Consider the following 225443-nt stretch of genomic DNA (forward strand, 5'->3'; position numbering starts at 1 on the left):
GAAGCCGAGGCCAAGGCCGAAGGCGCCACCGTCACCACCCAGGGCCCCGAGAAGTTCGACCCGACCCTGCAAAAGCCGATCGTCGATGCCGTCGTCGCGTCCAAGCCCGACGCGCTCCTCATCGCACCCACCGATGTGTCGGCGATGCAGGCGCCGATCGCCGCCGCGGAGGCCGCCGGGATCAAGGTCGTCCTCGTCGACACCACCCTGGAAGACCCCTCGGGCGCGGTGTCGCAGATCTCCTCCGACAACGAAGGCGGCGGCGCGGCAGCGTTCGAGGCGATCCAGAAGGCCAACCCCACCGGCGGCAAGGTCCTCGTCGTCTCCACCGACCCCGGTGTCTCCACCACCGACGCCCGCGCCCAGGGCTTCGAAGACGCCGTCAAGAAGGACAGCAAGTTCACCTCCGTCGGGGTGCAGTACTCCCACAACGAGCCCTCCACCGCCGCCGAGATCGTCACCGCGGCGCTGCAGAAGGACCCCGACATCGTCGGCATCTTCGCCGCCAACCTGTTCGCCGCCGAGGGTTCCGCCACCGGTGTCCAGCAGGCCGGCAAGCAGGGCGCCGTGACGATCGTCGGTTTCGACGCCGGTCCCGCCCAGGTCAAGGCCCTCGAAGCCGGCACCGTCCAGGCCCTCGTCGCCCAGGAGCCCGGCACCATCGGCTCCGACGGCGTGAAGCAGGCCATCGCCGCGCTGAAGGGCGAGCCCACCGAGGAGAAGATCCAGACCGGGTTCACCATCCTCACGAAGGACAACATCAACGGCGACGGCAAGGACGCGGTCTACAAGTCCAGCTGCTGATCGACCCCGGATGCCGGGACCCCGACGCTCACGCCAGGGTCCCGGCATCCACCCCCCTCCCCGCGTCAGTTGCCGCACTTCGCCGCCCCGACCCCGGCCCCAGCGACAAAGTGCGGCAAATCACGCTCGGAACTCGCGGATGCCACGACTCCGCCACGAACGCGCGCGGCTCGGCATCCGCCCCTCCCCGCAACTGAATTGCCCCACATCGCCGCCCCGGCCCCGGCCCCAGCGACAAAGTGCGGCAATCCACGCGGCTCGCACCCCTTGATGCCGGGCGTTCCCGCGAGACCTTCGGGGCCCGGCATCCACCCTCCCCAACTGAATTGCCCCGCTTCGCCGCTCGGCCCGCCTCGCGCGACAAAGTGCGGCAAACCAGCCCGGACTCCGGGTTCCCCGGCCCGACACCGGGCTACCGCCCCGATCGAGCCCCGCCACCGGGCTCGTACACCCTCCGACGAGAGAGACACCGCCGTGCCGCTGGCCGATATGCCCGAACTTCTCGCCGCACACCGCGCGGTCGGGGCCTTCAACTTCATCACGCTCGAGGTCGCCGAGGCCATCGTCGCGGGAGCCGAGGCCGCCGAGACCGGCGTGATCCTGCAGCTGTCGCAGAACGCCATCGCGTTCCACGGTGGGCTGGCCCCGGCCGCCTCCGCGGCCCTGCGCCTGGCCGAGGCTGCGCGGGTCGACGTCGTCGTCCACCTCGACCACGCCACCGATGAGCCGCTGGTCGACGAGGCGTTGACTGTCGGCATCCGCTCCGTCATGTTCGACGCCGCCCACCTCACGGATGCTGAGAACCTCGAGCGCACCGCCGCCGTCGCGGCCCGCGTGCACGCCGCCGGTGCCTGGATCGAGGCCGAGCTCGGCGAGATCGGCGGTAAGGGTGCACACGCTCCGGGCGTGCGCACCGACGTGACCGAAGCCGTTCACTTCGTCGCGGCCACCGGGGTCGATGCCCTGGCCGTCGCGGTCGGCAGCGAGCACGCCATGCGCGAGCGCAGCGCGCGACTCGACGAGCGGCTCATCGCCGAGCTCGCCGCAGCCCTGTCCGTGCCTCTCGTGCTGCACGGATCGAGCGGGGTCGCCGACGCCGGGATCGATGGCGCTGTACGCGCCGGAATGCGCAAGATCAACATCGGCACGCACCTCAACACCGTGCTGACCGCGGCCGTCCGCGACGAGCTGGAACGGGACCCGGATGCCATCGACCCCCGCCGCTGGCTCGCTCCGGGACGGGCGGCGGTCGCCGGGGAGGTTCATCGCTTCCTCGACGTCATCACGGGGAACGTCATCACGGGGAACGTCGCGACCGGGAACGTCGCGACCGGGGTGGACGCATGACCGGCATCGTCACGCTCACCGCCGCCGGGGCGATCGACGCCACGTACCGCGTCACCGCCCTGCGCCGCGGCACGTTCACCCGCGCCGAGAGCTACACGCGCGAGGTGAGCGGGAAGGGCGTCAACGTCTCGGCCGCCCTCGCCGCCGGGGGAGCCGACACCGCCGCCGTGGTCGTGCTCGGCGCCGACGACGTGCGCTTCGCCCGATGCGGGCTCACGGCTCCTCTGCTGCGGATCGTCGAGGTGCCGGGGCCGACGCGCGTGAACACCTCGGTCATCGATGCCGAGGGGGCCACGACGAAGGTCAATGCCCCCACCCCGCCCCTGTCGCCCGAGGCGTGGGAGGCCACGATCGAGACGCTGCGCGCGGAACTGGCGACCCGCACCGAGCCGTGGCTCGTGATCTCGGGGAGCGTGCCCGAGCTCGCGGGGACGGGTTCACTCGTCGACCTCGGGGTCGTGCGGGCGGTCGCGCGCGAACTCGGCGCCCGGGTCGCCGTCGACACGAGCGGTGCGGCCCTCGATGTGCTGCTGGCCGATCCAGCGGGCATCGACCTGCTCACGCCGAACGTCGACGAACTCGCCGCGGCGGTGGGGCGTCCGCTCGCCACCCTCGGCGACGTCGTGATGGCGGCGCGAGAAATCGTCGCGCGCGGTGTGGTGACGGTGCTCGCGAGCATGGGCGCCGACGGCCTGCTCGCCGTGACCGCGGACCGCGCGGTGTTCGCGCGCGCCGACGCCCCCTACGTCGCCAACACCGCCGGTGCGGGCGACGCCGCCCTCGCGGGCTTCCTGCTCGGCCTCACGCGTGCACCGGCGGCGTCCGCCGCGGGTGCCGACCCGCTCGCTGTCGCGGCCGCGAGCGCCGCGGAGTGGGGGGCGCACGCGGTCGCGCACGCCTCGACCGTCGTCGCGGGGCCGCCGCTCGGCATCCGGGCCCTCGTCGAGACCGCGCCCGACCTCGCGCGCCCGCTCACGCCCGAGGGGGAGCTCCCAGCCTCCGCGGGTGCGTCCACCGCCGGAGCGACGGCATGAGCACCGTCGCCCCCGAGGTCACCGCGGCCGTCGCCGACGTCTCGCGCATCCGCACGCGCGCCATCGACCGCGTGGCCTACGCCAACGACGCCTCGCACTACCTGCTGACCCCCGAGGCCGTGGTCGTCGCCGCCGACGCGGCTGAAGTCGGCGCGATCCTGTGCGCAGCCACGGGTTCGCGGACCCCGGTGACGTTCCGCTCGGGCGGCACGAGCCTGTCGGGCCAGTCCTCGGGCGCGGGGCTGCTCGTCGACGTGCGGCAGGGGTTCGGCCGCATCGACGTGCTCGACGGCGGCCGCCGCGTGCGTTCGCAGCCCGGCGCCACGGTCCGCCAGGTCAACGCGCGGCTCGCGCGGCACGGCCATCGCCTCGGCCCCGATCCGGCGAGCGAGGCCGCGTGCACGATCGGCGGCGTCGTCGCCAACAACTCCAGCGGGATGGCGTGCGGGACGGTGGAGAACTCGTACCGCACCCTCGACGGACTCGTGCTCGTGCTGGCATCCGGAACCGTCGTCGACACCGCGGCGCCCGACGCCGACGCGCTGCTGCGCGACCGCGAACCCGCCCTCGTCGAAGGGCTCATGCGTCTGCGCTCCCGCGTCGTGGCCGACGCCGCGGGCGTCGCCCTCATCGAGCGGCAGTTCGCGATGAAGAACACGATGGGGTACGCACTCAACGCCTTCCTCGACTTCGACACCCCGGCGGCCCTGCTGGCGCACCTCGTCGTCGGCTCGGAGGGGACCCTCGCGTTCGTCGCCGAGGCGACGTTCCGCACGGTGCCGATCCGCCCCGCGATCGCCACCACTCTCGCGGTGTTCCCCACGCTCGACGCGGCGACCCGATCGCTTCCGGCGCTGGTGGCGACGGGCGCGGCGACGCTGGAGCTGATGGATGCCACGTCCCTCCGCGTCGGCCAGCGTCTGGCCGGCACGCCCGCCGCGATCCACGGCTTCGAGGCGACGACGCAGGCGGCGCTGCTGGTGGAGTATCACGCCGACGATGCCTCCGCGCTGCGCGATCTCGCCGCAGCCGGTGCTCGCGTGCTGGGGGAGCAGCCGCTGCTCGACCCCGCCGTCTTCTCGAGCGACGCAGCCGACCGCGCCGCCGCGTGGAAATTCCGCAAGGGCCTCTACGCCTCGGTCGCCGGCGCCCGGCCCTCGGGCACCACGGCGCTGCTCGAAGACGTGGTCGTGCCTGTCGAGCGTCTCGCCGACACCTGCGAGGGGCTGCAGGAACTCTTCGCGCGCTTCGGCTACGACGACAGCGTCATCTTCGGCCACGCCAAGGACGGCAACATCCACTTCATGCTCACCGACCGATTCGAGGGCGCGAGAGCCCTCGGCCGCTTCGAGGGCTTCACCGACGCGATGGTCGACCTCGTGCTCGACGCCGGGGGCAACCTCAAGGCCGAGCACGGCACGGGGCGCGCGATGGCCCCGTTCGTGCGCCGCCAGTACGGTGACGAACTGTACGACGTGATGGTCGAGCTCAAGCGGCTGCTCGACCCGAGCGGCATCCTGAATCCGGGCGTGATCATCGACGATGATCCGACCGCGCACATGCGGAATCTCAAGACGCCCGTGTCGATCGAGCCCGAGGCCGACCGCTGCGTCGAGTGCGGGTACTGCGAACCGGTGTGCCCGAGCCGGTCGCTGACGCTCACCCCGCGCCAGCGCATCGTCGTGCGGCGCGCCTCGGTCGCCGCCCGCGAGCGCGGCGACGGTGCCCTCGCCGCGGAGCTCGACAAGAACTACGACTACGACGGCGTGCAGACGTGCGCGGTCGACGGCATGTGCCAGACGGCGTGCCCGGTGCTCATCAACACGGGGACGCTCATGAAGCGCTTCCGCCGCGAGGACGCCAACCCGGTGCTCGCCGCGGGCTGGTCGGCGGCGGCGACGGGATGGGGCGCGGTCACGCGGGCCGGTGCCGTCGCGCTGACGGTCGCCTCCGCGGTGCCGGCGCCGGTGGTGCGGACGATGACGGATGCCGCGCGCGCGGTGCTCGGAACGGATACCGTGCCGCGGTACTCGGCGGAGCTGCCGGCAGGCGGGGCGTCGAGAAAGGCGCTGGGGTCCGTCGTCGGTTCTTCGGGGGTCGAGCCGATCGCGGTCTTCCTCCCGGCCTGCGTGGGCAGCATGTTCGGCCCCGCCGACGGCATCGGCGCGACCGCGGCGTTCACGCGCCTGCTCGAGCGCGCGGGGGTCGCGGCGGTGGTACCCGACGGCATCGACGCGCTGTGCTGCGGCACGCCCTGGTCGTCGAAGGGCTACGCGAAGGGGCACGCGACGATGTCGGCGCGCGTCCGCGCCGCGGTGCGTGAAGCCTCCCGCGACGGTGCCCTACCGGTCGTCTGCGACGCGTCGAGCTGCACGGAGGGCTTCGCCTCCACCCTCCGCGACGAGGGCGTGGAGGTCGTGGATGCCGTGGCCTTCGTGGCATCCGTTCTACTTCCGCGTCTCGCGCCGACGCCGGTGGCCGAGCTGTTGGCGCTGCATCCGACCTGTTCGTCGACGCAGCTGGGCATCGACCCGGCGCTGCGGGCGGTGGGGGAGGCCGTGGCTTCGGAGGTGCGCGTGCCCGACGCGTGGGGCTGCTGCGCGTATGCGGGCGATCGCGGCATGCTGCACCCGGAGCTGACCGAGGCGGCGACCGCCCCGGAGGCGGCCGAGGTCGCGGGGTGGGGGGCCGACGCGCACGCCTCGTGCAACCGCACGTGCGAGCTGGGCATGACGAGAGCGACGGGGGAGTCGTACGTGCACGTGCTGGAGTTGTTGGAGCGGGCGACGCGGTAGGGGTGCGGGTTCGGCCCGGTAATCTCAGCGAGAGTCCGAACGGGGCCCCGGTTGGCGTGAGTCGTTTGCCGAGCATGGTCGCCTCGACCATGGCGGAGGCGACCTTTCGCGGCAACTGAGCTGCTCCGCGGGCAACTGTCCTGCCCCGCGCGTTTTGAGTTGCCGAGAATGGTCGCTTCGACCCTGACCGATGCGACCTTTCGCGGCAACTGAGCTGCCCCGCGGGCAACTGTCCTGCCCCGCGCGTTCTGAGTTGCCGAGAATGGTCGCCTCGACCATGGCGGAGGCGACCATTCGCGGCAAACGACTCAGGTGGGTCAGGGAGCCGCCAGCCGTAGCGCTCCTGACTCCGCGACCTCCAGCCGGACAGCATCCAACCCGTCCACGACCAGGTCGGCGGTCAACTCCTCTTCGGCGGTCGTCCCGGTGAGGGCGAGCACCGCGCACCCCGCGGCGCGCGCGGCGGCGATCCCCGCGGGGGCGTCTTCGACGACGAGGCAGCGCGCCGGATCGACGCCGAGGCGTTCGGCGGCGAGGAGGAACGGCTCGGGGTGCGGCTTTCCGTTGACGACGTCGTCGACGGTGACGAACACCGCGGGGCGGTCGTAGCCCGCCGCGGCCAGGCGGGCCGTGGCGATCGGGACCGACCCCGACGTGACAATCGCCCGGCGCTGGGGCGGCACCGACGCGAAGAACTCCGCGGCGCCGCGGATGGGGTGCAGGCCCACGGCATCCGTCACCTCGAGGTCGGTCACGTGCGCGAGCGCCTCGGCGTGCCGGTCGGCGGGCAGGAGCAGGCTCACGAGGGTGCGCGCGGGCTGTCCGTGATTGGCGTGCAGGGCCTCCATCGACACGTCGAAGTGCTCGGCGAAGCGGCGCCAGGAGCGGACGACGGATGCCGTCGAGTCGACCAGGGTGCCGTCGAGGTCGAAGAGCACGGCGTCGAACTCGCGCGTGAAGATGTCCGCGTCGGTATCGACCGGTCGGCGGCACCCGAGCGCCGGAAGCACCCGGGCCAGCTGCTGCGCCGTCGAGAGCTCGGCATCCACGCTGAGGACGTCGATCTTCGGATCGACAGACGGGGTATCGGGGCGGTGCGCGTCACGGGTGGCCCCCCGTGAGAAGCGACGGGATGCCAGGACGGCGGGGTCTCCGTCGACGTGTACGACGTGAGGCTCGGCGGGGGCGAGAGCCGTGCGCAGCGCCTCCCACGCGGCGCCGCCCGCGAGCTCCGCGGTGAAGGGGGCGACGACCACGACGCGGCCGGCCGTGGACAGCGCATCCGCCGCCGTGGCGCGAAGCGCGGCGTAGCGTCCCGCGCGGATCGCGGGCGCGTGCGGCGATGTGAGCCAGTGCCCGCCGAGCGCGTCGGAGGGCAGGGCGTCGAGGAGCGGCGTCGTCACGCTGTCGAGGTCGACGAGGGGAGCTCGCAGTCGCTCAGCGATCGCGCGACCGAGCGTGCTCTTTCCGCTGCCGGCGGTCCCGGCGACGACGACAGCGAGCGAATCGGGAAGTTGACACGGCGACGGCATGCCTCCACGATAGACGTAGCAAGTCACCGGTGTCATGCTCGAAATTCCGGGACTCGAAGAAGTTCCGGAAAGGACGGCCGCGCATGCAAGACACCGGTGACATGGCGACGAGCTCCTCGCGCCTCCACGCGGGCATCGATCTCGGCAGCACGGGCATCAAGATGCTCGTCATCGACGACGCCGGAACCGAGATCGCCGCCGCACAGGTCCCCACGCCCTGGCGTGTGGGGGAGGGTGGCACCACCGACATCGACGCGGGCGATCTGGTCACCGCGGTTCGCGCGCTGATCGATCGGGTCGACGCCGAGCTGGCACCTCTGACCGCAGACCCGCTCACCTCGCTCGCCGTGGCGGGCATGGGAGAGACCGGCATCCTGATCGACGCCGACGGCGCCGCCGCGGGCCCCGGCTTCGCATGGTTCGACCCGCGCGGGTGGGAGCAGATCGCCGCCTTCCCCGCCGTCGTGCGCGACGAGTTCGCCGGCCGCACCGGCCTGCCGCTCGGAGCTCAGGTGAGCGTCGCCAAGCTCGCGTGGCTGCGCGACCAGGGCACCGACCTCGCGGGCCTCCGCTGGCTCGACCTCCCCGAGTTCGTCGTCGCGGCCCTCGGCGGCGACGTGGCGCTCGAGCTCTCGCTCGCCTCGCGCACCGGCCTCATCGACCAGGACTCCGGCGCCGCCTGGCCCGCGATGCTCGACGCGCTCGGCGTCGACGCCGACCTGCTTCCGCCGTTACGCGGGGGCGGACTGCCCTGGGGCGTGGCATCCGATGCTCTCGGTCCCCGCGTCGCGGGCGCCGCCCTCACGGTCGCCGGCCACGATCACCTCGTCGCCGCCCAGGCCAACGGAACCCTGGATGCCGACGGCTATCACGTCTCCCTCGGTACCGCCGAGGTCCTTCTGCGCGTGCTCGACGCACCCCTGGGTTTCGCCGCGCGCCAGCGTCTCGCCGAAGCGCTCATCAACGAGGTGCGGCACGTCGTGCCGGGCAAACACGTGCTCGTCGCGGGCGTCAAGACCGGACTCCTGTTGCGCCGCGCGCTCCACGCCGCCGGGATCAGCGACCGCACCGGACGCGACGCTCTCGACGACGCGGTCATGTCGCTCCCCTACGAGGGGGAGCTGCCGGACGGCGCGATCGAGGTCACCGGCGCCCGCAACGACGACGGCGTGCTGCGCCTGACCCTGCACACCGAGGCGTCGCCCGCCGAGATCTTCGGCGCCGTGCTCCGGCACAGCAACGACGAGATCGCCCAGCTCATCGCCGCCATGGACCGCGAGGTCGCCCCCGCCACGCACTCCACCCTCACCGGCGGCTGGGCGGGCATGGCCTCCGTCCGTCGTGCCCGGGCCGAGGTGCTCCCGAATCCGTCCCTGTCCACCCGTGAGCAGGACGTCGCGTACGGAGCCGCCGACATGGCGCGGCGCCTCGTCTCGGCATCCGTCCCCACCTGACTCCCCACCCGCCGCGCCCGTCCCGACCGGACGCGCGAACAGACCACCCGCGCCGACCGGCGCGAATGAACCCCAGAGAAGAGAGATCATGAACGCACTCACCACGCTCGAGCGCCGCGCGCTCCAGTCGATCAGCACCCCCGACGGCCACATGCTCATCGTCGCCGCCGACCAGCGCAACGGCATGAAGGCCGCCATCAAGGACGCCCCGAACGGCTCGGACGCCATCTCGCGCGAAGAGCTCGCCGAGGTGAAGGCCGACCTCGTGCGCCACCTCGCCAACCACGCCCCCGCGATCCTGCTCGACCCCGAGGTCGCGCTGCCGCAGATCGTCGACGACGGCGTGCTCGCCCGCGACACCGCTCTCGTCGTCGGTCTCGATGCCTCGGGCGCCGAGACGGTCGACGGCCTGAAGTACACGCGTTTCGTCCCCGGCGTCACGCCGCACTCGATCCGGGAGCAGGGTGCCGACGTCGCCAAGATGCTCTGGTACACCCGCCCCGACAAGCAGGATGCCGACTCCCGCGTCGCGCACGAGATCCGCGACCTGGTCACAGCGTGCGACGAGGAGGGGCTGCTCCTCATCGTCGAGTTGCTCACCTACCAGCTCGACGACGAGAGCGATGAGGAGTACAAGGCGAAGTTCGCCGACCTCGTCGTCGACGGGGCCGCGCTCGCGGTGGCGTGTGGCGCGAAGATCCTGAAGCTGCAGTACCCCGGGTCGGCCGAGGCGAGCGCCCGCGTGACCGAGGCCGCTCAGGGCGTGCCGTGGGCCGTGCTGTCGGCCGGTGTCGACCACGAGACCTTCATCGAGCAGGTGCGCACGGCCGTCGCCAACGGCGCCTCGGGCGCGATGGCCGGTCGGTCGCTGTGGAAGGACAGCCTCTCGATCGACGCCGACCGTCGCGAGGAGCTCCTCTCGGGTCGCGCGCTGCCGCGCCTGCGCGAGCTCGCCGACGCCGTCGACGGCCGCTGATGACCCCGTCGCCCGCCCCGCGTCGTGCGGTCGTCCCGCGGGTGCACGCGGCACCGGACCGGTTCGACGCCGGGCGGGCGATAGGGTGGCGGGGCCGATCCGCCGCCCGACCCGACCCTGGAGGTGCCCTGTGACGACCATGCGCGACGTCGCCCTGCGCGCCGGGGTCAGCACCAAGACCGTGTCTCGGGTCTTCAACGACGACCCGCACGTCCTCCCCGATACCCGCGCGCTCGTCGAAGCGGCGATGCACGACCTCAACTACGTCCCCAACGCGCTCGCCACCACCTTCCGCGCCGGGCGCGCGTCGGTGATCGGCGTGGCCGTTCCCGACGTGGTCGACCCCTTCTTCGCCGCGATCGCGCGCGCCGTCGAGGATCTCGCGCGCGACCGCGGGCTCTCGACCCTCGTCACGAGTCTCGGCGACGACCCCGCGAACGAGCGTCCCGCCCTCGAGTCACTGCTCGGGCGTCAGCTGACCGGCCTCGTGATCGCCCCGGTCGGCACCGACCACTCGTGGCTGGAACGCTGGCGGGGGCACACCCCGATCGTCTTCGTCGACCGCGCTCCCTTCGGGCTGCACACCGACACCTTCACCGAAGACGACGAGGCCGGCGCTCACCTCGCCACGACCCACCTGCTCTCGCACGGGCACCGTCGCATCGCCTACATCGGCGACATGGTGCACCTCTCCACCGAGACCAAGCGCGTCGAGGGCTGGCGCCGCGCGCTGCGCGACGCCGGAGTCGATGTCGACGAGCGCCTCGTCGCCTCGGGTGTCTCCGACCGCGAGTCCGCGGCATCCGCCCTCGAACGACTCCGCGGAATCGACGACCCGCCCACGGCGCTGTTCTCGGCGAACGCGCGATCGTCGATGGCTCTCGCGCACGTCCTGCGGGGCCGGCCGATGCCGTACGTCGGCTTCGGCGACTTCCCCATGGCCGACACCCTGACGCCGTCCGTGACCGTGATCGACCAGGACCCGCGCCGCATCGGCGCGCTCGCCGCCGAACGGGTGTTCGCGCGACTGCAGCCGGAGGCCGGGGTCGACCTCGACGAGGTCACCGTGATCGACGTGTCGCTCGTCGAGCGGGAGTCCTGCGGCCTCTGACGGCGGCTCGTCGTGCGTGGCGGGGGTCCGCTGTGCACATCCGTGCGCTCAGGCCGTGCATGGCGCTCTGGCGGGGTGGTGGTGTCGCTCCGACGAGGGGCGTTTGGGTGCCGCATGGCGTCGCCCCGAGCAGGCGCGCTCGGGCGGGGGCGGATGCCGCGTGGCGTTGCCCCGACCAGTGGCGCTCCGGAGGGAGGGGCGAGCCTCAGGCGCCGATGACCCGCGCGATCGCGCCCCGCGCGCCGTGGGCAGCCAGCGACGCGCGCGCCGCGCCATAGGCCTCGCGCAGGCGCGGGTTCTGCCCCAGGTCGCCGAACACGGGCGCGTAGTCGAGCAGGGCCATCGGATCGTCGGCGACGATCGCGCGCAGGTCGTCGAGGCGGCTATCGACGGCGGGCGTCTCTTCGCCGGTCTCGGTGCGACCCGCGAGGAACACGCTCCACCCCGCGAGCACGAGGGCGGCGTGGTCGATACGTCCGCCGCTGTCGAGCTGCGCACGGACGACCGGAAGCAGGAACTTCGGCAGACGGTCGGAGCCGTCGACGACCTGACGCGCGAGCGTGTCGCGGATCGCTTCGCTGCCGAAGCGCGCGATGAGCTGATCGCAGTAGGCGTCGAGATCGATGCCGGGCACCGGGCGCAGGGTCGGGATGGCCTCGTCGTGCATGTAGCCCTGCAGGAACGACACGAACAGGTCGTCGGTGCACACCTCGTGGACGTAATGCGCCCCCGACAGGATGCCGAGGTAGCTCATCGCCTGGTGCGACGCGTTGAGCAGGCGCAGCTTCATGAGCTCGTACGGCTCGACGTCGTCGACGAGTTGCACGCCGACCTCGTCGAACGGCGGCCGGCCGGCCGGGAACGCGTCTTCGAGCACCCACTGCTCGAACGACTCCGCGCGGACGGGCCAGCGGTCCCGGATGCCGAACTCCGAGGCGATCGCGGCACGTGTGTCGTCGGTGGTGACGGGGGTGATGCGGTCGACCATCGAGTTGGGGAACGAGACGTTCCGCGCAATCCAGCGTGCGAGTTCGGGGTCGCGGCGCTCGGCGAAACCGAGGAGCGCCGCACGCGCCACGTGGCCATTGCCCTGGATGTTGTCGCACGACATGACCGTGAACGCCGGGATACCGGCATCCCGCCGTCGGCGCAGTCCCTCGGTGAGCAGGCCCATGACGCTGCGAGGGGGCAGAGCGCCGTCGAGGTCGGCGAGCGTCGCCTCGTCGCGAGGGGCGTAGGCGCCGGTGGCGTCGTCGATGCCGTAGCCGCCCTCGGTGATGGTGAGCGAGACGATCGCGGTGTCGGGGTCGGCGAGCTTGGCGACGACGGCTTCGGGGTCGTCGGGGACGAAGAGGTAGTCAACGATCGAGCCGATGACACGAGCCTCGGAGGAGCCGTCGGGAGCGGTGGTGACGAGCGTGTAGAGGTCGTCCTGCGCGGCGAGGGCGTCGCGCATGGCGGCGTCGAAGGAGAGGACTCCGACGCCGCACAGGCCCCACTCGGTGTGGCCGGCCTCGAGCAGGCGGTCGAGGTACATCGCCTCGTGCGCCCGGTGGAAGCCGCCGACGCCGAAGTGCACGATGCGCGAGCGCACGGCCGCGCGGTCGTACGTCGGGACGGACACGTTCGCCGCGAGGGAGGGGAGGGCGGCGGCGGTGAGGTCGGTCATGCGGGGCTCCGTGGTTTCGAGGGGTGAGTTGCCCTGCTTTGTCGCTTCGGGGCGGACGGGGCGGCGAAGTAGGGCAAGTGAGGCCCGATGTCGTGGCCCGGCGTCGTGCGGGAGGGCCGGGGTGTCGCGTGATTTGCCGCACTTTGTCGCGTGGGGCGGGGCCGGGGCGGAGATGTGGGTCAATTCAGTTGCGGGGAGGGGTGGATGCCGGGACCCTGGCGTGAGCGTGGGGGTCCCGGCATCCGGGGTCGATCAGCAGCTGGACTTGTAGACCGCGTCCTTGCCGTCGCCGTTGATGTTGTCCTTGGTGAGGATGGTGAATCCGGTCTGGATCTTCTCCTCGGTGGGCTCGCCCTTCAGCGCGGCGATGGCCTGCTTGACGCCGTCGGAGCCGATGGTGCCGGGCTCTTGGGCGACGAGGGCTTGGACGGTGCCGGCTTCGAGGGCCTTGACCTGGGCGGGACCGGCGTCGAAACCGACGATGGTCACGGCGCCCTGCTTGCCGGCCTGCTGGACACCGGTGGCGGAACCCTCGGCGGCGAAGAGGTTGGCGGCGAAGATGCCGACGATGTCGGGGTCCTTCTGCAGTGCGGCGGTGACGATCTCGGCGGCGGTGGAGGGTTCGTTGTGGGAGTACTGCACCCCGACGGAGGTGAACTTGGAGTCCTTCTTGACGGCGTCTTCGAAGCCCTGCGCGCGGGCGTCGGTGGTGGAGACACCGGGGTCGGTGGAGACGACGAGGACCTTGCCGCCGTTGGGGTTGGCCTTCTGGATCGCCTCGAACGCTGCCGCGCCGCCGCCTTCGTTGTCACTGGAGATCTGCGACACCGCACCCGAGGGGTCTTCCAGGGTGGTGTCGACGAGGACGACCTTGATCCCGGCGGCCTCGGCCGCGGCGATCGGCGCCTGCATCGCCGACACATCGGTGGGAGCGATCAGCAGCGCGTCGGGCTTGGACGCGACGACCGCGTCGACGATCGGCTTCTGCAGGGTGGGGTCGAACTTCTCCGGGCCCTGGGTGGTGACGGAGGCGCCTTCGGCCTTGGCTTCGGCTTCGATGCCGCACTGCATGGAGATGTAGAACTCATCCCCGGCGACGCCCTGCACGAACGCGATCTTGTACCCGTCTGCGCCGGCCGAGGCTCCACCGGAGGAGGCTCCGCCCGAACAGCCCGCGAGGGTCAGGGTCGCTGCGATGCCGAAGACCGTCAGTGCGGTCGCCTTGCTGTTCCACTTCATTGTGATCACCGTTTCTTGGTTCGGGTTGTGGGGTGTTGTGTGGGTGGGGAAGGGGATGCCGCCGCGGCTCAGCCGCGCCGACCTCCGCTGACGAACTTGCGCCAGAGGCTCTGGGTGTTGCCGCGCATGGCGGCCGAGCGACGGACCTGGTCGACGTAGACCGCGGCGATCAGCACCGCGCCGACGGCGACCTGCTGCCAGAAGGGCTGGACACCGGTGATGACGAAGCCGTTCTGCAGCACCGCCGGGATGAAGAGGCCCACGACCGTGCCCATGATCGTGCCGACCCCGCCGAAGAGCGAGGTGCCGCCGATCACGACCGCGGCGATGACGTTGAGGTTGGTCTGAGACTGACCGGCGATCGCTGTCGTCGAGAACTGCGAGAGCGACAGGATGCCGCCGAGCCCGGCCAGGGCACCCGAGATCGTGTAGATCTTGATCAGCTGAGCGTCGACCTTGACGCCGACGCGACGGGCAGCGATCTCGCTCGAGCCGACGGCCAGCGTGTAGAGGCCGAATCGGGTGAAGTGCAGCACGATCGCGCCGATCACGACGACCACGAGAGCGATGACGCTGATGATCGGGACACTGCCGAACACGTTGCCGTAGCCGATCGACACGGTCAGCACGGTCGGGACGTCTCGGATGTCGACACCGCCGGTGAGGATCTGCGCGAGACCGAGCGCCATGCCGAGCGAGCCCAGGGTCACGATGAGCGGCGGGATCTTGGCCTTGGCGATGAGGAACCCGTTCAGCAGTCCCCAGCAGACGCCGCTGAGGATCGCGACGAGGATGCCGACGGTCGCGACGCCCCAGCCCTCTCCGCCCATCGCCCGCATGACGATGGCCGAGACGACGCCCGAGAAGACGAGGACCGATCCCACGGACAGGTCGATGCCCGCGGTGATGATCACGTAGGTCATGCCGACGGCGAGGACGGCGAGGATCGAGGCGTTCTGGATGATGAGGCGGAAGTTGGTCCATTGCGCGAACGACTCGGGCGCGATGATGCTGAAGACGATGATGATGGCCAGCAGCACCAGGAGGATCTGGAAGGCCTGCGTGCGCAGGATCCGGCGGACCGGGTTGACCTTCTGGTTGTCGTCGAACGTGCCGATCGCGACGGTCTCGGTGGGGGGAGTCGTGGTGCTCACTTCTGGTCGTCCTTCGTGACGGCGCCGGTCATGAGCCCGACGAGTTCTTCCATGGAGGTGTCTTTCGCGTCGATGTTGGCGACGCGGGTGCCCAGGCGCAGGACCTGGATGCGGTCGGAGACGTCGATCACGTGCGGCATCGAGTGCGAGATGAAGACCACGGCGATGCCCTTGTCGCGAACGCGGCGGATGGTCTCGAGCACGTTCTTCGTCTGACGCACGCCGAGCGCGGCGGTCGGCTCGTCGAGGAAGACCACGCGCGAGGCCCAGTGCACCGCGCGGGCGATCGCGATGGCCTGGCGCTGTCCGCCCGACATCTCGCCGACGGGGGAGGTGAGGCTGCGGACCGTGGCACCGAGCTCGTCGAACGCGGCGCGCGAGGCCTTGGCCATGTCCTTGGTCTTCATGAAGCCGAGAGCACCGGCCAGCCCGGGGCGACGGATCTCGCGACCGAGGTACATGTTCTGCACCGGGTCGAGGTGCGGAGCGAGCGCCAGGTCCTGGTAGACCGTCTCGATGCCGAGCGACGACGCGACCTGCGGGTTCGACATGTCGATCGGCTTGCCGTCGAAGAGGATCTCGCCCTCGTCGACCGCGAGGTTTCCCGACAGCGCTTTCACGAGCGTGGACTTGCCCGCGCCGTTGTCGCCGATGAGCGCGGTGACCTCGCCCGGGTAGACCTCGAAGTCGACGTTGTTGAGGGCGCGGACGGATCCGAACTGGCGCGACAGGCCCCGCGCCTGCAGCACCGGGGTGGTCGTGGTGGTGCTCATGAGGAAGCTCCTTCGTGATGTCCGACGATCCGGCTGGGAGCGTCGGTGACGGTGATGACGAGACCGGCGCGGTGGCGGCCCCGCTCGACGATGAGGGCGTTGGCTTCGTCGACGTCGCGGACCCAGGCGACGGCCTCTTCCCGGGGGTGGCCGTGCGAGAGGCGGCGCGCCACGAGGCGGTCGCGGCGCGCGTCGGCGTCGATGTCGAGGAACCAGGCCTCGTCGAGACGGGATGCCACGGCATCCCACCCGAAGGCGTCGTGCAGCAGGTAGTTGCCCTCGGTGATGACCAGCGGGACGTCGGCCGGGACGAGCACGGCGGAGCCGATCGACTCCTCGAGGTCGCGGTCGAAGCGCGGGGCGTAGGCCGCGTGGCCGGCGCGGATGCGGTCGAGCAGGGCGACGTAGCCCTCGACGTCGAACGTGTCGGGGGCGCCCTTCCGGTCCCGGCGGCCGAGACGCACGAGCTCTTCGTTGGCCAGGTGGAAGCCGTCCATGCCGACGAGCACGGCGTCGGTGCCGAGGGCGGCGAGAAGCGCGTCGCTGACGGTGGACTTGCCGGCACCCGGGGTGCCCGTGAGCCCGAGAACGCGACGCTCGCCCGAGTCGACCAGCCGGCGCGCTCGGGAGACGAGATCGTCGAGGCGCAGGGTCGCGGCGGCGGGCGTCGCGGCGGCGGGCGGGGTGTGGGTCACGGCGGTGTGGTCCTTCCGGGCGACGCCGCACGTCGGAGCGCTGCGTCTGTGGAGCGTGTCCGGCGGGGGTGGCCGCCGGTCGAACTCCGGTTACGGTAAGCCCACCATGTCACCGGTGTCAACACCCGTGATCAATTCGTCATGACACCGAAGTCATCCGCGTGATTCTGTGGTTATCATGGGCCGCGACGACACCGCCGTCGTCCCCACCTCCAGGACCCGCGAAAGAGCCCTCCCATGACCGAACTCACCGACCGCACCATCCTCGTCACCGGCGCCGGTGGTGGCATCGGCGGCGCGACCGTGCGCCACCTCGTCGCGGCGGGCGCCACCGTGCTCGCCGCCGGCCGCACGGCCGACAGCGTCGCCGCGATCGCCGCCGAGACCGGCGCCGAGCCCGTCGTGTTCGACCTCGAGTCCGAAGACGAGATCCGCGCGGCCATCGAGGGTCGCGACCTCTACGGCGTCGTGAACTGCGGCGGCTGGGGCGGCGAGATCGCGACCCCGATGGAGACCGACATCGAGGTGTTCGACAAGGTCATGAGCATCAACGCCCGCGGTTCGCTGCTGGTGACCAAGTACGCGTCGCGCGAGATGATCCGCGTCGGCAAGGGCGGCGCAATCGTCAACGTCTCGAGCCAGGCCAGCCTCGTCGCCCTCACCGGGCACATCTCGTACGGTTCGTCCAAGGCCGCTCTCGACAACATCACGCGCGTCTCGGCCCTCGAACTCGGCGGCTACGGCATCCGCGTCAACAGCGTCAACCCGACCGTCGTCATGACGCCGATGTCGGCCTGGTACTGGGGACGCCCCGACATCGAGGGTCCGTTCCTCGACGCGATGCCGCTGCACAAGTGGGCGACCGAGGACGACATCGCCGCCCCGATCGTCTTCCTCCTCGGCGACGGCGCCGCCATGATCTCGGGCGTCTCGCTCCCCATCGACGGCGGCTACTCCAGCCGCTGAACGGATGCCACCCCGGCGGCGGCGCGGTGGGCGTCGTCGCCGGGGTGGTGGCATCCCGCGCCTGTCCTCGCGCCCCGCGCCCGTCCGCGGGTGTCGCGCCCCGGTCGCGGGCGTTGTGCCCCGGTCTCGGGCGTTGCGCCCCGGGTCGCGGGCGTCGGTCGGGCGCGCTCCCGCCCTGCGCAGGCCCACCCCACCCGCACAAACGCGATCCGCGCACAGAAACGCGAGCACAGCGTGTTTCTGTGCGCGGATCGCGTTTATGGGCGTGAAGTCGTGACCGCATTCCCACCCCGGGCAAAGCGGGCGGTGCCAGGATCGATGTATGGACCTCTCCGGCATCCCGATCACGACCATCCGCGGCGAGCAGACGACCTTCGGCGGTCTCACCGACGGCAAGGCGGCGCTCGTCGTCAACGTCGCTTCGCGGTGCGGTCTCGCGCCGCAGTACGAGGCGCTCGAGGCGCTGCACAAGAAGTACGCGGACCGCGGGTTCACGGTCATCGGCTTCCCGAGCAACCAGTTCCTGCAGGAGCTGAGCGACGAAGAGAAGATCGCGGAGTACTGCTCGGCGACGTGGGGTGTGACGTTCCCGATGTCGGAGAAGGTCAAGGTCAACGGGCGCCACGCGCACCCGCTGTACCAGGAGCTCACGCAGACCCCGGATGCCGAGGGCAAGAAGGGCCGCATCTCGTGGAACTTCGAGAAGTTCGTCGTCGCGCCCGACGGTCGCGTCACTCGCTTCAGCCCGCGGACGCTGCCGGACGCCCCCGAGGTCATCGCCGCGATCGAGGACGCGCTGCCGAACTGACGCGCGGACGCCCGTGCCCGCCGCGCCGTGCCGCGCGAGCAGTGTCGTTGACTGTCCAAGACACGCCGTAACCGGGTAGAGAGTTGCGGCGTGTTCTGGACACTCGACGAGCGGTGAGCGGGTGCCGGGCGGGGGCCTTATCCTGACCGGGAACCGAGCCGCGAAGGAGTCCCCATGACTGATGCCGTCGTCCTCGTCTCCGGTGGAGCCGCCGTCACGCCGTACACCGACACCGCGCACGCCGCGGCATCGGGTCTGGCGGCGGGCAACACGATGACCGCGCTCCGTGCGCACCTCCTCGACCGCGGCATCCGCGTCTTCACCGCGCCGGCCCGGATCGGGGCGGGGGAGGTGCGGGAGGATGCCGGATGGCAGGGCTTCTCCGACGTGCCGGTCGTGCTGCCCGCCGAGGTGACGATCAACGCGGTCGGTCGCGTCGACGACGCCGGCGTCGCACTCGCCGGGTTCCTCCGTCATCTCGCGACCGCGGAGGGTGTGGGCAGCGTCGACCTCGTCGGGCACTCGATGGGCGGGCTGTTCTCGCGCGCCGCGATCCGCGAGCTCGCCGGCGACGGCCCGCGGGTCGAGCGTCTCGTGACGCTCGGCACCCCGTGGGAAGGTTCGGTCCTCGGCGACCTGCTCGACGATGAGATCACCGAGGCCGACGCGCACGGTGACCCCGCGACGCTCCAGATCTTCGCCGAGGCCCGCCCCTACGCCGACGCGAACTCGGAGGGCGCCGCGGCCGAGGTGTCACGTCGATTCCTGCGGGGCTGGAACGATCGCCAGGCGGGAGTGCTCGACGGCATCCCGGTGACCGCGATCGGCGCGGGGTACTTCTCGGCGGCGACCGAGCCGGTGCAGCTCTGGCCGCACGACGGACTCGTCTCGCTCACGAGTGGCCGGGCGGACGAGGTGCCGGCCGCGGTGCTCCCCGAGGTCGAGCGGCATTCGTTCCCCGATCACGTGCACAGCATCTTCTTCGCCGAGGGGTTCGGTCTGCCGTGGGAGCGTGCGTTGACGTGGGATCCGGCGGTGTTCGCTCGCATCGACGACGCGCTGGGAATCTGATCCGAGCGCTGGACGCCGTGGCATCCGGGGTATATGTTGTGAGCACCAACAAACCCGCCGTGCGTCACCGCGCACTCGTGCGTCTCCATGCGAAGGAGCAGGAATGCCCACCCCCACCCGCGATGACAAGTTCTCGTTCGGACTCTGGACCGTCGGCTACAACGGCACCGACCCGTTCGGCGGTCCGACCCGCAAGCCGCTCGACGTCGTGCACGTCGTCGAGAAGCTCGCCGAGCTCGGCGCCTACGGCCTGACGTTCCACGACGACGACCTGTTCGCCTTCGGTTCGACCGACGCCGAGCGCCAGACCCAGATCGACCGTCTGAAGGGCGCGATGGATGCCACGGGCATCGTCACGCCGATGGTCACCACCAACCTCTTCTCGGCCCCGGTCTTCAAGGACGGCGGCTTCACGTCGAACGACCGCCAGGTGCGCCGCTTCGCGCTCCGCAAGGTCCTGCGCAACCTCGACCTCGCCGCCGAGCTCGGTGCCAAGACGTTCGTCATGTGGGGCGGCCGCGAGGGCGCCGAGTACGACTCCGCAAAGGACGTCCGCCAGGCGCTCGAGCGTTACCGCGAGGCCGTGAACCTGCTCGGCGACTACGTCACCGACAAGGGCTACGACATCCGCTTCGCCATCGAGCCGAAGCCCAACGAGCCGCGCGGTGACATCCTGCTGCCAACCCTCGGTCACGCGATCGCGTTCATCGACTCGCTCGAGCGCCCCGAGCTCGTGGGCCTGAACCCCGAGGTCGGGCACGAGCAGATGGCCGGCTTGAACTTCGCCGCGGGCATCGCCCAGGCGCTGTACCACGGCAAGCTCTACCACATCGACCTCAACGGCCAGCGGGGCATCAAGTACGACCAGGACCTCGTGTTCGGACACGGCGACCTGCACAACGCGTTCGCGCTCGTCGACCTGCTCGAGAACGGCGGACCCGGCGGCGTTCCCGCCTACGACGGCCCCCGCCACTTCGACTACAAGCCCTCGCGCACCGAGGACGAGACCGGCGTCTGGGACTCGGTCTCGGCCAACATGAACACCTACCTGCTGCTCAAGGAGCGGGCCGCGGCCTTCCGCGCCGACCCCGAGGTGCAGGAGGCCCTTGAGGCCGCCAAGGTGCTCGAGCTTGCGCAGCCGACGCTCAACGAGGGCGAGTCGTACGACGACCTGCTCGCCGACCGCTCGGCGTACGAGGACTTCGACACCGACGCGTACCTCGGCGGCAAGGGCTTCGGCTTCGTTCGCCTGCAGCAGCTCGCCACCGAGCACCTGCTCGGCGCGCGCTGACCCCCGCGGGGCGAGGGCGCGTGGGGCGCCCTCTCCCCGTGGCGGGGCCCGGATGCCATGGCATCCGGGCCCCCGAGCCCCTTCCGCAGCGGCCGGCGCGTGGCATCCCGTTCGCGTGTCGAGTGTCCAAAACACCCGGACGAATTCGAAAAGTCTCCGGGTGTTTTGGACACTCACGCAGTGACGGGGTATCGGGCGTCGGGGCGGCGGCCCCAACGCAGAACAACAAGACCAGCGCGCCGAAGAGGGCGCGGACAGGAAGGCAGAGCATGGCGCTCGTCATGGGAGTCGATTCGTCGACGCAGTCGTGCAAGGTCGTCGTCGTCGACGCCGAGACCGGACGCGTGGTTCGCGAGGGGCGCGCCTCGCATCCCGCCGGCACCTCGGTCGACCCCGAGGCGTGGTGGGTCGCGTTGCAGGATGCCATCGGCCAGGCGGGCGGCCTCGACGACGTCGCCGCGGTCTCGATCGCGGGGCAGCAGCACGGCATGGTCGTGCTCGACGCCGAGGGCCGGGTCATCCGTGACGCACTGCTGTGGAACGACACCCGCTCCGCGCAGGCGGCGCGCGACCTCATCGACGAGGTCGGTGCGGCGGAGTACGCCGAGCGCACCGGGGCGGTGCCGGTCGCATCGTTCACCGGGACGAAGCTGCGCTGGCTGCGCGACGCCGAGCCCGAGAACGCCGAACGCGCGGCCGCGGTCGCGCTGCCGCACGACTGGCTGACGTGGCGTCTGCGGGGCTTCGGCCCCGGCAACGCCGTGCTCGAAGAACTGGTCACCGACCGGTCCGACGCCTCGGGCACCGCGTACTGGGGCGCCGACGGGTACGACCTCGATCTCTTCGCCCGCGCTCTGGGCCACGAGGCGGTGCTCCCGCGCGTGCTCGGTCCGTGGGAGAGCGCGGGCACGCTCGACGGAGGCGCGCTCGTCGGCCCGGGGGCCGGGGACAATGCAGGCGCCGCACTCGGCCTCGGTGCAGGAGTGGGCGATGTCGTCGTCTCGCTCGGGACTTCGGGCACCGTCTTCGCTGTTGCCGACGCGCCCACCCGTGACACCACCGGCACGGTCGCCGGGTTCGCCGATGCGACGGGGAAGTTCCTGCCGCTGGTCGCCACGCTCAACGCCGCGCGCGTGCTCGACGCCTTCGCAGGGCTGCTGGGCGTTTCGCACGATGAGCTCGGCGCGCTCGCTCTCGAGGCCGAGCCCGGTGCCGGTGGCGTCGTGCTCGTGCCGTGGTTCGAGGGGGAGCGCACCCCCAACCTCCCGCACGCGCAGGCGTCGCTGACGGGCCTGACACTGGCATCCACGAACCGGGTGAACCTTGCCCGGGCGGCGATCGAAGGCATGCTCAGCGGCTTGGCCGTGGGGCTCGAGGCGATCCAGGCGCAGGGCGTCGAGGTCCGCCGCGTGCTGCTCATCGGCGGGGCCGCGGCGAACGAGGGTGTCGCGCGGATCGCGGCGCAGGTGTTCGACGCCGAGATCGTCGTGCCCGCGGCCGGTGAGTACGTCGCGCTCGGTGCGGCACGGCAGGCGGCGGGGGTTCTCGCCGGCGGCCCGGTCGACTGGACCGTGGCGACGACCCGTGCGCTCGACGCCGATCACCGCCCCGAGATCCGCGAGCGGTACGACGTGGTGGCGGCGCTGCGCGCGCGGGAGTAGCGGCGGGACCGCATCTCCGACGCCGCGACGGCATTCGGCTGACGTCCCCCGCGCTGTGCGAGGGCTTCGTCGGGGGATGCCGTCTCGTTGTTCGTTCTCCCGGCCGCCGCGTCGAACAGATTGTACGTACAGACTGGACGATATGGACGTTACGTATTACGCTGACACCGAAGCGGGCACGGTCCGCTCACGGAGGGGCGCGGGGAGCCGATCGGGCTGAGCGCCTTCCGTCGCCGTCAACGGAAGGAAGCCGATGGCACTGGTCAGCGGTCACGAAGTCGTCCGAGAGTGCACCGCCCGGGGGCTGGTCGCGGGAGCGTTCAACACCACGAACATCGAGACGACGATGGGCATCGTCGACGCCATCGAGCGGGTGGGCGTGCCGACCTTCATCCAGGTCGCGCCCACGAACGTGAAGCTGTCCGGTTACGAGTACATCTACGACACCGTGGCGCGTCGTCTGGCCGAGTGCCCCGTGCCGGTGGCGCTGCACCTCGACCACGGCAAGTCGCTGGATGCCGTCGAGGCGGCGCTCGCGGCCGACTTCACGTCGATCATGATTGACGCCTCCGAGGAGCCGTTCGCCGAGAACGTCGCGGTTTCGGCGCAGGCGCGCGAGATGTGCGGGACGGAGGTCGCCCTCGAGGCCGAGCTCGGCAGTATCGGCGGCAAGGAGGACGACGTCGCCCCCGAGTTCGCCAGCACGACCAACCCGGCTCAGGTGGCCGAGTTCGTCGCGGCGGTCGGGTGCGACATGCTCGCCGTCTCGGTCGGCAACGTCCACGGCTACGCGCCCAACGCCCGCATCGACTTCGACCTCCTCGCCCGCGTGCGCGAGCAGAGCCCCGTGCCCCTCGTGGTCCATGGCGGCTCCGGCCTCCCCGCGGAACAGCTCGGACGGCTCGCCGAGTTCGGCGTCGTGAAGGTCAACGTCGCCAGCGACCTGCGCAACGCCATGATCCGCTCGTTCGGAGAGGCCTACGCGGCCAACCCGAACGAGAACTCGCTCATCCGTGTCTCGCTCGACGCCGTCGCCGCGATCACCGACGTCGTCGAGCGCCGCATCCGCATGCTCAACCCCTCGGTCTGACGCTCATGACCCCCACTGTCACGGTCGACATCGGCACGACGAGCATCAAGCTCTGCCTGTTCGACGCCGAGGGCGCGCTCCAGGCCGCCGACCGCTGCGCCACGCCCACCCGGCGCGACGCGTGGGGGGAGATCTACGACACCGACGCGGTGATGGATGCCGTGCGCTCCTTCGTCGACGCGCTCGATCCGGCCGCACGGCGGGCGGTGCAGTGCATCGCGATCGCGGGTGTGGGGGAGTCCGGCGGCCTCGTCGACCCCGACCTGTCGCTCGTGTCGCCGATGATCCTGTGGCACGATCACCGCGGTGCGGATCTGCTCACGGGCCTGACCGAAGCCGATCGCGCGCGCGTCTACGCGGTGACCGGGCTGCCGGTCAATGCCAACTACGCCCTGTCGAAGGTGGCCTGGGCGCTCGCGCACGCCGAGCGCTCGACGGCGGCCGCGCAGTGGCTGAACGTCTCGGAGTACGTCGCGGCGCTGCTCACGGGACGACGCTGGGCGGAGCCGTCGCTCGCGAGCCGCACGATGGCGCTCGACCTGGTCGGGCGTCGCTGGTCGCGCGAGGTCTGCGGACTGTTCGGCGTCGACCCGGGCGTGTTCCCGCCGTTGCGGGCGGCGTCGGAGGGCTTCGCGATGGATCCGGCGACGGCGCGGGCCTGGGGCCTCGACGAGGTGACCGTGCACGTCGCCGGTCACGACCACATGGTCGGAGGTGTCGGCGCCGACCTGCGCCCCGGCGAGATGCTCGACTCCACCGGCACCACCGAAGGCGTCCTCGCCCTGCTCCGCACGCCGCGCCTGGATGCCGTTACCGCGGCGACGAAGCTCGCCGGCGGGCTGGCCTGCGACGGCGACGGGTTCACGCTCTTCGCGTCGATCCCGACCGGAGGCTCCGCCTTCGCGACCCTCCGCACCCTCCTGGACCGTGAGGCAGACGAGCTCGCCGACCTCGTGGCGCGCGCCCACCGCGACTGGGTCCTGGGGTCCGTCGACCTCGATCGCCTCCCCCTGGTCCTGCCGCAGTTCCGCGGCAGCCCGCCGCCGCGCAAGGACGCCACCGCCCGCGGCGCGATCGCGGGGCTGCAGACCGACACGACCGCCGTCGAGCTCGTGCTCGCGTGCTTCCTCGGCATGGTGCGCCAGTTCGCCGAGGTGTGGGAGCTGTTCGACCTGGAGCTGGACCGGGTGAAGGTCATCGGCCCCGCCAGCGCGAATCCGCTCTGGCTCCAGCTCAAGGCCGACTACCTGGGCGTGCCGCTGAGCGTCTCGGGGTTCCCGGAGGTCGTCTCCCGCGGGGCGCAGGCGCTGGCCCATGGCATCCGGCTGCCCTGGAGTGCGTCGGAGCCGCGCGACGTCCCGCCCGACACCGCCCGCACGGCGGAGCTGGCGCAGTGGCGCGCCCGGACGGCGGACCGCTGGGCCCACCTCGCGGAGATGCCCGCATGAGCGGCGACGCCGGGCGCCCCCTCTTCTTCGAACGAAAGGCGTGGCAATGAGGCTCGTCGCCGGAATCGACTCGTCCACCCAGAGCTGCAAGGTCACGGTCCGTGACCTCGACACCGGAGACCCGGTCCGCGAGGGGTCGGCTCCCCACCCTCCGCTGACGATCGTCGACCCCGAGGTCTGGTGGGACGCGCTGCTGGCGGCGGTCCGCGCGGCCGGGGGTCTCGACGACGTGCTCGCGGTGTCGGTGAGCGGTCAGCAGCACACGCCGATCTTCCTCGATGCGCGGGGCGTGCCCACTGCGCCGTCGCCGCTGTGGAACGACCTCGGTTCGCACCCGCACATGGTCGCGCTCAACGCCGAGCTCGGGCGCGACACGTGGATCCGCCGCACGGGTCTCCCGCTCTCGCTGTCGGACACGGTCGTCAAGGCCCGCTGGCTGCGCGACGAGTTGCCGGATGCCGCCGCCCGCACGGCGGCGATCGCGGTGGTGCACGACTGGCTGACGTGGCGGCTGGCCGGCCACGGTCCCGGCGCGGGCGACATCGAGGCGCTGGTCACCGACCGCTCCGAGGCCTCCGGGACCGGTTACTGGTCGCCCGAGACGGGGGAGTACGAGCGCGATCTCGTGGTCCACGCCCTCGGGCACGACGTCGTGCTGCCGACGGTGCTCGGTCCGCGCGCGTCCGCGGGGCGGACTGGACGGGGGCTCCCCGGCATCCCCGAGGGGATCCCGATCGGCGTCGGCAGCGGAGACAACGCGGCCGCGGCCCTCGCCCTCGGGCTCGAGGAGGGGGATGCCGTGCTCAGCCTCGGCACCTCGGGCGTGGTCTACGCGCGCACCGCGCACGCGGTCCACGACTACGCGGGGTACGTCTGCAACTACGCGGATGCCACCGGCGTCCACCTCCCGATCGTGGCGACGCTCAACGCCGCGCGGAACCTGCAGGTCGGAGCGGAGATCCTCGGCTGCACGCACGACGAGCTCGCCGACCTGGCGCTGTCGGCCGAACCGGGGGCGGGCGGTCTGACCCTGCTGCCCTACTTCGAGGGGGAGCGCACGCCCGACCTCCCGCACGCTCGCGGAGCCGTGCTCGGCGCGACGCTGACGAACTTCACGCGCGCGAACCTCGCCCGCGCGATCGTCGAGGGGACGGTGGCGAGCCAGGTGGCGATGCTGGACGCGCTCGACGCCTGCGGCGTGCACGCGCGCCGGCTCCTCGTCATCGGGGGTGCGGCGAAGAACCCCGCCGTGCAGCGGGTGCTCTCCGAGCTCGTCGTCCTCCCGATCCACGTGCCCACCGCCGACGAGTACGTGGCCAAGGGGGCGGCCATGCAGGCCGCTGTCGCGCTGACCGGCGACTTCCCCGCGTGGCCGGTGGAGGTCGAGCGCATCCCCGCGGCAGAGCCCGCTCCCCGTATCCGTCGTCAGCACCACGATGCCCAGGTCGCCCTGGGGTACGTCGTGCCCGCGCCGACCGACGTCACCGCTCCCGCGCCGGTCTGAACGGGCGTTCGCTAGGGTCGGAAGGGGACCCGCGCACGGTCCGCGTTCCACTCGGGAGGATTCGACGGTGACCTCTCGATCACGCATCCCCGTGGCCGTCGGCATCGACGTCGGCAGCACGAACACGAAGGTCGTCGCGATCGCCGAAGAGGGCGCCGTCGTCGCCCGGGCGAGCAGGCCCACCCGTCGCGCGGGCGGCGACCTCGCCATCGATGCCCGCGCCCTCGTCGCGGCGATCGAGGACATGGTCGTCGAGGTCTGCGGCGGCGGTCGAGAGCTGCACGCGCTGTGCGTCGCCGGGATCGGGGAGGACGGCGTCCTCGTCGATGCCGACCTGACCCCGCTCGTCCCGGCGCTGGCGTGGTTCGACCCGCGGCGGCACGAGGTGTTCCGTCGGCTGCGCCCCGGCCTCGTCGGCGACGAGACCCTCGATGTCGACACCGACGCGGTCCGCACGCTCGTGGGGTGGAGCTGGGCGAGGGCGCAGCCGGGTGCCGATCGCGCGACGGCGTGGATCGCCCTCACCGACCTGCCGGCCGTGCTGTGGACCGGGCGTCCGTTCCTGAGTGACACCCTCGCTCCGCGCACCGCCGCGTGGCGCAGTCGCGACCGCGCGTGGGACGCCGGCCGGGTGTCCCTCACCCTCGGCGACGAACGGCTGCTGCCTCCGGTGCTGCGGACGGGCGAGATCGTCGGCGCGATCCGGTCGCGGCGCCTCCGCGAGGCGGGGGTCGTGGCTTTGGATGCCGTCGCCGTCGTCGGCGGCCACGATCACCCGATCGGCGGGTGGGGCGTGCAGCTCATGGTGCCCGGCGCCGTCCTGGACTCGATGGGCACCGCCGAGGTCGTGGTCGCCCAGACCCGCGTCGCGTGCGCCCGCGGCGACGATCACGTCGACCTGGCTCCCGGCATCCGGTCCGCGGGGAGCACGCTGCTGCGCGTCGAGGAGCTCGCGCGCAACGTGCAGTGGGCCTCGCGCGATCCGGATGTCGCGCGGGCGATCCGGCACCTGCTCATCGGTCGCGCTCAACCGTTCGAGCTGTGGGACTCGGGCTTCTTCGTGCCGGGCGAGCGCGGCGGCGGGGAGCCGACGTACGCCCCGGACGCGCCGACGGATCCGCTCGCACGGGCGTCCGCGGTGCTGGGGGCGCTCGCCGTGGCGGGGCGCGACGCGATCGACGCGGTGCGCGGCGACGTGGGCGGGGACGGTGAGGTGCGGGTCGCGGGAGGCTGGGTGCGGTCGCCCGGGTGGATCGCGATCAAGTCGGCCGTCAACGGAGTCCCCGCCGTCCCGGTGCTCGAACCCGAGGTCACCGCGGTCGGGGCCGCTCTCCTCGCGGCGACCGCGTGCGGGTGGCATCCGGATCCGATCGACGCCCTCGGCGGGTTCGCGACCGGAATGCTCGGCTGAGCGCGATCAGCTCGCGGCGACGCTCACCTCGAGCGGGATCACGTCGGTGAGCACCCACGTCTCGTAGTAGTCGAACCGGGTGCCGTCAGCGGCCCACGACAGCGACCGGACGCGCAGCACCGGGTGGTCGACGCCGACCTCGAGGTGCGCCGCGACCTCCGGCGGGGCGGGAAGGGCGTGGATGACGCGCTGCGCGCCGCTGCTGACGAACCCTGCGGCCCGGAGGTGGCCGTTGAGCGAGGCGGAGCCGTCGAGGACACCCGGGTCGGACTCGATCGAGCGGCCGACGTCGCGGGGGAACCAGTTCGTGCTGAACATGGCCTTCGCGCCGTCCAGGGAGCGCACGCGTTCGAGGGCGAACACCTCGGCTCCGTCCGGGGTGCGCAGGGCCTCGGCGACATGGGCGTCCGGGGTCACGTACCCGGCGCGCACCACCTCGGTCGTGATCCCCGTGCGCCCGTGCCGCAGCTGCGACTCGAGGAACCCCTCCTGCACGGTCCATCCCGCCGTCTGTCCCGGCACGCTCGCGAAGACGCCGCGGCGCGGGATGCGGTGGGCGTACCCCTCGTTTTCGAGCTTCGTGAGGGTCTGGCGTACGGTCGCCCGGGAGAGACCGAACTCGCGGCACAGCTCGAGCTCGCTCGGCAGGCGCTCCTCCTCGGCGATGTCGCCGTGGGTGATGCGCTCGCGCAGGATTTCGAAGAGCTGCTCGTAGTACGGCACGGGGGAGACCCGTTCGATGGTGTGCGCCACGTGATCCTCCTGGTCGTGCGCGTCGTTGCGCGTTCCGTCGTACGTTTGATTCCGACTGTACAGACGGTGCGGATACCCGACCCGCATCGTCGTCGTCCGGGGCCCCGGCGAGCGACTTTCGATTGACACTGTACATTCTGTACGTACAACACGTACGATACGTGCAGGACATCGATCCTGCATCCCGAAACGCCACCGGCCCCAGAGGCTTCTGCACTTCAGAGAGGAAGTACGCATGCGAACTTCACCCATCACCGGACTCGCGCTCCTCGGCGCGGGTGCCCTGCTCCTCGCCGGCTGCTCCGGCGCGGCATCCACCGACTCCGGTGCCGCCGGCGGCGGCGACGCGAGCCCCGCCGACACCCCGCTGAGCTACTCGCAGCCTCACACCGACCCGTTCCAGAACGCCGAGAACGTCGGCTCGATGGAGCGCTTCGCGGAGCTCGGCTACGCCACGATCCCCGCGACCAACGCCGACCGTGACGCCGCCCAGCAGATCACCGACATCCAGACGCTCATCAACAAGGGCGCCAAGGGCCTGGTCATCTCCGTCGGCGACGCCGACGCCATCGTCCCGGCCATCGAGTACGCCAACGACTCCAGCGTGCCGATCGTCGCGATCGACGAGGCGCCCGCCTCGGGCAAGATCGCCATGATCGTCCGTGCCGACAACGTCAAGATGGGCGAGCTGGCCTGCGAGGAGATGGGCAAGCGCGTCGCCGCGGATGCCGTCGTCATCACCCTCGACGGCGACCCGGTCACCTCCAACGGCCGCGACCGCACCAACGGCTTCAACGACTGCATGAAGCAGAAGTACCCGAACGTCAAGCTCGTCAACGTCGCCACCGAGTGGGACCCGGCGAAGGCGGCGGCCGGCATCGAGACCGCGCTCAACCAGTACGGCAACGTCGCGGGCATCTACAACCAGAGCGACGCGACGTTCTTCCCGACGATCCTCGACACCCTCAAGTCCGCGGGCAAGCTCGTCGCCGCCGGACAGTCGGGCCACATCGTCCAGGTCTCCGTCGACGCCAGCCCCATGGCCATGACCGCGATCCGCGACGGATGGCTGGATGCCGCTGTCGCGCAGCCGATGACCGACTACATCGACTACGGCGTGGACTACCTCACGCGCGCGATCAAGGGCGAGACGTTCAAGACCGGCGACACCGACCACGGCAGCGTCATCGAGGAGCGCAACGGCAACCTCGTCGACCTGCTGCCCACCCCGGTCGTGACCAAGGACAACGTGGAGGACCCGAACCTGTGGGGCAACAAGCAGTTCGCCCTCGACGCGTTCGGCGCCACCAAGTAATCCGGCCGCATCACGACACCCCCGAGACGGAGACGTCATGACCACCCCATCGACCACCGTGCCCGCCATCCAGATCGACGGCGTCAGCAAGACCTACGGTGCGACGAAGGCGCTTCAGGACGTCTCCGTCTCGATCCTCCCCGGGCAGGTGCACGGACTGATCGGGCGCAACGGCGCCGGAAAGTCCACGCTCCTGCGCATGATCACGGGCTTGGAGACGCCGGACACCGGAACCGTGAGCTTCTTCGGTGAGGCCGCGCCCCCGGCATCCGACCCCAAGGCCTGGCAGCAGCGCGTCGCCTGCGTCTACCAGCGCCCCTCGGTGTTCGCCAACCTCACCATCGCCGAGAACCTCTTCGCGGGACGCCTGCCCACCGCGGGGGCGCGCGTGTCGTGGAAGAAGATGCAGTCCGAGGCCGAGCGGATCCTCGACGAGTGGAACATCCGCCTCGACCCCCGGATGCTGCTCTCGGACGCCCCGATCGAGGAGCGCCAGATGCTCACGATCGCCAAGGCGCTCGAGGCCGGCACCCGCATCGTGCTGCTCGACGAGCCGACCGTGCAGCTCGAGGGCGCGGCCATCCGACGACTGTTCGACAAGGTCCAGGAGCTGCAGCAGCAGGGCGTGACGTTCGTCTTCGTCTCGCACTTCCTGCGCGAGGTCACCGCGATCTGCGACTCCGCGACGGTGCTCCGCGACGGCAAGCTGCTGTGGTCGCGCCTGGGCGACGAGATCCGCTCCGACGACCTCGTCGAGGCCCTCCTCGCGGGGCAGGAGCAGCGTCGGCACCGTGCCGAGAGCATCGCCCCCGACGAGGATGCCGCGCCCGCAATGCAGCTCCGATCGGCGAGCGAGAAGGAGGGGGCGTTCACCGACGTCACCCTCTCGGTCGCGCCCGGCGAGCTCGTCGCCATCGGCGGCGTGGGCGGCTCGGGCAAGTACTCGGTGGGCGAGGCGATTGCCGGCCTGCGCGGGCTCGCGTCCGGCGAGGTGATCGTCGCCGGCGCCCCCATCCGCACCGGTGACGTCAAGGCCAGCCAGCGCGCCGGCATCGGTTTCGTCCCCGCCGACCGCCACCGCGACGGCTACGTCCCGCAGCTCAGCGTCGCCGAGAACATGACCATGGGGATCATGGACCAGCTCGCCCCGGCGGGCGTGTTCTCTCCGCGGAAGCAGACGGCCCTGTCGCGCGACCTCATCTCCGACGTCGCGCTCGTGCCGCCGGACCCGTCGCTCGCGGTGTCCGGACTCAGCGGCGGCAACCAGCAGAAGGTCGTGCTGGCCCGTGCCCTGGCCCGCAAGCCCCGCGTGCTCGTGCTCATCTCGCCCACCGCCGGCGTCGACATCGCCGCCAAGGACGCGATCTACGGACTGATGCTGCGCGCCCTCGCCGACGGCGTCGCGGTCGTCCTCATCTCCGACGACGTCGAGGAGCTGCTGGTCAGCTCCCGCGTCCTCATCATGCGCGAGGGCCGTATCTCGGCCGAGCTCGCCGACCCCACCGAAGAAGACATCGTTCGAGCCATCGAAGGCCTGGAGTGAACATCGTGCGTACCACCGTCGTCCGAACCCCCGCCCCCGCGACCAACCCCGTCATGCGCACGGTCGTGAAGAACGTGCGCGAGCTGAGCGTCCTGCCGGGCCTCATCATCGTCGCCATCGTCGGCGCGGTGGTCAGTCCCGCGTTCCTCTCGGCCGCGAACCTGACGCTGATCCTGCGGCAGTCCGCCGAGCTCGGCATCGTCGTCATCGGCCTGACCTTCATCCTCATCACCGGCAAGCTCGACATCTCGCTCGAATCCACCGTGGGCCTGGCCCCGATGGTCGCCGCATGGCTCATGGTTCCCGCCGCGATGGGAGGCCTCGGCTCCGAGGTCGGCCCGGGCGTCGCGATCCTGGTGACCCTCGCGATCGGCGTCGTCATCGGGTTGATCAACGGCTTCCTCGTCGTGAAGGTCAAGCTCGATCCGTTCATCGTGACGTTGGCGATGCTCATCCTGCTCCGCGGCATCACCCTCGGCGTGAGCCAGGGCAAAACGCTCGCGGGTCTCCCCGAGGCGTTCCGCTACGTCGGCTCGGCCCGGTGGGTCGGCATCCCCGCCGCGATCTGGATCACCGGCATCCTGTTCCTCGTCGCGGGTCTGGTCCTGCGGTACACCGCGTGGGGCCGCGCGCTCTACGCCATCGGCGGGAACGCGGACGCGGCGCGGGCCGCCGGCATCCGCGTGGATGCCGTGCTCATCACCGCCTTCGTCGTGGCCAGCGCCCTCGCCGCCTTCGCGGGCATGATGCTCGCAGGCCGGCTCGCCTCGGTCACCAGCGGCATGGGCGACAACCTCATCTTCAGCGCGCTCGCCGCCGCGGTCATCGGCGGTGTGCAGCTCAACGGCGGGCAGGGACGCATCGTCGGTGCGCTCATGGGCGTGCTGCTGCTGGGTACCCTGACCAACGTGCTGACGCTCGCCGGCGTCCCCACCTTCTGGATCAACGCGGTGTACGGCGCGGTCATCCTCCTCGCCCTGCTCGTCGGCCGCTGGGGCGGCCGCACCAGCACCCGCTGACCCACCCCCTCGCGGGCGCCCCGCGCCCGCACCGACACAGAAAGGACTGTCCATGTCGGAGTTCCGTGAGATCAGCTCGACCGTCGTCGAGGAACTGGGGGAGGTGTTCCGCCGGGTACCGCTGGACAACATCGAGGCCGCTCTCGACGCGCTCGAGAAGCACCCGCGCATCTTCGTGCTCGGCATCGGCCGCGAGGGCCTCGGGTCGAAGGCTTTCGCGATGCGCCTGACGCACTTCGGCAAGACCGTGCACTGGGGTTGGGACGACACCACCCCCGCCGTCACCGCGGACGACCTGTTCATCATGCCGTCGGGGCCCGCGAACATCCCGCACCTGCACTACATCGCCGAGCAGGTCAAGAAGACCGGCGCGACGCTGCTCGTGGCCACGGCCGTCCCGGACGGCCCCACCGCGCAGCTCGCCGACATCGTGCTGACCGTCCCCGCCCACACCTACGGCGCGGACGACCCGAGCGGGCTCGTGCCCACGATCCAGGCGATGGGGAGCCTCTTCGAGCAGTCGCTCTGGATCTTCTGGGACGTGCTGTACCTCATGCTCGTGCGTCGCACCGGCGCGAAGTTCGAGGACCTCGTCGCCCGCCACCGCAACTTCGAGTGAGGCCCGGCCGGGCGGGCCTCGGCGTCCGGCCAGATTGGGGCGCGACGCCGGGTTCGGGCCCCGGTCGTGGTTCCGCGAGACCGCATCCGCGTGACGAGCCTCCCGCAGGATGCGCCGGTTCTCGTCAGCCCGGTGCGGTCTCGGCGTCCGCGGCGGTCTTCCCCGCGGCGCGCGGCGGCGGCGCGTCGTTCTGCACCCGCGCGTAGGACGGCTGACGCGCCGCCCGCACCCACGCGTAGGTCCGCGCACCCGGGAGCGGACGGCGCACGGCGTCGAAGCGCAGACCGCGGTCGTCCGGATCGGGGTCGAGGCGCAGCTCGACCAGGGCGAACGGATGCCACGGCCCCCACGCCGTCGCATGCGACAGCTCGAGCGTCCAGACGGCGCCGACGTCGAGGCCGGTGAGAGCGCGCGGATCGGTGGCGGGCGGACGCCCCGACACCGTGCGTGCGCCGAGCAGCACCGGCCCGCGGTCCCCGCGATAGGGGAGCAGGATGCCGAGGCTCGCACGCTCCGCGCGGCGTCGGGGGAGGAGCGCGAAGCGTCCCGGAACTCCCCACCCGGTCGAGGCGAACTCGATGTCGGCGTCGTCGACCCGCAGCGCCAACCCGATGATGTCGGGGAGCGGTGACGGCAGGCCGACCGACCGCGACACGCGAGCCACCACAGGGCGCGCGGAGGCCGACGCGTCGTCGATCCAGGCGATGCCGGCGGCGGTGGCATCTGGAATCCGCCGGATCTCCCCGCGCAGGACCACGCCGCGGCTGTGGATCGGACGCGGGTGCCGCACGCGCTGGGCGACGGCGAACGCGCGCCCGAGGGCGGCCCCGATCGTGCCGGACACAGGCGTGCGGGACGGGCGCGGGATGCCGGGAGCCGAGGTCATGCCGCCATCGCACCTCGCGGGTGTGCGCACGCCGAGGGGGTTGCGCGCCGCTACTGTGAGGGACCATGAGCGGCGACGGCGGGGTGAGGCGCATCGGCATGCGCGACGTCGCCGACGCCGCGGGCGTCTCGACGCAGACCGTGTCGCGCGTGCTGAACGACTATCCCGGCATCCGGGATGCCACGCGCGAGCGCGTGCTCGCGGCGGTCGCGGCGCTGGACTACCGCGTCAACAACGCCGCGCGCGCCCTGGGCACCAGTCTCACGCGCACCGTCGGGGTCGTGGCATCCGATGCCGTCCTGCACGGTCCGTCCGCGGGAATCGCGGCGCTCGAGCGGGCGGCGCGGGCGCGCGGTCGGTGGATCTCGACCGCGTACACCGACTCGGACGACCCGGCCGACATCGACGCGGCCGTGCGCCACCTGCTCGACCAGGGGGTCGACGGGATCGTGCTCGTCGCCGCGCACGGAGCGACTCCTCTCGAGGGGTACGACGTGCCGCTCGTGCCGCTGTACGGCGAGTCGGGGATCCGCCAACGCGACGCGGCCGCCCTCGTCGTGGATCATCTCGCCGACCTCGGACATCGCCGCATCGTCGAGGTCGCCGGCCCCGCGGACTGGCGCGAAGCGTCGGCGCGCACGGCGGGCGTCGCCGACGCGGTCGCCCGCCGGGGGCTGACGCTGGTGGACCGCGTCGAGGGGGACTGGAGTGCCGCCTCGGGCTCCGCGCTCGCGGACGCGGTCGCCGGTCGCATCGCCGACGGTGCCACCGCCGTGGCCGTCGCCAACGACCAGATGGCGCTGGGGCTCACGGCGGGCCTGGCGGCGCGAGGCCTGCGCGTCCCGGCGGACGTCTCGGTCACCGGCTTCGACGACAACCCGGACGCCGGGTTCTACAGCCCCCCGCTGACGACGGTGCGTCTGGACGTCGAGGGGGAGGCGGCGGAGGCCGTGGCGCGGGTGCTCGGCGACGAGCCGACGGCACCCGCGCGGCCGGTGCTGGTGCCGCGCGCCTCGACGGCCGCACTGCGCTGACGCCTGGCCCGCGCCACCGCCACGTCGGCGGTCGGCACAACTCCGGCGATGGGGGTGTGCCGCCGGGGGGTCGGCCGCCCCAGGGCGGTTCTGCCGGAGTTGTGCTCGTCGTCAGCGCATCGATGCCGCGAGCGGGCCGGACAGCCAGCGCTCCACCTCGCGCGTCGAGCGCAGCCGCACGATCGGCAGCCCGGGGCGCTCGGCCGCGACGACGGGGAGGCGTTCCCGGTAGTTCCCGCGCGTGGAGATCGACCAGCGGACGATGTGCTCCGGGTCGGTGAAGAACGTGTGGAGCGGCGGCTCGATGTTCCCGTTCCAGAGAGGTTCGCGGCCGAGGCGACGGCGGAGCGTACGGGCAACGACGCGGGGGAGCGTGACCGTCGTGAACGGCAGGTCGAGCCATGCGAGAAGGTCGGCGCGCGCCGTCAGGAGTGGCCTGGCATCCGAGTACTGCCACTCCGTCACCCAGGCGTCCTCCTCGACGAGCGCGCGGACATCGTCGAGGAACTCCGATCGGGGCGTCCAATCGGGCCCGTGGAACAGCGCGTCGATCTCGACGTGCGGCGCGCCGGTGAGGGCCGAAATTCGTCGGGACAGCGTCGTCTTGCCGACGCCCGAGACCCCCGCGACGGCGATCCGCCGAGGCCGGACGGGGAGTGGATCGTCGGCGCGCAGCATCCCTCCACGCTACGGTGCGGGTCAGCCCTCCCGCGCGCTCCCGCGCGGCGGTGGCGCGCCCGCCGCGGCGATGTCGGCCGCCGCGGTCAGCCCCGCGGCCATCGCCGTGACGACGGCCGCGGGGACATGGGGATCGAGGCGGCGTGCGACGTCGCCCGCCGCCCAGATGCCGAGCTGATCCGTGCGCCCGAGCGCATCCACGACGATCCCGTCCGCCTCGACGCGGACGCCGAGGTCGGTGGCGATGCGCGATCGGGGCGTCGGGTTCGGCGGGATGAAGACCGCCGCGACCTCCGTCGTCCGCCCATCGTGCCGGGTGATGAGGGCGCGATCGCCCGCCCGCGTGACGGATGCGACCTCTTCGGGCTCGAAGTGCGGCACCTCGTCCGTGAGCCCGCGCAGCAGCCCACCGACGTGATCGGCGTGCGCACCGGAGGAGATCACCGCGATGGGGCCCTTCGCGTGCTCATGGCCGTGGCAGTAGGGGCAGGGCAGTACGAGGTCGCCCCAGAGGTCCGACACCCCGGGGATCGGGAGGAGCGCATCCTCCACTCCCGTCGCGATGAGGAGGTTCTCCGCGCGCCAGGGCCCTCCGGAGGTGTCGAGCTCGATGTCCGCGCTGCGCCGCGCCGCCCGGACCGTGTGGTCGACCACGCGCACCCAGGGGTACTTCCGGAGCTCGTCGCGCGCCGCCGTACGGAGCCGCGCGGGCTCGGTCCCATCCCATCCGAGCACGTTGTGCATGCGGGGGGAGGTCCCGTTCCGGGGACGGCCGTCGTCGAAGACGACCGTGTCCACGTGCATCCGGCCCAGAGTCAGAGCGGCCTGCAGGCCGGCGGGTCCTCCGCCGACGACGGCGACCCTCGCGAATTCCGTCATGCGCTCATCGTGCCGCGCGCACCTTTGCGGTCGCCCTGTGTTTTCCCTCTCGCGGCGCTGCGATGTTACCGGTAACATTGCAGGGCGAGGGCGCCGCGCCCCGCCACCCCGAACCCCGTCGAAGGAGACCGCGTGTCCGATGCCGTCACGTTCACGCCCGAGGTGCAGGAGGCGATCGACGCCGTCCGCGCCGATGTCGCGAAACTGCACGCCGAGCTCGTGCGCTACAACCTCATCGTCTGGACCGGCGGCAACGTCTCGGGCCGCGTCCCCGGGACCGACCTGTTCGTGATCAAGCCCTCCGGTGTCTCGTACGACGACCTGGCCCCCGAGAACATGATCCTGTGCGACCTCGACGGCAACGCGATCCCCGGCACCCCCGGCAGTGAGCGCAGCCCGTCGAGCGACACCGCGGCGCACGCGTACGTGTACCGGAACATGCCCGAGGTCGGCGGCGTCGTGCACACGCACTCGACCTTCGCCGTGGCGTGGGCGGCGCGCGGCGAAGAGATCCCCTGCGTCATCACCGGCATGGCCGACGAGTTCGGTGGCCCCATCCCTGTCGGTCCGTTCGCGATCATCGGCGACGACTCGATCGGTCGCGGCATCGTCGAGACCCTGAGTGGACACCGCAGCCGCGCGGTCCTCATGCAGAACCACGGCCCGTTCACGATCGGCGTGAGCGCCAAGGACGCGGTCAAGGCCGCCGTCATGTGCGAGGACGCGGCCCGCACCGTGCACTACGCCCGCGAGGCCGGCCCCCTCGTCCCGATCCCGCAGGACAAGATCGACGCCCTCTACAACCGCTACCAGAACGTCTACGGACAGAGCACGGACGACCGCCGATGACCGCCGACATCTCCGCCCTCATCGAGCAGGGCCGCGCCTCTCTCGGCATCGAGCTCGGCTCGACCCGCATCAAGGCGTGCCTCATCGGCCCGAACGCCGAGGTGCTCGCAACCGGTTCCCACGAGTGGGAGAACGTCTACGCCGACAAGCTCTGGACCTACGCGCTGGATGCCGTGTGGTCGGGCCTTCAGGCCGCCTACGCCGAGCTCGTCGCCGACGTGCAGAAGCAGTACGGCGTCACCCCCGAGCGCTACGCCGCGATGGGTGTGTCGGCGATGATGCACGGCTACCTCGCTTTCGACGCCGATGGAGAGCTGCTCGCCCCCTTCCGCACGTGGCGCAACACCAACACCGGTGTCGCGGCGGCTGAGCTCACGGAGCTGCTGGGCGTGAACATCCCGCTGCGCTGGTCGATCGCACATCTGCACCAGGCGGTCGTGGATGCCGAGCCCCACGTGCCCGAGATCCGCTTCCTCACCACGCTGGCCGGGTACGTCCACTGGAAGCTCACGGGCGAGAAGGTCCTCGGCGTCGGCGATGCGTCGGGCATGTTCCCGATCGACTCCGCGACCCGCGACTATGACGCCGAACTGGTCGCGCGGTACGACGGCCTCGCCGCCGGACGCGTCCCGGCGCTGACGGACCTGCTGCCCGAGGTGCTCGTGGCCGGTGCGGCGGCCGGCAGCCTGACCGAGAACGGGGCCCGGCTCCTCGACCCGACCGGAACGCTGCGTCCCGGCATCCCCTTCGCTCCGCCCGAGGGCGACGCGGGCACCGGCATGGTCGCGACCGGTGCCGTGGCTCCGCGCACCGGCAACGTCAGCGCCGGCACGAGCATCTTCGCGATGGTCGTGCTCGAGCGCCCGCTCAGCGAGGTCCACCACGAGCTCGACCTCGTGACGACCCCCTCGGGCGACGCGGTGGCGATGGTGCACTGCAACAACGGCGCGAGCGAGCTGGCGGCGTGGGCGAACATGTTCACGGCCTTCTCGGCCGCGGCGGGCGTCCCGCAGACCCCGGATGCCACCTACGCGGCGCTCTTCTCCGCCGCGCTCGAGGGCGAAGCCGACGCCGGCGGACTGCTGGCCTACAACCACCTCGCCGGAGAGCCCATCGCGGGTCTCGACGAGGGTCGCCCGCTCGTGGTGCGCACGCCCGACAGCCGCCTCACTCTGCCGAACTTCATGCGCGCGCAGCTGTACGGCGTCTTCGGCACGCTCGCGCTCGGCATGGCGGTGCTCCACGCCGAGGGCGTCGGCCTCGACAGGATGTACGCCCACGGCGGCATGTTCCGCACCGCGGGGGTCGCGCAGCGCTTCCTCGCGGCGGCGCTCGACGCCCCCGTCGCGGTCGCCGAGACAGCGTCCGAGGGCGGGGCGTGGGGCATGGCCGTGCTCGCGGCGTACGTCGCCGACGGCGCGGGCCGCGACCTCGACACTTACCTCGCCGAGGTCGTCTTCGCCGACGCGCCCATCACCACCGCCGACCCCGACCCGGCGGACGTCGCCGGATTCTCGGCCTACCTCGACCGTTACCGCGCCGGACTCGCCGTCGAGGCCGCCGCCGTGGCATCCCTCTGAACACTCGAAAAGGAACAGTCATGACCCGCACGAAGCTCAAGAACGACCTCGACGGCTACGAGGTCTGGTTCGTCACCGGCAGCCAGAACCTCTACGGCGAGGAGACCCTGAAGCAGGTCGCCGAGCAGTCGCAGGCCGTCGTCGAGGGCCTCGCCGGCCTCCCCGTGAAGGTCGTCTGGAAGCCCGTGCTGAAGGACTCCGACAGCATCCGCCGCATGGCCCTCGAGGTCAACGGCCGCGACGACGTCATCGGCGTCATCGCGTGGATGCACACCTTCAGCCCCGCGAAGATGTGGATCTCGGGTCTCGACGCCCTGCAGAAGCCGCTCCTCCACCTGCACACGCAGGCCAACGTCGAGCTGCCGTGGAACGACATCGACTTCGACTTCATGAACCTCAACCAGGCCGCGCACGGCGACCGCGAGTTCGGGTACATCCAGACGCGCCTGGGCGTCGCCCGCAAGACGGTCGTCGGCCACGTGTCGAACCCCGCCGTCCGCCAGCAGATCGAGGACTGGGAGCGCGCCGCCGCCGGCTGGACCGCCGCCCGCACCCTCAAGCTCGCCCGCTTCGGCGACAACATGCGCTTCGTCGCCGTCACCGAGGGCGACAAGACCGAGGCCGAGCTGCGCTTCGGCGTGCAGGTCAACACGTGGGGCGTCAACGAGCTGGTCGAAGCCGTCGAGAAGGCCTCGGATGCCGACATCGACGCGCTCGTGCAGGAGTACATCGACAGCTACGACGTCGTCGACGAACTGCTCCCCGGCGGCGCGCGCCACCAGTCGCTGCGTGACGGCGCCGCGATCGAGCTGGGCCTGCGCTCTTTCCTGGAGGAGGGCGGCTTCGGCGCCTTCACGACGTCGTTCGAAGACCTCGGCGCGCTGAAGCAGCTGCCCGGTCTCGCGGTTCAGCGCCTGATGGCCGAGGGCTACGGTTTCGGCGCCGAGGGCGACTGGAAGACGGCGATCCTCGTGCGCGTCGCGAACGTCATGGGCGCGGGCCTCCCCGGCGGCGCGTCGCTCATGGAGGACTACACGTACGACCTCGTCCCCGGCAACGAGCGCATCCTCGGCGCCCACATGCTCGAGGTCTCGCCCTCGCTCACGACGAAGAAGCCGCGCCTCGAGATCCACGAGCTCGGCATCGGCGGCAAGGACGACCCGGTGCGCCTGGTCTTCACCGCCGACCCCGGCCCCGCGCTCGTCGTCGCGATGAGCGACATGCGCGATCGCTTCCGCCTCGTTGCGAACGTCGTCGAGAACGTCGACGCCCCCGACCTGCCGAAGCTCCCCGTCGGACGCGCGGTGTGGAAGCCCGCCCCGGACTTCGCGACCTCGGCCGGCTGCTGGCTCGCCGCCGGTGCCGCCCACCACACCGTCATGACGACGGCCGTGGGCATCGAGGTGTTCCGCGACTTCGCCGAGATCGCCAAGACCGAGCTCGTCGTCATCGACGACGACACCACGGTCCGCGGCTTCCAGAGCGAGCTGCGCTGGAACCAGGCGTACTACCGCCTGGCCCAGGGCCTGTAAGACCCCCGCCGTCCCGGGTCGCGTTCAGCCCCGGGGCGGTGCGGCACTCGCGCGCCTCGCTCTCTCGGGGCGCGTGCCGCGCCCCGGTTCGTCCGGTGCGCGGATCGTGCCCCGATTCCGGTAGCGGTGGGCTGCCTGGGTCGGGGCACGTCTGCGTTCAGGTGGGGCTTCAGCTTGTGGCACTCGTGTGTCCGCTGCTTCTGACAACGCGTTCCCGAGCCCCGCGATCAGCTGCGCCGAGCGACTCGCAGCCAACAGAGAAACAGCCATACCGCCGCGACGCCGAACACAAGGGCGGAAACTGCTGCCGGCCCCGAAAGATCGCTTTGGCATATTCCCGCCGACGTCGCAAAATCTGTGCACGACCCCGTCCTCCAGAAGAGTGCTATGACAGCAACGAGGAGCGCAGCGATGGCTGCGACGAGAAGTGAGGTCCGTTTCCCTCGCGGTCGTGCCATGAAACTGCCTCCCGACATGCTCACCCGCGTGAGACGTCGACACTAGTCCTTTCGGCGGCACTGTCTCACAGGAAAGAGCGGGCCGTCTCGTTCCCGATACAGCTCAGGTGCATGATTCGATGGCTCTCGGCACCCGAGGCGTCCGGACTGTGCCGACTCACCGATTCTTCGAGGGAACAATGACCCACTATGACGGCGCGGCCGACAGCGCTCCCGCGAAACCGCTCTTCGTCGTTCAGCGATATCCCTCGCAACACCTGGTCGCCCGGGGGATCGGCATCCTGTTCATGGTCGGTGCTGTGGTCCTCGCCGCAACGGAGGTCATCGAGCGGGATCCTCTCGCGTACATCGGCGTCACGGTGTGGCTGACCACGCTGGGCGGTCTCGGCGCGATCATCTTCTTCTACGCGCTGTCTCTCGGGAGGGCGCGCATCCTCGTGTTCGATGACCACCTCGTCGTCCGCTCGAGCCGCCGCCGGGCGCGCATCGTGCCGGCGTCCGAGATCGCCGAACTCGCGGCGCTGATGTCGGGGAGGGTCCGCGGGAAGGACGCCGACGGCCGGATGCTGTTCGAGACGATGCGCGTGTACCAGGGGTTCCCCGAATTCGCCTCCTGGCTGCAGGAGAAGACACCCCGGCAGTGGGCCGAGATGGAGAGCGTAGGCGGCTGAGCGACGCGATGGGGCGCGTCCCGTTCTCCGCACCGGGTGTCCTCGGCCCGGAGAGCACGAAAGTCCGCCCTCTTCGGGGCGCGGATGCCGGGAACCGCACCGGCCGAAGCTCAGGGCCGCACCGATAAGCGTCCAGATCGCCGCGGACCGGGCGCGGTCCAGCTGCATCCGCTGCTGGATGAGCGACATCCCCGGGAGCTCTCCGTCGGAGGCCATGGGTCTACAGCCGCTGCCCCAGCGACCACAGTCGGTCCGCGCGACCTGAGATCGCCTCGGACAGCGCGAACGCCTGCGAATCGGTGAGGGATGCCACGTAGTCCACGATTCCGCGAGAGCGCGCGAGCGTCTCGGCTTCGGCATCCGAAGGTCGACGTTCCGCCGGCAGCGCCGCGTACTGCTCCCGGGCCAGCGCGATGAGCTCGCGCAGGCGGCGCGGGGTGCGGGCGCGGTCGAGGTCGTCGTCGAGCCACTCGCCGAGCGCGCGCACCGAGCGGGTGAGGATGCGGCTCATGCCGCGCTGCTGGATCGCCAGGTCGGGGCGGCTGAGCACGAAGCGCTTGTGCACGAACTTCAGCACCTCGACGTGGTGCCAGGCCCACGGCGAGAGCACCACGGGTCCGGCGCGCGGGGTGTCGAGAGGGCGCAGGCGCGCCGACTCCTGGAACCGCCGGATCCATCGGTCGGTGAAGGCGGCGAGCCGTCGCTCGGCCGTCAGCGACCCGTCGAACGGGCGGGCGAGCAGGTCGGTGACCATCTCGGCATCCACGTCGCTGACGGCGGCGAGGAAGGCCTCGTCGTCGGCGATCCACGGGTCGTCGCGGCGCATCTTGCGGCGCAGGCGCTCGAGCCCCGCCCCCGGCGCGAGCTCGGCGCGCACCTCCGCGTCGTCGCGCGAGCGCCACTCGAGCACGTCGTCGAGCCAGCCGCGGAACTCCGCCGCGATCGGGGCATGATCGAGGATCCCCGCGCGGTAGAAGTCGTCGACGTCGTGCACCGAGTACGCGATGTCGTCGGCGAGGTCCATCACGGCGCCCTCGATGCTCTGGCGGAGGGGCTCGGCATCCACCCCCTGCCTGGCCTCGTCGAGGTCGTCGAGGTCGAGGTCGTACGCCGAGTACTTGTGCACGCGATACGCGCCGTCGGGAGAGCGACGGATGCCACGGGGTGGGCCGATCCGCTCGACGTCGGCCGCTTCGACCGACGGCGCCCACGGGTACTTCGCCGAGGCGGCGCGGACAGCGGCTGTGAGATTCAACCCGCGGGGTGCGTTCTCGACCACGTCGAGGGCGGTGAGGATGCGGTACGTCTGGGCATTGCCCTCGAAGCCGTCGGGGAGGCCCAGCTCTTCGCGCGCGAGACGGTCGAGCGTGGACTCGCCGAGGTGTCCGAACGGCGGGTGGCCGAGGTCGTGCGCGTACGCGGCGGCCTCGACGACGGTGGCGTTGCACACGTCGCCCTCGCCGGCCCGGCGAGAGCGGGTGTTGAGCTGCAGCGCGACGACCCGGGCGATCGCGCTCACCTTGAGCGTGTGCGTGAGGCGGTTGTGGACGGGGGCGGCGCCGATCGAGGGCGAAACGACCTGCGTCACGGCCGACAGGCGCGAGAAGTACGGCGAGAACTGGATCCGCTCGAGGTCGATCGACCACGGGTCTGCGCGGGCGTCGTCGTGGTCGGGGTGGATGCGCGAGGCGGGGTTGCCGACGACGGTCTCGGGTCGGGCGGGGGTCTCGTCGTGCAGCGTCATCCTGTCCTCTCGCGGCGTCGATGGCGTGGGTCCACGCTAACGCGGATGCGAGAGAGGTCGCGCGGGTTGCCTCTCGCGTAAGTGTCCAAAACACCCGGACGTTCTCGAAAATCGTCCGGGTGTTTTGGACACTGAATCAACGCGGGCGGCGGGCGGCGGGCGCAGCCGCGAGCCCCTCAGCCCCGCCGCACCTCCACCTCGACCACGCGGGCGTCGTTTCCGCTCAGCTCGTACGTCGGGCCGGTGATCCGCAACGCGACCGCCTCGTCGACCATCGCGCACGACGGCCCGAGCCGCAGCTCGACCTCGCCGGGCTCGACCACGCGGCGGAGCGCCCGATCGCTGTACGCCAACCGCGACGCGGGCACCGTGAACCGGACCTCCGCGCTCTCACCCGGCGCGAGGTCGACGCGCGCGTACGCCACGAGCGCGGCGACGGGGCGTGTCACGCTGGCCACGGCTCGGTGCGCGTAAACCTGCACCACGTCGGCTCCGTGCCGGGCTCCGGTATTGGTGACCCGGGCCGACACCGTGAAGGCGTCGCCGGCGCGAACTTCGGCGGCGGTTCCGGAGCGCGGCACCGTCGCCGCCCCGCTACCGCCCCGGTCCACCCGCAGCTCCCCGCGCGCGAACGTCGTGTACGACAGCCCGAACCCGAACGGCCGCACGGGCGTGGGATCGGTGCTGGTCACGCCCGACGGCCCGCCGAGCAGCGGATGCAGGTACGAGTATGGCTGCGCGCCGGCCGAGCGGGGGAGCGAGACGGGCAGGCGCCCCGAGGGGCTGGCATCCCCTGCCAGAAGAGCAGCGAGCGCGGGCCCGCCCTCCTCGCCCGGGAAGAACGCCTGCAGCACGGCCGCGGGACCGGAGCCGCCGTCGAGCGCCCACCCGAGTGCGTACGGGCGCCCGGTCAGCAGCACGAGCACCACCGGGGTCCCGGTCGCGACCACGGCCTCGACGAGCTGCCGTTGCGCGCCGGGGAGGTCGAGCGAGTCGGCGTCGTTGCCTTCGCCGACGGTCCCACGACCGAAGAGCCCGGCGCGGTCGCCGACGACGACGATCGCGACGTCGGCGTCCCGAGCCGCCGCGGCGGCCTCGGCGAACCCCGAGGTGTCGTCACCCTCGACGGCGCAGCCGACGGCGTACGAGACCTCGCCGAACCGGGCCGACAGGGCATCGCGCACGGTCGGCAGCGAGAAGCCGAGCGGCACTCCCGGGTGGTGCGCGAGCACGTGGTTCGCGAAGGAATAGCAGCCCATCAGCGCTTCCGCGCTGTCGGCGTTCGGGCCGATGACCGCTATCCGTCCCGGCGCCGCGAGCGGAAGCACCCCGTCGTTACGCAGCAGCACGGCGCTCTCGAGAGCGAGTCGGTACGCCAGTGCCCGGTGCTCGGCTTCGTCGAGGTCGATCTCGGTCGGGGCGTCGGCGAAGTCGGCATCCAGGAGTCCCAGGTCCTCCTTCTCGGCGAGCACGCGAGCGACGGCCCGGTCGACCACGGCTTCGGGGAGGGCCCCGGATGCCACCCGCTCGGCCAGGTGCGGATACGCGTCGGGGCCGGGCAGCTCCACGTCGATCCCCGCCTCGAGAGCGAGCTGGGCGGCCTCGCCGAGTGATCCGGCGATCCCGTGCATCGAGCGGAGGAACTCCACGGCGAAGTAGTCGGACACCACCGTTCCGTCGAAGCCCCACCGGCGACGCAGGAGGTCGGTGAAGATCTCGGGCGACGACGCGATCGGCACCCCGTCGATCTCGACGTACGCGTTCATGACCGAGCGCGCGCCGCCGTCGCGCACCGCCATCTCGAACGGCGGGAGGAAGACGTCCTGCAACTCGCGCGGGCCGGCCGACACGGGGGCGTGGTTGCGCCCGGCCCGCGAGCCGGAGTACCCCACGAAGTGCTTCAGCGTCGCGTGCACGCCCGCGCCCTGCAGGCCCCGGACGTACGCCGTGCCGATCGTCCCCACGACGTAGGGGTCCTCCGCGATGCACTCGTCGACCCGTCCCCAGCGGGGGTCGCGCACGACATCCAGCACGGGCGACAGCCCCTGGTGCACACCGAGGTCGCGCATCGACCGACCGATCGCGGATGCCATGAGCTCGACGGCATCCGGATCGAACGACGCGCCCCACGCGAGCGGTGTCGGGAAGGTCGCCGCTTTCCACGCGGCAAAACCGGTGAGGCACTCCTCGTGCACGATCGCGGGGATGCCGAGCCGCGTCTCGGTCTTGAGGCGACGCTGCTCGCCCCACAGCCACTCGGCGCGCTCGATCGGGTCGACCGGACGCGTGCCGTACACGCGCGTGAGGTGGCCGAGGCCGTGGACGGTGGCATCCGCGTAGGCGGCGGAGGTGATCTTCTCGCCCGAGAGGGGAGCGACGACCTCATCCCCCTGGTCGACCCAGTAGCCGACGAGCTGCGCGAGCTTCTCGTCGAGCGTCATCTCGGCGACGAGGGCCTGGACGCGCGGAGAGACGCCGGACGTGAGGGCAGCACCGACGTCGGTGTGGTGGATGGTCATGATCGGATCAGCCCTTCACGGCGCCGGTCAGGCCGCCGACGATGCGCCGCTCGAACACGCTGAAGAACAGCAGAGCGGGAATCATCGACAGCGAGGTGAATGCGAGCACGCGCGCGGTGTCGACCGAGTACTGCGAGGCGAAGGCCTGCGTCCCGAGCGGCAGCGTGAAAGCGGCTTCGTTGTTGAGGATGAACAGCGGCAGCATGTACGAGTTCCAGCTGTTGACGAAGGCCAGGATGCCGACCGTCACGACCGCGGGAACGGCGAGCGGCAGCACCATGCGCCAGAAGAACCCGAGGCGACCGAGGCCGTCGATCGACGAGGCCTCCTGCAGCTCGTTCGGGATCGCGGCGAGGAACGGCGACAGGATGATGATCGTCAACGGCAGGGCGAAAGCGATCTGCGGCACGATGACGCCCGCGAGCGAGTTCATCAGCCCCAGGTTGCGCACGAGGATGTACAGCGGCGTGATGGCCACCGTCATGGGGAACATCAGGCCCGCCGTGAACAGGGCGTACACCGCACCGCGGCCGCGGAAGCGATAGCGCGACAGGGCGTAGGCGGCCATGAGGCCCAGGGCCACGACGAACAGGGTCGTCGCGACGGCCGCGATCGCCGAGTTGCCGACCTGACCCCAGAACGTGGGGCTCGCCAGCACGTCGGCGTAGTTCTCCCAGTTCCAGCGCGTGGGGAAGCCCGAGGGGTCGACGGTGATCTCGGCGTTCGAGCGGAAGCCGCCGAGGATGATGTACACCACGGGGGCGAGCATCATGCCGATGAGCAGCAGGGCGACGAAGCCGACGATCACCGAGGATCCGCGGTTCGCCCCGGCGGGGCGGCGACGGGGAGCCTTGGCGCCGCGCGGGGTGACGAGAGTGGCGGTGGCGGTCATCTGGTGCCTCCCGTGAGGGCGCCGGCTGTGTCGCGACGCAGCACGAAGCGCTGGTAGACGAGGGCGACGGCGAGCGAGATGAGGAACATCACCACGGCCACCGCGCTGCCGTATCCGAAGCTGCCGGCGTTGCGTCCGTTGGCGACCATGTAGGTGGCCATGGTCGAGGTCCCGGCGGTCGAGGCGACGTACTGACCCCAGATGATCCAGACGAGGTCGAACAGCTGCAAGGAGCCGATGATCGACAGGAACGCCCAGATGCGGATGGTCGGACCCATCAGCGGCAGCACGATGTGCCGCTGGATCTGCCAGTACGAGGCGCCGTCGATCGCGGCGGCCTCGCTGAGCTCCTCGGGGATGCCCTGGAGCCCGGCGAGGAAGAGGATCACGGCGAAGCCGATGTACTTCCACGTGATGATGATGAGCAGCGTCCAGATCGCGAGAGCCGGGTCGGAGATCCAGTCGGCGCGAAGCGCTCCGAGGCCGATCTTCTCGAGCATCCCGTTCATCGCGCCGCTCGACTGGAGCATGAGGCCCCAGCCGAGGCCCACGACGACCTCGGAGATGACGTAGGGCACGAAGATCAGCACGCGGATGAGCGACTGCGCCCGCATCTTGCGGTTCAGCAGCAGCGCGAGACCGAGCGCGAGGGGCCCCTGCAGCACGAGCGAGCCGACGACGATGAACGCGTTGTGGCCCAGCGCCTCGTGGAAGGCCGGGTCGGTGAGGATCGTGACGTAGTTGCGGATGCCGACGAAGTCGGTGGGCGTGCCGAACCCCGACCACTTGTAGAAGCCGTAGTAGGCGGCGAGGACCACCGGGAGGATGACGAACGAGACGAAGACGACCAGGGCGGGGCCGAGGAGGATCGCGAGCTCGCCGCGGATACGCCAGTTCTCGCGGCGGCGCCGGACGGGCGACCGCCCGGCCGAGGGGGTGCGCGGGGCACCCTCCTCGGCCAGGCGGCGACCGGCGACGTCGTCGGACGCGGTGGCGACCGGATGACGCACGGTGGTCATATCGAGGCCTCTCAGCGCGACGCGGCCGCGTTGACGGCGTCGACGATTCCCTGCGGGGTGCCCTTGCCGGCGAACAGGTCCACCACGGCGACGTTCAGCGCGTTGCCGACGTTCTGGCCGTAGAGCGTGTCGAGCCACACCGACACGTAGGGGGCGTCGGTGTACGCCTTCAGCGCCGACTGCAGGGCGGGGGTGTCGACGGCATCCATCGCTTCGCTCGAGGCGGGGATCGTCTGGAACGCCTTGGCGTAGTTCTCCTGGTTCTCCTTGTTGACGAGGAAGTTCAGGAAGTCGGTGCACTGCGCGGGAGCGTTGACCCAGCACGAGTAGCCGTCGACGCCGCCCATGATGGCGCCCTTCTCGCCCTTGCCGCCCGGGACCTCGGGGAACGGGAACCAGCCGAGGTCGGCCAGGGGCTTCTCGTCTGGGGTCAGCGAGGCGATCACGCCGGGGTTCCACGCGCCCATGAGCTCCATGGCGGCCTGGTGGTTGGCGAGCAGGCCCGCCGAGGATCCGGCGCCCTGCTGGGCGGCGGTGGTGAGGAAGCCCTCGTTGAACGGCTGGGTCTTCAGGAACGACTCGAGGTTCTCGCCGGCCTGCAACCAGCAGGGGTCGTCGAAGCTGCGGCTCTGGGCGGCCTCGTCGAGCACGTCCTTCGAGCACGCGCGCAGCGCGAAGTTGTAGTACCAGTGCGCGGCGGGCCAGGCGTCCTTGGCACCGACCGCGATCGGGGCGACGCCCGTCGCGCGGATCTTCGCGTCCGCGGCCTCGAGGTCGGAGATGGTCGCGGGGGCCTCGGTCACCCCGGCGGCGGTGAGGAGGTCCTGCGCGGTGAAGATGCCGGAGGGGAGCACGGCGACGGGCATGCCGTAGTTCTTGCCGTCGACCTCGAAGGCGTTGAGCGAGGTGCCGAGGGCGCTCTTGGCATCCGCGGAGATCTTGTCGGTGAGGTCCATGACCTGGCCGGCCGCGACGATGTCGGCGAGCTTGCCGCCGCCGCGGGCCATGAAGAGGTCGGGGGCGTCTCCGGCGTTGAGGGCGGTCTGGAGCTTGCCGTCCATCTCTTCGTTCTGGACGGCCTGGATCTCGACGGTGACGCCGGGATTCGCCGCTTCGAAGGCCGCGGCGGTGTCTTCCCAGTACTTCTTCCCGTCGCCGGTGGTGGAGTTGTGCCACAGCGTGAGCGTGACCGAGCCGTCGGCGTTCTGGCCCCCGCCGCCGCCGGCGCAGCCGCCGAGCGCGAGGGTGCCGGCGACGGCGAGAGCCGCTCCGGCGAGGATCTTGCGCGTGTTCATGTGATTCCCGTTTCTCTTCGTCGAGGTGCGTCCGTCAGGGATGCGCGGTGGTCATCGGCAGCGATGCCGTTCTCCGGGGCGTGTGCTGCGTCCCAGGTCTGAGCAGTGTCGCCCGGTCGCGAACGCTCGTCAAACGTTTTCGAAAATGATTTCCACGCTAGGGTCGGATGCCATGACCCGACGCGCCACCATCCACGACGTCGCCGCGGCGGCCGGTGTCTCGGTGGCCACGGTGTCGAAAGCCGTCAACGGGCGGTACGGGGTCTCGCCCGAGACGGTGAGCCGCGTTCTGGATGCCGTGAAGACCCTCGGCTACGAATCGAGCCTCGTCGCGAGCAGCATGCGGTCGCGCAAGACGGGCGTCGTCGGGGTGCTCGTCGCCGCGATCGAGCCGTTCTCAGCCGAGATCCTGAAGGGCGTCGGGGGAGCGCTGTCGGGCACCGGGTACGACCTGCTCGCCTACAGCGGATCGCGCCGCGAGGGCGAAGGGTGGGAGCGGCGATCGCTCAGCCGCCTCAGCGGCACTCTCATCGACGCCGCGATCATCGTGACGCCGACCGTGGTCAACGTCACGAGCGACGTGCCGATCGTCGCGATCGACCCGCACACGGGCCGCGCCGACCTCCCCACGGTCGAGTCCGACAGCTTCACCGGCGCGCAGCAGGCCGTGCACTACCTCGCCCAGCTCGGCCACCGCCGCATCGGTTTCATCGCGGGGCGCCCGGACCTGCGGTCGGCCGTGGCCCGTGCGTCCGGGTACCGGGAAGGGCTCTCGGCCGCCGGCATCCCGTTCGATCCCGCCCTCGTCGGCGTCGGGAGGTACGAGCAGGACGTCGCGCGAGAGGCCGCCGAGGCCATGCTGTCGCTCGCCGACCCGCCGACCGCTGTCTTCGCCGCGAACGACCTGTCGGCCCTGTCGATCATCGACGTCGCGGCCGAGCGCGGACTGCGTGTCCCCGACGACCTCTCGGTGGTCGGCTTCGACGACGTGCCCGAGGCCGCGCGCGCCCAACCCGCGCTGACGACCGTGCGCCAGCCGATGAAACGCCTCGGCGCCGAGGCCGTGCGGATGGTGCTCGCCCTCCTCGCGGGCGAGGACCTCCCCGAGACGCACCTCCTCCTGCCGACGCGGCTCGTCGCCCGCGGTACGACGGCTCCGCCGCGGCCGCGCTGACCCGTGCGCGCCGTGCACCCACCCGCGCGCCGGGCGTGCGCCCGCCGTGCGCCCGCGCCGCCGCTCCACCCCGTTCACTGTCCAAAACACCCGGACGCCTCAGAAATACGTCCGGGTGTTTTGGACAGTGAACCGGGGAGGGGGCGGGTGAGGGGAGAGCGGCGTGCGCGTCGGCCGTCAGCGCGCGGCCAGGCGGTACAGCACCTCGGGGCGTCCGCGCGCGCCGAAGCGGTGCGAGATGTCGACCTCGCCGCGGGCCACGAGCACGTCGAGGTACCTCCGCACCGTCGCGCGCGAGGCGCCCGACGCGGTGGCGATGTCGCGCGCGCTCGCCGGGGTGACGGGGTGCAGCGCGGCGCGGATGGTGTGCATGGTCGACTCCGCGAGTCCCTTGGGGAGAAGAGCTTCGGATGCCACGACCGTGCGCACGGGGGAGGTGACCGGTGACACCAGTCGGTCGATGTCGCCCTGGCCCATGCTGACGGGCACCTCGGCGGGGCGTTCGGCTCGGCCGCGGCGGTACTCCTCGAGCCGGCGCACGAACGCCTCGCGGGTGAAGGGTTTGGCGAGGTAGCCGACGACGTGCGCGGCTGCGGCCTGGCGGATCGTCAGGGTGTCGCGCGCGGAACTGATCACGAGCACGTCGACGTCCCACTCCCGCACGAGCCGCAGGCGGTGCAGCACCTCGACGCCGCTGAAATCGGGGAGGTTCATGTCGAGCAGCACCAGGTCGACGTCGCTTCCCGCCGCGAGGGCCGCCCCCGCGGCCCCGGTCCGGGCCGTCCCCACGAGGCGGAACCCGGGCAGCGCCTCGAGATACGCGGTGTGCAACCGCACCACCGCGGGGTCGTCGTCGACGATGATCGTGCGGATCACGGCATCCGGACTCATCCCCGCACCCCCGCCTGCGGCAGCTCGACCGTGAACCGCGCCCCACCCGACGCCGACCGGCCGACCGTGACCGACCCTCCGCGCGCCCCCGCGATGCGGCGCACGAGGTCGAGCCCCACGCCCCGGCCCGCGGCGGCCTTGGAGCTGACCCCGCGGTCGAAGATCCGAGCCACGTCGGCGGGCGCGACGCCCGGCCCGTCGTCGGCGACGTCGATCGTCAGCCGCTCGTCGCCCGCGAGCACGAGCACGTCGATCCGTCCGCCGGGCCCCGCCGCCTCCGCAGCGTTGCGCACGAGGTTCCCCAGCACCGTCAGCACCTCGTCGTCGACGCTGCCGCGCGGGACGAGGCTCGCGGGGTCCACGCGCAGTCCCGGGAACTCCGAGACCAGACCGTCCAGCAGGGCGCGCAGCGCCGGGTCGTCGATCGGGAGACCGGATGCCACGGGCGCGAGCCCTCCGATATAGGTGAGCGCTTCGCCGGTCTCGCCCTCGGCGACGAGCCCGCGGATCACGTGCAGGCGCGTGTGGAACTCGTGCGTCTGATCGCGCAGCGCGCCAGAGATGCGCCGCTGCGTCTCGAGCTCGCGCGCGTCGGCTTCGAGGCGTCGCACGCGTCGGCGGAGCGCCGCGGTGAGCAGTCCGCTGAGCACCACGCCCAGCACGATCGAGCCGGCCACCCAGGGCAGCATCCCTCCAACCGCCTCATCGAAGCTGCGCGAGATCTCCGACTCCAGCACCCCCACCGAAGCGGTCCCCACCACGGCGTCGGCCGCACGCACCGGCACCTTCGCCCGCAGGCTCGGTCCGATGGTCCCTGTCTCGGTGCCGATGAACGTCTCTCCGGCCAGCACCGCGGTGGCATCCGTCGACACCGTCCGTCCGCGTTCGGAGGGATTCGGGTGGGTGAGCCGGATGCCGCGGACATCGGTGACCACGACATAGTCGACCCCGGATGCCGCGGCGACGACGTCGGCGAGCGGTTGCAGTTCCGCGGTGGCTGCGGCGGTGTCGAGCAGCACCGCACGCTGCACTTGGTCGAGCTCGACGAGGCTCGTCGCGACGTCGAGCACGCGTTCCTCGGTCGCGGCGCGGATGCTGCGCTCCTGAACCGACATTGCGACGAGCGTCGTCGCGAGCACGCAGACGAGGACGACGGTGCACTGCAGCGCGAGCAGGACGGCGAGGCGCACGCGGACGGGCGCGCGGTCGGACCGGGTGATCGGCATCGGCACCTCCTCGTGCGGTCGCTTCGGGACCGGATGGCCGTGAGCATCAAAGAGCGCAAAGCCCTTCGAACGCGCCACCGGGGGAGAGGCGCTGACAACCTAGCTTCTCATCCGGCAACGACGATGTCCCGGGAGGGCTTGATGCAGCATCCGACGCCAGCAGAGGCGCAGCACCCCGCGCGCTCACCTCGACGCCGCCGCGTGACGGGGGTCGTGGTGGGTGTGGTCGCCGCGGCGCTGTTCGTGACGGCGGGTCTCAGCGCCGCCGCGACCGGCGGAGTCGCCAACCCCCGCACGAAGCTCACCATCGTGGCACCGGCCGCGCCCGGCGGCGGGTGGGACACGTTCGGTCGCGAGGCGCAGCAGGTCATGCGCGAAGAGGGCATCGCCGGAGCCGTGCAGGTGATGAACATCCCCGGAGCCGCCGGCACGATCGGCCTCGGCGCTGTCGCCGAGATGGGCGACAGGCACGACATCATGCTCGTCACGGGCGGGGTGATGGTCGGCGGCGTGATCGTCAACCGCTCGCCCGTGAGCCTCGAGGACGTGCGGCCCATCGTGCGTCTCGCCGACGACTTCAACGTGCTCGTCGTGCCCGGCGACTCGCCCTTCCAAACCCTCGACGACTTCATGCAGGCGTTCCTCGCCGACCCCGAGGGCACCGCGATCGCGGGCGGGTCGCTCGGTGGTATCGACCACCTCCTCGCCGGCATGCTCGCCCAGCAGGGCGGCATCGACCCGCAGCGCGTGAACTATCTCGCGTATCCCGGCGGCGGCGAGGTCGTCACTTCTCTGCTCTCGCACACGACGCAGGCGGGACTCTCCGGATACAACGACTTCCGCGATCAGATCGAGTCGGGCAACCTCCGGGCTCTGGCGCTGTCGGCCGAGGAACCGCTCGACGACGTCGACGTGCCGACCTTCCGCGAGCAGGGCGTCGACGTCGCGATGTCGAACTGGCGCGGGCTGGTCGCGCCTCCGGGCATCGACGACGAGGTGCACGCGGAGCTCGTGGCCATGGCATCCGAGATGCGGGAGACCGAGGCCTGGCAGGAAGTGCTCACCCGCAACAGCTGGGTCGACAGCTTCCTCGCCGGTGACGAGTTCGCCGCCTACCTGTCGGATGAGACCGAACGTACGACCGCGATCATGAAGGAGCTGGGCCTGTGACCGAACCGTCCACCCTCACCACGGGGTCGCTGCGCGTGCAGCGCACGCCCCGCTGGTACACCGGCCGCAGCGAGCTGGTGGTCGTCGCCGGGGTTCTCGTGCTCGCCGGGTTCATGACCTACGGCACCGCCACCATGCAGGTGCCGGCCGACGTCGCCTTCCCCGGTCCGCAGTTCTTCCCGATGCTCGTCAGCGGCTTCCTCTGGCTCGCAGGCATCGGGTTGCTGATCGAGGTGCTGCGCACGAGTCGCCGTGCGCACGTCGCCGACGACCCGGTCGAGATCTCGAACGAGATGCTCGAAGACCTCGGCGCGATCGACGCCACGGGCGAGCTGCGGGTCGTCTCGCCCGAGGACGTGGCGTCGACCGCGAAGCCGGCCGCCGTCGACTGGCGCACTCTGGGCGTGACGGTCGCCGCTCTCGCCGGCTTCATCGTCGTGCTGCCGGTGCTCGGCTGGATCCTCTCGGCCGCCGCGCTCTTCTGGGCCATCTCGTGGGCCTTCGGCAGTCGCCGTCCCCTGCTCGACATCGGGGTCTCGGTGATCGTGTCATCCCTCGTCCAGCTCGCGTTCGGCGCGGGTCTGGGCCTGTCGCTTCCCGCCGGCATCCTGGAAGGACTCTCGCCGTGGATCAGCTGATCAACCTCGCCGACGGGTTCGCGGTCGCCTTCACACCGCAGAACCTGCTCTTCCTCGTCATCGGGGCCATCCTCGGCACGGCCGTGGGCGTGCTCCCGGGCCTCGGCTCGGCGATGGCCGTGGCTCTCCTGCTCCCCGTCACCTTCAGCCTCGACCCCACGGGCGCGTTCATCATGTTCGCCTCGATCTACTTCGGTGGCCTGTTCGGCGATTCGACCGCCGGCATCCTGCTCAACACCCCCGGCAACTCCTCCGCGATCGCGACGACGTTCGAGGGCCATCGCATGGCCAAGGACGGTAGAGCGGCCAAAGCGCTCGGCACCTCGGCGATCGGCGCGTTCCTCGGCGGCACGATCGCGTGCGTTCTCGTCGTGTTCTTCGCGCCGTACATCGTCGAGCTCGCGAAGGTGTTCGGCCCCGCGGAGTACTTCGCGCTCGCCGTGTTCGCGTTCGTCGCGATCTCGGCCGTCGTCGCCGACTCGATCGTGCGCGGCCTGGTCGCCCTCGGTCTCGGCTTCGCCCTCGCCCTCGTGGGTATCGACGCGATGACGGGAGCCGAGCGCTTCACCGGCGGAAGCCCCGTGTTCTTCGACGGCATCTCGATCATCGTCATCACCGTCGGCCTGCTCGCGATCGGCGAGGTGCTGCACGTCGCCGGCCACATCCGCCGCGCGGGCGGACCGGGCAAGCTGGTCGCCCCGAGCGGTTCGCCGCTTCTGACGCGCCGCGAGTGGCGCCAGGCTCTGCCCGCCTTCCTCCGCGGCACGGCGTTCGGTGTGCCCTTCGGGGCGATCCCGGTCGGCGGGTCCGAGGTGCCCACGTTCCTCGCGTACGGCACCGAGAAGCGGCTCGCCCGCCGGCGCGGTGACACCGATTTCGGCACCCGCGGTGCGATCCAGGGCGTCGCCGCCCCCGAGGCCGCGGGCAACGCCACGGCCGGCTCGGCGATGGGCGCGCTGCTGGGTCTCGGCTTGCCGACCTCGGCGACGGCCGCGATGATGATCGCTGCGTTCCAGCAGTACGGGATGCAGCCGGGCCCGCTGCTGTTCGAACGCTCGGGCGACCTCGTGTGGCCGCTGCTGGCGAGCCTGTTCCTCGGGCTCATCATCCTGCTGATCATCAATCTGCCGTTCGCGGCGGTGTGGGCCAAGCTGCTCCTCATCCCGCGTCACTACCTCTACGCGGGCATCACGGTCGTCGCGATGCTCGGCGTCTACGCGATCGCCTCGCGCGTGGTCGACCTGTGGCTCGCCCTCGCGATCGGCGTCGTCGGCTTCGTCATGCGGCGCTTCTCGATCCCGCTCGCGCCCGTGCTGATCGCGGCGATCCTCGGACCCATGGCCGAGACGCAGATGCGCCGCGCCCTCGCGGTGTCGGAGGGCGACCCGACGATCTTCGTCTCGTCGCCGCTCACCGTGGTGCTGTACGCCCTGCTCGCGATCATCGTGACGGTGAGCGTGCTGCAGCACGCTCGCCACGCGCGCCGCGAGCGCGTCGAGGCCGCCGCCCGCCGTGACGCCCCGGTGCCCGCCGGGCGCCGCTGACCGCCCGGGTCCGGCCCGGCCCGCCCCGCTCTCATCGAGTGTCCAAGACACGCCGTAACGGCGGCATGCATTACGGCGTGTCTTGGACACTCAACGGTGGGGGCGGGGGCGCCGGGAGCGGCACCCGGCACCACGGATGCCGACCGGCTAAGGTCGGCGCGTGACCACCGTGCTGCTTGCGCCCGACGGCTTCAAGGGCTCGATCACGGCGGCCGACGCCGCCGCGGCGCTCGCCGCGGGATGGCGCGACGCCCGACCCGCCGACGCCACGATCGAGCGCCCCATGTCGGACGGGGGAGAGGGCACCGCCGCCGCCTTCCTCGCGGCGGTTCCCGGTGCGCGACGCATGCCGGTGCGCGTGGTCGGCCCGCACGGCCGCGAGGTCGCGGCATCCTGGGTCCTCCTCCCGCCGACCGCCGCCGCGCCGAACGGTACCGGGGTGGTCGAGCTGGCATCCACCTCGGGAATCGAGTTGCTGGGCGGCGACCTCCGCCCGCTCGACGCCGACACCCGCGGCTTCGGCGAGGCGATCGCCGCTGCCCTCGATCACGGCGTCTCGCGGCTGGTGCTCGGCATCGGTTCGAGCGCCTCCACCGACGCCGGATTCGGGGCCCTCACCGCGCTCGGCGCATGGATCACGGATGCCACCGGCACCCCCGTCGCGCCCGGCTTACGGGGTCTGCGCGGCGCCGTCCGCCTCGATCGGTCGGGCCTTCGCCCACCCCCGCCGGGCGGAGCGACGGTGCTGACCGACGTCCGCAGCCCGCTCACGGGGCCCGCGGGTGCGGCTGCGGTGTTCGGCCCGCAGAAGGGGCTGGTCGACCTCGCCGAGGCGGACGCCGCCCTCGCCCGCGCCGCCGAGCTGCTCGACACCGACCCTCTCGCGTCCGGGGCCGGAGCCGCCGGCGGAACCGGGGCGGCGCTCCAGGCGTGGGGTGCCGAGCTCGTCCCGGGGGCCGAGGCCGTCGCCGAGCTCATCGGGGTGCGCGACGCCGTCGAGCGCGCCGACGTCGTGGTCACCGGCGAGGGCGCGTTCGACGCGAGCTCCGCGGCTGGGAAGGTCCCCGGCCGTCTCGCGGCGCTCGCCGGAGACCGTCCGGTCCTGCTCGTCGCGGGGCGCATCGCTCCGGATGCCGACACCTCGATGTTCCGCACCGCGGTCGCGCTCGTCGACCTGGCGGGATCCCCCGCCGCCGCGCTCGCCGACCCCGCCCGTTGGCTGCGCGCCGCGGGCCGCGCGCTCGCCGAGCGCCTCGGTCCCGTCCCGCCGGGCGCGCGAAGCTCCTGAGCCTCAGGCGCCCGTCACCGCGCCCCCTCTATCTCCCCCGGGGGGTCTGCCCCCATCAGCGATTGAGTGTCCACAACACCCGGAGCCTCCGAAGAATCGTCCGGGTGTTTTGGACACTCAGCGCGCTCCGCCCCCGCCACCCCACCCGGCACGACGACCCGCCCCAGCCCGCCGGAACGCCGCCATCGCCCCGCGGCTCCGGTACCGTCGTCATGTGGCTACCGCAAGCAATAAGGATGACGAGGTCGATCTCCTCATCGACGCGTGGTCGCGCCTGCTCCCCGACATCGACCTCACGCCGCTCGACGTCATGTCGCGTCTGCGTCGCGCGGCCTTCCACCTCTCGAAGCTCCGTGCCCGCGCCTTCGCGAGCGCCGAGATCGCGCTGTGGGAGTTCGACGTCCTCGCGGTCCTCCGCCGCGCCGGCACCGAGCTGAGCGCCACGCGGCTGATCGCCGCGACGATGATCGGCAGCGCCGCGATGACCAATCGCCTCGACAAGCTCGCCGAGCGCGGGCTCGTCCACCGCCGCCCGAACCCGTCCGACGGTCGCGCGATCCTCGTCGCCATCACCCCCGAGGGCATCGAGCGCGTCGACGCCGCGATGACCGAGCTCGTCCGCCTCGAGGCCGAGGCCTTGCGGGGCGTCAGTCGCGCGGATCAGGCCCTGCTCGCCGATGCCCTCCGCGTCCTCGCCGCCGGCGAGACGCACGAGGCGTGATCGACCTCGCCACGACGCTCGCCGAGCGGGCGGTCGTGCTCGACGGCGGTCTCGGCACGTTGCTCGAAGCCCGGGGCAACGACGTGTCGTCGTCGCTGTGGTCGGCACGCGTGCTGCGCGACGACCCCGACGAGGTCCGCGCCGCGCACGCCGAGTTCGTGGCGGCCGGTGCCGAGGTCGTCATCACCGCCTCCTATCAGGTGGGGTACGGACAGGCGATCCCGGATGCCGACGTCGAGACGCTCCTGCGCCGTTCGGTGACGCTCGCCCGTGAGGCCGGCGACGTCGTGGTCGCGGCATCCGTCGGCCCGCTCGGCGCCCTTCGCGCCGACGGGAGCGAGTACACCGGCGATGACGGGCTCAGCGTCCGTGAACTCCGCGAGGCGCACCGACAGCGACTCCAGGTGCTCGCCGACGCGGGGGCCGACCTGCTCGCCGTCGAGACGGTCCCGTCCGCGCGAGAGCTCGAAGCCCTCTCGCTCGAGCTCGCGGATCTGGGCGTACCGAGCTATGTGAGCCTCTCGGGTGACAGCACCGGCTTCGCCGCACCCGGTGCTCTGGGGCGAGCGCTCGAGACGGCGGCATCCGTTCCGGGGGTGCTCGCGGTGGGGGTCAACTGCTGCGCGCCCGAGCACGTGATGACGGCGTTGCGCGGTGCGCCCGCCCGCCCGCTGGTCGCCTACCCGAACTCGGGCGAACGATGGGATGCCGCGACCCGCACCTGGCGCGGGGGTTCGAGGCCCCTCGCCCAGGACGCCCCGGCATGGGTGGCGGCCGGAGCCCGACTCGTCGGCGGATGCTGCCGCGCGATGCCGTCCGACATCGCGGCGATCGCTGCCGCCGTGCGGTGACACGGGGCCGCCGTCAGTCAGGATCCGCGCGGGGATGCACCCTGTCACGGTGGTCGGCGGAGGGGCGTCGTCGCAGCCCGCGCGGAGGATCGTCGCAGAGGAGGGCGAGGTCTTGCCCACGCCACCCGTAGGCCTGGCTGAGGTGCCGCCGGATCATCGAGAGGGATGTCGAGGAGTCCGTCTCCACACCGTGCCACGCGTCGACGCTCGAGGGGTCCACCTCTCGGGCCGCCAGGCGCAGTTCGGCCACGATCGCGCTGAGCTGATCGACTCCGTACGTCTTCCGCGCCTCTTCCCACTCGCAGATCACGACGAGGTTCCGCACACACCCCGCGGAATCCGATACGGCCGAGGGCGAGCGGACCAGCGCGAGTCCGACGACGATGAGAGTGACCGTGGCGATCCCGGCGGTGGCCGTCGCGGTGGGCCCGAAGGCCGCACTCAGGAGGGGTGAGGGCGGGCCGCTCACCAGGTGCGCGAGCAGGCGCAGGGCCGAGTACACCGCGTAGGAGAGCATCGTCGCGGACAGCACGCGAGCGGTCCGGCGGGGGAGCGCGGGGGCGCGCAGCGAACCGACACCCGCGGCGCCGCAGACCAGCGCCACAGCGGCCACCTTGATCTGCATCGACACGCCCGCCGGAAGAATGGCGGAGCAGACCGCGACCACCACGGTGAGAACGACGACGGCGGTGGTCAGAAGCCGTCGTCGGGGTCGGGCGGTGACGGCGATCGCGAGTACAGCGGGGGAGAGCACCATGGCCACGTCGGCGCCGACGAGGGCGATCACATCGCCGCCGTTGTAGCGGATGACGTACAGCGCCGCCGCCCCGATGGCCAGCACCCCGGAGATCGCCGCGAGGCGGAGGAAGTCCGACAGCGGGGCGGGGGCTTCCAGACGCGGCAGGATCACGGCGATGACCCCGGCACCCACCAGGACGCACATCCCGAACACTGCGACGGACAGAAGCATGAAACCTCCGGCTAGTCATCATGGCCCTCGGATACAGACGGCGGCGAGGGATGTATCGGGTAGGAGCCGAACTGTTATGTGCGACCCGGGATTCGTGGTTCGATCGCTTTCCGCGTCGCCGAGGACCGGTCGCCGAGGACCGCCGCCGGTCGCGCGGCGCCCCGTGCGACCGCGGTGTGTCGGCTACGGCGTCACCCGCCGTCGGCCCCTCGGCTGCGTCCACGCGTCCGTGATGAGTTCGGTCTCTTCCGGGCGCCAGGCGTAGCTCGTCCGCATCCGCGTTCGCAGTGCCGCGACGGCGGAGGGGGTCGCGATCTCCACGCCACGGGGGCCGTCGATCGCCGACGGATCGAGGTCGCGGGCCGCGAGGCGCATCTCCAGAACGAGCCCGTGCACGCGATCCGCCCCGAGGGCGGCGTTCGCGAGCTTCCAGTCCCCGATGACGACGAGGGTGCGTCGATGGTCGTCGTCCTCGTCGGGGCGAGTGACGGGGCGTCCCACCAGGCTGATCGCGACCCCGGTCATCAGCATCGTCGTCACTGCGGCGATGCCCGCTCCGGTGGGGGAGAAGAGGGTCTGGGTCAGGAGCGACTCGGGGGTCGACAGCACCACGAGCCGCAGCGCGGAGTACGAGCCGTAGACGATCATGGTCGCGCCGATCACCCGCATCGATGCGTGCGGCAGGGCACGGTTGCGCAGGGCGAGGGGAGCACCGACCGCGCTGACGACGAGCAGAGCCACCGCTTTCAGCATGAGCGACACGTCCGGCGCGAGGAGGGCCGACGAGACGGCGACCGCCGCGGCCGCAGCGATCGCGAGGGCCAGCGCTCGCGGCGAAGCGCTGCGACCCCGCCGCGGCTTGGCGAGTCCGACGCACAGGAGCGCGGATGCCAGAATCATGCACGTGTCGGCCGCGACGAGCGTGCCCGTGCCGCCGCCGCTGAAGCGCACGACGTACATCGCACCGGCGCCCACCGCGAGCGCGCCCGACACGGATGCGAGGCGCAGGAAGACGCCGAGCGGGGTCGGACTTCCGATGCGCGGCAGCACCACGCGGATGACGCCGGCCGCCAGCCCGACGCTCATCACCACGACCCCGATCGACAGAAGCATCGCCACCCCCCGGGTCACATCATGTTCCGAGGATCGGCGCTGCTCCCGTTTCGGGCCCCGGGTTGACGCGGGCCGTGCGGTGTGCGGGTGGCTCAGTCGAAGTCGGCCGCGACCGCGTTCCGGTGGTACTCGAAGATGATGCTCGTGCGCGTGGATGCCACGCTGTGCCGTGCCGAGAGGTGATCGACGACGAAGCGGCGCACGGCGGACGAGTCGTCGACGGCGATGTGCACGAGGAAGTCGTCGGCCCCGCCGAGGAAGAAGAGCTGGATGACATCCGGATGCCGGCGCACGTCGTGCGCGAACGCGCGGATGCTCTCCTGACGCTGTCCGGGCCGCAGGGTGACCCCGACGATCGCTTGCAGGCCCCGGCCGAGCCTGCTCTGGTCGACGGCCGCGTGGAAGCCGGCGATGAGACCTCGATCGACGAGGGAGCGCAGCCGGGCGTGGGCGGTCGACGCGGCGACGCCGAGGTCGTCGGCGATCGCGGCGTTGGTCATTCGCGCGTCGGCGGAGAGGAGTTCGATGATCCGCGTCTCGTGAGGGTGAAGCTCGTCGTCGGGCATCGCAGATCCTTCGGTCGACGGTGGCGTTTGGAGTATCTGCGTTCGACAATACGCCGATCGAGCGGCATCCATTCGAAGGATCAGCGGTTTAACGTCACGGAAACACTCGTTTCTGCGATCCTCTCCGCAACGCTCAGTCGATCGAGGAGGAACCCATGCGCGTGTCCGTGCCGACCGAGATCAAGAACAACGAGAACCGCGTCGCGATGACGCCCGCGGGCGTGGATTCTCTCGTCCACCGCGGCCATGAGGTGCTCGTGCAGGCCGGTGCGGGCGAGGGCAGCGGGTTCAGCGACGACCAGTACCGCGCGGCCGGAGCCGAGATCGTCGCCACTGCCGACGAGACGTGGGCGCGTGCCGAGCTCCTCGTCAAGGTGAAAGAGCCGATCGCCCCCGAGTACGGCTTCCTCCGCCCCGACCTCACGCTGTTCACGTACCTCCACCTCGCGGCCGACCGGCCCCTGACCGACGCCCTGATCGCCGCTGGCACGACGGCCGTGGCATACGAGACGGTGCAGACGGCCGATCGGGCCCTGCCCCTGCTCGCGCCCATGAGCGAGGTCGCCGGGCGCCTGTCGATCATCGAGGGCGCGCACCACCTGCTGCGCGCCTCGGGTGGGCGCGGGCTCCTTCCCGGGGGTGTGCCGGGGACTCCGCGCGCGAAGGTCGTCGTCATCGGCGGCGGCGTCGCGGGCGAGCACGCGGCCGCCAACGCCCTCGGGCTCGGGGCGCGCGTGACGGTCGTCGACATCTCTCTCCCCAAGCTCCGCCAGCTCGAGGAGCGCTTCGGCGGCGCGATCGAGACCCGCGCGTCGACCCGCCTCGAGATCGCCGAGCAGCTCGCCGACGCCGACCTCGTGATCGGCTCGGTGCTCATTCCCGGTGCCGCCGCCCCCAAGCTCGTCACCGACGACATGGTCGCCGCGATGAAGCCCGGCTCCGTGCTCGTCGACATCGCGATCGACCAGGGCGGGTGCTTCGAGGGGTCGCGCCCGACGACGCACGACGCCCCGACCTTCCGCGTGCACGACTCGCTGTACTACTGCGTCGCGAACATGCCCGGCGCGGTGCCGCACACCTCGACGCGCGCGCTGTCGAACGCGACCCTGCCCTACATCACACGGATCGCCGATCACGGGTGGGACGCCGCGGCATCCGCGGATCCCGCCCTCGCGAAGGGCCTGAACGTCCGCGCCGGCGAGGTCACGAACGAGGCCGTCCGCGCCGCCTTCTCCCTCTGACCCTCCCGCCCCGCCCCGGACCTGCTCCGGCGCTCCGCCCACGGTGAGTGTCCAAAACACCCGGACGATTTTTCGCGGAGTCCGGGTGTTTTGGACACTCAACAGGCGTTCCGTGCGTCCGGCACGTCCCGCGCTGCGGAGTCGGGTGAGCGACTCGTGCGTGCCTACCCCCGCACCCACGCGTACGTGATCTCGGGGCGGCCCTGGCCCCCGTACCGGGGCACGCGGCGCACCCGCCCGACGTCGGCGAGGTGCTCCAGGTAGCGGCGCGCCGTCACCCGCGACATGCCCTCGGTCTCGCCGACCTCGGTCGACGACACGGCTCGGGATGCCGTGCGCACACGTTCCGCGACGGCCTGCAGCGTCTCGTCGCTCAGGCCCTTCGGCAGCCCCGGCGGGCTGACGGTGCGCAGCGATCCGAGCAGCGCGTCGACCTCGGACTGCGTCGCGTCACCGGCCGCGCGGTCGAGGCCTTCGACGTAGGTGCGGTAGGCCTCGAGGCGCTCGCGGAACGCCGCGAACGCGAACGGCTTGATGAGGTACTGCACGACGCCGATCGACACGGCGGCCCGGACCGTCGCCGCGTCGCGTACCGCCGTCACGGCGATGATGTCGACGCCCGAACCGGCCGCACGCACCCGCCGCGCGACGTCGAGGCCGTTGCCGTCGGGCATGGTCATGTCGAGCAGCACGAGGTCGATCCGCCGCTCCGGGTCGGCGAGGGCGGTGAGGGCCGCGCGCGCTCCGGACGCCTGTCCCGCGACCTCGAAGCCCGGCACCCGCGCGACGTACGCCGAGTGCAGCTCGAGGGCGAGGGCGTCGTCGTCCACGACGAGCACCCGGATCACGACGCCTCCTCCACCGACGGCAGGAACACTCGCACCGTCGTCGGGTCGCCGGTGATCTGCAGGGTTCCGCCCCGGGCGGCCACGATATCGCGCACGAGCGCGAGCCCGACGCCGCGGCCGCCGGGTGCCTGCTCGGGCTTTGTCGAAGCGCCGAACGCGAAAGGGTCGGGCAATGACGGGTCGAACCCTCCGCCGCTGTCCGACACCTCGATCGCGACATCGCCGCCCTTCTCCGTCAGGGCCGCGCGCACCCACCGGGGCTCCGCGCCCGACGCCGCGGCATCCAGAGCGTTGTCGACGAGATTCCCGACGACCGTCACCGCTTCCGCGGGAGCGAGCGGCAGTCTTGGCCGCGGCTCCGACACGTCGAGGTCGAGGCGCACGCCGCGCTCGGCCGCCTCGTCGAGCTTGCCCAGCAGGAGGGCGACCACGACGGCATCCTCGTCGTCCGAGACGAGACGGTCGGCGAGTTCCTGCCGTTCGCCGGTGGATGCCACGATCAACCGCCGTGCGTCATCGAGCCGCCCGAGCTCCAGCAGCGCCAACAGCGCGTGGAGGCGGTTGCCGTGCTCGTGGGTCTGCGAGCGGAGGGTGTCGCTGAGCGTGCGGACGCCCTCGAGCTCGCCGAGCAGTGCCTGCAGCTCGGAGCGGTCGCGGAGCGTCATGACGTGTCCGCGCTCGGGCGCCCGCCGTCCGTTGAGGTCTCGCGCGTCCTCCTGGTTGACGAGCAGGACGCGATCGCCGTTGACCACCGTCTCCTCGACCATGCGGCGCCCCGTCGAGATGGCCTCGGCGAGGGTGGCGTCCATGTCGACGTCGTGCGGATCGAGCGAGACCTGGCCCATCGTCGCGGGCGGGAGCCCGAGCAGGTCGGCGGCCTCGTCGTTGTAGAGCACGATCCGGCCCTCGCGGTCGGTGACGACGAGCCCCTCGCGCAGCGAGTGCAGCACCGTCTCGTAGCTCTCGACGAGCCGCGACAGCTCGGCCGGGGTGTACGACCCGGTCACCCGTCGCGCGCTGCGACGCACGTACAGCGCCCCGAGCACGCCGACGCCGACGATGGCGGCGGATGCCACGGCGATCAACGGCACGCGAGCGGCGAGGTCCTGCTGTACGGCGCCCAGCGTGACCCCGACCGAGACGAGCCCGACGATCGGGCCGTCCTCGTCGCCGCCTTCGCGGATCGGCGCGATCGTGCGCACCGATGGGCCGAGGGTGCCCTCGTACACCTCGGTGTAGGTCTGGCCGGCGAGGGCCTCCTCGCGCGAACCCTGGTACTCCTGTCCGATCTGCGAGCGATTTCGGTGGGTGAGACGGATGCCGTCCGGCGTCATGATCGTGACGAACGACAGGTCGGCGTCGCCCAGGATCGCCTCGACCATGGGCTGCAGGGTGTCGGAGTCGCGTTTCTCGACGAGCGCGGCGACGTCGGGCTCGTGGGCGAGCGTCTCGGCGACCGAGCGGGTGACCTGTTCGGCCTGGCGCTGCCCCGAGTCGCTGAGCTGGAACGACAGCAGCACCGCGAGCACACCGGCGATGAGCACGACGACGCCGAGGGAGACGAGCGCCAGCCGCCCACCCACGCTCAGTCGCATGTCACACCCTTCGTCGCGCCTGCCGTGAACAATACGACCACAAATGGTTCCCCCGCCCCGCCTCGATCAAAGTCTTCACATCGACCGGCGCCCCCGCCGGACTCAACGAAGGCGTTAGAAAAGGGGAAACACCCGTGGCACTCTCACTCCGCACCACGCGCGACGGCCGGCCTCGCAAGAGGATCGACCGCAACCACTGGCTCTACATCTCGGTCATCCTCGCGGTCGTCGCCGGTGTGATCGTCGGCCTCGTCGCTCCCGCATTCGCGACGACCCTCGAGCCCATCGGCAAGGGCTTCGTCAGCCTGATCAAGATGATGATCGCCCCGGTGATCTTCTGCACGATCGTCGTGGGCATCGGCTCGATTGCCAAGGCCTCCACGGTCGGCAAGATCGGCGGCCTGGCGCTCGGCTACTTCCTCGTGATGTCGACCTTCGCGCTCGGCATCGGCCTGTTCGTGGGCAACATCATCCACCCCGGCGAGGGCCTCAACATCGCCGGTGCGCAGTACGACGCCGTTCCCGAGGCGACGACCACGCAGGACTTCATCCTGGGCATCATCCCGACGACGTTCTTCTCGGCCTTCACGGGCGGCAGCATCCTCCAGGTGCTGTTCATCGCACTGCTCGTCGGCTTCGCGCTGCAGGGGATGGGCGAGCGCGGGGCGCGCATGGTCGAGGGGATCAAGAACTTCCAGGTGCTGGTCTTCCGCATCCTCGGCATGATCCTGTGGCTCGCTCCGGTCGGTGCCTTCGGCGCCATCGCCGCGGTCGTCGGCAAGACCGGTTTCGGTGCCGTCATCAGCCTCGGCATCCTGATGGGTGCGTTCTACCTGACCTGCTTCCTCTTCATCGCGGTCGTCCTGGGTGGTCTCCTGTTCGCCGTCACCCGCGTCAACATCTTCTCGCTCATGAAGTACCTGGGCCGCGAGTACCTGCTGATCGTCGGCACCTCGTCGTCGGAGGCCGCTCTTCCCCGCCTCATCGCCAAGATGGAGCACCTCGGCGTCTCGAAGCCCGTCGTCGGCATCACCGTCCCGACCGGCTACTCGTTCAACCTCGACGGCACCGCCATCTACCTGACGATGGCGTCCCTCTTCATCGCGACCGCCATGGGCGCGCCGATGTCGATCCCCGAGCAGATCGGCCTCCTGATCTTCATGATCATCGCCTCCAAGGGCGCGGCCGGCGTCACCGGTGCCGGTCTCGCGACCCTCGCCGGCGGCCTCTCGGCCTACCGCCCCGACCTGGTCAACGGCGTCGGCGTCATCGTCGGCATCGACCGCTTCATGTCGGAGGCCCGCGCGGTCACCAACTTCACCGGCAACGCGGTGGCGACGCTCCTCATCGGCGCCTGGACCAAGCAGTACGACGGACAGCGCGTCCGTGAGGTGCTCGCCGGCAACATCCCGTTCGACGAGACGCTCCTCACCGGTCACGACCACTCGGCGACACCCGCGGATGCCAAGACCGAGCTCCCCGCGACGGTCGACACGCAGGCGCTCAACGCCTTCCGCGCTCAGGCTGAGGCGGAGGCTGCGGCGAAGGGTCGCTCGTGAGCCTTGCCCACAACACCCCGGCGGGGGCGGCTTCGGCCGCCCCCGCCCCGGCGCGTGTCGACCTCGCGCGCACCTGGATGCTCCGCTCGCCCCTCGCGGGCGGTCTCGAGACCGCGGCCGACGTGCTCGTGCTCGACCTCGAAGACGGCCTCCCCTCGGGACGCAAGGCCGAGGGACGCGACCGCGCACGTCGAGCGGCGGCCCACGCTCCGGTCTGGCTGCGCATCAGCGCCGCGGGCACCCTCGACGGAGAAGACGACCTCGCCCTCGGCCGCGAGCTCGACGACCGCCTCGCCGGAGTCGTGCTCGCGATGTGCGCGGGCCCCGCCGATGTCGCCCACGTCGCGGCATCCCTTCCCGACGGCGTCCCGATCGTCGCGATGGTCGAGTCGGCCGCGGCCCTGCTCGCCGCCCCCGCGATCGCCGCGCACCCCGCGACGCGCCGCCTCGCCTTCGGCACCGGAGACTTCCGCCGCGACACGGGCATGTCGGCCGACCGCCTCGCCCTCTCGTGGCCGCGCGCGCAGCTCGTCGTCGCTTCAGCGGCCGCGGGGATCGCGGGTCCGATCGACGGGCCGTGCGGTCCGGCGGATCACGCTCGGGATGCCGCGCTCCACGCCGTCGCGATGGGTTTCACCGGCACTCTCGCGCTTCAGGATGCCGCCGTCCCCGGCGCCCACGCCGGCTTCACGCCCGCACCCGACGAGGTCGAGCGCGCCCGGGCGCTGCTGTCGGCGTCGCCCGACGGCCCGGTCGACGGCTCGTACGCCCCGACGCTCGCGCGCGCTCGCGCGCTGGTGGAGCGGGCCGAGGCCCTCGCCGCGCTGTAGCCGCCGGGCGCTCGCCGGGCGCCGTGGCACCGCGCCGGGCCGCCCCCGTTCCCGCGTTCCCGCGTTCCCTCGTTCCCGCGTTCCCGCGTTCCCGCGTTGAGTGTCCAAAACACGCGGACAGTTTTCTGAGGCGTCCGTGTGTCTTGGACACTCAACGCCGCAACCCCGGCGCGTTCAGCCCCGCCGGAACCACCGCCGCCGCACCACCGGCGCGACGGCCGCCGCTTCCTCCCGGGCACGCCGCCGCTCCGCCCACGCCGCCACCTCGGCCTCGACGTCGACGGTCGGCGTCACCACGGGCGGCCCGCCCTGCAGCTGACGACGCGCTTCGATGACGCGCCGGTTGAAGTCGTGCAGCGCCTCACGGACGTCGGCCTCTCGGGCGATGGCATCCATTCGCTCGGCGCGCTCGGCGTACTCGACGCGCAGCGTCAGGGCGGGCGGACCGAGACCGGTGAGCTGCTCCGCCTCGATCTTGCGTCGGATCCACCAGTCGGGGTCGTGCGTCCCGCCCAGATCGGGGAGGGGTTTGCCGGCGCCGGGCAGGTTGTCGAACTCTCCGCGGCGGATCGCTTGTTGGATCGAGGTCTCGACGAACGCGGCCCGCTCCGCCGCGGTCGACCCGCGCTGCGGCCCATTCGCCGCGGGTTCGGGCTCGAGTCCGCTCTCGCGCAGCTCACGGTCGAGCCGGTAGCGCTCGGCCGACTGGCGTGGGTCGTCGCTCATGGGCACCTCCGGTCCTTCCAGGCTACGACGGCGCGGTCGGACGGGGGCCGGCGCGCGGCAGTGCGAGTTCGAGCCGGTGCAGCGTGCCGGACTCCGGAGAAATGGATGTCACAGCCCCCGCCCGCGGCCACCGTGGCGTCGAACGGGCGAAATGTCCGGAGTTTCGCACGCCCATCGTCAGCAACCGCCCCCGCCTCACACCCCCAGGCGCCGCAACCTCTGCCGCGCCATGTCCTGCGCGCGCGGACCCGACCCGAGCGCCCGCTCGGTCACCCGCAGAATGACGCGCGTCACGCTCAGCACGGGCAGCGGCCAGCGCCGCACGCCGAGCATCGCGCGGTACCGGCGCGGGATCGTCGCCACCGCCGCGGCGAACAGCACCCGGTAGGCGAGTCCCATCGCCCCGCGGAACGGGGGCTTACGGAGAAACCGCACCACATCGTCGACCCGCTCGCCGCCCCGCAGCTCACCGCGTTCGGAGAAGCCGTCGATCTCGGCGCGCAGCGCTGCGCGCGTGAGCGGCGGATCGACGACGCGCATGAGCCGCCCCGCGGTCGCCCAGTCGGCGACGTACGCGTCCGCGCCGCCCGGGATCGGCTTCCGCGACACCTCGTGCCCCGACAGGAACGCGTCGGTGAAGGCGAGGTGCACCCAGCGCACGAGGTCCGGCGCCTCGGCGGAGTACGCCCGCTCGCTTCCATCCCCAGCGCGGTAATCCCCTTTCACGCGCTGGTGGAACCGGCCGACGCGTGCGGTCTCGGCATCCGCCTGTGTCCGAGAACCGTAGGTGAGCGTGATGACCCAGCGCACGGTGCCAGTGAGGCGTCCGATCGGATCCTCGCGATACCGCGACCAGTCGTGCACGCCAGCGAGGGCGCCCGGGTGCAGCGCCTGGAGCAGAAGGGCTCGGATGCCGGCGACCAGGGTCCCCATTCCGGCGTGAACCGTCCACGCGGGGCCGTTCTCGGCGAAGTATCCGGCGTCGTCTCCCTCGGCGATGGCCCGCACGTAGGGGGCCATGCCTGTCGGGTCTCCGGCGAGGGCGACGAGCAGCTTTCCCCGCAGCGACGCGATCCAGTCGGGGACGGGGGAGGCGTCGGTCACCTCTCCAGCGTGCCACCGCCGCGCACGACGGGCGCCGAGGTGTCGCGGCATCGAGAGATTCAGTGTCCCTCGTGCGAGATGACCGGCACGGTGCCGTCGTCACGCAGCAGGACGGCGTTCTGCGCCGCGCCCAGCGCGGGGGTCACGACGACCGCGATCACCGCGGCGGCGACCAGCAGGCCCACGACGCTCATCGGCTGCGCGGTGCGCTCGGGATGAGCGGCGCGGCGCCGACGACGCAGGTGCACCGCGGCGCTCGCGCCGACGATGACGAAAAGAAGGGATGCCGCGGCCACCGCGAGAACACTGGTGTGCGCCGGAACCACGAACAGCAGGGCTGTCGCGCCGACGATCGCGGCGAGGCTGCCGCCGAGTACGAGGGCGGGGACGACGAGACGTCCCGCCCAGAGGACGACGCCACCCCACGCGAGAGCGGCGAGCCCGAGGACCACCAGCCCGATTCCGAGGCCGCTCGCGGCGGCCCCGGAATCGGGACGGGTGATGGCGCCCGCACCGAGGGCGGCGGTGATCAGGCCGGCCCCCCATGCGAACACCGAGGGCCACGACCGGACGAAGGTCGCAGCGTTCATGGTCAGACCGCCGCGGTGCGGGGGACGTTGCGCTCGGTGCCGAGGCCGACACCCAGCAGCACGACGGCGCTGGCGAGGTGCAGGAAGTGGTCGGGCACGTTCAGGGCCAGGATGTTGGCGGGGCCCATGAGGAAGAAGCCGACGATACCGAGGAGCAGGTAGACCGCACCGACGGTGGTGTTGACGCCCTTCGCCGCACGGGCGTTCGCGAGACCAGCGACGAGCAGAGCGCCACCGATCAGGAGGTGGGCGATGTTGTGGAGCGGGTTGACCTCGAAGATGCCGAGGAGCAGGCCGCCCTCGTTCGAGATGAAGCCGACACCGCCGGTCACGGCGAAGCCGAGCAGACCGACGAGCAGGTACACGGCCCCGAAGATCGTGGCCACGAGGCGGTTAGGTGAAGAGCTCATGGTGAACCTCCCAGTGAGTTAGCAGCGACCTCGTGGCCGCCTTCCTCACATCTTCGGAGACAATGGCTGGTTCGGATTGGGCTTTGCACGACCCCGCTTTGTCCGGTACAAGCAGGCTCTCAACGCGCCGGTGTCCGGAAACGACAGAAGGCCCCCGAGTACTCTCCGAGGCCCTCCGTTACATAGGTCACCATACGAACCGGCGGGGCGCCTCCTCGGGGGATTGCATTTCACACGCTGTTCACGTACCGATTCGCTCTGCCACACTCGCCTCATGAAGTTCGAAACGACTCTGTCGCAGATGGGCAACAACACCGGTATCGAAGTCCCGCCCGAGGTCGTCGACGCGCTGGGAGGCGGGAAGCGCGCGGCCGTCGTCGTCGATGTGAACGGCTACGTGTACTCCAGCACGATCGGCGTCATGGCCGGCAAGATGCTCATTCCGTTCTCGTCCGACAAGCGTGCCGCGACGGGCCTCTCGGGAGGGGATGCCATCACCGTCGATCTGCAGCTCGACACTGCGCCGCGCACGGTCGAGGTGCCCGCCGACCTCGCGTCCGCGCTCGCCGAAGCGGGTGTGCGCGAGGCATTCGATGCGCTGTCCCCCAGCGCTCGGAAGGCTCATGTGACGAACGTCGAGGGAGCCAAGGCGGCCGACACTCGCGCCCGCCGGATCGACGCGATCGTGGCCAAGCTCGGCTAGTCCGACCGGCTCGTTCGAACGCCCCGACCGATAACCTGGGAGGGGAGGATGTCGTGGGTCGCACAAAGGATGCCATTGCCGAGGGGCTGTCGATCGCGACGGCGGCGGCACGGCTCACGGTGCGCAACCGCATCCTCGTCGAGACGATCGCCCGAGGCGGGCAGTTCGACAGCGAGGTCTTCGCTGACTTCGCGCGCAAAACCCTTCGGGCTCTCGCTGACGAGCAAGACCAAGCTGCCGAGCGGGTGACGCACCAGCGGAAGCGCGCGTGGGGTCGGTTCTCCGACTCCTCGGGAACGCACGACTACCGCGATCGCGACACGCGCAACCTCCGCCGGCGCGCCAACCAGTCGCGCGGGGTCGCGAAAGAGCTGCGTGCCCTCGCCGACGATCCGGCGCGCGTGGAGGCCCTGGTGGCGGCCGCCCGGATGGCAGCGTGGGGAGACGTCGAGTCGAACCTCCGGCAGCGCCTCGACGTCGAGGGCATGACCGCCGACGCCGATCCCGATTACGCCACGATGCGTCGCGCGCGCATGGACGCCCTGCGCATGGTCGATCTCGCGCGCCTCGCCTCGCAGGCGAAGCGCAAGGCGAAAGAGAAGGCCGCGGCCGAGTCCGAGAACCCCGACGCCGAGAACGACGAGAAACCCGCCAAGACCGGCAAGAAGAACAAGTCCAACGCGCGCTGACGCAGAATCCGCCGCGACCGGAATGTCACACGAGGCGGTCGGCCGGACATTCCCGGGTATGGACGAAGCCGGGTTGTGGCGCCGCGTCGCCGCCGACGGCGATGAAAGGGCATTGGGCGACCTCTACGAGCGGCACGTCGACCGCGTGTTCCGTCACGCCGCGCGATTGGCATCCGATCGACGGGATGCCGAGGATGCCACGGCCGTGGCCTTCTTCGAGCTCTGGCGCCGGCGTGACGCGGTGCGTGTCGTCGATGGGTCGCCGCTGCCGTGGCTGCTCGCGACCACGACGAACGCGCTGCGCAATCTCCAGCGTTCGTCGGCTCGCTACCGGCGTTTGCTCGACACCCTGCCCCGCTCGGCGGACGCGAGCTCCGCCGAGGACGAGGTCTTCGCCGATGAGAACGCCCGCGCGCTTCTCGCGCCGCTCGGTGCGGTCGATCGACAGCTGGTGATGCTCGTGCACCTCGAAGGCTATCGCGCTGACGAAGCCGCCGTGGTGGTGGGACTCAGTCCTGCGGCGGCGCGGGCTCGCCTCTCCCGCGCGCGGGCAAAGCTCCGCGATCTCGTCCCGGATGCCACACGCGAGGAGGATTCCGCATGAACGCACCGCGCATCGATCCCGTCTTCCGCGCGGGATTGCATCGACAGCTCGTCGCGCAGACGAAGCTGCCGCAGCGGCGCAGCCGCGCGAAGCTGTTCCTGATCGCGGGGGCGGGGGCGATCGTGCTCGCCGCGGGTGGGACGGCGGCGACCGCCGAGCTCTGGACTCTCCCCGGCGGCACGGTCACCAGTGAGCTCGGTGCTCCCGTCACCGCGGAGGGCTCGGGCGACGGCACGCTGGTTCTGCCGCCTCGCCCCGACGCCGCGAATCAGGTCCGTATCGAGCTGCGCTGCCTCACGCCGGGCACCTTCACTTTTCCCGCGGGATCGGTGACGTGCACCGCGGATGACTTCGTCGCGCACCCTGATAGCGCGGTGTCGTGGATCGACGTGCCCGTCGACGCGGTCGGTTCCGAGCTCGTGGTGTCGTCCGGCGCCGACGAGAGGTGGCGTCTCACCGCGACCTACCTCGAGGCGCAGCCTGTGCCCCTCGCGGTGAACGATCGCGGCCAGACCTATGGTTCGGCGGGCGCGGGGCAGGAGCCCGACCTCATCGCCGTCGTCGCGACGAACGGCCGTCAGGGCTACGTCGATGCTGACGAGTTGGCGGATGCCACGGGCTCGAGCCAGACCTTCACGTCACCCGAAGAGGCGTTGCGGTGGCAGGAAGAGCGCGCCGGCCGGGCTGTCGTCGTGCCGGTGTACCTGTCGGACGGGGTGACGAGGGTGGGGGATTTCGTGGTGCAGTGACCCGGTGTGGTGACGCAACGAGTGAGGCCCCGTCGACCGAAGTCGACGGGGCCTCACTCGTTGCTGTGTGTGTGCTTACGCCTTGTTCTCGGCGCGGTTGCGACGAACCTTCGCGGCGACCGCGACCGTCGCACCGGCGAGCACGAGCGCGCCGCCACCGATGTAGATGCCCATGAGCGACTCACCGTTGACACCGGTCGCCGGGAGAGCGGTGCCGCCGCCCGGGTTCGAGCCGGAGCCGCTGCCGGCGCTGCCGTCGGCGCGGGCGCCGCTCGCAGCGAGCGTGTAGGTGCCGCTCGGGTTGGCGGGGAGCGTGACCACGGCGGTCGCGGCACCCGACGAGTCGGCCGTCTTGGTGACCGACGCCGAGGTGACGGGGAGGTTCGCGGTGGCGATGTTCGCACCGGTGACACCGCGTCCGACGAGCGTGAACGTCACTTCGGCTCCGGGCTGGAAGCCGGAAACCGGAACGGGACCGTTGGACGTGATGGTGATCGTCACGGTGTTGGGGCCGGTGGGAACGTACGCCTGGGCCATCGCAGGCGCCGCGAAAAGCAGTGCGCCAGCGGCGGCGAAAGACGCCACAGCCTTGGTGATTTTGTGCTTCATGAGTGCCTGCTTTCGAGTCCGGACAGCCGGTCGTGCGGTGGTTCCGCTCGCCTCACAGGCGAGTCGTTCGCGAAAACTGAGGAAGAAAGAGCGGAATGGAGTTTGTTGAGACCTACCTGAGTATCCCGTAGGGGTACGCCGTATTGCAAACCGTAGTCATTTCCTTCAGGTAAATGTTTCGCAACGTGATCGGGTGCGGCGACCCGCGACTTCGTCGTTCCGGTCAACCGTGTGATCAGCCCAGCGTCGCGTTTCCCGCTCCCGCTGAAACACAGGAAGCGCGGACGACGGGATCGAGGGAGGAGTCTGCGGTAGGCGTGACGTACGCTTCTGCGTCCGTCGCTGACGTGAGCGCGCGCACCTCCACAGTGATGCGTGTGGAGGACTGGGGAGCCAGGTCGACGCCGAACGTGAGCACCTGTCGCCCTTCAAAAGTCGCGACGTCGAAATTCGCTCCATTGGACACGGCAGAGGAAATCAACTCGAAACCCTCTGGCAAGTAGAGGTTGCCGACTACCTTGGCTGTGCCGGGAGCCGTCCCGTAGGCGCCTTCTCCGGTGATGTACGCCGGTAGCGATGTAGCGGCATCCGATGGTGCGTCGTTTGTCAACGACAGACTGAGCGTGAGTGAGCGTTGCCCGGCCGTCGCGAGAGGCTGGCATGAGCCCCATTCGACAGCGACCTCCGGCCTGACGTAGTAGCTCATCTTCGAGCCGGTTCCATCGTTCAGGTAAACCCCGAAGCGGGCCGTTCGACCGTCCGTGACGGGGAGCGGGCCGGCAACCGTTGTATCGGCGATGATCGCCTGATCGGCGGGATCCGCGCTCCACATGAGCAGGCGGTGCTGCTCGCCGGCGCGATAGAGCGCCGATATCAGCGACGGGGCTGATCCCCGGCCATCAATCAATGCTTGGAAGACAGCGCCGGTCGAGGCCGCGAAAAACGCATCTTGTTCCGAGGGATCGGAATAGCGGAGATACACCTCGTTCATGAGGATTCGAGCAGCATTTCCGGCGTTGAGTTGCTCTCCGGAGGGGAGCATCACAGGTCCCGTCGCTTCAAGTACGTACGAGAGCAGGACAGGGTCGATGGCGATCACGCCGTCCACGCTGAGTCCGGTCTTCGTTCGGTACATTTCGCGTGCTAGAGGCCCGTCGATCGAGAAATCGGGAATCTGCGTGAGGTTGTGAAAGAACCGTCCCGGTCGAGTGCCGTAGATGTTCACGACTTCGTCGGGCAGGGTGGTGACCGGCTCGCGCAGATCTCGGACGATTGCGCCCGCAGACTGAGTGTCGAGAAGAGAAACGGTGCCTTGGTTTGTGTGCAGAAGAATTCCGGTTCCCGCGATTCCGCCGAGTGATCGCCATTCTGCGTTGTTCTGCACGAGAACGAGATAGTTGCGTTCCCCGTCTTGTCCCAGCATCTCGGGGAGGAGGCGAGCGGCGCCGGCGAGAGTGTCGATGGCGGTTGCAGACTGGTCGAAGAGTTCGCCGGTCTTGTCGACCGCAGAGGCGGCAACTCCTACCAGCGACGTTCGATCGATGGCCTCGACGTTGTCCGACGCTTCTCTCGCTCGCGTCTCGGCGGCGGATGCGGGTCCGGCGAGGTCTGCGAGAGGGGTCGCATCGATGCGGCCGCCAACGGGGCGAAGAGAATCGAACGATACGCCCTTGGCTGCTGTCGCGAGCGGAAGGATCGCTCCGGTGAGCAGTTCATCGGCGGACGCGGACACCGTGCCGAACGCGGCGAGTTGCGGTCCGATCCACGGCGTCAGCTCGGCAGCCTTCCAGATCGGGTCGGAGGTCAGTTGCCGTGCCTCCGAGGCTTCCATCGCCAGTCGTCCGATGGTGGGGACGGCGCTCGCCGGATCGGACGCCAGGGCGGAAGCGCTCGGGCCGACGTCCGTCTGAATACGAAGGAGATGTTGGTAGGCCAAGGCTCCACGGACCCCGACCCAAGCGGCAACGAGAAGCGCCACCAAGATGAGGCCAGCCAAAATCCATGCGAAGACGCGACCTGCAATCTGAGCTGGACGGGGAAGAACCGAGGTGCTCACGTCGCCGCTTTATGCGTCTGTGTCTTTGTTGGACCCGCGCGCCGTTCGGCGAGAGGCGAGACCGAGTTCTTGCGGCGTCGCGGGCTCCGGGGTATCGCTCGCAGAGTCTGCGCGTCGTCGCCGTCCTCCTGTCGAACGTGCTGGCTTCTTCTTGGCTGGGGGTGTCTCCACGTAGCGATAGCCGTAGCCATACCCGTAGCCGTACGCCGAGTAGTACGAGTCCGGACCGCGGGTCGGCACCATGGACATGACGAAGCCCGCGAGCTTCGCGCCCACGGTGTTCAGAGCCTCTGTCGCCAGTGTGAGCTGGTGGCGGCTCGTGCGCCCAGCGGAAACGATCATCAATGCGCCGCTTGTGGCTCGCGCGAGGATAGCCGCGTCGGTCACCGGGAGCAGGGGAGGAGCGTCACAGAGAACGACGTCGAAATCGCGCTCGAGCATCTCGAGCAAAGTCCCCATCTGCCGCGAGCCGAGAAGCTCGCTCGGGTTTGGTGGAACCTTGCCTGCCGGGAGGACGTAGAGGCTCCGTCCGCCCCAGGGGAGCATCACCTCATTGATCTTCGCTCTCCCAATGAGGACGTCGGTCAGCCCGGCACCGCCCTCGATACTCAGGTACTCGGCAACCTTCGGCTTGCGCAGATCTGTGTCCAGCAGCGCCACGCGCTTACCGGCGTCAGCCAGCGCGATGGCGAGATTTATGGTCGTCGTCGACTTACCCTCACTGGGGACCGAGCTCGTCACGACGAAGCTTGATCGCCCTCCCATGTCCAGGAACTGGAGGTTCGTGCGCAGCGCGCGGAACGACTCCGCTCGGGGGCTCAACGGATCCGCGTGGACGATGAGCGGACGGTCCTTCGCTTTCGTGTCGAAGGCAATCGCTCCGATGCCCGGCGCGCCCGTAATCTGCTCCGCGTCGCGCGGGGTGCGGACGCGGTTGTCCAAGCGACTCCGGAGAGCCGCGGTGCCGAGGCCCACCGCGAGCCCGATGAGAGTACCTAGCGTGAGATTCAGAACGATGTTCGGGCTGGACGGCTGTGCTGCCGGCTGGGCGTCCTTCACCCGGCTCAGGCGGACGGGGCTGGTCCCGTCGCCTGCCTCGGGCTCCAATTGAGGGACCTTTGTCGCGAGGCTGTCCGCGACAGCATTGGCGATCTCCGCGGCCCGCGCCGCGCTCGGATTCGACACCGTGATGGTGATCAACGTCGAGTTCAATCCTGCAGCCGCTTTGACGGAACTCGCGAGGGAATCGGATGACGTTGGAAGCCCGAGCTCCGTGATGACGGGATCCAGGACGACCGGCATAGTCGCCAGTCCCACGTAGGTATTGATCCGTGCCTGCGCGAACGAAGAGCCCTGCTGGAGCTCAGCGGCAGTACTCCCCGCTTGGGTGGAGACGAAGACTGTGCTTGACGATTCGTAGATTGGCGTTCGGGTCAGCGTGTAACCCGCCACCACAGCCAGCCCTAAGAATGTCAGCGCGACGATGAGGAGCCAGTTCTTGCGCAGGGTGCGGATGTGATCGCTGAGCTCCATGTTGCCTCTCGAGGACGCGCTGTCGACCTGCGTTGCAGAGGTCGGAGAATCTCACTCAGTGTGCCACACCTCTTGTTTCCGGATTCGCAACAAACGATGCCTGCCTATTGCCCCTTGTGCGTGTCCCCCGAACTCGCAGTCTGCTTGCGCGGTGCACAGAAGTCCTTCTTGCACACTGATCGCACTGGGTCCCCGGGGAAAGAGGCGGGAAGAGTTCTCTAAGGGGGGCGCGAACGATAGGTTGACCACCGTGCCTGGAAAGCTGAGCGACGCCCCTGCAGCAGATGAGAGCGTTGCTGCCGATGGGTCAGTTGCTTCCATTGATTCATCTCGTTCGCGGGGACGGCGGAGACGTCGGCGGTTGGATTGGCGTCAGGGTGGCACGGCGGTTCGAAAGTGGAATTTCCTCGTTCTGACGACCGCACTCGTCGGAGTCGGCGTGGGGCTCATCGTCAGCGTGACGCTGAACCGATTGGGCGGTCCGTGGACGCCGTTTGCCTCGTCCATAGCGCTGTGGGCTGGCCTTGGGATTCCGGTCGTCGTCGCGTTCAAGCGGGCGCGCCCCGCGGGTTTGCTACAAATGCGTTCAATCGACCTCCTCTGGGGTGTGGGAATCGGAGGCGGCCTACGCCTCCTCCAGGGATGGCTTAGCGGAGCAGATTCTTCGACCTTCCCGACCCTCCTTCGTTCCGATGGTTCGTCAGTGTGGGACGGGATATGGAGTTACGGGATCCCTTCTGTCCTGTTCGCTCCAGTGATCGAGGAGTTCTTCTTTCGCGCAGTAATCCTGGTGGCCGTCTATCAGTTGCTTCGGCGCAGTGTCGGCGCTCTCGCGGCCGCGACAACTGCGCTGCTCACCTCAGCTGGCGGCTTCGTACTCCTGCACGCGGCGTTCAGCTCATTGTCATTGGCGGACGGCATCCAATTTTTCGCAGTGGGTGCGGTGTGCGGTCTCATCGTCTTGCTGAGCGGACGCATTTGGGGTGCCGTCCTGACGCACTTGATCTACAACATGACCTACCTGGCGCTGGCGATCGTCGGCACGATCTTGGTCTAGCACGCCACCTCTCGTGACGCCCATCGCGGTGATTCACGATGAGGGCTCGAAATTCGATGTTCACACGCTGATGATTTCGAGGGTCATGTCCGACTGTTAGTGTTCAGCCGATACCAGCAGCAAACACCGCGCGGACGAGAGGGGCCAGTGAAACTGTGGCAGTCCACCGCACAGTTCGGGGCATCCCGTTGTACTTGGCCGATCCGATGAACCCGCTCCCGGCGGGGCGAGTCAGCGATTGTGCTGTGCGTTCGATGTTCGGATCGAGCCTTCGCCGGTGACGGTCTTTGCCGTTCTCACGCATGGGGATCCGCAGGTCTTCCGCGTCGCAGCTGAGGCTCTCAGCCCTCATCAGATAGTGGTTCACGTCGACGCGACGTCGGAACAGGACGATTATCCGCGAGCGAAAAACATCGCCTACGTCGCAGACCGCACCGACGTCAGATGGGGAGGATTCTCGGTCGTCGAAGCGACCGAGAAGCTCTACGCGTTGGCATTGCAGATGTCCGCATCACCGGACGAGTACATCGTCTTGCTCTCTGGCCAATGCGTGCCGATTCGACCGCTCGCCGAGCTCGAGGCACTCTTCGCCGAAAGGCCGGGCACGCTCTACTGCCGAGCAGGCCTTCTGTTGGACGGGTATGAGATGAACGAACGCCGGATTCTCCGCGAATGGCATTTCGACAGGTTTGATGCGCGCGCCCAGGGACTTCGTGGTCGCGGTGCTGCCGCAGCTCGCAGAGTCAAGCAACTCACGACCCCCCGGAAAAAGAAGAGCGATTTCGCTGGCTTCACGATGGTCGCGGGCAGTCAATGGACAGCCCTCACGGCGGCGGCGGTCGAGGCCATGATGTCGAATGTGGAGGCGCGATCGCGCCTCGCAGGCCTTCTCCGCCACGCACTCGCCCCGGATGAGATCTATTTCCATACGCTGATCCACAGCGGCGACTTGGCGTCCAGAACCACCTCCGCACCCCCTCAGCCCAAGGGCGACAAACGCACCGCAGATTTCGCGAACCTCCATCACATCGACCGCTCGCTCACGCGATATCTGTCGCCGGACGAGTTGCTACACATTCGTGGACCCTTCGAGTTCTTCGCCCGGAAGGCGAGGGGTGACGACCCGCGGGGGCTTGCGCGGGTTGTGCGCGAGTTGTCCTCGCAGAACGGGCAGCGGTGAAGACTCCTCATCTCGTCAAGTCGGGCTCGGGATACTTTCTCTCGGTAGCCATCAGTGCGCTCGTTGGCGTCGTGAGTGTCCCCGTGGTGATTCAGGTGGCGGGGGCCGCAGCCTGGTCCGCGCTTGCCGTCGCACAAGCTGCGGGTGCTATAGCGGCGACGGTCGTTGCCTTCGGCTGGCCCGTGGTCGGCCCAGCTGCCGTCGCGGCGGCTCCAAATTCTGAGCGCGGACGGATCTTCCTCATCTCCCTCATCTCGAGGGCGGTCATCCTCGTGCCGGCGGCCGCGGTCGCCATCGCCGTAATCCTCATCTCGGTGGGATGGTCCTCGACCACCGCCGCCGCTTTGGTCGCTGGTCTGACGCCGGTGGTCGGCGGACTTACGGCGTCGTGGTTCTTCGTCGGGGAGTCGCGCCCATCCAAGCTCAACTCGCTTGATGTCCTTCCGCGAGCGGGAGGAACTGTGATCGGCATCCTGCTGATCCTCGCGACCTCGAACATTTTGCTATTCGTCATCGGCCAGCTCGTCGGGCAGCTCGGCGCTCTCGCGTTTTCGTGGATGTCGATCCGACGCCGCTACCCCCGCGGCGAGCGGGTGGCCGTTCGCGATATAACCGGCACCGTCGCCGCGGGAGGCGCTGGCTTCTGGAACGCCATCCTTACGTCGCTGTATCAGAACTCGCCGCTTGTGGTCGTCACGAACTTTGCAGGTTCCGGCGTCGAGACCTATGCCATGGCGGACCGGCTCTTCCGAATCGCGGCCCTTGCGCTTGCCCCGGTAACGCAGGTCGCCCAAGGGTATGTGCCAGCCGCCGGATCGCACGGTGAGCTCTTGTCACGTATTCGACGGACGATCGGCGTAGGAGCGGGACTGGGGGCGGCGACGCTAGTCGGTTTTGGCTTCTTGGCGCCCGTACTGGGGACGCTCCTGTCGCACGGGGCGATCGAAGTTCCTTACGGGATCTCGTTCTCCTTGGGCGGCGCGATGGGAATGGCGCTGATGTCGTCCTTGGTCGGGAGGGCCTGCTTGGTTCCCCTCAGGAAGACCGCTACTCTCGCGTTGGCGGCGACGGTCGCCTCGATCGTCGGACTTTCCGGAATGGTCGCTGGGGGTATCGCCTTCGGCGTCGGCGGTGTCGCTTTGGCCTACCTGCTGGCGGAGGTCATCGCATTCACCATCACAATCTGGCCCGCGATCGGTGCGCTGCGGGGCACCAGCAAGCGGAGCCGCATCGAAGGGAATTCATGATGCCCGGTCGCAAGTGGTTTCAGGATGTGCTCACAGAGATCGCGGCATTCTCTCTTCTGCCTCACCGCTTCCGCCCCGCTCTTCTGCGCCGCGCAGGCGCCTCCGTCGGCGATAACGTGCTGATGTACGGCGGCTCCACCTATCACTCGCAAATGCGCCTCACGATTGACGACGACGTCTTCGTCAATCAGTCGTGCCACTTCGACATGCAGGCTCCCATTCGTATTGAGAAAGGTGTCCGAATCGGAAATCACGTTCGGTTCGTCACCTCTGATCACGAGGTTGGGCCATCCGACCGCCGGGCTGGGCCTGGCCGGAGCGCGGCGATCACCATCGGGCGCGGAACATGGATCTGTAGCGGTGCGACGATCCTTCCGGGGGTGTCCGTCGCAGAGGGTAACATCATCGCGGCGGGCGCTGTCGTTACCCGTTCGACCGAGGCTAACTGCCTCTACGCGGGTGTGCCGGCTCGTGTGATCAAGAGGCTCGACCAAGAGGTATCTGCGCCGTGACTACGTTTGTCGCTCCCCTGATCGGGCGAGCGGGGCTGGGCAACGAACTCTTTCCTGTCCTCCGCGCCGCTGACATCGCCGCAAAAGAATCTCGAGTGCTCCTCTGGCCGACCTGGTTCCAGATCAAGATCGGCCCGATCCTCCGCCGAGAACGCGACAAACGGATGTATTGGATTCTCTTCCGGACACCTAACCTGTCTTCGCTCCTACGCCTCATCTGGGCGAAGGCTCGCGGAGTCCCGCATGACGGAGCCAGCTCTGGCCATCGCTACGTAACTGTTCGGGGTATGGAGAACTACTTCGACGGTGTCACCATCAGTGGTCCCGAATTTCGCGACCTTTTGGTCGCCCGTGCCCGCCGGGGCGTCGTTTCGTCTCCAACCGGGGAGCCGTACATCGCGTTCCACGTCCGCCTGGGCGACTTCTCCCGGGCAGGGGCTTCCGAATCCGGAGTGTCGAAAAACAACACCAGTTCCCCGATTGAGTGGTTCGTCGCTCGTGCGAAGGCGGCTCGCGACGCGCATCCCGGCGTTCGCGTGTTCGTCTGCTCCGACGGAGACGACGCTGAGCTGGCGCCCCTCCTCTGCGAACAAGGGGTCGTCCGGTCGACCGGGAGGAACGCGCTCGATGACATGGTGTTCATGTCACATGCGGCCGGGATCGTCGGCAGCCGTTCGACATTCAGCGCGTGGGGCGCGTTCCTCGGGGACGTCCCCATGGTGGTACAGACGGGGGGCAATGCATACCGCCCTCACGGTCGCGTATGGGAGGTCTCCGCGTATGAGGCGACCACGGACTGGGATGATCAGGTACGCCGCCGCTGCTTAAAAACACGCTGAGCGCCGTAGCGAACCTGAATGCTGCGGAAAGGTGGTGGATCATGAACTCTCGCGAATGGGATCGAACGCTGACTTCGCGCGCAGTGCTAGGCGCGCCGTCTGGCAGTGAGGGAAACCGCACCGGGGCTGACACGCGAGGCACGACCACTCTGCGGTGGGTCACGTACGCCGCGGCATTCTCCTCGTCCTGGACGGGTGCGACGTTCGGGGGCTTCAACGTCGTCGATTACGCGCTCGGAATGACCGTCGTCCTTCTTGCCGTAACCGCTTTCTTTCAAAGAAGGCCCCTGCGGATCCGCAGCTGGATGTTCGTGCCGCTGGGCGCGGCGGCGGGGGTGTCTGCCTGGAACACGATCGTCAAGGACGCGCCTTTCGACGCGGTGATGCTCGTGCGCATTTTCCTCACCATGTTTGTGGTGGCGGTGATTGTGTTCAGCTTCCAGTCATGGTTCGGCGACAGCTACATCCGCAGTCTCCTGAAAATGTGGGTCGCCGGCATCGCTTTCAACGGGCTCGCCGCGCTTGCCGTCTCGTTAGGTGTCGTTTCCTTCGCCGGGATCTTGACTCAGGCAACAGGCGAACGGCTCAGTGGTTTAGCGTCGCACCCGAACTCTCTCGCCTTCTCTGTCAGCCTGGCGATCGCGCCGTGCCTGTTCCTCGTCGCGAAAGAACGCAGCAAGATTCTCTGGGTGTCGTGCCTCGTTTTGATCCTGTGGGGAGGATTGCTCAGCGAGTCGCGAGCAGCCCTGCTCGTGGGCCTCCCGGCTCTGGGACTCGCGACGGTCATTTCCATCGCCCGCTCGCGTTTCAGCTCAGTCGCCTGGCCCGTACTGATCATCGGCGCGGTGGGGGCCTGGTTTCTCGTGCCCCTCGTCCTTGCGGACTCGCGTCTCGCGGGCGGTGCGGGGGCGCTCAGCGATGCGGGCCGGTCAGCCCTCAATGAAAGCGCCCTGAACCTCTTTCTCCGAAATCCGCTGACGGGAGCGGGGTTCGAAAGTCAGGCAGGTGTATCCGTTCCCCTGACCGTGCTGACGGCGGGCGGGATCCTCTTCGCCGTCGGTTACTACGGGTTCGTCTTCTCGCCCGTTCCCACGTTGTGGAGGCATTGGCGATCGACGATAGCGCCCTACGGGCTCATCACGGTCGCGGTGCTGGTCAGCTTCGGTTTCTTCAATCCGGTCTTCATGGAGCGGGCGACATATTGGCCGATCCTGATCGCCGCGGCCTTGTGCGTCGAGCCTCGTTCCGGGGACGCTCGGACCACCTCGGTATGAGAATCGCGTGGTCCCTCCCACAACGAGAGTGGTGATTGGCGCACCAAATCTAAGACGTGTGTGACCGCGCGAGGTGTGCCCTCGCAGCTAGCGATCAAGTACGTTCATCACTACATCGGCAAAATTCTGAGAAACCGATTCGATCGTCGGGATGTCCGAACGCAGCACGCGATTTGCTATCGACCCTTCGGCCATCAGGCGGAGGGCCCGCTCCGCAAATGCCTGCGGGTCGTCCGGAAGAGTGACTCGCTCTCCCGCCCGAAGAAACTCGGCCTCGGGGGCGTGATAGCGGTAGGAGGTGGTGAAGACCGGAAGCCCGAGGGCCAGTGAATCGACCGCCACCAGACCAATGCGTCCAGGCATCCACATCGCCTGGACGACATGCCCCAACCGCGCGAGCTCCGCGCCGCGCGCGCTAGGAATGTGTTCGACCGCATCACCCGCGCGAGACAGTGCGTCCTGCATCTCGCCCATGCCAACGACGAGAAGCGTGAACCTCGGCTCCCTCTGACGCGCTGCAATCGCTGCGTCGACGAGGAAGTCGATACGTTTGGCAGCGTCGAGGCCACCCACGAAAAGGGCACGGGGGGCGCGAGGCCACCGGTGTAGAAGACGTTCCTTCTCGACCGCGTCCACAGCGTTGTAGGCCGCTCGCAGGGACGCCGAATCGGTGCTATTGCCGATGGTGACGACTCTCTCTGGATCGAGCTTGCCGCTTTCCACGAGGTACTTGCGGCCGCCATCGGCGTACGTCATGACCGCATCGGCGCGTCGGGCGAGAGCCCACTCGATTCGATCGGACAGGGCTCCGGCGTCGTTCACGTACGGGCGGCCGTGCCCCCACAAAACAAGCTTCCGTCTCCCGAAGGATCTCGTCCACGCAAGGTTGTTCAGCGCCTCGAGCTCGGAGACCACGACGTCGGGCTTCAGGTCGGACGGAAGCGCGCGCCATTCCACGGTCCGCGCTCCGAGGCGTACTCCCCTCGATCTGATGTCCACGCGCCACGGTGGGCTTTCTCTGTCTCCGCGGGCGGCTTGCGCGCCGATTGGGTGCCCGGCTGCGACGACGAATCGAATGCCCCGGTCTTTGAGCCTTCCTCGGATGCTTTCGAAGAGGGGAACTCGGTAGGCAGGCACGTAGGGCTGGGTGACGACCACCAACGGATCGGCGCTCACGGGATGACTCCCGTGCAGGCGGTCTCATACGCGTGGTGGGCCTGTGCAGCGGCTGTGCTCCACCGAAACTCGCGCTCCGCGTGTGCGCGGGCGCGCTCAGGGAGTCCCTCATCCTCGAGGGCATCCACGATTGCCTGAGCGATGCTCGCGGGATCGTTGCGAGCCACCTTGAGCGCGCGCTTCTCCCATGCGGGTGCCGCTATGCCGACGTGCTGGCTGGTGACCACCCGGGCTCCGGCTGCCATGGCCTCCGCGACGGCAACGCCGAAACTTTCGTCTTCGCTCGGGAGGACGAACACGTCGCATTCGCTAAGCAGGTCGCGGCGACGAGCGGAGTCCACCTGGCCGAGCGACGTGACGAAATCGCCGACCCCGATTTCGTGAGCGAGAGCGCCGGGATCTTGTATCGTGCCATCCGAGCCGCCGGCCACGAGCAGCCGGACCCCTCGTTCGCGCAGGGGTGCTTCGGCAAGCGCGCGGACGACGAGATCCACTCGCTTCTTCTTGGTCAGTCGCCCGAGGTAGACGATCTTCGCCGGTCCGACGCCTTTCCTCGTCCTATCGATCGAGAACAACTGCTCGTCGACGGCCAAGTTCATGTGAAAGGCACGGGTGTCGGGGAGGACATCGAGGGCGTGTCGCGCCTCGAGTTCACTCGAGTAGACGGCCCCGCTCAGGCTCGCGAGATTCTTCGCGTCGGCGATCCGCATCCACGCTCGTTTGCGAAGGGCGTTCATCTTCCAGTGATATCGATCCAGTGCGCCGTGCGGTTCGATCAGATAGGGGATTCCCGCGCGTCGGGCGATGCGCATGGCCATGGTCCCCGGGTAGCTCTGAAACCCGTGAATGTGGACGACGTCGTACCGAGAGAGACCATCCGACATCGCGGACACGAAGCGGGGAGCGAACGTGACGCTCGAGGGGCCCATGCTCGCGACGTGGCGCACCCAATCCGCCGTAATGAGGTCGTCGTCATCGGGGGCGAGCCCCTTGTCTGTCGTGAGAACGTCAGCCGACACGCCTCGACGATGCAGGGCCGGTATCAAGCCGCGGATGACTTCCGCTGGCCCGCCATCCGATCGCGCTACGCTCGGGGTGACGTGGAGCACCCTCATTTTGAGGTCACCGTCGCGTTGCGCTGAAGCTCGCGGTACTTGACCCCGATCTGCCAGTAGTACATCGCAAGCGCAGCGGCATAGTCGAAGCCGGCTCGTCCGTCCAGGAAGCCGAGCCGCGCCACGTAAGCGTAAAGAAAGAACAGAGCAGGCTTGAACGGCACGGCGTCGAAGATTCGGCCCTTTCTCGTGCGCTTGTTCGCGATCTCAGCGCGCAGGGCGCTGTTCGAGCGGAGGTATGCCTCCCAGTCCGAGTAGCGGTTATGGCGGGAGAACCAACTCGACACTGGGTCCAAGTCGTTGTGGAGGATCCGCCCCTTTGCCTTTAGCACCGCTCCGTTCGCGCGCGGTTGGTAGTGGCCTTCGAGTTCGCCCATTCCCGGAGCTCCGAGGTCGTCCATTTCCGGGAATCGCACTCGGTCACGGTGAACCACACATCGCTTCGTTACCCGGTGACCGTGGCGCAGGATTTTTCCAGCGAACACGTAGTCCAGATCGACGTCGATTGCTGCCGCATCTTCACGTGATATCAGGTCGCTGAGTTCCTCCTTCAGGCGCTCACTCGGAACCTCATCCGCATCGATGAAGAAGACCCATGGATGGCGCGTCGCAACGTTCGCGAGTTGCCATTGCTTCTTTTTCGGATATTTTCCATCCCAAGTAAAGTTGACGACGCGGGCACCATGTTGTTCGGCGAGAGCCACGGTCCCGTCGGTGCTGTTCGAGTCGACGACGATGACTTCGTCGAAGTCCGTGAGGCCCGCGAGACACGCGGCAATCCCCACCTCTTCGTTTTTCGTCTGGACCAGTGCCGTGATGGGTACCTTCGAACTCACTGACGAAGCCCTTCGAATCGCGTTCCGACGTGACGGGCAGGCACGCCACCCCACACTTCCCCGGCACCGATGTCGCCGCTAATGACGGACATCGGCTGAGCTAGCGCGGATCGACCCACCGTCGTACCTCCTAGAACGATGCATCTGCTGGTGATCCAGGCGCCTTCACGGATCGCGACGGGCCTGGTCACAAGGGCCATGTCGCCCCGGTGGCGGTGGCTTCCCGTTGTGATGAAGGTCTCCTGCGAAATAACGACGTCGTGCCCGACGTAGACGTGATCTTGGTTGTGAAACCACACGCCTTCACCTATCCAAGACCGATCGCCGATGTGCAGCTTCCACGGAAACTTGACGCGCGTGCGGGGGCGGAAGACGACGCCCTTTCCGATTTCTGCGCCGAACGCGCGGAGCACGCGCACCCGAAGGCTGGAGCTGATTTGCCATGGATTCGTTATGAAAATCAGCTCGCAAACCCCCCACAGATACACCTGCCAGGCGGGCCGATCCCAGGCGGCCCGCTCACCGGGGGCCTTCGAAAGATCGATCACCGGAATGTCGCTCACGGTGGTCCCTTTCCTGTAACTGTGTCGTAACGGTCGCGGCGGTATTCTCTGTCCCGTGAACCCACCGCGAACGCTTTTCTTCGGGCTGAACTACCCCCCGGAGACTACGGGAATCTCCCCGTACACTGGCGCCATGGCCGAGGGGCTCACGCGCCAGGGCCACGAGGTTCGCGCTGTGGTCGCGCACCCTCATTATCCGCAGTGGAAGATCACGTCAGGTTACGGGCAGTGGTCGCACAGCGAACGGATTCAGGGTGTCGATGTGCACCGGGTGCTGCATTTTGTTCCGGAGCAGCCTTCGTCCTTGCCCCGAGCGCTCTCCGAAGCCACATTCGGCGTTCGGCAGGTTTTCGTTCGATGGGGGCAACCGTCGGCGATCGTCGCGGTTTCGCCGGCTTTGATCTCGTCCGTGATCGTCCGCGCTCGTTCATTACTGTCGCACCGTAATACTCCGTTTGTGGTGTGGGTACAGGATTTGTACGGCATCGGCATGACGGAGATCGGGCGAGGCGGCGGGCTGTCGGGACGCGTGATCCGCGGCCTTGAGCGTTGGCTGTTGCGCTCGGCCACCATGGTGGTGGTGATCCACGACCGGTTCGCTGACCGTGTGCACGCCGATTTCGGTGTCGCGCTGGAGCGCATCGCCGTGATCCGAAACTGGACCCATCTGGCACCTCTCCCTGTCGTCGACGTCGCGGCCGTGCGGGCTTCGTACGGTTGGAGCGACGATGAAACCGTCGTCGTTCACACCGGCAATATGGGCACCAAGCAAGGGCTGCATCACGTCGTCGATGCGGGCCGGCTTGCCCATCAACGAGGCGAACGGGTGCGCTTCGTGCTCGTCGGTAATGGTGCGCAGCGGGATGACCTCATCGAGCGAGTAGCTCAGGAACCCACGACGACCGAGCTTCTGCCACCGCTCGATGACGACGCTTTCGCCGCGATCCTGCAGTCCGCCGACATGTTGTTGGTGAACGAGCTGCCAGGCGTTGCTGAAATGTGCGTGCCGAGCAAGTTGACGTCGTATTTTACGTCTGGTCGTCCCATTCTCGCGGCTACCGATGCGCTGGGCATCACCGCTCAAGAAGTGCACAACGCCGACGCCGGGATGATCGTTGCCGCGGGCGATCCGGAAGCCCTTCTCGACGGCGCAATCGCGCTCGCCGCCGACCCCGGAGAGGGTCTCCGGATGGGCGAGAACGGCAAACGTTACAAAGAGACCGTCCTGAACGAAACATTCGCTATCGAGCGATTCGATAGTCTGCTCGCGGATCTGACCGCCGAAGCCGCCGTGAAGACTCCTGTTTGACTCTCTTTCTCGCTTCCCGAACGGCGGAAATAACGTGGCAAAACGCGCCCTGATTACTGGCATTACCGGTCAAGACGGTTCCTACCTGGCCGAACTTCTTCTCGCGAAGGGGTATGAGGTGCACGGCGTCATTCGCCGCGCCTCGACCTTCAACACCAGTCGAATCGACCACCTCTACGTCGATCCGCACGACCCCGAAGCCAAGCTCTTCCTGCACTACGGCGACCTTTCCGACGGCGCGCGGCTCGTCACGCTGATGTCGGAGATCAACCCCGACGAGGTCTACAACCTCGCCGCGCAGTCTCACGTGCGCGTGTCGTTCGATGAGCCCGAGCACACGGCTGACACGACGGGCACCGGGACGATCCGCCTCCTCGAGGCCGTCCGCCTGTCGGGAATCGACACGAAGTACTACCAGGCCTCGACGTCGGAGCTCTACGGTGCGACGCCGCCTCCGCAGAACGAGGAGACGCCGTTCTACCCGCGCTCTCCCTACGCGGCCGCCAAGCTCTACAGCTACTGGATCACCAAGAACTACCGCGAGGCATACGACATGTTCGCGGTGAACGGCATCCTGTTCAATCACGAATCGCCCCGTCGTGGTGAGACCTTCGTCACGCGCAAGATCACGCGCGCTGTTGCCCGCATCAAGGCGGGTCTGCAGAACGACCTCTACCTCGGCAACCTCGACTCGATCCGCGACTGGGGCTACGCCGCCGAGTACGTCGAGGGAATGTGGCGCATTCTGCAGGCCGACACTCCGGAAGACTTCGTGCTCGCCACGGGCGTCGGGTACACCATCCGCGAGTTCCTCGAGACGTCGTTCGGGCACGTGGGCCTCGACTGGAAGGAATTCGTCAAGTTCGACGAGCGCTACCTCCGCCCGACTGAGGTCGACGCTCTGATCGGGGACCCGACCAAGGCGGCCGACAAGCTCGGCTGGGTGCCTTCGGTGCGCGGTGACGAACTCGCGAGGATCATGGTCGACGCCGACATCACCGCTCTCGAGAAAGGCCCCGAGTGGATCGACACGGTGTCGCTTCCGACGTGGAGCAACGCGGAGCTGTTGGGGGCGCGTGCGTGAGTACCGCTGTTGACGGCGTGAGCTACACCCCGCACGAACTGGACCGCGATGCGACGTTCTACGTCGCCGGACACCGGGGGCTCGTGGGATCGGCGATCGTCCGACGGCTCGAGGCGGCAGGTTTCGACAACATCGTCGGAAAGACATCGTCGGAACTCGACCTGAAAGACCGCGACGCCGTCTTCGCGTACGTCGGAGAAATTAAGCCGAAGTACCTGGTGCTGGCTGCGGCGAAGGTCGGTGGCATCCTGGCGAATTCGACCTACCCGGTCGATTTTCTCAGTGACAACATGCGCATTCAGGTCAACGTGCTCGACGCGGCCCTCGCCAACGGCGTGGAGCGCGTGCTGTTCCTGGGGTCGTCATGCATCTACCCGAAGTTCGCGGAGCAGCCCATCCGTGAGGACTCGCTCCTCACGGGACACCTCGAGCCGACGAATGACGCATATGCGATCGCGAAGATCGCCGGCATCCTGCAGACCCAGGCGGTGCGCCGCCAGTACGGCCTGCCATGGATCAGCGCGATGCCGACGAACCTCTACGGCCCGAATGACAACTTCTCGCCGCAGGGCTCGCACGTGCTCCCGGCGCTGATTCGTCGGTACGACGAGGCGGCGCAGGCGAGGGCGACGAGCGTGACCAACTGGGGAACGGGAACGCCGCGCCGTGAGTTCCTGCACGCCGATGACATGGCCGACGCGTGCCTGCATCTGCTCGAGCACTACGACGGTCCCGACCAGGTCAACGTGGGCACGGGGTCGGACGTGACGATCCGCGAGATCGCCGAGACGATCGCACGCGTGACCGGGTTCGAGGGCGAGACCGAGTGGGACACCTCGAAGCCCGACGGCACTCCGCAGAAGCTCCTCGACGTCTCGAAGCTGGCCGAGGCCGGCTGGACCGCGAAGATCTCGCTCGAAGAGGGGATGGAGCGCACCGTCGCCTGGTACCGCGATCACGTCGGCGCGCTGCGCCAGTAGGTGTTCCGGCACGTCGTTTTGTTCCGGGTCCGTGACGATGTCGCGGACCCGGACGTTTCGGTGGCCATCGCCGAGCTGCGGGCGGTGGGGGAGTGGCCCGGCATCCTCTCGTGGGATGTCGCGCTATCGCTGGATACGCGTAAAGGGCGTGTGATCGTCGAGGACGGGACGTTCGTGGACCGCGCGGCGTTCGAGGAATGGCGCGCGACCGAGAAGCACCTCGCCGCGGGGCAGAGAATGGCGGCGATCAGCGACTGGTGGGTGGGGGACTGGGAGCCGAACTGACGCGGCGGTGTCGTGGCATCCATCCTCCGTCGAACGGGATGATCGTGGCCGACCGTATTTCGGCGGCTGTCATTCTCAGGCCCGGGTGGTGTGGTCGTGGTCGTGGTCGGCTTGCCCTTCCAGGAGCATCCCCACGGAGGTGGCGCAGGCGTCGCCTCGCCATGCTTCGATGCCCTCGCGTATCGCGAATGCGGCGATGACAAGTCCGGCGATCGCGTCAGCCCACCACCACCCGAACAAACTGTTCGCGGCGAGCCCGACGAGCACCGCGGCGGAGAGGTAGGTGCAGATCAGGGTCTGCTTCGAGTCGGCGATGGCGGTCGCCGATCGCAGCTCACGGCCTGCTCGACGCTCCGCCAGGGAGAGGAAAGGCATGATGACCACGCTGAGCGCGGTGAGCGCGATGCCGACCGTGGAGTGCTGAGCGTCAATCCCTCCCACGAGGGCGAGCACCGATGTGGCGGTGACGTAGGCGGCGAGGGCGAAGAACGCAAGGGCGATGACGCGTAGTGTGCCCGTCTCCCACCGCTCGGGATCGCGGCGCGTGAACTGCCAGGCGACCGCTGCCGCCGAGACGACCTCGATGGTGGAGTCCAGGCCGAACCCGATCAAGGCTGTCGACGAGGAGACGGTGCCCGCCGCGATCGCCACAACGGCTTCGACGAGGTTGTAGGCGATCGTCGCCGTGACGATCAACCTGATGCGCCGTTCGAGGACGAGGCGGCGCTCGTGAGTAGGCCGAGGGACGGTGGTCGTCATACGCAGGTGCAGCTTTCCCCCGTGCAGCAGCCCGGCTCGACGACGAGCACAACGCGCATCAGCTCGTCGAGCACGGGCGCGAGGCGCGGGTCGGCGAGTCGGTACCAGGTGCGCCGCCCGTCCGGCACGGCCTCCACGAGTCCGCACCCGCGAAGGCACGCGAGCTGATTCGACATGACCTGCCGAGACACTCCGAGCGCGTCGGCCAGGTCGGACGGGTACGCCGGAGCCTCGCGCAGCGCCAGGAGGACGCCCGTGCGCGTCGAGTCCGAGAGCGCATGACCAAGGCGGGATAACGCCGCGGTGTGCGTGACCGTGGCGGTGAGGGTCGCGGAGGACATGCGGCGATAGTACATGAATTCATGAATTAAGAAATCAATGTACTGTCGTGGCGCTGCGGGAATCACTCTCGCCGGAGACCGCATCGCGCCGCCGGGCGTCAGGGGCGTCGCGCAAAATGCCCGCAAGGCGCCAGGCTCGAGGGTGCTGCTCGGAGAAATGAGACGAGGCCCGGTCGGAAAAACTTCCGAACCGGACCTCTTACTGTCTCAACACAGTGTGCGCCCGAAGGGACTCGAACCCCTAACCTTCTGATCCGTAGTCAGATGCTCTATCCATTGAGCTACGGGCGCAGGGCCTCCGCGCGAAACGGCGCGCAGGCCGTGGTCCAGCATAGCCGCGACCGACGGAGACGTCTAATCGGCCCGGAACGGCGTGCATCCCGGGCGTGGCGCGAGGGTGACGACGGGGTGTCCGGACGGGGCGGGACGTACGCTGGCCGAATGAGCGCTTACACCTCCGCGTTCGAGCTGTTCTCCATCGGGATCGGACCCTCGAGCTCCCACACCGTCGGCCCCATGAAGGCCGCCCTCCAGTTCGCCACCCGACTCGAAAGCGAGGGCATCCTGGGGCGCGTGACGTATGTGTCGTGTTACCTCTACGGCTCACTCGGCGCGACCGGTATCGGGCACGGAACGCCCGACGCCGTCGTCGCAGGGCTGCACGGCTGGGATCCCGAGACCGTCGATCCGGATGCCGTCCGGCGGCTGTGGGTGGACTGGCCCGACGGGCGTCAGCTCCCGCTCGCCGGGTCGCACGCGGTCCACTTCCAGAAGGCCGACATCTCGCTCGAGCCGCGGAGGCGTCTGCCCGGCCACCCCAACGCCATGACCCTCGTTGCGCGCGATGTGCGCGACCACGTGATCGCGGAAGACACCTACTACTCGATCGGCGGTGGGTTCATCCGGCGCGAGGGGGAGCCCGCTCGCGTGGCGGCTGCACCCTTTCCGCTCGCGTTCGATGACGCGGCCACCCTCATCGAGCTGTGCGACGAGCAGGGCATCACGATCGCCGAGGCGGCACGTCGCAATGAGGAGGCCCTGCGCTCCGACGAAGAAATCGCCGCGGGCCTCGATCGGATCTGGGATGCCATGGCCGCCTGCGTCAACGCCGGACTCGAGCACGACGGTGTGCTTCCCGGCATCCTGAAGGTGAAGCGCCGTGCGGCGGTGATCCGGCAACAGCTCGAAGAGATCGAAGCCGAGGGGCACCGCGAGCTGCCGGGGGAGTGGCTCGGGGCGTTCGCGCTCGCCGTGAACGAAGAGAACGCGGCCGGAGGGCGCGTCGTGACAGCGCCGACGAACGGTGCCGCCGGCATCCTGCCGGCCGTGGCGATGTACTGGTGGCGGTTCCTCGCCGACTCCGGGCTCGGCGCCGGCAATGCTGTCACCCCGTACGGCGAGCTGGTCGGGAGCGCGCTGCTCGGCTACGACGGCCACGCCGTGACGCGCGGCGAGGTCGCCGGGTGGGACGACGGCGACGTGGCCGAGGCGAATCGACGCCGTGGCATCCGTCGATTCCTGTTGACGGCGACGGCGCTCGGCTCGCTGTTCAAGGCGAACGCGTCGATCTCGGGTGCCGAGGGCGGATGCCAGGCCGAGGTCGGATCCGCCTGCGCGATGGCCGCGGGTGGTCTGACGGCGGTGATGGGCGGAACGAACCGCCAGATCGAGAACGCCGCCGAGATCGCCATGGAGCACCACCTCGGGCTCACCTGCGACCCGGTAGGCGGGCTCGTGCAGATCCCGTGCATCGAGCGCAACGCGATCGCTGCGTCGACCGCCGTGACCGCGGCACGTCTGGCGCTGCGCGGAGACGGCTCGCACTACGTGTCGCTGGATGCCGTCGTCGAGACGATGCGTCAGACCGGCATCGACATGTCGACCAAGTACAAGGAGACAAGCGAAGGCGGGCTCGCGGTCAACGTCATCGAGTGCTGACGCGGCTGCGCCGTCTGGACGGTCGTGAGGCCGCCAGGCGCGGTGGGTCCGATCGGGTCAGCGCTCGCCGCGGAGCTTCGCGGTCAGTGCGTGCAGTTGCGCGAGCTCGTCGTCGTCGAGGCGGGCCATCCGGTCTGCGATCGAACGCCCGTGGGCGGCCGCGATCTTGCGGAACATCACGGCGCCGGCTTCGGTCGCGGTGACGAGTGAGCCGCGGCCGTCTTCGGGGTCGGCGCACTTCGTGAGGAGGCCTCGAGCGACCATGCGCTCGACCAGGCGCGAGACGCTCGGCTGACTGATCAGCATGTTGCCCGTCACGTCGCGCAGACGCGCGGTCATCTCGGGGGCGCGGGTGACGGTGAGGAGCACGTCGTACTCGGCCTGCGTCAGCTCGGTGCCCTCGAAGTCCGATCGCAGTTCTTCGAAGACCTCGTGCTGCGCCCGGAAAAGGCTCTCCCAGGCCTGGACGGCGAGGCGGCGATCGGTCATGTCTCCACGATAGAGGGACGCATCGGTCGTGCGGCGAGGTCGACGCGGGGCGGGGAGAAAGAGTAAGGGCCGGTCGGAGAGGCTTCCGACCGGCCCTTATCCCTGCACCAAGAGTGTCCTGCAATCACATGTCGGTAGCTGCCACAGCAAAACAACTACCGTGCGAGCACTCTATAACGGTGAGATAACGGAAGGGAAGAGGGCGGCGTTATCTTTTTGTGATCACGCGGCTCAGCGCCCGCGGACGTGGTTCCACTGCGTGATGACCGCGTTGCCGTGCTCGAAGCCCAGCTCGCTCACGGCTGAGGTGCCGAGCACGAAGTACCGCCCGCCAGCGGCCGTCAGGCCCAGCCAGACCCCCGCGAGGGAGCGAAGGAAGTGCGCGTGCGAGAACACGAGGATCTGTTCGCCGTTCTCGAGGCGCGGACGGAGGTCGTCGAGAAGGGATGCCGCGCGCGCGGTGACCTGCTCGATGCTCTCGCCCGGAGTGGCACCGGCGGGAGCGCCCGCCTGCCAGATGGTCCAGGGGTGGCCCAGCTGCTCGATGATCTCGGGTGTCGTCAGCCCCTCGTAGGCGCCGTAGTCCCACTCGACCAGCCGCGGCTCCAGCTGTGCGTCGGGGTAGCCGGCGCGGGCGGCGGTCTCCACCGCGCGCTGGAGGGGACTCGTGAGCACCAGGTCGAAGCGGCGCGTCGCGAGGAGCGTTCCCGCGAGCTCGGCCTTGTAGGCGCCCGTCTCGGTGAGGGGGATGTCGGTGAGTCCGGTGTGGCGGCCGGTGCGGCTCCACTCGGTCTCGCCGTGGCGCACGAGCACGAGGCGTCCGTCGGGTTCGGTGAGATCTGCGTCGTTCACTCCCTCATCCTCCCGCGTTGCATCGTCTTCGCGGTGGCGGAAAACGGGCGAGGAACAGAAGAAGGGCCGGCCGAGAAACTCGACCGGCCCATTCTCTGCACCAGAGTGTCCTGCAATCACATGCCGGTAGTCGCCACAGCAAAACAACTACCGTGCGAGCACTCTATAACGGTGAGATAACGGAGGGAAGAGGCCGGCGTTATCTTTTCGTGATTCATAGGCAGCTCATCAATTCGCGTCACGGCGCGGGTGCGGGGCCGGGCTCGGTCGGCGGCGCGGCGATGACAGCGTCGCCCGCGACCCGGCGGCCGAGGTCGCGGCGGGATTCCGCGCCGAGTTTGGCTCGGGCCTGATACACATGCGACTCGACCGTGCGCACGGAGAGGAACAGGCGACTGGCGATGTCGCGGTTCGACATGCCCACGGCTATCAGTCCGGCGATCTCGCGCTCTCTGCGGGTGAGTGCGGCCGATTCGGCCGTCTCCACCACGGACGGGAGGGGAGCGGCATCGGTCGACGGGGACGACGGCGATCGAGGAACGAACGTGCGCAGAAGGGCCGCTCGCAACTCGGCGTGGTCATGACCGGTGACCAGCGGGATCGGTTCGTGATCCCACATCTGCCGGATGGATGCCGAGGTCCCGGACAGCAGTCGACGGATCTCGTCCTGTGCGTCGCTTCCCGCGACCCCCAACGTGACCGCCCGGTGAAGGTCACGGAGCCGCAGCATCGGTGCCGGTCTCTCCGCCGACAGCCTGAGTGCGAACGCGACCGCACGGGCGGCGTCGTCGTAGCGCTCGTCGAGAGCATCGACCATCGCGCGCGCGGCGACGGAATCGTGGCGGAGACTCAGCGGGCCGTCGGCCCACAGGCCGGAGACGCGGTCGACGATGCGCCGCGCCTCGGTGATCCGGCCGCGGACAGCCACGAACTGCGCGATCAGCAGCTTCACGCTCGCCACCGACATGTCCTTGCCGAGCGGGCGGAATCGGGTCCGTGCCGCTTCGAGGTTCCGAAGGGCGGCATCGCTCTGTCCGGTGACGGCCGCCGACAGAGCGGCGGCCAGCCCCGCGCATCCCAGCGCGCGGTCGTCTCCCTCCCGCACGGCTCGGCGCCGCTCGTCGGCGATCCGTTCGTGGAGCAGGGGGACATCGGTGCCCAGCATGAGGTGGGTCACCAGTGAGATCGTCAGTCCCCACAGCCGCTCGGCGGTGTTGAGGCCGGCGACGCCGCTCTCGTAGACGAACTCCTCCACGCGCGTCAGCAGCCGGTTGGCGCCCCCGGCGTCTCCGAGCTGCGCGCGGGCATACGCTTCGCGTAGCCAGGCCCAGACACGCCAGTACCCGCAGGACGTGCGAGCTGTCTGCTGCGCGTAGTCCCGTGCGAGCGGCCACTGCAGGGCGAATCCGAGGGTGTCGACGCGCGCGGCGGAGGGATCGGGCTCGGTGTCCTCCGCGCGACCGCGGAGGAGTGCGGCACGCAGATCACGAGTGGCGGAGAAGAAGCCGCGCATCTCCCAGGCCGTCGCGATCTGCTGCGCGCGATGGCGATCTTCCTCCGCCGAGACCACCGGCGGCACGTGACGCTGCGCTTGCGGGTCGCCGGCGGAGACCTGCGCGTACGCGAGCTCCAGACGGAGGGCGACGTCGTCTGATTCCCCGCCGAGGCCGGTCGTGGCGAACGCCTCAGCCGTCGCACGGTGGCCCTGGTCGTTGGCCTGCCGCGCAGCATCGAGCAGCGCCCTTCGGCGAAGAGGTTCCGATGTCGGGACCGGGAGAGGGTCCCCTCTCAGCATCGACTCGGCGACCACCGTCGCGATCGGTGGGCTCCACCATTGGCCGCCCGCGTCGAGCATGCGGGCAACCGCGGTGTCGACGATGGAGCGGACGCGGGCGTCGCCGAGGACGCGTGCGGCGTCGGCGGCGAGCAGGGGGTTCGCCCAGAGAGCGCCGATATCCGAGTCGTCCTGGAAGACGTAACCGTGTGCGCGAAGCTCCTCGATCTCGTGGAACGGGCGAATTCGTGCCGCGTGCGCGGACGCCAGGCCGGGAAACCGGCCCAAGGTGACCATGGTCGAGAGGTGCTCGAGTTCGAGAGCCGACAGGTTTTTGTGCACGGCCTCCCCGAGTCGCGTCCACACCGGGGCCTGTCGCAGGGCGGCGAGCGGGTCTCGCCCGTGCCGTGCCGCGTCGTCGGCGACCTCGGCGAACTCGTACAGCAGGGCGCGCGAACCGTTCGCCATCCACACGAGAGCGTCCTTCGTCACGTCGTCGAGGGCCTCGGTCCCGAACTCCTGAAGGAAGACCGACGCTTTCGCCTCGTCGAGGGGCTCGATGTCGATACGGAGGGCGAAGCCCCTGCTGCCGAGCTCCATCAGGGAGCGGGTGAAGGCGCTGGACGCCGGACGGGAGAAGATCGGCGTTTCCACGGCGATACAGGCCGTGACGCGGCGACGGTACACGCCGTGCAAGAGGGTCGCCGCTGAGCGTTCGTCCAATGCGTGCGCGTCGTCCACCAGCAAGGTCGTCCCGGCCGCCGGGAGGTCCTCCATCACCGCGGACTCTGCTCCGCGCCCCAACTCCACTCCGCGAACCATCTGTGTCGGGACGTCTCGCCGTGCGAGCGCGTGCGCGACTCGGCCCATCGTCACGGTCTTCCCGACCCCCACAGGTCCCACCAGCACCACCGGCGTGCCGTCCGCCAGATATCTCGCGATCCGTTCCGGATCGGCAGCGCGACCGGTGGTTTTCACGGCGTTCTCCCCGCCGCCGAACTTCGCGATCACCCCATCACCACCCCCTCGTGGATTCGGTTCCCTTTTTCACCATAACCGCATGCACGCAGATCGCCTCGGCTGCTCGTCCTCCGCACTACCGGGATCGCGGCTCAGTAATCGAGCGGAACCCCGAGTTCTCTTTCGAGCGATCGCGGAGATCTCGGCATCCACTGATGTTCACTCGGATTCGCGCTTCGAGACCTTGGTCGCGCCCTCGTCTCGACGACAGGCTCGCCACCGCGGGGTCGCCCCGCCCGCTCGGTATCGGCCGAGCGGATCGAAACTGATAGGGGTTTCCATGGAGAACCAGAAGCGCCGCGTCGTTCGGCGTCGCATTTTCGCCGTCGCCGCAGGCGGCGCGGCTCTCGGGGTCGGCGTTGCCGCGACCCTGGCGGCCTGGACCGACACCGAGTGGGTGTTCGGCGGGGACGGCGCGGGAGGACCCGGCGTCGGCACGTCCACCTTCGCGATCGAGCAGAACACCGATCCGGGCTTCGACGCCGCAGCCTGGACGGACGAGGCCGACAATCCCGGTGGCGAGATGGTGTTCACCGCGGCCGGACTCGTCGGTACCGAGCTCACCCCGGGCGACAGCGTCTACGCCGCCGTGGCGCTGCGCACGAAAGCCGCATCGATCGCCGGCGACGTCGAGCTCCAGCCGGCGGTGCCGGCGGCCGGGATCACCACCGACGATGCCGGCGGCCTGCTCTTCGACGCGCTCGATGTCCGCGTGGCCACCAGCGCCACGGCCTTCACCTGCGACGGATCGGCGTTCACGGGCGGCGCGACCATCATCGCCGATGGCACGCTGTCGGGCACCGGTGGATCCGTCACCCAGTCGCTCGCGGGCGCGGCCGGATCGGTGCAGTACTACTGCTTCGAGGTCACGCTCCCCGACCCGATCCCGCTGGCCGGCGGCACGACCCCCGAGGACTACATGGGTCGGACGATCGCCCCGGCGTGGGAGTTCGTGGCCACCTCGTGAACGATCTGGTCACGGCATCCCGGCCGGTCGCCGCGCACGCCGCGGGCCCCCGGCACCGGTCATCCGCTCGAGTATCCGTCGCCGCGTCGGTCACCCCGATCGAACGGGTGCGGGATGCCGTGACCACCTTCGTCGGATGCCTCGGCATCCTCACCGTCGCCTGGCTGGTGGCGAGCGCCGTATGGGGACTGGGAATCATCGTCTTCATGACGGGGTCGATGTCTCCCACACTCCCCACTGGGGCCGCCGCCATCACCCGGACGGTCGACGCCGCCGATCTCGCCGTCGGAGACGTCGTGACGGTGCGTCGACCCGGCAATGGCGCCCAGGTGACCCACCGCATCGTCGGCATCGCCCCCGTCGCCGGAGATCCGCGCGCTCGCAGCCTCACGCTCCGCGGCGACGCGAACGACTCCGTCGACCTCCGGCCCTACGTCGTCACCAGCGCGCCGCGCGTCCTCGTCGGAGCACCTGTCGCCGGATCCGTCATCACCGCCGCCAAGACACCCGCGGCGATGCTCGGGGGATCCTCGCTCATCGCCGCCGTGATCGCGTGGGCGCTGTGGCCCACGTCGACCCGGGCGTCGTCCGACAGCGCTGACCCGCGTCCGATCCATCCCTCCCGCTGATCCCAGGAGACCCATGTCCCTCTCTCCCCGCGCCGGTCGCCGGCGCGTCAGCGCGGTTCTCGCCGCCGCCGCGTCCTTCGTGCTCATCGGAGCGGGAGGCCTCTTCGTCGCCGATGCCGCCCGCGCGGCCTTCATCGACGTCCCGCCGACCGGTGCGCCGGGACGGCTGGTGCTCTCCTCCGACCCGTATCCGGCCGAGTTCCTCGATCTCAGCCCCGGCGACCCCGCCTACTGGCAGATCCGGGCGCGGCTCGAGGACGCCACCCGCGCGACCCTCGCCCTGGAGCTACGCAAGAGCGGTCCGCTCGCCGAGACTCCCCGCGGCTTGACCATGCAGGTGGACGTGTGCGACGCACCCTGGGCGGGGTTCCCGGACCAGCCGCTGTGCGCGTCGGGCAGCCGGCCCGTGACGGTGGCCACACCGGCCGAGGACTACACCTCGTCGTCGCCGTCGTTCGAGCTGCGACCGCTGACGCCCGCGGCGCCCCAGTTCCTCCTGGTGACCCTCGCCGTGGAGAACTCCGCGGAGGCCCAAGAGGACACCTCGCTGATGGGGCTGCGCGCGCGCATGGGTATCGGCCTGACCGCCACGTCGATCGACGACGTGCCCGTCGGTCCGCCGGGGCGCCTTCCGACCACCGGGTTCGACCCCATGGCGCTGATCGGAGTCGGCGCTCTCGCCGCCGGCCTGTTGGGACTCGGGGCATCGCTACGCATCGCACGGAACGGGGGACGACGGTGAGGACGAGGATGCGCGCGGTGTTGGCCGCGTCGATGGGGGCGATGCTCCTGGTTCCGCTGGGAATCACCGCGACGACGGCCAACTGGAATGACGCGGAGTGGGTGCATGAGGACGCGCTGGGCACGAGTTCACTCGACTGCGCGCAGAGCCCCGGCCTCGAGAGCCGTTCGCGCGGGACGTTCCTCGCGGGCGAGCTGCTCGGAATCGACCTCGACTCGATCGCCCAGCTCGACGACATGCGTCTGACGGTGCAGGCGGACGGAGTCGCCGTTCCCGACCCTGCGAACGCGATCGACCTGGGCTCTACCCCGCCCACCTTCACCTTCGCGAATCCGTTCGACGTCGCCGCTCTGGGGATCGTGGGGGTGGACCTCACCGGCTTCGCCGTCGCGCTTCCGGGCGCCGCCCTGGGCGCGGCGAATCAATGGACGCAGGGGTCGACCAGTGGCCGCGCCGCGGGTGCCTCCGGCCTGATCAACGACTCAGGAGCGGTCCTCGTGTCCGATTCCACGCCCGATGACGATCTCCCGGAGCCGGCGACGGTCGATATCACCGCTCTGCTTCCCTCGATCGCGGGTCTGGACACGGCGACGCTCGAGGTGGGCGCGGTCGCGGCGAGCTCTCAGCTCGACGGCTGCGCCGCGCTCCTCGAGCAGGTGTGGGGAGTGTCTCCCGCGCAGCCCGTCGCTGAGCGGGACTACGGCATCGCCTCTCTCGGTCTGACGCTGGACGCGCCCGCGGTCGGGGCGCTGACCGGGGCCGTGACGACGACCGTCGGGCAGCTGGAGACCGCCGTCGCCGGACTCGTCGGGCAGAACGGGTTGATCGCGCAGAACCTGCGTACCGCCCTCGCCCTGCGGGTGTCCGGTATCGCCGCCGCGGGCATGACCGGCACGGTGACGATCAGCGGTCTCGATCTGCAGTCGACGGTCGCCCCGTTCCTCGGCCTCCAGCTCCAGGGCGACGGGTTTACCGTCGACCTCGCGAACGGTCGCATTCTCGTCGACATCGAGCGGCTCACGGGGCCGTTGAACGGGGCGGCACCCAACACGGAGCTCGTGCTGAACGCGGGGGTCGTCAACGCCATCGTGGCCGAGGCCGGGACGCTCCTCGATGACTGGGCGGGCGACGTCACGAACGCGCTGCGCACGGCGATCAGGAACGCACAGCTGCAGATCGCGCTGTCGACGACCGTCTCGGCCGTCGGGTACAACCTGGCCACGGTGACGCTCGGATTGAATTCGACGATCGGGGCCGTCGTCGACGGCAATGCCACGATCGGCGTCACCCTCTCGAACCAGCCGACGGGTCCGATCGTCAGCACGATCAACACGGCCCTGGCCCTGGCGGGTCTCCCCACGCTGACTTCAATCCTGACCACGCTCACCGGCTCCGGCTCCGCGCTCACCACGGCCGTGGCCAACCTGCTCACGACCCAGCTTCTCGACCGTGTGACCACGCTGGGCACGACGCTGTCGTCGCTGTCGGGTCCGGTCGTGGATGTTCTGGCCGGTGTGCTGAATGCGCTGCCGACCGTCGTGTCGGTCATGGTCAATGTGCAGCCGGATCAGCAGAACGCGCCGCCCGAGCCCACGTTCATCGGAGCGACCTCCCGGTCCACCGCCGAGTACGCCGTCACCGCCCTCCGGCTCGGTCTCGCCGACTTCGCCGTCCCCGGCGACGTGGCCCACGTGCTGTTCGGGACGGGATCGGCGGGCCCGGTCACTCTCCCGTGAGGCCCGGCGGCGACGCGTCGCGGCAGGGCCACCAGACCTTCGCGGAGTGGCTGGATCAGTCCTGACGTCGGAGAGGCGTCGCGTCCAGAGCCGCCGCGAGATCGGCGAGCAGGTCGTCGGCGTCTTCGAGACCCACCGAGAGGCGAAGGTGACCGTACCGGCGGAACTCTGCCGGGTAGGTCGCGGTGCGGGGACCGTCGGCGGCGGTGTGCACGATGAGGCTGTCGTCGTGGCCGAGCGAGAAACCCGACGTGATCAGGCGAAGGTTCGCCACGAACCGATTCTGCGCATCGGGGTCGCCGTCGAGGGCGAACGCCATCATGCCGCCGTACGCGTCACCCCCGAACTGCCGCCGAGCGAGCGCGTGCCCGGGGTGGGATGCCAGCCCCGGGTACGCGACGAACGCCACGCGCGGATCGGCCTCGAGGAACTCGGCGACCCGCTGTGCCGACGCGAAGTGCTGACGCAGTCGCAGCGGAAGAGTGACCGAACCGCGCTGGATCATCCACGCGTTGAAGGGTGAGATGACACCGCCGACGTCGACCATGGCGTCGGCCTTGATCGGTTCGATCAGCTCGGTGCGACCGATCACCGCCCCGCCCATCGCGTCGCCGTGGCCGTTGATGTACTTCGTCAGCGAGTGCACGACGAGGTCGGCGCCGTCGGCAAGAGGGCGGTAGAACGGCGGGGGCGTGAAGGTCGAGTCGACCATGAGGATCGCCCCGCCGGCGTGCGCGATCTCGGCGAGCATCGCGATGTCTGCGACCTTGGTGGTGGGGTTGGCGATCGCTTCGACGCACACGAGGCGTGTCTCGGGCCGCATCGCCGCGCGCACGGCATCCTGATCCGTCACATCCACGAAGCTCGCCTGGATGCCGTAGCGGCGGGGGAGCAGCTCGGTCCAGAGGCGCCAGGTCGCTTCGTAGACGACGTCGCTGACGACGACGTGGTCGCCCGCGCCGACGTGGGTGAAGAACACCGCGTGCAGGGCGGCGACTCCGGATGCCAGGGCCACCGCGTCCTCGCCACCCTCGAGGGCGGCGAGCTTGCGCTCGAGGGCCTGTTGGTTGACGCCGGTGTTGCGTGTGTAGAGGCCGGGAGCGGTCGCCGACCAGCTGATCTCGCTGGGATCGTCGGGCAGGGCGAAGGAGTTCGCCATTACGAGCGGTGTGCGCAGAGCCCTCGTGCTGTCGAGCTCGATGCCGGCGTGAACGGCGAGGCTCGCCTCGGCGAGGGTGGCGGCGTCGGTGCGGTCGGGTCGTGACGTCATCGCTGTGGCCTTCCTGTCGCCGGGTGACGGGGCGATCGATCTGAGCTACCCTAGCGTGCAATATAGACACGCGCGAGTGTCTAATTTGCACGAGGAGCACTCATGGCCGGTCCCCGCATCGACGCCGTCGACGAGCGCATCCTGAACGAGTTGCGGACCGACGCCCGGATCCCGCTCGTGACGCTGGCGGCTCGCGTTCACCTGTCGCGCAACGCCGTGAAGCAGCGCATGGAGCGCATGGAGCGCGACGGTCTCATTGCCGGCTACACCCTCGCCCGCGGTCGCGCCGACGACGGGCGCGTCACCGCCATCGTGCTGGTGTACCGCGCGGATCGTATGCGCGGCGCGGGCGTCATCACCGAGCTCGCGCGCATCCCCGAGGTGGTCCAGTGCGACATCCTCTCGGGGCAGTTCGACCTGCTCGTGACCCTGCGCGCGGAATCGATGGATCGCATCGGCCAGATCTGGGAGAGCATCGCGGCGCTTCCCGGGGTCTCCGACACCGTCACGTCGGTCTCGCTGACGCGGGTCATCGACCGCGCGTGACGCTGAGGATGAGAAGACATCGAGCGGATGCCACGCCCTCGTACTCGTGGCGGGAGGGCGTGGCATCCGAGGGTCATGCGTTGATGCACACGACCTTGGGCTGGGTCATCTCCTCGTAGGCGAAGCGCACTCCTTCGCGGCCCATGCTCCCGTATTTGGCCCCGCCGAACGGCATGCTGTCGACGCGGTAGTCGGAGGAGTCGTTGATCATGACGCCCCCGGCCTCCAGGCGCTCCGCCACGCGCAGGGCGCGGCCGAGGTCGCGGGTGAACAGCCCGGCGTGCAGGGCGTAGTCGATGTCGTTCGCCTGGGTCACGGCCTCGTCCTCGGTGTCGAACGGCGCGAGGACGACGACGGGGGCGAACGCTTCGTCGGCCCACAGCTCGCACGAGAGAGCGACTCCCTCCACGACCGTCGGGGCGTAGACCGAGCCGTCGCGGCGATGACCGGCGAGCACGCGGGCGCCGGCTCGCACGGCGTCGTCGACGACCCGCTCGGCGCGCTTCGCGGCATCCACGGTGATCATCGGCCCGACGTCGGTCGCCTCGTCGGTCGGATCGCCCGCCCGCAACGCCGCTGCCGCGGCGACGAAACGCTCGCGGAACGCGGCGTAGATGCCGCGGTGCACGAGGATGCGCTGCGCGCCGACGCAGTTCTGCCCCGCGGCCCAGAACGCCCCCGAGACGCACGCCTCGACCGCGTGAGCGAGGTCGGCGTCGTCGAACACGAGGACGGGGGCGTTGCCGCCGAGCTCCATCGCGAGCCGTTTCAGGCCCGCGCCGCCCGCGATCGCCTCGCCCGTGGCGAAGCCGCCGGTGAACGACACGAGCCGCACCTCGCGCGCCGAGACCAGCGCCGCGGCCACGTCGCGATCGCCGTGTACGACCGTCACGATCTCGTCGGGCAGACCCGCGTCGATCAGGATGCCGACGAGGAACTCCGCCGTGAGCGGGGTGTGCGGCGATGGCTTGAGGATCACGGAATTGCCGCCGGCCAGAGCCGGTCCGAGCTTGTGCGCGACGAGGTTCAGCGCGTCGTTGTACGGCGTGATCGCCACGACGATGCCGAGCGGTTCGCGGGTGAACCAGCCCTTCCGGTTCTCGGACCCCTCGAAGGCGTCGAACGGGATGACCTCGCCCGTCGCCGCGCGCGCCGTCTCGGCCGAGAGCGACAGCGTCGTCACGGCCCGTCGCACCTCTTTGCGGGCCTGCCGGATCGTCTTGCCGGCCTCGCGCACGATGAGCGCCGCCGCTTCGTCGGCACGCTCCTCGAGCAGCTGCGCCGCCCGGTGCAGGACCGCGTGCCGCTTGAAGCGGGAGAGGTCTCGCGACAGCTCGGCGCCGACGCGAGCGCGATCGAGCACGACGGGCACGTCGTTCACGCCGATGGTCGGGACGCTTCCGATCACCGAGTCGTCGAGCGGGTTGCGCACCTCGAGAGCGTCGGCGGGAGTCATGAGCGTCATCGCCGTGCCGCCGCGGTCTGCGCCACGCGGGCGTCGATCTCGATGATGTCCGAGAGCAGGGCGTATGCCGTTTCGACGCGTCCCGCCCCGGGGCCGCTCACGGTCACGGTCCCCAGCAGATCGGTCTCGAACGACACCGCGTTGGTGGGGCCGCTGATGCCGGCCAGCGGGTGGGTGAGGGGGAGGGCGACGGGTTCCACGCTCGCGCGCACCGAGCCGTCGGCCAGGCGTTCGGCCGCGCCGATGAGCTTGTAGCGCAGCCCGCGGGCGGCGGCATCCACGATGTCGGCGGGAGTGATTCCCGTGATGCCGGTGCAGGTCACATCGGCGGGGGTGATGTCGGCGCCGAGGACCTCGTTGGCGAGGATCACGACCTTCAGACGTACGTCGGAGCCTTCGATGTCGGCGGTCGGGTCGGCTTCCGCGTAGCCGAGGGTCTGCGCCTCCGCGACGGCCGCGGCGAGGTCCATGCCCGCCTCCATCTGGCCGAGAACATAGTTACTCGTGCCGTTCAGGATGCCGCGCACCGCGTCGACGCGCAGCCCCTGCAGGGTGGAGGCGGCGAAACGCAGCACGGGCGTACCGCTGACGACGGAGCCCTCGTAGGCGAAGTGGACGCCGTTCGCGGCGGCGATCGCGTTCAACTGCGGACCGGCGAGAGCAACCGGTCCCTTGTTGGTCGTGGTGACGCTCTTCCCCGCCTCCAGGGCGAGGCGCACGTGCGAGACGCCGGGCTCGCCGTCGATCGGGTTGGTGAACGTCGCCTCGACGACGATGTCGGCGGTCGTGTTCCGGATGACCTCGACGTTGCGGGGCTCGGCATCCCCACCCGGCCAGCCGGCGAACGTCGCGCCCGGTGCCAGAGCGAAGACGGCGTCCAGATCGATGCCGTCCTCCTGCATGAGAGATCCGAGACGCAGGTCGGTGATCGCGACGACACGGAGTGCGAAGCCGAGCTCGGTCGCGAGCTCGTCGCCGCGGTCGCGGATGAGTTCGGCCAGGGCGCGGTTCACGCCGCCGAAGCCGATGAGGGCGAGATCGTGACGGTTCATGGGTCTCCTCGGAAGGGTGCAGGACGGGGTCTGCGGATATCGTCCGTCGCCGTCGTGTCGCTCTGCGCCTGGCATTTCGGCGGCGGCGGATGACGATATGTCGGTGCGGGTGACGGATTGTCCGACCGGTTTCCCGACTCTCCGCACTCTTGAGCGCAGGGGCGGGGACCGCTACTGTCCGAGGAAACATGTGCGAAATGAACACAGGGCAGTGTTCATGCCACACGAAACGCGATCCGTTCCCCTTCTTCCGAATGCGAGACGCCATGCCACGCTCCACCGACTCCACGTCCCTTCCGAACGCCCTGCCGCAGACCGTCGCGACACAGGTGCCGCTGCGTCGCCTGCAGCGCTCCATGGACGCGCGCCACCTCGTGATGATCGCCCTGGGCGGCGTCATCGGGTCGGGGCTCTTCCTCAGCTCGGGGTACACGATCAATCAGGCCGGGCCCCTGGGGGCGATCGTCGCCTACCTCGTCGGCGCCTTCGTCGTGTACCTCGTCATGTCGTGCCTCGGAGAGCTCGCCGTGGCCTATCCCGTGTCGGGTGCCTTCCACATCTACGCGGCCCGCGCGATCAGCCCCGCGACCGGCTTCACCACGGCATGGCTCTACTGGCTCTGCTGGGTCGTCGCCCTGGGCTCCGAGTTCACCGCGGCCGGGATCCTGATGCAGAGGTGGTTCCCCGGCGTCGAGGTGTGGGTGTGGTGCCTGATCTTCGCCGGCATCCTGTTCACCCTCAATGCGATCTCGGCGCGCGTGTTCGGGGAGACGGAGTTCTGGTTCTCGCTCATCAAGGTGGTCGCAATCGTCGCGCTCATCGTGCTCGGCGGTGCCGCGATCTTCGGCTTCACCCCGCTGTCGTCCGAGCACCCCGGGGCCGTCCTGTTCAGCAACTTCTCGACGCCGGACGGGCTCTTCCCCACCGGTATCGCCGGCGTCCTCATGACCTCTCTCGCCGTCTTCTACGCGTTCAGCGGCTCGGAGCTCATCGGTGTCGCCGCAGGTGAGACGAAGGACCCCGCCCGGAACATCCCGAAGGCCCTGCGTTCCACCGTGCTGCGCCTTCTCGTGCTCTTCGTTGGCTCCATCACCGTCATCGCCGCGATCCTGCCCTACGAGCAGGCGGGCCTGACGTCGAGCCCCTTCGTCGACGTCTTCGAGTACGTCGGGGTGCCCTTCGCTGGCGACATCATGAACTTCGTCATCATCACCGCGCTGCTCTCGGCGGGTAACAGCGGCCTCTTCTCGTGCGCGCGGATGCTGTTCTCGCTCGCCGAAGAAGGGCACGCACCGCGCGCGTTCACGAAGCTCACCTCCCGCGGCATCCCGATCGTCGCCCTCCGCGTCAGCATGGCCGTGGGACTCGTCTCCCTGGTGTCGAGCGTGATCGCCGCCGAGACCGTCTACCTCGTGCTGGTCTCGATCGCCGGTTTCGCCGTCGTCGCGGTGTGGATGTCGATCGTCGCGGCACAGTTCTTCCACCGACGGGCCTTCGTCCGCGGGGGTGGGGACGTGAGGACGCTCGCCTACCGCACGCCGTTCTACCCCGTCGTGCCGATCCTCGCGTTCGTGCTGCTCGGCGTCTCGATCGTCGCGATCGCCTTCGATCCGAACCAGGTCGCGGCGCTGTACTTCGGCATCCCGTTCGTCGTCGCGTGCTACCTGTTCTTCTGGTGGCGGTACGGTCGTCGAGGAGCCGCGCCCGCCGCCGTCGTCGACGAGGAGGCGCCGGCGGCTCCCGCACACGAAGGACGCTGATGAACCCGCCCGCCTCGCTGACACAGGGACTCGCCCTGCTGCACACCGCGGTCGAGCGGGAGCGATCGGGTCGACCCGGCTGGGCACTGTCGCGCCTGGCCGAGGCCGCGGGCGTCGAACGCAGTCGCGCCTCCCGCGTCACACAGGACCTGCGCCGCCTCGACTTCGTCGAACGCGACGAGTCCTCGGCGCTTCGCGCGGGGCGGGCGTACTTCGTCGCGGCGGGGGCGCGGCACGAACCGTGGCTGCGCGCCGCCCGCGTCCACCTCCGGGGCATGGCGGCACAGCTCGGCATGACGGCGCGGGTCGTCGCCGCCGATGGGCCGCGTGCGCTGCTGCTCCGTGTCGAGGGGGCGGATGCCGCCGGCGAAGGCACCCTCCGTCCCGCGGCGGTCACCCCGATCTGGTGCACGGGCGCCGGACGGGCGCTGCTCTGGGATCACTCGCTCGCCGACCTCGACACCTTGCTCGGCGAGGCGCAGTTCGTCGGCGTCGGTGGGCCCGGCGCGGCTCGCACAGTCGCCGCCGTCGATGCCCTGCAGCGACGAGACCGGGCGCGCGGACTGGTGGTCGCGCACGAAGAGTACGTGGCGGGAGTCGACGAGTACGCCCTGCCCGTCCGGGGTCGGCATGGCATCGTCGCGGCGGTGTCGCTCAGCGGTTCGGCCGCCGGAAACGGTCGTGACGATCGGATCGAGGCCCTGCTCGCCGACAGCGCGGAGCGCTTGAGCACTCTCGCCCAGGCCTGAGCGTCAGTGGATGCCGTGCCCCAAGCGCGTCGACAACGTGGCGGCCGCGGTGAGACAGGCATCGGCGAGCGCCGCCGTGCGCGGTTGCAGTGCCGCCCGCTCTCCGACGACCTGGACCGCAGCGACGACCTCGCCGCGGAAGTCCCACACCGGAGCGGCCACCGAGTAGAGGCCGGCCTCGGCTTCCTCGTCGACGATCGTGTATCCGCGATCGCGGGCGGCGTGCAGCCGGGTCAGGAAATCGTCGACGGAGCGCGGCGCCCGAGGGCCTTCGCTCTCGAAGGCGGTGGTGGCGAAGACCGCCCGAACCTCGTCGTCGGGGGCGTCCCACAGCACCGCCTGGCCCGCGTCGCTGCAGAACGCGGGGTAGGCGCGGCCCACCCAGGTGCCGATCATGCGCGACACCGCCGGCACGCTCTCGACGATCGTGACGGTCGTATCTCCGCGCAGAACGCCGAGGAAGACGGCTTCCCCCGTGGTCGCGGCGAGCTCGTCGAGCACGCTGAGCCCTTCGAGACGCAGACGTCGGTCGACGAGGTCTTCGGCGGCGGTGTACCACGCCCACGACAGCCGGTAGCGGCGCCCGCTGTCGCGAGCGACGACGTCCTGGTCCGCGAGAGCGGCGAGGGTGCGCGAGACGTGCGATCGTTCTCGTCCCAGCGCCCGGGCCACGTCCGTCGCGGAAGCGCCCTGGCCCTCGCGCGTGAGGAGCGCGAGGCTCGCGATGACGTCGAAGGCCCGGATGACGGTCGACGTCGCCTCGTCGTCGGCGACGGCGGCTCCTCGATCGGCGGGGGTCATCGTCACAGCGTAGCCAGGCGTCGCGAACGACGACTTCCCGCGTCACGCGTCCGCGCGTCGGGACGCCCGGGAGAGGCGACGAACGTCCGATCGATTACTCTGGCTCGCGGCGTCCGCGAGTATCGGCGGCATCCGCTCCGAGCACGAATGCGAGCACATCCATGAACCGCCCCTCGGATCCCTCCACGGCGCAGCCCGCCCCGCAACGGCAGTTGCGCCGCGCGATGAGCGCCCGCCACCTCGTGATGATCGCCCTCGGCGGCGTGATCGGGTCGGGCCTGTTCCTCAGCTCCGGCTACACGATCCACCAGGCGGGACCCCTCGGGGCCGTGCTCGCCTACCTGCTCGGAGCCTTCGTGGTGTGGCTCGTCATGGTGTGCCTCGGCGAACTCGCCGTCGTCTACCCCGTCTCGGGGTCGATCCACATCTACGCGGCGCGCACGATGGGCCCGGCGACAGGTTTCGTCACGGCATGGCTCTACTGGCTCTGCTGGGTGGTCGCCCTCGGGTCGGAGTTCACGGCATCCGGAATCCTCATGCAGCGGTGGTTCCCGAACGTCGACGTGTGGGTGTGGTGTCTGGTGTTCGCCGGCATCCTGTTCACCCTCAACGCGATCTCGGCGCGCGTGTTCGGGGAGACGGAGTTCTGGTTCGCGGCGATCAAGGTCATCGCGATCCTCGCGCTCATCGTGCTGGGGACCATGGCGATCTTCGGGTTCACCCCGCTGTCCACCAGCCCGCACGAGGCGGTGCTGCTGAGCAACTTCGAGACGCCCGACGGTCTGCTGCCGGCGGGACTGGGCGGCGTGCTCATCACGTCTCTCGCCGTTTTCTACGCGTTCAGCGGCGCGGAGCTCGTGGGCGTCGCCGCGGGCGAGACGAAGGATCCCGGACGTAACATCCCGCGCGCGCTGCGGTCGACCGTGCTGCGGCTGCTCGTGCTGTTCGTCTGCTCGATCACGGTGATCGCCGCGCTCCTTCCCTACGAGCAGGCGGGGCTCAGCTCCAGCCCCTTCGTCGACGTCTTTGAGTACGTCGGCGTGCCGTACGCGGCCGACATCATGAACTTCGTCGTCATCACGGCCCTGCTCTCGGTGGGGAACAGCGGCCTGTACTCGTGTGCGCGGATGCTGTTCTCTCTCGCCGAAGAGGGCTACGCGCCACGCGCGTTCACGCGGCTCACCCGCCGTGGCATCCCGATGATCGCCCTCCTGGTGAGCCTGGCGATCGGTCTCGTCTCGCTCATCTCGAGTGTCATCGCCGCCGAGACCGTCTATCTCGTGTTGGTCTCGATCGCCGGCTTCGCCGCGGTCGCGGTGTGGATGTCGATCGTCGCCGCACAGTTCTTCCACCGGCGCGCGTTCGTCCGAGGCGGGGGCGACGTCGCGACGCTCGTCTACCGCACGCCTTTCTATCCGGTGGTGCCGATCCTCGCGTTCGTCCTGCTGACCGCCTCGATCGTCGCGATCGCCTTCGACCCCGAGCAGGCTCCGGCCCTGTACTTCGGCATCCCGTTCGTCGGCCTCTGCTACCTGTACTTCTGGTGGCGCTACGGCCGGAAGGGCGTCACCCCGCGCCCCCTCGACGAGGAGGCGCCGGTCGGCTGAGCCGGGCACCCGCCTATACGCGCCGTCGAAACAGGCGCGCGGCACCGTACGTCGTGGTGACTGCCGCCGGCGGGCGGGACACAGTACGTTCTCCGGAAAGGCGACGCGGCCCCGGTCGGGGGCGTGTCCGACGCTGGGGAGGCATCCGTGGAGACCGTCGACACGATTGTCGTGGGGGCAGGTGTGTCGGGTCTCGCCGCGGCGCGCTTGCTCACGCGTGCCGGACGCCGCGTCATCGTGCTCGAAGCGCGCGACCGGATCGGCGGCCGGACCCACACCGACCGCTCCGGCGGACACGTCACCGACCGCGGAGCGTCGTGGATCCACGGCATCGACGACAGCCCGGTCGCCGAGGGGGCGCGCGCCTTCGGGATGCCGATGGTCGAGTTCACGGTCGGCGGCTACCAGCCGGCCGGTCGTCCGCTGACGTACTTCGATGAGAACGGCGGCCGTCTGTCTGCCGAAGCGGTCGAGCAGTACGCCGCCGACATTCGCTCCCTGAACGCGGCCCTCGTCGATGTCATCGCCGATTCCGCTCCGGACGCCACGTACGCCGACGTCGTCGAGCGTGCGCTGGCCCAGCAGGACTGGGACGACGAGCGCAAGACGCGCGTGCGCGAGTACAACGACCGTCGCGCCCAGGAGCAGTACGGCGTCGCGATGACGGGGCTCGGGGCGCACGGCCTCGACGACGACACCGTCAACGGCGACGAGGTGGTCTTCCCCCGCGGATACGACGAGCTCGCCCGCAACTTCGCCGACGGGGTCGACGTGCGCCTCTCGCATGTCGTGTCGGGGGTTCACTGGTCGCCCGAGGGCGTCACGGTCGACACCGACCGCGGCTCGTTCTCGGCCGACAACGCGATCGTCACCGTTCCCGTAGGTGTTCTGCAGTCCGGCGACCTCTCGATCGAGCCCGAGCTGCCCGCGGCGCATCGCCGCGCCCTCGGACTGCTGCGGATGAACGCCTTCGAGAAGGTCGTGCTGCGCTTCCCCGAGAGATTCTGGGATGCCGGGGTCTACGGCATCCGTCAGCTCGGTGCCGAGGGGGAGTGGTGGCACTCGTGGTACGACCTCGGCCGGATCCACGACGAGCCCGCCCTGCTGACCTTCGCCGCCGGTCCGGCGGCCGTCGCGACCCGCGAGTGGTCGGACGAGGAGATCGTCGCCTCGACGGTGGCGCAGTTGCGGCGGCTCTACGGGAACGACGTCCCCGAACCCGAGAGCGCGGTCGTGACGCGCTGGCAGGACGATCCGTTCGCGCGCGGTTCGTACGCGTACATGCTTCCTGGCTCGGTCGGTCCCGACCACGACCAGCTGGCCGTCCCGGTGGGCGGGGTGCTGCATCTCGCGGGCGAGGCGACGTGGGGCGACGACCCGGCGACCGTTCCCGGTGCGATGCTCTCGGGGCACCGTGCGGCCGAGAACGTGCTGGGGCGCGAGATCCCGGTGAGCGACCTCTGGTCGTCGGGCGGCGCCTGACGAAGGGATCGGGGAGCGCTACCGCCGCTCCGGCCCGGTCGCCACGGGCAGCTCCTCGTGGTTCGACCACTGGCTCCACGACCCCGGGAACACGCGCGGCTCGAATCCCGCGAGCGTCAGTGCGACGGCCTGATGCGCCGCCGTCACCCCGGAGCCGCAGTAGACGCCCACGGTCATGCCGTCCTCGGCCCCCAGCATCCGGAAGCGAGAACGCAGCTCGTCCGGTTCGAGGAAGCGTCCGTCGCCGCCGACGTTCTCGGTCGTCGGAGCGCTGATCGCACCGGGAACGTGACCCGCACGCGGGTCGATCGGCTCGACCTCACCGCGGTACCGCTCGCCGGCGCGGGCGTCGAGCAGCAGCTCGGACTCGGCGAACGACCCCACCTCGTCGAGCTCGAGCGTGGGCAGAGACCCGTACGCGAGGTCGACCGTCCCGGGCGTCGGGGGCTCGGCATCCCCCTCCTCCCGCTCGAATCCCGCGTCGGTCCAGGCTGACAGCGCACCGTCGAGCAGGCGGACGTCGGCGAGCCCCGCGTACCGCAGCAGCCACCACGCTCGCGCGCTCGACATGTTCTTCAGGTCGTCGTAGACCACGACGGTGTCGCCCGCGTCGATGCCCCAGCGTCGCGCGGCGGCCTGCAGCGTCTCGATCGGAGGGAGCGGATGCCGGCCCTCGGTCGGCGCGCCATGGGCGGCGAGATCGTGGTCGAGGTCGACGTACTGCGCGCCGGGGATGTGGCCGGCGCGGTACTCGGGGCGCCCGTCGGGGCGGTCGAGGCGCCAGCGGACGTCGAGGACGCGCACGCGCCCGCCGTCGGGGAAGGTCCCGGCGGCGAGGGCGGCGTGCAGGTCGTGCGCGGTCGTGAGGATCGAGGCCATGGGTCCAGTCTGGCCCTCAGCTCACCGGGGCGGGACCCCGGGTCCGCCCGTCCGCCACGCGCGCCCGAGCGCGGTCATGGCGGGACGCGATCGGCACGAGTTCGGTGGCCTTCGGCAATCCCATCGGGGGCGTCGCGACGTAGATCGTCTCGGCGCGCTCGACGACGTGCGTCTCGTGCCAGATGCCGACCGCGCCCGGAGTCTTCCGCGCACGTCGGTTAAAACGGGTCCACGCGGGGCGGTGCTCGTGCTCGGGGGCGGAGGCGTACGCGTACAGCTTCTCGAGCGACGACCAGTACTGCACGAGGTAGGGCCCGCGCGACCCGAGAAGCATCGTGAAGCCGAGCAGCCCCGAGTCGGGGTCCACGCTGAGCTCGCGCAGCATCCGGGGCATGTCGCCCATCAGTGGCATCCACTGATCGGGCCGCCACCACTTGTTCACGGTCATTCCGATGTGGAAGACGACGAGTTCGCCTTCGTGACGGTGGGTCATGCGACCCTGATTGATGGATGCCATGGGCTCGTCCTCACTCGATAGTGTTGCTATCCAGTGTTAGATAGTAGGACTATCGAGTCAAGGGGGTCGGCGTGCGGATTTCGGAACTGTCGACGGCGAGCGGCGTCCCCGTCGCGACGATCAAGTACTACCTGCGCGAGAAGCTCCTGCCCGAGGGGGAGCGCTCTTCGCCCACGCAGGCGTCCTACGGCACCGCGCACGTGCAGCGCCTCGGGGTCATCCGCGCGCTCGTCGACGCCGGCGTCGGGATCGCGGGCGTGCGCAAGGTCGTCGGCGTGCTCGAGGAGCCGCCCGAGAACCCCTACGACCTTCTCGGTGCGGCGAACGCTGCCGTCACGCCCGTCATCGCCGGCGAGCCGGATCTGACCGAGGCCACGGCCCTGCTCGAAAGGATGGGGGGAGCCCCCGAGAAGTGCTTCCCCGATCAGCTCGCCGCGGTCGCTCATGCCCTCGCGACGCTCGAGCGCGCGGGGTTCACGGTGCCCGAGCCCGTGATGGCCGCGTACCTCGAGCACCTGTCCGCGATCGCCGACGCGGAACTCGCCGCGACGCCCGCGACGTCGATCGAAGACGCGGTACGGTACGTGGTGCTCGGCACGGCCCTCGTCGAGCCGCTGATCCTCGCCCTCCGTCGCGTCGCCGAGCAGGTCGCCGCGTCGCGACGCTTCGGCACGGGGTGACCTTCGCGGCTCAGGGATGCGGGTTTGTCGCCGCTCCGTCGAGCCAGAGGGTGTCGCTCTTGTCGCCGTGGGCGCCGGGTTGGCCGACGTGCTTGTCGCTGATATCCGGTCCCTTGGTGATCACGTGCACGAGCGCCATTCCGTGCCCGCGGCCGAGGTCGTAGTCGTCCTTCAGCCATTGCAGGATCGGGGTCGCCTTGGCTCCCGGGCCGAACCCGCGCTCTTCTGCCAGCGCGATGAACTGTCGCGGGGTGAGCCCGGTCTTGGTTTCGATGTTGTCGAGATACGCCTGGAAGGACATGACCGGAGGCTAGCGCTCTCCTCCGACATCGTCCACGCCTCATCGGAGTCGGCAGCGCCCGCGTCAGTGATGTCGGCACCCCGGGGTACGGTCGAAGGATGGCCGTCACCCTGCACCGGGCGCCCGTCGCCGAGATCGACCCCCGCACCCTCTATCGCCTTCTCTGGCTGCGCGTGACGGTGTTCGTCGTCGAGCAAGAAGCGGCCTACCCCGAGATCGACGGTCGTGACATCGAGCCGGGTGCCGAGCTGATGTGGGTCAGCGAGGGCGACGAGGTGCTCGCGACCCTCCGCCTCCTGCGCGAGCCGACGAACACGCGCATCGGCCGCGTCGCCACCGCTGCCGCAGCCCGTGGCCGTGGCCTCGCTGCCGACCTGATGCGCGAGGCCGTCGAGATTCTGGATGCCGAGGCCCCCGGCATCCCGATCCTTCTCGATGCCCAGGCCCATCTGGCGTCCTGGTACGGCCGGTTCGGCTTCGTCGTGTCGGGGGAGCCCTTCGCCGAGGACGGCATCCCGCACGTACCCATGCGGCGTACCCGCCTCGACACCGAGCGCCTCGTCCTGCGCGAGTGGACGCGGTCCGACGACGACCGGGCGTTCCTCTTCGACATGTACCGGCGAGCGGAAGTCCGGCAGTACCTCGGCAACGGCCAGGTGATGACCGATCCGGCCGAGGTCGACGCGACCCTCGACCGCTGGACGAGCCTGGCCGACGGCATCCTGGGGGTCCGAGCCGTCGAGACGCGCGACGGCCGCCGGCTGGGATCGGTGCTGCTGAAGCACATTCCCTGGTCGGTGGGCGCGGGCGACGGGCGACCCGAAGACATCGAGATCGGCTGGCACTTCCACCCCGACGCGTGGGGGTCCGGGTACGCCACCGAGGCCGCGGCCGCGGTCCTCGCGCTCGCGCACGAGAACGGCATCCGCACGATCGTGGCGGTCACGAATCCGGCGAACACGGCTTCCGGCGCCGTCGCGCAGCGCATCGGGCTGCGCCCGGCGGGTGAGACGGCCGACTACTACGACACGACCTGCGCGCTCTACGTCAGCGAGGCCGACGCGTGAGAGCCCGCGCGGCGGCGGTGACGGCCCTGGCCCTTGCGTGCACTCTCGTGCTCGCGGGGTGCGACCTCGGGTTCTCACTCGGTTTCGGCGGCAAGCCCGACGGGCACTTCGAAGGCAGTGAGCTCACGGTTCCGGTGCTCTATGTCAGCGGCGGCAAGGGGGGCGTGGCGTCGCAACGGATCACCGCCGAGGCGGCCGACGGCGGCGACCTCAGCATCGACATCACCGAGAACGACGTCAGCGGCGTCGCCCCGGTCACGCAGTCCGCGACGTGGACGGCGGTCACCGCGGCCACGCTCCTCACTGGGGCGCGTCCCGACACGGGGTACACCTTCGGCTTCGACGCGCGCATCAACACCCCCGCCGCCGGGGCCGTGACCGCGGTCGGCGTGCTCGCGCTCTACTACGGCACCGAGATCCAGCCCGGTGTCGCCCTCGCGGGCGGCGTGACCCCCTTCGGAACCGTGAGCCCCGTTGCGGGCCTGCCTGAGCAGGTGGCGGCGGCGATCGAGGCGGGCGGCATCGACACGATCCTCGTGCCGGCCGGACAACGGATCGCCGCGGATGCCGACGGTCGATCGGTCGACCTCGATCAGGTCGCGGCGACCGGCGGCATGACCATCACCGAGGTCGCCGACCTGGCCAGTGCGTACGCGATCATGACGGGCGAAGACCTGCCCGAGTCAGCGTTCCCCACGCCCGCCGCCTCGCCGACCCCGCTGCCGACCGCGACCGAGGGGCCGGCCGAGCCCGGCGACGATGCATTCGACGTCGCCATCGACAGCGCCCTGGCCCGCACGGAATCGTCGCTCGAGACGGCGACCGACGCGTCCCTGGCCGAGCGCTCCCGCGCCGCCGCGGATCGCGCCCGGACACTGCGCGATGCCGGCGACGACGGCGGAGCATTCGCTGCCGCCGCGGCCGCGGCTGACGTCGCCGCGGTCGCCGGGGCACCGGAGGTCGACGCGGCGTCGGTCGGTGCCACGCGCGCGGCGGCGGAAGACCTGCTGGCCCAGGCGTCGCAGAATCCTCCCGGAACGCTCGACGCCGCCGATCTCTCGCTCGAGGTCGTCGGAGCCGCCGCCGATGCCTACGCGCTCGCCGCCTACGCGGCGACCGCGCTCGCCGCGGGAGAAGAAGCGGCGCCGACCGCCGCGGCGCTCGCGGCTTCGGCGCTCGCCCGCGCGCAAGAGAGCGAAGTCCTGCGCGATGCGCTCGGCGCCGGGGCGGGGTCGATCTCGCGCGACGCCGACCTCGACGGCCTCGGCTCGCTGTTGCGGCGGGCGGCGATCGCGGCCACCGATGCGTACGAGTCGCGTGCGGGCGACGCGCCCGTGCGTGCGGGCGACCTGCCGGCTGTGCGGCTCGCGGCTTTCGACGCCGCCCGCGACGATCTCGAGTCGATCGCCGACGGCGACACGTGGCTCGGTCTCGCCCTCGCCGCAACGGCCTTCAGCCGTACCGTTCCGCCGCTCGCCACGCAGCAGGCAGTGCGCGTTCCCGAGGGCGTCGACCCGACGGCGGCTGTTCAGCAGCGCATCGCCGTCGGCGACGAGTACGCGGTTCGCGCGGTCGAGGCACTCTCCGACGCGGGGGCCGAGGTGTCGCTCGTCCGCGGAGCCCTCAGCGACGCGACGGCGACGGCCACGGCAGCCCCCGCTCCCGGCGCATCGGCGGTCTACGCGACCCCGTTCCTGCGGGCACGCGTACTCGCGTTCGCGGCGGGCGTCGAGCGCGAGTGAGGCAGCGCCCGGTCAGGACCTGCCCGTCGTTCTGCGGGCAGGAAACGCGGTGGGGTACCGCCTTGCGGGATGCTCGCCACCGTGGCGTCAGTGCGGCGCGTGGTACTCGGCCGTTCCGCGCTTCCAGTAGCCCTTGACGACGGTGGCGGCGGGGTCGCCCGACCACCGATCGAGCAGCAGAGCCCGTCCGGCCCGGACGATCGACTGCTCCGCGGCGACGAACCCGAAGACGCATCCCTCCGGCTGCTCCTCGACGTCGAGCGCGTCGAGCCAGTCCGCGAGTTCTTCGCCGGCCCGTCGGTCGCCCCGGTGCACCTGAATCACCTGCACGCCCGGCGGAGCGGCGACGGGGAGGTCGTGCGCGGCATCCGGAACCTCGATCGCGATGCGACCGACGGCGTCGTCGTCCATCGCCGCGGCGAATCGGCGGATCGCGGGAACGGCCGTCTCGTCGCCCGCCAGGAGCCACGCGTCCGGGCGTCCGACGAGCACCATCGACCCGCGTGGCCCTCCGACGCCGACGGGCGCGCCGAGGGGAGCCCTCTCGGCCCAGCGACTGCCGACCCCGTCGCCGTGCAACGCGACGTCGATGTCGAGCCAGCCGCTCTCGGCATCCCAGCTCACCGGGGTGTACTCGCGGCTCGGTGCGGATCGGACATCGCCCGCTGGTTCTGAGGGGAAGAACACGCGGATGTGATCGTCGGCGCCGGGCGAGTCGAAACCCCGGAGGTTGGCCCCCTCGAACCGCAGCCGGACGTACGACGGAGTCAGGAAGGTTCGGGCGGCGAGCCTCGCGGAGCGGAAGACCAGCTCGTGACGGCGGGGTTCGAGGCGGGCCCCCAGGGCCGGGTTCGACATCTTCACAAAGCTAAGGCTAACCTAACTTCGCGACCGGCCCCGGAGTGTGGCCGGTCCCCACCGCACATACAGCACTGGAGAGATCCCGCATGAGTACCCGTCTGATCCGTCCCCTCGCCGCCGCGTCCCTCGCGGCGGCTCTGGCCCTCACCGGCTGCGCCTCGGGAGCGGCCGCTCCCGCCGAGCGGGCCGCCGCGACCACCGTCACGGTCGAAGACAACCACGGCTCGATCGAGGTTCCGGTGGCCCCGGAGCGGGTCGTCGCCCTCGACAACACGACGTTCGAGACGCTCAGCGAGTGGGGCGTGCAGCTCGTCGCTGCCCCCAAGCCCCTCATGTACGACCTCTGGCCCTCGCTCTCGGGCGGCGACGAGGTGCTCGATGCCGGCCTGCACCGCGAGCCGAACATCGAGAACATCCTCGCCGCCGACCCCGATCTCATCGTCGGCGGATACCGCTTCCGCGAGATCTACGACCAGTTGAAAGAGATCCAGCCCGCCACGATCGAGACGAGCCCCCGCGACGGCGAGGAGCACACGTCCGAGCTCAAGCGCCAGACGGCGATCCTCGGCCAGGTCTTCGACAAGAACGACGAGGCGGAGAAGCTGAACGCCGACCTGGATGCCGCGATCGCCGCCGCGAAGGCCGCCTACGACCCGTCGCAGACGGTGATGGGCCTGATCACCTCCGGAGGCAAGATCTCGTACGCCGCTCCCGGAGAGGGCCGCGGTGTCGGCCACCTCTTCCCGACGCTGGGCCTGACGCCCGCTCTCGACCGCGCGGCCGAGGACGCGTCGCACGGCGACGACATCAGCGTCGAGGCGATCGCCGCGGCGAACCCCGAGTGGCTGTTCGTGCTCGATCGCGACGCGATGTTCGGCGAAGACGGCTACGTGTCGGCCAAGGAACTGGTCGAGAACGCGGAGGCGCTGAAGAACGTCCCCGCGGTGCAGAAGAATCAGATCGTCTATCTCGACGGCAGCTTCTACCTCGACGAGGGCATCCAGGCGTACACGAAGCTCTACCGTTCGGCCGCCGAGGCGTTCGCCTCCTGATCCCGGTGGGGGTCCGGATGCCGGGCCCCCACCCTCACCATGATCGTCACCGCTCACCCCCCTCGAATGCTCGCCCGGCGCCTCGCGCTGCCCGCGGCCACCGCGGGTGTCGCCGCGCTCGTTGTCGCATCGCTCTTCGTCGGGGCCTACGACCTGGCGGCCGACTCCTTCGGCGCGGAGATGTTCTTCATCTCGCGCGTGCCGCGTACGCTCGCGCTCGTCCTCGCCGGCTGCGCGATGGCCGTCTCGGGCCTGATCATGCAGCTGCTCACGCAGAACCGCTTCGTCGAGCCGTCCACCACCGGCACCTCCGAATGGGCCGCCCTCGGCCTGCTCGTCACGGTCCTCCTCGCACCGGCCGCACCTCTGCTCGTGCGCATGGTCGTGGCATCCGTCGCGGCGTTCGTCGGGACCATGATCTTCATCGGCATCCTGCGCCGGATCTCGTTGCGGTCCTCTCTCGTCGTACCGCTCATCGGGATCATGCTCGGTGCGGTGGTCTCGGCGTTCACGACCTATCTCGCCGTGTCGACGAACTCCCTCCAGATGCTCGGGACGTGGTTCATGGGCAGCTTCACCTCGATCGTCCGCGGGCGGTACGAGGTGCTCTGGGTCGTGGCGATCGTGGTCTTCCTCGTCTTCCTCTACGCCGACCGCATCACGGTCGCCGGCCTCGGTCGCGACATCGCGACCTCCGTCGGCCTCGATCACACGCGCGTGATGCTCATCGGCACCGGTCTCGTCGCCGTCGCCACGGGCGTCACGACCGTGGTCGTCGGCTTCCTGCCGTTCCTCGGACTGGTCGTGCCGAACCTCGTGTCGATGTGGCGCGGCGACAACGCCCGCGCCAACCTGCCCTGGGTGTGCCTCGGCGGCGTGGCCATCGTCGTCGTGTGCGACATCGTCGGACGGGTGATCCGGATGCCGTTCGAGGTCCCCGTCTCGATGATCCTCGGGGTCGTCGGCTCCGCGGTGTTCATCACCCTGCTCTTGAGGATGCGTGCCCGTGGCTGAGGCGCTGACCCGCCCCGCCCCGGCGATCCGGCTCGGCCGTCCGCGGATCGCCGTGCGCTTCGGCATCCTGGCCCTCATTGTCGTGGTCGCGGCCGTGGGCGTGCTGACCTGGAACGTGCCGGGCGAGCCCGGTTCGCGTGCCTTCTGGCTCGCCGTCAACCTGCGCGTCGTGAGCGTCGCGACCATCGCCCTCGTCGCCTGTTGCCAGGCGGTCGCGACGGTGCTGTTCCACACGGCCACGGCGAACCGCATCCTGACCCCGTCGATCATGGGGTTCGACGCGCTCTACGTCGTGATGCAGACCGCGCTGGTGTTCTTCTTCGGCAGTGCCGCGCTTTCGGCGACCGACGGCCTGCTCAAGGTCGTGGTCCAGAGCGTGCTTATGGTCGGGTTCGCCACGTTGCTCTACGGCTGGCTGTTCGCCGGCCGCCGCGGCAACCTCCACATCATGCTGCTGGTCGGCGTGGTGTTGGGGGTCGGCTTCGGCTCGCTCTCGACGGTCATGCAGCGGCTGCTCACCCCGAGTGATTTCGACATCCTGTCGGCCCGCCTCTTCGGCAACCTGTCGAACTCGGATGCCGACTACCTGCCGTGGGGCGCCCTCGTCGTCGCCGTGGTGCTCGTGCTCGTCTGGCGCGCGCGACACCGCCTCGACGTGCTGGCGCTCGGCCGCGAGGCATCCGTCAATCTGGGACTCACCTACCGGCGCGAGGTCGTCGGGATGCTCGTGCTCGTGGCCGTGCTCATCTCGGTGTCGACGACGATGGTGGGTCCGATGACGTTCTTCGGCTTCATCGTCGCGACCCTCGCGTACCAGCTCGCGGGCTCGGCGCAGCACCGCGTGGTGCTGCCATTCGCCGTGCTGCTCGGCATTGCGACCCTGCTCGGCGGCTACTTCGTGCTGCGGCACGTGTTCTACGCCGCCGGGATGCTCTCGATCATCATCGAGTTCGTCGGCGGCCTGTTCTTCCTCGTCTACCTGCTTCGAAAGGGCAGCCTGTGATCTCGCTCACCGATGTCACCATGACCTACGGCGACCTCACCGTGCTCGGTCCCGTGACCCTCGACATCCCGGCCGGAGGGGTGACGGCGCTCGTCGGCCCGAACGGTGCGGGCAAGTCGACCCTCCTCACGATCGTCGGGCGCCTGGCGACGGCGACGAGCGGTCGCGTCACCATCGCGGGTCACGACGTCACGACGACCCCCGGACGCGCGCTCGCGAAGATCGTGTCGATCCTCCGCCAGGAGAATCACTTCGTCACCCGCCTCACCGTTCGCGAACTCGTCGGCTTCGGGCGCTTCCCGCACTCGCAAGGCCGTCTCACCGCCGACGACCACGCGAGGATCGACGAGGCCATCGCCTTCCTCGACCTGACCGAGCTGTCGGGTCGGTACCTCGACCAGCTCTCAGGCGGACAGCGCCAACGGGCCTACGTCGCGATGGTGCTCGCGCAGGACACCGACTACATCCTCCTCGACGAGCCGCTGAACAACCTCGACATGAAGCACGCCGTCGCGATGATGGGCCAGCTCCGGCGGGCTGCCGACGAGCTCGGCAAGACCATCGTGATCGTGGTGCACGACATCAACTTCGCGGCGGCCTATGCCGACCGCATCGTCGCGCTGTCCGAGGGGAGGGTCGTGCACGTCGGCACGCCCGACGACCTCATGACCTCCTCGACGCTCGAGGACGTCTTCGGCACCCCCGTGGAAGTGCGCCGAGACGGCGCGTATCCCCTCGCGGTGTACTACCGATGAGTCGACGTCACAGCTGGATGCCGTTGTCCTCGTCGTTCACGCCGACGTTGCGCCCGCGGCTCGACTCGTACGCGATGAGCCATCCCACCGACGCGGCGGCGGCCAGGATCAGGCCGAGCCACACGTTCTGCCACACCAGGCCGAACAGGATGCCGACGATGAACAGCACCACGCTGCCGAGGACCCAATACGTGCGTCCGCGCGGCCAACCCGTTCCCGTCTGCGTCATGCGCCCAGCCTAGGGGCTGCCCCCTCCCGCCTCTCCGCCCCGACCCGTGAAAGAAGACCATGGCACGCACGAACGCCGCGCAGACGCGGCAGAAGCCCGACAAGAGCGAACTGCTCACCCTCCGCGTGCGGGAGCGGCGACGGCTTTCGCCCTCGTTCGCCCGCGTGACGGTGATCGGCGACGATCTCGCGCGCTTCTCGCCGCTGGGGCGGGACCAGTGGTTCCGACTGTTCCTCCCCGTGTCCGAGGGCTCGCTCTCGCGCCTGCCGAACAGGCTCGACGCCCTCGCGTACTTCCGATATCTCGCGATCGCCAAGACCGAGCGCCCGGTCCTGCGCAATTACACCGTCGCGGGGTTCCGCCCCTCGGGCGAGCACGGCCCGGAACTCGACATCGATTTCGTGCTGCACGGCTCCGCGGACGAAGGGACCGCGGGACCCGCGGCGACCTGGGCGGAGACCTGCCGCCCGGGTGACGCGGTCGCGATCCTCGACGAGGGCATTCTCTTCACCCCGGCCGCCGGTCTCGCGGGACCCTACGCGCTCGTGGGCGACGAGACGGCGCTCCCCGCGATCTCCGGAATCCTTGCATCCCTCCCCGCCGACGCCACCGGCACCGCGATGATCGAAGTCCCCGATGCGGGGGACGTGCGCGACCTCGTCGCTCCCGCGGGTGTCGAGGTGCGATGGGTCGTCCGCGTCGACCCGCGCGAGACGCCCGGGACGTCGGTTCGCGACGCGGCGATCGCGGAGGCCGCGGAGACGCCCGCTTACGCGTGGGTGGCGGGCGAGCAGTCGCTCGTGGCCGCGATGCGCCGGCAGTGGGTGCGCGTCGGCGTCGACAAGCGCGCGATCTCGTTCACCGGGTATTGGCGGGCGCCGCGGGGTCACTGATGTCGACGGGTCCTCGGTTCTCATCGCCCGGCCCACCCTTCTCCCGCAGATGTCGGTGGGGCGCCGCGCTCGCTTCTCCCGGCTATGCGGAGGCCGAGGTGGTCAGCGGTCGCGGTGGTCTTCGGGATGAAGGCGCGGGCCGCGGCGCGGTTCGAGCGCCGAGCCGACGTAGATGAGCCGGATCACGCGCTGGCGGTGTCCCGCGAAGGGCTCGAGCAGCTCGAGCATGCCGTCGTCGTCGGTGCGGTGGCCGGTGAGGGCGTATCCCACCTGGTGCGCGAGGTGATAGTCGCCCACGCTCACGGCATCCGGGTCTCCGAAAGCGCGGATGCGGGTTTCGGCGCTGGTCCAGATCCCGACCCCGCGCAGGCTGATGAAAACGCGGTCGCGGGCTTCGCCGTCGGTGGCGGCGCTCGCCGCGCTCACGACGGACTCGCCGCGTCGCGCCGTCTCGACGATCGTGCGGGACTGCGGAGGCTCGAGTCCCGCGCGATGCCACGCCCACGACGGGACATGACGCCACCCGTCGATGTCAGGCGGGGCGAACAGCGGCCGCGGGGTGGGACCGGGGGCGCGTTCGCCGTACCAGGTGACGATGCTGCGCCAGGCCGAGAAGGCCTGGAGGCTCGTGACCTTCTGCTCCATGATCGCGCTGACCAGCGCGTCGAAGACGAGATCGGTGCGTCCGATGCGGAGGTCGGGATGCCGCCGGTGCCACTCGGCGACCGACGGATGCCGCGAGGCATCGAATCCGGCGGGGTCGTCGAGCTTGCCGCAGAGTGCCGGCAGCTGGTCGAGCGCCCACTCGGCGCCGGGTCCCCACGCCGCCGCGCGCACCGCGCCTCCGATGCTCTGGCGCAGGGCGAGTGTCGCGACGCCGAGCGGGGTGCGGCTGACGCGCCAGACGACACCGCCGTCGCGCAGCGGCATCGACGAGAAGTAGGTCGGGTCGTTGCGTCCGTGCCGTTGTGCGGCGACGGCGCGACCGACGTCGACGGGCTGCGCGGGACGGTACTCGCCCTCGAGCGGACGCTCGGTCGGGACCGGAAGCTCGCGCGGCGTCTGCCGTGTGCGCACCCCGGTCGATCTCATGCCGACACCCTACGTCGCCCCGCCGACATCGCGGCATCCGGGGCTGTTTCGCGCCCGCTGGAACGCGCGAGGTGCGGGGTGATCGGTCAGAAGCGGTCAGGCGAGGGGGTGCCGTGACCGTAGCGGATCGAGACGTCGGCGTGACGGTCGAAGCGGTATCCCACGCCGCGCACCGTGCGCACGATGTCTTCGTAGGCGCCGAGCTTGGCGCGCAGTCGGCGCACGTGCACGTCGATGGTGCGCTCGCCGGGGGCGTCGTCATCGGTCGAGCCCTCCCAGAGGGATGCCACGAGCTCGGCGCGCTCGATCGTGCGACCCTCGCGCAGCACGAGGTACTGCAGGAGCTCGAACTCCTTGAACGTGAACGCGGCCGACTCGCCGTCGATGAGCACGCGCTTGCGCGAGATGTCGACGACCACACCGCCGGGCGCGCGGTCCTCTTCGGCGGGCTCGTCCTTGGTGCGGGCGACGGCGGACGGCTCGTGCAGGGCGAGGCGCACCACGTCGACGTCGCGGCCACCGGCTCCGGTCGGAGCGAGGGCGACCGTGGCGTACGTCTCGGCGGCGGGGGCGAGCTCACCGAGCGTGCGACGCAGTGCCTCGACGAGCGTGCCGAGGCTCACTCCGGCGGCCGCGGCTTTCGCCTCGTCGATGCCGACGTAGAGGGCGAAGCCGCGCGGGGCGGAACCGGCGGGGAGCGCAGGGCGGGCGGCCGGGGCGGCGGAGGCAGGGGCCGCGGGGGCAGGGGCCGCGGCAGCCGGGGCCGGTGCGACGGCGGGACGCGCGGCGGGGCTCGCGGCGGCGGGACGGATGACGGAGGTGGTGGGGCGGTCGAGAACAGCGGAGATCGACATGAGGATGAAGTCCTTGGGTGTGTGAACCCGGGCGTCGTCACGAGGCGGGGTTCGACGGGAGGTGAGAGCCGAGAGGCCGGTGCGCGGTGTCCGGACACGCGTGATCGACGCGCGACGCAGACGACCGGTGGACGATGTCGGCGTTCAGAAGCTCGAGATCGTCGGAGCGAGGGTCGCTGTTAGCGGCACATTCGACAACACATGACAACGCGGCCGGGCATCATCATGCCGGCAGTCCCGTTCGCCTCCCGGGCGGACAGAGAACGCGCATTGACAGTCATGGGGGGATTATGACGCAAGAAGTCCCGCGACGTCAAATCGCCCCGGATGCCGATGCTTCGCGCATTCTGCTCAGTCGGGCGCGGCGAAGGTGAGAGTGGACCGTGCATTCTGCGCCGTCGACGCCCGTTGCTCGTGGGCGGCGTAGCCTCTCGTCATGGCTGACCTGCTTTTCGCCGACGACAAGGCCGCGTCCCGTTTCACCCTGCATCGGGGCGACGATCTGGTCTCCGTTCTCGACTATCGCGACGACGGTCGCACAATCGCCCTCACCCGGGCGTTCACCATCCCGACCTTTCGCGGTCACGGCTACGCCGCCGTCATCACCGAACGGGCTGTCGATGCCATCGAGGCGAGCGGCGACCGCGAGATCCTTCCCGTCTGTTGGTACGTGGGGGAGTGGTTCGAAGCCCACCCCGAGCGTGCCGGCATCCTGAAACAGCGCACCTGACTACGCAGTGCCCCGGCGGGCGTCAACCCCTGCCCGCGTGACCCGCGATGCCGGGATGCTGGAGGCGTCGAAAGGGGAAGTCATGACCGACGACCGCGACCTGCCTGAAGGTGTCATCAACGCCGACCCGCCCGGTGGGTGGGAGAGCGGCGCCGTCGCCGACGGCGAGACCGCAGAGCAGAACGAGAACGCGAAGGGGTCGTCGCGCCTGAACGACGCCGCTCCTTCGGACCCCATCGAGGGGGATGCCGCCAGCCAGGGCATCGACCCCGATATGAGCACGGAGGACTGACATGTCGGACGAGACCCGAGCCCCACAACCTTCCACCGGCCCCGATGGCGGCGCGTCGCCCGCTGATTCGGTCGGCGGAGCGCTGCACGACGAGGGCAAGCGCGCGGCGCGCCCCGACGAGCAGTCGGAGCCGATCATGGACACGCACGAGACCGACGACGAGGCCCGCATCGCCGGAGTCGTCGTACAGACCCGTGCCGACGTCGGCGGCAAGAGCGACGAGCGCGTCGCCGAGGTGCTGCGTCAGCGCTTCGCGCAGATCGGACTCGAGCTCGGCGACGACCGCATCCGCGCCCTCGCGGCCGAGGTCAACGCCTCCTGAGCCCCCCCGACGACGCCCCGGCCGATCCACGCGGCCGGGGCGTCGTCGCGTGCGGACGAAAGGCCGTCGGCCCCGTGATTCCGCGGTCGGGGCGTTTGCTGCGAGCCGATGTCGGAGGGTCGACGTACCGTGTCTGCATGCGGATCCTGCACACCTCCGACTGGCACATCGGGCGCTCCTTCCACGGGCATTCGACTCTCGATGCGCTCTGCGGCGTGCTCGACGCCCTCGTCGCGCAGGTGGCTGAGCACGAGGTCGACCTCGTCGTCGTCGCGGGCGACGTCTTCGACTCCGCCACACCCGCCGCCGCCTGCTATCCGCTGCTCTCGCGCACGCTCGGCGCGCTCGCCGATGCCGGCGCCCGAGTCGTCGTCACCAGCGGCAACCACGATTCCGCGGCGCGGCTGGGGTTCCAGTCCGCGCTCCTGCGTTCCGAGATCTCGGTCGTGACCGATCCGCTCTCGGTCGGTGTCCCCGTGACGGTGTACGACGAGCACGGTCCTGTCCACGTCTACGGCATCCCGTATCTCGAACCGGCGATCGTGCGCCATGCGTGGGAGGGGGTCGAGCTGCGAAGCCAGGCCCAGACCATGCAGCACGCGCTCGACCTCGTGCGTGCCGATCTCGCCGAGCGGGGCGGGCGATCGGTGGTTGCGGCGCACTGCTTCGCGGCGGGCGTCGAGTCCACGCCGGGGGTCGAGCGAGAGATCCGTCAGGGTGGGCTCGACGTCGTTCCGCTTCCGGCGTTCGACGGACCCGACTACGTCGCCCTCGGCCATATCCACGGCCGGCAGCAGCTCTCCGACCGCGTGCGCTACGCGGGCGCGCCACTGCACTACAGCTTCGGCGAAGCAGGGAAGCCGCGTGGGTCGTGGCTCGTCGAACTCGACGCCGAGGGACTCTCGTCCGTGAGCTGGATCGACCTGCCGGTGCCGCGCCCGCTGGTGACGCTCCGCGGGCCGCTCGACGACCTGCTGACCGATCCCGCTTTCGACGGCCACGACGAGCACTGGGTGCGCGCCGAATACACCGACAGCACACCGCAGCCCGACCCGATGCGGCGGTTGCAGGCACGGTTCCCGTGGTGCGCCACCGTGGTCCACGCGCCGGCGGCGACACGGCCCGACGAGGGGGTCGGGTACGCCCAGCGGGTGCGCGCGGCGCGTGACGACGCCGAGGTGATCGACGCGTTCCTCGTCCACGTCCGCGAAGGCGAGGGCGCGTCCGAGGCGGAGCGCGAGCTCATCCGCGAGGTGCTCGACGCGCGCGCGCTGTCGGAGGCCCGGTCGTGAAGCTCCACCGCCTCGAACTCGAGGGGTTCGGCCCCTTCCTCGACACGCAGGTCGTCGACTTCGACGCGTTCGCCGACGACGGCATCTTCCTCATCACGGGGCGCACGGGCGCCGGGAAGTCGAGTGTGCTCGACGGCGTCTGTTACGCGCTGTACGGCGGTGTGCCGCGCTACGACGGCGCCGAGCGGCGCCTGCGCAGCGACCACTGCACGCCCGACGACCCCACCCGGGTGACGCTCGAGTTCAGCGCCGAGGGTGAGAGCTGGCGCGTGACGCGGTCGCCGGAGTTCGAGCGGCCCAAGCGTCGAGGCGGTGGCACGACGAAAGAGCCGCACCGCGCGCTGCTCGAGGTGCGCACCACCGAGGGCTGGGAGGGGGTCGCCGCGCGTCCCGTCGATGTCGGCACTCGGCTCGACGAGATCCTCGGCCTCAGCCAGCAGCAGTTCCTGCAGGTGATCCTCCTGGCACAGAACCGCTTCGCGCGGTTCCTCCTCGCCAAGAACGACGAACGGCTCAGCCTGCTGCGAACCCTCTTCGGAACGCGGTCCTTCGAGGACTATGCCGCGCAGCTCGATGAGAGGCGCAAGCGCTCCCAGGAGCGTCTGGCCGTGGAGGGTGTGGAAGTCTCCACCCTGCTCGATGAGGCGGAGCGCCTCGCGGGCGAGCTCGACGCGGATCTCGCGGTCTCGCCGGGCCCGCCCTCGGCGGGCGATGAGCGGGCGGGTGAGGAGCCCGTCGAGAGCGTTACGACGATCCCTGATGCCGTCGCTCAGGCGTCCGCCCCGCCGCCCCCAGGGCCACCGTCGGTGAGCGAGCGCTTGGCGTCCGTCGTCCGGGCCGTCGAGAGAGCCGACTACCGCGTCGAGACGCGTGAGCGCGAGCGCAATGCCGCCGACCTGCTGCTCGACAGCGCTCTCGCGGCGGAGCGTGAGGCGCGCACCCTGCGCGACCGCCAGCTCGACCGACTCAGGGTCCGCGAGCAGCTCGCGACGCTGGAGGCCGAGACGGAGCGCGTCGCCGCGGCCCGCGCGGAGGCGGAGGCCGCGGGCGAGGCTGAAGCCCTGCGCCCCGCCATCGACGCTGAGAAGCGGACGACGGCCGACCTCGCGGCGGCGGAAGAACGTCTCGCGACGGCGGTCGTTCGAGCGGAGGCCGTCGGTGAAGAACCGGGCCCTGACGCCGATGCCCTGACGCGTCGTGACGACGAGCTCACCGGTCTGCTCGCTCGCGGGGAGGCGGCACTCGCGGCCGAGACCGCCCTGGCCGAGGCCGACACCGACCGGGCCCGCGCGGCGACCCGTATCGCGAGCCTCGAGACCGAGCGCGACACCCTCGCGGAGGGGCGTGCCGACGTTCCTGGTCTCCTGAAGGCGCTCGACGATCGGCTCGCCGAACTGGCGGGAGCAACAGCTCGTCGAGAGGCCGCGGCGTCGCGCTGCGCCGAGACGCGGTCTCGCCTCGACGCCGCGCGAGAAGCCGAACGACTGCTCGCTCATCGGGAGCAGGCCGACATGGCGGCGTTGGTGCGCGGCGAAGACATGCGCAACGCGACGGACGCGTGGACAGCGCTGCTACGTCGCCGCCTCGCCGGCGCCGCCGCTGAACTCGCCCACGAGCTCGTCGACGGAGAGCCGTGCGCGGTGTGCGGTTCGCGCGAGCACCCGCACCCCGCGACCGGCGATGATGCCCCGGTCACCGACGAGCAGCTGGCTGCGGCGGAAACCCTGAAGAACACCGCTGTCGAACAAGACCGTCTCGCCTCGGACGCGGCCCGGATCGCCCGCGACGACTATGCCCTGGCCGCCGCTCGCGCCGGCGGCGAGGGCGTCGAGGCCCTGGCCTCTCGCCTCGCGGAAGCGGAGCAGGCGCTGAGCACGGCACAGGCCGACGAGGCCGAGTACGCCCGGGTGCAGGCAGATCGCACCCGCGCGACCGATCTCGATGCCGCGATCGCCGTCCGCCTCGACGCGCTCGCCGCCGACCTCGCGACCGCTCGTCAGGAGGCGGCTCTGGCGATCCAGCGGGCCGACTCGCTGCGCGCCGACGTCGAGGCAGCCCGGGGTACGTTCCCGACGGTCGCGGCGCATCAGGCCGACCTCGATGCTCGCCGCACCGCGGTGAGGGCGTTGACGAGCGCTCGGGCCGATGCCACCACCGCGACGGCGGCCCAACGGGAGGCTTCCGAGGCTCTCTGGCGCCTCGTGGCCGACAGCCCGTTCGACACCGTCGCCGCCGTCGTGGCCGCCCTTCGTCCGGCTCCCGAACGGCGCCGACTCGACGAGACGATCGCCGCGCACGACGCCGCCGTCGCGTCCGCCCGTCAGCGGCTGCTCGATCTCGAACTGCTCCTCGTCGACGCCGCTGACGAGCCCGTCGACATCAGCCCGCTCAGCGCGGCGGTCGCCGCTGCTCGCGACGATTTGCAGCGGGCCGCTGCCGCACACGCCTCGGCTCTCGCGCTCGCCGACCGCCTGCGTGGCCTCGCCCATCGCGCCGACGCGGGGCACGCGGCGGTCGCGACGCTGGCCGACGAACACGCTGTCGTCGCGCGCCTCGCCGACACCCTCGCGGGTCGCGCGCCCAACACCCGACGGATGACGCTCGAGACGTTCGTGCTCGCCGCCGAGCTCGAAGAGATCGTCGTGGCAGCGAACCTCCGCCTCGAGCAGATGTCGTCCGGGCGCTACCGTCTTCAGCACACCGATGCGCTCGCGGCACGGGGCGCCGCCAGCGGCCTCGGCCTCGAGGTGATGGACGCGTTCACCGGCCAATGCCGACCCCCGCACTCGCTCTCCGGGGGAGAGACGTTCCTCACCTCGCTCGCCCTGGCCCTGGGCCTCGCCGAAGTCGTGACGGCGCGGGCGGGCGGCATCCGGCTCGACACGCTGTTCATCGACGAGGGATTCGGATCGCTCGACGACGAGACCCTCGACCTCGCGATGCGCACTCTCGACGAGCTCCGGCAGGGCGGTCGGACGGTCGGCGTCATCAGCCACGTGGCGTCGATGAAAGACCAACTCCCGGCTCAGCTGCGCGTCGTCGCCACCCCGCGTGGGCCGAGCGTGATCTCGCAGGATGCCGCGCTGCCGATCGCGTGAGAGCGTCGAACTCGCCGTCCGCCTAGGCTGGAGACATGCGCAAGAGCACCCTCTGGACCATCCTCGGTGTCGTCGCTGCCGTCATCATCGCGTGGATCATCGTGAACGTGGTGTTCTCGCTCATCACCTTCGTGTTCCGTGTCGCCGCTGTCGCGGTGGTGGCCGTCATCGTCTTCTTCGTGCTGCGCGCCGTGTTCGCGCGCCGTGACGTCGACTGACGCCGACACACCGAGAGAGCCCGCCGGCGCCGCATCGTCGCTCTTCGTGCGGTCCACCCTCGACGCGAGCCCGCCACGCAACCCGGCGCGCGTCGCGATCCCGGTCTCCGTGCCGCCCGTCTCGCGCAAGCCCACCCGCGGTGTCCGACGTCAGGAGTAGCGTCGGCCCCGATGCCTGATCACGCGCCCTCGTCGAACGCCGCTCATCCCCCCACACGCGACATCGTGCTGTCTCCGAAGCACCGGTGGCGCGCCTATTGGGTCGCGGTCTCGGTCGCCGCGCTCACCATCCTCGATCTCACGAAGGTCAATGTCGCCCTCCCGTCGATCGAGTCGGCCCTCAACGCGGGACCCACCGAACTGCAGCTCGTCGTCTCGGGCTACATCCTCACCTTCGGTCTCGTGCTCGTACCGGCGGGGCGCCTGGGCGACCTGCGGTCCCGGCGCGTGCTGTTCCTCGTCGGGCTGTCGCTCTTCCTCGTCACGAGCCTCGTCTGCGCGCTCGCCCCCAACACCACGGTGCTGCTCGTGGCGCGCCTGCTGCAGGGCGTGGCGGCCGGCATCCAGATGCCTCAGGTCCTGGGGCTCGTCCAGCAGCTCTTCCAGGGCAAGGAGCGCGGTCGGGCGTTCGGGCTCTTCGGCGCGACCGTGGGCATCGCCACCGCGTTCGGGCCCACCCTCGGAGGGCTGCTGATCGCCCTCGGCGGCGACACCGACGGGTGGCGATTGATCTTCTGGATCAACATCCCCCTCGTCGCGATCGTGATCGTTCTGGCCGCGTGGCTCCTGCCGAACACCCGGACGAAGTCGCGCCGCCGGCTGGACCTCGATCCCGTGGGCGTGCTTCTCTTCGCGCTCACGATCCTCGCGCTGATGTGGCCTTTCCTGTTCACGACGGGCTCGCCCGACGACGATCCCCGCCGGTGGTGGTTCCTCGTGGCATCCGTCGTCTTCGCCGCGATCTTCGTGTTCTGGGAGCGCCGCTACGCCGACCTCGGACGCACGCCGCTCATGCCGTTCTCGATCTTCTCGCTGTCGTCGTACCGCAATGGCGTGCTCATCTCGACCGCGTACTTCTCGGCCATTCCGGCGATGTTCCTGCTGGGCACGCTCTTCCTGCAGGGCGGGCTCGGGCTCGAGCCCGTCTTCGCCGGCATGGTCACGATCGGCTTCGCCGTCGCATCGGCATGGAGCTCGTGGATCGGGGGCAACCTCGTCGCACGCCTCGGCCGTCCGCTCGTCGTCTGGGGGATCGTCGGCATGGTCGCCACCGCCGGCGGTCTCGTCCTCGTCGCGCTCTTCACCCCGCCCGAGTGGACCCCGTGGGCGATGGCGGGAGTCATGGTCGTCGGCGGCTTCGCGGGCGGTCTCGTGATCTCGCCGAACCAGACCCTCATGCTGGCCGACATCCCGGTGTCGAGCGGCGGGGTGGCGGGGTCGGTCGGGCAGCTCGGCCAGCGCATCGGCACGGCTGTCGGCACGGCCATCGCCCTCGCGCTCTTCTACGCCACGATCTACCGCGAGCAGGCCGATGTCGACACCGTCGTGGTGTACCACGACGCGTATGCGTCGGGCATGATCACCGTCGGGATCTTCCTCGCGCTCGCCCTCCTCGTGGGCGTGGCCGACCTCGCGGGGCGAGCGCGTTCGGGCTCTCAGACCCCGTAGCGCTCGCGGAACTCCGCGCGCAGCTCGTGGCTGCACCGCTCGACGACGACGTCCCACAGTTCGGTCGCGCCGTCCTGCGCGCGGTCGGAGACGGCGCGCAGGATGCTGATGGGCACGTCGAACTGCTGGGCGACCCAGATGAGCGCGTACGTCTCCATGTCGACGAGACCGGCGCCGAGGCCGCGGATCAGCCGAACCGCCTCGGGGTCGTCGACGAAGTGGTCGCCGGTGGCGATGATCCGACCCTCGTGGCCGGTGTCGACGCGGGTCGGCAGCGAGACGTGCTCGCCGAACGTGCCGTCGAGCCCCTTCACGTCGTGCTGGATCGCCGCGGCGATGTCGTAGATGCCGCCCTCGATCTCGTCGTCGATCGCCCCGGCGGTGCCGACGACGACGATCTCGTCGTACTCGCCCTCGCAGAGCGCGCGCGTCAAAGCGTAGGCCGCGGGGATCTTTCCGACGCCGGTCAGCAGACGCCGGAAACCGGGGATGTCGTCCTCGAAGGCGACGAGTTCGGACGCGTGGGCGGCGACGAGAAGCTTCACCCTCTCATTGTCCCCGATGGTGCGGGCCCCCACGTCCCGGGGTGCTCGGGGCGCGGAGCGCCGGGATGAGCGGAGGGCGTGGGAGGAGCGGAGGATCGAGCCTCGGCATCCGCCCTCCCTCGGCCCCTGCTCCTCCGCTCGTCACGACACGCAGGGTGCTGAGTGAGCACCGTGGCCCCGAGCGCGCCTCGGGGCCACGGGACGGGTCAGCCCTGCGCGGCCTCGGAGGCCCGCGACAGACGCGCGATCTCGTCGGCGCTGAGCTCGAGCGAAGTGCTGGCCAGCAGGTCGGCGACCTGCTCGACCTTCGACGCGCTCGCGATGGGAGCGGCCACGGTGGGCTGGGCGCGCAGCCACGCGAGAGCGGTCGTGGCGATCGAGGCGCCGTGCGCCTGGCCGATCTCGTCGAGCGCGTCGATGAGCGCGATGCCCGCGGGCGTCGCGAGCTTCGCGGCCCCCTCGGCGCGCGGCGAGTCACCGGCGGCATCCGGAGTGCGGTACTTGCCCGTGAGGAAGCCGCTCGCGAGGGCGTAGTACGGGACGAGCGACATGCCGTACTGCTCGGCGACGGGGACGATGTCGCGCTCCACCTCGGTGCGGTGCACGAGGTTGTAGTGCGGCTGGATCGCGACGGGGAGGTCGAAGCCCCCGGCTTCGGCCAGCGAGATCCACTCGCGGATGCGCGCGGCGGTGTAGTTCGACACGGCGACGTACCGCACGAGTCCGTCGGAGACGAGATCGGCGAAGCCCGCGACGGTCTCTTCGAGCGGGGTGTCGGCGTCGTCGAAGTGGGCGTAGTACAGGTCGATCGTGTCGACCGCGAGACGCGTCAAGGACGCCTCGGCCGCCGCGCGGATGTTCTTCGCGCGGAGCCCCCGGAATTCCGGGTGCTGGCTGACCTTCGTCGCCACGACGACGTTTTCGGGCTTGCGCGAAGCGAGCCACTCGCCGATGAGGGTCTCGCTCTCGCCACCCGAGTTGCCGGGCACCCAGGCGCTGTAGACGTCCGCGGTGTCGATGAAGTTCCCGCCGCCCGCGTGGAAGGCGTCGAGCACGGCGAACGAGGTGTCGCGGTCGGCCGTCCAGCCGAAGACGTTGCCGCCGAGCGAGAGGGGGACGATGTCGAGGTCGCTGCTTCCGATGCGCGTCATGATGGCCTTCCTGTCGTGGTTCTGGGTGACCTCAGACTCAACGACGGACCCGCCTCCGCATTCCCGCGACGCGCCTCACTCCCGTGACTTGCGCCGAATGTTCGCGCTCGCTCGCGTCGGACGAGCATTCGGCGCACGTCAGTGCCAGAGGTGGCGTGTACGGGTCAGGAGCCGCCGGACAGGATGCCGATGAGCCCGCTGATCAAGAACCACAGTCCGATGCCGGCTCCGGCGATCCAGATCACGACGGTTCCGGCGGGGTACTTCTTCTTGCCGTTCGGGTCCTTGCCGTCGGCGTTCTCGCCGCTGGGGCCGTTCGGCGCAGTCATGAACGCACCATCATGACGATCGAGGTGATGAGCACGGCGAGGCCTCCGATGGCGGCGATGGCGGCGATGATGGGCCCCCCGCCCGTGAGGAACGCCACGACGCCGAGAGCGATGAAAAGGACACCGACGACGATGCCGACCACCTGGTACACGCGATACCGCGCCGTACCGTCTCGGACTTCCTGTTCGCTCACGACGACCCCCTCCCTCCAACCTAGCGAAAAGCTGGGTGTCTCCTGAGACAGCCGGTGCACGATCAGATCTCGATCCGAGGACGTTTTGTGCGGCGTAGCGTAAGCGCATGGCACGCCCCGTTCCCGACACCGTCCGCCCCGGCCAGGAGTCCGTCTGGGACTATCCGCGGCCTCCCCGCGTCGAGCGCGTCAGTAAGAGGGCGCAGATCGACTTCGGCGGTGTCCGCATCGCCGACACCGACGACGTCGTCCGCGTGCTCGAAACGAGCCACCCGCCGGTGTACTACCTGCCGATCGCCGCGTTCGGTGACGCGCTGACCCTCGGCGAGGGGGCGTCGTTCTGCGAGTTCAAGGGTGGTGCCCGCTACTTCGACGTCCACGGAGGCGGGGGAGCGGTGGCCCCGCGTGCGGCCTGGAACTACCCGAGCCCCATGCCCGGATACGAGGTGCTCGCCGATCGTGTGGCCGTATATGCAGGTCCCATGGATCGCGTGATCCTGGCCGGCGAGACCGTGGAGCCGCAGCCGGGCGGCTTCTACGGGGGCTGGGTCACGAGCGACCTCGCCGGCCCCTTCAAGGGTGTGCCGGGGTCGATGGGTTGGTAGTTGCCCGCACGGTCTGACGCCGCCTGCGCCCGCGGATTCGTCGCGCACGGGTCGATCGCGCGCCGGTCGGCCGCGTCAGCTGTGTGTCGACTCGCCGAACGCCTGCGGGACGGCCGCGTGCAGGTCGGCCAACCAGACGCGAGCGTTTCCGTCCGAGGGGGCGCGCCAGTCTCCGCGCGGTGACAGCGAGCCCGCCGGCGACACCTTCGGTCCGTTGGGGATGGCCGTGCGCTTGAACTGCGCGAACCCGAAGAACCGCTGCAGGAAGACCTCGAGCCACCTCGCCACGGTGACGAGGTCGTACGAGGGTCTTTCATCCTCGGGGTAACCCGGCGGCCAGTTCCCGGCATCCGGATCCGACCAGGCGTGCGCAGCGAGGAAGGCGATCTTCGACGGGCGGAAGCCGAATCGCAGCACGTGATAGAGCGTGAAATCGTGCAGGTTGTAGGGGCCGATGCGGTCCTCGGTGGACTGCATCCGGCCGTCTTGGCCGGCGGGCACGAGCTCGGGGCTGATCTCGGTGTCGAGCACCGCCTGCAGCACCTCGACGGTGGCGGCGCTGAACTCACCTGAGGCGATCACCCAACGGATCACGTGCTGGATGAGCGTCTTCGGCACCCCGGGGTTCACCGAGTAATGGCTCATCTGGTCGCCCACGCCGTAGGTCGACCATCCGAGCGCGATCTCGGACAGATCGCCCGTGCCGACGACGATGCCGCCGTTCTTGTTCGCGAGGCGGAAGAGGTAGTCGGTGCGCAGCCCCGCCTGCACGTTCTCGAACGTCACGTCGTGCACCGGCTCGCCCGCGGCGAAGGGGTGGCCCATACGGGCGAGCATTTCGGATGCCGCGGGCCGGATGTCGATCTCCTCGATCGACGCGCCGACGGCTTCGGCCAGAGCGATCGCGTTGCGCTTCGTTCCCTCGCTCGTGGCGAACCCGGGCAGGGTGTACGTGAGGATGTCGCTGCGGGGACGGCCCATGCGATCCATGGCGCGGGCGATCACGAGCAGGGCGTGGGTGGAGTCGAGCCCTCCGCTCACCCCGAGGACCGGCTTCGGGTTGCCGATCGCCTGGAGGCGCTGAACCAGCCCCGACACCTGGATGTTGAACGCCTCGTAGCAGTCCTGCGCGAGACGGGCGGGGTCGTCGGGGACGAAGGGGAAGCGGTCGAGCGCGCGGCGCAGCCCGATGTCGCTCGCCGGCGGGGCGAGTTCGAACGGCACCGTGCGGAAGGACGGCGCCGTCGTCCGGCGATTGTCGTCGAAGGTGCCCTGACGGATGCGGTCCTGCCGCAGACGATCGAGATCGACGTCGGCGACGCTGCGGCGCGGGCCGTCGGGGAAGCGCTCGGTCGTGTCGAGGAGCTGCCCGCCCTCGTAGATCATCGTCTGGCCGTCCCACGAGACGTCGTTCGTGGACTCGCCCTGACCCGCGGCCGCGTAGATGTAGGCCGCGAGGCATCGCATCGACTGCGACTGCGAGAGCAGGTTGCGGTCGTCGGCGCGCCCGATCGTGATAGGACTGCCCGACAGATTCGCCAGCACGGTCGCACCGGCCAGGGCCGCACCGGATGACGGGGGGATCGGCACCCAGACGTCTTCGCAGACCTCGGCGTGCAGCGTGAGCCCGGGCACGTCGACGGCGTCGAACAGCAGATCGGGGCCGAACGGCACGGTCTCGCCACCGACAACGATGTGCTGACCCGCCTGGTCGTCGCCGCGCGCGTACCAGCGGTGCTCGTAGAACTCGCGGTAGGTCGGCAGGTAGGCCTTGGGCGCCACCCCGAGCACGCGCCCTCGATGGATGACGACGGCGCAGTTGTAGAGGCGGTTGCTGTGCCGGAGCGGAGCCCCCACGAGCAGCACGGGAAGAAGATCGACGGATGCCGCGACCAGACGCTCGATCCCCGCTTCGACCGCGTCCAGGAGCGGGTCTTGCATGACGAGGTCGTCGATCGCATAGCCCGTGAGGCAGAGCTCGGGGAAGACGGCGATCGCGACACCCTCCGCGTCGCACGCGCGGGCGGACTCGAGCACGGCATCGACGTTGGTGAGAGGGTCGGCGATCGCGACGGGAATCGTGCACGCGGCGACGCGCGCGAAGCCGTGCCGGTAGACGCTCTCGAACGGCAGGTCGGTGATCACCCCTCCAGTCTGGCAGGCCCCTCCGACACCCGGCAGTCGGATCGCGAACCGGGGTCGGCCTGTGGATGGCCACCCGGCGATGTCGGGGGTCCCGGTTAGCGTGGAGGCATGCGGTACATCGAGCGCGACGCGCGCATCGTCTGGAGTGCCAGCGACCTCAAGGCCGCGGCCGAGTGCGAGTTCGCGTGGCTGCGTGCCATCGACGCGAAGATCGGGCGCATCGCCGCGGTCGACGATCCCGAGGACGCGACTCTCGAGCGGGCCGCGCGCCTGGGCACCGCCCACGAGCTCCGCGTGCTCGATGACTACCGCGCGCTCTTCGGCGACGCCGTTCGCGAGATCCCCGCAGCACGCTCCTCCGACGCCGATGCGCTCGCCGAAGCCGTGCGCCTGACCGACCAGGCTCTCGCCGACCCCGAGGCAGAGGTGGTCTATCAAGCCGCTTTCGCCACCGACGAGTTCGTGGGGTTCGCCGACTTCCTCGTGCGCGAGAGAGCTGCACGCATCGACGGGTCCCGTCCCTGGATCGTGCAAGACACCAAGCTCGCACGCCGGGCCCGCGTCACCGCGCTCATGCAGCTGGCGGCCTACGTCGACCAGCTCGACCGACTCGGCGTGCCGCGGTCGGACGAGGTCCAGCTTCTCCTGGGCGACGGAACGACGAGCACGCACCGCGTCGACGATCTTCTGCCCGTCTTCGACCTGCGTCGCTCGCGGTTGCGCTCGCTGATCGCCGACCGCCGGGTCGATCTCGGGGTCGCGGGACCGGTGATCGCGTGGGGCGACGCGCGCGGCGACCTCGACGTCGTCGCGTGCGGGCGCTGCGCCACGTGCGAGATCGAGGTCATCGCTCATCGTGACCTGCTTCTCGTCGCCGGCATGCGACCGGTGCAGCGCGATCGGCTGCGAGCGGGCGGCATCCTGACGATCGACGATCTCGCGCGAGCATCGGAGGCGCCCCCCTCGATGAGCGCCGACACCTTCGCGTCGCTGCGTACCCAGGCGCGGCTGCAGCTCGACAGTCCCGCCGGTGTGCCCTCCGACAACGCACCCGCCCACGCCGTCCCCACCTTCGAGGTGGTCGCGCCCAAGTCCCTCGGCGTGCTGCCCCGCCCCGACCACGGCGACCTGTTCTTCGATTTCGAGGGCGACCCGCTCTACACCGAGGGGGTCGGCGAGCACTGGGGCATCGACTACCTCTTCGGCTGGGTCGACACGAGAGAGACCTACGGAGCGATCTGGGCCCACACCTTCGACGAGGAGCGCGTTGCTCTCGAGCGCTTCCTCGACATGGTGGCTCTGCGTCGCCAGCAGTACCCTGGCATGCACATCTACCACTACGCCCCGTACGAGCCGACGCACCTGCTGACCATGGCCGCGCGGTACGGCGTGCGCGAGGCCGACGTCGACCGCCTCCTGCGCGACGGCGTCTTCGTCGACCTCTACCCGGTGGTGCGGCGTGCGCTCCGCGTGGGATCGCGGTCGTACTCGATCAAGAAGCTCGAGCCGTTGTACATGGGCGACGAAGTCCGCACGAGCGACGTGCAGCGCGGAGACGACTCGATCGTGAAGTACGTCGAGGCCCGGGCGCTCGCCGCCGACGGTGAGGCCGCGGCGGCTCAGCGCGTGCTCGACGACCTGGCCGACTACAACCGCTACGACTGCGTGTCGACCCGGCGACTGCGCGACTGGCTGGTCGACCGCGCACGCGAGGCGGGCGCCGTGCCCGCACGCGGAGCAGAGCCCGACGAGCAGTCGTACGAGCCGTCGCCGCGCGCGACGGCCCTGCAACGGTGGGCGGCCGACGCCGCCGAGCCCGACGCCACCGCGCTCCGCCTCGCCGCCGCGGCGATCGACTACTACCCGCGCGAAGAGAAGACCTACTGGGCGACGCACTTCCTTCGCCTGCGCGAGCCGGTGTCGGTGTGGGAAGAGACGCGTGACGTCGTCATCGTCGACACCGCGCGTTCGCGGGTCGTGGCCGACTGGCACATTCCCGAGTCGGGGCGCGGCTCCGAGCGCCGCCTGGTCGAGCTGCGCGGCGAGCTCGCCCCCGGGACGCGTCTGGCTCCGGATGCCGAGCCCTTCGCGGTCTACGATCTGCCGGCGCCGTTCCCGCTCGAGACCCGTCCGCGGTGGATCCACGGGGCACGCCGGGTCACGGTGCGCGAGGTGCTCGACGACGGAGCGATCGTCGAGGAGATCGCCGCAGACGGCGTCACCTGGGACGAGCTGCCGCTCGCCCTCACGCCTCCCGCACCTCCCCGCGCGGGCAATCAGCAGAAAGCGATTGACGCGTGGGCCGACGCCGTCCTGGCGTCCGCCCCGACGATGCCGTCCGGCCCCGCCGCCGACATCCTGCGCCGCGTTCCGCCGCGTACCCGTTCGGGGACGCTGGCCCCCGTCACCGCCATCGACGGCAGTCCGGGCGATGACGAGGTCACCGCGATCGCCCGCAGCGTCGCCGACCTCGAGCACAGCTATCTCGCCGTCCAGGGTCCTCCCGGAACGGGCAAGACGTACGTGGGGTCCCACGTCATCGCCCGGCTGGTCGCCGAACGCGGGTACCGGATCGGGGTGGTCGCGCAGTCGCACGCGACGATCGAGCACATGCTCGAGCAGGTCATCGCGGCCGGGGTCCCGGCATCCCGTGTCGGCAAGGCACCCAAAGACCCGAGCGCTCCGCACGCGTTCACGGTGCTGCCGAAGAACGGGGTCGCGGCCTTCACCGCCGAGAATGCCGCCCACGGATTCGTCGTCGGCGGCACCGCGTGGGACTTCAGCCACGAGACCCGCATTCCGCGCGGCAGCCTCGATCTTCTCGTCATCGACGAGGCGGGGCAGTTCTCGCTCGCGTCGACCATCGCCGTCTCGCTCTCGGCACAGCGGTTGTTGCTCCTCGGTGATCCGCAGCAACTGCCGCAGGTGAGTCAGGGCACGCATCCTGAGCCGGTCGACACATCCGCGCTCGGGTGGATCATCGACGGAGCCGAGGTCGTGCCCCCCGAGCTCGGCTACTTCCTCGCCCGTACGCGGCGGATGCATCCCGCGGTGGCGGGCCCGGTGTCGCGGCTGTCGTACGAGGGTCGGCTCGCGGCGCACCCCTCGACCGCGCTGCGTCGGCTCGACGGTGTCGAGCCCGGTGTGCACGTGGTGCCGGTGCGGCACCGCGGCAACTCGACCTGCTCCGACGAAGAGGCGGCCGAGGTCGCACGTCTCGTGGGCGACCTCGTCGGACGCGCGTGGACCGGCGCCGAGGGGGGAGCCGGCGATTCCGCGACCGTGCACGAGCCGCGACCCCTGCGGGCGCACGACATCATCGTGATCACGCCGTACAACGCTCAGCAGGTGGCGGTCGAAGAAGCCCTCGCCGCGGCCGGTTTCGGGGACGTGCCCGTCGGGACGGTCGACCGCTTCCAGGGGAAGGAGGCCGTCGTCGCCATCCTCACCCTCGCCGCGTCCTCCGGGCGCGAGGCTCCGCGCGGCCTGGAGTTCCTCCTGCTGCGCAACCGCATCAACGTCGCGATCTCACGCGCGATGCAGACCGCGTACGTCGTCTACTCGCCGTCGCTGCTCGACGACCTTCCCCGCACACCCGAGGGGGTGGCTCGGCTCAGCGGCTTCGCACGGTTGGTCGCCGAGGCCGACTGATCCCGCCGTAGCCCTGTCGTGCCCGGCTCGGGGCGCGGCTTTCCGTTCGGGGCGCGGTCTTTCGCGCCCCAAACGCGAAACGGCGCCCCAAACGCGAAATGGCGCCCAAACGCGAAACGGCGCCCGAACGCGAAACGGCGCCCGAACCGTGGGATCAGGCGCCGTCGCGGGAGGGACCCCGCGTCAGGCGGTGCCGTACAGACGGTCGCCGGCGTCGCCGAGACCGGGCACGATGTAGCCCTTCTCGTTGAGCCGCTCGTCGAGAGCACCCAGCACGAGCGTGACGTCGTGGCCCTCGACCTGCTTCTCGATCGCCGCGACGCCCTCGGGGGCGCCGAGCAGGCAGATCGCGGTGACGTCCTGCGCGCCGCGCGCGAACAGGAATTTGATCGCCGCGCCGAGCGATCCGCCGGTGGCGAGCATCGGGTCGAGCACGAAGCACTGACGGTCGCTCAGGTCGTCGGGCAGGCGCTCGGCGTACGTGGTGGGCTGGAACGTTTCCTCGTCGCGCACCATGCCGAGGAAGCCGACCTCGGCGGTGGGAAGGAGCTTCACCATGCCCTCGAGCATGCCGAGACCGGCGCGCAGGATCGGCACGACGATGGGGCGGGGCTCGCTGATCTTGACGCCCTCGGTGAGGGTCACCGGGGTCTTGATCTCGATCGTCTCGACCCGGACGTTGCGCGTCGCCTCGTAGGCCAGCAGGGTCACGAGCTCTTCGGTCAGCTGACGGAAGACGGGCGACGAGGTCTGCTCGTCGCGCAGCACGGTCAGCTTGTGGGTGATGAGCGGGTGATCGGCGACGTGGACACGCATAGGCTCAAGGCTAGTCGCTCGATCGCGACGACTCCGCCTGCAAAATCCGGAAGCCCGCGTGACCCCCACCGCCCTCGACCTCTCGGCCATGCGCCGCGCACTGGTGCTCGCCGACGCCGCCGCCGCCGAGGGTGACGTCCCGGTCGGTGCCGTCGTGATGGACGCATCGGGGACCGTGCGCGGGGAGGGCCGGAATCTCCGCGAGGCGACCCACGATCCGACCGCCCACGCCGAGGTCGTCGCACTGCGTCGCGCGGCGGAGGCCCTCGGCACGTGGCACCTCGCGGGCTGCACGCTCGTCGTCACCCTCGAGCCCTGCGTCATGTGCGCGGGAGCCGTGCTGCAGGCGCGCGTCCCGCGGGTCGTCTTCGGAGCGTGGGATGCCAAGGCCGGCGCCGCCGGATCCATGTACGACGTCTTGCGCGACAGGCGTCTGCCGTACCGGGTCGAGGTTGTCGGCGGGGTCGCCGAGCGAGAGGCATCCGATCGCTTGCAGTCCTTCTTCGAACTGCGACGCGACGCCGACTGACGCGCGGACCGGGGCACCCGCCCGGGCGTCAGCGCGGAAGGTGCGGGACGACGTCGGTGCCGATCTGGTCGGCGTGATCGACGTCGCGGAGGTCGAGCAGCTGGAAGTACACGCGGCTCGCTCCGAGATCGCGGAGACGGCCGACCTTCTCGATCACCTCGTCCGGCGTCCCGATGATGTTCGCACCGTTGTCGAACTGCTCCCGGGACTGGCCGATCGCCGCCAACCGTCGCTCGATCTCGGCGTCGTCCGCCCCGACGATCGTGGGCAGCGCGACCGACAGCTTGAGCGACGCGGGGTCGCGATCGATGTCCTCGCACGCGGCGCGGACCACCGCGAACTTCTCGGAGACGACGTCCTCGGCGACGAAGCCGATGTTGAACTCGGTCGCGTAGCGCGCCGCGAGTGCCGGCGTGCGCTTCGGCCCGCCGCCGCCGACGATCACGGGCACCCGCTCCTGCGCGGGCTTCGGAAGAGCGGGCGCCTCGTCGAGGCGGTAGTGCTCGCCCTCGAAGGTGAAGGTCTCGGCATCCGGAGTCGCCCACAGGCCCGTGACGATCGCGAGCTGCTCCTCGAGCAGGTCGAACCGCTTGGCAGGGAACGGGATGCCGTACGCGGCATGTTCGCGCTCGAACCAGCCCGTGCCGAGTCCGAGCTCGGCGCGCCCGCCCGACATCGCGTCGACCTGGGCGACCTGGATCGCGAGGATGCCGGGCACCCGATAGGTCACCGACGACACCAGGGTGCCGAGCCGGATGCGGGAGGTCTCGCGGGCGAGGCCGGCGAGCGTGGTCCAGGCGTCGGTGGGGCCGGGACGCGGGTCACCTTCGCCCATGCGGAGGTAGTGGTCGGAACGGAAGAACCCGTCCAGGCCGTGCTTCTCCGCGGAGCGGGCGAAAGCGAGCTGATCGTCGTACGAGAAGCCCTGCTGGGGTTCGGTGAACAGGCAGTATTCCACGGGGGCCTTTCGGGCGGGCGGGCGGGAGGGCGGGCGTGCGGACAGTCGGGGGAGCCGTGCCGAGCCGCGGAGGCGTCAGTCGGCGGAGCGCAGGATGATCGCCTCGGTCGGCGGCGCGGGGTCGGCGGGACGCCCGACGTAGCCGATGTGCGTCAGAAGAGCCTGTCGGAACGCCGCCGGGCGCTCGAGGTGAGCGGCGTGACCGGCTCCCTCCACCGGGACCTCGGTGACCTCTCCGCCCTTGGCGGCATACGCGGTGAGCACGTCGCGGGTCTGCGACACCATCGGCTGAGCGGGTGCGACGTCTTCGCCGGGCCAGTCGGGGATGACGCCGAGGGCGCCCAGGTGGTTGAGGTCGTAGAACGACGCGTCGGAGACGATGGCATCCGCGGTGCCGTAGATCCAGAGGATCGGCGGCTTCTGGGCGAGGTCGACGATCCCCGACACATCGAAGTAGCGGGGGGCCATGGTGTTGAGCACGCCGATGGTTCCGGGGGCGAACCCCGGCCAGTTCGGGCTCGCCACGGCGTCGCCGGGGTAGTTGCCCCCGGCGGTCGAGGTCGACAGCATCGACTCGACCCACACGTCCTCGTTCTCGCTGGCGTAGCCCGCGGCGACGTACCCCGATCGGAACACCGACCGCGGCGACGTGGGCGCCTCGTCGGTCGTGTCGCGGTCGGTGAGGCGCTGGACGAAGTCGGGGTTCGCGCCGCCCGCGCCGGTGCCGGCGTCGTCGTCGGTGAGACGCGAGCCGTCGCGGCGCGTGCCGCCGAAGCCGAACGGCGAGACGGGGGACTGCAGCGTCAGCGACAGCACGGGGTGGTCGAGCGCGTACTGCATCACCACTCCGCCGCCCATCGACCATCCGACGAGGTGCGCGGTGGGGATGCCGAGGGCCTCGAGGGCGGCGTGGACGTCGTCGCTGAAGTCACGGACACCGCGTGTGGCATCCACGGGCATGTGCTCGGTGCCGCCGAAACCGCGCAGGTCGATCGCGAGCACGCGCAGGTCGCTGGGGAGGTCCTGCATGATCTCCTGCCAGAACAGCGACGACGACACGTTTCCGTGCACGAAAACGACCGTGTGCTCGGGCGACGTCGCGGGGTCGTCGCCGGTCCTCTCGAGCACATTCACGCTGAGGCGGTCGGTGTCGACGAGACGCGCGCTGATGCCGTCGAAGAGTGTCATGAGAGGGTCCTCCGTGTCGCTCGCGGGTGCCCCGGTACGCCCGCGATCCGACTCTAACGCCCGCCCCTCTCGGTCGCACTCGGGGTTGCCTGGGAGCGGATCGATGCCCTTCGTAGACTGTCGGACATGACGGATGCCACGACCTCTCTGCCCCCGATCGCGATCCTCGGCGCAGGCTCGATGGGAGGAGCCATCCTCCGCGGTCTCGTCGCGGCCGGGCTGACGGGCGGCGGTGTCACCGCGACCAACCGCTCGATCGCGAAGGCCGCCGAGCTCGCCGAGCTCGAGGGTGTCACGAGCGTCGCCCTCGAGGCGGCTCCGGGCGGCAACACCGCCGCCGCGGCATCCGCCGACATCGTCCTCATCGGCGTGAAGCCGGCCATGGTCCCCGACCTGCTCGACGAGATCGCTCCTCACCTCCGCGCGGGCGCCGTGGTGGTCAGCCTCGCCGCCGGGGTCACTCTCGACACGTTCGCGAAGCACCTCGGCGCGGAGGTGGCCACGCTGCGTTCGATGCCGAACACGCCGTCGCTCGTGGGGAAGGGCGTGACCGGCCTCGCCGCCGGGCCCGCGGCATCCGCCGACGACGTCGCCGTCGTCCGTGCGCTGTTCGAGACGGTGGGGGCCGTGATCGAGGTCCCCGAGGCGCAGATCGATGCGCTGTCGACGATCTCGGGCTCGGGTCCCGCCTACGTCTTCCTCCTCGTCGAGGAGTTCACCAGGGCGGCCGTCCGGATGGGGTTCGACGACGACCAGGCGCGGCTGCTCGCCGAGGAGACGTTCATCGGAGCCACCGCGCTGTTGGCGGCGTCGGACGTCGCCCCGGCGGAGCTCCGCCGCCGCGTGACCAGCCCCAAGGGCACCACGGAACGGGCCATCGCGGTGCTGCAGGACGCGAGGCTCGATGACACCTTCACGACGGCAGCCGAAGCGGCGCTCGCCCGCGCGAAAGAGCTCGCGGCGGGCAACTGACGTGCGATAAACGCCGTTCGCTCACAGAAACGCGTGCAGCACGTGTTTCCGTGAGCGGACAGCGTTTATGGGTGGGGGTAGGGCGTTGCGGCGCGGACCCGCCGCGCCCTCGCTCCGGCCGCGCCGCCGCGCTTACGACGCCGGAGCGTCAGCGGTCGAGCGCCGCGAAGCGCTCGATGTCGGAGTTCGTCCCCGACACGATCACGAGGTCGTGGTTGGTGACGACCGTGTCGGCCTCGGCGTAGCGGAAGGGGCGGCCAGGGCTCTTCACCCCGACCACCGTCACGTTGTACTTCGTGCGGACGCCGGACTGATTGAGACCCACGCCGCGGATGAGCTTGGGCGGGTACATCTTGGCGAGGACGAAGTCGTCGTCGAAGCGGATGAAGTCGAGCATGCGTCCGCTCACGAGGTGCGCGACGCGCTCGCCGGCCTCGGCCTCGGGGTAGATGACGTGGTTCGCGCCCACGCGGGCGAGGATCTTGCCGTGCGACTGCGAGACGGCCTTCGCCCAGATCTGCGGCACCTTCAGGTCGACGAGGTTCGCGGTGATGAGGACGGATGCCTCGATGAGCGAGCCCACGGCGACGACGGCCACCTGGAAGTCCTGGGCGCCGATCTGACGGAGCGCGTCGATGTTGCGGGCATCGGCCTGGACCGCGTGGGTCACCCGCTCCGACCACTTCTGCACGAGCTCGAGGTTGCCGTCGACCGCGAGCACCTCGCGGTCGAGGCGATCGAGTTCTCCGGCGCACGCGGCGCCGAAGCGCCCGAGCCCGATCACCAGAACGGGGGCGTCACTGCGGATGCGTTCAACCAACGATGGGCCTTTCGACGGGCAGCGCGTACAGCTGCGATCGAGACGAGGCCGCGACCGCGGCGGCGAGTGTCACAGTACCAATGCGCCCCATGAACATGGTCACGGCCAGAACGTAGACGGCGGGGTCGGGGAGCTCGGCGGTCAGGCCCGTCGACAGGCCCACCGTGGCGAACCCCGAGATCACGTCGAAGAGCACGTGCTCGATCGGCGCGTCGGTGATCCGGCTGATCGTCACCGTCGAGATCGCGACGATCGTCGCCCCCCATGCCACGACCGAGAGGGCGACCCGCTGCACGTCGCTGGGGATGCGTCGACCGAAGGCCTGCACCGAGGGACGTCCCTTGGCCTCGGAGAACACCGCGAGGGCGAGGACCGCGAGGGTCGTCACCTTGATCCCGCCGGCGGTGGATGCCGAGCCCCCGCCGACGAACATGAGCATCGACCCGACGATCAGGGTGGCCCCGTTGAGGTCGCCGATGTCGATGACCGAGAAGCCGCCCGACCGCGTCATCGCGGAGAGGAAGAAGGCCTGGAACGTCGTGTCCCACGCGTCCATGCTCCCGAAGGTCAACGGGTTGTCGTATTCCAGCAGCAGAATGACACCCGCTCCGGCGAAGAAGAGGATCACCGTAGTGATGATCGTGAGCTTCGCGTGCAGGGACCACAGTCGGAATCGCCAGTAGTGACGCCACAGCGTGAAGATGACCGGGAAGCCGATCGACCCGAGGAAGACGCCCAGCATCAGCACCGTGAGGAGGAAGTAGTCCTGCGCGAACGGCGTGAGCCCGTCCGCGTTCGGGACGAACCCCGTGTTGGTGAAGGCCATCGCCGCGTAGTACGGCGCCTCCCAGAGGGCGACGAAGGGGTCGATGCCGCCGATCACGAGCGACGGATAGATGAGGACCGTGAGCCCCGCCTCGATCACGAGGGTCGACAGGGCGACGGTCCGCAGAAGCTGGCCGACCTCGCCGAGGCGGACCGTCTGGCCCTCGTTGACCGGCCCGCCGTGGGCGCGCAGCGGGTTGCTGTCGCCTGCGGCGATCAGCTTCGCCCGCAGGCCCAGCCGCTTCGAGATGACCAGACCCAGGATCGAAGCGAGGGTGAGCACGCCCAACGCGCCGACGTTCACGCCGACGTACGTGATGACGTGGCCGAGCGGCGACCAGTGCGTGTACATGTTCACCGTCGACAGGCCGGTCACGCATATCGTCGAGACGGCGGTGAACAGGGCATCGGCGAACGGCGTGCGCTGTCCGCTCGCCGAAGCCTGGGGGAGCGAGAACAGCGCGGTGAAGAGCAGGATGAGCGCGACGAAGACGAGGACCGCGAAACGCGCCGGCGATGACGTCGTCAGATTCCGCAGCCGATCCCATGCCTCCGCCGCCATGCGTCGTACGCGCACGGAGAGCCGCACCTCGCTCGGCGTCGCTGCCATGCGCCGCTCCCTTCGGTGCCCGAACCCGAATCATGGTACTCGGGCGGGGGCGCGGCTAACCTAATGCCATGGCGGACATCTTCGACGTGATCGCTGACGGAACGCGTCGCGACATCCTTCAGCTGCTCCTGGAGCGGGCGACCGGTGGCGAGCGCGGAACGAGCGTGTCGCAGATCGTGTCGGCGCTCGGTGTGAGCCAGCCGACCGTGTCGAAGCACTTGAAGGTGCTACGGGAGGCCCAGCTCGTCACGGTTCGCGAGGAGGGGCAGCACCGGTACTACAGCCTGGCCGTCGCCCCGCTCGACGAGGTCGACGACTGGCTGGTGCCGTTCTTCTCGGTGGATGCCGAGAACGAGCCGGCTCTGCCGGAATCGGCGATGCACTACGCCGAGGTCGTGGGCCGCGCGGCCGCCTCGGTGAAGCACTCGGTGGCGACGGCATTCCGCAAACTGCCCGGGCGGTGATTCGCATACGCGAATCACAGTGGCCACATAGGTTTACAGCCGTCGCACCCAGACCCTAGAGTGTCCAGCATCGAAGGGTGAGTCCACCCAGGACGAAGGGTGAACGATGGCAGAGCTTCCCGACATGCGCTTCCTCACGGTCGCGGAGGTCGCCGAGCTCATGCGCGTCTCGAAGATGACGGTCTACCGTCTGGTGCACGCCGGTGAACTGCCGGCCGTGCGCTTCGGACGCAGCTATCGTGTGCCGGAATCGGCTGTCGCCGAGGCCGTGCAACGCCCGGTGTCCGACGTCGGCTAGACTGATCCGAGGCTTTTTTCCAACGCCTGCTGTTCCCGGGGGCCGACATCGGCACCCAGACCCCGACTTAGTGAGGTTTTCCGTGGGTTCTGTCATCAAGAAGCGCCGTAAGCGCATGGCGAAGAAGAAGCACCGCAAGCTGCTTCGCAAGACTCGTCACCAGCGCCGCAACAAGAAGTAAGCGGCCACCACACCGAGCGCCTGTCCGATGCGACGGGCGCTTCGTGTATGCGCCCGCCAGATCCGCTCTTCGGAGGAAAGCATGCAGTCCATCACCATCGCCGAGCTGCGCGCCGGTCGCGATCGTCCGCTCATCGACGTGCGCGAGGAGCACGAGTTCGCCGCGGGACACGTCCCCGGTGCCGTGAACATCCCCATGTCGACGCTCGGTGACCACCTCGACGAGATCCCCGCCGAGCCGTTCGACGTCATCTGCCAGGCGGGCGGGCGCTCCGCGCGCGTGGTCGAGGCTCTCTCGGCGCGTGGCCACGACGCCACGAACGTCGAGGGCGGCACGGGCGAATGGATCGCCGCGGGCTACGACGTCGAGGTCTGACCTCACCGTTCATCCTCCTAGGATGAAGACGTGACGACCCTCACGTTGATCGGTAAGCCCGACTGCCACCTCTGCGAGGTCGCCGAGCAGATCGTCGAGACGGTCGTCGCCGAGCTCCCCTCCGACGTGGCGGACCGCGTCGTCATCGACCATGCCTCGATCGCGGATGACGCCGCGCTCTACGAGAAGTGGTGGGAGAAGATCCCCGTCGTCCTCATCGACGGAGAACTCCACGCGCACTGGCGCGTCTCGGCCGACCGACTGCGCACCACCCTGTTGGCTGCCGACACCGAAGGAACCCCCGCGTGAGCATCCGACACATCGTCCTCTGGAAGCTGGCGGCCGACGACGCCGACACTCGTGCGCTGCACGCCGAGCAGATCGAAGAACGTCTGCTCGGGCTGCGCGACGTCATCGACGAGATCGAGCACCTCGAGATCGGGCGCAACGTCGTCTCCCCGCAGACCAACTGGGATGTCGCGCTCGTCAGCCAGTTCGCGGATGCCGACGCCCTCGAGCGCTATCAGGTGCACCCCGCGCACCAAGAGGTGGCCGCCTTCGTGCGGTCGGTCGTCGCCGAGCGCGCGTGCGTCGATTACCCCGCCTGAGCTCGACCGCGTAGAGCACGACCGCCTGAGCTCGAGCGCTCAGAGCGCGGTCGCGTAGAGCACGGCCGATCGTCGAGAGCCGGGCTTCAGCCGATCGGTCGGATCGTCGCGGGCGCCGGCGCGAGAGCGACACGGATGTGATCTTCCGGGTCCAAGCGGAGCTCGGACGGGTGCTCGACGACGACCTGAACGCCGTCGGAGGTGCGGACGGTGGATCGTCGCGCGCTGCCGAGGAACGTCGTCGCCTCGACGACGGCATCCATCCCGGGGTCGTCCGATCCGATGACCAGGACGTTCTCGGGGCGCACGATGACCTCGCAGTGACCGTCGGCAGCGGGGCGGGCGAGGGGCACCTCTCGGCCCCAGACCTCGACGATCGAGCCATCGACGATACCCGGCACAGCGTTGACAGGGCCGAGTACCTCGGCGACCACGGCGTCGTCGACGCGCGTGTAGAGCTCGTCCGGGGACCCCGCGGCGATGACGCGGCCTCGATCCATGACGACCAGGCGATCGGCCACGGCCGCGGCCTCGGCGGTGTCGCGCGTGACCCAGAGCGTCGTCACCCGGCGCGCGCGGAGCTCGTGCACGACCCGGTCGCGCGTCTCGGCCCGCGCCGCGGTCGGAAGCGCGGCGAGAGGATCGTCGAGCGCGAGGGCTCCGGGGCCGGTCGCCAGAGCACGTGCGAGAGCCCAACGCTGGCGGTCGCCGTGCGCGAGCCGGTGCACGAGCTTGTCCAGCGCCCCGAGACCCACGACCTGCGCCAGGCGGGTCGCCTCGGCCTCGGCATCCGGTCGTCCCACTCGCCGCGCCATGGCGGCGATCGAGGTGCCCACGCGGCCGAATCGCGCGACGGGGGTGCGGTCACGGACCTCCGGTATCCGCGGAGCCGCCGCCCCCGCGCGTCCGTCGACGGTGATGACTCCGGCGTCGGGACGCTCGGCGCCCGTCACCGCGCGCAGCAGCGTCGAGGCTCCGCACCCGATCGGGCCGACGAAGGCGATGATCTCGCCCGACCGTATCTCGAGGTCGATGTCACGCAGCACGGGATTGCCCGCACGGGAACGGCGCACGCCCTGCAGGGAGATCGCCCACCCCGCGCGCGCGGAGTCGCCGGTCGAGGGCGGCGGGTCCACGGAGCGCACGGTGGTCATGCGTCGACGTTACGAGCCCCCTATGACGTGACGACGCCCGGGGAGTGAACCCCGGGCGTCGGTCGCTCGAACCTTACGGGGCGAGGCGGGTCGGGCCGCGGAACAGGTAGGTGACCTCGCGGATCGAGGATTCGCCGAGCAGGAGCATTAGCACGCGCGCGAGACCCATGCCGAAACCGCCGTGCGGCGGGGCGCCGAAGCGGAAGAAGTCGAGGTAGAAGTCGAGGTGCTCGGGGTCGAGACCCTTCTCCTTCGCCTGCTCGATGAGCACGTCGACCCGGTGCTCGCGCTGCGCGCCGGTGGTGATCTCGACGCCGTTGAAGAGCAGGTCGTACGACTTGGTCAGCCCGGTCTCTTCGTCACGCATGTGGTAGAAAGCGCGGATCTCGGGGTGATAGTCGGTGATGAACACGAAGTGGTGCCCGTACGTCTCGGCCACGTGGGCCGCGATCTGGCGCTCGCCCTCGGGGTCGAGGTCGCCGTCGGTGCGGGGGATCTCGTAGCCGCGAGCGGCGACGATCTCGCGCGCCTCGGCGAGCGGGATGCGCGGGAAGGGCAGCGTCGGCACCTGGACCTCGATGCCGAACAGCTCCTGGATCTCGGCGCCGTGCTTGTCGGCGACGGCCTGGAACGCCGTGTGCAGGAGTTCCTCCTGCATGCGCGCGACGTCTTCGTGCGAGTCGATCCAGCTGATCTCGGCGTCGATCGAGGTGAACTCGGTCGCGTGACGGCTGGTGAACGAGGGGTCGGCGCGGAACGCGGGAGCGATCTCGAAGATCTTGCCGAACCCGGCGACCTGCGCCATCTGCTTGAAGAACTGCGGGCTCTGCGCGAGGTAGGCCGTCTTGTCTTCGAAGTAGGGCACCTCGAACAGCTCGGCGTTCGACTCCGAGGGGGATGCCATGAGCTTGGGGGAGTGCACCTCGATGTAGTCGCGCTCGACCCAGTACGTGCGCATGGCGTGCTCGAGCGTCGTCTGCACGCGGAAGATGAGGTTGTTGCGGCGCTGACGCAGGTCGATGAAGCGCCAGTCCATGCGCTTGTCGGGGCTGCTGTCGGCGGCGATCGGCGTCTCGGGGTTCGCCGCGGCGGCGATGACCAGCTCGCCGACCTTGATCTCGACGCCGCCGAGCTTGACGCGCTCGTCGTGCTTCAGCTCACCGCGCACGGTGAGGAACGTGCCGGTCGCGAGGGCACCGATCTTCTCGGTGAGCGCGAGGGCAGCGGCATCCTGATCCGTGGCGTCCTCGGACGGGCGGGTGGCCGGGTTGACCAGCTGCACGGCACCCGTCTCGTCGCGGAGCACGACGAACTGCACCTTCTTCTGATCGCGCACGGTTTCGACCCATCCCGACACCTCGACGGGGCCGGCGGGGAGGGATTTCAGCTGGTTGACCAGGACGCGTTCGCTCACGATCGACCAGTCTACGTGTGGGGGTGAGGCGGCCTGCGCTCAGCGGCCGGAGCCGGCGGTCAGCCCCGCCTTGACGTGACGCTGCGCCGCGAGGATGACCACGAGAGCGGGCACGCTGGCGATGAGCGATGCTGCCATGGTCGCCGCCCACGTGTTCAGGTTCGAGTTCGACAGCGCCAGGATCAGCACCGAGATGGGGTACATCTCGTTGCGGTTCACCAGCGTCAGGCCGAAGAGCAGATCGCCCCAGCTGAAGAGGAACGCGAACACACCGGCGGTGACGATCGCGTTGCGCGACAGCGGAACGACGATCCGCCACAGCGTCCCGAGAGGCCCGAGGCCGTCGACGGTGGCCGCCTCGATCACCTCGGTGTCCAGGCGCAGCATGAACGCGCGCATGACGATCACCGCGAAGGGCACTCCGGCGGTGGAGTTGGCGAGGATGAGCCCGATGAACGTGTTCAGCAGACCCCACGAGTTGAACATCGCGTAGAAGGACGTCGCCAGCACGACGCTCGGGATCATCTGCGCCAGCAGCAAGAGGATCAGAGCGATGCTCACGGCCCGAGACCGGAGCCGACTGAGCGCGTACGCCGCGGGGATCGCGACGAGCAGGGTCACCAGCACCGAGCCCAGCGAGACCAGGATCGACACCCGCAGGCCACCGATCCCCGCGTCGTCCAGGGCCATCTGGTACCCGCCGAGACCGGGCGAGGCCGGGAACCACGCGGTGTCGGCCGAGTTCGCCTGCGGTTGGAGGGATGCCGAGATCATCCAGTAGACGGGGAAGAGATATACCGCGAGCACCGCGACCGTGACGATCGTCCACGTCCAGCCGCGACGGCGGCGGCGCCTCGAGACGGCGGAGGGCGTGAGCGGCGCCGCGTCGACGGCGGGCGCGGCGGGCAGGGTCGCGGTCATTCCTCACGCTCCCGACGGATCGACATCACGGTGTACGCGATGGCGAAGAGGATGCTGATACCGAGCAGCAGCATGCCGTAGGCGCCGCCCTGCCCGAACTGGAACTGCTGGAAGGCCTGTCGGTACGACAGGAGGCCGAGCGTGACCGTGCTGTTCGCGGGACCGCCCGCGGTCAGCACGAGCACGAGGTCGACGATGAGCAGCGTGTAGACGACGCTCATCACCACGAGCACCGAGACGACGGGCCAGATCGTGGGCAGCACGATCGCGGTGAGTCGGCGCCAGGCGCCGGCGCCGTCGAGTTGCGCCGCCTCGAGCTGCTCGGCGGGGACCTGCTTGAGGGCGGCACCGAGGATGGTCGCCCAGTACGGCAGGCTCGCCCAGACCGCGACGACGATCACGGCGGGCAGTGCCGTCGCCGGATTCGCGAGCCACGCCTGGACGGGGATGCCGAGGGTGCCGAGGATGTCATTGACGGGGCCGTCGCCGGCCAGGAGTGATTTCCACACCGTCGCGACGACGACGGCGGGCAGCAGCCACGGCAGAAGGATGAGGGTCGGGAGCCAGCGGCTGCCCGGGAACGTGCGCGCGAACAGCAGCGCCAGCAGCAGGCCCAGGACGAGCTCCACGGCGACGGAGACGACCGTGATCGTCACGGTGTTCGTGAGAGCGCGGAAGGTGATCGGCTCGGCGAGGATCGCCTCGAAGTTGGCCGTGCCGACGAACGGTGCTCGGCCGGTGATGAAGGTGCCGGTCGTGTAGTTCGTCGTGCTCATGTACACGCCGTACCCGAGCGGGAAGAGGAAGAAGACGACGAAGAACACGATGGCCGGGGTGAGGAACCCCCACAGCTCACCGCGCTGACGCGCCGCGAGAGAACGCCGGAACCGGCCGGGGGCGGGAGCCCCCGACCGGCCGGTCGTTTTCAGCGTGTCCGCTGTCACTTGCCGCTGGCCTGCTCCAGCGCGGCCTGCGCGGTCTGCCCGCCGACGGTCGCGGCCTGGATCGCGTCGACGTACTGCTGCTGCAGCGTGTTCCACTCGGTGCCGAGCTGCGCGGAGTTGTACGCACCATCGACGGCGTCGACGAACGGAGCGGCCGCGGGCACCTTCTCGACGAAGGCGGTCTGCGCGCTCTGCAGAGCGGGGATGTACCCGCCCTGAACGGCGGTGTCGATCTGGTTCTCCTCGGATGCGCGGCACTTGATGAGAGCTGCGGCGGCCGCCTCCTTCTGGGCATCCGCGTTCGCCGCGGCGCCGTAGACGTAGCCCAGGAGGTTCACCTTCGGCGACTCACCGGACTTCGCGGTGGGGAAGGGGAACGTGCCCCACTCGAAGGGGATCGAGGTGTCGACGAGGTTCCACGGACCCGAGACGGTCAGCGCCGCCTTCTGCGAGGTCCACTGGTCGATCGACTCCCAGCCCCAGTTCACGAACTCGGACGACAGCGAGCCGTTCGCGACGAGGTTCTTGTACAGATCGACCGCCTCGACAGCGCCGGCGCCGGTCGGGTCGGCGGGGTCGCCGCCGGCCGAGAGCAGGAACGGCAGGAAGTACACCGGGGTCGAGCCGTCGCCGCCGATGCCGGGGAGCACGATGCCCTTCTGGTCGGCGGTGGTGAGGGAGCCCGCGAGCTTGACGAGGTCGTCGAACGTCTTCGGGGCCGTCTCGGGGATGCCGGCGGCCGCGAACGCCGCCTTGTTGTAGAAGATCGCGTAGTTTTCGACCTGGACCGGCAGGCCGTAGAGCGTGTCCTGGTAGGTGCCGAGACCGGCGACGCTGTCGGCCAGACCGTCGGTGCCGATGCCGTACTGGCTGAGGTCGGCGAGGACGCCCTGCGAGGCGAGCTGGGGGAGCTGGGTGTCGGTGGACAGCAGGGCCACGTCGGGCAGCGCCTTGGCGCCCGCCGCCTGCAGCAGCTTCGTCGTGTAGTCACCGGACTGCGTCTGGACATCCACCGTGATGCCGAGCTGGGACGCGCAGTCCTCGAAGTACTTCTTCTGCAGCCCCTGGTACGGCTCGAAGTCGATGCTGTTCCACACCGTCAGGCTGACGCCGTCGAAGCCGTCGGTCTGGGCGGGTGCGGCCTGGCCGCCGCCTCCGGAGCAGGCCGTGAGGGCGAGCGCGGCGGTGAGGCCGACGGCGGGCAGAGCGACGCGTCGGAGTCGCTGCGACGTGGATGCCATGGGTGTGTCCGTTCCCGACGACGCCGACGGCGCCGATCGACATGTGCTGTGGGGGTGAGCGGCGGAGTCCGCCCGCGTCACCCCTCACTCTGGGGTGTTCACGTGACGAACAGGGAACGAACATGTCACGCGGTGTAACACCCGGCCGTGTCGGAGCGGGAGAGCGGGCAGGGTGAAGGCATGGCATCCCCTTCTTCTTCCGTGTCTCGCCGCGTGCTCGTCGACACCGACACGGGTCTCGACGACGCCCACTCGCTGATGTACCTGCTGGCGCAGCCCGACGTCGAGATCGAGGCGATCACCACGATCTACGGCAACACGCCGGTCGATGACTCGGCGCGCAACGTCCGCACCGTCCTCCGGCTCGCCGGGCGCGAGGACATCCCGATCCACCTCGGCGAAGCCGCCCCCATCGAGGGCGAGGCGTCGATCGCCGACTTCGTGCACGGTGTCGACGGACTCGGCGATCGCTTCGAGCGCGCCGAACTGCGGGTCGAGGACGAGAGCGCGGTGGATGCCATCGTCCGCATCGCCGCGGAGAACCCGGGCGAGGTCGACCTCCACCCCCTCGGCCCGCTGACGAACATCGCTCGGGCGCTCGAGCGCGACCCCGAGCTCTTCCTGAAGTACCGTTCCGTGGTCATCATGGGCGGTGCCGGACCGTACCCCGCTCCTGGCGGGGCGACGCTCACGGATGCCAACACCGCCAACGACCGCCGTGCCGCCGAGATCGTCTTCGGCGCGCGCAACAACGGCAACGTCGTCATGGTGGGCGTGAACGTGACCGCCCAGGCGATCCTCGACGAGCACGTGCTCACCGTGTTGCGAGGGATCGGCACCCCGTGGGCGACGTTCGCGGGCGAGGTGCTCGACGCCTACAACGACTTCTACCAGTACAAGTGGGGTCGCCGGATCTCCTCGGCGCATGACGGCCTGGCCACGGTCGTGCTGCACCGTCCCGAGATCGTCACCGGCTGGATCGAGGGACCGGTGGACTTCACCCCGTACGCCGACTCGCTCGCCACGCGGATCGCCCTGACGAACGACGGGCTCCCGCTGGTCTGGGGGACGCCGGACGGGCCGTCGGTCCGCGCCGTCACGTCGTTCGACAAGACGGAGTTCCTCCGCCGCTTCGTGCAGGCCCTCTCGACCGGACCGGCCTCGCGCGGCTGATCGCGGGGCGCGCTCGCGGCCGTCGCTCGCCGCCGTCGCGCGTCGCCCGCGCTCGCGGCCCTCGCCCGATGCGACCGCGCCCGGCTCAGCGCGCGCCGGCGCGGGCGGGGTGGTCGTCCGCGAGGCGGTCGCGGCGGTCGGAGCGCAGGCGGGAGCGGAACGTGCCGTCCTTCGGGAAGCCGCCGTACAGTCCGCGCTCGGTGAGGGCGGGGACGAGCATCTCGGCGAAGTCCTCGACCGACGCGGGCGACAGGAACGGGTGCAGCAGGAAGCCGTCGACTCCCGACTCCTCGACGAACGACCCGATCGCGTCGGCGACGGCGTCGGGGGTGCCGAGGAACCTGTCGTCGGCGAACGCCGTGACCCTTGCGAACTGACGGCGCACATCGCCCGCCGTCAGTGTGGGCGCGTCCGCGCGGGTCTCCTTCGTCTGCGTGGCGTTGGTGGCGCGCTTGACGAGCGGCTCGTCGTCCGCGTATCGCGAGAAGTCGATGCCGCCCCACCCGGCGTAGGCGGCGAGCTGAGCCTCGGAAGAGTAGTGCGCCTGGAGCGAGTCGATCTTCTCCTGCACCGCGATGTCGGTCGGGGCCACCACGAGGTTCATGCCGACGACGGCGCGGATCTGCGTGGCATCCCGGCCCAGTTCTTCGGCCCGTTTGCGGATGCCGGCGAGCCCCTCGCGGATCGCCACGGGGTCGCTGTCGCCCACGAAGATCAGCTCGGCGTGGCGCGCGGCGAACTCGCGGCCGCGCGGCGACCAACCGGCCTGGATGATGACCGGTGTGCGCTGCGGCGACGGGGTGCTGAGGTGCGGTCCCGCGACGCGGAAGTGCTCGCCCTCGTGATCGATGCGGTGGACCTTCGCGGGATCGGCGAAGCGCCCGGTGGCCTTGTCGCCGAGGAACGCGTCGTCTTCCCAGCTGCGTTCCCACAGCGCGTACGCGACCTCGAGGAACTCGTCGGCCCGGTCGTAACGCTGATCGTGGGCGAGCACGTCGAGGCCGAAGTTCGCGGCGGCCCCCGGGAGGTACGAGGTGACGACGTTCCAGCCGATGCGCCCGTCCGTGAGGTGGTCGAGGGTCGAGAACCGACGTGCGTGCGCGAAGGGGTGCTCGTACGTGGTCGAGACGGTCGTGCCGAAGGCGAGGTTCTCGGTGACGGCGGCGAGCGCGGGGATGTGCAGCATCGGGTCGAGCGCAGGCAGTTCGACGCCGGTCTCGATCGCCGTCGCGGCGGAGCCGCGATACGTGTCGTACATGCCGAGCACGTCGCCGAAGAAGAAGAGATCCATGCCGGCGGCTTCGACGCGGCGGGCCTGGTCGGTCCAGTAGCGCAGCGAGGTCGCGGAGAGGCGGTCGTCGGCGGGATGCGTCCACATGCTCGCCGCCGAGGAGCCGTTGCCCACGCACGCCTGCTCGTACAGACCGAAGAGCAGGGGGCGGGGATCAGACATTCGCGGGGGTCCGTTCTTCTCGGGCGGGGGTGCGCCAGCGGACTTCTCCGCCGACGACGGTGAGGGATGCCTCGGCGGGGCCGTTCTCGACGAGTTCCGCGAGTGCGTCCTCGGGGGCGGCGGACGACACCGGGAAGACCGCGATGTCGGCGCGCGCGCCGATCTCGAGGACTCCCGTCGGATCGGCGGCATCCAGACCGAGGGCGTGTGCCCCTCCGGCGGTGGCGGCGTGGAACAGGCGGGCGTGCAGATCGGCGTCGCGGTACCCCTGTGCGTGTGCGAGGCGGTGGAGCGCGGCGACATCGTCCCAGAGCGACAGGCTCGGCGACGACGAGAGCGAGTCGGTGCCGACCGCGATCGCGTTGCCCTCGCGCAGGTAGGCCGCGATCGGGGGAGGGTCGAGACCGATGACGGCGTTCGACCGGGGGCAGAGCGCGACGCTCACCCCGCGTTCGCGGAGCAGTCGGCGGTCGTCGGCGTCGACGTAGATCCCGTGCGCGAGGTGCGTGGTCGGCCCGAGCGCGCCCAGCGAATCGAGATAAGGGATGACGCCCGTGTCGATGCCCCCGTCTCGCAGCAGCGCGAACTCGCCTCGACCGTTCGCGCGCCACCGCTCGGCGAGATCGCCGGTGCCGGTGCGGACGTAGGCGTCCTCCCACGCGGACTCGGCCGCGTGGATGTGCTGACGCACGCCCCACTCCGCGGCGAGGCGGGACAGGTCGCGGATGACCTCGGTGTCGAGCGAGTAGATCGCGTGCGGCGAGATGCCCACCGCCGGGGGAGTGGGTAGGGCGCTCAGCTGCGCGCGGACGGTGTCGGGACCGCCGAGCCGCCAGGCGCTCTCGGTCCACCCGAGCACCTCCCAGAAGGCGATCCCGTGCAGCCCCGCCGCGTGAACGGCGCTCCCGGCCTCGGCATCCGTGACGATCTCCGCCACCGCGGTCGTCCCGGACCGCAGGCACAGGGCGGCCCCGGCCGCGGCCGACGCGCTCCAGTCGCGGGGGAGCGGGTAGAGCTCCATGAACGCGCTCATCCACGACTCGAAGCCCTCGTGCGACGCTCGACCGACCGCGGCCATGTCGGTGTACTGCAGGTGCGTGTGCGCGTTCACGAGCCCCGGAGTCAGGGCGCCGTCCCACTCGTGCACCTCCGGAGCGTCGAACTCGCGGACGACCTCGTCGAAGCCGCCGACCGCCGCGAGACGACCGTCGCGCACGGCGACCGCTCCGTCGGCGAGGGCCGGCGCGCCCGGAGAGAGAACCGCGCGGGCGCGGTGGACGACCACGCTCACTCGTCGTCTCCTTCGGCGGCGATCCACGAGGCGAGGAATTCCCGCTGCGCTGCCGAGACGGTGTCGACCGTGCCCCCGAACGAGGCGAGCGCGATCGCCGCGACCTCGTCGTCCGCGCCGCGCGGGAGCTCGTGCACCGCGGCCCCGAGCCCTGGCGTCGTGAGCAGATACTCCACCGACGCGAGCTGCACCCCGAACGACAGGTCCATGATCTGCACCGGGTTGCCCTCGGCCGCGCTGACGTTGAGGCAGTTGCCGTCGTCGAGGACGTGCACGAGCGATCCGCTCGGCATCCGAAGGGTCGACACCGCCCCGTCGCGCGCGATCTCGGTCGCGCCGGCCGCCCGGGCGGCATCCAGGGCGATCTCCTGCGAGACGCCCCCGCCGACCGCCACGATCGCCCCGCTGGGCAGGGCCTCGAGGTGGGCGACGTCGACGGTCTGCCGGATGCCGGTCGCCGAGATCACGAAGTCGGCCTCGGCGGCCGCGTGGGCGAGAGTGCGGACGGGGAACCCCGCGAAGGCCGCCTGGAGGGCCGCGACCGGATCGGTCTCGGTGACGATCACGCGCGCACCCAGAGCCGCGGCGTGCTCGGCGATTCCGGAGCCGACGCGCCCGTAGCCCACGACGACGACGGTGGCTCCGCGCAGCGACCGGTTCGCGACGTCGGCGACCGCGAAGACGACCGACTGCCCCGTGCCGTGCCGGTTGTCGAACAGCGACTTCGATCGCGCGTCGTTGGCGGCGATCACGGGGATGCGCAGCGCACCCTCGGCGTGCATTCGTCGCAGGGGTCGGACGCCGCTCGTGGTCTGCTCGGTCGCGCCGCGCATCTCGGCGACGACGTCGGGACGCTCCAGGTGCACGAGGCGGATCGTCGAGGCACCGTCGTCGACGATCACCTCGGGTCGGTGGTCGAGCAGCGCGAGGGCGTTCTCGCGGTCCTCGGAGCGGCCGGCATCCGCCCGCGCGTACACCGCGAGACCGGCGTGCGCGAGGGCGGCGGCCACCTCGTCGTCGGTGTTGCGTCCCGCTGAGGTGACCGTGACCTCGGCTCCCGCTTCGGCGAGAGCGAGGGCGACGGCGGCGGTCTTCGGCTCGAGCACGTCGGACACGCCGATCCGCACCCCGGCGACGGTGCCCGAGCGGCGCAGTCGCTCGGCGAGCACCACGGTCACCGGCATGTGCGCGCGCGCCCAGTCGATGCGGTCGGTTCCCGCGCGCCAGAGCGAGGGGTCGGCGATGCGTCCGGTCACGGGGCCACCTCCCGGGCGAAGCGGTCGTCGTCCCCGTCGAGGAGGATGAGGGCGATCAGCGCGTCGAGCAGCAGCCACGGGGTCGCGGCCAGGGGTGCGTCCTCTTCCGGCAGCGGCGACGGCATCTCGACGAGGAAGGCCTTCCCCGCCTGCCCGACGAACGGGCGCGACGAGGGCGACGTGCGCACGCCCGCGGTCGCCGTCCCCGCGGGGGACGCGTCGGCGACGAGCCCCTCGAGGGTGTCGACGGGAGGGATGCCGTGCCCCTCACCCGTCAGCAGCGTGAGGTGCACGGGGGTGTCGCGGGAGGCGAGGGCATCGAGTGGCTGAACACGGTACCCGTCGAGGCGCGCGGCGAGGGCCACCACGGGTGCGTCCGACGCGCGGATCACCGCGGCTCCCAGCGTGCGGAGTGAGGTCGCGAGCGCCTCGGCGAGCAGCCCGTCGCCCACGACGGTCACGGCCGTCCCCGCGATCGTGAGGTTGGTGCGCGACGAGACGGCGCGGAGCACCTGTTCCGCGCGAAGGCGGGAGTACAGGATGCCGAACGCCGGCGACCCGAACGGATCGACGCCGTCGTCAGCGCGGGAGAGATCGATCCCGGCCGCCTCGCGCAGGAGAGCGCGTAGAGCCGGGAGAAGGGGAGGGAGGGCACCGCCGTACGACAGGGTCACGAGCGCGCTGCGCCACTCCCGGTGGAGGCGGAGGGAAACGGGGAGCAGCGCGTCGATCCCGTCGGGCGTGAGAGACCGGAAGGACGACACGTCTCGACGGTACGGTGCGCGGGCACCGGATCGCCACTTCGTGACGGCGCGTGGCGTGACGTGGTGGGCGCGGCGTGGTGCGGCATCGTGCCGAGCGGCGGCGGTGGCCGTGGCATCCATAGGATGGCGGGCGTGACCTATTCGATGCCTCCGGAGTCGTTCCGGACGCTCCGGCCCGAGCCCGTGCGTCGGTCTTCGCGCACGTGGGACATCGTGCTCACGATCGTCTTCCTCGTTCTGCTGCCGCTCGCTGCGCTCGCCGCGTCGTACGCGGGTCTGTTCCTGGCCTTCGCGTCTGACGCGTGCGGGGTGCAGAACTGCAACAGCGAGCTCATGAACCTCGGGCTCTGGTCGGCCGTCATCTCCCCGTGGGTGGTGCTCCTGATCGGCGTCGTCGTCTCGATCGTGCTCCTGGTCAAGCGACGGTTGGCCTTCTGGGTGCCCCTGGCCGCGATGGCGCTCATGACGGCGCTGTGGTTCGTCGCCGCGGCGATCGTGAGCCTCGGGGTCTCGGCATCCTGAATCCGAGAACCCGCTCGGGGGCAACCCCCAGGATTCGCCTCTGACCGGGCCGTAGCCTTGGAACGGGCGCCCGGATGGGCGGCCGATCACCGAGCGCGAAGGCACCCGATGACCGACATGACCCTTTCCGCCGCACCCGTGGCGGCCCCCTCCGCGGAGGAGGGGCAGTCCTGGCTGACCTCGCTCGCCGACTGGACCGTCTCGCTCATGGAGGTCATCGGTCCCGTGGGTGCGGGTGTCGCCATCGCGCTCGAGAACCTGTTCCCGCCGCTGCCGAGCGAGGTCGTGCTGCCGATGGCGGGTCTGACCGCGAGCCGCGGTTCGTTCACCCTCTTCGAGGCGTTGCTGTGGACGACCGTCGGATCCGTGGTCGGGGCGTTCATGCTCTACGGCCTGGGGCGCTGGCTCGGGGCCGCTCGCCTGCGCAGCTTCGCCGAGAAGATGCCCCTGTTGCACCCCGAAGACGTCGATCGCACCGTGGCCTGGTTCGAGCGCCACGGCGGCAAGGCGGTGTTCTTCGGGCGCATGATCCCGATCTTCCGCAGTCTCATCTCGATCCCCGCGGGCGTCTCGAAGATGCCGATGTGGCGTTTCGGCCTGCTCACCGGCGCGGGAAGCCTCATCTGGAACACGATCTTCGTGCTCTCGGGCTACCTGCTGGGCGAGAACTGGCACATCGTCGAGGAGTACGCCTCGATCCTGCAGTACGTCGTCATCGCGGCCGTCGCGATCGGGGTGGCATGGTTCCTGTACAGCCGCATCCGGTCGCTGCTCGCTTCGCGGCGCGATACCGCCGACACGCGTCACGACGCCTGAGCTACGGCATCCTTCCGCGGTATCTCCACGTCGAGACAACCCGCTCGCTCGCTCAGTCAGACCACAGAACCCGCCCGTAGACTGATCCGGTGCCCGCGGATCGCCTTCATCTCGTGCGCCACGGGGAGGTTCACAACCCCCGTCGCGTGCTCTACGGTCGGCTCCCCGGGTTCGGTCTGAGCGTCGACGGCCGGCACATGGCACGCCAGGCCGCCGAGTACGTCCACGGGCTCGATCGGCCCGTGTCGGCACTGATCGCCTCGCCGCTGCAGCGCACGCGCGAGTCGGCCGAGCCGTTCGTCTCGCTCTTCGGCATCGAGCCCGTGATCGACGAGCGCGTGATCGAGCCGACGAACGTGTTCGAGGGGCGCCGCATGAAGCAGGCGCTCGCGAACCCGGTCAACTGGCGGCACCTGCGCCAGCCCGCCGTGCCGAGCTGGGGCGAGCCGTACGCCCAGGTGGTCGCGCGGATGACGGCCGCCATGACCGATGCCTGGGACCGCGTGCCCTCGGGCGATGTCGTCATCGTCTCGCACCAGCTCCCGATCTGGGTGACCCACCTCGCCCTCTCCCTCCAGCCCACCCGCCACGATCCCCGGAAGCGCCGCTGCGCGCTGTCGAGCGTGACGAGCTTCGAACGGCGCGATGACGTCGACGGCTCCCGCCGCTGGGTCGAAGTGGCCTACGCGGAACCGGCGAGCACCGCCGGGGCCGTCGACGTAGGAGCCGTGTGATGCGCCGAATCCTGTCCGCCGCCGTGGTCGCGGTCCTCGCCGTGAGCCTGGCCGCCTGCACCACCGACCCGCTGGCCGAGCAGTACCGCGCGGGCGACAACAAGGGCTACATCGCCGCCAACGGGTTCCAGACCCAGGAGATCGCCCCCGACCAGCGCGGCGAGCCCGTCGATTTCAAGGGCACCCTCGACAACGGCTCGCCCGTGTCGAGTGCCGACTTCTCGGGCAAGGTGCTCGTCGTCAACTTCTGGTACGCGACGTGCGGCCCCTGCATCATCGAGGCGCCGCGGCTCGAGCAGGCGTATCAGTCGTTCCAGGGCCAGGACGTCGCCTTCCTCGGCATCAACACGTACGACCAGGGTCCGACCGCGCTCTCGTTCGCGCGCGACAACAAGGTGTCGTACTCGAGCGCGCTCGCCGTCAACGACGCCGAGCTCAAGCTCGCGTTCAATGACAAGACGCCCCTCAACGCCACCCCCACCACCCTCGTGCTCGACAAGCAGGGACGCGTGGCGGCCCGCATCATCGGCGAGCTGCCCGAGGCGTCGATCCTCGAGTCCATGGTGCGTACCGTGCTCGAGGAGAACGCGTGAATCCGGGCGCTCTCGTCTTCGACGGGGCACTCTGGCTCGCGATCCCCATCGCCCTCGCCGCGGGACTGATCTCGTTCCTCTCGCCCTGCGTGCTGCCGCTGGTACCCGGATACCTCGGCTTCATCGGCGGTGCCGTCGCACCGCGGGGGAGCTCGGCATCCGGGAACGGTCGCGGTCGTCTGCTCGGCGGAACCCTGCTCTTCATCGCCGGCTTCACCGTCGTCTTCATGGCGCTCAACGTGCTCGGCGGGGCCGCGGGGGCTTTCTTCACCCGCTACGCCGACGTGATCACGCGCATCGTGGGCGTCGTCATCATCCTCATGGGCCTCGTCTTCATCGGGCTCTTCGGCATCGCCCAGCGCTCCGTGCGGATGCAGGCGCGCGGCAACCTCGGCCTCATCGGCGCGCCGCTGCTCGGCATCGCCCTCGGCGTGGGGTGGACGCCGTGCATCGGCCCGACGCTGACCGCGATCATCTCGGTGTCGTACAACCTCGGGGATCCGTGGCGGGCCGCGCTCCTGGGACTCGCGTACTCGCTGGGTCTCGGCATCCCGTTCATCCTGCTCGCGCTCGGGTTCGGCTGGGCGACGCGCTCCGTCGCGTTCGTCCGCAAGCACATCCGGCTGGTCAACCTCATCGGCGGTGCGCTGCTGATCGTGCTCGGCCTGCTCATGGTCGTCGGCGTCTGGGGAACGTGGATGTCGACGCTGCAGGGGGTGATGCTCAATGTCCAGCTCCCGCTCTGATCGAGGTGGCACCGTGACCGAGCCGACCGACGGCGTCCTGCGCCCGTCCGATCACGCCGACTCCACGCCCTCCGGCGACGGGGGCGACGACATCACGCAGCCGCGCCTGGGCGTCATCGGCTGGATGCGATGGGGCTGGCGACAGCTCACGAGCATGCGCACCGCGCTCGTGCTGCTGCTGCTCCTCGCGATCGCGGCGGTGCCCGGATCGATCGTCCCGCAGCGCAGCGCCGACCCCAACGGCGTCACGCAGTACTTCACCGACAACCCCGACCTCGCGCCGGTGCTCGACAAGCTGAGCATGTTCGACGTGTACACGTCGCCCTGGTTCTCGGCGATCTACATCCTGCTGTTCATCTCGCTGATCGGGTGCGTCCTTCCGCGCACCAAGCACCACTGGAAGGCGCTGCGCTCGCAGCCCCCGCGCACGCCCGCGCGGCTCGGTCGCCTCGACGATCACCGCGACGTGACCGTGTCGGTGCCGGAGGGCCAGGATGCCGCGGCCGTCGCCGCCGCGGCCGTCGACAGCGCCACCGCGCAGTTGAAGAAGAGCGGCTACCGCGTCGCCCGCTACGACGGGCGGGGCACGTTCTCGGTCTCGGCCGAGCGCGGGTACCTGCGCGAGACCGGGAACCTCGTCTTCCACGCGGCCCTGGTCGGAGTGCTGATCGCGGTCGGCGTCGGCGGAGGCTTCACCTACACGGGCCAGCGCGTGCTCGTCGAGGGACAGGCGTTCGCGAACAGCCTGCTCGACTACTCGTCCTTCAACCCCGGACGTTTCGTCAGCGGCGACACCCTCACGCCGTACTCGATGACGCTCGACAAGTTCGACGTGAACTACGTCGCTCCCGGGCAGCCCGGTGGCGGGCAGGCCGGCGACTTCGTCGCGCACATGACCACGCAGGCACCCGGCGGCACCCCGCAGGACGGCGAGATCCGCGTCAACCACCCGCTCGACGTGCAGGGCGACCGGGTCTACCTGCTCGGCAACGGCTACGCCCCCACCGTGACGATCCGCAACGCCCAGGGCGAAGAGGTCTTCCACGACTCGGTCGCGTTCCTCCCGCAGGACTCCAACATGACCTCGCTCGGCGTGATCAAGGTCGCCGACGGCATGCCGGAGCAGCTCGGCCTCATCGGCTTCTTCTACCCGACGATGAACGTGCTCGACTCGGGCGCTCTGACCTCGACCTACGGTGCTCTCGAGTACCCCGTGCTGACCCTGCGCGTCTACGCGGGAGACCTCGGCATCGACGACGGCACGCCCCGTTCGGTCTACACGCTCGACCCGACCAACATGACGCAGCTCGCCGGTGGCGACAGCGGCACCCCCGCGATCCGGCTCATGCCCGGTGAGACCCAGGACCTGCCCAACGGGCTCGGCACCATCACTTTCGACAACGCCGCGCCGGCGGGCGCTTCGGGCTACGACGGTTCGGTCAAGCGCTTCGTGTCGCTGTCGATCCACCGTGACCTCGCCGGTCCGTGGGTGCTCGCTTTCGCCCTGCTGGCCTTGTTCGGTCTGCTTGCCGCCCTGTTCGTGCCGCGTCGACGCATGTGGGTCAAGGCGACGCCGCGCGGCGGGGCGGTGCTCGTGGAGTACGCCGGTCTCGCCCGCGGCGAAGACCCGACACTCGCTGCGGCCGTCGACCAGATGGTCGAGAGGCATCGGGGGTCGCTTCCCGCGGCTGCTCCTGTTTCTGACGCTGCCGCGTCTGCGGCTTCGGCCTCTGCGGCTTCGACCTCCGCGGGGGATGCCCCGAGCGGCCCTGCGAACGGCGCCGAATCCGCCCCGACCGACCCGTCCCACCCCGACACCGGAAAAGTAGACTGACACCATGCCCGGACCGAACTCGCTCCTCCTCGACGAGATCTCCCTTCTCCTGGTCTGGACGGCGGTCGGCGTCTATGTGCTGGCGTTCATCGCCTACGCCATCGACCTCGCGCGCCGTTCCGACCTCGCCGTGAAGGCGAAGGACCAGGTCGTCGCTCGCGAGCTCGTCACGGCCGGTGGCGGGGGCGTCATCGACGCCTCGGCCGGGGGTGTGGCATCCGGTCCCTCGTTCACCGACAAGCCGCGCTATCTGTGGGCGCGCATGGGGACGGCGCTGACCGCGCTCGCGTTCCTCTTCCACCTCGCGGCGACCGTGCTGCGCGGGTTCGCCGCCGGTCGCGTGCCGTGGTCGAACATGTACGAGTTCGCCCTGACCGGCCTGCTCCTCATCGTGATGGTCTACCTCGCGTCGCTGACGCGGTACGACCTGCGCTTCCTGGGGTCGTTCATCACGGGTCTCGCGATCGTGCTGCTGGGTGGTGCGACCCTGGCGTATCACGTCGAGGTGACGCCGCTCGCCGACCCGCTGAAGTCGGTGTGGCTCGTCATCCACGTCTTCGTCGCCATCCTCGCGACCTCGCTGTTCGCGCTGGCCTTCGGGCTCTCGGTCGTGCAGCTGCTGCAGACGCGGCGCGAGCGCAAGCTCGTGGGTGCGCCGGTGGATGCCGCCGGCCGCCGCAGCTTCCTGCGCACCCTCCCGTCGGCCGACGCCCTCGAGTCGCTCGCCTACCGTTTCGCCATCGTCGGGTTCATCTTCTGGACGTTCACACTCATCGCGGGCGCGATCTGGGCCAACGATGCCTGGGGTCGCTTCTGGGGCTTCGACACCAAGGAAGTCTGGACGTTCGTCATCTGGGTGCTGTACGCCGGGTACATCCACGCCCGCGCGACCCGCGGCTGGCGCGGCACCCGCTCGGCCTGGCTGTCGATCATCGGTTTCTCGGCCGTGCTGTTCAACTTCACGATCGTCAACGTCTTCTTCAAGGGCCTGCACGCCTACAGCGGCCTGACGCAGTAGGCGTGCGGGCGGCGCGGGGCGGCGGCGCGCTGCCGCGCCCGCGCGCCCGCGCCGCGCCCGCGCGCCCCGCGCGCTGCCGCGCCCGTTGAGTGTCCAAAACACGCCGTAACTCGGGTCGAGGTTGCGGCGTGTTTTGGACACTCAACGGGGTGGCGCGTCTCAGGGGTGCCAGCCGGCCGTGCGGAGTGCGGCCGCGACCGGGGCCACGATGTCGCGTTCGGGGAACGCGAGGTGGTGAGCGACCACACGGACCAGCGTCCACCCCTGCGCAGCGATAGCGCGCCAGCGATCGGCATCCTTCCGAAACTGCTCAGCGTCCGCATGCTGTCGTCCGTCGTACTCGACCGCCACGCGGTGGTTTGGGTACGCCATGTCGAGCCGAGCGACGAATGTGCCAGACGGATCGCGGAGCGTCCAGTTCAGGTCGGGTTCGGGGAGCCCCGCCTGGACGAGGATGAGTCGAACGTGCGACTCGCGTGGCGATTCCGAGCCAGGGCGGGCGAGGCCCGCGGCCGACCGTAGCGCGACGATACCCCGGTGGCGGTGCTTGCCCGCGGCCACCGCAAGGGCGGATGAGGGAACGTCGTGGGCGAGGAGCCAGTCCCCGATCGCCACGAGGTCGGCCTCGCTGACCGCCGAGGCAAGGTGAGTCCAGGTTGCGACTTTCGCTGTGACGGGTAGGCCATCGAGTGTCACGATCTCGTCGGGAAGGAGGGCCAAGCGGTGACCCACGACGCCCTTCGTTCGGGGCTCTCTCGCGGGAGAGATGGCGCTGACGTGGATGACCTCGTCGTGCCCATAGGCCAACGGCATCCCCCAGAGGCGTGCTGCTGTCACGTGGCTGAAGAACTGGCCCGGGCGCAGCCTCGGGAGATAGGCGCGACAGCGTTCGAGAACGGAATCCCGGGGCGTATCCGCCGATGCGCGCACGCCGTGGAAAGGTGCCTTCAGATCACGTGCGATCAGTCGACGACGAGGGACCTGGAGTCCATCGGCATCCCGCACATGGAACGCCGCGCCGAGGTTTGCGGGCAAGGGCCGGGGTGGTCGCATCGCGCCATCTCACCGGACTTCCGTCCGGCGTTTCGCTGTCCCCTCTCGCATGTGGATAGGACGCCGCCCTGTGCAGAAGGAGTCGCTGCGTCTGCTCCGATCGCGCCGTGGACGGCTGCCCCCCCCGTCGAGTGTCCAAGACACGCCGTTATGGAAGGGGTAGTTACGGCGTGTTTTGGACACTCAATGAAGGAGAGGGGACGCGGCGCCGCGCCCGCCTACGCTGCGGCGAGCACCGCGGCGGCGCGCGCCGACGTCGTGCGACGCCGGACGACCACCAGCGTCGTCACGATCAGCGCGAGCACGCCCCAGACCGCCAGCCCGGCGACACCGGCCCCGACGCCGCTTGCCGACGACAGGGCGCCGAGCATGGCGTCGTACGCGGGAGAGGTGGGCAGGAGCGACGCGATGCCGGCGAGCACGGGCGGAACCGTCGAGACGATCGTCGCGGCGAGGGCGAGGCTGCCGATGATCGCGGCGATCCATCTCCCGGCTCCGCCGAACAGCGCGATGAGCGCCTGATGCACCGCGGCGAAGGCGACACCCGCGGCGACGCAGACGAGCGCGAACAAGGCCCAGTCGCCCCAGTCGTACTTGGATGCCACCTGCACCACTCCCGCGACCAGCAGACCCTGTACGGCGCCGACGAGCGCCGCGGGCGCGAAGCCGCGGAGGGCGACGAGCGCCGACGGGCGACGGCTGGTGAGCGCGCGGGCCGAGACGGCCTGGAACGCGACGAACGACGCCAGCCCACCGAACCACAGCACCGCCATCGCGAGCAGGGGGACGGCCGCGGCTCCGAAGAGCGAGTCGCTCGTCCCGGTCGCCGAGACCGGGTCGGCGACCACGTCGGCGAGGGTCGTCGCCTGCGCGTCGGAGTACTTCGGCAGCTGCGCCACGGCGCTGTCGAGGCCCGAAGCCAGCGACGAGGTTCCGGATGCCACCTGGCTCACGCCGTCGGCGAGCTGGCCTGCGCCGGTCTCGGCGTCGGAGGCTCCGGATGCCAACTGCGAAGCCCCGGAGCTGAGAGCCGACGCGCCCGTCCCGAACTGCCGCGCGCCGTCGGCGAGCTGGTTCGCACCACCGGACAGCCCGTCGATGCCGCCCGCGATCGTGTTGAGACCCGATTCCGCGTCGCGCGCGCCGCCGGCCAGGCCGGTTGCGCCGTCCGCGAGCTTCTGGTTCGCATCCGCGATGGTGCGAATACCGGCGGGCAGCTGTGCCGCTTGCCCGGCGAGTTGCCCGATCTTCGTCACGGTCTCCGTCGCCTGCGGAAGAGCCTTGTTGGCGTCGTCGGACGCCTGTCGCAGCGCGGCGCACTGCTCGGCGGTGCCGGTGCACTCATCGGCGGCCTTCTGCAGAGCCGCGGCGGCGTCGACGAGAGCGGTGTTCACCTGCGGGGCCGCCTCCGACAGCTTGGTCGCCGCGTCCGCGAATCCCGGCGGGATCTGATCAGCGATCCCGTTGATCTCCGTCGCGAGCTGCTGATTGCCCGCGGCGATGCCATCGGCTCCGGATGCCAGCTTCCCCACGCCACTCGCCGCGTCGCGCGTTCCGCCCGCGAGGGCGGTCGCGCCGCTGGCGATCTGCGACGCACCGTCCGCGAGGGGACCGGCTCCGGCCGCGAGCTGTCCGGCACCGTCGGCGAGCTGATCCGCACCGCTCGAGAGCTGCCCCAAGCCGTCTCGCAGGCCGTTCGCGCCGGTCGCGGCCTGGCCCGCGCCGTCGGCGAGCTGGTGCGCGCCGCTCGCGGCGCTGCCGAGCTGGTCGCTCAGGGTCGTGAAACCGAGGAAGACGTTCTTCAGGTACTGCGACGACAGTTCGGTGCCGAAGACCGAAGAGGCGGTGGATGCCAGGGTCGCGGTGATCGCGCCGTCCACGACGCGCGCGTTGGGCGCGGTGGCGACGTCGATCGTGGCCTTCTCGGGCGTCTCGCCGGGGCGGGTCGACAGCGAGGCGGCCGTGAAGTTCTCGGGGATCGTGACGACCGCCGTGTAGGTGCCGTCCTTCAGACCCGCCGCCGCGTCCTCGTCGTTCGAGATGACCCAGTCGATGTTGCTCGCCTGGTCATCGGCTCCCTTGACGAGTCCGCCGGTGAGCTGACGACCGAGCGGCACCAGCTGGCCGTTGAGCTCGACGGCCTTGTCGTCGTTGACGACCGCGGCGGTGATGTTCTCGAGCCGGTCGGTCGGGTTGTACAGCGCGCCGACCAGGATGCCGCCGATGACGGCGGGCAGCAGGAGCACGCCGACGAGGGTGCGCCAGGTCACGGGGCGGCGGGAGCGCGAGCGCTCGACGGGGAGAGTCATGCGAACACCTCGGAGAGATCGGCGAAGGTTTCGGGTTCGGTGCGGTGCCGGCGCGGCGTCGGCAGGGCGAGGGATGCCACGTCGGGGCGCAGCGCCTCGGACAGGAGCGCGAGGGCCCGGCGTTCGTCGCGCGCCGAGACGATGAGCGTGAACGGCGACGACGCGTCGCCCGAGCGTTCGCGTGCCTCGGTGGCGGCGCGCCGCAGCACATGCGCCACCTCGTCGCGGGCGTCGTCGTCGAGACGGTCGACGTCCGAGACGACCACGATGCGCGTGCCGCGACCCACGGCGTCGGCCACGGCGCGAGCCGCGTCGGCCGTGTCATCGAGCAGGGCAACTCCGACACGGGCTCGGACGGCCCCCGCGCGCTCGGGGACGAGCAGACCGTCGACGCGCAACCGCCCCTCGATACCGGCGAGGCGTCCCGACAGGGCGAGCAGGAGCGTGCGGGTCGTCCGACTCTCGCCGGTGACCAGCAGGGTTCCGCCGTATCCGAGGCGCAGGGAGATGTCGCGGAACACGGGCTGCTCGGCATCCGAGGATCCGACGGCGCTCAGCTCGTCGGCGGCGACAGCCATCGCGGGCTCGCTCGGCCAGTCGGCCAGGCGCACCTCGCGCTCGACCGCCTCGCCCTCGACGTCGAGCTTCGGCAGCAGACGGTCGAGCCAGCGCGGCATCCACCAGGCCTTGTCGCCCAGCAGGGCGAGCACGGCCGGGACGAGCGTCATGCGGACGAGGAACGCGTCGACGGCGACGCCGACGGCGAGGCCCAGGGCGATCGGTTTGAGGCTCGAATCCCCCTCGGGGACGAACGCGACGAAGACGGCGAACATGATGACGGCGGCGGCGACGACCACGCGAGCCGAGCCCACGAACCCGCTGCGGACGGCACCGAGCGCGACCTCGCGCGGCGTGCGACCCTCGCGGTTCGCGTGGACGTAGTCCTCTCTCATGCGCGAGACGAGGAACACCTGGTAGTCCATGGCGAGGCCGAACAGCACGCCCATCACGACGATCGGCATGAAGCTGATGATCGGGCCGACCTTCGCGACGTGCAGGGCGTCGGCGAACCAGCCCCACTCGAAGACCGCGGCGACCACGCCGAACGACGCGGCGACCGAGAGCAGGTATCCGCCCGCGGCGGTGAGGGGAACCCAGATCGATCGGAAGACGATCATCAGCAGGATCAGTGAGAGGCCGACGACGAAGATGCCGAACGGGAGGAGGGCGGCGCCCAGCTGATCGGAGATGTCGATCGTGACGGCGGTGTAGCCGGTGACGAGCAGGCGCACGCCGAACTCGTCGTACAGCCGCTGCTCCTGCGAGCGCAGCTCGCGCACGAGGTCGGCGGTGCGCGGGTCGTCGGGTGCCGTCTCGGGGATGATCTGGACGATGCCGGTGTCGGCGGTCTGGTTCGGGGTGGCGAGGGCGACCTCGGCGACGCCAGGGATCTTCGCGATCTCGTCGCCGATGTTCTTCATGAGGTTCAGCGGGTCGTTCGAGGTGACGATCGTGCCGGTCATGATGAGCGGGCCGTTGGCGCCCGGACCGAAGTACTCGTCGGTCAGCTCGTAGGCGACGCGCGCGGGGTTGCCCGGGGGCAGCTGCCCCGCGTTGGGCAGAGTGAGGGCGAGGCTCGTGGCGGGGATCGCGGTGACTCCGAGCAGGCCGATGACCGCCACGGTGGTGACCAGCGGATGCCGGGTGACCAGGCCCACCCAGCGACGGGCCGGGCCGTTGCGCTGAGCGCGGATGGCCGCGGTCTCCGCCTTCTTCTCGCGCTCGGCGGCGGCCTCGGCCAGGGCATCGCTGTCTTCCTGCGCCGACATGCCCCGACGGCGCCGGGCGGATCGCGGCTTCTTGAAGCCCCACCCGACCACGCGGTTCCCGGCGAAGCCGAGGAAGGCCGGGGTGAGCGTGAGCCCGACGCACACGGCGATGGCCACGGCGACGGATGCCGCGATGCCCATCGTGGTCAGGAACGGGATGTTCGCGAAGCCCAGACCGATGAGGGCGATGAGGACCGTGATCCCGGCGAACACGACGGCCGAGCCGGCGGTGCCGACCGCGCGGGCGGTCGACTCCTCGGGGTCCATCCCCGCCCGTGTCTGGTCTTGATGTCGCGACACGATGAACAGCGCGTAGTCGATGCCGACCGCGAGCCCCAGCATGACCGCCAGCAGCGGGGTCGTCGACGAGACGGTCGCGAAACCTGTCGCGATGAAGATCAGGGCCACCGAGAGGGCGACGCCGAGCAGGGCGGTGGCCAGCGGCATCCCGGCCACGAGGAACGAACGGAACGTCACCATCAACACGAGGGCGGCGATCACGACGCCCAGGGCCTCGGTGAGGGACGCTCCGGGGATCTCGGTGGCGAAGAGCTGTCCGCCGAGGATGGCCTGCGCGCCGGACGGGAGCGCGGAGCCGAGCGCCGTCGTCGCCTCGTGCAGGGCGTCTTCCGTCGCCTGCGGCACGGAGGATGCCTCGCCCGCGAACTGGATGCGCACGATCGCGGCACGGTTATCGTCGGCGATGCTGCCGGAGATGTTCGCGTCGTAGGGGTCGGTGACGGCCTCGACGAAGTCGAGCTCGCCGATGTCGGTTGTCGTCTTCTGGATGGCGTCCTGGTACGCCTGGTCGCGCACGCTCCCACCGTTCGCCGCGACGACGATGATCTCGGCGCTGGCCCCGCTGACCTGGGGGAAGGTGCGGTCGAGCATCTCGAGACCGGCCTGCGACTCGGTGCCCGGGATGGTGAAGGTGTTGTCGGTTCCTTTCGCGAGCAGCGCGACGCCGCCGCCGGCGAGCACGAGGATGAGCAGCCACGCGCTGAGGACCCGCCACGGGTGACGGAACGACCAGCGGCCCAGGGTGTACAGGAAAGTTGACACGGTGGCGGCTCCCACGATCGGCGGACAGTCGATACATCGCCGTATCGGATACAACACTGTATCGTAGTCGCGAGAAGCGGACTCCAACCTGAGTCTCGCGTGTGAAGCAGGAGGACGCGGATGACCGATACGGCCCCGGCGCCGTCACGGCGACGAGAGAACACCCGCACGCGTCTCATGGATGCCGCGGCCGAGATGTTCGCGGAGGTCGGCATCGAGGCCGCCTCGGTCGAGGCGATCTGCGAGCGTGCGGGATTCACACGCGGCGCCTTCTACTCGAACTTCGCCTCGAAGGAGGAACTGTTCCTCGCGCTGTGCGCGCGCTCCGCCCAGACGACCATCGCGTCGGTCCGCGCGCGCGTGACGTCGATCGAGGATCGGGGACTGGACGGGGCGGGCGATGTCATGCAGCTCGTCCAGGAGGTGCTCGAGGCGACCGGCGAGGACCGCCTGGATGTGCTCCTCGGGGCCGAGACACGTCTGCAGGCGCTGCGCAATCCCGAGTTCGCCGAGGCCTACCTGACGCTGAACCAGGGGCTCGGCGAGAGCGTCACACAGCTCGTACGCGACATCGCCGACGCGCGTGGGCTGGCGTTGCGGGTCCCCGCCGAGGTGGCGACGGAACTCCTGCTCGCGGTGTGGATCTCGACGTCCGAGACCGCTCTGCTGACCAATCAGGCGGCGACCGTGTCGCGCGTCCAGCTGGCCGAGCGGCTGTCGCAGGTCGTGGGCCTCATCCTCGAGTGAGCTCGAGCGCGGCGTGGCAGCGCCGCAGCCGGTCCAGCCACCAATCGCGACGATCGTCGTCCGCCGCGACGCGATCGAGATCGGCGGTCGTCGGGCGGGGGCGCTCGACGGGCAGGACTCCGCCCCGGGCGCGGAGCGGGGATGCCACGACGTCGGCCGTGAAGAGCGACGCGGTGCCGAGCCCGCAGTCGTAGTCGAGCGCGGGGAGCGCCGCGGCCAGGGCGGCGCCCATCGAGAGGCCGATTGACGTGTCGAGAGCGCTCGAGACCACCGCGGGGAGTCCCGCCTGCGCGACGATGTCGAGCGCCGCATGCAGGCCGCCGAGCGGTTGCGCCTTGACGACGAGGAGGTCGGCCGCTCCCATCCGCGCCACCCGCAGCGGATCGTCGGCCTTGCGCACGCTCTCGTCGGCGGCGATCGGGATGTCGAGGTAGGCGACGCGCTCGCGCAGCTGCGCGAGTTCGTCGACCTCGGCGCAAGGCTGTTCGACGTACTCCAGGTCGAACTCGGCGAGGGCGTGCACGGCCCGTTCCGCCTCATCGACGTTCCAGGCGCCGTTCGCGTCGATGCGCAAGCGACCCTCGGGACCCATCGCCGCACGGACCGCCCGCACCCGCGCGACGTCGTCGTCGAGCACCTGCCCCGCCTCGGCGACCTTGACCTTGACCGTTCGGCATCCGTCGTACCGCGCCAGGATCGACGGGACCTCGGATGCCGCCACGGCGGGCATCGTGGCGTTGACGGGGACCGCATCGCGCCGCGCCGTCGGTGCGGGGTTCCAGCCGAAGTCGAGGGCGGCCGCAAGCCACGTCACCGCCTCGGCGTCGGAGTACTCCACGAACGGCGAGAACTCCGTCCACCCCTCGGGCCCCTCGAACACGACCGCCTCGCGCGTCTCGATACCGCGGAAGCGAGCGGCCAGCGGCAGGGCGACGACCCGCGCCGTGGCGAGGACGTCGTCGAGTGGGGGGAGGGCAGCGGTGCTCATCCCTCCATCCTGGCCCCCGGGTCGGCGGCCGGGAATAGGCTGGCGCCATGCTCTTCGACACTCCGGTCCGCCTCGGCGTCCAGATCCAGCCGCAGCACGTCCAGTACTCCGACATCCGCGACGCCGTCTTCCGTCTGGAAGAGATGGGCGTCGACATCCTCTTCAACTGGGATCACTTCTTCCCCCTCTACGGTGACCCCGACGGCGAGCACTTCGAGTCGTGGACCATGCTCGCGGCGTGGGCCGAGCAGACCGAACGCGTCGAGTTCGGCGCGCTGGTGAACTGCAACAGCTACCGGAACGCAGACCTGCAGGCCGACATGGCCCGCACCGTCGACCACATCAGCAAGAAGGGCGGCGACGCCGGCCGCTTCATCTTCGGCACCGGCTCGGGCTGGTTCGAGCGCGACTACGACGAGTACGGCTACGAGTTCGGAACGGCCGGCTCGCGCCTGAACGCGCTCGCGACCGACCTCGACCGCATCGTCGATCGCTGGGGCAAGCTGAACCCCGCCCCCACTCGCAAGATCCCCGTGATGATCGGCGGCAAGGGCGAGCAGAAGACGCTGCGCATCGTCGCGAAGCACGCCGACATCTGGCACAGCTTCGTCACGCCCGACGAGCTGCCCCACAAGCTCGGCGTCATCGAGAAATGGGCCGAGACCGAGGGGCGCGACCTCTCGGGCCTCATCGTCTCGAACGAGCTCAAGGATCGCGACGAAGAGGTGGCGGATTCCCTCTTCGACGCGGGCACCCGCCTGTTCACGCTCGGGTTCTCTGGCCCCGAGTGGGACTACTCGCTCGTCGAGCGCTGGTTGGCCTGGCGCGACGGCAAGAACGCCTGAGCATCCGCGCCCATAAACACGATTCGCTCGCGGAAACGCGTGCTCCCCGTGTTTATGGGCGCGGATCGCGTTTATGCGTGGGGCCGCGGCTCGCGCGCGTCGCCCGGAGCTCGGAGCGCTGAGCCCGGAGTGCGGAGTCCGGCGCGCGTCGCCCGGAGCCCGGAGCCCGGCTCCTCCCCGCGCCGCCGGTCGTAGGCTGGAACGGTGACCGTCTCCGAGCTGTTCGACCCCGCCGAGTGGACCCTCGCGCCGGGTGCCGAGCGATACACCGACATCACCGCGCACGTCACCCACGACGGGAGGATCGCGCGCATCGCGTTCGACCGCCCCGAGGTGCGTAACGCCTTCCGCCCGCACACCGTCGACGAGCTGTACACGGCCCTCGACATCGCGCGGCAGGACCACCGCATCGGCGTCGTCCTGCTCACCGGCAACGGCCCGAGCCCGAAAGACGGCGGCTGGGCGTTCTGCTCGGGCGGTGACCAGCGGATCCGCGGGCGAGACGGCTACAAGTACTCGCACGAGGAGCACGTCGTCCACGACCCCGGTCGCGCCGGACGCCTCCACATCCTCGAGGTGCAGCGTCTCATCCGCTTCATGCCGAAGGTCGTCATCGCCGTGGTGCCCGGGTGGGCGGCGGGCGGCGGGCACTCGCTCAACGTCGTGTGCGACCTCTCGATCGCGAGCGCCGAGCACGGTCGCTTCAAGCAGACGGATGCCGATGTCGGCTCGTTCGACGCCGGTTACGGCTCCGCCTACTTCGCGCGTCAGATCGGGCAGAAGTTCGCGCGCGAGGTCTTCTTCCTCGCGGAGGAGTACTCGGCGCAGCGCGCGTACGAGCTGGGTGCGGTCAACCGCGTCGTGCCCCACGCCGACCTCGAGCGCGAGGCCATCGCGATGGCCCGCACGATCCTCACGAAGTCGCCGACGGCGATCCGCATGCTGAAGTTCGCGTTCAACGCGGTCGACGATGGGCTCGTCGGGCAGCAGGTGTTCGCCGGGGAGGCGACGCGCCTCGCCTACGGCACCGACGAGGCGGCCGAGGGGCGCGACTCCTTCCTCGAGAAGCGCGACCCCGACTGGTCCGACGTTCCGTGGCATTACTGAGCGCCGGAGTCCGGGCGTGAGGCTCGAGGCCCCGGCATCCGCGGATCCTCGCGACGTCGTGCGCGCCCTCCGCGCGGCCGTGCTCGGCGCGGGTCCCGCTGTCGCGCTCGGCGGTGGGGACCTGGCCGGCGAGGCGCCGGCGGGGACCGCGGCCGTCGTGACCACCTCGGGCTCGACCGGCGTGCCGAAATCGGTGGTGATCTCTCGCAACGCCCTGATCAGCAGCGCTTACGCGACGGCTGCGCGCATCGGCGAGGGGGCGTGGCTGCTCGCCGTGCCCGCGACCTACGTCGCCGGCGTCCAGGTGATCGTGCGAGCCCTCCTGACCGATCGGGAGCCCGCCGTCGTCGCGGGTCCTTTCCGCCCCGAGCCGTTCGCGGCGGCGGCCCTCGGTATGGCTTCGCACATCGACGGCGCGCGCGTTCCGAGTTATACCTCGCTCGTCCCCGCGCAGTTGCAGAGACTCCTGGATGCCGCGGACCACGACGACACCGTCGCGCAGGCGCTGCGCTCGTTCGAGGCCATCCTCATCGGCGGCCAGGCGCTCGCCCCCGCGGTTCGCGAGCGCGCGGCGGCGGCCGGGGCGCGGATCGTGCGTACCTACGGCTCGACCGAGACCAGCGGTGGCTGCGTGTACGACGGGGTGCCGCTCGACGGCGTCGACGTCGCGATCGTGGAGGGGGAGGTGCGCCTGTCGGGCCCGACGCTCGCCGAGGGGTACCTCGGCGACCCCGAGCGCACGGCATCCGTCTTCCCGACCGACGAAGCCGGCCGGCGGTGGTACCGCACCGGCGACGGGGGAGAGATCGTCGACGGTGTGCTGCGGGTGACCGGTCGTCTCGACAACGTCATCGTCTCGGGCGGGGTCAACGTGTCGCTCGACCGGGTCGAGGCGGCGGTGCGCGGCATCCGGGGTCTGGAATCGGCGGTGGTCATCGCGATCCCGGATGCCACCTGGGGGCAGGGGTCCGCGGTGATCGTCCCGGGGCTCGCGCCCGACGCCGAGGCCGAGACGCTCGCGCGCGTGCGCGACGCCGTGGCCGAGCAGGTGGGGCCGGTGGCGCGCCCGGCGCGCGCGATCGCTGTCGACGAGCTGCCGACCCTGTCGTCGGGCAAGCCCGACCGGGCGGCGTTGGCGCGGCGGTTCGGCGGCGCGGGCTTAGGATGACCCTCCGTGGCAGCACAGTCTCGTAAGCGCTCGCGTCCCGCCCCGAAGCGTCGTCCGCACGGCAATCCGCAGAAGCCCCAAGGTGGGGCGCCGCAGGCCGTGGCCCCCGCGACCGCGCGCGACTGGATCGCCGCCGCCCGGCTTCGGACGCTGCCGCTCGCGATCACCCCGGTGCTGATCGGTACGGGGGCCGCGACCCTCGTCGACGATCAATTGCACGGGGTTCTCGCGCTCGCGTGCCTCGCGGTGGCGTTCGCGCTCCAGATCGGCGTGAACTACGCCAACGACTACAGCGACGGCATCCGCGGGACGGACGACGTCCGCGTGGGTCCGGGGCGTCTGACCGGCGGCAAGAAGGCGAAGCCGCGCACCGTGCTGATCGTCGCGCTCGCGTTCTTCGCACTCGCCGCGCTCGTGGGGCTCGCGATCGTCGTGCGCACGGGCCAGTGGTGGCTGATCGCGGTCGGCGCGGTGTGCATCGTGGCCGCCTGGTTCTACACGGGAGGAAAGCGCCCCTACGGGTACAACGCGATGGGCGAGCTGTTCGTCTTCGTGTTCTTCGGCCTGGTCGCGACCCTCGGCACCACGTGGGTGCAGGTGCAGGAGATCCCGCAGGAGGCCTGGTTCGGGGCGGTGGCCGCGGGGCTCCTCGCGTGCGCGGTGCTGCTGGCCAACAACCTGCGCGACATCGATCAGGACCGCCTCGCCGGCAAGCGCACGCTCTCGGTGCTGATCGGTCGCCGCGCGACCCAGGTGCTCTTCACGCTGTTCGTGCTCGTCCCGTTCGGGATCTCGGCGTTCCTCGCCCTGTTCTACCCCGTCGCCTGGCTGACGCTGATCGCCCTTCTCGGCGCGCTGTCGTCCGTGCTGATCGTGTGGACCTACCGCACGCCGCGCGAGCTGATCACCGCGCTGCAGGTCACGAGTTTCACGTCGGTGGCGTACGGCGCACTGCTGTTCTGGGCCTTCGTCGCCTGAGTCGCGGAGCCGGGACGGGACTCATCGGCCGGACGCGTCGGGCTTCGTGCGAGCAGTGGAGCCGGGCGGGGCTCAGCGCTCGGACGCGTCGGGCTTCGTCGGTTCTGCCGCCGCGTCGGCCCCGGGCGACGAGGCGTCGACCACCGCGTCTTCCGCATCGGCGTCGGCCTCAGCGCCCGAGCGGCGACCCGTCGTCGCGCGAGCGGCGCGACGCTCGGCGAGTCCGCCGGTCACGTCGTCGAGCGGGCGGCGGAGGAAGAGCAGCGAGAGGCTGAGCCCGATCAACGCGGCGAAGACGGCGGCGAGCCAGGGGAGTTCTTGGAACACCGGGAACAGCAGCAGGATGCCGAGCGGCACGAGGAACGCGAGCAATCGCAGGACCGTGTAGACGAGGGCCGAGCGAGCACGCATTCTCCCATTCTACGGCGGGGCGCGGGCTCGGCGGCGCCCGGCCCGCGTCCAGCCGACGCACGTAGAATCGGTTCATGGCACGGCTGCTTCTGGTACTGGCGCTCGTGGCGACCGCCTTCTGGGTCTACACGATCGTCGACTGCGCGGTGCAGCCCTCGACGCGACACCGCGGGGTCAGTAAGGGCGCCTGGATGGTCATCGTCATCCTGCTGCCCGTTCTCGGCGGCATCCTGTGGTTCCTCGTCGGCCGCGGTCGTGCGGGTGCCCCGGCGCTCCGCCGCGCGCCCGATGACGACCCCGAGTTCTTGGGACGCCTCTCGCCCGCAGCCCGAGCCGACCAGGACGAGCGCATCCGACGCCTCGAAGAAGAGCTCGCGCAGCTCGACTCCGAGGCTGACGACCCGCGCGATGCACGCCCTGAGACCCGGGACGACCCCGGCGACGACGATGCCCGCGGACAGCGCGGCGCCGTCAGCTGACCCGTGAGCACGCCCATCGAGCGCGCCGCGGCGCCCGCGACCGACGCCGCATCCGCCCTTCTCGCCGGCCTCGTCGCCCGCGGGGTCCGTCACGTGGTCGTCAGCCCCGGCTCGCGATCGCAGGCCCTGGCCCTCGTGGCAGCAGACCTCGAGCGGGCGGGCCTCGTGCACCTGCACGTGCGCATCGACGAACGCGTGGCCGGATTCACCGCGCTCGGCATCGGTCGCGAGACCGGCATGCCCGCCGTCGTCGTCTGCACCTCGGGCACCGCCGTCGCCAACCTGCTGCCCGCAGCCCTCGAAGCCCATCACGCCGGTGTGCCGCTGCTTCTGCTCACGGCCGATCGCCCGCCCGAGCTCCGCGGCGTCGGCGCGAACCAGACGACCCGCCAGCCCGGGCTGTTCCGCGCGGCCGCGCGCTTCGAGGCCGACCTTCCCGTTCCCGAGGCCGTCGACCACGACGGCACCGCCGAGCAGACCGCCGAGTTCGACGCGGTCGCCGCGACGGCGCTCGCCGCGTCCCTCGGCGAAGGGGCGCGAGCGGCGGGCCCGGTCCACCTCAACGTCCCGCTGCGCGAACCGCTCGCGGGCGCCGCGCCGGAGTGGCTGCTCGAGCGCGCCATCGCGCGGCCGGTTGCTCCGCCCGTCGATCTCGAGAGCGACGGCGAGGCCGAGGCATCCGGTGCTCTCTACCAGGGCGGAGGCGGAATCGGGGTCGCGGACGTCGCACCCGAGACCGAGGCTGCCTTCCCACTCGAGCTCGGACCGCGCACGGTCGTCGTCGCCGGCGCCGACGCGGGTCCGGCAGCCGAAGAGCTCGCCCACCGCGGCGGTTTCCCGCTCGTGGCCGAGATCGTCAGCGGGGCACGGTTCGGGCGTCAGGTCGTGCACGGGTACCGCGCCCTGTTGCGTGACCCCGAGCTCGGCGGCCGCATCGAGCGCGCGGTGGTGCTCGGCCATCCGACCCTCAGCCGTGAGGTTGCGATACTCCTGGGACGCGAAGACGTCGAGGTGATCGCGGTGCGCGGGCCCGGCGAGCCGGTCAACCTCAACGGCGCGACCCAGGGGGTGGATGCCATCCGCGTCGCGAGTGGCGAGATCGACCGCGCGTGGCTCGGCGCGTGGATGCGGGCGTCGCGCGAGGCGGCGGTCGATCTGTCTCCGCCCGCCCCGGATGCCGACGGTCTCGCCTCGGCCGTGCCGCACGAGCGCCTCGGTGCGATCAACGCCGAAGTCGAGGTCATCCGCGCCCCCCTCGACCGCGCCGCTCTCGTCGACGCCCTGTGGCGGGCGACGTGGCCGCACGACCGCCTGATGTTCGGCTCGTCCCGCCTGGTGCGCGTCGCCGACGAGCTGCTGGGCGGCAAGAAGGTGTCGGTGCACGCGAACCGGGGGCTCGCCGGCATCGACGGCACGGTCGCCACGGCCACCGGGATCGCGCTCGCGAGTCAGATCGAGGAGCGCCCCGGCGTGACGCGCGTGCTGCTGGGCGACCTCGCGTTCCTCCACGATCTCGGCGCCCTCCTGCTGCCCCCGGGTGAGGAGGAGCCGCGCCTGCAGGTCGTCGTCGGCAACGACGGCGGGGGCACGATCTTCGACGGTCTCGAGGTCGCCGCCGTGGCCGGCGCCGACGCGATGGAGCGCGTCCAGTACACCCCGCAGACGGCTCGCCTCGAACAGCTCGCCCTCGCGTTCGGCTGGGAGTACCACCGCTGCACCACCCGGGTCGCCCTCGACCAGGTGCTCACGGCCCCGGGCGGCGGGCGGCAACTGATCGAGGTCCCGCTGCCGCGCTGAGCTCATGCCGCGCTGCCCCCTCGCGGGATCCCCCTCCGCGTCAAGGCGTGGCGCGATGTCGGTGGTTCGCGCCACGATGTCGGGATGAGCACGAGCGAAAGATGGTCGGTTCCCGCGTCCGAGGCGCTGAGCGTCGCCCCGGGATTCCGCCTCGCCGACATCGACACCCGGGCCACCCCCGGGTACGACGGCAAGAAGGCCGACGGCCAAGCCGATCTCGAGGCGGGGATCGCTCCGCTCTCGGGTCTGCAGGAGCGCCTCTTCGCCCAGAGTGTGGCCGGCACGGCGACCGGGTCCGTCCTGCTCGTGCTGCAGGCCATGGACACCGCCGGCAAGGGCGGCATCGTGCGCCACGTCGTCGGTTCCGTCGACCCCCAGGGTGTCGAGCTCGCGTCGTTCAAGAAACCGACCGCCGAAGAGCTCTCGCACGACTTCCTCTGGCGCATCCGCAAGCGGCTCCCGGATGCCGGCCGGATCGGCGTCTTCGACCGCTCCCACTACGAAGACGTGCTGATCGGTCGTGTCCGCCAGCTCGCCCCGGCGGACGAGATCGAACGCCGGTACGGAGCGATCGTCGGATTCGAGGCCGAGGCGGCGGATCTCGGCATCCGGCTCGTGAAGGTCATGCTGCACATCTCGAAGGACGAGCAGCGCGCACGACTCGCCGAGCGCCTGGAGCGGCCCGACAAGCACTGGAAGTACAACCCGTCCGACGTCGACGAGCGCGCGCTCTGGGACGACTACATGGACGCCTACCAGGCGGCGATCGAGCGCACGTCGACGCCGCTCGCGCCGTGGCACGTGATCCCCGCCGATCGCAAGTGGTACGCGCGCCTCGCCGTGCAGCGCCTGCTCATCGACGCTCTCACCGACATCGACCCGCGATGGCCGACGGCCGATTACGACGTCGAAGAAGAGAAGCGTCGGCTCGCGGCATCCTGACCCGAGGAGGGCTCAGGCGAGCGCGTCCACGATGGGCCGGAACTTCACGCGCGTCTCGAGCAGTTCCGACTCCGGAACGCTGTCCGCGACGATCCCCGCACCGGCGTAGGCGGTGATCGGCGCGGTCGGCGACGACGGGGCGGCCCGGTCGATCTGGGCGCAGCGCAGGGCGATCGCCCACTCGCCGTCGCCCGAGGCGCCGATCCAGCCGACGGCACCGGCGTAGCGCCCACGGTCGAATGGCTCGAGTCGGCGGATGACGTCGATCGCGACGTCGGTCGGCGTCCCGGCCACGGCCGCGGTGGGGTGGAGCACGCCCACGAGGTCCAGCGAGGATGCGGCCTCGCTGAGCACGCCCTCGACGTCGGTGGCGAGGTGCCACACGTTGGGCAGCTTGAGGGTGAAGGGCTGCTCCGCCGCCGCGAGCGCCGACGTGTGCGGGCGGAGCGCCGTGAGCACGCTCTGCACGGCGAATCGGTGCTCCTCCTGGTCCTTCGTGCTCTCGGACAGAGCGAGGGATGCCGCGGCATCGGTGTCGGCGTCGGCTCCGCGGGCCACGGTCCCGGCGAGGACTCGCGCGGTCACCGTCCCGCCCGACACGGTCACGAGTGTCTCGGGACTCGCGCCGATCAGCCCGTCGACCGCGAAGACCCAGCAGTCCGGGTACCCCTCGTGCAGCGACCGCACGAGACGGCGGAGGTCGGAGCCCGCCGGGATCGTGCCGGTGATGTCGCGCGCGAGGACGACCTTTCCCACCTCGCCGGCGTGGATCGCCTCGACGCCGAGGCGGACGGCATCCTGATACGCCTCAGCGGTCTGGCGGCCAGGGCCGAGGGTCGCCGACCAGTGCGGTCCGAACGGGGAGCGGGGCGGCAGCTCGGGTTCCGGCTCGTCCGGGGTGTCGTCGAACGCGAGACGCGTGACCCACGCGCGCCCGCTGTGGCGGCCGACGACCGTTCCGGGCACGCGCAGGACGCTCTCGCGCTCGGAGCGGGGGTCGAAGACGAACGATCCGAACGCCACGAGTCCCGTGCCGGGGAGCTGCACGGGGTCGTCGACCTCGGCGGCCGCCGCGATCGCGCGCCACCGGTCGGCGACGCTCGCGTCGCCCGGACGTGCGCCCCGATAGCGCAGGGTGAGCAGGTCACCGAACGCGGCGAGGGACTCTCCGCGACGACTCCAGAAGAGCGGGTCGTAGGGGGTGGTGTACGCGAGCACATCGTCCATCGGGGGCAGCTCGCGCGTCACCACGCGCAGGCGCGGTACGGCGTCATCCGCGGGTTCGATCACGTTCTCGAGCGTAGACCCGCTCTCGGCGGGGCTCTCGGCAACCGTTCGCCGTCGACATAACGCCGTGCATCCGTGTCCGTGACCGTTTCGGGCATGCGTGTCGGTGCAGGTGCCACCGGCGCGTCGGGCGCGCGGTGCCGCGGGATGCGCCAGGGTGCCGGTGGCCCGTTTTAGACTCGCGACATGTCCTCCCGTCCCGCTCCCGGCACGCGCCTGATGTTCCGCTGGCGCAAGTGGGACGGCTCACCCCACTGGGTGCAGGACAGCGTCTACCTCGGATCAGACGACTGGGGCGATTGGTTCGGCCAGCAGGTGGGCTGGCGCAGCGCGCGCCCCGGGGCCGAGTTCGTCTGCCGCCAGCCCAACGTCACGCTGGTTCCCGCGAGCGGCGACTGGGCCTTCACCCACAACGCCGCCCCGCACCCGGTGGCCGTGTACATCGACCTCGCGTGGGACATCCGGTGGAGCGACGACGGGGTGCCCGGCGGCATCGACATGGATCTCGACGTCGTCCGCCGCACCGACGGTCGCGGCACGTGGATCGACGATCGCGACGAGTGGGACGAGCACCGCGTGCAGTACGGCTACCCCGGCGACATCGTCGCGCACCTCGAGGCCACCGCCGTCGAACTCGAGCACCGCGTGCGCGAGGGCATCGCGCCGTTCTCCGACGCCGTGACCGGGCCGTGGCTCACGCGTCTGGCCGAGCTCGCAAGCCCCGAAGACCCGCCGCGCCCGCCCGCCTAGACTCGACGGGTGAGCAGCGACCCCAACCGCGCCGACCTCGGCAAGGACCCGCAGCGTGTCAGCGGCATGTTCGACCAGGTGGCCCCCGCCTACGACCGCACCAACACCGTGCTGAGCCTCGGCAACGACCGCTTCTGGCGCGCCGCGACCCTGCGAGCGGTCGCCCCGAAACGGGGCGAGCGCATCCTCGATCTCGCCGCGGGCACCGGGACCTCGTCGATGGCGTTCGTCCCCAGCGGTGCGCACGTCGTCGCGGCGGACTTCTCGAGAGGGATGATCGCCGAGGGACGCCGTCGCCACGGAAACGTTCCGAACCTCGAGTTCGTGCAGGCGGATGCCACCGACCTGCCGTTCCACGATGAGGAGTTCGACGCGGTCACGATGTCGTTCGGGCTGCGCAACGTCAACGATCCGCGGCGCGCTCTGCGCGAGTTGCTCCGCGTGACCCGTCCCGGCGGCCGGATCGTGGTGTGCGAGTTCTCGCACCCGCCGTCCCGCGCGTTCAACGGCCTCTACCGCTTCTACAACGACCGCGTCCTGCCGATCGCCGCGCGCGCTGTCAGCTCGAACGCCGAGGCGTACGACTACCTCAACGAGTCCATCCGCGACTGGCCCGATCAGCCGACGCTCGCCAGCTGGATGCGTGACGCAGGCTGGGATGCCGTGGCCTACCGCAACCTGTCGTTCGGCATCGTCGCTCTGCATCGCGGCATCCGTCCCGCGTGATGCGCGCGACGCGACCGACCGCCGCACGTCCGACCTCGCTCCGCCGAAGCCTGTCAACCGTCGAGATAGCCGAGGGACGGCGCGAGCGCGCCAGGATAGGCTGAAACCGTGACCCCGAGACTGCCCGCGGCCAGCACCCGCCTGTCGGGCAAGCTGGGCCTGAGTGACCGCATCTTCGCCGGCCTGCGTTCGCGCACCCTGCTGTCGACCGTCGAGGCGGGTCTCGCGCGCGTCGAGGGAACGCTCGAAGAAGAGGTGCGCAGCGCCGATCGCCTCGCCGACGTCACCGCCCGGTACCTGTACGAGGCCGGCGGCAAGCGAGTCCGGCCGATGCTCGCGATCCTCACGGCGCAACTCGGGCGCGGAACGACGCCCGAGGTCATCGAGGTCGCCACCGCTCTCGAGCTGACGCACCTCGGCTCGCTGTACCACGACGACGTCATGGACGGTGCCGACAAGCGCCGCGGGGTGCCGAGCGCCCAGACGGTGTGGGGCAACAACATCGCGATCCTCACCGGTGACCTGCTCTTCTCGCGCGCGAGCCAGCTCATGGCCCGTCGGGGCGAGCGGGCGATCCAGCTGCAGGCCGACACCTTCGAGCGCCTCGTGCTCGGCCAGATGCATGAGACCGTGGGCCCTGCGGAGGGCGACGAGCCCGTCGACTTCTACCTGAAGGTCCTCGCCGACAAGACCGGTTCGCTCATCGCCGCGGCCGCGCAGTGCGGTGTCATCTACTCCGGTGCCCCCGAGGAGTTCGAGGAGCCCATGGTGGTCTTCGGCGAGAAGGCGGGCGTCGCCTTCCAGCTTCTCGACGACGTCATCGACCTGTCGCCCGATCCGTCCGAGACCGGGAAGGTGCCCGGCACCGACCTGCGCGCGGGTGTACCGACGATGCCGTACCTGCTGCTCGGGCATCGCTCCGACGAGGCATCCATGGATCTCCGTGCCCGCATCGACGAGGGCCAAGAGCGCATCGCCGCGGGAGCCGACCCGTCGGTGCTCGACGGCCCGCTCGCCGAACTGCGCGATCACGAAACGACGAGTGAGACCCTCGCTCTCGCTCACCAGTGGTCGCAAGAGGCGATCGACGCCCTCGCGCCGCTGCCCGACGGTGCCGTGCGCGAGGCGCTGACGCGCTTCGCCCGCGCGGTCGCCGATCGCTCGGCCTGACTTTTCCACCACCCCCCGATCCCGATCGAGAGGACCCCATGACGAAGCTGCGCCTCGCCATCGTCGGAGCCGGCCCCGCCGGCATCTACGCCGCCGACATCCTGCTGAAAGCCGAGCGTCAGTTCGACGTCTCGATCGACCTGTTCGAGCAGCTTCCGGCTCCCTACGGTCTGGTCCGTTACGGCGTGGCCCCCGACCACCCGCGCATCAAGGGCGTCATCACGGCGCTGCGCGAGGTGCTCGACCGCGGCGACATCCGCATCTTCGGCAACGTCCGCTTCGGCGAGGACATCACGCTCGACGACCTCAAGCAGCACTACAACGCGGTGATCTTCTCGACCGGCGCGATCCGCGACGCCGACCTGGACATCCCGGGCATCGACGCGCACGGCTCGTACGGCGCGGCCGACTTCGTCAGCTGGTTCGACGGTCACCCCGACGTGCCGCGCGAGTGGCCGCTCGAGGCCGAGTCGGTCGCCGTCATCGGCAACGGCAACGTCGCCCTCGACATCACGCGCATGCTCGCCAAGCACGCCGACGACCTGCTGCCCACCGAGGTTCCCGACAACGTGTACCAGGGGTTGAAGGCCTCGCCCGTCACCGACGTCCACGTCTTCGGGCGCCGCGGTCCCGCGCAGGTAAAGTTCACCCCGCTCGAGCTCCGTGAGCTCGGCGAGCTGCGCGACGTCGACATGGTCGTCTACGACGAGGACTTCGACTACGACGAGGCCTCGCTCGCCGCGATCCAGACGAACAAGCAGGTCAAGGTCATCGACCGTGTGCTGCAGGAGTGGCGTACCCGTCCGGGCGTGAACAACGCCGGGGGAGAGGCATCCCGTCGCCTGCACCTGCACTTCTGGGCCAAGCCCGTCGAGGTCGTGAAGGATGCCGAGGGCCGCGTCGCCGCGTTCCGATACGAGCGCACGAAGCCCGACGCCGAGGGCGGCGTCGTCGCCACCGGTGAGATCCGCGAGGTGCCGATCCAGGCGATCTACCGCGCGGTCGGCTACTTCGGCTCCCCGCTGAAGGACATCCCGTTCGACGAGCGCCACGGCGTGATCCCCAACCACGAGGGCCAGGTCCTCTCGGCCGAGTCGAACGAGCGCATCCCGGGCGTCTACGCCACGGGATGGATCAAGCGCGGCCCCGTCGGCCTCATCGGGCACACCAAGTCAGATGCCATGGAGACCGTGCGCCACGTCATCAACGACCAGGGCGAGTGGTGGCGCCCCGCTCACCCCGAGGAGGAGGCGATCCCCGCCCTGCTCGAGGAGCGCGGCGTCCGGTGGACCGACCTCGACGGCTGGCACCGCCTCGACGAGCACGAGATGGCGTTGGGTGCCCCGCACGAGCGTGCACGGATCAAGGTCGTGCCCCGCGACGAGATGATCGCGATCTCGCGCGGCGAGTGATCCTCATCGAACCGCCCCGTCTTCGGACGGGGCGGTTCGTCGTTCGCGCACGCGTACCGCGCCACAGGGTGAAATCCCCGGGATGCAGGTGTAGCTCCCCTCCGTGATGGGTGTTCGCACGCCGTCAGCCCCGGTAGCGTGGCGCCGGCGACGTACGTTCATCCACCGAACGGAACTCGCAATCTCGGTCGATGCACCTGCTGCTCGATGGCGCCGGAACGTTTACGTGAACGCGCGGAGCGGCGCGCCGATGAAAACAAAGACGCCCTCCGGAAGGGAGGGCGTCGGGCAGCGATCGTGACAATCAACCGCTGCTGTGGTGTCGTCCCAGAATATCACCGCAGGGAAGTGGAGGGGAGTGTGGAAGTCGCAGGAGCAGAACGGCTCATCGTCTACATCGATGGCTTCAACCTATACCACGGCCTGCACGACGCCGCTGGTAACCGGCTGCTGTGGCTCGACATCGTCAAGCTCGCGACAACTCTGCGGCCGCGGTCAGCTCTCGTTCAGGTCAAGTACTTCACCGCCATCGTTTTGAACGAACCCGACGCGCAGGCTCGTCAGGATCGGTACATCGACGCGCTCCGCAGCTTGTACCCGACCAGATTGACCGTGATCAAAGGCCAGTTTCAGGAGAAATCTCGGACCTGTCGATCGTGCGGGACGACCTGGACCAGCTACGAAGAGAAACAGACGGACGTGAACATCGCTGTACACCTCGTCGCCGACGTCGCCGCGAACAGGGCCGAGTCGTTCATGCTCATGACCGCCGACACCGACATCATCCCCGCCGTGAAGATGGCCTGGGGCGCGAACCCCGATGCGCACATCTTTGCTCATTTCCCCCCTCATCGCGGTTCAGACGCCATACGTCGTCTGATGCCCGCATCGCGGCGCACCACCCTTGCCCGTGTGCAGCAGTGCCTGCTTCCGGCGGTCGTGAAGTCTGAGGACGGCGCGATCTTCCGACGCCCGGAGAAATGGGACCCTTCGCCTGCCTCCGATGTCATCGCTCCTCCAGCTGCGGCTGACGCGCACGTGTGTCCGTCGCCTCCACGGCTGCCCCGTAGCTGAGGTCGCGCGAGTACCATCCCCCGATCGGCGGGGGCAACCCTCATGCTCGGATTCGCCCCGCCTCGTCAGGATGGAAGCCACGACGCCGGGCACGGACGCCCGCGCACCGAGGCGAGGGGGCCGGATGCGAAACCTGAGACGGATCGTGGCCGGGGCCTCGGCCCTCGCGCTCGCCGGTACGCTCGGCGCTTGTTCGGCGGGCGACGGGGTGCCGACCCTCACCTGGTACATCAACCCCGACGACGGCGGTCAGGCCGAGATCGCGGCATCCTGCACCGAAGCCGCCGACGGCGCGTACCGCATCGAGACCTCGCTTCTGCCGCGCGACGCCGCCTCGCAGCGCGAGCAGCTCGCGCGGCGCCTCGCAGCCAGTGACCGCTCGCTCGACATCATGAGCCTCGACCCTCCGTTCATCCCCGAGCTCGCCGAGCCCGGATTCCTCGCTCCGGTTCCCGACGAGCTGCAGGACACCGACGGGATCGTCGAGGGGGCGGTGCAGTCCGCCAGCTGGAACGGGGAGCTCGTGACGGTGCCGTTCTGGGCCAACACGCAGCTGCTCTGGTACCGCAAGTCGGTCGCCGAAGCCGCCGGTCTCGACATGACGCAGCCGGTCACGTGGGACCAGATCATGCAGGCCGCGGAAGACCAGAACAAGCAGCTCGGGGTGCAGGGCGCGCTCGCCGAGTCGCTCACGGTCTGGATCAACGCCCTCGTCGCCTCGGGTGGTGGCAAAGTCCTCGAGGATCCCGAGGCCAAGCCCGACGAGATGCAGCTGGGCCTCGAGTCCGACGCGGGCAAGAAGGCGGCCGAGATCATCGGGCGCATCGGCTCGTCGAACCTCGGCGGCCCGGGGCTGCCGACGGCCGACGAGAACGCGAGCATGAACCTCTTCCAGGGCGACAACGGATCGTTCATGGTCAACTGGCCGTTCGTCTACCCGGCCATGCAGGGCGCGGCACCTGAGGTCGTCGAGGACCTCGGCTGGGCGGTCTACCCCCGAGTGGATGCCGGGACCCCGGCCGCTCCTCCCGTCGGAGGGATCAACCTCGGCGTCGGTGCGTACAGCGAGCACACCGACCTGGCCTGGCAGGCCGTGAAATGCATCGTCAGCCCCGAGAACCAGGCGCAGTACTTCGTCACCAACGGCAACCCGCCCTCGAACCTCGCCGCGTACGACGACGCCGAGGTGAAAGACAAGTTCCCGATGGCCGACACCATCGCGGAGTCGTTGCAGCTCGGCGCGCCGCGACCCCAGACGCCGTACTACAACGAGATCTCGATCGGACTGCAGCGCACGTGGCATCCGCCGAACGCCGTGAACCCCGACACGACGCCGCAGACCTCGACCGACTTCATCCTCGCGGTGCTCAGAGGGGAGCGACTGCTGTGACCGATACGATCACCCGCGCCACGAGGCCCGAGCAGCCGGCGGAGCCCAAGAAGAAGCGGCGCTCCGACCGGGCCCGTGCCGAGGCGCGCCTCGGGTGGATGCTCGCCGGCCCTGCCTTCGGCATCATGCTCCTGGTCACGCTCTACCCGATCGTGCAGGCGCTGTGGGATTCGCTGTTCAGCCTGCGCCTCACCGCTCCCGACGACCGCGAGTTCATCTGGTTCCGCAACTACCAGGTGATCCTCGGCGATCCCGCGTTCTGGCAGTCGATGGGCGTGACGCTGTTCATCACGGTCGTCACCGTGCTGCTGGAACTCATCATCGGCTTCGGTTTCGCCCTCGTCATGCACCGGGCGATCAAGAAGCTCCGCGGTTTCGCCCGCACGGCGATCCTCGTGCCGTACGGCATCATCACGGTCGTCTCGGCGTTCGCGTTCTTCTACGCCTTCGACATCAACTCCGGCGGCTACGTGAACAGCTGGCTGTCGTGGATCCCCGGTTTCGACGAGAACCTCAACTGGTTCGCCTACCAGGGCACCTCGTTGACCGTGATCATCCTCAGCGAGGTCTGGAAGACGACGCCGTTCATCTCGCTGCTGCTGCTCTCGGGTCTCGCGCAGGTGCCGGGAGACCTCGAAGAGGCGGCGAAAGTCGATGGGGCGACCGGCTGGGAGGTGCTGCGCCGCGTCATCCTGCCGAACATGAAGGCCGCGATCATGGTCGCCGTGCTCTTCCGCACGCTCGAGGCGTTCCGCATCTTCGACAACATCTTCATCATGACCGCGGGTGCCAACGACACCGAGGCGCTGTCGCTGCTGGCCTACAACACCTCGATCGGGCGGCTGGAGATCGGCCTTGGCTCGGCGATCTCGGTGCTGCTCTTCCTCAGCGTCCTCATCATCGCGGGCATCTTCATCAAGGGCTTCAAGGTGGACCTTTCCGCAGGGAGGAATGGCTGATGCGTGCAATGACCTGGCCCCAGCGGATCATGTGGCTCGTGATCATCGCGGTCGTGCTGGTGTGGTCGCTCTTCCCGGTCTTCTCGATCCTCATGACGTCGTTCAAGACGCAGGCGGGCCTGTTCTCCGGCACGCTGCTGCCCACCGAATGGACGCTCGACAACTACGCCACGATCCTCGCGCCCGGCGGCAGCGCGCAGGACCTCTTCCTCCCGGCGCTGCGCAACTCGATCGGCATCTCGCTCATCGCGACGTTCGTCGCCGTCGTGCTGGCGACGCTGTGCGCGTACGCGATCGCGCGCCTCGACTTCCCGGGCAAGCGCATCATCCTCACCACGGCGCTCGCGGTGTCGGTGTTCCCGATCGTCTCGATCGTGACGCCCCTGTTCAACCTGTGGCGCGTGATCGGTCTCTACGACACGTGGCTCGGCCTGATCATCCCGTACCTGTCGCTCACGCTGCCGATCTCGATCTGGACGCTCGCGGCGTTCTTCCGGCAGATCCCGTGGGAGCTCGAGCAGGCGGCGCAGGTCGACGGGGCGACCCCGTTCGAGGCGTTCCGCAAGACGGTCGTCCCTCTCGCGGCCCCCGGCGTCTTCACCACCGCGATCATCGCGTTCTTCATCGCGTGGAACGACTTCGTCTACGGCATCTCCCTGACGTCGACGGATGCCGCCCGCCCGGTGCCCGCGGCCCTGTCGTTCTTCACCGGGGCTTCGCAGTTCGAAGAACCCACCGGCGCCATCTCGGCCGCCGCCATCGTGGTGACGATCCCCATCGTGATCGTCGTCGTCATCTTCCAGCGTCGGATCGTCTCGGGCCTGACCCAGGGCGCGGTCAAGGGTTAAAGGAGCAGCACGTCATGGCATCCATCACTCTGAACAGAATCGTCAAGACCTACGACGACGGTTTCACCGCGGTCAAGGGCGTCGACCTCGACATCGCCGACGGCGAGTTCGTGATCCTCGTCGGGCCCTCCGGCTGCGGCAAGTCGACGCTGCTGCGCATGATCGTCGGACTCGAAGACATCTCGGACGGGGAGCTCAAGATCGCCGATGAGGTGGTCAACGACAAGGCGCCGAAGGATCGCAACCTCGCGATGGTCTTCCAGAACTACGCGCTGTACCCGCACCTGACCGTGTACGAGAACATCGCGTTCCCGATGCGGCTGAAGTCGAGCGACCTCGACGACAAGGAGATCGACGAGCGCGTGCGCCGCGCCTCGAAGCTGCTCGAGCTCGACGAGCACCTGGAGCGCAAGCCCGCCAACCTCTCGGGCGGTCAGCGCCAGCGCGTCGCCATGGGCCGCGCGATCGTGCGCAACGCGAGCGCGTTCCTGTTCGACGAGCCGCTGTCGAACCTCGACGCGAAGCTACGCGGCCAGATGCGCACCGAGATCGCGCGCCTGCAGCGCTCGCTCGGCATCACCACCGTCTACGTCACGCACGACCAGACCGAGGCCATGACGCTCGGCGATCGGGTCGCGGTGCTGCGCCGCGGCGAGCTGCAGCAGGTCGCGAGCCCCCGGGGGCTCTACGACCAGCCGGTGAACCTCTTCGTGGCCGGATTCATCGGCTCGCCGCCGATGAACTTCCTCAGCGGGACCGTCGACGGCGACGTGCTGCGCCTCCCGATCGCCGACGTGCCGCTCGACGACCGGCTGCGCAAAGCCGTCGAGGGCCGAGACCTCGTCATCGTGGGCGTGCGCCCCGACGCCTTCGAGGACGCCGACTCGACCGAGCGCGATCTCACCGGCGGGGTCACGGCCGAGCTCGACATCGAGATGACCGAGTGGCTCGGCGAGGTGCTCTACGCCTACGTGCCATACGAAACCGACGCGACGGTGAAGGACAAGCTGTCGGAGCTCGACCGCGACCTCGACGGCGAGAGCTTGCGCACCGAGCTCGTCGTCGCCCTGGATGCCATGAGCTCGATCCGCGCCGGGGATGCCGCGCGCCTGTGGTTCTCACCCGACTCACTGCACCTTTTCGACCCGGAGACGGGCGTGAACCTGACGCGCGACGAGGCGAAGGCCGAGAAGCTCGAGGAGGACGCCCGCGCGGCGCGCAAGCGCGCGCTGGAGCGGGCGAAGGAGCGCGCCGCCCGAGAGGACGCGTCGGCGTCGCGCTGACCGGTGGCGGTGCCGCGCTGAGCGGCGGGCCGAACTCCTGAGATTTCGGGGCCCGCGGACTCTCCACGACACTCCCGACGCCGGGAGACGCCGTTCTCTCAGGAGTTTCGCCCGCGTCAGACGGTCGAGCCGACCTGTCCCACCCAGCTGTAGAACGCGACGAACGCGGTCGCGCCACCGAGGGTGACGAGACTGCCGAGAATCCCGGGTGTGATCCGCGGACGCGCAGCCGCGACGGTCGAGAGCACCAGGGCGACGCCGAGCACGAGCTGCGCCACCCAGTAGACCGGGCTCGTCGTCTCGCCGACGACCGTGAGACCGTACACGCCCTCGCCGATGAGGACCGCCGCGACGGGCGCCGCCGCGAACGGCTTCCACGAACCCGGCCCCCAGCGCAGGAGCGAGGCGGACAGGCCGATGACGGGACCGGCGAAGAGTCCGATGATCGTGAAGGTGTCCTGGAACGGTTCGGCGTAGTAATAGCCCCGCCAGCCGGAGACGATCCGGTACCCCTCGATGAGCAGCACGAACGACATGACGCCGAGAGCTGCGGCGAGCGGGGGCCGCGCCCGCGTCAGCCAGACGAGACCGAACGCGAGGATCGTCCAGCCGCCGGCCGAATTGGCGAACGACACGAGAGCCTCGGGGAGGACGCTCTGGCCGACGCTCGTGAGCCCGCCGAGGGCGATCGAGGCGGCGGCGACGGAGAGGGCGGGGACGAGCCAATGTCGGGGGTGCACATTCCCACGCTAGGAATCCGCGGACGCGCGGGCATCAGCCGAGGGAGGGCAGGAAGTCATCCTCGAGACGGATATCGCCGCCGTAGGCTGGGGCGATGGGGGAGTGGCATCCGGACATCCTCGGTGAGGGCTTCGAGCAGCAGACGCTGCCGCTCGGTGACGATGTCGACGGCGAGGTCGTCGCCACCCTCGTGCGGTCGCGGCCTCATCCCGGGGCCCGCCTGTTCGGTGAGCTGCGTGACACCGACGTCCTCTACGTGCACGGATGGTCGGACTACTTCTTCCAGACCGACCTCGCTCGCTTCTTCACCGACCGCGGTGCCCGCTTCTACGCCCTCGACCTCCGCAAGTACGGCCGCAGTCTGCGATCCGACCTCGCGCCCGGATACGTCGCGTCTCTCGACGTGTACGACGCCGACATCGCCGCGGCTCTGGATGCCATGGCCACCGTGCGCGAGGGGCGCCGGCTCGTGCTGCTCGGGCACAGCACCGGCGGACTGACGCTCACGCTCTGGGCGGCTCGGCACCCCGGGGTCGCCGACGCGCTCATCCTGAACAGTCCCTGGCTCGAACTGCAGCTCGGGCCCCTCGGGAGGCAGGCCCTCGCCCCGCTCGTCAACGCTCGCGCGCGGTTCGACCCCCTCGGCACGCACCCGGTCGTCGACCTCGGCTTCTACACCCGCGCGCAGCGCGATCTCGGGACGCTTCCCGACAGCCCCAAGGGCTGGCGCCCCGCCCAAGGCTTCCCCACCCACCCGGGCTGGTTGGCCGCCATCATCGCGGGGCACGCGCGGGTGGCATCCGGTCTCGATGTCGGCTGCCCGACCCTCGTGCTGCTGTCGGCCCGCTCGACGGTGGCGTTGAGCTGGAGCGACGCGATGCGCGAGACCGACTCGGTACTGGTCGTCGACGACATCGCTCGGGCGGCGACCCGCATCGCCCGTACGGTCACGATCTCCCGCGTCGAGGGGGCCCTCCACGACGTGTTCCTGTCGGCACCCGAGGCGAGGGATGCCGCGTACGCGGCGCTCGAGCGAGGGCTTCGTAGCGTGACGCCCTAAATCCCGTCGGCGCAGGCTCGAGAGTCAGGAGGTCACAGCCAGCGAGCTCCGATACTCAGGCGCTGCAGGGTCGAGGGTGTACTCGAGGACCTCAACATTGTGCTCACGTAGGGCGTCCAGGACCTGTTCGGGCGTGGCTCGGAAGTACTCGCGGCGGAGGTTGACTTTGTTCAACCGCTGAGCCGAGAAGTGTGCATGCAGAGTGGCCTCGATCGACACCGCATCGTCCGCGAAGAACAGAGCATGCACATCAAACCGGAATGGCACCGACGCGTCCCCCAGCTCATTGACTCGATCCATGGGGTCGAGACGCCTCGTGAGTCCGATCTTGACGACTTCCGGTCCGAATGCACCAATGTTGCTGATCACGTACACATAACCCGCTCTGATGTTCGCTGCGCGGTAGTCGACGTTGTCGATCGCGTGGTCGACGTCCGCGAGTCTCTCTCGAAGCCGATCTGCTCCGTCGATATCGCCCTTCGCTTCGAGGGCTGCGAGAGCATTCAGGTAGTGCGATCGCTCCTTCTGCAGGCGTTCTTTCTCCCGCGCCAGTTCCTGTTCTGCTTTCTTCTGCTCTCGAAGCTCCTCCCGTCGTGCTCTCTCCATCTCTTTCTCCACCTGCAGAGCTTGGAAGTGCCGACTGGTGAGTTCCAGTTCTTTCAGGCGGAGTCTGTGATAAGGGCCCGTGATGCGGAGATCAATCATCGTGCCGAGTCGCTCCACCTGGGTGACGACGGTGGAAAGTCGCTTCCTCGCGGCCTCCAGGTTGCCGGCCTTGACCGTCTTGACACAGTTTTCTGCCTCGGCATTGTAGGCGCGAAGCAAAAGCTTCGACATGTCGGCAACGAACTTGCGACCTTTCGCGGTGCTGTTGTTGAAGACGAAGTTCGACGATGCAACGGTGGCTTGGCTGGTTCGTACCAAGCGCTTGATCTCAGTGCGAACCGACTCCAGCTCCGTGGCGAGGGCCACCGACGACTCTGCGGCATTCTCGAAGTCGAACAGTCCGAACTCCTGGAGCTGCACCGAGTTACGTAGATCGACGATCTCGTCCGCGACCGCCGCTCGTTCGGCTATCGCTCTCGTCGTTTCGGCCCGAAGGTTCGAGAGATCGTTTTGTGCGGAACGGATCTCGGCCTGAATTGCTGCTTTCTGAGCGTCCAGCTCGGCGAGTTCGTTGAGACCATACCTGTCGATAAGTGACGCGAGGCGATCGTTCTCGGAGAGAAGCTCCTCCGCGTGCTTCTTCGCACCGAAGAACGAGATCTTGCGTGCGGCCGGGGTGACTTGCCCTGGCATATCCACCGGCGGGGTCGCAGATGTCAGGGGTGCCGGTGCAGAAACGGACACATCAGTCGGTGCATCGACGGCTCCGGGTATCTGTCCGAAATCGGGAACCTCAAGGGGTGCAGATACTTCGTCCTCACGCCGTTGACGTTCCCGCACTTCTCGCCGCGAAAGCGGCATCGACTCGGTCGGCGTAGGTTCCGAGGTAGATGCGTCGGAAGCCGGGTCCGCGTCCTGCGGCATCCGCTCCAGCGGGTCGATTCCCTGAACCCCCGCAGAGAAGACGTGCTCTGTCCAGCGAGTCCCGTCCCACTAGCGACGCTCGTGCCGGTGTGCCGGATCCGGGAACCAGTCGGCTTGCGGGTTCGTGGTGCTCATTGCTTCTCTTCCCTCGGATTGATACCTCAATATGTCGCACGCAGAGCCTCGTTCTCTAGGGTCGTTAGCAAGGCGTGAGCAGGTAGCGTCGTGCTGTTGGGCACATACACGCCTGATCGAAGGAGCCCCATGACCCCCACCGCCGCCTCGGCCACCGAGCGCTACCGCGCCGCCCGCGACGAACTCCTCGCGGCCAGGACCGACCCCGACCGCGCGGCGGCGTTCACCTGGCCACGGTTCGAGGGACCCTTCAACTGGGCGATCGACTGGTTCGACCCGATGGCGCGCGGCAACGACACTCCGGCTCTGATCGTCGTCGACGATGACGGCACCCACCACCAGCGCACCTTCGATGAGCTCGCCCGCCGATCGGATCAGGTGGCCGCGTGGTTGGCATCCCGAGGCGTCCGTCGCGGAGACGCGGTGCTGCTCATGCTCGGCAACCAGGTCGAGCTGTGGGAGGCGATGCTCGGCATCATGAAGCTCGGCGGCGTGATCGCGCCGACGACGACCGCTCTCGGCGCCGGCGACCTCGCCGATCGGATCGAGCGGGCCGAGATCCGGCACGTCATCGTCGGAGCCTCGGATGCCGAGAAGTTCGACGACCTGCCCGAAGGTCTGGGCCGCATCGTGGTGGGCGGTCAGCACGCGGGATGGGCCGCGTACGACGACGCGTTCCTCGCCGAGGCGGACCCCGCGCGGCACCCGGGGACCGTCGCCGACGACCGCCTGCTGCTCTACTTCACGTCGGGGACCACGTCGAAGCCGAAGCTCGTCGAGCACACGCACGCGTCGTATCCCGTGGGACACCTCTCGACGATGTATTGGCTAGGTCTCCAACCCGGCGACGTGCACCTCGCCATCAGTTCGCCGGGGTGGGCGAAGCACGCGTGGAGTCTCTTCTTCGCGCCGTGGATCGCCGGGGCCACCGTGCTCGCCTTCAACTACTCTCGCTTCTCGGCCGAGCGTCTGCTCGACGAGCTCGAGCGCGACCGGGTCACGACGTTCTGCGCTCCGCCGACGGTGTGGCGCATGCTGATCCAGGCCGACCTCACCGGGCGGCGGGGGGCGCTGCGCGAGGTCGTCTCGGCGGGGGAGCCGCTCAACCCCGAGGTCATCGCGACCGTGCAGCGCGCGTGGGGACTCGATATCCGCGACGGCTACGGTCAGACCGAGATGACCGCCGTCGTCGCCAACACCCCGGGTGCCCAGCTCGTCCCCGGGTCGATGGGGCGCCCGTTGCCCGGTTGCCCCGTCGTGTTGATCGATCCCGTGACCGGAGAGTCGGCCGACGAGGGCGAGATCTGCCTCGACCTGTCGGTGCGACCGCTCAACCTCATGACCGGGTACGTCGGCGATCCCGAGCGCAACGCCGAGTCCACCGCGAACGGGCTGTTCCACACGGGTGATGTGGCGCGCCGCGACGACCTCGGGACGATCACGTACATCGGGCGGACTGACGACGTCTTCAAGTCCTCGGACTACAAGATCAGCCCGTTCGAACTCGAGAGCGTGCTCATCGAACACCCCGCCGTGGTCGAGGCGGCCGTCGTTCCCGCCCCCGACGACCTGCGTCTCTCGGTGCCCAAGGCCTATGTCGTGCTCGCCGCGGGCTTCGAGGCCGGCGAAGAGGTCGCGATCGACATCCTCCGCTACGCCCGCGAGAAGCTCGCCCCGTTCCAGCGGCTGCGCCGCGTCGAGTTCCTCGAACTGCCGAAGACGATCTCGGGCAAAATCCGCCGCGTCGAACTGCGTCAACGCGAGGAGGCCGCGGTGCGCGGGGAGGTCACCCCGGTGGAGTGGCGCGACGACACGCTCCGGGGATGACCCGGCGCGCGTGGACCATCGCGGCGTCGCTCGTCGGCGTCGCCGCGGTCGTCGCCGCGTCCCTCGTGCTCTCGCACGGGGCGACACCGGATGCCATGCCCTCCGCATCCGCGACGGCACCGTCCGCGACTCCCACGCGCACCTCGTCGCCGCGTCCCTCGCCGTCGATGACGCCCACGCCGTCCCCAACACCGTCCACGTCGACCTCGGGGCTGTTGCGGATCCCGCGCGACGCGAAGGGCAACGCGCGCGTGCTCGTCACGGGTGACTCGCTCGCGGCCGGATTCTTCGCCTCCACCGAGGCGCAGGGCTTCTCGTCCCTCGTCACGGGAGCATTGGGGCGTGTCACGCCGACGACGGTGTCGCGCGCGCATCAAACCCTCTCGACGGTCGCGGGTGTCACCGAGGTCCCGCCCGACCTCGATCTGGCTGTGATCGAGCTGGGGACCAACGATGTCGGCATCCCGACCCCGCTCGCGGACTTCGAAGCGCAGTACGGCGATCTGCTGGGGCGGATCCGGACGTCGTCGCCGGACGCTGCCCTCGTCTGCCTCGGCACCTGGACCGCCGACGGTGCGGCCTACGACGAGACGATCGCGCGTGTCTGCGCGGCGAACGCCGGACGATACGTCTCGCTCGCGGGGCTGTTCGCCCTGCCCGAGCTGCACGGTCCGGACGGCCGGGACACCTTCGCCGGACCGGGGGACGACTTCCACCCCAACGACGCGGGACACCGAGCGATCGCCGACGCCGTTCTCGCGGTCCTCGCGCGCTGATGGTTGCGCACGGCGCCTCCGGTGCTGAGAATCGCGTGGTGAGCGAGATCCTGGATGCCGGTCCCTTCTTCCACGGAACGAAAGCCGCCCTGCGGGTCGGTGACCTGCTGACCCCGGGCTTCCGATCGAACTATCGGCCCGAGATCGTGATGAATCACGTGTACTTCACCTCGCGTCTCGACGGGGCGGGGCTGGCCGCCGAGATCATTCCGGGGGACGGACCCCCGCGCGTGTACGAGGTCGAGCCGACGGGAGAGTTCGAGGACGACCCGAACGTCACCGACAAGAAGTTTCCCGGCAACCCGACGCGGTCATTCCGCAGCGCCGCACCGTTGCGGATCGTCGCCGAGCGCGACGACTGGACCCGCTTGACCCCCGAGGCTCTCGAGGCGTGGCGGCGACGCCTGACCGAGATGCGCGACGAGAGAGCCGAGATCATCAACTGACCGCGCGGTTCACACCGGCTCGGTCGTGCGGATCAGTCCGCAGTTCACACACGACCACGCGACGAGGAAGCGTTCGTCGTCGAGGATCTCGAACGACAGCGGATCTCCGCACGTGGGGCACCGGCGCGGATCGGGAGTGCGCTGACGCATGACACTCAGGCTACGCGCGGTGTCGCACGAGTGGGTCGATAGGCTCGGGGGATGCCGGACGCCCCTCGCCCCTCCGACGCGCGGACGCTCCACGTCGTGGCGCTGGTGCTGGCGGTTCTGTCGGTCGTGGCGTTCTTCACCCTGACCGGCGGGGTGATCGACTACCTGATCATGATCGCGTGCGCGGGAGCGGCGGTGTTCTTCGCCATCAGGGGAGTGCTCCGCCCCGGGACGCTCCGGTGGGTCGTGCTCGCCGCCGAGATCGTGTCGACGCTCATGCTCGTGACGTCGCTCGGTCTGCTCGTCATCCGCGTGACGCGGGTGCTGACGTCCGACGCCCCGTTCTAACGGGCGTAGGTGACGTGGATGACGCCGCTCTCGGCGACCTCCGACGTCACGGCGTAGCGCTGGTCGAGGCCGCGCAGGCCGTCCCACAGGCGGTCTCCCTGTCCGAGGATCACCGGGCGGACGGCGACGTGCAGGCGGTCGACGAGATCGGCCTCGAGCGCGGACCGAACGGTGGACAGCCCGCCGCCGATCCGGACATCCGCATCACCGGCGAGTTCGCGAGCTCGGGCCACGGCATCCGTGATGTCGTCTGACGTGAACTCGAACCGCGTCCCGTTGTCGAACGTGATCGGTGCGCGCTCCCGGTGGGTCAGAACGAGGACGGGAACGCGGAACGGCGGCTCGTCTCCCCACCAGCCACGCCAGTCGGGATCGTCGGGGAACGAGTGGAGTCCGAACATCGCCGCGCCCATCACCTCAGCGCCGATGCCCTGGAAGTACGCCGCGGCGTAGCGGTCGTCGACCCCGGTGGTGCCGGCGCCCGAGGTGTCGCCGAAGACGCGGGCGCGGAACGTCCGCGTCGCCATGTAGTCCTCGACGAGCCGGCCCCAGTCCTCGCCCATCGGATTCTCGGGCGTCGGGTCGGCGGGCGCCGCGACTCCGTCGAGCGAGATGTTCAGATCGACGCGGACGGCCATGGCATCCCCTTTGCGGAACCGGTCAGTGATGATGCGTGAATCGTACGCCGGTGGCCCTTTCCCGCCGAAAGGGGGACAGACATCGGCCATGCTCCGCCGTACGGTGGATCCCTTACTCGCTTCGACGACGCAGCGCTCCCCGCACGATCTGACCGTTCAGGAGCACCGATGTCTCGCCCACGCACTGTCACCCACGCGTACCGAATGCCGGGCGGGTGGGAGAAGATCGATCGGCAGGCTCTCACCGCCGACCACGCGGAGGCGCTTCGCGGCGAGGGTTTCACTCTCGTCCGCGCTCGCCGCGGCTGGTCCGATACGCGGGAGATCTCGCTCAGCCTCTTCCTGGCGAAACACGGCTAGACCGAGCGGCTCCGTGCCCCCGCGCGAGTCGCCGAATCGGGCAGTACCCGGCGGCGGCGAGCTGACGGCTTCTGGTGGCCGACTGGTCGGCCCCGCTGCGCATGCTGCACCGCGTCCAACTACCATGGAGGCATGACCCCGCGAGACAGGCCGACTCTCGCCGATATGACGTCGTGGGTTCATCACTACGACGAGCACATCGCTGCCACGCCGGCTCGAGTGGTCGCGCACGGCGATCCTACGCAGGAGGGCCCGGGGATCGTTCTTGTCTATCTGAAGTACGCGCCCGCAGCCGTTTACCTCCAACTCAACGCGAACGGCAAGTGGGCGGCCACCCTCACCGAGCGCACCGACGAGCTGACGGGCACGTCACTCGATCTCATCGGTCTCGGAGAGGAAGTCACGGCCGCGGGGCGGCTGTGCGCGTACCTGCAGGAACGCACGGACGCACTCGTCTGAGCCCGCTGCTCCTCGGCACACTCACCTGCCGACCTCGCTGCTCGCGGGCACGAGATGCGACGTGGCATCCGCCGCGGCTGCAGTCGTCGTTCACGCTGAACACGTACGCCCACCTGTGGCCGTCCGCGGAGGGAACAACGCGAGCGGCGACCGCGGACCTCATGGTCTCCATCGCCGCTCTTGCGGACTGTCCGCGGGCTATGGGCGAAAAGCCCGGGTCAGCGCGACTTCTTACCGGTAGTTCGTGAACTGCAGATCCACGTCGAGGTCGGCGGCCTTCAGCAGGCGCTGAACCTCTTGCAGGTCGTCGCGCGACTTCGACTGGACGCGCAGTTCGTCGCCCTGGATCTGCGACTTCACGCCCTTGGGGCCCTCGTCGCGGATGATCTTGCCGATCTTCTTCGCGATCTCCTGCGAGATGCCTTCCTTGAGTGTGGAGGTGATGCGGTACTCCTTGCCGCTCTGCACCGGCTCGCCGCTCTCGAGGCTCTTCAGCGAGATGCCGCGCTTGATGAGCTTGGTCTGGAAGACATCGAGCACCGCGTTCGCGCGCTCTTCGGAGTTCGCTTTGATGACGATCGACTCGCCGCTCCAGGCGATCGACGCGTCGGTGCCTTTGAAGTCGTACCGCTGCTCAACTTCTTTGTGAGCCTGGTTCAGGGCGTTGTCGGCTTCCTGTCGATCGATTTTCGAGACGATGTCGAATGAGCTGTCGCTTGCCATCCCACCAGTTTACAACCGCGGAAAATCAGGCCTCGGGGACTTGTGCCCGACGACGATGAGAACCACGCATACCCGAGGGCACCCCGGATCGCGGATACTGCGCCTGTTACAGCGGCAGCCCCTGCGACTGCCCCGGCGGCTAGGGCGCGTGCGGCGCTGCGTGTCCGACCGCGTCCTGCGCGTCCGGCCAGCCGGGCTTCGGGGAGCGGTCGTCGTCGCGCCCGAGCGCGCCGGTCCAGGATGCCGACTGCCCGCCGTCGCGTCCGCGTACCTGCCCCGGTTGCACGCCCGTGTAGCGGAAGCCGCTCTTCTGGGCCACGCGCATCGACGCGACGTTGCCGAGGACGCACTCCCAGAGCACCTCGTCGATGGCCGTGCGCGCGAAGGTGGCGTCGATGACGGCGTCGAGGGCCTCGGGCATCAGGCCGCGACCACGGTGCTCGGCCCCGAGCCAGTAGCCGACCATGCCCCACGGGACGCGGACGCCGATCACGCCGCGCAGGGGGCCGGCATCCGAATCCCGGATCGCCCAGGTCCACTCACGGTCCTCGGCCCAGCCGTCGGCGACGTACCCCTCGATGAATCCGACCGCGTCGTCGCGAGTGTACGGCCACGGGGTGGTCATGTAGTGCTCGAAGACCGGGTCGGCGCAGTACCGGGCGATGTCGTCGACATCGGCGAGCGTGGGCTGATTCAGGACCAGGCGTGCGGTGCGCAGCGAGAACGGCGTCATCGCCGCAGCCTACCGATGCGCTCGTAAACTCGGATGCCATGCGAGCACTCACCGAGAACGAGGTCCGGGACGCGTTCATCAACGCCACCCCCGACGAACTGCGTGTCATCGCGATGCCCCACGACTTCGTGCTGACGGATTGGGACCACCTCGACTTCTTCGCGTGGCGCGACCCGCGGACCCGTGGGCGCGGATACGTCATCGCCGAGCGCGACGGCGAGCCCACCGGCGTGGTGCTGCGCGCGGCCGAGGGGCAGTCGCGCGCGCGGTCGGCGATGTGCAATCTGTGCCACACGATGCAGCCCGGGGACCAGGTGTCGCTGTTCACCGCGCGGAAGGCCGGGGCGGCGGGGGAGCAGGGCGACACGGTCGGCACGTACATGTGCGCCGACCTGTCGTGCCACGAGACCGTCCGCCTTGCCGCGCCCCTCGCCCCGAGCGAGATCCGCGCCAGCGTGGATCGCAAGATCGACGGCACGAAGCGGCGGACCGAGGAGTTCGTCGATCGCGTGCGCGAGGTCGCCGACATCGCGCGGTAGGCACCCGGCATGGGGATGCCCAGGGTGGTTGGAGGCATCCCTTCCGGGATAGTAGAGTGGTCTATCGCGCCTCCGGTCGACTGCCAAAGCCGGGCGGGTGCGCACTCGGCGAGTTACCCAAGCGGCCAAAGGGATCTGACTGTAAATCAGACTGCATTGCATTCGGGGGTTCGAATCCCTCACTCGCCACCAGCGTGACGTCCCGCGACATGAGGTTTATGTCGCGGGACGTTCTGGTTTCCGAATCTTCGCGTCAAAGCTGAGCGACCGCGTTCTCGATGCGGCTTTCCATGACCGCGATGCTGTTCTGTTCTCAGCGCCTCAGCGACGCGAGAGCCTCGGCACGCGGCAGGGGCACGTCCTCGGTCACCGCGTCGTACCGCCGGATGCGACCCGCTCGGTCGAAGGCCGACCAGCCGGGGTCGCCCGTCTTCGCGAAGCGGACCCAGTCGGCGTGCATGTTATCGGCGAGCTCTCGCGGCGCATCCGTGCCCGTCATGCGCTGTGCCGCGGGGTCGTCGAGCGCGTCGAAGGCGAACGCGATGTCGAGCGCGTGCGCCGCGCCCAGCTCGGGGAGGGGGCTCGGCCACGCGAATTCGTACACGAAGGTCGGCGCCGTCCGCGCTGTCGCGATCTCCACCGCGGGTGCCCGCAGGAGGTGATCGGTGAGGATCTGGCCGATGACCTCCCCGTCGCTCGCGTGCGGAAAGGCGCGTCGGTACGCGCCCCAGGTTCCGCGCGGGAGGCGTTTCGCCATCGCGAGGAGCGCGTACGCGCGACCGTTCAGTCGCGCGAGCGCGTCGGCGGAGAGGAACAGGCGGTACTCGTCGGTCGTCGTGCCGATGACCACGGGCACCTCCGCCGTGCGGAGCGCGCGCCGCGGCGACGTGGGGAGCGAGGCGGGATCGACGCTGGCGGCGAACCCCGGAGCCCCGCGGAGGAACGTTCCCCCCGCGACCAGCCGATCGCGCGTCTCGACCAGCCTCTCCGGTGAGACCTCCCGCAGAGCGGCGGCGGTGGGCGGGATGCCGAGGGCTCGGGCGATATCGCGCGTCGGACGGGCGGCGCGCCGAGGCGTCTCCGCGTCGAGAGGCCCCGACTGGATGATCGCTCCGGCGATCAGGGGGCGGAGGTCGTCGCGAGCGAGGAGTGCCGCGACCATCGCCCCGCCGGCGGATTCGCCGAAGACGGTGATGCGGGAGGGGTCGCCTCCGAAGCGATGGGCATTGCGGTGAGTCCAGCGGAGGGCCTCGGCGGCATCGGCGACGCCGAGGTTGCGCGGCGCGTCGGGCAGTACCGAGAAGCCCTCGGCCCCGAGCCGGTAGTTCGCCGAGACGAAGACGACGCCGTCGCGTGCGAACGGGAAACCGTCGTAGGTGCTCAGCGCGGCGGTTCCGCGCTCGAACGCGCCGCCGTGGAACCACAGCATGACGGCGGCCCCCTGCGCCTCCTCCGGACGCCAGACGTTGACCGTGAGGATGTCGTCTCCCGGAATGATCGTCGACGCGAGGTAGGTGCCCGTCAGCCCTGTATACGGCGACTGGGGAGACGTGGGACCGAAGGCGGTCGCGTCGCGCACGCCGCTCCACGCAGAGGCCGGTACGGGGAGGGTGAATCGGCGCTTCCCGAACGGGGCCTCGGCGTAAGGAATGCCGAGGTAGCGCTCGACGCCGTCGCTCGCCTCTCCGACGAGGGTCCCCGACTCGATCTCAGCGGTGGGCCGTGGCATCCGGACGTCCTTTCTTCGCGGTGAGCACCGAGTCCAGAGTCAACAGCGCGAGGCTCGCCCACACGAGCGCGAAGCCGATCCATCTCTCGGCGGTCATCGGCTCCCCGAGAACCCACACGCCGATGGCGAACTGGAGGAGCGGTGTGACGAACTGCAGCAGACCGATCACCGTGAGGGGTACGCGCCGCGCGCCGGCGGCGAACAGCAGCAGGGGGACCGCGGTGACCGCCCCCGCGAGGAGCAGAAGCACGGTGTGAGCGAGCCCGGCGTGGCCGAGGGTCAGGCCGCTCGTGGTGCCGACGATGATCAACTGGACTACGGCGACGGGGAGGAGCCAGAGGGATTCGAGCGTGAGCCCGCTCACCGCGTCGACGGCCGGGCCGATTTTCGTCTTCACGAGCCCGTAGAGGGCGAACGTGGCAGCGAGGATCAACGCCAGCCACGGGACGCGACCGTAGCCCGCGACGATCACGGCGACGGCGACGCCCGCGATGCCGATCGCGATCCAGGGGAGCACGCGGAGGCGTTCGCGCAGCACGATCACCCCGAGCAGCACCGTCATGAGAGGGCTGATGAAGTACCCCAGGCTCGCCTCGATCACCTGACCTGTCAGCGTCGCGATGACGTACGTCTGCCAGTTCGCGTAGATGAGCACTCCCGCGGCGACGGTGAGGCCGCGAAGGCGGGGTCGGCGAAGCACCTCGACGACCTTCCGCCACGTGCGCGTCATCGTGAGCAGGAGCGCGCAGAACGCGAACGCGAGCGCGATGCGCCACGCGACGAGCTCGAACGGCCCGGTCGGCGCGAGGAGGACGAAGTACAGCGGGAGCACGCCCCAGAGGATCTCGGCGGCGAGGGCGGAGAGCGCGCCCCGCGTTCGGCCGCTGGGGGCAGGGGAGGAGAGCTGCGTCCCCCGCTGAGCGCGGAGCGTCATGTGGCCGCCTCGCGCGTCTCGTCGGTCCCGAACGCGCGGCGGATGACCGGGCGAGGGAGGATGGGGCCATGCCGCGTCGCCCCCATACCGCCCTCATCCTCGAAGCGAACGCCGAGACCCTTGCCCCGGTCGTCAGCGCGGACGGGCTCAATGCCCGCGGAGCGATGCAGGCCTTCATCACCTGGGCGACGTCGACATCCCGCCGGGAGGAGCTGATCCGGCGAAGCGCCTTCCCCGTTCCCGACGACATGCTCGCGTTCCTCGTCGTCAGCCAGCTCGCCTATCAGGGCGCGGCCCGGCCGACCGAATTGGCCAACGCGACGCGGACCGGGCGCTCGAACCTCAGCAAGGTCCTGCGCCGCCTCGAGGAGGTCGAGTTGGTGGGACGCATGGTCAACCCCGACGACGGGCGCGAGACCAGGGTCGCGCTCACGCCCACCGGCCGCGAGGTGGCAGAACGAATCATCGCCGCGGCGGAGACCGACTACGCCGATGCGACCGCGGAATGGACCGAGGAGGAGCGCGTCGTCTTCAACGACCTCTTCGTTCGCCTGGTCCTCGACCTCGACCGCCGCGTGGGGGGCGAGATCCGACGCTTCTCGGGCGCGCCGTGGAGTGTGTCGCCCCGACCGTGGGATCCGCGTTCGTAGGGCGATCGTCACGAGGCTCCCTTCCTCCGAGGTCCCTCTGGCAGAGGGTTGATTGTCCTGGCGACAATTACGATAGCCTCTTCACGCTCCGGACGCTGCACTGCGTCCGTGGCATCCCCGCGTCTCCTCGGGCGCGTGAGGGTCATCGCATCCGGCAGTCGCCAGAAAGGAATTCACTGTGACCACTTCCCCCTCCCCGACCACGCGCGTTTCGCAGCCCGCCCCGTCGGGAGATTTCCCCGGGCGAACTCTGGGGATCGTCGGCTTGATCGTGTCGTTCTTCGCGAGTCTCGTCGGCCTGATCATCTCGATCGTCGCCTTGAAGCAGTCGAAGGACGCCGGCTACAAGAACACTCCCGCTCTCGCGGGCATCATCGTCGGCTCCGTGACGCTCGTCCTGGCGGTCATCTTCTTCGCCACGTCGCTCGCTGCCCTTTCCGTGGGGTCGACCGGCTACTGACGTGGCGGCGTCCTCGCCGGCACGGCGCGATGGCGGGCAGGGGGGCGGCCGCCGCGGGTGCGATGTTCCGTGTCGGCGAGGGCGCGCGACATCGCGCGTGACGGGCTGTGGATCGATGGGGGCGTCGGTCGTGCCGGTGCCGATCGCGGGGCGAGGCCCGGCCGGCTCAGCGCGCCTGTTCGAGGAGGATTCGGGACTTCGACTCGAGGAAGCACAGGAGCGACCCGAGGACGGTCACCTCGTGCCCGAGGTTGACGAGGTCGGCGGCCCCGAGCTCGATCACCGCCTCGCGCGGCTCCATCGTGACCTTCCACGTGCCCTCGCCGCCCGTGACCGGCTGCAGGTAGCTGATGGTGTTGGCGCGGCTGAGGTCGACGACGATCAGTCCCGCGTCGGGGTCCTGGTCGTCGTCCTGCTCGAGGACGCGGATCTCGCTGCCGGTCAGATAGCCGCGCGCGAGGAACTCCGCGAGCCACTCATCGAGTGTCTCTTTGTCGAGCAGTTTCCGGACCGGCACGGGCATCTCATTTCTCGCGAGAGAACGAGAAGACCCGCTCCCACCGTCATTATGACGGTCGGAACGGGTCTGGCGTGCGGTGTGCTATCAGGCGGCGCGGACGGGGCGCGTCGAGGTTCGCGCCGGCGAGGCCGACGCGGAGGTTCGCGCCGGCGTGCGGGCGGCCTCCTCGGCGGCTTCCCACGTGCGCACGTCGACGTTGAGGCCTGTCGCGGAGTTGGACTGGTCGGCGAGAGCGCGCAGGTAGTCGCCGCTGAGCTGCTCGGGCTCGGGGGAGTCGAAGACGAAGCGAAGCGGGATCGACGGCTGGAGCCAGATCGTCGAGCGGCCGGTCTCGTCGTCGGCTCCCGACCATGTGAGGGTGAAGGACTCTCCGCGTCGGAGCTTGGTGGCCGTGATGACCTTGATGTAACCGAGCAGGCGGTCCGGCAGGGTGACGGGCGCAGTGTCGGATCCGTAGTAGAGCTTTGCCATGGCGATCTCCTTCTCTGGGTCGTTGGGCGGGGCTGACTGCTAACTTAGCAGGTAATTCACGAATTTAAATAAATTCATGAAACGTTCAGCGATCTGGCTATGCTCGAAGAGAGGCCAGCCGGGGCCGCAAGGGAGATCGACCATGTCCGATGCGTCATCCGCCCTCATCGAAGCCCTCGCCGAGTACGTGGAAGCGGGGCAAGATGCCCTGGTGGCGGCCCGGAAATCACTGAGCGTCAGCGAGCTCGAGGCGCGTGCGATCCGCAGTATCGGCGCTCATCCCGGCATCCGTCCGTCCCTGCTTCGAGAACACCTGGATGTCACCTCGGCCGGTGTCACCACGCTGGTGGATCGGCTGGTCGGCCGGGGTGTGCTGCGCCGGGAGCTCGACGTCGAGGACCGTCGGGTGAACCACATCTTCCTCGAAGTCGATCTGGACGCCGAGCCGTGGTCGGCGCTCGGGCGTTTCGACACCGAGGTGCACGCCGCCATCCGCGCGGAGTCGTCCGAGGCGTTCAACGGCTTCGCCGACCTGCTCCGCCGCGTCACCGCGCGGGCGCAGGCGCGGATCTGACGCGACCGCCCTCGAGGTGGACGAGGTGTGTCGCGCAGGCGATGAGCGCCTCGTCGTGGCTCACGCAGACCACGCTCGTCCCGCGTCGCGTCTCGTCCGTGATCGCTGTGCGAATGAGTGCGCCGCTGTGGGTGTCGAGTCCCGTGGTCGGCTCGTCGAGGAGGAGAAGATCGGCGCCGGACGCGAGCCCCTGCGCGAGCAGTGCTCGTTGCCGCTGACCGCCCGAGAGGGAGGAGAAGGGATGCCGCGCGAGCGGCGCGATGTCGAGTCGCGCCATCGCGTCGTCGACGGCCGCTCGTCTCGTGGTTAACGGACGGCGGCGGGAGGAGGCGCCTCCCCACGTGCCCACGGCGACCATCTCCCGAACGGTGAGTGGCAGGCGGTCCGAGATCGCGGCGCGCTGAGGAACGAAGGCGCGGGTGCGTCCTCGCGGGTCGACCTCGCCCGCGGTCGGCCGTCGCGCGCCGGCGAGCACTTCGAGGAGGGTCGATTTCCCTGCGCCGTTCGGGCCGACGATCGCGGTGAGGGCTCCCGCGGTGATGTCGAGATCGACGTCGTCGACGGCGCGAACGCCGGAGAACTCGACGCGGATGCCGCGGAGCGACGCGGAGAGGGGGGTCATGGCATCCATCCTATGAGTTTGAGAATCGTTCTCATCAACGCTACGGTCGTGCCTCGTGTCCTTCCTCACCGATCCGTTCTCGTTCGAGTTCGTGCAGCGCGCGTTCTGGGGCGGCTCGCTCGTGGCGATCCTGTGCGGCATCGCCGGGACCTGGGTGATCGTGCGCGGGATGGCCTTCCTCGGTGAGGCTCTCGCGCACGGGATGCTGCCCGGCGTCGCCCTCGCGACCGTGCTGGGGGTGCCCGTCCTCTTCGGCGCCGCCGCGAGCGCGGTGGTGATGAGCCTCGGCATCGGGGCGCTGCAGCGCCGCGGACGCCTGTCGTACGACACGAGCATCGGTCTGCTGTTCGTCGGCATGCTCGCGCTCGGCGTGATCGTCATCTCGCACGCCGGGAGCTTCGCGACGGATGCCACCGCCATCCTCTTCGGCGACATCCTCGCCATCGGGGTCGACGACCTCGTCGTGCTCGCGGTCGCCGTCGCGCTCGGGGTGGTGACGGCGGTCGCCGCGCATCGCCACCTCGTCGCACTCGCCGTCGACGAGCGGGTCGCGCGGGTGCTCGGTCTGCGTCCCCGGCTCGCGCAGACCGCGCTCATCGGGCTCGTCACGCTCGCGGTCGTCGCCTCGTATCAAGCGGTGGGGTCGCTCCTGGTCGTCGGTCTGCTCGTCGCTCCCGCGGTCGCCGCTCGTCCGTGGACCCACCGCATCCCGACCACGATGGCGCTCGCCGCGGTGATCGGTGTCGCCGCGGTCTTCGTGGGACTGGTGGTCTCGTGGCACGCCGCCACCGCGGCCGGCGCGACCATCGCCGCCACCGCCATCGCCGCCGGGGTCTCCGGCGCGCTGCGCTCCGTCCTCTCGCCGCTCCGGCGCCGGGTCGTCTCGGCCGTTCCTGTTCCCGTCTGACGCAGAAAGCCCCCATGCTCCACCGCTCTTCCCCCCGTCTGTTCCTTCCCACCGCCCTCCTGCTCGTCGCGCTCACCGGGTGCGCGGCCCCGACGGCTCCCGCGTCCGAGCCCTCGCGCGACACCCACGGCGACATCGACGGCGCAGCGGAGCTCGCCGAGCCCGCGCTCGGCCTCACCTCGATCGACGGGGACGGGCGCGTGTCGCACCTCGATCTGCTCGACGAGACGACGGCCGATCTCGGCGCCGTCCGCGCTCCCGTCGCGGTGCACTCCGACGGGCGCTATCTCTTCTCGGCCGACGACGCCGGGGTCTCGATCGTCGACAGCGGCGTCTGGACCTGGGATCACGTCGACCACTTCCACTACTACCGCGCCGAGGCGCGGATCCTCGGCGATGTCGCGGGGGAGGGAGTCGCGACCGTCGCCACCTCGAACTCCTCGACGACCGGCGGAACGGGTCTGTTCTTCCCCGGGTCGGGGGAGGCCGTGCTCCTCGACACCGAAGCGCTGTCGAAGGGCGAGATCGCCGAGACGTTCCGGTTGACCGTCGACCCCGGACCCGGACTGGTCGTGCCCGCCGGGTCGTTCGCCGCGGTGGCCGCGGGCGACGAGGTCACGCTTCACGCCGCGGACGGCACACGCGTCGGCGATCCGACCGCGTGCCCGAGTCCCGCCGGCACGATCGCCACCCGCGTGGGCGCGGTCATCGGATGCCAAGACAGTGCCCTCCTCATCGCGGTCGAAGACGAGCAGCCCGTCGTCGAGCGCATCCCTTACCCCGCGGGGTCGACCGCTCCGCGCGCGACCGCGTTCGCCAACCGCGAGGGCCGACCCACGGTCGCGGGCGTCGCCGAGGGCGCGGGCGTGTGGCTGCTGGACACCCGCGAGCGGACATGGACGCTTCTGCCGACGGCCCAGCCGGTCCTGCAGGCCGTCGCGGTCGACGACAGAGATGCGAACGTGCTCGTGCTCACGGCCGACGGCAGCGTGCGGGTGCTGGACGGGGAGACGGGCGCGGAGCGCGCGGCATCCGTCCCGCTCGTCGCAGCCAGTCTCGCCGCGGGGCTTCCGGTGAACCTGGTCGCCGACCAGCAGCGCGCCTACCTCAACGGCCCGGCCGAGAACCGGCTGTGGGAGATCGACTTCGCCGACGGGGCGCGCGTCGCCCGGGAGTTCGCCCCCGAGCGCTCCCCGCTGTTCTTCGCCGAGACGGGACGCTGACATGAACAAGCTTCTGGCCGCCGCCCTGACCGGCGCGCTGCTCCTGCTGACCGGGTGTGCGGGGAGTGAGGGATCCGATCGTCCGCTCGTGGTCGTGACGACGAACATCCTCGGCGACGTCGTCTCGCACCTCGTCGGCGACGATGTCGAGGTCGTGACGCTCATGCGTCCCGGCGCCGACCCGCACTCGTTCGAGATCTCGGCGGCGGAGGCCGCGCGCATGCGCTCGGCCGACCTCCTCGTGGCCAACGGCCTGGGGCTCGAGGAGGGGCTCCAGCAGCACCTCGACGCCGCGGCGTCCGAGGGGGTGCGCACCTTCGTCGCGGGCGACGCCGTACCGGTGTTGCCGTACACCTCGACCGACGCCGGCGGTGCCGACGATCCTCACTTCTGGACCGACCCGGCGCGCATGATCGCGGTCGTCGACGCGCTCACCCCGGTGCTCGCCGACTTCGGGGGCGCCGCCGTCGCCGACCAGGCCGCCGCGTACCGCGCCGACCTCGAGGACCTGGATGCCGAGATGACCGCCGCGTTCGCCGCGATCCCGGCCGAGCGACGCGCCCTCGTCACCAATCACCACGTGTTCGGCTATCTCGCCGACCGCTTCGGCTTCCGCGTGGTGGGGGCGGTGATCCCCGGCGGCACCACCCTGGCCGCGCCGAGCGCGAGCGACCTCGCCGACCTCGTGGCGGCGATCGACGACACCGGCGTTCCCACGATCTTCGCGGAGTCGTCATCGCCCGATCGGCTCGTCCAGGCGCTCGCCGACGAGGCCGATCGCGATGTCGACGTGATCGAGCTCTTCACCGAGTCGCTCACCGCCGTCGACGGGGGCGCCCCCGACTACCTGACCATGATGCGCGTCAACACGGAGCGCATCGCCCGCGGTCTGTCGCCCTGAGCGACGGCCCCTCCCGAAAAGAAAGAGAAATCACATGCGCAGTTCTTCCTTCCGCGCGGGTCCCCTCCGCCGCGCGGGCCTGCTCGCGCTCGCGGTCGGTGCGGCCGTCGGACTCACGGCGTGCGCCGGGGGTGCCGGCTCCGCCGCGCCCGCGTCGAGTGCCCCGGCCGACACCGGTACTCGCGTCGCCCTGTCGTACGCCGGTGGCATCGTCGTGCTCGACGGCGAGAGCCTCGAGACCCTCGCGGACGTCGCCTCCGAGGAGTTCACGCGCCTGAACCCCGCGGGCGACGGCCGCCACGTCATGGTCACCACGAGTGAGGGCTTCCAGGTACTGGATGCCGGGACCTCGGCCACCGAGCCCGAGCTCACCGACCTCGTGTTCCCGGCATCCAAGCCCGGCCACGTCGTGACGCACGGCGGCACGACGGTGCTCTACGCCGACGGCACGAGCGACTCCACGATCTTCGACACCGATGCCCTTCTGGCATCCACGGATGCGCTTCCCGAGGTCGAGACCATCCCCGGTGTCGAGGCGCACCACGGTGTGTCGATCGTGCTCGAGGACGGCTCGTTCGTCACGACCGTCGGCAACGCCAACGGTCGCACGGGCATCGTCGTGAAGGACCCCTCGGGTGCCACGGTCGCCGAGAACGCCACCTGCCCGGGCGTGCACGGCGAGGGGACCGCGAAGGACGAGGTCGTCGTCTTCGGCTGCGAGAACGGCGCCCTGATCTACGCCGACGGCGGGATCACCAAGGTCGACGCTCCCGACCAGCCCTACGGTCGCATGGGCAACATCTTCGTCACCGACACCAGCTCCCTCGTGCTCGGCGACTACAAGGACGACCGGGATGCAGAAGGCTACCTGCTGCACCGCGTCGCGGTGATCGACACCGACGCCAAGACGCAGAAGGTCGTCGACATGCCGGAGGGCGCCGAGTACACCTTCCGCGACCTGGCACGGGGTCCCGGAGACCTCGGCTACATCCTCGCCTCGGACGGTGCGATCCACGTGTTCGATCTCGAGAAGGGCGTCTTCACCGACGCGTTCCCCGTCATCGACGCGTGGGAGGGTCCCGTCGAGTGGCAGGACGCCCACCCCGCCATCAAGGTGTCGGGCGATATCGCCTACGTGACCGAGCCGGCGAAGAACGCCGTGCACGCGGTCGATCTCACCTCGGGCGAGGTCGTGAAGAGTGCGACGCTCGACGTCACCCCGAATGAGATCGCGCTGACCCGCTGATCCTCACCGACCGCCCCGGTCGTACGCCACCTGCAGTGCCGCGCGCACCGCGCGTACGCCGGGGCGGTCGGCCGTTCCGCGCCGGACGGCCGTGAACACCTCGCGGCGCGGCTCGCCCGGCAGGTCGACCAGCCGCACCGCCGGGGCGTCGCCGGCGAAGACGAGGTCGGGGATCATGCCGACGGCGTGACCGGATGCCACGAGCCGCACGTGCGCGGTCAGGTCGGCCATCTCGAACCGCACGTCGGGCTCGAACCCGGCGGCTCGGCACTGCTGGGTCGCCCACTGCCGGGCGGCGGTGCCCACCGGCTCCATCACCCAGGAGCGGTCGCGCAGGTCGTCGAGCCGCCGCGCGGGATCGTCGCGAGAGACGGCCAGGCGGATGGCATCCCGCCCCAGCAGGCTCCGCTCGATGCCGTCGCGGTGCTCGCGCGTGTGGCCGGGGTACTGCTCGGCGACGGCGAGGTCGAAGCCGCGCGCGGCCACCTCGAACAGGCCCTCCTCGGGAGCGAGCTCGGCGACCTCGATGCGCATCCCCGGCTCGCTCTCGGCGAGGGCGTCGAGGGTGCGGGGGAGCAGACCGTGGGCGGCGGACTGCATGACGGCGACGCGCACGGGCGCGAGGGACGGGCGGAGGCGTTCGAGCTCCGCGCGGGCGGCTTCGTCGGCCGCAAGCATGCGCGCGGCATGGGCGGCGAGGGCCGCGCCCTGCGCGGTGAGGCGGAGGCGGCGGCCGTCGGGCTCGAGCAGCGGGACACCGGCCTCCTTCTCGAGGAGCGAGAGCTGCTGCGAGATCGTCGAGGGGCTGTAGGAGAGGGCCTCGGCGACGGCGGCGAGGGTTCCGCGGATCGACAGTTCGTGCAGCAGACGGAGACGGCGCAGATCGAACATGGCATCCCTTCGCTTTCATCGAAGATAACCCATCGCTATTGATCGCTTTTCCCGATGAGATGCGGGCTGCACACTGAGGGCATCCGAGGAAGGATCGCCATGTCGCTCACCGACCAGCACGCCCCCGCCACTCCCGCCGCCCTCGTGTCTCCGCACGAGCTCGCCGACGAGGCGATCGCCCTCGTGCGCCGCTGGCTCGCCGAGAGTCGCGAAGAGCCCGTCGACGTCTCGGCCGAGCGCCTCGCCGGTGTGCTGCGCGATCCGCACGGCCTCGACTTCACGGTCGGTTTCGTCGACGGTGTCGTGCGCCCCGAGGACGTGCGGGTCGCCGCGCGCAACCTCGCCGCGCTGACCCCGCTCATCCCGGGGTTTCTCCCGCTGCACCTGAAGGCCGCGATCCGTCTCGGTGCTCTCGCTGCGCCGATCCTGCCGCAGGTCGTGGTTCCCGCCGCCCGCCTCGCGCTGCGGTCGATGGTGCGTCACCTCATCGTCGACGCGAGCGATCGCAAGCTCGGCGCGGCCATCACCGCGATCCGCGGCCGGGGCGACGGCATCCGTCTCAATGTGAACTTGCTCGGCGAGGCGATCCTCGGCAAGAAGGAGGCCGCGCGCCGGCTCGCGGGTACCCGCAAGCTCCTCGCTCGCGACGACGTCGACTACGTCTCGATCAAGGTCTCGTCGACCGTCGCCCCGCACACGCCGTGGGCGTTCGACGCCGCCGTCGCCGATGCCGTGTCGGCCCTGCGCCCGCTGTACCGCGTGGCGAAGCAGACCGGCACCTTCCTCAACCTCGACATGGAGGAGTTCAAAGACCTCGACCTCACCCTCGCGGTGTTCGAGACCCTGCTCGGCGAGCCGGAGTTCCACGGTGTCGAGGCCGGCATCGTGCTGCAGGCCTACCTGCCCGATGCCTTCGCCGCGATGATCCGCCTGCAGGAGTGGACCGCCGCGCGGGTGGCATCCGGGGGCGCGCCCATCAAGGTGCGCGTCGTCAAGGGTGCGAACCTGCCCATGGAGCGGGTCGATGCCGACGTGCACGACTGGCCGCTCGCGACCTGGCCGTCGAAGCAGGCGACCGACGCCTCTTACAAGGCGGTGCTCGACTACGCGCTCCGGCCGGAGCACACGAAGAACGTGCGGATCGGCGTCGCGGGACACAACCTGTTCGACGTCGCGCTGGCCTGGCTGCTGGCGGAGCGGCGGGGCGTCGCGGAGGGCATCGAGATCGAGATGCTCCTCGGCATGGCGAGCGCCCAACAGGCGGTGGTTCGTCGGACGGTGGGCTCGATCCTGCTGTACACGCCCGTCGTCCACCCGCAGGAGTTCGACGTCGCGATCGCGTACCTCATCCGACGGCTCGAGGAAGGTACGTCGAGCGAGAACTTCATGTCGGCGGTGTTCGACCTCGACACGCACCACGCGCTGTTCGCGCGTGAGCGTGATCGCTTCCTGGCATCCCTCGCCGAGATGCCCTCCGGTGTTCCCGCCTCGAACCGGGTGCAGGACCGAAGTGCGCCTGCGGTTCCCGCGCCGTCGCACGGGTTCCGCAACACCCCCGACTCGGACCCGGCGATCGAGGCGAACCGGCGGTGGGCCGCGGGAATCGTGGCGCGCATGCGGGACTCCGACCTCGGCCGCGCGACCATCGCCGCCCACACCGTGACCGACGAAGACGCCCTGAACACCCTGATCCAGGATGCCGCGGACGCCGCCGCCGCGTGGCGCGCGCTCGGTCCCGCGGGTCGCGCGGAGATCCTGCACCGCGCCGGCGATGCCCTCGAGGCGCGTCGCGCCGACCTCATCGAGGTCATGGGCGCCGAGTGCGGCAAGGTCATCGAGCAGAGCGACCCCGAGGTGTCGGAGGCGATCGACTTCGCGCACTACTACGCCGAGCAGGCGCGGGCGCTCGCGTCGGTCGACGGAGCGCGGTTCACCCCCGTCGGTGTCACCGTCGTGACCCCGCCGTGGAACTTCCCCGTCGCGATCCCCGCAGGCTCCACTCTCGCGGCGCTCGCCGCGGGCTCCGCCGTCGTCATCAAGCCCGCGGCACTCGCCGAGCGCTCCGGTGCCGTCATGGTCGAGGCGCTGTGGGAGGCGGGCGTTCCGCGCGAGGTGCTGAAGCTCGTGCAGGTGTCCGAGAACGATCTGGGCCGGCAACTGCTGACCCACCCCGCCGTGGAGCGCGTCGTGCTGACGGGCGCCTACGAGACGGCCGAGCTGTTCCGCTCCTTCCGCCCCGACCTGCCGCTGCTCGCCGAGACGAGCGGCAAGAACGCCGTGATCGTCACCCCGAGCGCCGACCTCGACCTCGCGGCGAAGGACATCGCGATGTCGGCGTTCGGGCATGCCGGACAGAAGTGCTCCGCGGCATCCCTCGTCGTCCTCGTCGGCTCCGTCGCCCGCTCGCGCCGCTTCCGCGACCAACTCGTCGACGCGGTGACCTCGCTCGAGGTCGGGATGCCGTGGGACGAGGCTTCGCGCGTCGGCCCCCTCATCGAGCCCGCACAGGGCAAGCTGCTCACCGCACTGACGACGCTCGAGCCCGGCCAGCGCTGGGTCGTCGAGCCGCGCCGCCTGGACGACGAGGGTCGGCTGTGGCGTCCCGGCATCCGCGAGGGCGTTCAGCCCGGCAGCGCCTTCCATCGGACGGAGTACTTCGGTCCCGTGCTCGGCATCATGACCGCCGAGACGCTCGACGAGGCGATCGAGATCGTCAACGCGATCGAGTACGGCCTCACCTCCGGTCTGCACGCGCTCGACGCCGCCGAGATCGACACGTGGCTCGCGCGCATCGAGGCGGGCAACGTCTACGTCAACCGCGGCACCACGGGAGCGATCGTGCAGCGCCAGCCCTTCGGCGGCTGGAAGAAGTCGGCGGTGGGTGCGGGAACCAAGGCCGGCGGACCGCACTACCTGTTCGGGTTCGGGTCGTGGGCGGATGCCGAGGGCGGGGCCGCCGCGGGTCCGGACGCACTCGCCGCCCCGGCGCTCGCCGCCGTGCCCGCCGCGGACCGCGCGTGGCTGGCATCCGCTCTCGCGAACGACGCCTCCGCGTGGGCGTCGGAGTTCTCGCTCGCCCGCGATGTGACGGGGCTCGAGTCGGAGCAGAACGTGCTGCGGCACGCGGCGGTGCCGGTGACCGTGCGGGTGGAGGAGGCGTCGGAGACGGCGCTGGTGCGGGTCGTCGCCGCGGGGATTCGCGCCGGTTCCCCCGTCGTCGTGAGCTCCGCGCGAGAGCTGTCGCCCGCGGTGCGCGCGTGGCTCGAGGGAGCGAGCGTCCGCTTCGCCGTCGAGGACGCCGCGGAGTGGGGACGTCGCGCCGCGCGTCTCGCGCGTTCGGGTGGCCGCGTGCGTCTGCTGGGCGGGTCGATCGCCGCGGTCGCGGAAGCCACCGGGGGCTCGCCCTCCGTGGCCGTGTACGCGGGCGAGGTCACCCGCGCCGGGCAGGTCGAGCTGCTGCCGTTCCTGCGGGAGCAGGCCGTGTCGATCACGGCGCACCGCTTCGGAACGCCGCGGCGGTACGCGGTGCCGTCGCTGGTGCCTGCTGGCTGACTTCTCGCGCGCCGTCGGGCATTGCCGCGGGGCCGGAACCCGCCGCGGCTCAGGCCGTGCCCGAGGCCGTCACCCGCGCGGCTGCCCGTTGAACCGAGGGCGGAACCGGCGTCCCCTCCCGCGTCTGAGGGGACGTGACCGGTTCGCCCACGCTCATCCGTAGCGGCAGGGTTCCGGCCCAGACCGCGCGGTCCTCGCCGTCGTCGTCCTCCTCGACCATCGATCCGGCGTTGTCCTTCACGCTGGCCGTGGCGAGCGGAATACGCAGCACCAACGTCGCGGCCAGCTCCCGCGTCGTCATCGGCCGCACCTCGAGGCCGCGCCCCGGCATGAGGTGCTCAGACAGCGTCAGGAGCGCCGCCTCCTTCTCGTCGGCGGGGACCACGGATGCCACCCCGTGCACGACCGCGCACCGGTATCGCATCGAGCTGTCGAAGAGGGAGCGCGCGTACTTCAGACCCAGGAGGTGCGTCACCGTCACGCACACCGGCGCGCCCGCGGCGATCCGGCGGAAGAAGTCGCTCCCGGTCGATCCGTGGATGAGGAGGTCGTCTCCGTCGCGGCCGATGCCTATGGGGAGCGCCACGGGGCGATCGTCGCGCACGATCGCGATGGTGCCGGAGAGGGCACCGTCGATCACGTCGTACAGGGCCGCGCGGTCGGTGACCTGGTGGTGGGCTTCGCGGCGGATGCGGGTCTGAGCGGTGAGAGGGAGGTCGATCATCCTCCGATTCCATCGGGTCGACTGGTCTAGGACATAGGCCAGTTCACACCGTTTCTGATGGACCAGTGACACACTGTCCCGGTGATCTCCCTCGGCATCCTGGATCGACGCTCCATCGTGCCCCTGCACGAGCAAATCGCGCACGGCGTGCGAGCCGCCGTTCTCGAGGGGCGCGTGAGAGGGGGAGAGCCCGTGCCCTCGACGCGTGCCCTCGCCGCCGATCTAGGGGTCGCACGGGGAACCGTCGTGGCGGCGTACGAGATCCTCGCGGGCGAGGGCTACCTCCTCGCTATTCCGGGAGGAGGGACGGTCGTCGCCGATGTCGTCCCCCGTTCCGCCGAGCGACCCGCGTCGACGGTGGCCCCCGCGGCCGTGTCGCATGACGACGTCGATCTCAGTCCCGGTCGTCCCCGCACCGAGGGGCTCTCCGACGCAGCCTGGCGTTCGGCCTGGCGGCGGGCCGCAGCCCTCGATCCGGCGTCGGATGTCGACGACGTTCAGGGCCTTCGCGCGCTGAGGACCGAGATCGCGCGACACCTCGGGCGCACCCGCGGTCTCGGGGTCGCGGTGGACGACGTCATCGTCACCGCCGGCACGAGCGATGCGATGCTGCTGACCCTGCTCGCGCTCGGATCCGAGCGCGGTCGGGGGCGACTCCGCGTGGGCATCGAGGACCCGGGCTACCCTCGCGTGCGCATGGTCCTTCGGCGTCTCGGTATCGACTCCGTGCCGATCCCCGTGCGCGTGGGATCGGGGCTGGCTCTCGACGCCCTCGCTCAGCACCGCGATCTCGACGCGCTGATCGTGACGCCGAATCACCACTACCCGCTGGGCAGCCGACTGGATGCCGAACAGCGGGCGGTCCTTCTGGCCTGGGCCGCAGAGGAGAACGTGATCGTCGTCGAGGACGACTACGACAGTGAGTTCCCGCACGGGCGGGCACCCCTGCCGCCCTTGGCGCTCCTGGATCCGTCGCGCGTGGTGCTGATCGGCAGCATGTCGAAGGTCCTGGCGCCGGCGCTGCGGTGCGGGTGGGTCGTTGCCTCCGGGGCGGTGGGTGAGCGCATCCGCGCGACACGGGAGGACCTCGATCTCCCGGTCTCTCTCGTGCAGCAGCATGCGCTCGCGCTGTACCTCGCTGAGGGTGCGCTCGCCCGCCATACGGCCCGACGGCGGCGCGACTACCGGCATCGCCGACGGCTGCTGCTCGAGGCGTTCGCGAGCGTGCCGGGGGTCGAACTCGTGGCGACGGACGGTGGACTGCACGCCGTGGTCCTGCTCCCCGGACAGGGACTCGACACGGAGCGCGCGATCGTGGCCGGCATGGCTGAGAGCGGTGTGCGGGTCGAACCGCTGTCACGGTATGCGGCTGGCGTTGCGTCTGCGCCGCTTCCCGCGGGTTTCGTGTTCGGGTACGCCGAGCCGTCGACCGTCGTGTTGATGCAGGCGGTCGGCGCCATGATCGACGTCCTCCGGGCACATGTCGCGGGCGACGAAGGGGAAGAGGAAGGGATAGAGGCGCGCTGACGGCCTGGCAAGACTTCTCGCCTCGCTTCCGGATACGTCTGTTCGAGGTTGTCGCTTCCGGTTAGAACGGCGCGGCGTCCGGCGGGGTCGAGGTCCCTGTCGTGTGGCCCTCGCCCGCTCCGTCGGAATCCGGAAGGAACATGATCCGCGGCGGCGGAGTCTCGGTCACGCGCTGCCCGAGGGGACTGCGGAAGTGGAGCGTGCCGTCCGGCTCTTGAGTCACGCTCCACGCCGTCTCGGTCTTGAGGGTGTGATGCCGCACGCACAGGTGGCACAGGTTCGTCAGCGTGGTCGCGCCGCCGTGCTGTGCTTCGTGATTGTGATCGAGCTGGCACCGGGTCAGCGGTGCACGGCACCCCGGAGCGCGACAGTGCTGGTCGCGCGCAGCAAGGTAGCGGCGCTGGACGGCGGACGGGCTGTAACGGTCGACCTCGAGCACCGTGCCCGTGACGGGGTCGCACAGGACGCGATCCCACCCCGGAGCGTGGGCAGCGAGGTGCCGTGCCGACTCCGGGTCGATGGGACTTCGCCCGGCGACGGCCGCACCCGCGTCGGTGTGCCCGAGGAGCGTCAGCACGGGCACGGTGATCTGGATCTGAGCGCGAATCGCGCCGAGCCCGCCGGGACACGTCGCCTCGGTCGTCGGGTCGATCGTCGGAGCGGCCGTCAGGAGAAGGTCGGCGCAGAGATCGGCCCCGATCTGCGCGAGCGTCCGCTCGTCAGGGGAAGCCGAGGGGTGTCCGCCCGTGAAGGGGTCGCGCGATCGGCCGCTGTCGCGGTGTCACCGGGGAGCCCGCCCGTCGCGAGCTCGTCGGTTCCGCCGTCTCCAGCCACCGCTCTGCTCGACGCCCGGATCACCGCGGCCTGTCGGCGCAGACGGTCCCGGATGCCATAGGCCACGGTCGCGGGCAGGATGACGCTCAGCTCGGCCATGCCGTCCGCGAGGTCGCGAACGCTCACTCCCCGCGCTCGTGCTGCGCGGGCATGCCGAGTTGTCATCCCCTCCGGCTGAACACTCTCCGCGAGTTCGCGCGCGAAGGCCCGCACGCGCGCCGGGGAGTCTCGTTCCGCGCGGGAGAGAACGACCTCCTCCCACCCTCTTCGCGTCTCGTCGTCGTCGATGACGACCCCTGTCTCGAGCACCGCCTGAACGTGCCGGAGCGTGATGCGACCCGATTCGAGCGCATCGACCGTTGAGCTGAATTTCTCGGTCAGCGTGTACGCGTCGTCGAGCTCTCGCTGGACCGTCAGGTCGTGCGACTTCGTCGCCACCGCGATCTCGAGAGCCGCCGAACGGATCGGCATCTCGCGTCCTCGTGACGCGCGGGAGCCTGCCCGTGCGACCTCTGCGAGCGCGATCTGCATGACCTCTGCTCGCCGCCTGATCAGCGTGGCCTGCAGGCGCGCGACATCGGCGGTGACCGCGCGGATCTCGGCGACCAGCGCGCGGAGGCGGTCGCCGTCGTCGGGACTCGGCCCCATGGGAGAGGGGGGAGCGAGGAGATCGGTCATGGCTCCACGATAGAAACTATGTTCGAATCTCTCCATCGAACTCACCCCGCTGTCGCGGAATCTCACCCGAGTACGCGCGCGCCGTCGCCGTCGCACTCGAGGCCTCCGACCTCGAGCGCCCCCACCCTCCTCACCCCGCGAGAATCTCCAATGCCGCCATCGCCGCGTTCTGCCCGCCGATCCCGCTCACCGCGCCGCCGCGCTGCGCGCTCGACCCGCACAGCAGGACGCGCGAGTGTGCTGTCGCGACGCCCCATCGCCCGGCCGGGGTAGCGGCGGGAGCAGGCAGCCAGGGCCACGACAGTCCGCCGTGGAAGATGTTCCCGCCGACCATGTTGAGCGATTCCTCGAGATCCGCCGTGGTGCGCGCCTCGATGCACAGACGGCCGTCCGGTGCCCGCAGGATGCAGTCCCGCAGCGGTTCGTCGAGCACCGCGTCGAGGGACTGCTGCGCCGCCGCCAACAGGCGCGCGCCGGCAGCCACGGGGTCGGCGCCGTCGATGAGGCGGTGCGGCACGTGAAGGCCGAACAGCGTCAGTGTCTGCGCCCCGCTCGCGCGCAGCTCCTCGCCGAGGATCGACGGATCGGTGAGCGAGTGGCAGTAAATCTCCAGCGGCAGCGGGTCGGGCAGCATCCCTCCCGTCGCCGCGACGAAGGCCGAGTCGAGCTGCGTCATGGTCTCGTTGACGTGGAAGGTGCCCGCGAACGCCGCCTCGGGCGAGACGGAGCGATCGCGCAGACGCGGAAGCCGCGACAGCAGCATGTTGACCTTCACCTGTGCCCCCTCCGGCTCGTCGACCGAGGTGGGTGTCCCGCCGGCGGTCAGGAGCCGCGCGAGCACTGCTTCTCCGACACCGCTGAGCACCAGTGAGCCGTAGAACACCTCGGGCCGGTCGGTCACGCCGTGCACTTCGCCGTCGGGCGAGACCGACACGACGTCGATCCCCGTGACGATGTCGGCTCCGGCCTCGCGCGCGACCCGCTCGAGCTCGGCCGTGACGGCGCCCATCCCGCCCACGGGGACGTCCCAGTCGCCGGTCTCGCCGCCGATGACGTGGTAGAGGAAGCAACGGTTCTGCGCCAGCGACGGATCGTCCGACGACGCGAAGGTCCCGATGAGCCCGTCGGTCAGCGCGATCCCGCGGACGAGGTCGCTCTCGAACGACGATCGCAGCAGGTCGCCGAGTGGTCGCGAGGTCAGGGCGGACCACAGCTCGTCGTCCCCCAGCCGTTCCCGGACCTCGTCCTCCGTTGGCAGCGGATCCGTCATCGTCGGGAAGACGGCGCGTGCGAGCGGCCTCAGTCGCTCTCCGAACGCCGCGTACCGCTCGGCCTCGCGGGCGTCGCCGAACGTCCGGGTGAACGAGGCGGCGGTCGCCTCGGCATCCTGTGTGTCGATCAGGATGCCGCGCGACGGATCCGCCGGATCAGGCGTGTACGACGAGTATCGGCGGCGCCGCAGGTCGATCCGCAGGCCGAGGTCGTCGATGATCCTCTGCGGGAGCAGGCTCACCAGGTACGAATACCGCGACAGCCGTGCATCGACCCCCGCCCACGGTCGTTCCGACACGGCGGCGCCGCCCACGGCATCCGCTCGCTCGAGAACCACCACCGATCGCCCTGCCCGGGCGAGGTAGGCCGCGGCCACGAGGGCGTTGTGCCCTCCTCCCAC

216 protein-coding genes and 2 tRNA genes (1 of these 218 running past the window's edge) are annotated in these 225443 nt (G+C 70.2%); 127 read left to right on the top strand and 91 right to left on the bottom strand.

Features of this window, described 5'->3' with window-relative positions; all coding sequences use genetic code 11:
* The 4 genes from ACMW4R_RS15030 to ACMW4R_RS15045 form a co-directional block, all read left to right on the top strand.
* Nucleotides 1–804: ABC transporter substrate-binding protein (locus ACMW4R_RS15030; protein ID WP_418300274.1), on the top strand; the 804-nt coding region annotated here is incomplete at its 5' end.
* Nucleotides 805–1278: 474 nt separating this feature from the next.
* Nucleotides 1279–2151 carry a class II fructose-bisphosphate aldolase gene (locus tag ACMW4R_RS15035; RefSeq protein ID WP_418300275.1) on the top strand — a complete coding sequence of 291 codons (873 nt, stop codon included), beginning with the start codon at nt 1279–1281 and terminating at the stop codon, nt 2149–2151.
* Nucleotides 2148–3185 carry a 1-phosphofructokinase family hexose kinase gene (locus tag ACMW4R_RS15040; protein ID WP_418300276.1) on the top strand — a complete coding sequence of 346 codons (1038 nt, stop codon included), beginning with the start codon at nt 2148–2150 and terminating at the stop codon, nt 3183–3185. Before ACMW4R_RS15035 ends, ACMW4R_RS15040 begins: the two co-directional genes overlap by 4 nt.
* Nucleotides 3182–5980 (top strand): FAD-binding and (Fe-S)-binding domain-containing protein, encoded by a 2799-nt coding sequence (locus tag ACMW4R_RS15045; RefSeq protein WP_418300277.1) that lies wholly within the window; start codon nt 3182–3184, stop codon nt 5978–5980. Before ACMW4R_RS15040 ends, ACMW4R_RS15045 begins: the two co-directional genes overlap by 4 nt.
* 317 nt (nt 5981–6297) lie before the next feature.
* Here ACMW4R_RS15045 and ACMW4R_RS15050 read toward each other — a convergent pair whose 3' ends face one another.
* A complete protein-coding gene (locus ACMW4R_RS15050) occupies nt 6298–7512 on the bottom strand; it encodes an HAD-IA family hydrolase (protein ID WP_418300278.1) in 1215 nt (404 codons plus the stop codon).
* Between the two features lie 83 nt (nt 7513–7595).
* On the opposite strand from ACMW4R_RS15050, the gene ACMW4R_RS15055 reads away from it, so the two are divergent.
* From ACMW4R_RS15055 to ACMW4R_RS15065, 3 genes are all read left to right on the top strand, one after another.
* A complete protein-coding gene (locus tag ACMW4R_RS15055) occupies nt 7596–8966 on the top strand; it encodes an FGGY family carbohydrate kinase (protein WP_418300279.1) in 1371 nt (456 codons plus the stop codon).
* 88 nt (nt 8967–9054) lie between these two features.
* Nucleotides 9055–9942 carry a tagatose-bisphosphate aldolase gene (locus tag ACMW4R_RS15060; protein ID WP_058598140.1) on the top strand — a complete coding sequence of 296 codons (888 nt, stop codon included), beginning with the start codon at nt 9055–9057 and terminating at the stop codon, nt 9940–9942.
* 139 nt (nt 9943–10081) lie between these two features.
* Entirely contained in the window at nt 10082–11053 is a 972-nt protein-coding gene (locus tag ACMW4R_RS15065; protein WP_418300641.1) for a LacI family DNA-binding transcriptional regulator, read from the top strand.
* Between the two features lie 205 nt (nt 11054–11258).
* Here the strand turns inward: ACMW4R_RS15065 and ACMW4R_RS15070 are convergent, their stop codons facing one another.
* The 5 genes from ACMW4R_RS15070 to ACMW4R_RS15090 all read right to left on the bottom strand — a co-directional run bounded on the left by ACMW4R_RS15070 (nt 11259) and on the right by ACMW4R_RS15090 (nt 16583).
* Nucleotides 11259–12722, bottom strand: a complete 1464-nt coding sequence (locus ACMW4R_RS15070; protein ID WP_418300280.1) for a mannitol dehydrogenase family protein — start codon at nt 12720–12722, stop codon at nt 11259–11261.
* Between the two features lie 252 nt (nt 12723–12974).
* A complete protein-coding gene (locus ACMW4R_RS15075; protein ID WP_418300642.1) occupies nt 12975–13961 on the bottom strand; it encodes an ABC transporter substrate-binding protein in 987 nt (328 codons plus the stop codon).
* 68 nt (nt 13962–14029) lie between these two features.
* Complete coding sequence (locus ACMW4R_RS15080; protein ID WP_081317260.1) at nt 14030–15115, bottom strand: ABC transporter permease; 1086 nt, start codon at nt 15113–15115, stop codon at nt 14030–14032.
* Complete coding sequence (locus ACMW4R_RS15085; protein WP_058595733.1) at nt 15112–15888, bottom strand: ATP-binding cassette domain-containing protein; 777 nt, start codon at nt 15886–15888, stop codon at nt 15112–15114. The genes ACMW4R_RS15080 and ACMW4R_RS15085 overlap by 4 nt, the downstream gene beginning before the upstream one ends.
* Entirely contained in the window at nt 15885–16583 is a 699-nt protein-coding gene (locus ACMW4R_RS15090; protein ID WP_418300281.1) for a nucleoside/nucleotide kinase family protein, read from the bottom strand. The genes ACMW4R_RS15085 and ACMW4R_RS15090 overlap by 4 nt, the downstream gene beginning before the upstream one ends.
* A gap of 237 nt (nt 16584–16820) precedes the next feature.
* Here ACMW4R_RS15090 and ACMW4R_RS15095 point away from each other — a divergent pair, with 237 nt between their 5' ends.
* From ACMW4R_RS15095 to ACMW4R_RS15135, 9 genes are all read left to right on the top strand, one after another.
* The gene (locus ACMW4R_RS15095; RefSeq protein WP_058595734.1) at nt 16821–17549 is read left to right on the top strand and encodes an SDR family oxidoreductase; all 729 of its coding nucleotides are present in this window, start codon (nt 16821–16823) and stop codon (nt 17547–17549) included.
* Between the two features lie 322 nt (nt 17550–17871).
* Nucleotides 17872–18357: a glutathione peroxidase gene (locus tag ACMW4R_RS15100; RefSeq protein ID WP_058597352.1), complete on the top strand. Its 486-nt coding sequence runs from the start codon at nt 17872–17874 to the stop codon at nt 18355–18357.
* A gap of 174 nt (nt 18358–18531) precedes the next feature.
* The gene (locus ACMW4R_RS15105) at nt 18532–19428 is read left to right on the top strand and encodes an esterase/lipase family protein (protein ID WP_418300282.1); all 897 of its coding nucleotides are present in this window, start codon (nt 18532–18534) and stop codon (nt 19426–19428) included.
* A 103-nt stretch (nt 19429–19531) separates the two neighbouring features.
* Entirely contained in the window at nt 19532–20719 is a 1188-nt protein-coding gene (gene xylA / locus ACMW4R_RS15110) for a xylose isomerase (RefSeq protein WP_418300283.1), read from the top strand.
* Nucleotides 20720–20988: 269 nt separating this feature from the next.
* Nucleotides 20989–22380 (top strand): xylulokinase, encoded by a 1392-nt coding sequence (xylB, locus tag ACMW4R_RS15115; RefSeq protein ID WP_418300284.1) that lies wholly within the window; start codon nt 20989–20991, stop codon nt 22378–22380.
* Nucleotides 22381–22633: 253 nt separating this feature from the next.
* A complete protein-coding gene (locus ACMW4R_RS15120) occupies nt 22634–23470 on the top strand; it encodes a class II fructose-bisphosphate aldolase (RefSeq protein ID WP_418300285.1) in 837 nt (278 codons plus the stop codon).
* Between the two features lie 5 nt (nt 23471–23475).
* A complete protein-coding gene (locus tag ACMW4R_RS15125; RefSeq protein ID WP_418300286.1) occupies nt 23476–24918 on the top strand; it encodes an FGGY-family carbohydrate kinase in 1443 nt (480 codons plus the stop codon).
* A 46-nt stretch (nt 24919–24964) separates the two neighbouring features.
* Nucleotides 24965–26422, top strand: a complete 1458-nt coding sequence (locus ACMW4R_RS15130) for an FGGY family carbohydrate kinase (RefSeq protein WP_058597346.1) — start codon at nt 24965–24967, stop codon at nt 26420–26422.
* Between the two features lie 67 nt (nt 26423–26489).
* Nucleotides 26490–27833: an FGGY-family carbohydrate kinase gene (locus tag ACMW4R_RS15135; RefSeq protein ID WP_418300287.1), complete on the top strand. Its 1344-nt coding sequence runs from the start codon at nt 26490–26492 to the stop codon at nt 27831–27833.
* Between the two features lie 6 nt (nt 27834–27839).
* Here ACMW4R_RS15135 and ACMW4R_RS15140 read toward each other — a convergent pair whose 3' ends face one another.
* Nucleotides 27840–28586, bottom strand: a complete 747-nt coding sequence (locus tag ACMW4R_RS15140; protein WP_193752686.1) for a GntR family transcriptional regulator — start codon at nt 28584–28586, stop codon at nt 27840–27842.
* Nucleotides 28587–28821: 235 nt separating this feature from the next.
* On the opposite strand from ACMW4R_RS15140, the gene ACMW4R_RS15145 reads away from it, so the two are divergent.
* From ACMW4R_RS15145 to ACMW4R_RS15160, 4 genes are read left to right on the top strand one after another with little or no spacing between them, the layout of a single operon-like run.
* A complete protein-coding gene (locus ACMW4R_RS15145; RefSeq protein ID WP_058597343.1) occupies nt 28822–29901 on the top strand; it encodes a sugar ABC transporter substrate-binding protein in 1080 nt (359 codons plus the stop codon).
* Nucleotides 29902–29938: 37 nt separating this feature from the next.
* A complete protein-coding gene (locus ACMW4R_RS15150; protein WP_058626964.1) occupies nt 29939–31444 on the top strand; it encodes a sugar ABC transporter ATP-binding protein in 1506 nt (501 codons plus the stop codon).
* Nucleotides 31445–31449: 5 nt separating this feature from the next.
* Nucleotides 31450–32463, top strand: coding sequence for an ABC transporter permease (locus tag ACMW4R_RS15155; protein ID WP_206551812.1), 1014 nt, complete (start codon nt 31450–31452; stop codon nt 32461–32463).
* 52 nt (nt 32464–32515) lie between these two features.
* Nucleotides 32516–33082, top strand: coding sequence for an SIS domain-containing protein (locus ACMW4R_RS15160; RefSeq protein WP_058597340.1), 567 nt, complete (start codon nt 32516–32518; stop codon nt 33080–33082).
* Between the two features lie 124 nt (nt 33083–33206).
* Here the strand turns inward: ACMW4R_RS15160 and ACMW4R_RS15165 are convergent, their stop codons facing one another.
* The gene (locus ACMW4R_RS15165; protein WP_058597339.1) at nt 33207–33968 is read right to left on the bottom strand and encodes a hypothetical protein; all 762 of its coding nucleotides are present in this window, start codon (nt 33966–33968) and stop codon (nt 33207–33209) included.
* A 65-nt stretch (nt 33969–34033) separates the two neighbouring features.
* Between ACMW4R_RS15165 and ACMW4R_RS15170 the strand changes: the two genes are divergently transcribed.
* Entirely contained in the window at nt 34034–35002 is a 969-nt protein-coding gene (locus tag ACMW4R_RS15170) for a LacI family DNA-binding transcriptional regulator (RefSeq protein ID WP_058597338.1), read from the top strand.
* Nucleotides 35003–35113: 111 nt separating this feature from the next.
* On the opposite strand, the gene ACMW4R_RS15175 is transcribed toward ACMW4R_RS15170, so the two are convergent.
* Together ACMW4R_RS15175 and ACMW4R_RS15180 are read right to left on the bottom strand one after the other, a co-directional pair.
* Nucleotides 35114–35680: an AAA family ATPase gene (locus ACMW4R_RS15175; protein WP_193752685.1), complete on the bottom strand. Its 567-nt coding sequence runs from the start codon at nt 35678–35680 to the stop codon at nt 35114–35116.
* Nucleotides 35681–35701: 21 nt separating this feature from the next.
* On the bottom strand, nt 35702–36559 hold the full coding sequence (locus tag ACMW4R_RS15180; protein ID WP_418300288.1) for an NAD(P)/FAD-dependent oxidoreductase: 858 nt from the start codon (nt 36557–36559) through the stop codon (nt 35702–35704).
* Nucleotides 36560–36691: 132 nt separating this feature from the next.
* Between ACMW4R_RS15180 and ACMW4R_RS15185 the strand changes: the two genes are divergently transcribed.
* The 4 genes from ACMW4R_RS15185 (at nt 36692) to ACMW4R_RS15200 (ending at nt 41649) form a co-directional block, all read left to right on the top strand.
* Nucleotides 36692–37408: an L-ribulose-5-phosphate 4-epimerase gene (locus tag ACMW4R_RS15185; RefSeq protein WP_058629339.1), complete on the top strand. Its 717-nt coding sequence runs from the start codon at nt 36692–36694 to the stop codon at nt 37406–37408.
* Nucleotides 37405–38988, top strand: coding sequence for a xylulokinase (locus ACMW4R_RS15190; protein WP_418300289.1), 1584 nt, complete (start codon nt 37405–37407; stop codon nt 38986–38988). Before ACMW4R_RS15185 ends, ACMW4R_RS15190 begins: the two co-directional genes overlap by 4 nt.
* Nucleotides 38989–39008: 20 nt before the next feature.
* A complete protein-coding gene (gene araA / locus ACMW4R_RS15195) occupies nt 39009–40520 on the top strand; it encodes an L-arabinose isomerase (RefSeq protein WP_418300290.1) in 1512 nt (503 codons plus the stop codon).
* 637 nt (nt 40521–41157) lie between these two features.
* Entirely contained in the window at nt 41158–41649 is a 492-nt protein-coding gene (locus tag ACMW4R_RS15200) for a hypothetical protein (RefSeq protein WP_418300291.1), read from the top strand.
* Nucleotides 41650–41869: 220 nt separating this feature from the next.
* Here ACMW4R_RS15200 and ACMW4R_RS15205 read toward each other — a convergent pair whose 3' ends face one another.
* The 5 genes from ACMW4R_RS15205 to ACMW4R_RS15225 all read right to left on the bottom strand — a co-directional run bounded on the left by ACMW4R_RS15205 (nt 41870) and on the right by ACMW4R_RS15225 (nt 49118).
* Nucleotides 41870–43393 carry a deoxyguanosinetriphosphate triphosphohydrolase family protein gene (locus tag ACMW4R_RS15205; protein ID WP_418300292.1) on the bottom strand — a complete coding sequence of 508 codons (1524 nt, stop codon included), beginning with the start codon at nt 43391–43393 and terminating at the stop codon, nt 41870–41872.
* Between the two features lie 176 nt (nt 43394–43569).
* Nucleotides 43570–45912, bottom strand: coding sequence for a beta-glucosidase (locus tag ACMW4R_RS15210; RefSeq protein ID WP_418300293.1), 2343 nt, complete (start codon nt 45910–45912; stop codon nt 43570–43572).
* A 7-nt stretch (nt 45913–45919) separates the two neighbouring features.
* The gene (locus ACMW4R_RS15215; protein ID WP_058629343.1) at nt 45920–46804 is read right to left on the bottom strand and encodes a carbohydrate ABC transporter permease; all 885 of its coding nucleotides are present in this window, start codon (nt 46802–46804) and stop codon (nt 45920–45922) included.
* Nucleotides 46801–47823, bottom strand: coding sequence for a carbohydrate ABC transporter permease (locus ACMW4R_RS15220; protein WP_418300294.1), 1023 nt, complete (start codon nt 47821–47823; stop codon nt 46801–46803). The genes ACMW4R_RS15215 and ACMW4R_RS15220 overlap by 4 nt, the downstream gene beginning before the upstream one ends.
* Before the next feature lie 11 nt (nt 47824–47834).
* The gene (locus ACMW4R_RS15225) at nt 47835–49118 is read right to left on the bottom strand and encodes an extracellular solute-binding protein (protein WP_418300295.1); all 1284 of its coding nucleotides are present in this window, start codon (nt 49116–49118) and stop codon (nt 47835–47837) included.
* 172 nt (nt 49119–49290) lie between these two features.
* Between ACMW4R_RS15225 and ACMW4R_RS15230 the strand changes: the two genes are divergently transcribed.
* Complete coding sequence (locus tag ACMW4R_RS15230) at nt 49291–50292, top strand: LacI family DNA-binding transcriptional regulator (protein ID WP_418300296.1); 1002 nt, start codon at nt 49291–49293, stop codon at nt 50290–50292.
* Between the two features lie 177 nt (nt 50293–50469).
* On the opposite strand, the gene ACMW4R_RS15235 is transcribed toward ACMW4R_RS15230, so the two are convergent.
* Entirely contained in the window at nt 50470–51183 is a 714-nt protein-coding gene (locus ACMW4R_RS15235; protein WP_418300297.1) for a response regulator, read from the bottom strand.
* Nucleotides 51180–52409, bottom strand: a complete 1230-nt coding sequence (locus ACMW4R_RS15240) for an ATP-binding protein (RefSeq protein WP_418300298.1) — start codon at nt 52407–52409, stop codon at nt 51180–51182. The genes ACMW4R_RS15235 and ACMW4R_RS15240 overlap by 4 nt, the downstream gene beginning before the upstream one ends.
* Nucleotides 52410–52550: 141 nt before the next feature.
* Between ACMW4R_RS15240 and ACMW4R_RS15245 the strand changes: the two genes are divergently transcribed.
* The 6 genes from ACMW4R_RS15245 (at nt 52551) to mmuM (ending at nt 58621) form a co-directional block, all read left to right on the top strand.
* Nucleotides 52551–53579 (top strand): Bug family tripartite tricarboxylate transporter substrate binding protein, encoded by a 1029-nt coding sequence (locus tag ACMW4R_RS15245; protein WP_058626981.1) that lies wholly within the window; start codon nt 52551–52553, stop codon nt 53577–53579.
* Nucleotides 53576–54217, top strand: coding sequence for a tripartite tricarboxylate transporter TctB family protein (locus ACMW4R_RS15250; protein WP_058626982.1), 642 nt, complete (start codon nt 53576–53578; stop codon nt 54215–54217). Before ACMW4R_RS15245 ends, ACMW4R_RS15250 begins: the two co-directional genes overlap by 4 nt.
* Nucleotides 54205–55761, top strand: a complete 1557-nt coding sequence (locus ACMW4R_RS15255; RefSeq protein WP_418300299.1) for a tripartite tricarboxylate transporter permease — start codon at nt 54205–54207, stop codon at nt 55759–55761. Before ACMW4R_RS15250 ends, ACMW4R_RS15255 begins: the two co-directional genes overlap by 13 nt.
* 160 nt (nt 55762–55921) lie before the next feature.
* Nucleotides 55922–57049, top strand: coding sequence for a glycerate kinase (locus ACMW4R_RS15260; RefSeq protein ID WP_418300300.1), 1128 nt, complete (start codon nt 55922–55924; stop codon nt 57047–57049).
* Nucleotides 57050–57263: 214 nt separating this feature from the next.
* Nucleotides 57264–57770 carry a MarR family winged helix-turn-helix transcriptional regulator gene (locus tag ACMW4R_RS15265; RefSeq protein ID WP_363335561.1) on the top strand — a complete coding sequence of 169 codons (507 nt, stop codon included), beginning with the start codon at nt 57264–57266 and terminating at the stop codon, nt 57768–57770.
* Nucleotides 57767–58621 carry a homocysteine S-methyltransferase gene (gene mmuM, locus ACMW4R_RS15270; RefSeq protein WP_418300301.1) on the top strand — a complete coding sequence of 285 codons (855 nt, stop codon included), beginning with the start codon at nt 57767–57769 and terminating at the stop codon, nt 58619–58621. Before ACMW4R_RS15265 ends, mmuM begins: the two co-directional genes overlap by 4 nt.
* Nucleotides 58622–58634: 13 nt before the next feature.
* On the opposite strand, the gene ACMW4R_RS15275 is transcribed toward mmuM, so the two are convergent.
* The 3 genes from ACMW4R_RS15275 to ACMW4R_RS15285 form a co-directional block, all read right to left on the bottom strand.
* A complete protein-coding gene (locus ACMW4R_RS15275; protein WP_418300302.1) occupies nt 58635–59591 on the bottom strand; it encodes a hypothetical protein in 957 nt (318 codons plus the stop codon).
* A gap of 183 nt (nt 59592–59774) precedes the next feature.
* Nucleotides 59775–60704, bottom strand: a complete 930-nt coding sequence (locus ACMW4R_RS15280; protein ID WP_418300303.1) for a hypothetical protein — start codon at nt 60702–60704, stop codon at nt 59775–59777.
* Nucleotides 60705–60796: 92 nt separating this feature from the next.
* The gene (locus ACMW4R_RS15285) at nt 60797–61270 is read right to left on the bottom strand and encodes an Lrp/AsnC family transcriptional regulator (RefSeq protein ID WP_418300304.1); all 474 of its coding nucleotides are present in this window, start codon (nt 61268–61270) and stop codon (nt 60797–60799) included.
* A gap of 155 nt (nt 61271–61425) precedes the next feature.
* Here ACMW4R_RS15285 and ald point away from each other — a divergent pair, with 155 nt between their 5' ends.
* The gene (gene ald, locus ACMW4R_RS15290; RefSeq protein WP_058628179.1) at nt 61426–62511 is read left to right on the top strand and encodes an alanine dehydrogenase; all 1086 of its coding nucleotides are present in this window, start codon (nt 61426–61428) and stop codon (nt 62509–62511) included.
* Between the two features lie 164 nt (nt 62512–62675).
* Here the strand turns inward: ald and ACMW4R_RS15295 are convergent, their stop codons facing one another.
* On the bottom strand, nt 62676–63359 hold the full coding sequence (locus tag ACMW4R_RS15295; protein ID WP_418300305.1) for a response regulator: 684 nt from the start codon (nt 63357–63359) through the stop codon (nt 62676–62678).
* Nucleotides 63356–64954 carry an ATP-binding protein gene (locus tag ACMW4R_RS15300; RefSeq protein WP_418300306.1) on the bottom strand — a complete coding sequence of 533 codons (1599 nt, stop codon included), beginning with the start codon at nt 64952–64954 and terminating at the stop codon, nt 63356–63358. The genes ACMW4R_RS15295 and ACMW4R_RS15300 overlap by 4 nt, the downstream gene beginning before the upstream one ends.
* Before the next feature lie 134 nt (nt 64955–65088).
* On the opposite strand from ACMW4R_RS15300, the gene ACMW4R_RS15305 reads away from it, so the two are divergent.
* On the top strand, nt 65089–66513 hold the full coding sequence (locus ACMW4R_RS15305; RefSeq protein WP_363335546.1) for a cation:dicarboxylate symporter family transporter: 1425 nt from the start codon (nt 65089–65091) through the stop codon (nt 66511–66513).
* Complete coding sequence (locus ACMW4R_RS15310) at nt 66510–67343, top strand: aldolase/citrate lyase family protein (RefSeq protein ID WP_418300307.1); 834 nt, start codon at nt 66510–66512, stop codon at nt 67341–67343. Before ACMW4R_RS15305 ends, ACMW4R_RS15310 begins: the two co-directional genes overlap by 4 nt.
* A gap of 174 nt (nt 67344–67517) precedes the next feature.
* Here the strand turns inward: ACMW4R_RS15310 and ACMW4R_RS15315 are convergent, their stop codons facing one another.
* From ACMW4R_RS15315 to ACMW4R_RS15330, 4 genes are all read right to left on the bottom strand, one after another.
* Nucleotides 67518–68069: a DUF1992 domain-containing protein gene (locus tag ACMW4R_RS15315; RefSeq protein WP_418300308.1), complete on the bottom strand. Its 552-nt coding sequence runs from the start codon at nt 68067–68069 to the stop codon at nt 67518–67520.
* Nucleotides 68070–68264: 195 nt separating this feature from the next.
* Nucleotides 68265–69173 (bottom strand): oxygenase MpaB family protein, encoded by a 909-nt coding sequence (locus ACMW4R_RS15320; protein ID WP_418300309.1) that lies wholly within the window; start codon nt 69171–69173, stop codon nt 68265–68267.
* Between the two features lie 59 nt (nt 69174–69232).
* Entirely contained in the window at nt 69233–69763 is a 531-nt protein-coding gene (locus ACMW4R_RS15325) for a hypothetical protein (RefSeq protein WP_418300310.1), read from the bottom strand.
* 2 nt (nt 69764–69765) lie between these two features.
* Entirely contained in the window at nt 69766–70173 is a 408-nt protein-coding gene (locus ACMW4R_RS15330; RefSeq protein ID WP_058596323.1) for a DUF4383 domain-containing protein, read from the bottom strand.
* Between the two features lie 274 nt (nt 70174–70447).
* Between ACMW4R_RS15330 and ACMW4R_RS15335 the strand changes: the two genes are divergently transcribed.
* Genes ACMW4R_RS15335 through ACMW4R_RS15350 form a run of 4 tightly spaced genes read left to right on the top strand, consistent with a single transcriptional unit; the run spans nt 70448 to nt 72918 of the window.
* The gene (locus ACMW4R_RS15335; RefSeq protein WP_058596324.1) at nt 70448–70876 is read left to right on the top strand and encodes a YdeI/OmpD-associated family protein; all 429 of its coding nucleotides are present in this window, start codon (nt 70448–70450) and stop codon (nt 70874–70876) included.
* 53 nt (nt 70877–70929) lie between these two features.
* Nucleotides 70930–71565: a hypothetical protein gene (locus tag ACMW4R_RS15340; RefSeq protein ID WP_058596325.1), complete on the top strand. Its 636-nt coding sequence runs from the start codon at nt 70930–70932 to the stop codon at nt 71563–71565.
* Between the two features lie 22 nt (nt 71566–71587).
* Nucleotides 71588–72169, top strand: coding sequence for an RNA polymerase sigma factor (locus ACMW4R_RS15345; RefSeq protein WP_418300311.1), 582 nt, complete (start codon nt 71588–71590; stop codon nt 72167–72169).
* Nucleotides 72166–72918 carry a peptidase M56 family protein gene (locus tag ACMW4R_RS15350; RefSeq protein WP_418300312.1) on the top strand — a complete coding sequence of 251 codons (753 nt, stop codon included), beginning with the start codon at nt 72166–72168 and terminating at the stop codon, nt 72916–72918. Before ACMW4R_RS15345 ends, ACMW4R_RS15350 begins: the two co-directional genes overlap by 4 nt.
* Before the next feature lie 75 nt (nt 72919–72993).
* On the opposite strand, the gene ACMW4R_RS15355 is transcribed toward ACMW4R_RS15350, so the two are convergent.
* From ACMW4R_RS15355 to ACMW4R_RS15365, 3 genes are all read right to left on the bottom strand, one after another.
* Complete coding sequence (locus ACMW4R_RS15355; protein ID WP_418300313.1) at nt 72994–73527, bottom strand: hypothetical protein; 534 nt, start codon at nt 73525–73527, stop codon at nt 72994–72996.
* A gap of 235 nt (nt 73528–73762) precedes the next feature.
* On the bottom strand, nt 73763–75583 hold the full coding sequence (locus tag ACMW4R_RS15360; protein WP_418300314.1) for a DUF4012 domain-containing protein: 1821 nt from the start codon (nt 75581–75583) through the stop codon (nt 73763–73765).
* A gap of 9 nt (nt 75584–75592) precedes the next feature.
* On the bottom strand, nt 75593–77116 hold the full coding sequence (locus tag ACMW4R_RS15365) for a polysaccharide biosynthesis tyrosine autokinase (RefSeq protein ID WP_418300315.1): 1524 nt from the start codon (nt 77114–77116) through the stop codon (nt 75593–75595).
* Nucleotides 77117–77555: 439 nt separating this feature from the next.
* Here ACMW4R_RS15365 and ACMW4R_RS15370 point away from each other — a divergent pair, with 439 nt between their 5' ends.
* The 6 genes from ACMW4R_RS15370 to ACMW4R_RS15395 all read left to right on the top strand — a co-directional run bounded on the left by ACMW4R_RS15370 (nt 77556) and on the right by ACMW4R_RS15395 (nt 83225).
* Nucleotides 77556–78173, top strand: a complete 618-nt coding sequence (locus ACMW4R_RS15370) for a type II CAAX prenyl endopeptidase Rce1 family protein (RefSeq protein WP_418300316.1) — start codon at nt 77556–77558, stop codon at nt 78171–78173.
* Between the two features lie 277 nt (nt 78174–78450).
* Nucleotides 78451–79353 (top strand): beta-1,6-N-acetylglucosaminyltransferase, encoded by a 903-nt coding sequence (locus tag ACMW4R_RS15375; RefSeq protein ID WP_418300317.1) that lies wholly within the window; start codon nt 78451–78453, stop codon nt 79351–79353.
* Nucleotides 79350–80600: a hypothetical protein gene (locus ACMW4R_RS15380; RefSeq protein WP_418300318.1), complete on the top strand. Its 1251-nt coding sequence runs from the start codon at nt 79350–79352 to the stop codon at nt 80598–80600. The genes ACMW4R_RS15375 and ACMW4R_RS15380 overlap by 4 nt, the downstream gene beginning before the upstream one ends.
* Nucleotides 80600–81112, top strand: coding sequence for an acyltransferase (locus ACMW4R_RS15385; protein ID WP_418300319.1), 513 nt, complete (start codon nt 80600–80602; stop codon nt 81110–81112). Before ACMW4R_RS15380 ends, ACMW4R_RS15385 begins: the two co-directional genes overlap by 1 nt.
* A gap of 287 nt (nt 81113–81399) precedes the next feature.
* Nucleotides 81400–81951, top strand: a complete 552-nt coding sequence (locus ACMW4R_RS15390) for a hypothetical protein (RefSeq protein WP_418300320.1) — start codon at nt 81400–81402, stop codon at nt 81949–81951.
* Nucleotides 81952–82190: 239 nt separating this feature from the next.
* Nucleotides 82191–83225 (top strand): O-antigen ligase family protein, encoded by a 1035-nt coding sequence (locus ACMW4R_RS15395; protein ID WP_418300321.1) that lies wholly within the window; start codon nt 82191–82193, stop codon nt 83223–83225.
* Nucleotides 83226–83312: 87 nt separating this feature from the next.
* Here the strand turns inward: ACMW4R_RS15395 and ACMW4R_RS15400 are convergent, their stop codons facing one another.
* From ACMW4R_RS15400 to ACMW4R_RS15415, 4 genes are read right to left on the bottom strand one after another with little or no spacing between them, the layout of a single operon-like run.
* Nucleotides 83313–84401 (bottom strand): glycosyltransferase family 4 protein, encoded by a 1089-nt coding sequence (locus ACMW4R_RS15400; protein WP_418300322.1) that lies wholly within the window; start codon nt 84399–84401, stop codon nt 83313–83315.
* Complete coding sequence (locus ACMW4R_RS15405) at nt 84398–85510, bottom strand: glycosyltransferase (protein ID WP_418300323.1); 1113 nt, start codon at nt 85508–85510, stop codon at nt 84398–84400. The genes ACMW4R_RS15400 and ACMW4R_RS15405 overlap by 4 nt, the downstream gene beginning before the upstream one ends.
* A gap of 2 nt (nt 85511–85512) precedes the next feature.
* Nucleotides 85513–86352, bottom strand: coding sequence for a glycosyltransferase family 2 protein (locus ACMW4R_RS15410; protein WP_418300324.1), 840 nt, complete (start codon nt 86350–86352; stop codon nt 85513–85515).
* Nucleotides 86349–86915 (bottom strand): acetyltransferase, encoded by a 567-nt coding sequence (locus ACMW4R_RS15415; RefSeq protein WP_418300325.1) that lies wholly within the window; start codon nt 86913–86915, stop codon nt 86349–86351. The genes ACMW4R_RS15410 and ACMW4R_RS15415 overlap by 4 nt, the downstream gene beginning before the upstream one ends.
* Nucleotides 86916–86970: 55 nt before the next feature.
* Between ACMW4R_RS15415 and ACMW4R_RS15420 the strand changes: the two genes are divergently transcribed.
* From ACMW4R_RS15420 to ACMW4R_RS15435, 4 genes are read left to right on the top strand one after another with little or no spacing between them, the layout of a single operon-like run.
* Nucleotides 86971–88224, top strand: a complete 1254-nt coding sequence (locus tag ACMW4R_RS15420; protein WP_418300326.1) for a glycosyltransferase — start codon at nt 86971–86973, stop codon at nt 88222–88224.
* 34 nt (nt 88225–88258) lie between these two features.
* Nucleotides 88259–89308 carry a GDP-mannose 4,6-dehydratase gene (gene gmd, locus ACMW4R_RS15425; RefSeq protein ID WP_058613368.1) on the top strand — a complete coding sequence of 350 codons (1050 nt, stop codon included), beginning with the start codon at nt 88259–88261 and terminating at the stop codon, nt 89306–89308.
* Nucleotides 89305–90288, top strand: a complete 984-nt coding sequence (locus ACMW4R_RS15430; RefSeq protein WP_418300327.1) for a GDP-L-fucose synthase family protein — start codon at nt 89305–89307, stop codon at nt 90286–90288. The genes gmd and ACMW4R_RS15430 overlap by 4 nt, the downstream gene beginning before the upstream one ends.
* The gene (locus ACMW4R_RS15435) at nt 90289–90573 is read left to right on the top strand and encodes a Dabb family protein (protein ID WP_418300328.1); all 285 of its coding nucleotides are present in this window, start codon (nt 90289–90291) and stop codon (nt 90571–90573) included.
* A gap of 75 nt (nt 90574–90648) precedes the next feature.
* Here the strand turns inward: ACMW4R_RS15435 and ACMW4R_RS15440 are convergent, their stop codons facing one another.
* The 3 genes from ACMW4R_RS15440 to ACMW4R_RS15450 form a co-directional block, all read right to left on the bottom strand.
* The gene (locus ACMW4R_RS15440) at nt 90649–91332 is read right to left on the bottom strand and encodes a cation transporter (protein WP_418300329.1); all 684 of its coding nucleotides are present in this window, start codon (nt 91330–91332) and stop codon (nt 90649–90651) included.
* Nucleotides 91329–91673 (bottom strand): ArsR/SmtB family transcription factor, encoded by a 345-nt coding sequence (locus tag ACMW4R_RS15445; protein WP_058596343.1) that lies wholly within the window; start codon nt 91671–91673, stop codon nt 91329–91331. The genes ACMW4R_RS15440 and ACMW4R_RS15445 overlap by 4 nt, the downstream gene beginning before the upstream one ends.
* Nucleotides 91674–91891: 218 nt before the next feature.
* Nucleotides 91892–91964 (bottom strand) — tRNA-Arg (locus ACMW4R_RS15450).
* A 150-nt stretch (nt 91965–92114) separates the two neighbouring features.
* Between ACMW4R_RS15450 and ACMW4R_RS15455 the strand changes: the two genes are divergently transcribed.
* Complete coding sequence (locus ACMW4R_RS15455; protein ID WP_418300330.1) at nt 92115–93611, top strand: L-serine ammonia-lyase, iron-sulfur-dependent, subunit alpha; 1497 nt, start codon at nt 92115–92117, stop codon at nt 93609–93611.
* 57 nt (nt 93612–93668) lie between these two features.
* Here ACMW4R_RS15455 and ACMW4R_RS15460 read toward each other — a convergent pair whose 3' ends face one another.
* The 3 genes from ACMW4R_RS15460 to ACMW4R_RS15470 form a co-directional block, all read right to left on the bottom strand.
* A complete protein-coding gene (locus tag ACMW4R_RS15460; RefSeq protein ID WP_058613363.1) occupies nt 93669–94100 on the bottom strand; it encodes a MarR family winged helix-turn-helix transcriptional regulator in 432 nt (143 codons plus the stop codon).
* A 231-nt stretch (nt 94101–94331) separates the two neighbouring features.
* Nucleotides 94332–94952 (bottom strand): histidine phosphatase family protein, encoded by a 621-nt coding sequence (locus ACMW4R_RS15465; protein ID WP_418300331.1) that lies wholly within the window; start codon nt 94950–94952, stop codon nt 94332–94334.
* Between the two features lie 238 nt (nt 94953–95190).
* Nucleotides 95191–97704 (bottom strand): LuxR C-terminal-related transcriptional regulator, encoded by a 2514-nt coding sequence (locus ACMW4R_RS15470; RefSeq protein WP_418300332.1) that lies wholly within the window; start codon nt 97702–97704, stop codon nt 95191–95193.
* Nucleotides 97705–98026: 322 nt separating this feature from the next.
* Here ACMW4R_RS15470 and ACMW4R_RS15475 point away from each other — a divergent pair, with 322 nt between their 5' ends.
* Genes ACMW4R_RS15475 through ACMW4R_RS15490 form a run of 4 tightly spaced genes read left to right on the top strand, consistent with a single transcriptional unit; the run spans nt 98027 to nt 101820 of the window.
* Entirely contained in the window at nt 98027–98713 is a 687-nt protein-coding gene (locus ACMW4R_RS15475; RefSeq protein WP_418300333.1) for a SipW-dependent-type signal peptide-containing protein, read from the top strand.
* The gene (locus ACMW4R_RS15480) at nt 98710–99342 is read left to right on the top strand and encodes a S26 family signal peptidase (RefSeq protein ID WP_418300334.1); all 633 of its coding nucleotides are present in this window, start codon (nt 98710–98712) and stop codon (nt 99340–99342) included. Before ACMW4R_RS15475 ends, ACMW4R_RS15480 begins: the two co-directional genes overlap by 4 nt.
* Before the next feature lie 13 nt (nt 99343–99355).
* The gene (locus tag ACMW4R_RS15485) at nt 99356–100084 is read left to right on the top strand and encodes a hypothetical protein (RefSeq protein WP_418300335.1); all 729 of its coding nucleotides are present in this window, start codon (nt 99356–99358) and stop codon (nt 100082–100084) included.
* A gap of 8 nt (nt 100085–100092) precedes the next feature.
* Entirely contained in the window at nt 100093–101820 is a 1728-nt protein-coding gene (locus tag ACMW4R_RS15490; RefSeq protein ID WP_418300336.1) for a choice-of-anchor G family protein, read from the top strand.
* Nucleotides 101821–101875: 55 nt separating this feature from the next.
* Here the strand turns inward: ACMW4R_RS15490 and ACMW4R_RS15495 are convergent, their stop codons facing one another.
* On the bottom strand, nt 101876–103090 hold the full coding sequence (locus ACMW4R_RS15495) for a trans-sulfuration enzyme family protein (protein WP_418300337.1): 1215 nt from the start codon (nt 103088–103090) through the stop codon (nt 101876–101878).
* Between the two features lie 102 nt (nt 103091–103192).
* Here ACMW4R_RS15495 and ACMW4R_RS15500 point away from each other — a divergent pair, with 102 nt between their 5' ends.
* A complete protein-coding gene (locus ACMW4R_RS15500; protein WP_275801806.1) occupies nt 103193–103636 on the top strand; it encodes an Lrp/AsnC family transcriptional regulator in 444 nt (147 codons plus the stop codon).
* A 73-nt stretch (nt 103637–103709) separates the two neighbouring features.
* Here the strand turns inward: ACMW4R_RS15500 and ACMW4R_RS15505 are convergent, their stop codons facing one another.
* Nucleotides 103710–105092: an aldehyde dehydrogenase family protein gene (locus ACMW4R_RS15505; RefSeq protein ID WP_418300338.1), complete on the bottom strand. Its 1383-nt coding sequence runs from the start codon at nt 105090–105092 to the stop codon at nt 103710–103712.
* Between the two features lie 5 nt (nt 105093–105097).
* Entirely contained in the window at nt 105098–106153 is a 1056-nt protein-coding gene (locus tag ACMW4R_RS15510; protein WP_058596351.1) for a homoserine dehydrogenase, read from the bottom strand.
* Between the two features lie 266 nt (nt 106154–106419).
* Here ACMW4R_RS15510 and ACMW4R_RS15515 point away from each other — a divergent pair, with 266 nt between their 5' ends.
* Both ACMW4R_RS15515 and ACMW4R_RS15520 read left to right on the top strand, forming a co-directional pair.
* Complete coding sequence (locus ACMW4R_RS15515; RefSeq protein WP_418300339.1) at nt 106420–107913, top strand: amino acid permease; 1494 nt, start codon at nt 106420–106422, stop codon at nt 107911–107913.
* Complete coding sequence (locus ACMW4R_RS15520) at nt 107913–108662, top strand: IclR family transcriptional regulator domain-containing protein (RefSeq protein WP_418300340.1); 750 nt, start codon at nt 107913–107915, stop codon at nt 108660–108662. The genes ACMW4R_RS15515 and ACMW4R_RS15520 overlap by 1 nt, the downstream gene beginning before the upstream one ends.
* Before the next feature lie 3 nt (nt 108663–108665).
* On the opposite strand, the gene ACMW4R_RS15525 is transcribed toward ACMW4R_RS15520, so the two are convergent.
* Nucleotides 108666–109463, bottom strand: coding sequence for an IclR family transcriptional regulator (locus ACMW4R_RS15525; protein ID WP_418300341.1), 798 nt, complete (start codon nt 109461–109463; stop codon nt 108666–108668).
* A gap of 161 nt (nt 109464–109624) precedes the next feature.
* Between ACMW4R_RS15525 and ACMW4R_RS15530 the strand changes: the two genes are divergently transcribed.
* Together ACMW4R_RS15530 and ACMW4R_RS15535 are read left to right on the top strand one after the other, a co-directional pair.
* A complete protein-coding gene (locus ACMW4R_RS15530; protein WP_418300342.1) occupies nt 109625–111070 on the top strand; it encodes an amino acid permease in 1446 nt (481 codons plus the stop codon).
* Between the two features lie 147 nt (nt 111071–111217).
* Nucleotides 111218–112552, top strand: a complete 1335-nt coding sequence (locus ACMW4R_RS15535) for a flavin monoamine oxidase family protein (RefSeq protein WP_418300343.1) — start codon at nt 111218–111220, stop codon at nt 112550–112552.
* An 18-nt stretch (nt 112553–112570) separates the two neighbouring features.
* Here ACMW4R_RS15535 and ACMW4R_RS15540 read toward each other — a convergent pair whose 3' ends face one another.
* The gene (locus ACMW4R_RS15540; RefSeq protein ID WP_418300344.1) at nt 112571–113431 is read right to left on the bottom strand and encodes a sulfurtransferase; all 861 of its coding nucleotides are present in this window, start codon (nt 113429–113431) and stop codon (nt 112571–112573) included.
* 16 nt (nt 113432–113447) lie between these two features.
* Complete coding sequence (locus ACMW4R_RS15545) at nt 113448–113948, bottom strand: DUF4188 domain-containing protein (protein WP_418300345.1); 501 nt, start codon at nt 113946–113948, stop codon at nt 113448–113450.
* 71 nt (nt 113949–114019) lie between these two features.
* Here ACMW4R_RS15545 and ACMW4R_RS15550 point away from each other — a divergent pair, with 71 nt between their 5' ends.
* The gene (locus ACMW4R_RS15550; protein WP_058613351.1) at nt 114020–114628 is read left to right on the top strand and encodes a MerR family transcriptional regulator; all 609 of its coding nucleotides are present in this window, start codon (nt 114020–114022) and stop codon (nt 114626–114628) included.
* Nucleotides 114629–114638: 10 nt separating this feature from the next.
* Here ACMW4R_RS15550 and ACMW4R_RS15555 read toward each other — a convergent pair whose 3' ends face one another.
* Nucleotides 114639–114929 carry a DUF4287 domain-containing protein gene (locus ACMW4R_RS15555; protein WP_058627577.1) on the bottom strand — a complete coding sequence of 97 codons (291 nt, stop codon included), beginning with the start codon at nt 114927–114929 and terminating at the stop codon, nt 114639–114641.
* A gap of 98 nt (nt 114930–115027) precedes the next feature.
* Here ACMW4R_RS15555 and ACMW4R_RS15560 point away from each other — a divergent pair, with 98 nt between their 5' ends.
* Together ACMW4R_RS15560 and ACMW4R_RS15565 are read left to right on the top strand one after the other, a co-directional pair.
* Nucleotides 115028–115996, top strand: a complete 969-nt coding sequence (locus ACMW4R_RS15560) for a GNAT family N-acetyltransferase (protein WP_418300346.1) — start codon at nt 115028–115030, stop codon at nt 115994–115996.
* A complete protein-coding gene (locus ACMW4R_RS15565) occupies nt 115993–117738 on the top strand; it encodes a S16 family serine protease (protein WP_418300347.1) in 1746 nt (581 codons plus the stop codon). The genes ACMW4R_RS15560 and ACMW4R_RS15565 overlap by 4 nt, the downstream gene beginning before the upstream one ends.
* 87 nt (nt 117739–117825) lie before the next feature.
* On the opposite strand, the gene ACMW4R_RS15570 is transcribed toward ACMW4R_RS15565, so the two are convergent.
* On the bottom strand, nt 117826–118596 hold the full coding sequence (locus ACMW4R_RS15570) for a siderophore-interacting protein (protein ID WP_418300643.1): 771 nt from the start codon (nt 118594–118596) through the stop codon (nt 117826–117828).
* An 89-nt stretch (nt 118597–118685) separates the two neighbouring features.
* On the opposite strand from ACMW4R_RS15570, the gene ACMW4R_RS15575 reads away from it, so the two are divergent.
* The 4 genes from ACMW4R_RS15575 to ACMW4R_RS15590 are packed head-to-tail and all read left to right on the top strand — an operon-like array spanning nt 118686 to nt 122423.
* Complete coding sequence (locus ACMW4R_RS15575; RefSeq protein ID WP_418300348.1) at nt 118686–119651, top strand: siderophore ABC transporter substrate-binding protein; 966 nt, start codon at nt 118686–118688, stop codon at nt 119649–119651.
* 39 nt (nt 119652–119690) lie between these two features.
* Nucleotides 119691–120665, top strand: coding sequence for an ABC transporter permease (locus tag ACMW4R_RS15580; RefSeq protein ID WP_418300349.1), 975 nt, complete (start codon nt 119691–119693; stop codon nt 120663–120665).
* Nucleotides 120658–121668: an iron chelate uptake ABC transporter family permease subunit gene (locus ACMW4R_RS15585; protein WP_418300350.1), complete on the top strand. Its 1011-nt coding sequence runs from the start codon at nt 120658–120660 to the stop codon at nt 121666–121668. The genes ACMW4R_RS15580 and ACMW4R_RS15585 overlap by 8 nt, the downstream gene beginning before the upstream one ends.
* Entirely contained in the window at nt 121665–122423 is a 759-nt protein-coding gene (locus ACMW4R_RS15590; protein ID WP_058596363.1) for an ABC transporter ATP-binding protein, read from the top strand. Before ACMW4R_RS15585 ends, ACMW4R_RS15590 begins: the two co-directional genes overlap by 4 nt.
* A gap of 7 nt (nt 122424–122430) precedes the next feature.
* Here the strand turns inward: ACMW4R_RS15590 and ACMW4R_RS15595 are convergent, their stop codons facing one another.
* On the bottom strand, nt 122431–122652 hold the full coding sequence (locus ACMW4R_RS15595) for a hypothetical protein (protein ID WP_058596364.1): 222 nt from the start codon (nt 122650–122652) through the stop codon (nt 122431–122433).
* Nucleotides 122653–122711: 59 nt separating this feature from the next.
* Between ACMW4R_RS15595 and ACMW4R_RS15600 the strand changes: the two genes are divergently transcribed.
* Entirely contained in the window at nt 122712–123545 is an 834-nt protein-coding gene (locus ACMW4R_RS15600) for a siderophore-interacting protein (protein WP_418300351.1), read from the top strand.
* 102 nt (nt 123546–123647) lie between these two features.
* Here the strand turns inward: ACMW4R_RS15600 and ACMW4R_RS15605 are convergent, their stop codons facing one another.
* On the bottom strand, nt 123648–124637 hold the full coding sequence (locus tag ACMW4R_RS15605) for a DNA-3-methyladenine glycosylase family protein (RefSeq protein ID WP_418300352.1): 990 nt from the start codon (nt 124635–124637) through the stop codon (nt 123648–123650).
* A gap of 86 nt (nt 124638–124723) precedes the next feature.
* The gene (locus ACMW4R_RS15610) at nt 124724–125491 is read right to left on the bottom strand and encodes a winged helix-turn-helix domain-containing protein (RefSeq protein ID WP_418300353.1); all 768 of its coding nucleotides are present in this window, start codon (nt 125489–125491) and stop codon (nt 124724–124726) included.
* A gap of 436 nt (nt 125492–125927) precedes the next feature.
* Here ACMW4R_RS15610 and ACMW4R_RS15615 point away from each other — a divergent pair, with 436 nt between their 5' ends.
* The 7 genes from ACMW4R_RS15615 (at nt 125928) to ACMW4R_RS15645 (ending at nt 133111) form a co-directional block, all read left to right on the top strand.
* The gene (locus ACMW4R_RS15615) at nt 125928–126221 is read left to right on the top strand and encodes a GNAT family N-acetyltransferase (RefSeq protein WP_058597934.1); all 294 of its coding nucleotides are present in this window, start codon (nt 125928–125930) and stop codon (nt 126219–126221) included.
* Nucleotides 126222–126303: 82 nt separating this feature from the next.
* Nucleotides 126304–126513, top strand: coding sequence for a hypothetical protein (locus ACMW4R_RS15620; RefSeq protein ID WP_058615074.1), 210 nt, complete (start codon nt 126304–126306; stop codon nt 126511–126513).
* Nucleotide 126514: 1 nt separating this feature from the next.
* A complete protein-coding gene (locus tag ACMW4R_RS15625; RefSeq protein WP_058597936.1) occupies nt 126515–126835 on the top strand; it encodes a hypothetical protein in 321 nt (106 codons plus the stop codon).
* Between the two features lie 137 nt (nt 126836–126972).
* The gene (locus tag ACMW4R_RS15630; protein WP_418300354.1) at nt 126973–128127 is read left to right on the top strand and encodes an exonuclease SbcCD subunit D; all 1155 of its coding nucleotides are present in this window, start codon (nt 126973–126975) and stop codon (nt 128125–128127) included.
* Nucleotides 128124–131225 (top strand): AAA family ATPase, encoded by a 3102-nt coding sequence (locus ACMW4R_RS15635; RefSeq protein ID WP_418300355.1) that lies wholly within the window; start codon nt 128124–128126, stop codon nt 131223–131225. Before ACMW4R_RS15630 ends, ACMW4R_RS15635 begins: the two co-directional genes overlap by 4 nt.
* A gap of 35 nt (nt 131226–131260) precedes the next feature.
* Nucleotides 131261–131443 (top strand): hypothetical protein, encoded by a 183-nt coding sequence (locus ACMW4R_RS15640; protein ID WP_058597939.1) that lies wholly within the window; start codon nt 131261–131263, stop codon nt 131441–131443.
* Between the two features lie 171 nt (nt 131444–131614).
* Nucleotides 131615–133111 carry an MFS transporter gene (locus ACMW4R_RS15645; protein WP_418300356.1) on the top strand — a complete coding sequence of 499 codons (1497 nt, stop codon included), beginning with the start codon at nt 131615–131617 and terminating at the stop codon, nt 133109–133111.
* Here ACMW4R_RS15645 and ACMW4R_RS15650 read toward each other — a convergent pair.
* From ACMW4R_RS15650 to ACMW4R_RS15665, 4 genes are all read right to left on the bottom strand, one after another.
* Complete coding sequence (locus ACMW4R_RS15650) at nt 133099–133656, bottom strand: nucleoside phosphorylase (protein WP_418300357.1); 558 nt, start codon at nt 133654–133656, stop codon at nt 133099–133101. The two genes, ACMW4R_RS15645 and ACMW4R_RS15650, sit on opposite strands and share 13 nt — an antisense overlap.
* Nucleotides 133657–133862: 206 nt before the next feature.
* On the bottom strand, nt 133863–134807 hold the full coding sequence (locus ACMW4R_RS15655) for an aldo/keto reductase (protein ID WP_418300358.1): 945 nt from the start codon (nt 134805–134807) through the stop codon (nt 133863–133865).
* Nucleotides 134808–134971: 164 nt separating this feature from the next.
* Nucleotides 134972–135136, bottom strand: a complete 165-nt coding sequence (locus ACMW4R_RS15660; RefSeq protein WP_193751326.1) for a hypothetical protein — start codon at nt 135134–135136, stop codon at nt 134972–134974.
* On the bottom strand, nt 135133–135330 hold the full coding sequence (locus ACMW4R_RS15665) for a hypothetical protein (protein WP_153001431.1): 198 nt from the start codon (nt 135328–135330) through the stop codon (nt 135133–135135). Before ACMW4R_RS15665 ends, ACMW4R_RS15660 begins: the two co-directional genes overlap by 4 nt.
* 107 nt (nt 135331–135437) lie before the next feature.
* Between ACMW4R_RS15665 and ACMW4R_RS15670 the strand changes: the two genes are divergently transcribed.
* Complete coding sequence (locus tag ACMW4R_RS15670) at nt 135438–135935, top strand: DUF427 domain-containing protein (RefSeq protein ID WP_418300359.1); 498 nt, start codon at nt 135438–135440, stop codon at nt 135933–135935.
* A 75-nt stretch (nt 135936–136010) separates the two neighbouring features.
* Here ACMW4R_RS15670 and ACMW4R_RS15675 read toward each other — a convergent pair whose 3' ends face one another.
* Complete coding sequence (locus ACMW4R_RS15675; RefSeq protein ID WP_418300360.1) at nt 136011–138080, bottom strand: NAD(+) synthase; 2070 nt, start codon at nt 138078–138080, stop codon at nt 136011–136013.
* A 108-nt stretch (nt 138081–138188) separates the two neighbouring features.
* On the opposite strand from ACMW4R_RS15675, the gene ACMW4R_RS15680 reads away from it, so the two are divergent.
* The gene (locus ACMW4R_RS15680) at nt 138189–141731 is read left to right on the top strand and encodes a TM0106 family RecB-like putative nuclease (protein ID WP_418300361.1); all 3543 of its coding nucleotides are present in this window, start codon (nt 138189–138191) and stop codon (nt 141729–141731) included.
* A 183-nt stretch (nt 141732–141914) separates the two neighbouring features.
* Here ACMW4R_RS15680 and upp read toward each other — a convergent pair whose 3' ends face one another.
* A complete protein-coding gene (gene upp / locus ACMW4R_RS15685; protein WP_013585398.1) occupies nt 141915–142547 on the bottom strand; it encodes a uracil phosphoribosyltransferase in 633 nt (210 codons plus the stop codon).
* Nucleotides 142548–142635: 88 nt separating this feature from the next.
* On the opposite strand from upp, the gene tadA reads away from it, so the two are divergent.
* On the top strand, nt 142636–143076 hold the full coding sequence (tadA, locus tag ACMW4R_RS15690; RefSeq protein WP_418300644.1) for a tRNA adenosine(34) deaminase TadA: 441 nt from the start codon (nt 142636–142638) through the stop codon (nt 143074–143076).
* Between the two features lie 28 nt (nt 143077–143104).
* Here the strand turns inward: tadA and ACMW4R_RS15695 are convergent, their stop codons facing one another.
* Nucleotides 143105–144034, bottom strand: coding sequence for an LLM class F420-dependent oxidoreductase (locus ACMW4R_RS15695; RefSeq protein WP_418300362.1), 930 nt, complete (start codon nt 144032–144034; stop codon nt 143105–143107).
* 75 nt (nt 144035–144109) lie between these two features.
* Nucleotides 144110–145222 carry an alpha/beta fold hydrolase gene (locus ACMW4R_RS15700; protein ID WP_418300363.1) on the bottom strand — a complete coding sequence of 371 codons (1113 nt, stop codon included), beginning with the start codon at nt 145220–145222 and terminating at the stop codon, nt 144110–144112.
* Nucleotides 145223–145348: 126 nt separating this feature from the next.
* Between ACMW4R_RS15700 and proC the strand changes: the two genes are divergently transcribed.
* Entirely contained in the window at nt 145349–146194 is an 846-nt protein-coding gene (gene proC, locus ACMW4R_RS15705; RefSeq protein WP_418300364.1) for a pyrroline-5-carboxylate reductase, read from the top strand.
* A gap of 148 nt (nt 146195–146342) precedes the next feature.
* Here the strand turns inward: proC and ACMW4R_RS15710 are convergent, their stop codons facing one another.
* On the bottom strand, nt 146343–147014 hold the full coding sequence (locus tag ACMW4R_RS15710) for a potassium channel family protein (RefSeq protein ID WP_013585403.1): 672 nt from the start codon (nt 147012–147014) through the stop codon (nt 146343–146345).
* The gene (locus ACMW4R_RS15715; protein WP_153001433.1) at nt 147007–148449 is read right to left on the bottom strand and encodes a potassium transporter TrkG; all 1443 of its coding nucleotides are present in this window, start codon (nt 148447–148449) and stop codon (nt 147007–147009) included. Before ACMW4R_RS15715 ends, ACMW4R_RS15710 begins: the two co-directional genes overlap by 8 nt.
* Nucleotides 148450–148517: 68 nt before the next feature.
* Between ACMW4R_RS15715 and ACMW4R_RS15720 the strand changes: the two genes are divergently transcribed.
* The 6 genes from ACMW4R_RS15720 to ACMW4R_RS15745 all read left to right on the top strand — a co-directional run bounded on the left by ACMW4R_RS15720 (nt 148518) and on the right by ACMW4R_RS15745 (nt 150375).
* A complete protein-coding gene (locus ACMW4R_RS15720) occupies nt 148518–148913 on the top strand; it encodes an ArsR/SmtB family transcription factor (RefSeq protein WP_058597950.1) in 396 nt (131 codons plus the stop codon).
* 106 nt (nt 148914–149019) lie between these two features.
* Nucleotides 149020–149211, top strand: a complete 192-nt coding sequence (locus ACMW4R_RS15725) for a helix-turn-helix domain-containing protein (RefSeq protein WP_013585406.1) — start codon at nt 149020–149022, stop codon at nt 149209–149211.
* Nucleotides 149212–149293: 82 nt separating this feature from the next.
* Nucleotides 149294–149392, top strand: a complete 99-nt coding sequence (locus ACMW4R_RS15730) for a 30S ribosomal protein bS22 (protein WP_003792170.1) — start codon at nt 149294–149296, stop codon at nt 149390–149392.
* Between the two features lie 81 nt (nt 149393–149473).
* Nucleotides 149474–149767, top strand: coding sequence for a rhodanese-like domain-containing protein (locus tag ACMW4R_RS15735; protein WP_058613839.1), 294 nt, complete (start codon nt 149474–149476; stop codon nt 149765–149767).
* Nucleotides 149768–149797: 30 nt separating this feature from the next.
* Nucleotides 149798–150076 carry a glutaredoxin family protein gene (locus ACMW4R_RS15740; RefSeq protein WP_058597952.1) on the top strand — a complete coding sequence of 93 codons (279 nt, stop codon included), beginning with the start codon at nt 149798–149800 and terminating at the stop codon, nt 150074–150076.
* Nucleotides 150073–150375, top strand: a complete 303-nt coding sequence (locus ACMW4R_RS15745) for a Dabb family protein (RefSeq protein WP_058597953.1) — start codon at nt 150073–150075, stop codon at nt 150373–150375. Before ACMW4R_RS15740 ends, ACMW4R_RS15745 begins: the two co-directional genes overlap by 4 nt.
* Before the next feature lie 86 nt (nt 150376–150461).
* Here ACMW4R_RS15745 and ACMW4R_RS15750 read toward each other — a convergent pair whose 3' ends face one another.
* From ACMW4R_RS15750 to ACMW4R_RS15770, 5 genes are all read right to left on the bottom strand, one after another.
* Complete coding sequence (locus tag ACMW4R_RS15750) at nt 150462–151529, bottom strand: ABC transporter ATP-binding protein (protein ID WP_058597954.1); 1068 nt, start codon at nt 151527–151529, stop codon at nt 150462–150464.
* Between the two features lie 73 nt (nt 151530–151602).
* Complete coding sequence (gene aspS, locus ACMW4R_RS15755; protein WP_418300365.1) at nt 151603–152943, bottom strand: aspartate--tRNA(Asn) ligase; 1341 nt, start codon at nt 152941–152943, stop codon at nt 151603–151605.
* 39 nt (nt 152944–152982) lie between these two features.
* Nucleotides 152983–153864, bottom strand: coding sequence for a carbohydrate ABC transporter permease (locus ACMW4R_RS15760; protein ID WP_058597956.1), 882 nt, complete (start codon nt 153862–153864; stop codon nt 152983–152985).
* Nucleotides 153861–154808 (bottom strand): carbohydrate ABC transporter permease, encoded by a 948-nt coding sequence (locus tag ACMW4R_RS15765; RefSeq protein WP_418300366.1) that lies wholly within the window; start codon nt 154806–154808, stop codon nt 153861–153863. Before ACMW4R_RS15765 ends, ACMW4R_RS15760 begins: the two co-directional genes overlap by 4 nt.
* Complete coding sequence (locus ACMW4R_RS15770) at nt 154805–156049, bottom strand: sugar ABC transporter substrate-binding protein (RefSeq protein WP_418300367.1); 1245 nt, start codon at nt 156047–156049, stop codon at nt 154805–154807. Before ACMW4R_RS15770 ends, ACMW4R_RS15765 begins: the two co-directional genes overlap by 4 nt.
* Nucleotides 156050–156229: 180 nt before the next feature.
* On the opposite strand from ACMW4R_RS15770, the gene ACMW4R_RS15775 reads away from it, so the two are divergent.
* Nucleotides 156230–157222, top strand: coding sequence for a nucleoside hydrolase (locus ACMW4R_RS15775; protein ID WP_153001434.1), 993 nt, complete (start codon nt 156230–156232; stop codon nt 157220–157222).
* An 85-nt stretch (nt 157223–157307) separates the two neighbouring features.
* Here ACMW4R_RS15775 and ACMW4R_RS15780 read toward each other — a convergent pair whose 3' ends face one another.
* From ACMW4R_RS15780 to ACMW4R_RS15795, 4 genes are read right to left on the bottom strand one after another with little or no spacing between them, the layout of a single operon-like run.
* Nucleotides 157308–158675, bottom strand: coding sequence for an NtaA/DmoA family FMN-dependent monooxygenase (locus ACMW4R_RS15780; RefSeq protein ID WP_058613833.1), 1368 nt, complete (start codon nt 158673–158675; stop codon nt 157308–157310).
* Complete coding sequence (locus ACMW4R_RS15785; RefSeq protein ID WP_418300368.1) at nt 158668–159966, bottom strand: amidohydrolase family protein; 1299 nt, start codon at nt 159964–159966, stop codon at nt 158668–158670. Before ACMW4R_RS15785 ends, ACMW4R_RS15780 begins: the two co-directional genes overlap by 8 nt.
* Nucleotides 159963–161222 (bottom strand): adenosylhomocysteinase, encoded by a 1260-nt coding sequence (locus ACMW4R_RS15790; protein ID WP_418300369.1) that lies wholly within the window; start codon nt 161220–161222, stop codon nt 159963–159965. Before ACMW4R_RS15790 ends, ACMW4R_RS15785 begins: the two co-directional genes overlap by 4 nt.
* Nucleotides 161219–161986 (bottom strand): hypothetical protein, encoded by a 768-nt coding sequence (locus tag ACMW4R_RS15795; protein ID WP_418300370.1) that lies wholly within the window; start codon nt 161984–161986, stop codon nt 161219–161221. The genes ACMW4R_RS15790 and ACMW4R_RS15795 overlap by 4 nt, the downstream gene beginning before the upstream one ends.
* Before the next feature lie 132 nt (nt 161987–162118).
* On the opposite strand from ACMW4R_RS15795, the gene ACMW4R_RS15800 reads away from it, so the two are divergent.
* The 7 genes from ACMW4R_RS15800 to ccsB all read left to right on the top strand — a co-directional run bounded on the left by ACMW4R_RS15800 (nt 162119) and on the right by ccsB (nt 168249).
* On the top strand, nt 162119–162508 hold the full coding sequence (locus ACMW4R_RS15800) for a DUF6264 family protein (protein WP_081319241.1): 390 nt from the start codon (nt 162119–162121) through the stop codon (nt 162506–162508).
* 108 nt (nt 162509–162616) lie between these two features.
* On the top strand, nt 162617–163324 hold the full coding sequence (locus tag ACMW4R_RS15805; protein ID WP_418300371.1) for a DedA family protein: 708 nt from the start codon (nt 162617–162619) through the stop codon (nt 163322–163324).
* 89 nt (nt 163325–163413) lie between these two features.
* Complete coding sequence (locus ACMW4R_RS15810; RefSeq protein WP_418300372.1) at nt 163414–164058, top strand: histidine phosphatase family protein; 645 nt, start codon at nt 163414–163416, stop codon at nt 164056–164058.
* Complete coding sequence (locus ACMW4R_RS15815) at nt 164058–164651, top strand: TlpA family protein disulfide reductase (protein ID WP_418300373.1); 594 nt, start codon at nt 164058–164060, stop codon at nt 164649–164651. The genes ACMW4R_RS15810 and ACMW4R_RS15815 overlap by 1 nt, the downstream gene beginning before the upstream one ends.
* Nucleotides 164648–165397, top strand: coding sequence for a cytochrome c biogenesis CcdA family protein (locus tag ACMW4R_RS15820; protein WP_058613827.1), 750 nt, complete (start codon nt 164648–164650; stop codon nt 165395–165397). The genes ACMW4R_RS15815 and ACMW4R_RS15820 overlap by 4 nt, the downstream gene beginning before the upstream one ends.
* A complete protein-coding gene (gene resB, locus ACMW4R_RS15825; RefSeq protein ID WP_418300374.1) occupies nt 165378–167231 on the top strand; it encodes a cytochrome c biogenesis protein ResB in 1854 nt (617 codons plus the stop codon). Before ACMW4R_RS15820 ends, resB begins: the two co-directional genes overlap by 20 nt.
* A gap of 4 nt (nt 167232–167235) precedes the next feature.
* Complete coding sequence (ccsB, locus tag ACMW4R_RS15830; protein WP_418300375.1) at nt 167236–168249, top strand: c-type cytochrome biogenesis protein CcsB; 1014 nt, start codon at nt 167236–167238, stop codon at nt 168247–168249.
* A 159-nt stretch (nt 168250–168408) separates the two neighbouring features.
* Here the strand turns inward: ccsB and ACMW4R_RS15835 are convergent, their stop codons facing one another.
* From ACMW4R_RS15835 to ACMW4R_RS15845, 3 genes are all read right to left on the bottom strand, one after another.
* Nucleotides 168409–169086 (bottom strand): endonuclease domain-containing protein, encoded by a 678-nt coding sequence (locus tag ACMW4R_RS15835; protein ID WP_153001383.1) that lies wholly within the window; start codon nt 169084–169086, stop codon nt 168409–168411.
* 434 nt (nt 169087–169520) lie between these two features.
* Complete coding sequence (locus tag ACMW4R_RS15840) at nt 169521–171611, bottom strand: YhgE/Pip family protein (RefSeq protein ID WP_418300376.1); 2091 nt, start codon at nt 171609–171611, stop codon at nt 169521–169523.
* Nucleotides 171608–174502, bottom strand: a complete 2895-nt coding sequence (locus ACMW4R_RS15845) for an MMPL family transporter (protein ID WP_418300377.1) — start codon at nt 174500–174502, stop codon at nt 171608–171610. The genes ACMW4R_RS15840 and ACMW4R_RS15845 overlap by 4 nt, the downstream gene beginning before the upstream one ends.
* A gap of 120 nt (nt 174503–174622) precedes the next feature.
* On the opposite strand from ACMW4R_RS15845, the gene ACMW4R_RS15850 reads away from it, so the two are divergent.
* Nucleotides 174623–175249 carry a TetR/AcrR family transcriptional regulator gene (locus ACMW4R_RS15850; protein WP_058596852.1) on the top strand — a complete coding sequence of 209 codons (627 nt, stop codon included), beginning with the start codon at nt 174623–174625 and terminating at the stop codon, nt 175247–175249.
* Here the strand turns inward: ACMW4R_RS15850 and ACMW4R_RS15855 are convergent.
* Nucleotides 175236–176237 (bottom strand): o-succinylbenzoate synthase, encoded by a 1002-nt coding sequence (locus tag ACMW4R_RS15855; protein WP_418300378.1) that lies wholly within the window; start codon nt 176235–176237, stop codon nt 175236–175238. The genes ACMW4R_RS15850 and ACMW4R_RS15855 overlap by 14 nt on opposite strands.
* 47 nt (nt 176238–176284) lie before the next feature.
* Between ACMW4R_RS15855 and ACMW4R_RS15860 the strand changes: the two genes are divergently transcribed.
* From ACMW4R_RS15860 to ACMW4R_RS15875, 4 genes are all read left to right on the top strand, one after another.
* Complete coding sequence (locus ACMW4R_RS15860) at nt 176285–177082, top strand: LLM class F420-dependent oxidoreductase (RefSeq protein ID WP_058626828.1); 798 nt, start codon at nt 176285–176287, stop codon at nt 177080–177082.
* Nucleotides 177083–177286: 204 nt separating this feature from the next.
* A complete protein-coding gene (locus tag ACMW4R_RS15865) occupies nt 177287–178189 on the top strand; it encodes a 1,4-dihydroxy-2-naphthoyl-CoA synthase (RefSeq protein WP_058596855.1) in 903 nt (300 codons plus the stop codon).
* A 16-nt stretch (nt 178190–178205) separates the two neighbouring features.
* Nucleotides 178206–179357 (top strand): AMP-binding protein, encoded by a 1152-nt coding sequence (locus ACMW4R_RS15870; protein ID WP_418300379.1) that lies wholly within the window; start codon nt 178206–178208, stop codon nt 179355–179357.
* A 6-nt stretch (nt 179358–179363) separates the two neighbouring features.
* The gene (locus tag ACMW4R_RS15875; RefSeq protein WP_058628663.1) at nt 179364–180335 is read left to right on the top strand and encodes a 1,4-dihydroxy-2-naphthoate polyprenyltransferase; all 972 of its coding nucleotides are present in this window, start codon (nt 179364–179366) and stop codon (nt 180333–180335) included.
* A 72-nt stretch (nt 180336–180407) separates the two neighbouring features.
* Here the strand turns inward: ACMW4R_RS15875 and ACMW4R_RS15880 are convergent, their stop codons facing one another.
* Nucleotides 180408–180746 carry a DUF4229 domain-containing protein gene (locus ACMW4R_RS15880; RefSeq protein WP_058628664.1) on the bottom strand — a complete coding sequence of 113 codons (339 nt, stop codon included), beginning with the start codon at nt 180744–180746 and terminating at the stop codon, nt 180408–180410.
* A gap of 74 nt (nt 180747–180820) precedes the next feature.
* On the opposite strand from ACMW4R_RS15880, the gene ACMW4R_RS15885 reads away from it, so the two are divergent.
* The 3 genes from ACMW4R_RS15885 (at nt 180821) to ACMW4R_RS15895 (ending at nt 183964) form a co-directional block, all read left to right on the top strand.
* Nucleotides 180821–181225 carry a PLD nuclease N-terminal domain-containing protein gene (locus tag ACMW4R_RS15885; protein WP_058596859.1) on the top strand — a complete coding sequence of 135 codons (405 nt, stop codon included), beginning with the start codon at nt 180821–180823 and terminating at the stop codon, nt 181223–181225.
* A 3-nt stretch (nt 181226–181228) separates the two neighbouring features.
* Complete coding sequence (gene menD / locus ACMW4R_RS15890) at nt 181229–183022, top strand: 2-succinyl-5-enolpyruvyl-6-hydroxy-3-cyclohexene-1-carboxylic-acid synthase (RefSeq protein ID WP_418300380.1); 1794 nt, start codon at nt 181229–181231, stop codon at nt 183020–183022.
* An 84-nt stretch (nt 183023–183106) separates the two neighbouring features.
* Nucleotides 183107–183964: a polyphosphate kinase 2 family protein gene (locus tag ACMW4R_RS15895; protein WP_418300381.1), complete on the top strand. Its 858-nt coding sequence runs from the start codon at nt 183107–183109 to the stop codon at nt 183962–183964.
* Between the two features lie 12 nt (nt 183965–183976).
* Here ACMW4R_RS15895 and ACMW4R_RS15900 read toward each other — a convergent pair whose 3' ends face one another.
* On the bottom strand, nt 183977–185191 hold the full coding sequence (locus ACMW4R_RS15900) for an isochorismate synthase (protein WP_058613580.1): 1215 nt from the start codon (nt 185189–185191) through the stop codon (nt 183977–183979).
* Nucleotides 185192–185437: 246 nt separating this feature from the next.
* Here ACMW4R_RS15900 and ACMW4R_RS15905 point away from each other — a divergent pair, with 246 nt between their 5' ends.
* The 9 genes from ACMW4R_RS15905 to ACMW4R_RS15945 all read left to right on the top strand — a co-directional run bounded on the left by ACMW4R_RS15905 (nt 185438) and on the right by ACMW4R_RS15945 (nt 194863).
* Nucleotides 185438–186001: a DUF402 domain-containing protein gene (locus tag ACMW4R_RS15905; RefSeq protein ID WP_058596861.1), complete on the top strand. Its 564-nt coding sequence runs from the start codon at nt 185438–185440 to the stop codon at nt 185999–186001.
* Nucleotides 186002–186010: 9 nt separating this feature from the next.
* Nucleotides 186011–186727 (top strand): demethylmenaquinone methyltransferase, encoded by a 717-nt coding sequence (locus ACMW4R_RS15910; RefSeq protein WP_058596862.1) that lies wholly within the window; start codon nt 186011–186013, stop codon nt 186725–186727.
* Between the two features lie 108 nt (nt 186728–186835).
* Nucleotides 186836–187897 (top strand): polyprenyl synthetase family protein, encoded by a 1062-nt coding sequence (locus ACMW4R_RS15915; protein ID WP_058596863.1) that lies wholly within the window; start codon nt 186836–186838, stop codon nt 187895–187897.
* A 38-nt stretch (nt 187898–187935) separates the two neighbouring features.
* Nucleotides 187936–189309, top strand: coding sequence for an FAD-dependent oxidoreductase (locus ACMW4R_RS15920; protein WP_418300382.1), 1374 nt, complete (start codon nt 187936–187938; stop codon nt 189307–189309).
* Between the two features lie 297 nt (nt 189310–189606).
* Nucleotides 189607–190383: an NYN domain-containing protein gene (locus ACMW4R_RS15925; RefSeq protein WP_418300383.1), complete on the top strand. Its 777-nt coding sequence runs from the start codon at nt 189607–189609 to the stop codon at nt 190381–190383.
* A 124-nt stretch (nt 190384–190507) separates the two neighbouring features.
* Nucleotides 190508–191773 (top strand): sugar ABC transporter substrate-binding protein, encoded by a 1266-nt coding sequence (locus tag ACMW4R_RS15930; RefSeq protein ID WP_418300384.1) that lies wholly within the window; start codon nt 190508–190510, stop codon nt 191771–191773.
* Entirely contained in the window at nt 191770–192732 is a 963-nt protein-coding gene (locus tag ACMW4R_RS15935) for a carbohydrate ABC transporter permease (RefSeq protein ID WP_418300385.1), read from the top strand. The genes ACMW4R_RS15930 and ACMW4R_RS15935 overlap by 4 nt, the downstream gene beginning before the upstream one ends.
* Nucleotides 192732–193580: a carbohydrate ABC transporter permease gene (locus tag ACMW4R_RS15940; protein ID WP_058596867.1), complete on the top strand. Its 849-nt coding sequence runs from the start codon at nt 192732–192734 to the stop codon at nt 193578–193580. The genes ACMW4R_RS15935 and ACMW4R_RS15940 overlap by 1 nt, the downstream gene beginning before the upstream one ends.
* 14 nt (nt 193581–193594) lie before the next feature.
* Nucleotides 193595–194863, top strand: coding sequence for an ABC transporter ATP-binding protein (locus ACMW4R_RS15945; RefSeq protein WP_058596868.1), 1269 nt, complete (start codon nt 193595–193597; stop codon nt 194861–194863).
* A 116-nt stretch (nt 194864–194979) separates the two neighbouring features.
* Here ACMW4R_RS15945 and ACMW4R_RS15950 read toward each other — a convergent pair whose 3' ends face one another.
* The gene (locus ACMW4R_RS15950) at nt 194980–195603 is read right to left on the bottom strand and encodes a DUF6518 family protein (RefSeq protein WP_418300386.1); all 624 of its coding nucleotides are present in this window, start codon (nt 195601–195603) and stop codon (nt 194980–194982) included.
* Nucleotides 195604–195698: 95 nt separating this feature from the next.
* Between ACMW4R_RS15950 and ACMW4R_RS15955 the strand changes: the two genes are divergently transcribed.
* Entirely contained in the window at nt 195699–196664 is a 966-nt protein-coding gene (locus tag ACMW4R_RS15955) for an alpha/beta hydrolase (RefSeq protein ID WP_418300387.1), read from the top strand.
* A gap of 24 nt (nt 196665–196688) precedes the next feature.
* On the opposite strand, the gene ACMW4R_RS15960 is transcribed toward ACMW4R_RS15955, so the two are convergent.
* Nucleotides 196689–198194, bottom strand: a complete 1506-nt coding sequence (locus ACMW4R_RS15960; RefSeq protein ID WP_418300388.1) for a DUF4041 domain-containing protein — start codon at nt 198192–198194, stop codon at nt 196689–196691.
* Between the two features lie 264 nt (nt 198195–198458).
* On the opposite strand from ACMW4R_RS15960, the gene ACMW4R_RS15965 reads away from it, so the two are divergent.
* From ACMW4R_RS15965 to arr, 3 genes are read left to right on the top strand one after another with little or no spacing between them, the layout of a single operon-like run.
* Complete coding sequence (locus tag ACMW4R_RS15965; protein WP_418300389.1) at nt 198459–200156, top strand: AMP-binding protein; 1698 nt, start codon at nt 198459–198461, stop codon at nt 200154–200156.
* Nucleotides 200153–200932 carry an SGNH/GDSL hydrolase family protein gene (locus tag ACMW4R_RS15970; protein WP_418300390.1) on the top strand — a complete coding sequence of 260 codons (780 nt, stop codon included), beginning with the start codon at nt 200153–200155 and terminating at the stop codon, nt 200930–200932. Before ACMW4R_RS15965 ends, ACMW4R_RS15970 begins: the two co-directional genes overlap by 4 nt.
* Nucleotides 200932–201378: an NAD(+)--rifampin ADP-ribosyltransferase gene (gene arr, locus ACMW4R_RS15975; protein WP_418300391.1), complete on the top strand. Its 447-nt coding sequence runs from the start codon at nt 200932–200934 to the stop codon at nt 201376–201378. The genes ACMW4R_RS15970 and arr overlap by 1 nt, the downstream gene beginning before the upstream one ends.
* Before the next feature lie 9 nt (nt 201379–201387).
* Here arr and ACMW4R_RS15980 read toward each other — a convergent pair whose 3' ends face one another.
* Entirely contained in the window at nt 201388–201528 is a 141-nt protein-coding gene (locus tag ACMW4R_RS15980) for a hypothetical protein (protein WP_167539374.1), read from the bottom strand.
* Between the two features lie 51 nt (nt 201529–201579).
* On the opposite strand from ACMW4R_RS15980, the gene ACMW4R_RS15985 reads away from it, so the two are divergent.
* Entirely contained in the window at nt 201580–201876 is a 297-nt protein-coding gene (locus tag ACMW4R_RS15985) for a hypothetical protein (protein WP_418300392.1), read from the top strand.
* Here the strand turns inward: ACMW4R_RS15985 and ACMW4R_RS15990 are convergent.
* Nucleotides 201873–202514, bottom strand: a complete 642-nt coding sequence (locus ACMW4R_RS15990; protein ID WP_418300393.1) for a dihydrofolate reductase family protein — start codon at nt 202512–202514, stop codon at nt 201873–201875. The two genes, ACMW4R_RS15985 and ACMW4R_RS15990, sit on opposite strands and share 4 nt — an antisense overlap.
* 168 nt (nt 202515–202682) lie before the next feature.
* Here ACMW4R_RS15990 and ACMW4R_RS15995 point away from each other — a divergent pair, with 168 nt between their 5' ends.
* Together ACMW4R_RS15995 and ACMW4R_RS16000 are read left to right on the top strand one after the other, a co-directional pair.
* Complete coding sequence (locus ACMW4R_RS15995) at nt 202683–202874, top strand: alternative tryptophan synthase beta-subunit (protein ID WP_081317381.1); 192 nt, start codon at nt 202683–202685, stop codon at nt 202872–202874.
* Nucleotides 202875–203006: 132 nt separating this feature from the next.
* Complete coding sequence (locus ACMW4R_RS16000; protein WP_153003342.1) at nt 203007–203333, top strand: hypothetical protein; 327 nt, start codon at nt 203007–203009, stop codon at nt 203331–203333.
* A gap of 231 nt (nt 203334–203564) precedes the next feature.
* Here the strand turns inward: ACMW4R_RS16000 and ACMW4R_RS16005 are convergent, their stop codons facing one another.
* Together ACMW4R_RS16005 and ACMW4R_RS16010 are read right to left on the bottom strand one after the other, a co-directional pair.
* Nucleotides 203565–204056, bottom strand: coding sequence for a YajQ family cyclic di-GMP-binding protein (locus ACMW4R_RS16005; RefSeq protein WP_013585459.1), 492 nt, complete (start codon nt 204054–204056; stop codon nt 203565–203567).
* A gap of 139 nt (nt 204057–204195) precedes the next feature.
* Nucleotides 204196–204789 (bottom strand): GNAT family N-acetyltransferase, encoded by a 594-nt coding sequence (locus ACMW4R_RS16010; protein ID WP_418300394.1) that lies wholly within the window; start codon nt 204787–204789, stop codon nt 204196–204198.
* A gap of 38 nt (nt 204790–204827) precedes the next feature.
* Here ACMW4R_RS16010 and ACMW4R_RS16015 point away from each other — a divergent pair, with 38 nt between their 5' ends.
* Complete coding sequence (locus tag ACMW4R_RS16015; protein ID WP_418300395.1) at nt 204828–205328, top strand: FBP domain-containing protein; 501 nt, start codon at nt 204828–204830, stop codon at nt 205326–205328.
* A gap of 107 nt (nt 205329–205435) precedes the next feature.
* Nucleotides 205436–205520 (top strand) — tRNA-Tyr (locus tag ACMW4R_RS16020).
* Between the two features lie 121 nt (nt 205521–205641).
* On the opposite strand, the gene ACMW4R_RS16025 is transcribed toward ACMW4R_RS16020, so the two are convergent.
* Together ACMW4R_RS16025 and rarD are read right to left on the bottom strand one after the other, a co-directional pair.
* Nucleotides 205642–207057 (bottom strand): carboxylesterase/lipase family protein, encoded by a 1416-nt coding sequence (locus ACMW4R_RS16025; RefSeq protein WP_418300396.1) that lies wholly within the window; start codon nt 207055–207057, stop codon nt 205642–205644.
* Nucleotides 207038–207991 carry an EamA family transporter RarD gene (gene rarD, locus ACMW4R_RS16030; protein ID WP_058626846.1) on the bottom strand — a complete coding sequence of 318 codons (954 nt, stop codon included), beginning with the start codon at nt 207989–207991 and terminating at the stop codon, nt 207038–207040. The genes ACMW4R_RS16025 and rarD overlap by 20 nt, the downstream gene beginning before the upstream one ends.
* A 68-nt stretch (nt 207992–208059) precedes the next feature.
* Here rarD and ACMW4R_RS16035 point away from each other — a divergent pair, with 68 nt between their 5' ends.
* Both ACMW4R_RS16035 and ACMW4R_RS16040 read left to right on the top strand, forming a co-directional pair.
* Nucleotides 208060–208641 carry a MarR family winged helix-turn-helix transcriptional regulator gene (locus ACMW4R_RS16035; protein WP_418300397.1) on the top strand — a complete coding sequence of 194 codons (582 nt, stop codon included), beginning with the start codon at nt 208060–208062 and terminating at the stop codon, nt 208639–208641.
* A gap of 178 nt (nt 208642–208819) precedes the next feature.
* A complete protein-coding gene (locus ACMW4R_RS16040) occupies nt 208820–209101 on the top strand; it encodes a DUF4190 domain-containing protein (protein WP_153003343.1) in 282 nt (93 codons plus the stop codon).
* Nucleotides 209102–209267: 166 nt separating this feature from the next.
* Here the strand turns inward: ACMW4R_RS16040 and ACMW4R_RS16045 are convergent, their stop codons facing one another.
* Nucleotides 209268–209618 (bottom strand): hypothetical protein, encoded by a 351-nt coding sequence (locus ACMW4R_RS16045; RefSeq protein WP_058596882.1) that lies wholly within the window; start codon nt 209616–209618, stop codon nt 209268–209270.
* Between the two features lie 87 nt (nt 209619–209705).
* Entirely contained in the window at nt 209706–210092 is a 387-nt protein-coding gene (locus ACMW4R_RS16050; protein ID WP_058613555.1) for a hypothetical protein, read from the bottom strand.
* A gap of 142 nt (nt 210093–210234) precedes the next feature.
* Between ACMW4R_RS16050 and ACMW4R_RS16055 the strand changes: the two genes are divergently transcribed.
* Complete coding sequence (locus tag ACMW4R_RS16055) at nt 210235–210666, top strand: MarR family winged helix-turn-helix transcriptional regulator (RefSeq protein WP_058626849.1); 432 nt, start codon at nt 210235–210237, stop codon at nt 210664–210666.
* On the opposite strand, the gene aztA is transcribed toward ACMW4R_RS16055, so the two are convergent.
* Complete coding sequence (aztA, locus tag ACMW4R_RS16060; protein ID WP_418300398.1) at nt 210638–211288, bottom strand: zinc ABC transporter ATP-binding protein AztA; 651 nt, start codon at nt 211286–211288, stop codon at nt 210638–210640. The two genes, ACMW4R_RS16055 and aztA, sit on opposite strands and share 29 nt — an antisense overlap.
* Before the next feature lie 55 nt (nt 211289–211343).
* Here aztA and aztB point away from each other — a divergent pair, with 55 nt between their 5' ends.
* The 4 genes from aztB to aztD are packed head-to-tail and all read left to right on the top strand — an operon-like array spanning nt 211344 to nt 215565.
* Nucleotides 211344–212195 carry a zinc ABC transporter permease AztB gene (aztB, locus tag ACMW4R_RS16065; protein WP_418300399.1) on the top strand — a complete coding sequence of 284 codons (852 nt, stop codon included), beginning with the start codon at nt 211344–211346 and terminating at the stop codon, nt 212193–212195.
* Nucleotides 212196–212209: 14 nt separating this feature from the next.
* The gene (locus tag ACMW4R_RS16070; protein WP_418300400.1) at nt 212210–213418 is read left to right on the top strand and encodes an ABC transporter; all 1209 of its coding nucleotides are present in this window, start codon (nt 212210–212212) and stop codon (nt 213416–213418) included.
* 1 nt (nt 213419) lies between these two features.
* Entirely contained in the window at nt 213420–214319 is a 900-nt protein-coding gene (gene aztC, locus ACMW4R_RS16075) for a zinc ABC transporter substrate-binding protein AztC (RefSeq protein WP_418300401.1), read from the top strand.
* Between the two features lie 34 nt (nt 214320–214353).
* Entirely contained in the window at nt 214354–215565 is a 1212-nt protein-coding gene (gene aztD, locus ACMW4R_RS16080; protein WP_058613550.1) for a zinc metallochaperone AztD, read from the top strand.
* A gap of 3 nt (nt 215566–215568) precedes the next feature.
* Here the strand turns inward: aztD and ACMW4R_RS16085 are convergent, their stop codons facing one another.
* On the bottom strand, nt 215569–216456 hold the full coding sequence (locus tag ACMW4R_RS16085) for a LysR family transcriptional regulator (RefSeq protein WP_058596890.1): 888 nt from the start codon (nt 216454–216456) through the stop codon (nt 215569–215571).
* A 99-nt stretch (nt 216457–216555) separates the two neighbouring features.
* Here ACMW4R_RS16085 and ACMW4R_RS16090 point away from each other — a divergent pair, with 99 nt between their 5' ends.
* On the top strand, nt 216556–220008 hold the full coding sequence (locus tag ACMW4R_RS16090; protein ID WP_418300402.1) for a bifunctional proline dehydrogenase/L-glutamate gamma-semialdehyde dehydrogenase: 3453 nt from the start codon (nt 216556–216558) through the stop codon (nt 220006–220008).
* Nucleotides 220009–220057: 49 nt separating this feature from the next.
* Here the strand turns inward: ACMW4R_RS16090 and ACMW4R_RS16095 are convergent, their stop codons facing one another.
* The gene (locus ACMW4R_RS16095) at nt 220058–220732 is read right to left on the bottom strand and encodes a pyridoxamine 5'-phosphate oxidase family protein (RefSeq protein ID WP_418300403.1); all 675 of its coding nucleotides are present in this window, start codon (nt 220730–220732) and stop codon (nt 220058–220060) included.
* An 81-nt stretch (nt 220733–220813) separates the two neighbouring features.
* Here ACMW4R_RS16095 and ACMW4R_RS16100 point away from each other — a divergent pair, with 81 nt between their 5' ends.
* A complete protein-coding gene (locus ACMW4R_RS16100; protein ID WP_418300404.1) occupies nt 220814–222259 on the top strand; it encodes a PLP-dependent aminotransferase family protein in 1446 nt (481 codons plus the stop codon).
* A gap of 61 nt (nt 222260–222320) precedes the next feature.
* Here the strand turns inward: ACMW4R_RS16100 and ACMW4R_RS16105 are convergent, their stop codons facing one another.
* The 3 genes from ACMW4R_RS16105 to ACMW4R_RS16115 form a co-directional block, all read right to left on the bottom strand.
* Nucleotides 222321–222959 carry an HNH endonuclease gene (locus tag ACMW4R_RS16105; protein WP_418300645.1) on the bottom strand — a complete coding sequence of 213 codons (639 nt, stop codon included), beginning with the start codon at nt 222957–222959 and terminating at the stop codon, nt 222321–222323.
* Entirely contained in the window at nt 222926–223771 is an 846-nt protein-coding gene (locus ACMW4R_RS16110; protein WP_418300405.1) for a DUF222 domain-containing protein, read from the bottom strand. Before ACMW4R_RS16110 ends, ACMW4R_RS16105 begins: the two co-directional genes overlap by 34 nt.
* 130 nt (nt 223772–223901) lie before the next feature.
* On the bottom strand, nt 223902–225443 hold the 3' portion of the coding sequence (locus ACMW4R_RS16115) for a phytoene desaturase family protein (protein ID WP_418300406.1). Its footprint extends 39 nt past the window's final position; only the last 1542 of its 1581 coding nucleotides appear in the window; its start codon lies beyond the right edge, outside the window; it ends in the stop codon at nt 223902–223904.

This window comes from Microbacterium sp. S1037 (assembly GCF_048381605.1).
GTDB classification, from domain to species: Bacteria; Actinomycetota; Actinomycetes; order Actinomycetales; family Microbacteriaceae; genus Microbacterium; species Microbacterium testaceum_B.

Excerpts from the sequence above, each read along its gene's own strand:
- ACMW4R_RS15040 (WP_418300276.1), top strand. The coding sequence starts at position 2,148 with ATGACCGGCATCGTCACGCTCACCGCCGCCGGGGCGATCGACGCCACG.
- ACMW4R_RS15045 (WP_418300277.1), top strand. The coding sequence starts at position 3,182 with ATGAGCACCGTCGCCCCCGAGGTCACCGCGGCCGTCGCCGACGTCTCG.
- ACMW4R_RS15050 (WP_418300278.1), bottom strand. The coding sequence starts at position 7,512 with ATGCCGTCGCCGTGTCAACTTCCCGATTCGCTCGCTGTCGTCGTCGCC.
- ACMW4R_RS15055 (WP_418300279.1), top strand. The coding sequence starts at position 7,596 with ATGCAAGACACCGGTGACATGGCGACGAGCTCCTCGCGCCTCCACGCG.
- ACMW4R_RS15060 (WP_058598140.1), top strand. The coding sequence starts at position 9,055 with ATGAACGCACTCACCACGCTCGAGCGCCGCGCGCTCCAGTCGATCAGC.
- ACMW4R_RS15065 (WP_418300641.1), top strand. The coding sequence starts at position 10,082 with ATGCGCGACGTCGCCCTGCGCGCCGGGGTCAGCACCAAGACCGTGTCT.
- ACMW4R_RS15070 (WP_418300280.1), bottom strand. The coding sequence starts at position 12,722 with ATGACCGACCTCACCGCCGCCGCCCTCCCCTCCCTCGCGGCGAACGTG.
- ACMW4R_RS15075 (WP_418300642.1), bottom strand. The coding sequence starts at position 13,961 with ATGAAGTGGAACAGCAAGGCGACCGCACTGACGGTCTTCGGCATCGCA.
- ACMW4R_RS15085 (WP_058595733.1), bottom strand. The coding sequence starts at position 15,888 with ATGAGCACCACCACGACCACCCCGGTGCTGCAGGCGCGGGGCCTGTCG.
- ACMW4R_RS15095 (WP_058595734.1), top strand. The coding sequence starts at position 16,821 with ATGACCGAACTCACCGACCGCACCATCCTCGTCACCGGCGCCGGTGGT.
- ACMW4R_RS15100 (WP_058597352.1), top strand. The coding sequence starts at position 17,872 with ATGGACCTCTCCGGCATCCCGATCACGACCATCCGCGGCGAGCAGACG.
- ACMW4R_RS15105 (WP_418300282.1), top strand. The coding sequence starts at position 18,532 with ATGACTGATGCCGTCGTCCTCGTCTCCGGTGGAGCCGCCGTCACGCCG.
- xylA (WP_418300283.1), top strand. The coding sequence starts at position 19,532 with ATGCCCACCCCCACCCGCGATGACAAGTTCTCGTTCGGACTCTGGACC.
- xylB (WP_418300284.1), top strand. The coding sequence starts at position 20,989 with ATGGCGCTCGTCATGGGAGTCGATTCGTCGACGCAGTCGTGCAAGGTC.
- ACMW4R_RS15120 (WP_418300285.1), top strand. The coding sequence starts at position 22,634 with ATGGCACTGGTCAGCGGTCACGAAGTCGTCCGAGAGTGCACCGCCCGG.
- ACMW4R_RS15125 (WP_418300286.1), top strand. The coding sequence starts at position 23,476 with ATGACCCCCACTGTCACGGTCGACATCGGCACGACGAGCATCAAGCTC.
- ACMW4R_RS15130 (WP_058597346.1), top strand. The coding sequence starts at position 24,965 with ATGAGGCTCGTCGCCGGAATCGACTCGTCCACCCAGAGCTGCAAGGTC.
- ACMW4R_RS15145 (WP_058597343.1), top strand. The coding sequence starts at position 28,822 with ATGCGAACTTCACCCATCACCGGACTCGCGCTCCTCGGCGCGGGTGCC.
- ACMW4R_RS15150 (WP_058626964.1), top strand. The coding sequence starts at position 29,939 with ATGACCACCCCATCGACCACCGTGCCCGCCATCCAGATCGACGGCGTC.
- ACMW4R_RS15160 (WP_058597340.1), top strand. The coding sequence starts at position 32,516 with ATGTCGGAGTTCCGTGAGATCAGCTCGACCGTCGTCGAGGAACTGGGG.
- ACMW4R_RS15165 (WP_058597339.1), bottom strand. The coding sequence starts at position 33,968 with ATGACCTCGGCTCCCGGCATCCCGCGCCCGTCCCGCACGCCTGTGTCC.
- ACMW4R_RS15170 (WP_058597338.1), top strand. The coding sequence starts at position 34,034 with ATGAGCGGCGACGGCGGGGTGAGGCGCATCGGCATGCGCGACGTCGCC.
- ACMW4R_RS15175 (WP_193752685.1), bottom strand. The coding sequence starts at position 35,680 with ATGCTGCGCGCCGACGATCCACTCCCCGTCCGGCCTCGGCGGATCGCC.
- ACMW4R_RS15180 (WP_418300288.1), bottom strand. The coding sequence starts at position 36,559 with ATGACGGAATTCGCGAGGGTCGCCGTCGTCGGCGGAGGACCCGCCGGC.
- ACMW4R_RS15190 (WP_418300289.1), top strand. The coding sequence starts at position 37,405 with ATGACCGCCGACATCTCCGCCCTCATCGAGCAGGGCCGCGCCTCTCTC.
- araA (WP_418300290.1), top strand. The coding sequence starts at position 39,009 with ATGACCCGCACGAAGCTCAAGAACGACCTCGACGGCTACGAGGTCTGG.
- ACMW4R_RS15200 (WP_418300291.1), top strand. The coding sequence starts at position 41,158 with ATGACCCACTATGACGGCGCGGCCGACAGCGCTCCCGCGAAACCGCTC.
- ACMW4R_RS15205 (WP_418300292.1), bottom strand. The coding sequence starts at position 43,393 with ATGACGCTGCACGACGAGACCCCCGCCCGACCCGAGACCGTCGTCGGC.
- ACMW4R_RS15210 (WP_418300293.1), bottom strand. The coding sequence starts at position 45,912 with ATGACCATCCACCACACCGACGTCGGTGCTGCCCTCACGTCCGGCGTC.
- ACMW4R_RS15215 (WP_058629343.1), bottom strand. The coding sequence starts at position 46,804 with ATGACCGCCACCGCCACTCTCGTCACCCCGCGCGGCGCCAAGGCTCCC.
- ACMW4R_RS15220 (WP_418300294.1), bottom strand. The coding sequence starts at position 47,823 with ATGACCACCGTGCGTCATCCGGTCGCCACCGCGTCCGACGACGTCGCC.
- ACMW4R_RS15225 (WP_418300295.1), bottom strand. The coding sequence starts at position 49,118 with ATGAACACGCGCAAGATCCTCGCCGGAGCGGCTCTCGCCGTCGCCGGC.
- ACMW4R_RS15230 (WP_418300296.1), top strand. The coding sequence starts at position 49,291 with ATGACCCGACGCGCCACCATCCACGACGTCGCCGCGGCGGCCGGTGTC.
- ACMW4R_RS15235 (WP_418300297.1), bottom strand. The coding sequence starts at position 51,183 with ATGAGTCCGGATGCCGTGATCCGCACGATCATCGTCGACGACGACCCC.
- ACMW4R_RS15240 (WP_418300298.1), bottom strand. The coding sequence starts at position 52,409 with ATGCCGATCACCCGGTCCGACCGCGCGCCCGTCCGCGTGCGCCTCGCC.
- ACMW4R_RS15245 (WP_058626981.1), top strand. The coding sequence starts at position 52,551 with ATGCAGCATCCGACGCCAGCAGAGGCGCAGCACCCCGCGCGCTCACCT.
- ACMW4R_RS15275 (WP_418300302.1), bottom strand. The coding sequence starts at position 59,591 with ATGCTTCTGTCCGTCGCAGTGTTCGGGATGTGCGTCCTGGTGGGTGCC.
- ACMW4R_RS15280 (WP_418300303.1), bottom strand. The coding sequence starts at position 60,704 with ATGCTTCTGTCGATCGGGGTCGTGGTGATGAGCGTCGGGCTGGCGGCC.
- ACMW4R_RS15285 (WP_418300304.1), bottom strand. The coding sequence starts at position 61,270 with ATGCCCGACGACGAGCTTCACCCTCACGAGACGCGGATCATCGAACTC.
- ald (WP_058628179.1), top strand. The coding sequence starts at position 61,426 with ATGCGCGTGTCCGTGCCGACCGAGATCAAGAACAACGAGAACCGCGTC.
- ACMW4R_RS15300 (WP_418300306.1), bottom strand. The coding sequence starts at position 64,954 with ATGCGACTGAGCGTGGGTGGGCGGCTGGCGCTCGTCTCCCTCGGCGTC.
- ACMW4R_RS15315 (WP_418300308.1), bottom strand. The coding sequence starts at position 68,069 with ATGAGCGACGACCCACGCCAGTCGGCCGAGCGCTACCGGCTCGACCGT.
- ACMW4R_RS15325 (WP_418300310.1), bottom strand. The coding sequence starts at position 69,763 with ATGAACGCTGCGACCTTCGTCCGGTCGTGGCCCTCGGTGTTCGCATGG.
- ACMW4R_RS15330 (WP_058596323.1), bottom strand. The coding sequence starts at position 70,173 with ATGAGCTCTTCACCTAACCGCCTCGTGGCCACGATCTTCGGGGCCGTG.
- ACMW4R_RS15335 (WP_058596324.1), top strand. The coding sequence starts at position 70,448 with ATGAAGTTCGAAACGACTCTGTCGCAGATGGGCAACAACACCGGTATC.
- ACMW4R_RS15345 (WP_418300311.1), top strand. The coding sequence starts at position 71,588 with ATGTCACACGAGGCGGTCGGCCGGACATTCCCGGGTATGGACGAAGCC.
- ACMW4R_RS15350 (WP_418300312.1), top strand. The coding sequence starts at position 72,166 with ATGAACGCACCGCGCATCGATCCCGTCTTCCGCGCGGGATTGCATCGA.
- ACMW4R_RS15355 (WP_418300313.1), bottom strand. The coding sequence starts at position 73,527 with ATGAAGCACAAAATCACCAAGGCTGTGGCGTCTTTCGCCGCCGCTGGC.
- ACMW4R_RS15365 (WP_418300315.1), bottom strand. The coding sequence starts at position 77,116 with ATGGAGCTCAGCGATCACATCCGCACCCTGCGCAAGAACTGGCTCCTC.
- ACMW4R_RS15385 (WP_418300319.1), top strand. The coding sequence starts at position 80,600 with ATGCCCGGTCGCAAGTGGTTTCAGGATGTGCTCACAGAGATCGCGGCA.
- ACMW4R_RS15390 (WP_418300320.1), top strand. The coding sequence starts at position 81,400 with ATGGAGAACTACTTCGACGGTGTCACCATCAGTGGTCCCGAATTTCGC.
- ACMW4R_RS15395 (WP_418300321.1), top strand. The coding sequence starts at position 82,191 with ATGACCGTCGTCCTTCTTGCCGTAACCGCTTTCTTTCAAAGAAGGCCC.
- ACMW4R_RS15440 (WP_418300329.1), bottom strand. The coding sequence starts at position 91,332 with ATGACGACCACCGTCCCTCGGCCTACTCACGAGCGCCGCCTCGTCCTC.
- ACMW4R_RS15445 (WP_058596343.1), bottom strand. The coding sequence starts at position 91,673 with ATGTCCTCCGCGACCCTCACCGCCACGGTCACGCACACCGCGGCGTTA.
- ACMW4R_RS15455 (WP_418300330.1), top strand. The coding sequence starts at position 92,115 with ATGAGCGCTTACACCTCCGCGTTCGAGCTGTTCTCCATCGGGATCGGA.
- ACMW4R_RS15460 (WP_058613363.1), bottom strand. The coding sequence starts at position 94,100 with ATGACCGATCGCCGCCTCGCCGTCCAGGCCTGGGAGAGCCTTTTCCGG.
- ACMW4R_RS15475 (WP_418300333.1), top strand. The coding sequence starts at position 98,027 with ATGGAGAACCAGAAGCGCCGCGTCGTTCGGCGTCGCATTTTCGCCGTC.
- ACMW4R_RS15485 (WP_418300335.1), top strand. The coding sequence starts at position 99,356 with ATGTCCCTCTCTCCCCGCGCCGGTCGCCGGCGCGTCAGCGCGGTTCTC.
- ACMW4R_RS15490 (WP_418300336.1), top strand. The coding sequence starts at position 100,093 with ATGCGCGCGGTGTTGGCCGCGTCGATGGGGGCGATGCTCCTGGTTCCG.
- ACMW4R_RS15495 (WP_418300337.1), bottom strand. The coding sequence starts at position 103,090 with ATGACGTCACGACCCGACCGCACCGACGCCGCCACCCTCGCCGAGGCG.
- ACMW4R_RS15500 (WP_275801806.1), top strand. The coding sequence starts at position 103,193 with ATGGCCGGTCCCCGCATCGACGCCGTCGACGAGCGCATCCTGAACGAG.
- ACMW4R_RS15505 (WP_418300338.1), bottom strand. The coding sequence starts at position 105,092 with ATGACTCCCGCCGACGCTCTCGAGGTGCGCAACCCGCTCGACGACTCG.
- ACMW4R_RS15510 (WP_058596351.1), bottom strand. The coding sequence starts at position 106,153 with ATGAACCGTCACGATCTCGCCCTCATCGGCTTCGGCGGCGTGAACCGC.
- ACMW4R_RS15515 (WP_418300339.1), top strand. The coding sequence starts at position 106,420 with ATGCCACGCTCCACCGACTCCACGTCCCTTCCGAACGCCCTGCCGCAG.
- ACMW4R_RS15520 (WP_418300340.1), top strand. The coding sequence starts at position 107,913 with ATGAACCCGCCCGCCTCGCTGACACAGGGACTCGCCCTGCTGCACACC.
- ACMW4R_RS15525 (WP_418300341.1), bottom strand. The coding sequence starts at position 109,463 with ATGACCCCCGCCGATCGAGGAGCCGCCGTCGCCGACGACGAGGCGACG.
- ACMW4R_RS15530 (WP_418300342.1), top strand. The coding sequence starts at position 109,625 with ATGAACCGCCCCTCGGATCCCTCCACGGCGCAGCCCGCCCCGCAACGG.
- ACMW4R_RS15540 (WP_418300344.1), bottom strand. The coding sequence starts at position 113,431 with ATGGCCTCGATCCTCACGACCGCGCACGACCTGCACGCCGCCCTCGCC.
- ACMW4R_RS15545 (WP_418300345.1), bottom strand. The coding sequence starts at position 113,948 with ATGGCATCCATCAATCAGGGTCGCATGACCCACCGTCACGAAGGCGAA.
- ACMW4R_RS15555 (WP_058627577.1), bottom strand. The coding sequence starts at position 114,929 with ATGTCCTTCCAGGCGTATCTCGACAACATCGAAACCAAGACCGGGCTC.
- ACMW4R_RS15560 (WP_418300346.1), top strand. The coding sequence starts at position 115,028 with ATGGCCGTCACCCTGCACCGGGCGCCCGTCGCCGAGATCGACCCCCGC.
- ACMW4R_RS15570 (WP_418300643.1), bottom strand. The coding sequence starts at position 118,596 with ATGTCGAACCCGGCCCTGGGGGCCCGCCTCGAACCCCGCCGTCACGAG.
- ACMW4R_RS15575 (WP_418300348.1), top strand. The coding sequence starts at position 118,686 with ATGAGTACCCGTCTGATCCGTCCCCTCGCCGCCGCGTCCCTCGCGGCG.
- ACMW4R_RS15580 (WP_418300349.1), top strand. The coding sequence starts at position 119,691 with ATGATCGTCACCGCTCACCCCCCTCGAATGCTCGCCCGGCGCCTCGCG.
- ACMW4R_RS15595 (WP_058596364.1), bottom strand. The coding sequence starts at position 122,652 with ATGACGCAGACGGGAACGGGTTGGCCGCGCGGACGCACGTATTGGGTC.
- ACMW4R_RS15600 (WP_418300351.1), top strand. The coding sequence starts at position 122,712 with ATGGCACGCACGAACGCCGCGCAGACGCGGCAGAAGCCCGACAAGAGC.
- ACMW4R_RS15605 (WP_418300352.1), bottom strand. The coding sequence starts at position 124,637 with ATGAGATCGACCGGGGTGCGCACACGGCAGACGCCGCGCGAGCTTCCG.
- ACMW4R_RS15610 (WP_418300353.1), bottom strand. The coding sequence starts at position 125,491 with ATGTCGATCTCCGCTGTTCTCGACCGCCCCACCACCTCCGTCATCCGT.
- ACMW4R_RS15615 (WP_058597934.1), top strand. The coding sequence starts at position 125,928 with ATGGCTGACCTGCTTTTCGCCGACGACAAGGCCGCGTCCCGTTTCACC.
- ACMW4R_RS15620 (WP_058615074.1), top strand. The coding sequence starts at position 126,304 with ATGACCGACGACCGCGACCTGCCTGAAGGTGTCATCAACGCCGACCCG.
- ACMW4R_RS15625 (WP_058597936.1), top strand. The coding sequence starts at position 126,515 with ATGTCGGACGAGACCCGAGCCCCACAACCTTCCACCGGCCCCGATGGC.
- ACMW4R_RS15630 (WP_418300354.1), top strand. The coding sequence starts at position 126,973 with ATGCGGATCCTGCACACCTCCGACTGGCACATCGGGCGCTCCTTCCAC.
- ACMW4R_RS15640 (WP_058597939.1), top strand. The coding sequence starts at position 131,261 with ATGCGCAAGAGCACCCTCTGGACCATCCTCGGTGTCGTCGCTGCCGTC.
- ACMW4R_RS15645 (WP_418300356.1), top strand. The coding sequence starts at position 131,615 with ATGCCTGATCACGCGCCCTCGTCGAACGCCGCTCATCCCCCCACACGC.
- ACMW4R_RS15655 (WP_418300358.1), bottom strand. The coding sequence starts at position 134,807 with ATGACGCGCATCGGAAGCAGCGACCTCGACATCGTCCCCCTCTCGCTC.
- ACMW4R_RS15660 (WP_193751326.1), bottom strand. The coding sequence starts at position 135,136 with ATGACTGCGCCGAACGGCCCCAGCGGCGAGAACGCCGACGGCAAGGAC.
- ACMW4R_RS15670 (WP_418300359.1), top strand. The coding sequence starts at position 135,438 with ATGGCACGCCCCGTTCCCGACACCGTCCGCCCCGGCCAGGAGTCCGTC.
- ACMW4R_RS15680 (WP_418300361.1), top strand. The coding sequence starts at position 138,189 with ATGCGGTACATCGAGCGCGACGCGCGCATCGTCTGGAGTGCCAGCGAC.
- upp (WP_013585398.1), bottom strand. The coding sequence starts at position 142,547 with ATGCGTGTCCACGTCGCCGATCACCCGCTCATCACCCACAAGCTGACC.
- tadA (WP_418300644.1), top strand. The coding sequence starts at position 142,636 with ATGCGCCGCGCACTGGTGCTCGCCGACGCCGCCGCCGCCGAGGGTGAC.
- ACMW4R_RS15700 (WP_418300363.1), bottom strand. The coding sequence starts at position 145,222 with ATGACACTCTTCGACGGCATCAGCGCGCGTCTCGTCGACACCGACCGC.
- proC (WP_418300364.1), top strand. The coding sequence starts at position 145,349 with ATGACGGATGCCACGACCTCTCTGCCCCCGATCGCGATCCTCGGCGCA.
- ACMW4R_RS15715 (WP_153001433.1), bottom strand. The coding sequence starts at position 148,449 with ATGGCAGCGACGCCGAGCGAGGTGCGGCTCTCCGTGCGCGTACGACGC.
- ACMW4R_RS15720 (WP_058597950.1), top strand. The coding sequence starts at position 148,518 with ATGGCGGACATCTTCGACGTGATCGCTGACGGAACGCGTCGCGACATC.
- ACMW4R_RS15725 (WP_013585406.1), top strand. The coding sequence starts at position 149,020 with ATGGCAGAGCTTCCCGACATGCGCTTCCTCACGGTCGCGGAGGTCGCC.
- ACMW4R_RS15735 (WP_058613839.1), top strand. The coding sequence starts at position 149,474 with ATGCAGTCCATCACCATCGCCGAGCTGCGCGCCGGTCGCGATCGTCCG.
- ACMW4R_RS15750 (WP_058597954.1), bottom strand. The coding sequence starts at position 151,529 with ATGACCACCGTGCGCTCCGTGGACCCGCCGCCCTCGACCGGCGACTCC.
- ACMW4R_RS15760 (WP_058597956.1), bottom strand. The coding sequence starts at position 153,864 with ATGACCGCGACCCTGCCCGCCGCGCCCGCCGTCGACGCGGCGCCGCTC.
- ACMW4R_RS15770 (WP_418300367.1), bottom strand. The coding sequence starts at position 156,049 with ATGGCATCCACGTCGCAGCGACTCCGACGCGTCGCTCTGCCCGCCGTC.
- ACMW4R_RS15775 (WP_153001434.1), top strand. The coding sequence starts at position 156,230 with ATGGCATCCCCTTCTTCTTCCGTGTCTCGCCGCGTGCTCGTCGACACC.
- ACMW4R_RS15780 (WP_058613833.1), bottom strand. The coding sequence starts at position 158,675 with ATGTCTGATCCCCGCCCCCTGCTCTTCGGTCTGTACGAGCAGGCGTGC.
- ACMW4R_RS15805 (WP_418300371.1), top strand. The coding sequence starts at position 162,617 with ATGACCGACATGACCCTTTCCGCCGCACCCGTGGCGGCCCCCTCCGCG.
- ACMW4R_RS15815 (WP_418300373.1), top strand. The coding sequence starts at position 164,058 with ATGCGCCGAATCCTGTCCGCCGCCGTGGTCGCGGTCCTCGCCGTGAGC.
- resB (WP_418300374.1), top strand. The coding sequence starts at position 165,378 with ATGTCCAGCTCCCGCTCTGATCGAGGTGGCACCGTGACCGAGCCGACC.
- ccsB (WP_418300375.1), top strand. The coding sequence starts at position 167,236 with ATGCCCGGACCGAACTCGCTCCTCCTCGACGAGATCTCCCTTCTCCTG.
- ACMW4R_RS15840 (WP_418300376.1), bottom strand. The coding sequence starts at position 171,611 with ATGACTCTCCCCGTCGAGCGCTCGCGCTCCCGCCGCCCCGTGACCTGG.
- ACMW4R_RS15850 (WP_058596852.1), top strand. The coding sequence starts at position 174,623 with ATGACCGATACGGCCCCGGCGCCGTCACGGCGACGAGAGAACACCCGC.
- ACMW4R_RS15855 (WP_418300378.1), bottom strand. The coding sequence starts at position 176,237 with ATGAGCACCGCTGCCCTCCCCCCACTCGACGACGTCCTCGCCACGGCG.
- ACMW4R_RS15860 (WP_058626828.1), top strand. The coding sequence starts at position 176,285 with ATGCTCTTCGACACTCCGGTCCGCCTCGGCGTCCAGATCCAGCCGCAG.
- ACMW4R_RS15880 (WP_058628664.1), bottom strand. The coding sequence starts at position 180,746 with ATGCGTGCTCGCTCGGCCCTCGTCTACACGGTCCTGCGATTGCTCGCG.
- ACMW4R_RS15885 (WP_058596859.1), top strand. The coding sequence starts at position 180,821 with ATGGCACGGCTGCTTCTGGTACTGGCGCTCGTGGCGACCGCCTTCTGG.
- ACMW4R_RS15895 (WP_418300381.1), top strand. The coding sequence starts at position 183,107 with ATGAGCACGAGCGAAAGATGGTCGGTTCCCGCGTCCGAGGCGCTGAGC.
- ACMW4R_RS15900 (WP_058613580.1), bottom strand. The coding sequence starts at position 185,191 with ATGGACGATGTGCTCGCGTACACCACCCCCTACGACCCGCTCTTCTGG.
- ACMW4R_RS15905 (WP_058596861.1), top strand. The coding sequence starts at position 185,438 with ATGTCCTCCCGTCCCGCTCCCGGCACGCGCCTGATGTTCCGCTGGCGC.
- ACMW4R_RS15920 (WP_418300382.1), top strand. The coding sequence starts at position 187,936 with ATGACGAAGCTGCGCCTCGCCATCGTCGGAGCCGGCCCCGCCGGCATC.
- ACMW4R_RS15930 (WP_418300384.1), top strand. The coding sequence starts at position 190,508 with ATGCGAAACCTGAGACGGATCGTGGCCGGGGCCTCGGCCCTCGCGCTC.
- ACMW4R_RS15940 (WP_058596867.1), top strand. The coding sequence starts at position 192,732 with ATGCGTGCAATGACCTGGCCCCAGCGGATCATGTGGCTCGTGATCATC.
- ACMW4R_RS15945 (WP_058596868.1), top strand. The coding sequence starts at position 193,595 with ATGGCATCCATCACTCTGAACAGAATCGTCAAGACCTACGACGACGGT.
- ACMW4R_RS15955 (WP_418300387.1), top strand. The coding sequence starts at position 195,699 with ATGGGGGAGTGGCATCCGGACATCCTCGGTGAGGGCTTCGAGCAGCAG.
- ACMW4R_RS15960 (WP_418300388.1), bottom strand. The coding sequence starts at position 198,194 with ATGCCGCAGGACGCGGACCCGGCTTCCGACGCATCTACCTCGGAACCT.
- ACMW4R_RS15965 (WP_418300389.1), top strand. The coding sequence starts at position 198,459 with ATGACCCCCACCGCCGCCTCGGCCACCGAGCGCTACCGCGCCGCCCGC.
- ACMW4R_RS15970 (WP_418300390.1), top strand. The coding sequence starts at position 200,153 with ATGACCCGGCGCGCGTGGACCATCGCGGCGTCGCTCGTCGGCGTCGCC.
- arr (WP_418300391.1), top strand. The coding sequence starts at position 200,932 with ATGGTTGCGCACGGCGCCTCCGGTGCTGAGAATCGCGTGGTGAGCGAG.
- ACMW4R_RS15980 (WP_167539374.1), bottom strand. The coding sequence starts at position 201,528 with ATGCGTCAGCGCACTCCCGATCCGCGCCGGTGCCCCACGTGCGGAGAT.
- ACMW4R_RS15985 (WP_418300392.1), top strand. The coding sequence starts at position 201,580 with ATGCCGGACGCCCCTCGCCCCTCCGACGCGCGGACGCTCCACGTCGTG.
- ACMW4R_RS15990 (WP_418300393.1), bottom strand. The coding sequence starts at position 202,514 with ATGGCCGTCCGCGTCGATCTGAACATCTCGCTCGACGGAGTCGCGGCG.
- ACMW4R_RS15995 (WP_081317381.1), top strand. The coding sequence starts at position 202,683 with ATGTCTCGCCCACGCACTGTCACCCACGCGTACCGAATGCCGGGCGGG.
- ACMW4R_RS16000 (WP_153003342.1), top strand. The coding sequence starts at position 203,007 with ATGACCCCGCGAGACAGGCCGACTCTCGCCGATATGACGTCGTGGGTT.
- ACMW4R_RS16005 (WP_013585459.1), bottom strand. The coding sequence starts at position 204,056 with ATGGCAAGCGACAGCTCATTCGACATCGTCTCGAAAATCGATCGACAG.
- ACMW4R_RS16010 (WP_418300394.1), bottom strand. The coding sequence starts at position 204,789 with ATGACGCCGTTCTCGCTGCGCACCGCACGCCTGGTCCTGAATCAGCCC.
- ACMW4R_RS16015 (WP_418300395.1), top strand. The coding sequence starts at position 204,828 with ATGCGAGCACTCACCGAGAACGAGGTCCGGGACGCGTTCATCAACGCC.
- ACMW4R_RS16025 (WP_418300396.1), bottom strand. The coding sequence starts at position 207,057 with ATGCCACGGCCCACCGCTGAGATCGAGTCGGGGACCCTCGTCGGAGAG.
- rarD (WP_058626846.1), bottom strand. The coding sequence starts at position 207,991 with ATGACGCTCCGCGCTCAGCGGGGGACGCAGCTCTCCTCCCCTGCCCCC.
- ACMW4R_RS16035 (WP_418300397.1), top strand. The coding sequence starts at position 208,060 with ATGCCGCGTCGCCCCCATACCGCCCTCATCCTCGAAGCGAACGCCGAG.
- ACMW4R_RS16050 (WP_058613555.1), bottom strand. The coding sequence starts at position 210,092 with ATGGCAAAGCTCTACTACGGATCCGACACTGCGCCCGTCACCCTGCCG.
- ACMW4R_RS16055 (WP_058626849.1), top strand. The coding sequence starts at position 210,235 with ATGTCCGATGCGTCATCCGCCCTCATCGAAGCCCTCGCCGAGTACGTG.
- aztA (WP_418300398.1), bottom strand. The coding sequence starts at position 211,288 with ATGACCCCCCTCTCCGCGTCGCTCCGCGGCATCCGCGTCGAGTTCTCC.
- ACMW4R_RS16070 (WP_418300400.1), top strand. The coding sequence starts at position 212,210 with ATGCTCCACCGCTCTTCCCCCCGTCTGTTCCTTCCCACCGCCCTCCTG.
- aztC (WP_418300401.1), top strand. The coding sequence starts at position 213,420 with ATGAACAAGCTTCTGGCCGCCGCCCTGACCGGCGCGCTGCTCCTGCTG.
- aztD (WP_058613550.1), top strand. The coding sequence starts at position 214,354 with ATGCGCAGTTCTTCCTTCCGCGCGGGTCCCCTCCGCCGCGCGGGCCTG.
- ACMW4R_RS16085 (WP_058596890.1), bottom strand. The coding sequence starts at position 216,456 with ATGTTCGATCTGCGCCGTCTCCGTCTGCTGCACGAACTGTCGATCCGC.
- ACMW4R_RS16090 (WP_418300402.1), top strand. The coding sequence starts at position 216,556 with ATGTCGCTCACCGACCAGCACGCCCCCGCCACTCCCGCCGCCCTCGTG.
- ACMW4R_RS16095 (WP_418300403.1), bottom strand. The coding sequence starts at position 220,732 with ATGATCGACCTCCCTCTCACCGCTCAGACCCGCATCCGCCGCGAAGCC.
- ACMW4R_RS16110 (WP_418300405.1), bottom strand. The coding sequence starts at position 223,771 with ATGACCGATCTCCTCGCTCCCCCCTCTCCCATGGGGCCGAGTCCCGAC.